Source organism: Croceicoccus ponticola (genome assembly GCF_004004515.1).
GTDB classification, from domain to species: Bacteria; Pseudomonadota; Alphaproteobacteria; order Sphingomonadales; family Sphingomonadaceae; genus Croceicoccus; species Croceicoccus ponticola.
Map to the genome: position 1 here is coordinate 228,989 of NZ_RXOL01000002.1, position 182,725 is coordinate 411,713.

At 63.0% G+C, this 182,725-nt stretch carries 181 protein-coding genes, 2 tRNA genes and 1 pseudogene (1 of these 184 only partly in view); 83 read left to right on the top strand and 101 right to left on the bottom strand.

What is annotated here, in order from left to right:
* The 8 genes from EKN06_RS07095 to EKN06_RS07130 form a co-directional block, all read right to left on the bottom strand.
* A protein-coding gene (locus EKN06_RS07095; RefSeq protein WP_240654658.1) for a demethoxyubiquinone hydroxylase family protein crosses the window boundary here: on the bottom strand, positions 1-355 show its 5' portion. Its footprint begins 197 nt before the window's first position; the window shows 355 of its 552 coding nt (coding positions 1-355); its start codon is at positions 353-355; its stop codon lies beyond the left edge, outside the window.
* Between the two features lie 3 nt (positions 356-358).
* Entirely contained in the window at positions 359-847 is a 489-nt protein-coding gene (locus EKN06_RS07100; RefSeq protein WP_127612199.1) for a disulfide bond formation protein B, read from the bottom strand.
* A gap of 52 nt (positions 848-899) precedes the next feature.
* Positions 900-2,270 carry a S41 family peptidase gene (locus EKN06_RS07105; RefSeq protein WP_127612200.1) on the bottom strand — a complete coding sequence of 457 codons (1,371 nt, stop codon included), beginning with the start codon at positions 2,268-2,270 and terminating at the stop codon, positions 900-902.
* A 138-nt stretch (positions 2,271-2,408) separates the two neighbouring features.
* A complete protein-coding gene (locus tag EKN06_RS07110; protein ID WP_164843982.1) occupies positions 2,409-3,542 on the bottom strand; it encodes a murein hydrolase activator EnvC family protein in 1,134 nt (377 codons plus the stop codon).
* A gap of 2 nt (positions 3,543-3,544) precedes the next feature.
* Positions 3,545-3,967, bottom strand: coding sequence for a 23S rRNA (pseudouridine(1915)-N(3))-methyltransferase RlmH (locus EKN06_RS07115; protein WP_127612202.1), 423 nt, complete (start codon positions 3,965-3,967; stop codon positions 3,545-3,547).
* A 137-nt stretch (positions 3,968-4,104) separates the two neighbouring features.
* On the bottom strand, positions 4,105-4,515 hold the full coding sequence (gene rsfS / locus EKN06_RS07120; RefSeq protein ID WP_127612203.1) for a ribosome silencing factor: 411 nt from the start codon (positions 4,513-4,515) through the stop codon (positions 4,105-4,107).
* A gap of 127 nt (positions 4,516-4,642) precedes the next feature.
* Positions 4,643-5,362, bottom strand: coding sequence for a nicotinate-nucleotide adenylyltransferase (locus EKN06_RS07125; protein ID WP_127612204.1), 720 nt, complete (start codon positions 5,360-5,362; stop codon positions 4,643-4,645).
* Positions 5,326-6,570 carry a glutamate-5-semialdehyde dehydrogenase gene (locus EKN06_RS07130; protein ID WP_127612385.1) on the bottom strand — a complete coding sequence of 415 codons (1,245 nt, stop codon included), beginning with the start codon at positions 6,568-6,570 and terminating at the stop codon, positions 5,326-5,328. Before EKN06_RS07130 ends, EKN06_RS07125 begins: the two co-directional genes overlap by 37 nt.
* A 406-nt stretch (positions 6,571-6,976) precedes the next feature.
* Here EKN06_RS07130 and EKN06_RS07135 point away from each other — a divergent pair, with 406 nt between their 5' ends.
* Complete coding sequence (locus EKN06_RS07135) at positions 6,977-8,158, top strand: M23 family metallopeptidase (RefSeq protein WP_240654659.1); 1,182 nt, start codon at positions 6,977-6,979, stop codon at positions 8,156-8,158.
* Between the two features lie 4 nt (positions 8,159-8,162).
* Positions 8,163-8,534, top strand: coding sequence for a bactofilin family protein (locus tag EKN06_RS07140; RefSeq protein ID WP_338068075.1), 372 nt, complete (start codon positions 8,163-8,165; stop codon positions 8,532-8,534).
* A 33-nt stretch (positions 8,535-8,567) separates the two neighbouring features.
* On the opposite strand, the gene EKN06_RS07145 is transcribed toward EKN06_RS07140, so the two are convergent.
* From EKN06_RS07145 to EKN06_RS07160, 4 genes are all read right to left on the bottom strand, one after another.
* Positions 8,568-10,292 (bottom strand): long-chain-fatty-acid--CoA ligase, encoded by a 1,725-nt coding sequence (locus tag EKN06_RS07145; RefSeq protein WP_240654660.1) that lies wholly within the window; start codon positions 10,290-10,292, stop codon positions 8,568-8,570.
* A 124-nt stretch (positions 10,293-10,416) separates the two neighbouring features.
* Positions 10,417-11,094: a DUF1013 domain-containing protein gene (locus tag EKN06_RS07150; protein WP_127612388.1), complete on the bottom strand. Its 678-nt coding sequence runs from the start codon at positions 11,092-11,094 to the stop codon at positions 10,417-10,419.
* 185 nt (positions 11,095-11,279) lie between these two features.
* Positions 11,280-11,900, bottom strand: a complete 621-nt coding sequence (locus EKN06_RS07155; protein WP_127612206.1) for a glutathione S-transferase family protein — start codon at positions 11,898-11,900, stop codon at positions 11,280-11,282.
* Positions 11,893-12,885, bottom strand: coding sequence for an NAD(P)H-quinone oxidoreductase (locus EKN06_RS07160; RefSeq protein ID WP_127612207.1), 993 nt, complete (start codon positions 12,883-12,885; stop codon positions 11,893-11,895). The genes EKN06_RS07155 and EKN06_RS07160 overlap by 8 nt, the downstream gene beginning before the upstream one ends.
* Positions 12,886-13,007: 122 nt before the next feature.
* Here EKN06_RS07160 and EKN06_RS07165 point away from each other — a divergent pair, with 122 nt between their 5' ends.
* Together EKN06_RS07165 and clpA are read left to right on the top strand one after the other, a co-directional pair.
* Entirely contained in the window at positions 13,008-13,226 is a 219-nt protein-coding gene (locus tag EKN06_RS07165) for a DUF1192 domain-containing protein (protein WP_127612208.1), read from the top strand.
* 177 nt (positions 13,227-13,403) lie between these two features.
* Entirely contained in the window at positions 13,404-15,791 is a 2,388-nt protein-coding gene (gene clpA / locus EKN06_RS07170; RefSeq protein ID WP_127612209.1) for an ATP-dependent Clp protease ATP-binding subunit ClpA, read from the top strand.
* A gap of 69 nt (positions 15,792-15,860) precedes the next feature.
* On the opposite strand, the gene coaE is transcribed toward clpA, so the two are convergent.
* Genes coaE through EKN06_RS07190 form a run of 4 tightly spaced genes read right to left on the bottom strand, consistent with a single transcriptional unit; the run spans position 15,861 to position 18,784 of the window.
* Positions 15,861-16,481 carry a dephospho-CoA kinase gene (gene coaE / locus EKN06_RS07175; protein WP_127612210.1) on the bottom strand — a complete coding sequence of 207 codons (621 nt, stop codon included), beginning with the start codon at positions 16,479-16,481 and terminating at the stop codon, positions 15,861-15,863.
* A gap of 10 nt (positions 16,482-16,491) precedes the next feature.
* Positions 16,492-17,352, bottom strand: coding sequence for a shikimate dehydrogenase (gene aroE, locus EKN06_RS07180; protein ID WP_127612211.1), 861 nt, complete (start codon positions 17,350-17,352; stop codon positions 16,492-16,494).
* Positions 17,349-17,933 (bottom strand): Maf family protein, encoded by a 585-nt coding sequence (locus EKN06_RS07185; RefSeq protein ID WP_127612212.1) that lies wholly within the window; start codon positions 17,931-17,933, stop codon positions 17,349-17,351. The genes aroE and EKN06_RS07185 overlap by 4 nt, the downstream gene beginning before the upstream one ends.
* Before the next feature lie 17 nt (positions 17,934-17,950).
* Positions 17,951-18,784 (bottom strand): pyruvate, water dikinase regulatory protein, encoded by an 834-nt coding sequence (locus tag EKN06_RS07190; RefSeq protein ID WP_127612213.1) that lies wholly within the window; start codon positions 18,782-18,784, stop codon positions 17,951-17,953.
* Between the two features lie 317 nt (positions 18,785-19,101).
* Between EKN06_RS07190 and hemE the strand changes: the two genes are divergently transcribed.
* The 4 genes from hemE (at position 19,102) to EKN06_RS07210 (ending at position 22,524) form a co-directional block, all read left to right on the top strand.
* Positions 19,102-20,127, top strand: coding sequence for a uroporphyrinogen decarboxylase (gene hemE, locus EKN06_RS07195; protein WP_127612214.1), 1,026 nt, complete (start codon positions 19,102-19,104; stop codon positions 20,125-20,127).
* A 55-nt stretch (positions 20,128-20,182) separates the two neighbouring features.
* A complete protein-coding gene (locus EKN06_RS07200) occupies positions 20,183-20,635 on the top strand; it encodes a CopD family protein (protein WP_127612215.1) in 453 nt (150 codons plus the stop codon).
* Between the two features lie 223 nt (positions 20,636-20,858).
* Positions 20,859-22,112: a transcription termination factor Rho gene (gene rho / locus EKN06_RS07205; protein ID WP_127612216.1), complete on the top strand. Its 1,254-nt coding sequence runs from the start codon at positions 20,859-20,861 to the stop codon at positions 22,110-22,112.
* A 19-nt stretch (positions 22,113-22,131) separates the two neighbouring features.
* Positions 22,132-22,524 carry a BLUF domain-containing protein gene (locus EKN06_RS07210; RefSeq protein WP_164843983.1) on the top strand — a complete coding sequence of 131 codons (393 nt, stop codon included), beginning with the start codon at positions 22,132-22,134 and terminating at the stop codon, positions 22,522-22,524.
* Between the two features lie 3 nt (positions 22,525-22,527).
* Here the strand turns inward: EKN06_RS07210 and EKN06_RS07215 are convergent, their stop codons facing one another.
* Entirely contained in the window at positions 22,528-23,226 is a 699-nt protein-coding gene (locus EKN06_RS07215) for a dienelactone hydrolase family protein (RefSeq protein WP_127612218.1), read from the bottom strand.
* 138 nt (positions 23,227-23,364) lie between these two features.
* On the opposite strand from EKN06_RS07215, the gene EKN06_RS07220 reads away from it, so the two are divergent.
* The 6 genes from EKN06_RS07220 (at position 23,365) to EKN06_RS07245 (ending at position 29,248) form a co-directional block, all read left to right on the top strand.
* Entirely contained in the window at positions 23,365-23,622 is a 258-nt protein-coding gene (locus EKN06_RS07220) for a DUF6489 family protein (RefSeq protein ID WP_205693840.1), read from the top strand.
* A gap of 61 nt (positions 23,623-23,683) precedes the next feature.
* Positions 23,684-24,943 carry a tRNA uridine-5-carboxymethylaminomethyl(34) synthesis GTPase MnmE gene (gene mnmE, locus EKN06_RS07225; RefSeq protein ID WP_240654680.1) on the top strand — a complete coding sequence of 420 codons (1,260 nt, stop codon included), beginning with the start codon at positions 23,684-23,686 and terminating at the stop codon, positions 24,941-24,943.
* A gap of 68 nt (positions 24,944-25,011) precedes the next feature.
* Positions 25,012-26,865, top strand: a complete 1,854-nt coding sequence (gene mnmG / locus EKN06_RS07230; RefSeq protein ID WP_127612220.1) for a tRNA uridine-5-carboxymethylaminomethyl(34) synthesis enzyme MnmG — start codon at positions 25,012-25,014, stop codon at positions 26,863-26,865.
* Position 26,866: 1 nt separating this feature from the next.
* Positions 26,867-27,511, top strand: coding sequence for a 16S rRNA (guanine(527)-N(7))-methyltransferase RsmG (gene rsmG / locus EKN06_RS07235; protein ID WP_127612221.1), 645 nt, complete (start codon positions 26,867-26,869; stop codon positions 27,509-27,511).
* A 13-nt stretch (positions 27,512-27,524) separates the two neighbouring features.
* Complete coding sequence (locus tag EKN06_RS07240; RefSeq protein WP_127612222.1) at positions 27,525-28,298, top strand: ParA family protein; 774 nt, start codon at positions 27,525-27,527, stop codon at positions 28,296-28,298.
* Positions 28,295-29,248: a ParB/RepB/Spo0J family partition protein gene (locus EKN06_RS07245; RefSeq protein ID WP_127612223.1), complete on the top strand. Its 954-nt coding sequence runs from the start codon at positions 28,295-28,297 to the stop codon at positions 29,246-29,248. Before EKN06_RS07240 ends, EKN06_RS07245 begins: the two co-directional genes overlap by 4 nt.
* Here EKN06_RS07245 and EKN06_RS07250 read toward each other — a convergent pair.
* Positions 29,245-29,727 carry a GAF domain-containing protein gene (locus tag EKN06_RS07250; RefSeq protein WP_127612224.1) on the bottom strand — a complete coding sequence of 161 codons (483 nt, stop codon included), beginning with the start codon at positions 29,725-29,727 and terminating at the stop codon, positions 29,245-29,247. The two genes, EKN06_RS07245 and EKN06_RS07250, sit on opposite strands and share 4 nt — an antisense overlap.
* Before the next feature lie 70 nt (positions 29,728-29,797).
* On the opposite strand from EKN06_RS07250, the gene EKN06_RS07255 reads away from it, so the two are divergent.
* Positions 29,798-31,132 (top strand): PQQ-dependent sugar dehydrogenase, encoded by a 1,335-nt coding sequence (locus tag EKN06_RS07255; RefSeq protein WP_127612225.1) that lies wholly within the window; start codon positions 29,798-29,800, stop codon positions 31,130-31,132.
* On the opposite strand, the gene EKN06_RS07260 is transcribed toward EKN06_RS07255, so the two are convergent.
* A complete protein-coding gene (locus EKN06_RS07260; protein WP_420810781.1) occupies positions 31,129-31,962 on the bottom strand; it encodes an ATP-binding protein in 834 nt (277 codons plus the stop codon). The two genes, EKN06_RS07255 and EKN06_RS07260, sit on opposite strands and share 4 nt — an antisense overlap.
* A 48-nt stretch (positions 31,963-32,010) precedes the next feature.
* Here EKN06_RS07260 and EKN06_RS07265 point away from each other — a divergent pair, with 48 nt between their 5' ends.
* Positions 32,011-32,958, top strand: coding sequence for an L-threonylcarbamoyladenylate synthase (locus EKN06_RS07265; RefSeq protein WP_127612227.1), 948 nt, complete (start codon positions 32,011-32,013; stop codon positions 32,956-32,958).
* Positions 32,959-32,971: 13 nt separating this feature from the next.
* Here EKN06_RS07265 and EKN06_RS07270 read toward each other — a convergent pair whose 3' ends face one another.
* From EKN06_RS07270 to EKN06_RS07295, 6 genes are all read right to left on the bottom strand, one after another.
* Positions 32,972-33,304 (bottom strand): hypothetical protein, encoded by a 333-nt coding sequence (locus EKN06_RS07270; RefSeq protein WP_127612228.1) that lies wholly within the window; start codon positions 33,302-33,304, stop codon positions 32,972-32,974.
* Between the two features lie 76 nt (positions 33,305-33,380).
* Positions 33,381-34,130 (bottom strand): head GIN domain-containing protein, encoded by a 750-nt coding sequence (locus tag EKN06_RS07275; protein WP_164843984.1) that lies wholly within the window; start codon positions 34,128-34,130, stop codon positions 33,381-33,383.
* 226 nt (positions 34,131-34,356) lie between these two features.
* The gene (locus EKN06_RS07280) at positions 34,357-34,887 is read right to left on the bottom strand and encodes a CarD family transcriptional regulator (RefSeq protein ID WP_127612230.1); all 531 of its coding nucleotides are present in this window, start codon (positions 34,885-34,887) and stop codon (positions 34,357-34,359) included.
* Positions 34,888-35,205: 318 nt separating this feature from the next.
* Positions 35,206-35,544, bottom strand: coding sequence for a ferredoxin FdxA (gene fdxA, locus EKN06_RS07285; RefSeq protein ID WP_127612231.1), 339 nt, complete (start codon positions 35,542-35,544; stop codon positions 35,206-35,208).
* A gap of 74 nt (positions 35,545-35,618) precedes the next feature.
* Positions 35,619-35,924 carry a S4 domain-containing protein gene (locus tag EKN06_RS07290; protein WP_205693852.1) on the bottom strand — a complete coding sequence of 102 codons (306 nt, stop codon included), beginning with the start codon at positions 35,922-35,924 and terminating at the stop codon, positions 35,619-35,621.
* Complete coding sequence (locus EKN06_RS07295) at positions 35,921-38,548, bottom strand: helicase-related protein (protein WP_240654661.1); 2,628 nt, start codon at positions 38,546-38,548, stop codon at positions 35,921-35,923. The genes EKN06_RS07290 and EKN06_RS07295 overlap by 4 nt, the downstream gene beginning before the upstream one ends.
* 325 nt (positions 38,549-38,873) lie before the next feature.
* Between EKN06_RS07295 and EKN06_RS07300 the strand changes: the two genes are divergently transcribed.
* Genes EKN06_RS07300 through EKN06_RS07325 form a run of 6 tightly spaced genes read left to right on the top strand, consistent with a single transcriptional unit; the run spans position 38,874 to position 43,327 of the window.
* Entirely contained in the window at positions 38,874-40,328 is a 1,455-nt protein-coding gene (locus EKN06_RS07300) for a M23 family metallopeptidase (protein WP_127612234.1), read from the top strand.
* Between the two features lie 53 nt (positions 40,329-40,381).
* On the top strand, positions 40,382-41,374 hold the full coding sequence (hemB, locus tag EKN06_RS07305) for a porphobilinogen synthase (protein WP_127612235.1): 993 nt from the start codon (positions 40,382-40,384) through the stop codon (positions 41,372-41,374).
* Positions 41,367-41,924: a GNAT family N-acetyltransferase gene (locus tag EKN06_RS07310; RefSeq protein WP_127612236.1), complete on the top strand. Its 558-nt coding sequence runs from the start codon at positions 41,367-41,369 to the stop codon at positions 41,922-41,924. Before hemB ends, EKN06_RS07310 begins: the two co-directional genes overlap by 8 nt.
* The gene (locus EKN06_RS07315; protein ID WP_127612237.1) at positions 41,921-42,484 is read left to right on the top strand and encodes a GNAT family N-acetyltransferase; all 564 of its coding nucleotides are present in this window, start codon (positions 41,921-41,923) and stop codon (positions 42,482-42,484) included. Before EKN06_RS07310 ends, EKN06_RS07315 begins: the two co-directional genes overlap by 4 nt.
* Entirely contained in the window at positions 42,481-43,035 is a 555-nt protein-coding gene (locus EKN06_RS07320) for a gamma carbonic anhydrase family protein (protein ID WP_127612238.1), read from the top strand. Before EKN06_RS07315 ends, EKN06_RS07320 begins: the two co-directional genes overlap by 4 nt.
* A gap of 10 nt (positions 43,036-43,045) precedes the next feature.
* A complete protein-coding gene (locus EKN06_RS07325) occupies positions 43,046-43,327 on the top strand; it encodes a DUF167 domain-containing protein (RefSeq protein WP_127612239.1) in 282 nt (93 codons plus the stop codon).
* Here EKN06_RS07325 and EKN06_RS07330 read toward each other — a convergent pair.
* Entirely contained in the window at positions 43,324-43,737 is a 414-nt protein-coding gene (locus EKN06_RS07330) for a group II truncated hemoglobin (protein ID WP_127612240.1), read from the bottom strand. The two genes, EKN06_RS07325 and EKN06_RS07330, sit on opposite strands and share 4 nt — an antisense overlap.
* 185 nt (positions 43,738-43,922) lie before the next feature.
* On the opposite strand from EKN06_RS07330, the gene wecB reads away from it, so the two are divergent.
* Complete coding sequence (wecB, locus tag EKN06_RS07335) at positions 43,923-45,023, top strand: non-hydrolyzing UDP-N-acetylglucosamine 2-epimerase (protein WP_127612390.1); 1,101 nt, start codon at positions 43,923-43,925, stop codon at positions 45,021-45,023.
* 1 nt (position 45,024) lies between these two features.
* On the opposite strand, the gene EKN06_RS07340 is transcribed toward wecB, so the two are convergent.
* Both EKN06_RS07340 and EKN06_RS07345 read right to left on the bottom strand, forming a co-directional pair.
* Entirely contained in the window at positions 45,025-46,638 is a 1,614-nt protein-coding gene (locus EKN06_RS07340; RefSeq protein WP_127612241.1) for a cisplatin damage response ATP-dependent DNA ligase, read from the bottom strand.
* A 45-nt stretch (positions 46,639-46,683) separates the two neighbouring features.
* Positions 46,684-47,700, bottom strand: a complete 1,017-nt coding sequence (locus tag EKN06_RS07345) for a ligase-associated DNA damage response exonuclease (RefSeq protein WP_127612242.1) — start codon at positions 47,698-47,700, stop codon at positions 46,684-46,686.
* A 124-nt stretch (positions 47,701-47,824) separates the two neighbouring features.
* On the opposite strand from EKN06_RS07345, the gene dnaQ reads away from it, so the two are divergent.
* From dnaQ to EKN06_RS07375, 6 genes are all read left to right on the top strand, one after another.
* Positions 47,825-48,526 (top strand): DNA polymerase III subunit epsilon, encoded by a 702-nt coding sequence (gene dnaQ, locus EKN06_RS07350; protein ID WP_127612243.1) that lies wholly within the window; start codon positions 47,825-47,827, stop codon positions 48,524-48,526.
* A 60-nt stretch (positions 48,527-48,586) separates the two neighbouring features.
* On the top strand, positions 48,587-49,162 hold the full coding sequence (gene hpf / locus EKN06_RS07355; RefSeq protein ID WP_127612244.1) for a ribosome hibernation-promoting factor, HPF/YfiA family: 576 nt from the start codon (positions 48,587-48,589) through the stop codon (positions 49,160-49,162).
* A gap of 209 nt (positions 49,163-49,371) precedes the next feature.
* The gene (locus EKN06_RS07360; RefSeq protein ID WP_127612245.1) at positions 49,372-49,833 is read left to right on the top strand and encodes a PTS sugar transporter subunit IIA; all 462 of its coding nucleotides are present in this window, start codon (positions 49,372-49,374) and stop codon (positions 49,831-49,833) included.
* A gap of 71 nt (positions 49,834-49,904) precedes the next feature.
* A complete protein-coding gene (locus EKN06_RS07365) occupies positions 49,905-50,387 on the top strand; it encodes a PaaI family thioesterase (RefSeq protein WP_127612246.1) in 483 nt (160 codons plus the stop codon).
* Positions 50,384-50,719 carry a DUF1491 family protein gene (locus EKN06_RS07370; RefSeq protein WP_127612247.1) on the top strand — a complete coding sequence of 112 codons (336 nt, stop codon included), beginning with the start codon at positions 50,384-50,386 and terminating at the stop codon, positions 50,717-50,719. The genes EKN06_RS07365 and EKN06_RS07370 overlap by 4 nt, the downstream gene beginning before the upstream one ends.
* A 194-nt stretch (positions 50,720-50,913) precedes the next feature.
* Positions 50,914-51,630 carry a cell wall hydrolase gene (locus EKN06_RS07375; protein ID WP_338068076.1) on the top strand — a complete coding sequence of 239 codons (717 nt, stop codon included), beginning with the start codon at positions 50,914-50,916 and terminating at the stop codon, positions 51,628-51,630.
* A gap of 109 nt (positions 51,631-51,739) precedes the next feature.
* Here EKN06_RS07375 and xth read toward each other — a convergent pair whose 3' ends face one another.
* The 3 genes from xth to EKN06_RS07390 all read right to left on the bottom strand — a co-directional run bounded on the left by xth (position 51,740) and on the right by EKN06_RS07390 (position 53,366).
* Complete coding sequence (gene xth, locus EKN06_RS07380; RefSeq protein WP_127612249.1) at positions 51,740-52,516, bottom strand: exodeoxyribonuclease III; 777 nt, start codon at positions 52,514-52,516, stop codon at positions 51,740-51,742.
* Positions 52,517-52,535: 19 nt separating this feature from the next.
* Positions 52,536-52,865, bottom strand: a complete 330-nt coding sequence (gene erpA, locus EKN06_RS07385) for an iron-sulfur cluster insertion protein ErpA (RefSeq protein WP_127612250.1) — start codon at positions 52,863-52,865, stop codon at positions 52,536-52,538.
* A 69-nt stretch (positions 52,866-52,934) separates the two neighbouring features.
* The gene (locus EKN06_RS07390) at positions 52,935-53,366 is read right to left on the bottom strand and encodes a CBS domain-containing protein (RefSeq protein WP_127612251.1); all 432 of its coding nucleotides are present in this window, start codon (positions 53,364-53,366) and stop codon (positions 52,935-52,937) included.
* Between the two features lie 113 nt (positions 53,367-53,479).
* Between EKN06_RS07390 and EKN06_RS07395 the strand changes: the two genes are divergently transcribed.
* Positions 53,480-53,791, top strand: coding sequence for a hypothetical protein (locus EKN06_RS07395; protein WP_127612252.1), 312 nt, complete (start codon positions 53,480-53,482; stop codon positions 53,789-53,791).
* A 13-nt stretch (positions 53,792-53,804) separates the two neighbouring features.
* On the opposite strand, the gene EKN06_RS07400 is transcribed toward EKN06_RS07395, so the two are convergent.
* Genes EKN06_RS07400 through EKN06_RS07415 form a run of 4 tightly spaced genes read right to left on the bottom strand, consistent with a single transcriptional unit; the run spans position 53,805 to position 57,058 of the window.
* Complete coding sequence (locus EKN06_RS07400; protein ID WP_127612253.1) at positions 53,805-54,200, bottom strand: (2Fe-2S) ferredoxin domain-containing protein; 396 nt, start codon at positions 54,198-54,200, stop codon at positions 53,805-53,807.
* Between the two features lie 4 nt (positions 54,201-54,204).
* Complete coding sequence (locus tag EKN06_RS16080; protein ID WP_127612254.1) at positions 54,205-54,879, bottom strand: DUF2497 domain-containing protein; 675 nt, start codon at positions 54,877-54,879, stop codon at positions 54,205-54,207.
* Between the two features lie 59 nt (positions 54,880-54,938).
* Positions 54,939-56,384, bottom strand: coding sequence for a TolC family outer membrane protein (locus EKN06_RS07410; protein WP_127612255.1), 1,446 nt, complete (start codon positions 56,382-56,384; stop codon positions 54,939-54,941).
* Positions 56,384-57,058 (bottom strand): protein-L-isoaspartate O-methyltransferase family protein, encoded by a 675-nt coding sequence (locus EKN06_RS07415; RefSeq protein WP_240654662.1) that lies wholly within the window; start codon positions 57,056-57,058, stop codon positions 56,384-56,386. The genes EKN06_RS07410 and EKN06_RS07415 overlap by 1 nt, the downstream gene beginning before the upstream one ends.
* Positions 57,059-57,286: 228 nt before the next feature.
* Between EKN06_RS07415 and EKN06_RS07420 the strand changes: the two genes are divergently transcribed.
* From EKN06_RS07420 to EKN06_RS07430, 3 genes are all read left to right on the top strand, one after another.
* On the top strand, positions 57,287-58,813 hold the full coding sequence (locus EKN06_RS07420; RefSeq protein ID WP_127612256.1) for a fumarate hydratase: 1,527 nt from the start codon (positions 57,287-57,289) through the stop codon (positions 58,811-58,813).
* A 131-nt stretch (positions 58,814-58,944) separates the two neighbouring features.
* Positions 58,945-60,360: a sensor histidine kinase gene (locus EKN06_RS07425; protein ID WP_240654663.1), complete on the top strand. Its 1,416-nt coding sequence runs from the start codon at positions 58,945-58,947 to the stop codon at positions 60,358-60,360.
* Between the two features lie 25 nt (positions 60,361-60,385).
* Positions 60,386-61,141: a LytR/AlgR family response regulator transcription factor gene (locus EKN06_RS07430; protein ID WP_127612257.1), complete on the top strand. Its 756-nt coding sequence runs from the start codon at positions 60,386-60,388 to the stop codon at positions 61,139-61,141.
* Between the two features lie 165 nt (positions 61,142-61,306).
* On the opposite strand, the gene EKN06_RS07435 is transcribed toward EKN06_RS07430, so the two are convergent.
* Complete coding sequence (locus tag EKN06_RS07435; RefSeq protein ID WP_127612258.1) at positions 61,307-61,618, bottom strand: UrcA family protein; 312 nt, start codon at positions 61,616-61,618, stop codon at positions 61,307-61,309.
* Positions 61,619-62,085: 467 nt separating this feature from the next.
* Here EKN06_RS07435 and EKN06_RS07440 point away from each other — a divergent pair, with 467 nt between their 5' ends.
* Together EKN06_RS07440 and EKN06_RS07445 are read left to right on the top strand one after the other, a co-directional pair.
* Positions 62,086-62,979, top strand: a complete 894-nt coding sequence (locus tag EKN06_RS07440; protein WP_164843985.1) for a diacylglycerol/lipid kinase family protein — start codon at positions 62,086-62,088, stop codon at positions 62,977-62,979.
* Complete coding sequence (locus EKN06_RS07445) at positions 62,976-63,848, top strand: metallophosphoesterase family protein (RefSeq protein WP_127612260.1); 873 nt, start codon at positions 62,976-62,978, stop codon at positions 63,846-63,848. The genes EKN06_RS07440 and EKN06_RS07445 overlap by 4 nt, the downstream gene beginning before the upstream one ends.
* A gap of 96 nt (positions 63,849-63,944) precedes the next feature.
* Here the strand turns inward: EKN06_RS07445 and EKN06_RS07450 are convergent, their stop codons facing one another.
* Entirely contained in the window at positions 63,945-64,601 is a 657-nt protein-coding gene (locus EKN06_RS07450) for a c-type cytochrome (protein ID WP_127612261.1), read from the bottom strand.
* Positions 64,602-64,792: 191 nt separating this feature from the next.
* Between EKN06_RS07450 and EKN06_RS07455 the strand changes: the two genes are divergently transcribed.
* Entirely contained in the window at positions 64,793-65,683 is an 891-nt protein-coding gene (locus EKN06_RS07455; protein WP_127612262.1) for a prephenate dehydratase, read from the top strand.
* On the opposite strand, the gene EKN06_RS07460 is transcribed toward EKN06_RS07455, so the two are convergent.
* Entirely contained in the window at positions 65,656-66,609 is a 954-nt protein-coding gene (locus EKN06_RS07460) for an isoaspartyl peptidase/L-asparaginase family protein (protein WP_127612263.1), read from the bottom strand. The genes EKN06_RS07455 and EKN06_RS07460 overlap by 28 nt on opposite strands.
* A 228-nt stretch (positions 66,610-66,837) precedes the next feature.
* On the opposite strand from EKN06_RS07460, the gene EKN06_RS07465 reads away from it, so the two are divergent.
* On the top strand, positions 66,838-67,329 hold the full coding sequence (locus tag EKN06_RS07465) for a GNAT family N-acetyltransferase (RefSeq protein WP_127612264.1): 492 nt from the start codon (positions 66,838-66,840) through the stop codon (positions 67,327-67,329).
* Here the strand turns inward: EKN06_RS07465 and EKN06_RS07470 are convergent.
* Together EKN06_RS07470 and EKN06_RS07475 are read right to left on the bottom strand one after the other, a co-directional pair.
* Positions 67,326-67,700 (bottom strand): hypothetical protein, encoded by a 375-nt coding sequence (locus EKN06_RS07470; protein ID WP_127612265.1) that lies wholly within the window; start codon positions 67,698-67,700, stop codon positions 67,326-67,328. The two genes, EKN06_RS07465 and EKN06_RS07470, sit on opposite strands and share 4 nt — an antisense overlap.
* 116 nt (positions 67,701-67,816) lie before the next feature.
* Positions 67,817-68,881, bottom strand: coding sequence for a zinc transporter ZntB (locus EKN06_RS07475; RefSeq protein WP_127612266.1), 1,065 nt, complete (start codon positions 68,879-68,881; stop codon positions 67,817-67,819).
* Between the two features lie 200 nt (positions 68,882-69,081).
* Between EKN06_RS07475 and ispG the strand changes: the two genes are divergently transcribed.
* The 4 genes and pseudogenes from ispG to EKN06_RS07495 all read left to right on the top strand — a co-directional run bounded on the left by ispG (position 69,082) and on the right by EKN06_RS07495 (position 73,012).
* On the top strand, positions 69,082-70,218 hold the full coding sequence (gene ispG / locus EKN06_RS07480) for a flavodoxin-dependent (E)-4-hydroxy-3-methylbut-2-enyl-diphosphate synthase (protein WP_127612267.1): 1,137 nt from the start codon (positions 69,082-69,084) through the stop codon (positions 70,216-70,218).
* Between the two features lie 38 nt (positions 70,219-70,256).
* Positions 70,257-70,826: a retropepsin-like aspartic protease family protein gene (locus EKN06_RS07485; RefSeq protein WP_164843986.1), complete on the top strand. Its 570-nt coding sequence runs from the start codon at positions 70,257-70,259 to the stop codon at positions 70,824-70,826.
* 58 nt (positions 70,827-70,884) lie between these two features.
* On the top strand, positions 70,885-71,508 hold the full coding sequence (locus EKN06_RS07490; RefSeq protein WP_127612269.1) for a murein L,D-transpeptidase catalytic domain-containing protein: 624 nt from the start codon (positions 70,885-70,887) through the stop codon (positions 71,506-71,508).
* A 138-nt stretch (positions 71,509-71,646) separates the two neighbouring features.
* A pseudogene (locus tag EKN06_RS07495) lies at positions 71,647-73,012 on the top strand (transposase).
* Between the two features lie 152 nt (positions 73,013-73,164).
* On the opposite strand, the gene EKN06_RS07500 reads toward EKN06_RS07495, so the two are convergent.
* Together EKN06_RS07500 and EKN06_RS07505 are read right to left on the bottom strand one after the other, a co-directional pair.
* Entirely contained in the window at positions 73,165-73,563 is a 399-nt protein-coding gene (locus EKN06_RS07500; protein ID WP_127612270.1) for a VOC family protein, read from the bottom strand.
* Between the two features lie 145 nt (positions 73,564-73,708).
* A complete protein-coding gene (locus tag EKN06_RS07505) occupies positions 73,709-75,079 on the bottom strand; it encodes a L,D-transpeptidase family protein (RefSeq protein ID WP_240654664.1) in 1,371 nt (456 codons plus the stop codon).
* A gap of 233 nt (positions 75,080-75,312) precedes the next feature.
* Here EKN06_RS07505 and EKN06_RS07510 point away from each other — a divergent pair, with 233 nt between their 5' ends.
* Positions 75,313-75,792 (top strand): flavin reductase family protein, encoded by a 480-nt coding sequence (locus EKN06_RS07510; RefSeq protein ID WP_127612271.1) that lies wholly within the window; start codon positions 75,313-75,315, stop codon positions 75,790-75,792.
* An 18-nt stretch (positions 75,793-75,810) separates the two neighbouring features.
* Here EKN06_RS07510 and EKN06_RS07515 read toward each other — a convergent pair whose 3' ends face one another.
* Genes EKN06_RS07515 through EKN06_RS07525 form a run of 3 tightly spaced genes read right to left on the bottom strand, consistent with a single transcriptional unit; the run spans position 75,811 to position 78,908 of the window.
* On the bottom strand, positions 75,811-77,412 hold the full coding sequence (locus EKN06_RS07515) for a DHA2 family efflux MFS transporter permease subunit (protein ID WP_127612272.1): 1,602 nt from the start codon (positions 77,410-77,412) through the stop codon (positions 75,811-75,813).
* Positions 77,405-78,469, bottom strand: a complete 1,065-nt coding sequence (locus EKN06_RS07520) for an HlyD family secretion protein (protein WP_127612273.1) — start codon at positions 78,467-78,469, stop codon at positions 77,405-77,407. The genes EKN06_RS07515 and EKN06_RS07520 overlap by 8 nt, the downstream gene beginning before the upstream one ends.
* The gene (locus EKN06_RS07525) at positions 78,462-78,908 is read right to left on the bottom strand and encodes a MarR family winged helix-turn-helix transcriptional regulator (RefSeq protein ID WP_127612274.1); all 447 of its coding nucleotides are present in this window, start codon (positions 78,906-78,908) and stop codon (positions 78,462-78,464) included. Before EKN06_RS07525 ends, EKN06_RS07520 begins: the two co-directional genes overlap by 8 nt.
* Before the next feature lie 241 nt (positions 78,909-79,149).
* On the opposite strand from EKN06_RS07525, the gene acnA reads away from it, so the two are divergent.
* Positions 79,150-81,831 carry an aconitate hydratase AcnA gene (gene acnA / locus EKN06_RS07530; RefSeq protein ID WP_127612275.1) on the top strand — a complete coding sequence of 894 codons (2,682 nt, stop codon included), beginning with the start codon at positions 79,150-79,152 and terminating at the stop codon, positions 81,829-81,831.
* Positions 81,832-81,961: 130 nt separating this feature from the next.
* Here the strand turns inward: acnA and EKN06_RS07535 are convergent, their stop codons facing one another.
* The 12 genes from EKN06_RS07535 to EKN06_RS07590 all read right to left on the bottom strand — a co-directional run bounded on the left by EKN06_RS07535 (position 81,962) and on the right by EKN06_RS07590 (position 93,655).
* On the bottom strand, positions 81,962-83,395 hold the full coding sequence (locus tag EKN06_RS07535; RefSeq protein WP_127612276.1) for a helicase HerA domain-containing protein: 1,434 nt from the start codon (positions 83,393-83,395) through the stop codon (positions 81,962-81,964).
* A 169-nt stretch (positions 83,396-83,564) separates the two neighbouring features.
* Complete coding sequence (gene ruvB, locus EKN06_RS07540; protein ID WP_127612277.1) at positions 83,565-84,611, bottom strand: Holliday junction branch migration DNA helicase RuvB; 1,047 nt, start codon at positions 84,609-84,611, stop codon at positions 83,565-83,567.
* The gene (locus EKN06_RS07545; protein WP_127612278.1) at positions 84,608-85,009 is read right to left on the bottom strand and encodes a hypothetical protein; all 402 of its coding nucleotides are present in this window, start codon (positions 85,007-85,009) and stop codon (positions 84,608-84,610) included. Before EKN06_RS07545 ends, ruvB begins: the two co-directional genes overlap by 4 nt.
* 62 nt (positions 85,010-85,071) lie before the next feature.
* On the bottom strand, positions 85,072-85,680 hold the full coding sequence (gene ruvA / locus EKN06_RS07550; RefSeq protein ID WP_127612279.1) for a Holliday junction branch migration protein RuvA: 609 nt from the start codon (positions 85,678-85,680) through the stop codon (positions 85,072-85,074).
* Positions 85,681-85,748: 68 nt separating this feature from the next.
* Positions 85,749-86,252 carry a nucleoside deaminase gene (locus tag EKN06_RS07555; RefSeq protein ID WP_240654665.1) on the bottom strand — a complete coding sequence of 168 codons (504 nt, stop codon included), beginning with the start codon at positions 86,250-86,252 and terminating at the stop codon, positions 85,749-85,751.
* Complete coding sequence (gene ruvC, locus EKN06_RS07560; protein WP_127612280.1) at positions 86,242-86,718, bottom strand: crossover junction endodeoxyribonuclease RuvC; 477 nt, start codon at positions 86,716-86,718, stop codon at positions 86,242-86,244. The genes EKN06_RS07555 and ruvC overlap by 11 nt, the downstream gene beginning before the upstream one ends.
* A 31-nt stretch (positions 86,719-86,749) precedes the next feature.
* Positions 86,750-87,100, bottom strand: a complete 351-nt coding sequence (locus tag EKN06_RS07565) for a DUF3147 family protein (protein ID WP_127612281.1) — start codon at positions 87,098-87,100, stop codon at positions 86,750-86,752.
* A gap of 25 nt (positions 87,101-87,125) precedes the next feature.
* Positions 87,126-87,869 carry a YebC/PmpR family DNA-binding transcriptional regulator gene (locus EKN06_RS07570; protein ID WP_127612282.1) on the bottom strand — a complete coding sequence of 248 codons (744 nt, stop codon included), beginning with the start codon at positions 87,867-87,869 and terminating at the stop codon, positions 87,126-87,128.
* Between the two features lie 77 nt (positions 87,870-87,946).
* The gene (gene metH / locus EKN06_RS07575) at positions 87,947-90,595 is read right to left on the bottom strand and encodes a methionine synthase (RefSeq protein ID WP_127612283.1); all 2,649 of its coding nucleotides are present in this window, start codon (positions 90,593-90,595) and stop codon (positions 87,947-87,949) included.
* Entirely contained in the window at positions 90,595-91,671 is a 1,077-nt protein-coding gene (locus EKN06_RS07580; RefSeq protein ID WP_127612284.1) for a homocysteine S-methyltransferase family protein, read from the bottom strand. The genes metH and EKN06_RS07580 overlap by 1 nt, the downstream gene beginning before the upstream one ends.
* Positions 91,668-92,588, bottom strand: a complete 921-nt coding sequence (gene metF, locus EKN06_RS07585; protein WP_127612285.1) for a methylenetetrahydrofolate reductase — start codon at positions 92,586-92,588, stop codon at positions 91,668-91,670. The genes EKN06_RS07580 and metF overlap by 4 nt, the downstream gene beginning before the upstream one ends.
* Positions 92,585-93,655 (bottom strand): ArsR/SmtB family transcription factor, encoded by a 1,071-nt coding sequence (locus EKN06_RS07590; RefSeq protein ID WP_127612286.1) that lies wholly within the window; start codon positions 93,653-93,655, stop codon positions 92,585-92,587. The genes metF and EKN06_RS07590 overlap by 4 nt, the downstream gene beginning before the upstream one ends.
* A gap of 106 nt (positions 93,656-93,761) precedes the next feature.
* Between EKN06_RS07590 and EKN06_RS07595 the strand changes: the two genes are divergently transcribed.
* Positions 93,762-94,037, top strand: a complete 276-nt coding sequence (locus EKN06_RS07595) for a hypothetical protein (protein WP_127612287.1) — start codon at positions 93,762-93,764, stop codon at positions 94,035-94,037.
* Between the two features lie 178 nt (positions 94,038-94,215).
* Here EKN06_RS07595 and arfB read toward each other — a convergent pair whose 3' ends face one another.
* From arfB to pabB, 4 genes are all read right to left on the bottom strand, one after another.
* A complete protein-coding gene (arfB, locus tag EKN06_RS07600; protein ID WP_205693842.1) occupies positions 94,216-94,650 on the bottom strand; it encodes an alternative ribosome rescue aminoacyl-tRNA hydrolase ArfB in 435 nt (144 codons plus the stop codon).
* Positions 94,643-95,359, bottom strand: coding sequence for an RluA family pseudouridine synthase (locus EKN06_RS07605; RefSeq protein WP_127612288.1), 717 nt, complete (start codon positions 95,357-95,359; stop codon positions 94,643-94,645). The genes arfB and EKN06_RS07605 overlap by 8 nt, the downstream gene beginning before the upstream one ends.
* Positions 95,356-96,492, bottom strand: coding sequence for a pyridoxal phosphate-dependent aminotransferase (locus EKN06_RS07610; RefSeq protein WP_205693843.1), 1,137 nt, complete (start codon positions 96,490-96,492; stop codon positions 95,356-95,358). The genes EKN06_RS07605 and EKN06_RS07610 overlap by 4 nt, the downstream gene beginning before the upstream one ends.
* Before the next feature lie 77 nt (positions 96,493-96,569).
* Positions 96,570-98,381, bottom strand: coding sequence for an aminodeoxychorismate synthase component I (pabB, locus tag EKN06_RS07615; RefSeq protein ID WP_127612290.1), 1,812 nt, complete (start codon positions 98,379-98,381; stop codon positions 96,570-96,572).
* A 118-nt stretch (positions 98,382-98,499) separates the two neighbouring features.
* On the opposite strand from pabB, the gene EKN06_RS07620 reads away from it, so the two are divergent.
* On the top strand, positions 98,500-100,080 hold the full coding sequence (locus tag EKN06_RS07620) for a helicase HerA-like domain-containing protein (RefSeq protein WP_127612291.1): 1,581 nt from the start codon (positions 98,500-98,502) through the stop codon (positions 100,078-100,080).
* A 19-nt stretch (positions 100,081-100,099) separates the two neighbouring features.
* Here EKN06_RS07620 and EKN06_RS07625 read toward each other — a convergent pair whose 3' ends face one another.
* The 5 genes from EKN06_RS07625 to EKN06_RS07645 form a co-directional block, all read right to left on the bottom strand.
* On the bottom strand, positions 100,100-101,476 hold the full coding sequence (locus tag EKN06_RS07625; protein WP_127612292.1) for a sensor histidine kinase: 1,377 nt from the start codon (positions 101,474-101,476) through the stop codon (positions 100,100-100,102).
* Complete coding sequence (locus EKN06_RS07630; protein ID WP_127612293.1) at positions 101,473-102,210, bottom strand: response regulator; 738 nt, start codon at positions 102,208-102,210, stop codon at positions 101,473-101,475. The genes EKN06_RS07625 and EKN06_RS07630 overlap by 4 nt, the downstream gene beginning before the upstream one ends.
* Before the next feature lie 78 nt (positions 102,211-102,288).
* Entirely contained in the window at positions 102,289-102,870 is a 582-nt protein-coding gene (locus EKN06_RS07635) for an EF-hand domain-containing protein (RefSeq protein WP_164843987.1), read from the bottom strand.
* Positions 102,871-103,078: 208 nt separating this feature from the next.
* Positions 103,079-103,495 carry a cupin domain-containing protein gene (locus EKN06_RS07640; protein WP_240654666.1) on the bottom strand — a complete coding sequence of 139 codons (417 nt, stop codon included), beginning with the start codon at positions 103,493-103,495 and terminating at the stop codon, positions 103,079-103,081.
* Positions 103,496-103,505: 10 nt separating this feature from the next.
* Positions 103,506-105,317, bottom strand: coding sequence for an aminopeptidase P family protein (locus EKN06_RS07645; protein ID WP_127612396.1), 1,812 nt, complete (start codon positions 105,315-105,317; stop codon positions 103,506-103,508).
* A 188-nt stretch (positions 105,318-105,505) separates the two neighbouring features.
* Between EKN06_RS07645 and EKN06_RS07650 the strand changes: the two genes are divergently transcribed.
* The 3 genes from EKN06_RS07650 to EKN06_RS07660 are packed head-to-tail and all read left to right on the top strand — an operon-like array spanning position 105,506 to position 108,475.
* Complete coding sequence (locus EKN06_RS07650) at positions 105,506-107,599, top strand: S9 family peptidase (RefSeq protein WP_240654667.1); 2,094 nt, start codon at positions 105,506-105,508, stop codon at positions 107,597-107,599.
* Positions 107,596-108,075, top strand: coding sequence for a DUF2939 domain-containing protein (locus EKN06_RS07655; RefSeq protein ID WP_164843988.1), 480 nt, complete (start codon positions 107,596-107,598; stop codon positions 108,073-108,075). Before EKN06_RS07650 ends, EKN06_RS07655 begins: the two co-directional genes overlap by 4 nt.
* Positions 108,065-108,475: an acyl-CoA thioesterase gene (locus tag EKN06_RS07660; RefSeq protein ID WP_127612297.1), complete on the top strand. Its 411-nt coding sequence runs from the start codon at positions 108,065-108,067 to the stop codon at positions 108,473-108,475. Before EKN06_RS07655 ends, EKN06_RS07660 begins: the two co-directional genes overlap by 11 nt.
* A gap of 3 nt (positions 108,476-108,478) precedes the next feature.
* Here the strand turns inward: EKN06_RS07660 and EKN06_RS07665 are convergent, their stop codons facing one another.
* The gene (locus EKN06_RS07665; RefSeq protein ID WP_127612298.1) at positions 108,479-110,224 is read right to left on the bottom strand and encodes a GGDEF domain-containing protein; all 1,746 of its coding nucleotides are present in this window, start codon (positions 110,222-110,224) and stop codon (positions 108,479-108,481) included.
* 55 nt (positions 110,225-110,279) lie between these two features.
* Complete coding sequence (gene ald / locus EKN06_RS07670; protein WP_127612299.1) at positions 110,280-111,407, bottom strand: alanine dehydrogenase; 1,128 nt, start codon at positions 111,405-111,407, stop codon at positions 110,280-110,282.
* Positions 111,408-111,533: 126 nt separating this feature from the next.
* Between ald and EKN06_RS07675 the strand changes: the two genes are divergently transcribed.
* The gene (locus tag EKN06_RS07675) at positions 111,534-111,992 is read left to right on the top strand and encodes an Lrp/AsnC family transcriptional regulator (RefSeq protein ID WP_127612300.1); all 459 of its coding nucleotides are present in this window, start codon (positions 111,534-111,536) and stop codon (positions 111,990-111,992) included.
* A 36-nt stretch (positions 111,993-112,028) separates the two neighbouring features.
* Here the strand turns inward: EKN06_RS07675 and EKN06_RS07680 are convergent, their stop codons facing one another.
* Entirely contained in the window at positions 112,029-114,395 is a 2,367-nt protein-coding gene (locus tag EKN06_RS07680; RefSeq protein WP_127612301.1) for an FtsK/SpoIIIE family DNA translocase, read from the bottom strand.
* A gap of 98 nt (positions 114,396-114,493) precedes the next feature.
* Positions 114,494-115,078 (bottom strand): thiamine phosphate synthase, encoded by a 585-nt coding sequence (locus tag EKN06_RS07685; protein WP_127612302.1) that lies wholly within the window; start codon positions 115,076-115,078, stop codon positions 114,494-114,496.
* On the opposite strand from EKN06_RS07685, the gene EKN06_RS07690 reads away from it, so the two are divergent.
* From EKN06_RS07690 to EKN06_RS07700, 3 genes are all read left to right on the top strand, one after another.
* The gene (locus EKN06_RS07690) at positions 115,077-115,733 is read left to right on the top strand and encodes a YggS family pyridoxal phosphate-dependent enzyme (protein ID WP_127612303.1); all 657 of its coding nucleotides are present in this window, start codon (positions 115,077-115,079) and stop codon (positions 115,731-115,733) included. The genes EKN06_RS07685 and EKN06_RS07690 overlap by 2 nt on opposite strands.
* 57 nt (positions 115,734-115,790) lie before the next feature.
* Positions 115,791-116,087: a GNAT family N-acetyltransferase gene (locus EKN06_RS07695; RefSeq protein ID WP_127612304.1), complete on the top strand. Its 297-nt coding sequence runs from the start codon at positions 115,791-115,793 to the stop codon at positions 116,085-116,087.
* 162 nt (positions 116,088-116,249) lie between these two features.
* Positions 116,250-117,047: a hypothetical protein gene (locus EKN06_RS07700; RefSeq protein ID WP_127612305.1), complete on the top strand. Its 798-nt coding sequence runs from the start codon at positions 116,250-116,252 to the stop codon at positions 117,045-117,047.
* Between the two features lie 126 nt (positions 117,048-117,173).
* On the opposite strand, the gene EKN06_RS16120 is transcribed toward EKN06_RS07700, so the two are convergent.
* Positions 117,174-117,476: a Flp family type IVb pilin gene (locus EKN06_RS16120; protein WP_338068079.1), complete on the bottom strand. Its 303-nt coding sequence runs from the start codon at positions 117,474-117,476 to the stop codon at positions 117,174-117,176.
* Between the two features lie 249 nt (positions 117,477-117,725).
* A tRNA-Thr gene (locus EKN06_RS07710) sits at positions 117,726-117,800 on the bottom strand.
* Positions 117,801-117,947: 147 nt separating this feature from the next.
* Between EKN06_RS07710 and EKN06_RS15635 the strand changes: the two genes are divergently transcribed.
* Together EKN06_RS15635 and EKN06_RS07715 are read left to right on the top strand one after the other, a co-directional pair.
* Positions 117,948-118,103: a hypothetical protein gene (locus tag EKN06_RS15635; protein ID WP_164843962.1), complete on the top strand. Its 156-nt coding sequence runs from the start codon at positions 117,948-117,950 to the stop codon at positions 118,101-118,103.
* Positions 118,104-118,220: 117 nt separating this feature from the next.
* On the top strand, positions 118,221-119,273 hold the full coding sequence (locus EKN06_RS07715; protein WP_240654668.1) for a serine hydrolase: 1,053 nt from the start codon (positions 118,221-118,223) through the stop codon (positions 119,271-119,273).
* A gap of 2 nt (positions 119,274-119,275) precedes the next feature.
* On the opposite strand, the gene EKN06_RS07720 is transcribed toward EKN06_RS07715, so the two are convergent.
* On the bottom strand, positions 119,276-120,757 hold the full coding sequence (locus EKN06_RS07720; protein ID WP_127612306.1) for an AMP-binding protein: 1,482 nt from the start codon (positions 120,755-120,757) through the stop codon (positions 119,276-119,278).
* 137 nt (positions 120,758-120,894) lie between these two features.
* Here EKN06_RS07720 and EKN06_RS07725 point away from each other — a divergent pair, with 137 nt between their 5' ends.
* A complete protein-coding gene (locus EKN06_RS07725; protein ID WP_205693844.1) occupies positions 120,895-121,527 on the top strand; it encodes a peroxiredoxin in 633 nt (210 codons plus the stop codon).
* A complete protein-coding gene (locus EKN06_RS07730; RefSeq protein ID WP_240654669.1) occupies positions 121,524-121,949 on the top strand; it encodes an ArsR/SmtB family transcription factor in 426 nt (141 codons plus the stop codon). The genes EKN06_RS07725 and EKN06_RS07730 overlap by 4 nt, the downstream gene beginning before the upstream one ends.
* Positions 121,950-122,074: 125 nt before the next feature.
* Here EKN06_RS07730 and EKN06_RS07735 read toward each other — a convergent pair whose 3' ends face one another.
* A complete protein-coding gene (locus tag EKN06_RS07735; RefSeq protein ID WP_127612308.1) occupies positions 122,075-122,326 on the bottom strand; it encodes a hypothetical protein in 252 nt (83 codons plus the stop codon).
* A 237-nt stretch (positions 122,327-122,563) separates the two neighbouring features.
* Between EKN06_RS07735 and polA the strand changes: the two genes are divergently transcribed.
* The 3 genes from polA (at position 122,564) to EKN06_RS07750 (ending at position 128,201) form a co-directional block, all read left to right on the top strand.
* Positions 122,564-125,575: a DNA polymerase I gene (gene polA / locus EKN06_RS07740; RefSeq protein ID WP_240654670.1), complete on the top strand. Its 3,012-nt coding sequence runs from the start codon at positions 122,564-122,566 to the stop codon at positions 125,573-125,575.
* Between the two features lie 142 nt (positions 125,576-125,717).
* Entirely contained in the window at positions 125,718-127,013 is a 1,296-nt protein-coding gene (locus EKN06_RS07745) for a sensor histidine kinase (RefSeq protein ID WP_127612310.1), read from the top strand.
* 93 nt (positions 127,014-127,106) lie between these two features.
* Entirely contained in the window at positions 127,107-128,201 is a 1,095-nt protein-coding gene (locus EKN06_RS07750) for a mechanosensitive ion channel family protein (RefSeq protein WP_127612311.1), read from the top strand.
* A gap of 102 nt (positions 128,202-128,303) precedes the next feature.
* Here EKN06_RS07750 and EKN06_RS07755 read toward each other — a convergent pair whose 3' ends face one another.
* Positions 128,304-130,607 (bottom strand): CDC48 family AAA ATPase, encoded by a 2,304-nt coding sequence (locus EKN06_RS07755; protein ID WP_127612312.1) that lies wholly within the window; start codon positions 130,605-130,607, stop codon positions 128,304-128,306.
* 401 nt (positions 130,608-131,008) lie between these two features.
* A complete protein-coding gene (locus tag EKN06_RS07760) occupies positions 131,009-131,482 on the bottom strand; it encodes a COG3650 family protein (RefSeq protein ID WP_127612313.1) in 474 nt (157 codons plus the stop codon).
* A 114-nt stretch (positions 131,483-131,596) separates the two neighbouring features.
* Between EKN06_RS07760 and EKN06_RS07765 the strand changes: the two genes are divergently transcribed.
* Positions 131,597-132,586, top strand: coding sequence for an agmatine deiminase family protein (locus EKN06_RS07765; protein WP_127612314.1), 990 nt, complete (start codon positions 131,597-131,599; stop codon positions 132,584-132,586).
* 1 nt (position 132,587) lies between these two features.
* Here the strand turns inward: EKN06_RS07765 and EKN06_RS07770 are convergent, their stop codons facing one another.
* The 6 genes from EKN06_RS07770 to EKN06_RS07790 all read right to left on the bottom strand — a co-directional run bounded on the left by EKN06_RS07770 (position 132,588) and on the right by EKN06_RS07790 (position 140,022).
* A complete protein-coding gene (locus EKN06_RS07770; RefSeq protein WP_240654671.1) occupies positions 132,588-135,149 on the bottom strand; it encodes an HWE histidine kinase domain-containing protein in 2,562 nt (853 codons plus the stop codon).
* Positions 135,146-135,772, bottom strand: coding sequence for a biliverdin-producing heme oxygenase (locus EKN06_RS15935; protein WP_240654672.1), 627 nt, complete (start codon positions 135,770-135,772; stop codon positions 135,146-135,148). The genes EKN06_RS07770 and EKN06_RS15935 overlap by 4 nt, the downstream gene beginning before the upstream one ends.
* Before the next feature lie 52 nt (positions 135,773-135,824).
* Positions 135,825-136,235 carry a baeRF12 domain-containing protein gene (locus EKN06_RS07775; protein WP_127612316.1) on the bottom strand — a complete coding sequence of 137 codons (411 nt, stop codon included), beginning with the start codon at positions 136,233-136,235 and terminating at the stop codon, positions 135,825-135,827.
* 235 nt (positions 136,236-136,470) lie between these two features.
* On the bottom strand, positions 136,471-138,111 hold the full coding sequence (gene groL / locus EKN06_RS07780) for a chaperonin GroEL (protein WP_127612317.1): 1,641 nt from the start codon (positions 138,109-138,111) through the stop codon (positions 136,471-136,473).
* A gap of 50 nt (positions 138,112-138,161) precedes the next feature.
* Positions 138,162-138,449: a co-chaperone GroES gene (groES, locus tag EKN06_RS07785; protein ID WP_127612318.1), complete on the bottom strand. Its 288-nt coding sequence runs from the start codon at positions 138,447-138,449 to the stop codon at positions 138,162-138,164.
* Positions 138,450-138,612: 163 nt separating this feature from the next.
* On the bottom strand, positions 138,613-140,022 hold the full coding sequence (locus EKN06_RS07790) for an MATE family efflux transporter (RefSeq protein WP_127612319.1): 1,410 nt from the start codon (positions 140,020-140,022) through the stop codon (positions 138,613-138,615).
* A 116-nt stretch (positions 140,023-140,138) separates the two neighbouring features.
* On the opposite strand from EKN06_RS07790, the gene EKN06_RS07795 reads away from it, so the two are divergent.
* The 3 genes from EKN06_RS07795 to EKN06_RS07805 all read left to right on the top strand — a co-directional run bounded on the left by EKN06_RS07795 (position 140,139) and on the right by EKN06_RS07805 (position 141,795).
* Complete coding sequence (locus EKN06_RS07795) at positions 140,139-140,708, top strand: acyloxyacyl hydrolase (RefSeq protein WP_127612320.1); 570 nt, start codon at positions 140,139-140,141, stop codon at positions 140,706-140,708.
* 24 nt (positions 140,709-140,732) lie between these two features.
* A complete protein-coding gene (locus tag EKN06_RS07800; protein ID WP_127612321.1) occupies positions 140,733-141,284 on the top strand; it encodes a pseudouridine synthase in 552 nt (183 codons plus the stop codon).
* A 61-nt stretch (positions 141,285-141,345) separates the two neighbouring features.
* Entirely contained in the window at positions 141,346-141,795 is a 450-nt protein-coding gene (locus EKN06_RS07805) for a hypothetical protein (protein ID WP_127612322.1), read from the top strand.
* A 114-nt stretch (positions 141,796-141,909) separates the two neighbouring features.
* Here the strand turns inward: EKN06_RS07805 and rplL are convergent, their stop codons facing one another.
* The 5 genes from rplL to EKN06_RS16085 form a co-directional block, all read right to left on the bottom strand.
* On the bottom strand, positions 141,910-142,284 hold the full coding sequence (rplL, locus tag EKN06_RS07810; RefSeq protein ID WP_127612323.1) for a 50S ribosomal protein L7/L12: 375 nt from the start codon (positions 142,282-142,284) through the stop codon (positions 141,910-141,912).
* 72 nt (positions 142,285-142,356) lie between these two features.
* On the bottom strand, positions 142,357-142,872 hold the full coding sequence (gene rplJ / locus EKN06_RS07815) for a 50S ribosomal protein L10 (RefSeq protein ID WP_127612324.1): 516 nt from the start codon (positions 142,870-142,872) through the stop codon (positions 142,357-142,359).
* 310 nt (positions 142,873-143,182) lie between these two features.
* Positions 143,183-143,428 (bottom strand): helix-turn-helix domain-containing protein, encoded by a 246-nt coding sequence (locus EKN06_RS07820; protein WP_127612325.1) that lies wholly within the window; start codon positions 143,426-143,428, stop codon positions 143,183-143,185.
* A complete protein-coding gene (locus tag EKN06_RS07825; RefSeq protein WP_127612326.1) occupies positions 143,428-143,958 on the bottom strand; it encodes a DUF2975 domain-containing protein in 531 nt (176 codons plus the stop codon). Before EKN06_RS07825 ends, EKN06_RS07820 begins: the two co-directional genes overlap by 1 nt.
* Before the next feature lie 44 nt (positions 143,959-144,002).
* Positions 144,003-144,134 carry a hypothetical protein gene (locus EKN06_RS16085; RefSeq protein WP_276317276.1) on the bottom strand — a complete coding sequence of 44 codons (132 nt, stop codon included), beginning with the start codon at positions 144,132-144,134 and terminating at the stop codon, positions 144,003-144,005.
* 441 nt (positions 144,135-144,575) lie between these two features.
* Between EKN06_RS16085 and rpoB the strand changes: the two genes are divergently transcribed.
* The 5 genes from rpoB to EKN06_RS07845 all read left to right on the top strand — a co-directional run bounded on the left by rpoB (position 144,576) and on the right by EKN06_RS07845 (position 158,351).
* A complete protein-coding gene (gene rpoB, locus EKN06_RS07830; RefSeq protein ID WP_127612327.1) occupies positions 144,576-148,748 on the top strand; it encodes a DNA-directed RNA polymerase subunit beta in 4,173 nt (1,390 codons plus the stop codon).
* An 86-nt stretch (positions 148,749-148,834) separates the two neighbouring features.
* Entirely contained in the window at positions 148,835-153,181 is a 4,347-nt protein-coding gene (gene rpoC / locus EKN06_RS07835) for a DNA-directed RNA polymerase subunit beta' (RefSeq protein WP_127612328.1), read from the top strand.
* Positions 153,182-153,351: 170 nt separating this feature from the next.
* Positions 153,352-155,673, top strand: coding sequence for a putative bifunctional diguanylate cyclase/phosphodiesterase (locus EKN06_RS07840; RefSeq protein ID WP_164843990.1), 2,322 nt, complete (start codon positions 153,352-153,354; stop codon positions 155,671-155,673).
* 142 nt (positions 155,674-155,815) lie between these two features.
* Positions 155,816-155,986: a hypothetical protein gene (locus EKN06_RS15640; protein ID WP_164843991.1), complete on the top strand. Its 171-nt coding sequence runs from the start codon at positions 155,816-155,818 to the stop codon at positions 155,984-155,986.
* 82 nt (positions 155,987-156,068) lie between these two features.
* Complete coding sequence (locus EKN06_RS07845) at positions 156,069-158,351, top strand: copper-transporting P-type ATPase (RefSeq protein WP_127612330.1); 2,283 nt, start codon at positions 156,069-156,071, stop codon at positions 158,349-158,351.
* Positions 158,352-158,461: 110 nt separating this feature from the next.
* Here the strand turns inward: EKN06_RS07845 and EKN06_RS07850 are convergent.
* A tRNA-Ser gene (locus tag EKN06_RS07850) sits at positions 158,462-158,553 on the bottom strand.
* A gap of 277 nt (positions 158,554-158,830) precedes the next feature.
* Here EKN06_RS07850 and EKN06_RS07855 point away from each other — a divergent pair.
* From EKN06_RS07855 to EKN06_RS07865, 3 genes are all read left to right on the top strand, one after another.
* Positions 158,831-159,664 (top strand): DUF1134 domain-containing protein, encoded by an 834-nt coding sequence (locus EKN06_RS07855; protein WP_127612331.1) that lies wholly within the window; start codon positions 158,831-158,833, stop codon positions 159,662-159,664.
* Positions 159,665-159,788: 124 nt separating this feature from the next.
* Positions 159,789-160,958 (top strand): amino acid aminotransferase, encoded by a 1,170-nt coding sequence (locus tag EKN06_RS07860; protein ID WP_127612332.1) that lies wholly within the window; start codon positions 159,789-159,791, stop codon positions 160,956-160,958.
* 19 nt (positions 160,959-160,977) lie between these two features.
* On the top strand, positions 160,978-161,490 hold the full coding sequence (locus tag EKN06_RS07865; RefSeq protein ID WP_127612333.1) for a GNAT family N-acetyltransferase: 513 nt from the start codon (positions 160,978-160,980) through the stop codon (positions 161,488-161,490).
* 4 nt (positions 161,491-161,494) lie between these two features.
* On the opposite strand, the gene EKN06_RS07870 is transcribed toward EKN06_RS07865, so the two are convergent.
* The 6 genes from EKN06_RS07870 to EKN06_RS07895 form a co-directional block, all read right to left on the bottom strand.
* Positions 161,495-162,130, bottom strand: coding sequence for a riboflavin synthase (locus EKN06_RS07870; RefSeq protein WP_127612334.1), 636 nt, complete (start codon positions 162,128-162,130; stop codon positions 161,495-161,497).
* 10 nt (positions 162,131-162,140) lie between these two features.
* Positions 162,141-163,136 (bottom strand): bifunctional diaminohydroxyphosphoribosylaminopyrimidine deaminase/5-amino-6-(5-phosphoribosylamino)uracil reductase RibD, encoded by a 996-nt coding sequence (gene ribD, locus EKN06_RS07875; RefSeq protein ID WP_127612335.1) that lies wholly within the window; start codon positions 163,134-163,136, stop codon positions 162,141-162,143.
* Positions 163,114-163,599 (bottom strand): hypothetical protein, encoded by a 486-nt coding sequence (locus EKN06_RS07880; RefSeq protein ID WP_127612336.1) that lies wholly within the window; start codon positions 163,597-163,599, stop codon positions 163,114-163,116. Before EKN06_RS07880 ends, ribD begins: the two co-directional genes overlap by 23 nt.
* Before the next feature lie 78 nt (positions 163,600-163,677).
* The gene (locus tag EKN06_RS07885; protein WP_240654673.1) at positions 163,678-164,445 is read right to left on the bottom strand and encodes a M48 family metallopeptidase; all 768 of its coding nucleotides are present in this window, start codon (positions 164,443-164,445) and stop codon (positions 163,678-163,680) included.
* A gap of 42 nt (positions 164,446-164,487) precedes the next feature.
* Positions 164,488-164,982 (bottom strand): YcgN family cysteine cluster protein, encoded by a 495-nt coding sequence (locus tag EKN06_RS07890; RefSeq protein WP_127612338.1) that lies wholly within the window; start codon positions 164,980-164,982, stop codon positions 164,488-164,490.
* A complete protein-coding gene (locus EKN06_RS07895; RefSeq protein ID WP_240654674.1) occupies positions 164,982-165,644 on the bottom strand; it encodes an SCO family protein in 663 nt (220 codons plus the stop codon). Before EKN06_RS07895 ends, EKN06_RS07890 begins: the two co-directional genes overlap by 1 nt.
* A gap of 67 nt (positions 165,645-165,711) precedes the next feature.
* Between EKN06_RS07895 and EKN06_RS07900 the strand changes: the two genes are divergently transcribed.
* The 5 genes from EKN06_RS07900 (at position 165,712) to ssb (ending at position 169,976) form a co-directional block, all read left to right on the top strand.
* Positions 165,712-166,356 carry an ankyrin repeat domain-containing protein gene (locus EKN06_RS07900; protein WP_240654675.1) on the top strand — a complete coding sequence of 215 codons (645 nt, stop codon included), beginning with the start codon at positions 165,712-165,714 and terminating at the stop codon, positions 166,354-166,356.
* 7 nt (positions 166,357-166,363) lie between these two features.
* Positions 166,364-167,026, top strand: coding sequence for a COQ9 family protein (locus EKN06_RS07905; RefSeq protein ID WP_127612339.1), 663 nt, complete (start codon positions 166,364-166,366; stop codon positions 167,024-167,026).
* 79 nt (positions 167,027-167,105) lie between these two features.
* Entirely contained in the window at positions 167,106-167,438 is a 333-nt protein-coding gene (locus EKN06_RS07910) for a FeoA family protein (protein WP_338068081.1), read from the top strand.
* Between the two features lies 1 nt (position 167,439).
* Entirely contained in the window at positions 167,440-169,290 is a 1,851-nt protein-coding gene (gene feoB, locus EKN06_RS07915; RefSeq protein WP_127612340.1) for a ferrous iron transporter B, read from the top strand.
* A gap of 149 nt (positions 169,291-169,439) precedes the next feature.
* Positions 169,440-169,976, top strand: a complete 537-nt coding sequence (gene ssb, locus EKN06_RS07920) for a single-stranded DNA-binding protein (RefSeq protein WP_127612341.1) — start codon at positions 169,440-169,442, stop codon at positions 169,974-169,976.
* Between the two features lie 38 nt (positions 169,977-170,014).
* Here the strand turns inward: ssb and EKN06_RS07925 are convergent, their stop codons facing one another.
* Together EKN06_RS07925 and EKN06_RS07930 are read right to left on the bottom strand one after the other, a co-directional pair.
* The gene (locus EKN06_RS07925; protein WP_127612342.1) at positions 170,015-170,521 is read right to left on the bottom strand and encodes a YceD family protein; all 507 of its coding nucleotides are present in this window, start codon (positions 170,519-170,521) and stop codon (positions 170,015-170,017) included.
* A complete protein-coding gene (locus EKN06_RS07930; RefSeq protein ID WP_127612343.1) occupies positions 170,518-171,030 on the bottom strand; it encodes a ubiquinol-cytochrome C chaperone family protein in 513 nt (170 codons plus the stop codon). Before EKN06_RS07930 ends, EKN06_RS07925 begins: the two co-directional genes overlap by 4 nt.
* Before the next feature lie 206 nt (positions 171,031-171,236).
* Between EKN06_RS07930 and EKN06_RS07935 the strand changes: the two genes are divergently transcribed.
* The 3 genes from EKN06_RS07935 (at position 171,237) to hslU (ending at position 173,721) form a co-directional block, all read left to right on the top strand.
* On the top strand, positions 171,237-171,731 hold the full coding sequence (locus tag EKN06_RS07935; RefSeq protein ID WP_127612344.1) for an outer membrane protein assembly factor BamE: 495 nt from the start codon (positions 171,237-171,239) through the stop codon (positions 171,729-171,731).
* An 83-nt stretch (positions 171,732-171,814) separates the two neighbouring features.
* On the top strand, positions 171,815-172,396 hold the full coding sequence (hslV, locus tag EKN06_RS07940) for an ATP-dependent protease subunit HslV (protein ID WP_127612345.1): 582 nt from the start codon (positions 171,815-171,817) through the stop codon (positions 172,394-172,396).
* A 23-nt stretch (positions 172,397-172,419) separates the two neighbouring features.
* Complete coding sequence (gene hslU, locus EKN06_RS07945) at positions 172,420-173,721, top strand: ATP-dependent protease ATPase subunit HslU (protein WP_127612346.1); 1,302 nt, start codon at positions 172,420-172,422, stop codon at positions 173,719-173,721.
* A gap of 49 nt (positions 173,722-173,770) precedes the next feature.
* On the opposite strand, the gene EKN06_RS07950 is transcribed toward hslU, so the two are convergent.
* Positions 173,771-174,733 (bottom strand): sensor histidine kinase, encoded by a 963-nt coding sequence (locus EKN06_RS07950; protein ID WP_240654684.1) that lies wholly within the window; start codon positions 174,731-174,733, stop codon positions 173,771-173,773.
* Here EKN06_RS07950 and EKN06_RS15940 point away from each other — a divergent pair.
* The gene (locus tag EKN06_RS15940) at positions 174,617-174,946 is read left to right on the top strand and encodes a hypothetical protein (protein WP_240654685.1); all 330 of its coding nucleotides are present in this window, start codon (positions 174,617-174,619) and stop codon (positions 174,944-174,946) included. The genes EKN06_RS07950 and EKN06_RS15940 overlap by 117 nt on opposite strands.
* A complete protein-coding gene (locus EKN06_RS07955) occupies positions 174,943-175,995 on the top strand; it encodes a hypothetical protein (RefSeq protein ID WP_127612348.1) in 1,053 nt (350 codons plus the stop codon). Before EKN06_RS15940 ends, EKN06_RS07955 begins: the two co-directional genes overlap by 4 nt.
* 355 nt (positions 175,996-176,350) lie before the next feature.
* Here the strand turns inward: EKN06_RS07955 and EKN06_RS07960 are convergent, their stop codons facing one another.
* Positions 176,351-177,229, bottom strand: a complete 879-nt coding sequence (locus EKN06_RS07960) for an OmpA family protein (RefSeq protein WP_127612349.1) — start codon at positions 177,227-177,229, stop codon at positions 176,351-176,353.
* 429 nt (positions 177,230-177,658) lie between these two features.
* Here EKN06_RS07960 and EKN06_RS07965 point away from each other — a divergent pair, with 429 nt between their 5' ends.
* Positions 177,659-178,087 (top strand): ferritin-like domain-containing protein, encoded by a 429-nt coding sequence (locus EKN06_RS07965; RefSeq protein WP_127612350.1) that lies wholly within the window; start codon positions 177,659-177,661, stop codon positions 178,085-178,087.
* A 319-nt stretch (positions 178,088-178,406) separates the two neighbouring features.
* On the opposite strand, the gene EKN06_RS07970 is transcribed toward EKN06_RS07965, so the two are convergent.
* On the bottom strand, positions 178,407-179,897 hold the full coding sequence (locus tag EKN06_RS07970; RefSeq protein WP_127612351.1) for a SulP family inorganic anion transporter: 1,491 nt from the start codon (positions 179,895-179,897) through the stop codon (positions 178,407-178,409).
* A 172-nt stretch (positions 179,898-180,069) separates the two neighbouring features.
* Here EKN06_RS07970 and EKN06_RS07975 point away from each other — a divergent pair, with 172 nt between their 5' ends.
* A complete protein-coding gene (locus tag EKN06_RS07975) occupies positions 180,070-180,471 on the top strand; it encodes a GFA family protein (protein WP_127612352.1) in 402 nt (133 codons plus the stop codon).
* Between the two features lie 6 nt (positions 180,472-180,477).
* Here the strand turns inward: EKN06_RS07975 and EKN06_RS07980 are convergent, their stop codons facing one another.
* Positions 180,478-182,316 (bottom strand): ABCB family ABC transporter ATP-binding protein/permease, encoded by a 1,839-nt coding sequence (locus EKN06_RS07980; RefSeq protein ID WP_127612353.1) that lies wholly within the window; start codon positions 182,314-182,316, stop codon positions 180,478-180,480.
* A 200-nt stretch (positions 182,317-182,516) separates the two neighbouring features.
* A partial coding sequence (locus tag EKN06_RS15810; protein WP_205693845.1) for a hypothetical protein occupies positions 182,517-182,725 on the bottom strand: 209 nt, incomplete at its 5' end.

Genomic DNA, 182,725 nt, shown 5'->3' on the forward strand with positions numbered 1-182,725 from the left:
AGTGGCGGTCGATTTCTTCCTCGATCGCGGCGGTGCAGGCCATCGCCGCCTCCGGCCCGATCAGCGCGGTTGCCGCGCCCAGCGCAAAACCGGCGACATCCCAGAATGGCTGCAAGGCCGTCGGGCGCACACCGCGTTCGGCCATCAGTGCGCTGAACCGACCAAGATGATCGGCTTCCTGCGTCGCCATCGCGGCGATTTCGCCAGCGCCCGGCGCGCGATCACCCATCACGGCAAGCTGCCCTGCGTAGATCCGCGTTGCGCCGAATTCGCCCGCCTGATCGACGCGGATCATCGCCTCGATCCGTTCGGATCTTTCCTTTTCGGTCATTGCGGGCTTGCCGGTCATCGTCATGCCTTATCCAACGCGCGAACGGCGGGTCCGTGCCGACAATACCAGTACCACGACCCCGGCGACGGTGGAGATCAGGAAATTCCACCCCGCCATCGAAATGCCCATAAAGCTCCACTGCACTTCATCACAACGCACGGTCGGCGCGTTCATGATGGCGTCCAGCGCGCTCTGCCCGTCGCCGATGGTCAGCGCGGTGCACTGCGTAAACCCTTCCCACCAGCCATATTCGACCCCGGCGTGAAACGCGCCGATCGCGCCCGACATCAGGATCGCGACGCCCGCCAGCCGCACCAGCCAGATGCGCAAGGGGCCGACCGGGACGACAAAAGCCAGCAACGCCGGGATCAGCGCCACGAAATGGGCATAGCGTTGCCACCAGCACATCTCGCACGGATACAGTCCGACGACATATTCGAAGTAGTAGGCCCCGACCAGAAGTGCGGCGGGAACGACCAGCGCGACGATGCGCGCGCGGGCGAAGTTATTGGTCATCAGGTGTCCCGAATTGGTCGCATGGATCAGGGAATTGGAGAATGGCGCAACCTCAGGGCTTGGCGACAGGTTTGGGCTTGCCCGTCACTTTGGTCCCCGTCGTTTTCGTCGTCGCCAGCCGCGTGTTGCGCAAGGTATCGATGGCGTAATGCAGCTGGAAATCCTCGATCCCCTGCTTTTCCAGTTCCTCTGGCGAGATCTTGAAGCGCGGATCGTCGATCTTGTCGTGTTCCAGTTCGCGTTCGTCGAGGTCGATTTCGTTGATCAGATGTCCACGAAGGTCGGATTCGCGAATGGCGCGCGCCGCTCTTGCGCGGGCGTCGGGGTCGGACATTTGCGGCACGGCAATATCGGGTTCGATCCCGCCTTCTTGCACGGATCGGCCTGACGGGGTGAAGTATCGCGCCGTGGTCAGCTTCAACGCGCTGTCGCGGGTCAGCGGAACCAATGTCTGGACGCTGCCCTTGCCGAAACTGCGTTCGCCCATGACGATCGCGCGGTGATGATCCTGCAACGCGCCGGCGACGATTTCCGATGCTGACGCGGTGCCTGAATCGATCAGCACGATGATGGGGACGCCACGCGCGATATCGCCGTTGCGGGCGACGTAGCTTTCGTTATCGCGCGCGAAACGGCCACGCTGCGAAACGATCTGCCCCTTGTCGAGGAACAGGTCGCTCATCGCCACGGCTTCATCCAGCAGTCCGCCGGGATTGGACCGCATGTCGATGACGATGCCTTCGGGGGTGCCGCCGATCTTGGTGCGGATGCCATCCATGGCCTTTTCGACTTCGCGCCCGACGTTCGCGCTGAACGTCGACACGGTGATGACCCCGATTTTGCCATCGACAGTGAATTCGACCGGTTGCAGATCGATGATCGCCCGCGCGACACTGACGTCGAAGGGTTCGTCGCGGCCTGGTCGATAGATCGTGATCTTGATCGCCGTCCCCGGGAGCCCGCGCATCTGCTCCACCGCTTCGTCCAGCGTACCGCCGTAAATCAGCTTGCCATCCAGATGGGTAATGAAATCGCCAGCCTTGATCCCCGCCTTGTCCGCAGGGGTGCCCCGCGTCGGCGCGATCACTTTGACGACGCCGTCTTCCATCGTCACCGAAAGGCCCAGCCCGCCATAGCTTCCCTCAGTCTGGGTGCGCAGGCTTTCAAAGGCGCTGGCGTCGAGATAGGACGAATGCGGATCCAGACTGGCGAGCATGCCGTCGATCGCGCCGCGCACCAGCTTTTCGTCATCGACCTCGTCGACGTAATTGGCCTGGATCCGTTGATAGATGGCCATCAGCTTTCCGAATTCCGGTGCGCCGCGTCCGTCCACGGCGGCAAGTCCCGCCGTCGTCGCAGGCAACAGGGCCAGCGCGGTAACGAGCGCGGCTGAACGCATGAATGGCGCAATGCTCAGGGCCATGGGCAATTCTTGTCCTTGTCGTCGGGCGTTGCGATTTCGCAACCCGGTTCTCGGTCAATGTATAACCTGTGAACGCTTAACGCCAGATGGCGGGATTTGCGCACGTTTCATGCAGAATCGTGATGGGGCCGATCGCGATTACGGCATCAGCGGATGGATCGTTCGCCGCCCCCGACGCAGTTCGTACAGGATCGCGGGGTCGGACCGGGCTGCCGATCCGATGGTTTCGCCGCGCCGCACTTTGCGCCCAGTCACAACATTCGCAGCACCTAGCCCGGCTATCAGGCTGGTCCGCCCGCCCGCATGGCGCAGGATGACGACCGTGCCATAGCCGCGAAACGGTCCGGCAAAGGCGACTTCTCCGGCCAGCGGCGCAACGACCACCGCTCCCGGCTCCGGCGCGATGGTGATGCCCTTGCTGCGTCCGCCCGCTGCGTCACGTTCGCCATATCCCGCCAGCATGCGCCCCGCGACGGGAACGCGGGGGACGTTTGCGGCATCGGTCCTGCTTTCCGCTGATCCCTGTCCCAGAAGGTTCGGAACCGGCAATGCCGTCAACGCAGCCAGCGTCTGCGCTCCTGCACGCTCTTCGGCCACGAGTTCGCCGATTGATGCCGCCTGCGCCCCGCGCAAAGTCGCCTCGCGTTGCGCCTTTCCAGCGGCGTTGACCAGTTCTTGCGCGGTCACGTGATGCCGCGCGCCCAGCTCCTCCAACGCCTTGCGCCGCTGGGCGAGATCGGTTCGCGCCTTCTGACCCTCTGCCCTCGCCCGGTCGGCTTCGACGGCAAGGTTGCGCGCCGTCGCAAGGTTTTTGCGCAAGTCTTCGGTTCGGCTGGCGATCTGCGGCTGGAGCCCTGCAACCATCGAGCGCATCCGCACGAAATCGCGGATCGACGACGGGCGCATGACCAGCAGCAAGGTCGGCCTGCGCGCCAGCCGCTGCAGCGCGGCCATCATCCGCGACAGCGGCGCACGACTGCGGGCAAGGTCATCGCGCAGCACCGCCAGCCGGTTATCGGCAATGCTCGCGCGGATCTGCGCGGCTTCGAACCGCGCTTCGGCCTCTGTCACTTGCGCGGCAAGGCGATTGGCGCGCGCCTCTGCCTTTTGCGCGCGATCTTCGATCAGTCGGGCCTGGTCGGAATATCGCGCCGCCTGCTTTTCGGCCAACGCGCGGGCGGCCTCCACCTCTCGCAAGCGATCTGCGTTCGTCACCGCGCCTGCCGCAGCAGGCATCAGCGCAAGGGCGAGGACGATAAGCCGCCAGCGCATCGTCATCCGGCCCGGTGGTAGGGATGACCGGCAAGAATGCTGGTCGCGCGCCACAGCTGTTCGGCCAGCATCGCGCGAACCATCAGGTGCGGCCATGTCATCGGCCCGAAACCCAGCAACAGGTCGGCATCTTCGCGCGCCGCGGCCCCGTGCCCATCGGCCGCGCCGATCAGGAAACGGGCCTCTCGCGCCCCGTCGTCGCGCCAGCGTTCGAGCAGATTCGCAAAGTCCTCGGACGACATTTGTCGTCCCCGCTCGTCGAGCAAGACTTCCTTCGCCGGTGTCAGAGGAGGAGGCACCGTGCCGCCCGTGTCGGGCAGCTCGGTCCATTTCATCGGCCAGGTCACGCGCTTGGCATAGCGCGCCACCAGCTCGGCCTCTGCCGATCGGCCGATCTTGCCGCGAGCGATGACGTGCAGGCGCATGCGGGCCTGTTACACCGTCGGGTCAATTCGCGTCCAGCGCCGCCCGCCCTTTTCCCGGGTCAGACGCGCTGACGGCGGGAAACGCAGGGACGCACGGGCGCAAATCAGGGCCGGACCAGGCCCCGATCGAGCTGCGTTCAGGCGTTACCGCCCTCGCCAAAGCCCCACATCCGTTCGAGATTGTAGAACGAACGCACTTCGGGACGGAACAAGTGGACGATGACGTCGCCGGCATCGATCAGCACCCAGTCAGCCGCGGGCAGACCTTCGATACGAGACGGGCCGAAACCGCCGTGTTTTACCCGCTCGGCCAGTTTCTGGGCCATGGCGGTCACCTGACGGCTGGAGCGACCGCTCGCGATGACCATGAAGTCCGCGATGGAGCTTTTCCCGGCAAGTGGGATGGAAACGATGTCCTGCGCCTGGTCGTCGTCAAGCGACTGAAGCACCAGAGCGTGGAGCGATCCGGGTTCGGCGTCGATTTCGGCGACTCCGTTCGCGGGTGTGGCAAAGCCGGAATTTTCCGGCATGGCTTGGGCCGTATTCATGAGGTAGATGTAGGCTCCTTGGAACTGCCATTCAATCGGCGGCGGCAACAGCCGCCCCCGGCCTGCACCATGCAGGTCGCGCGAAACCGGAATTTGGCTGAGGGTCGAACGCTGGAAAGCGCGCGGTTCAAGCCGGGTCCCCCGAGACCACTCTACGGGTCACCGCATCACGCGGATGAGCCGTAGACCAGGCATCGGCCCAATCGGGCTCTGCCATCCGCCGGGCTGTTGCCGAGCGCGGGTCGGGATCGAATGCCAGGTACACCAGTGCCGGTGCGCTCCAACTTCCCCGGTTTCTCAATCTGGCTGCCGGAACCCGGTAAGGCCGGAGCCAGGCCGTGGCAGGGCTTGTCACGGCACGCGCATCATACCCCGGACGCGCAATTACCGCAATCGGCATGGTGCGCGCGATCTTTCGCCAGTCTTTCCAGCGATGAAACTGCGCCAGATTGTCGCTGCCCATCAACCAGACGAACCGCCGTTTGGGATAGCGGCGAACAAGCGCGAGCAGCGTTTCCGTAGTGTAGACGGTGCCCAGATCGCGTTCGATCGCGGTGACGCGAATCGGTGCGCGGCGCGCCTGATGCCGGGCCGACGCGATGCGCGCGGGCAAGGGCGCCATGCCCTTTTTCGGTTTCAGCGGATTGCCCGGGCTGACCAGCCACCATGCCTCGTCCAGACCCAGCGCCGCCATCGCCGACAAGGTGATTCGCCGATGGCCGCCGTGGGCCGGATTGAAGCTGCCGCCCAGAAGCCCGGTATAGATCGGTGCTGTCACGCCTTCGGCCCGGTGCTCACGTTCCGCCCCAGTCAGGGCCGCGTCTGGCCGCTTCCGCGCACTTGCCATTTATAGGTGGTCAACCCTTCGAGAGCGACCGGTCCGCGCGCGTGCAGCCGCCCCGTCGCGATGCCGATCTCCGCACCCAGACCGAATTCGCCGCCGTCGGCAAACTGGCTGGATGCATTGGCCATGACGATCGCGGAATCGACGGTGTTTAGGAACCGTTCCGCCACCGCATCGTCCGCCGTCACGATCGCATCGGTATGGCCCGACGAATGCGCGGCGATGTGCGCCATCGCGGCATCCGGTCCATCGACCACGGCCACCGACAGCACGGCTTCGAGATATTCGGTGTCCCAGTCTTCGTCCGTCGCGGCCACGATCCGCGGATCGAGCGCCTGCGCCCTGCCGTCGCCGCGAAGCTCGCAGCCGGCGTCGAGCAACTTGCCGACCAGCGCGCTGGCGCCGGGATAGGCCGCGTCGATCAACAGCGTCTCCATCGCGCCGCAAATGCCGGTGCGCCGCATCTTGGCATTCAGCGCGACCGCCTCTGCCATGTCGGGCGCGGCGGCGGTGTGGATGTAAGTGTGGCAGATACCGTCCAGGTGGGCGAGCACGGGCACCCGCGCTTCTGCCTGAACGCGGGCGACGAGCGATTTGCCCCCGCGAGGCACAAGCATGTCGACCGCGCCCGATGCCTGAAGCAGCGCGCCGACCGCCGCACGATCCTGTGTCGGAATCAATTGCACCGCGTCTTCGGGAATCCCGCCCTTCGCCAACCCGGCAGCCAGAGCGGCAAGGATCGCACGGTTGGAATGCACCGCCTCGCTCCCGCCGCGCAGGATCACAGCGTTTCCGGCGCGCACGCACAGCGCCGCCGCATCGGCTGTCACGTTCGGGCGACTTTCGTAGACAATGCCGATTACGCCAATGGGGACGCGCACCCGCGACAAGCGCAACCCGTTGGGCCGTTCGGAACGGTCGATCACCTGACCGACCGGATCGGGTAGACCCGCGACCTGTTCTACCGCATCGGCGATGCCCGCCAGCCGCGCATCATCCAGCCGCAACCGGTCGAGCATGGCGGACGAAAGCCCCCGCGCCTCTCCCGCCGCGATGTCCTTGGCGTTTCCGGACAGTATGGCCGGGGCCGCATCGCGCAAGGCCGCTGCCGCATGGCGCAGGGCGTCGCCTTTTTGCGCATCGGTCATCGCCGCCAGCACGCGCTGAGCCGAACGCCCGCGGGCGGCCATGTCGGCGATAAGATCGCGCATCGTGTCTGCGGCGGCTTCGGCCGGCTTGTCCGCTGCTTCGCGAACCGGATTGTCTTGGTGCAAGGTCATGACCGCGCGCCTATCATCATGCGACCGCCTTGTCAGCGATTTTGCGGATGGGTTGGCTGTGCCGGCACGTCCGCGATCCTATTGAGCCAACCGTTGCGATTCTTTCCGGCATGGGATTCGACCAGCCGAAAGTGGGGCGCGAAACACATTGGCGTACTGTCCGTTCCCGGGACACTGTCGATAAATTCACACTTTTGCCTCAATTCACCCCGCCGGTCCCACGGTTCACCCGAAAGACAGATTTCGGAACTCGACGTTAACCCTAGCGCTGATAGCCAAAGCCCCGACGGGAAAACCTTGCACCCTTGGCGAGGTTGATTGGGACACGGGGTTAAACGTGACACAGGCCTTCAGCGGGCTTTCAGCCCGCTTGCAGAACTGGTTTCCGGATCGCGAATTCATCATGCGGTCACAGGGCCAGGTGCGGTTTGTCCGCATTAGCTCCAAATTCCAGAAGCGTGGCGCCGCCGCCATCGCCGCCCTCACCTTGGTGTGGACCGGGACCATGGCCACCGCAATCGTCAACGAATGGCTCCAGCATCGCAACGCGACAGAGCTTGCCAGCCGCGAAGCCAAGATCACCAGCGCCGAAAGCCGCGTTGCCGCTTATCGCGACGATCTGGGCGATGTTGCCAAGGATCTTTCCCACCGGCAGGATTTTATCGACGACATGGTCGAAAGCCACCTCGGCGAATTGCCGACGGTTAAGGACGTGACCGGGGTTCAGGACAGCACCGGGGAAAGCCGCCGCACCATCGACAAGGTCAGCGTCGCGATCCCCGAAGCCGCAGGCCTTGCCAGGATGGAAGCACGCCAGCTCGCCTTCGTCGAAGGATTGACCCGGCTTGCCGATCGCCGTGCGGCCCAGGCCGAATCGGCTATCCGCACTCTCGGGCTCGATCCCAAGGCCATTACCCGTAACGCCGACAGGTTCGCGATGGGTGGCCCGTTCGAAGCTTTCGCGAGCGGCGACCGCGGCATCGACCCCCGGTTCGAAAAGCTGGGCCTTTCGCTCGCGCGGATGAGCGCGCTTGAACGCGGGCTTCAGGGTATTCCCAACGTGCTGCCCGCCAGCATCGACATGATCTCGTCGGGCTTCGGTTTCCGCCGCGACCCGTTCAATGGCCACAGCGCCATGCACCAGGGCCTCGATTTCCGGGGCCCCGTCGGCACGCCGATCCATGCAACGGCCAAGGGCAAGGTCAGCTTCGTCGGATGGAAGGGCGGATACGGCAAAGTCGTGGAAATCAGCCATGGCAATGGGCTGATGACCCGCTATGCTCACATGTCTAAGTTCAAGGCGCGGATCGGCGATCCGGTCGCGGCCGGCGACGTAGTCGGCCTGATCGGTTCGACCGGTCGCTCGACGGGGCCGCACCTCCATTTCGAGGTCCGCATCAACAATCGCGCGGTCAATCCGCGTCCCATGCTGGAAAAGGGCGCAAGCCTGCTTGGAGCGAACCGTGTTCTCGCAGAAAAACAAAACGGCGGAGCCTACGCGCCCGCAGAAAATGGCTAATCCCGTGGCAAGCACTTCGACATTTTCGGTGTTCGGCGCCGATATCAAGATCAAGGGCGACATTTCGGCCACCGACGACCTGCACATCGACGGGAGCGTCGAGGGCGACATCGATTGCGGCACGCTCGTGCAAGGCGAAAAGAGCCGGATCAGCGGCACGATCACGGCGGAGTCAGCCCGTTTGGCAGGCACGATCGAAGGTGCAATCACGGCCAAGACGCTGGTCGTGCTGAAAAGCGCGAAGATCACCGGCGACGTTTTCTACGACACGCTGACCATCGAACAGGGCGCCTGCGTCGAAGGCAAGTTTGCCCAGCGCCCGCAAGGCTCCGCGAAGAAGTCGGACGGCGAACCGGTGCTCAGCCTCGCCAATTGAACCGCAACTTTGGCGGGCTGAAGGTTAAGAGCCTCAATCCGCCGGCGCTGCCTTAGCTTGACTGATTTCGGCGCGCAGGGCCTTGCGGTCCAGCTTTCCGATCATCGTCTTGGGCAATTCGTCGCGGAATTCCACGGCGCGCAGGCGTTCGTGCTTCCCCACCTGACCGTTGATCCAGTCGCGCAGGACCGTCGCATCCTCGCTCGCCCCGTCGACCAGCGTGACATAAGCCTTGGGCACTTCGCCGAGATAGCTGTCGGGTATGCCGATGACGAGCGCTTCCTTCACCGTGTCGCGCGCAAGGATGATATCCTCGATCTGGCTGGGGAAGACCTTGAACCCGCCGACGCTGATCATGTCCTTGATCCGGTCGACGATGGTGATGAACCCGTCGGCATCGATGGTGGCGACGTCACCGGTGCGCAGATAACCGTCGGCAAACACGCTGTCGTCGTTGGGGCGGCGCCAGTACCCGACCATCGTCTGCGGGCCCTTGATCGCCAGTTCGCCCGGCTCTCCCGGTGGGGCGAGGCGCGTCGGGTCTTCCTTGTCCAGCAGCCGCACGCGGGTCTGCGGCAGCGGCTGGCCGATCGTGCCGGGCTTTTCGAAATTGTGCCCTTCGAACGGATTGGTCGACACGATGCACGATTCGGTCAGGCCGTACCCTTCGATCACATGCGCTCCGGTCGCGTCCTCGAACTTGCGTTTCAACGGCAGCGGCAGGGGCGCACCGCCCGATATGCAGATCCGCAGAGTGGTGAAATCCGTTTTCGTCACGTCGGGATGGTCGAGCAGCGCCTGATACATCGTAGGCACGCCGGGCAGCGATGTGGCGCGCACGCGGCCCAACGCCTTTAGCGTCTGGCGCGCGTCGAAACGCGGCAGCATCACGATCATCCCGCCGTCCAGCACCGTGCGATTGAGCACGACGATGTTCGCAAAGATATGGAACATCGGCAGGACGCCGAGCATGATGTCTCGTTCGCCCCTGTGCACGTCCACGCGCAGCGTCTGACGCGCGTTGGCGCTGATGTTCTGGTGGGTCAGCATGGCGCCCTTGGGCAACCCAGTTGTCCCGCCGGTATATTGCAGGACCGCGATGTCTTTTTCGGGATCGATGGTGACCGGTTCCGGCTTTGCGCAGCCTGCCTTGAACCGGGCATAGGCAACGATCCGGCTATCGTCGGCAGGAATGGCGGTAATCTGGCGGCGGCCGACGATACGCAGCAGCGCCGATTTGAGCCGTGGCAACATGTCGGCCAGGCTTTCGACAACCAGTGTCTTCAGCCCCGAACATTCGAGCACCGCCTGTGCGGTCGGCAAAAGCGCAGACGAATCGATGGTGAACAGGATGGTCACGCCCGAATCCGCGACTTGCGCAGCCAGTTCCTCCACCGTGTAAAGCGGCGAGAAGTTCACCGCCGTCGCGCCCGCGATCATGATGCCGTAATAGGCGGCGAGATAGACCGGCACGTTGGGCAGGAACAGGCCGACCCGATCTCCCTTGCCGACCCCTGCCCGCTGCAGCGCGGCGGCAACCTGCTGCGCCTCGGCATGTATGTCGAGATAACTGGTCCGGCGACCGTAGAAATCGACGATCTTGCGATTGCCGGCAATGCCGACGCCGCGCTCGAACAAGTCGGGCAACGACATCGGTTCAAAGTCGCTGTCCCACGCGATCGGGTGGCGATAATTGCTTGGCGATGCTTCTCTCGGCCATTCGCCGGGCAGCATCCTCTCCATGTTATTTACATTCATGTCAGTTATTGTGGACTTTTATCGAGGCGACGACAACCCAGCCGCCTCGCACGCGCAGCAAAAGGCCCGGCGCCGCGATTGCGGGGCCGGGCCTTTCACGATGCCGTAACGGCACATTAGGTTGTCAGCGTTCGGGAACGCCCTCTTCGCGGCGGGCGGCGAGCCAGGCTTCGGCTTCAGCCTCTTGCGCGGCGACGACAGTGGCGCGGGCGGCGTCCTCGCGTTCTTTCTTCAGTTCGTCGATCAGGGCCTGCTTGTCGTCGACCAGCTTCGAATCGGGAACGACTTCGGTTTCGATGCCGGCCTTCTTCGCCGCCTTGGCGACCGCGGCATCAAGCTCGCGCTGCGAACAGAGGCCGAGCGTCACCGGGTCCTTGGGATTGATGTTCTGGATGTTCCAGTGCGAACGTTCGCGAATCGCGGTGATCGTGTTGCGAGTCGTGCCGATCAGCTTGCCGATCTGCGCATCGCTCATCTCCGCATGATTGCGCAGAATCCACGCGATGCCATCGGGCTTGTCCTGCCGCTTGGACACCGGGGTGTAGCGCGGACCCTTCGTACGCTGGATCTGTACGGGCGCCTTGTGGATCTTCAACTTGTAGGTCGGGTCGTTCTGACCCTTCTCAATCTCTTCGTTCGTCAGTTCGCCTGCGCGAACCGGGTCGCGGCCGGTGTATTTCGCACCGGCAAGGTCGTCGGCCATGGCCTGAACCTCAAGAATGTGAAGGCCGCAGAAACCGGCGATCTGTTCGAAGGTCAGGCCGGTATTGTCGACCAGCCAGCTGGCCGTGGCGTGCGGCATCAACGGTGTGGCTTGATTCTGGCTCACGCGAGCAACCTCTCGAAGCAAGGGCCCGACGCATGCGATTGGACGCGTTACGGGCGGCAAAAACGATAAGGGCCGCCCCTTTCCGGAGCGGCCGCTTGCCGAACTGATTTAGGGGATGCGCGCTCTTTGGGCAAGGGTGCATCGCACCAAGGCGCGCTTCAGGCTGTCATCGGGACATATCGGGGCAGCGCGGCGACCCGATCGAGCCGCCTTCCGATAGCCGGATAGCGGCCCGGATCAAAGCCCGCTTCGTTCGCGACGTGGGTATAGGCATAGAGCGCGATGTCGGCGAGCGAGACGCTTTTACCGACCAGCCAGTCGCGGCTTGCCAGTTCGGTGTCGAGCAGTTCCAGCGCCGCTTCCCCGCCCGTACGCTTGGCGCCGATCTGGCTGCGTTGCGCATCGGTCAGGTGCGCAAGACCGACGATGCGGAGCCAGAAACGCAAAGTCGCAACGTTCGGTTCGTGGTTGTATTGCTCGAAAAACATCCAGCGCAAAACGTCGGCCCGGGCAAACCGATCTTCCGGGATAAGGGCCGATCCGTCGGCGAGATACCAACACGCCGCGTTGCTTTCGGGCAGGAAGCGGCTCCCCACCTGCAAGACCGGGATGCGACCGTTGGCGTTAACGTCCCGCAGGAATTCGCCGGTCCGCGTTTCCCCCGCCAGGATATCGTATTGTCGGCGCTCCAACGAAACGCCCAGCAAGGCGGCGGTCAGGCGGATCTTGTAGCAATTTCCGCTGACCGGGTCTTCGTGAAGGACCAGTCGTTCAGACATCGAGCACGATCTTACCGACGTGGTCGCCGCCATCCATCCGTTCGTGGGCAGATGCCACGTCGCGCAAGGCAAAGCTGCGATCCATCACCGGGCGAAGCTGACCGCTGACGACGAATGGCCAGACCGTGTCGCGAATCTCCTCGGCGACCGCCGCCTTGAACTTGTCGGGCCGCGCTCTCAGTGTCGATCCGGTCAGGGTCAGCCGCTTCAGCATCACCTTGTGCATCGGGATCGTCGCCTTGGGGCCACCCATCACCGCGATGCTAACGTGGCGGCCATCGTCGGCCATGCAATCGATGTTCCGCGCGACGTAATCGCCGGAAACCATGTCGAGCACGACGTCAGCCCCATGTCCGTCGGTGATTCGCATGACTTCGGCCACGAAATCCTGCGTCTTGTAATTGATCGCGTGGCGCGCCCCTATCCGGCGTGCATCGTCACACTTTTCGTCGCTGCCGCAGGTGACGATGATTCGCACCCCGAACAAGTTGGCAAGGCTGATCGCCATCGACCCGATCCCGCTGGTGCCGCCATGAACCAGCAACCAGTCGCCATCGGCGGCAAGTCCTCGTTCGAATACGTTGTGCCACACGGTGAACAGCGTTTCGGGAAGCGCCGCCGCCTCTGCCAGCGAAAGCCCGTCGGGCACTGGCAGGCAGTGCGCGGCCATGGCGAGGCAATACTCGGCATAACCACCCCCGATGACGAGAGCGCATTGCAATGTGTCCATCATCGCGGGATCGACCCCGTCGCCCAGCGCCACGACAGTGCCGGCGATTTCCAGTCCGGGAATATCCGGTGCACCCGGCGGCGGCGGGTAAAGCCCTTTGCGCTGCATCACGTCGGGCCGGTTGACGCCGGCATGCGCGACCTTGATCAACACTTGCCCGGCGGCAGGGCGCGGCACGGACACCTGTTTCGAAACCAGCACTTCGGGCCCCCCGGCACCGTCGATCTGGATCGCCGTCATCGCTTCCGGCAGCATCGTATTCCCCTTGAAAGACCCCAATTTTGCACGTGAATGTCGATTTTCCCACGCGCAATCGGTTGACTACTCGTCGGACAGGTTGACAGCAAGCCGCCGAAACCCAAGATTGGCATTGCAAGATGGACGACGACGATCGCCCCCGGACACGCGGTGACTTTGCCAGCCGCCTCTCCAGCGAAAGCCTGGACAGCTATTCGCAGGACGAGCTGGAATTTCGCATAGCGCAACTCGATGCGGAAATTGTCCGCACGCGGACCCATATGGAAAAAGCGGCAGCCCACAGACAGGCCGCCGACGCGCTTTTCGGCGGACCAAGATCGGGTAGCCCGCCAGCATGACCGGACGTGCCCAAAGCCGTAAATCGGCAGTCGGGCACTCACACGTCGCATTTCTCTTTACGCATGTGCAGCAATTGTGCTGCACTGCAAAATGCATATCGTTTGCCGTTCGTTCAGACCCAGTCGGTTATAACGGCAGATGGACACGCTCCCCCGGCACAGAAAGGGCCTGACACGATGCCATCATTTGCCCAGAGCCTCGAAAAGACGCTCCATTCAGCGCTCGCCAACGCTGCTGAACGCAGCCACGAATACGCGACGCTGGAGCATCTTCTGCTCGCGCTCGTCGAAGACCCGGATGCTGCGCAAGTCATGGACGCGTGCGGGGTTGATCTTCCCGAACTGACCGGTGTGGTAAAGCAGTACCTTGACCAGGAATACCAGTCGCTGAAAACCGCGGACAAGGCCGATCCGTCGCCGACCGCCGGGTTCCAGCGCGTGATCCAGCGGGCGATCCTCCACGTGCAGTCTTCGGGCAAGGACACGGTGACCGGCGCCAACGTGCTCGTCGCGCTGTTTTCGGAACGCGATTCCTATGCCGTCTATTTCCTGCAGCAGCAGGATATGAGCCGTCTGGACGCCGTCAGCTTCATTAGCCACGGCATCGGCAAATCGGGGCGCGCCGTCGAACAGCGCAGCGCCAAATCCGGCAACGAGGAAGAAGCGAAGCAGGAAGAAAAGACCGAAGCCGCCAAGGGCAAGAAGGATTCGGCGCTCGACCAGTTTACCGTCAACCTCAATGAAAAGGCGCTGGCCGGTAAAGTCGATCCCTTGATCGGGCGCGGTCCCGAAGTGGATCGCACGATCCAGATCCTGTGCCGCCGGTCGAAGAACAACCCGCTCTATGTCGGCGATCCCGGCGTCGGCAAGACTGCGATTGCCGAAGGTCTTGCCCGCAAGATCGTCGAAGGCGACGTGCCCGAAGTGCTGCTCGATGCGGTGATCTATTCGCTCGACATGGGCGCGCTGCTGGCCGGGACGCGATATCGCGGCGATTTCGAGGAACGGCTGAAACAGGTCGTCAACGAACTCGAAAAGATGCCCGAGGCGGTCCTCTTCATCGATGAGATCCACACCGTCATCGGCGCTGGCGCAACCAGCGGCGGGGCGATGGATGCGTCGAACCTGCTGAAGCCTGCATTGTCGGGCGGCACGATCCGTTGCATCGGGTCGACCACTTACAAGGAATTCCGCAACCACTTCGAAAAGGACCGCGCTCTGCTGCGCCGGTTCCAGAAGATCGACGTGAACGAACCGACGGTCGAAGACACGATCAAGATCCTCAAGGGCTTGCGATCGGCGTTCGAGGATCACCACCAGGTTCGCTACACACCCGACGCGATCAAGACAGCGGTCGAGCTTTCGGCCCGTTACATCAATGACCGCAAGCTGCCGGACAAGGCGATCGACGTCATCGACGAAGTCGGCGCAATGCAGATGCTGGTCCCTCCCAGCCGCCGCAAGAAAACGATCACCGCGCGCGAAATCGAACAGGTTATCGCGACGATGGCCCGCATCCCTGCAAAATCGGTGTCGAAGGACGACAAGAAGGCGCTGCAAAGCCTTGAGCGCGATCTGAAGCAGGTCGTCTATGGGCAGGACAAGGCGATCGAGGTGCTTTCCACCGCGATGAAGCTGAGCCGTGCGGGTCTGCGCGATCCGGACAAGCCGATCGGTTCGTTCCTGTTTTCCGGCCCCACCGGCGTCGGCAAGACCGAAGTCGCACGGCAGTTGGCCGACATCATGGGCATCCCGCTGCAACGGTTCGACATGTCCGAATACATGGAGCGTCATTCGGTCAGCCGCCTGATCGGTGCCCCTCCGGGCTATGTCGGGTTCGATCAGGGCGGACTTCTGACCGATGCTATCGATCAGCAGCCGCACTGCGTCCTGCTGCTCGACGAAATCGAAAAGGCGCATCCCGACCTGTTCAACATCCTGTTGCAGGTGATGGATAATGGCCGCCTGACCGATCATCACGGCAAGACCGTGGATTTCCGCAACGTCGTGCTGGTCATGACGACCAACGCTGGCGCGGCGGACATGGCGAAAAGCGGCATCGGCTTTGGCGACGTGTCGAAACTCGACGCGGGCGAAGACGCGGTGAAAAAGCTTTTCACCCCGGAATTCCGCAACCGTCTCGATGCCATCGTGCCGTTCGCATACCTTGGCCGGGCGATCGTCAGCCGCGTGGTGGACAAATTCATCCTCCAGCTCGAACTGCAGCTGGCGGACCAGAACGTCCATATCCAGTTCGACAGCGATGCGCGCAGCTGGCTGGCGGAACGCGGTTACGACAAGATGTTCGGCGCCCGCCCGATGAGCCGCCTGATCCAGGACAAGGTGAAGCAGCCGCTGGCCGAAGAACTTTTGTTCGGCAAACTGTCGCAAGGCGGCGAAGTCCACGTTTCGACCAAGGATGAGGATGGCGCACCGGTTCTGGCGTTCGAACTCACGCCCGCGCCTCCGAAAGTCGTGAAGCGCCGACAGCGCACCGTGAAGAAGGGGGACACGCCCGTAAAATCGGACGAGACCTCGGACCATGGCGACGATCAGGCCGAATGATTTCGGGCCGAGATGGCCCGCATAAGTCGATGAGCGGAAAGGCGGTCCTGCGGGGCCGCCTTTCTCTTGTCAGCCGTCGTCCTTGGGCCGCAATTGCAGGCTCTCAACCATCCGCGCGACTTGCGCGCCGGTGTTATCGAGCGATGCGCCGGTGTCGATGACGTAATCGGCGCGGCGGCGCTTTTCGCCGTCGGGCATCTGGCGTGCGAGGATATCGGCGAATTTGTCTTCGGTCATGCCCGGTCGCGCCAGAACGCGGCGGCGCTGTTCATCCGCAGGGGCCGATACGACCACGACCGCGTCCATTCCTGCCCTGCCGGTCTTTTCAAACAGCAAGGGCACGTCGAACACGATCAGCGGTTCGTGCCAATTTGCATCGATGAAGTCCGAACGCTCCGCCACGACGGCGGGGTGGACGATCGCCTCAAGCCGCGAAAGCGCGTCGCTGTCCCCAAATACCAGCGCGCCCAGTTCGGCGCGCTTGACGCCTTCGGGGCCGGTCAATCCGGGGAAGGCGGCCTCTATCGCGGGCAACAGCCTACCGTTCGGCCCCTGCATACGGTGGACTTCGGCATCCGCATCAAACACCGGCACGCCAAGGTCGCGCAGCATTCTTGCCACCGTCGATTTGCCCATGCCGATAGAGCCGGTGAGACCGAGGATGAAGGGGCGCGGGCCGGTGCGGGTCATGGATGCCCCGTCATGCGGTCAGCATCCGGCGCAGCGCGTCGTCATCGTCGCGGGGTGCCGGCTGGCCAAAGAACCGCTCGAACGCGACAGCGGCCTGCCCGATCAACATGTTCAGCCCGTCAATGGTACGCAAACCGCGCGCCTTCGCCTCTGCCAGAAACGGCGTCTCCAGCGGGGCGGTGACGATGTCGTAACATACGGATCCGGGCGGCACGTGGCTGAAATCGAAGTTCAGCGGCGGTTGGCCGACCATGCCGAGCGACGTCGCGTTGACCACTAGATCAAAGCATCCCGCGCGATCGTCGAAAGCGAATTCGGTCGCGGCGGCAAAATGGTCGAGCGGGGCGACGTGATGTTCGCCTTTGGGGTCCAATTCGTCCAGCAACGCCCGCGCCTTGTCCGGATCGCGTCCGGCGACGACCAGTACCATCCCTTCGTCCGCCAGCGCGGCGATGATCGCCCGCGCCGCGCCACCCGTGCCGATGATCCGTGCCATGCGGAAATAGTGCGGCTTTGCCAGATCGGCGCGCAGCGGTTCGAGAAAGCCTGCCGCGTCGGTGTTGGTCCCGATCAGCGCGCCATCCCTTGGCACCACGGTATTTACCGCCCCGATCCGTGCGGCCACCGGCTCGATCCGGTCGAGGAGCGGCATGATCGCCTGTTTGTGCGGCATCGTCACGTTGCAACCGCGCCAATGGGGATCGACGCGGCGCGATGCGATATAATCGGCCAATTCGTTAGAGCGCACATGACAACGCCGGTATTCCGCCGCGATCCCGGCTTTTTCCAGCCAGAATCCGTGGATAGCGGGCGATTTCGATTGCGCGATCGGATCGCCGATCACTTCGGCATAGGACACACTGTCGCTCACGACGGCAGAACCCCTTCGGCGCGCAAGACCGCCAGAACGTCGAGCAGCGGCATGCCGAGCACGGTGAACTGGTCACCGTCGATGCTTTCGAACAACTGCGGGCCCAATGCCTCTATGCGGAAGACACCGACGCAATAGGCGACTTCGGGCCACTCGGCATCGAGATAGGATTCGATGAACGCGTCGGAAAGCTCGCGCACCTTCAGCCGTGCGATGCGGGCTATGCGGGCCACGACCCGATCGTCGCGGACGAGCACGACGGCGCTGTGCAGTTCCATCGTTCGCCCGGAAAAGAAACGGAGATGCTCGGCCGCATTTTCGCGACTGGCCGGTTTGTCGAACCGCTGTCCGTCGACCACGACAAGCGAATCGCTGCCCAGAACTAGCGCGCCGGGCCGCTGGTGCGCCACCGCCAACGCCTTCGCTTCGGCCAGGCTGTCGGCGATGGTGTCGGCCGATGCGCCGTTCATCGCCGTTTCGAGCGCGCGTTCGTCGACATCGGCGGGCACCGCCTCGAACGCAACGCCCGCTGCGGCTAGCATCGCCTGTCGCGACGCGCTTTTCGATGCGAGGACGATCATCGAGCCGGCCTTGGCATTCATACCGGTTTCGGTCCGGTGCGTTCAATCCGGCGTTCGTTGTGCAGGTTGATGACCGCGGCGGCGGTTTCCTCGATCGAGCGACGCGTGACATCGATCACCGGCCAGTTGTTGTCCGCGAACATGCGGCGGGCATAGCGTACTTCGTCCTCCACCATGTCCTTTTGGACATAATCGGTTTCGGGCGCCTGATTGAGCGACAGGAGACGATTGCGGCGCACCTGCACCAGCCGGTCGGGGGACGTGGTCAGGCCGACGACCATCGGACGCTTTAGCCGGAACAGCGCAGGCGGCGGCGGCGATTGGGGGACGATGGGTATATTGGCGCAGCGAAAGCCCCGATTGGCGAGATAGATCGCCGTCGGGGTCTTCGACGTGCGCGACACACCCGCCAGAATGATGTCGGATTCCTCCCATTCTTCCCACAACAGGCCGTCATCGTGCGCAATGGTGAACTGGATCGCTTCGACCCGGCGGAAGTAGGCGTCGTCCATCTGATGTTGGCGGCCCGGACGATGCAACTGTTCCTGGCCCAGGACGCGCGAAAGGCAGGTCGTTACCGCGTCGAGCGCCGATACCGTCGCCATCTTCGCCTCGGCACAGGCCGCCTCGAGGCTCACGCGGATTTCCTGATTCACCAGCGTAAAGATCACCAGCCCCGGGAATTGCGTGATTTCCGACATGATCCGATCGAGATGCTGATGCGAGCGAACCATCGGCCAGAAGTGCCGCTCGACATCGACGCCTTCGAATTGCGACAATGCGGCCTTGGCGATCATCTCCAGCGTCTCGCCGGTCGAATCGGACAGGAGGTGAAGGTGTAGCTTGGTCATGCGGTTCCGGATGCCTGTGGACAGGGACCGGGATAAACCACGGGACAGACAGAGGGACAAGTCAAAGCGGCGGAACGGTCCCCGCTGTCCCTGATTTCATACAGGGTATTTCTGGACAGGCCGCGATTCCGCCCACAGCCTGTGGGTAAGGCAGACAACTATCGTTTGACCACGCAACCGACCGGATTCGCCCAACCCGATTGGGAGTGGTCAGCGCGGGATAAATCGGGCAGGGCGCGCTAATCCCCAGTTTCCACAGGGCCAACTAACTTCAACAGCTCTTTTAAAAACTTATTTATTGTTGTCTTGAGGCGTCCATGCCCGGTCTTTTACTCGACACCCTGAAAGGGACGAATGCGTCCCACCGCCCCCTCTGGCTGATGCGTCAGGCAGGGCGATATTTGCCCGAATACCGTGCCTTGCGTGCGGAGAAGGGCGGTTTTCTCAACCTTGTCTACGATTGCGAAGCCGCGGCCGAAGTCACTTTGCAACCGATCGACCGGTTCGGGTTCGACGGCGCGATCCTGTTTTCCGATATCCTGATCGTCCCTTATGCGATGGGCCAGGATCTACAATTCCTTGCCGGCGAAGGCCCGCATCTGTCGCCGCGCCTTGCCGATGCGGCGCTGGCCTCGTTGGAAATGGTGCCCGAACGCTTAGCGCCGATCTATCGCACGGTAGAACTTTGCGCAGCGCGGCTCGATCCGACCAAGACCATGCTGGGCTTTGCAGGATCGCCATGGACGGTCGCGACCTACATGGTGAACGGCGAAGGCAGCCGCGATCAGCATGAGACGCGAGCCATGGCCTATGGCGATCCCGTCGCGTTCAAGGCGATCATAGACGCGATTGCCAACGTTACGGTCGAATATCTGGTCGGACAGGCCAATGCGGGCGCAGAGGCTGTGCAGCTGTTCGATTCATGGGCTGGCAGCCTTGCTCCCGATGAATTCGAACGTTGGGTCATCGCGCCGAATGCGGGGATCGTCGACCGGTTCAAGGCGCAGCGCCCCGACGTGCCGGTCATCGGTTTCCCCAAGGGTTCGGGTGAGAAACTGGTCGCCTATGCGCGGGAAACCGGGGTCGATGCGGTGGGCGTTGACGAAACGGTCGATCCGGTCTGGGCCGCGCGCGAATTGCCCGCGAACATGCCGGTGCAGGGGAATCTCGATCCACTGCTGTTGCTGGCGGGCGGCAGGCGTATGACGGATCGCGCGCGCTTCGTGCTCGACTGTTTTGCCGACCGGCCGCACGTCTTCAACCTTGGCCACGGCATCGGCAAGGAAACGCCGATTACCCATGTCGAGGAATTGGTGGCCACAGTCCGCAGCTGGTCTCGCTGAGGTTATTGTGGGTCAGGGTTTGCGCCGATCGCGTCGAACCCTTATTCGATAATCCATGCAGGAGGTTCTGGCCTTGCTCTATCCCTGGCTGAAAGTCGGCCACCTGGTCTTCGTGATCTTCTGGATGGCCGGCCTGTTCATGCTGCCTCGCTTTTTCGTTTATCATCAGGAAGCGCTCGCCGGATCGGAAGAGGCGACGCGCTGGGTCGAACGTGAATCGCGCCTGCGCAAGATCATCCTCAATCCGGCCATCGTGATGGTCTGGGTATTCGGGCTCGCGCTGGCCTTTACCGCCGATGCATGGGGGCAGGGGTGGTTCCACCTCAAGCTGCTCTTCGTGCTGTCGTTGTCGGGTTATCACGGGTGGATGTCCGTTTATGCCAAGCGTCTGGCGCGCGGCGAACCGACCCTGACGGGCAAGCAATTGCGGCTGTTGAACGAAGTGCCCGGAATCGCCGCGATCCTGATCGTCACCACTGTCGTCATCGGGCGATTTTACCTGACGTGACCGTCGGTGCGCGTCGTTTTTGCGCTTACGCGCGATTGACGATCGGCCTGGCGAGGCTTATTTAGGCATCAGCGGCGTCCTGCCGCGGATCGTGATTGCCGGGCTGCCGGCGGTGCGATCAGGTCCGCTTTCACCAAGCCCATAGACCAAGGCCCCCCGCGCCTGTCGATCGATCGATGCAAGGCACGCGGGATCCGCCAGCCCCTAACGGAATATTCGAGATATGCACCTCAAGGAACTCAAGCAGAAAACCCCCGCCGCGCTAGTCGAAATGGCCGAGGAACTGGGCGTCGAAGGCGCTTCGACCATGCGCCGTCAGGACCTGATGTTCGGCATTCTGAAGGAAGTCGCCGAGGACGAGGAAATCCTCGGCATCGGCACGATCGAAGTGTTGTCGGACGGTTTCGGATTCCTCCGCAGCCCCGAGGCGAACTACCTTGCCGGGCCCGACGACATCTATGTTTCGCCGAACCAGGTCCGCAAGTTTCAGCTGCGCACCGGCGACACGGTCGAAGGCGAAATCCGCGCCCCGCGCGACGGCGAACGCTATTTCGCGCTCACGAAGCTACTGAAGGTCAATTTCGACGATCCGGACGTGGTGCGCCATCGCGTCAACTTCGATAACCTGACGCCGCTCTATCCCGACGAGAAGCTGGTTCTCGATACCGTCGACCCGACGGTGAAGGACAAGTCGGCGCGCGTGATCGATATCATCAGTCCGCAGGGCAAGGGTCAGCGCGCGCTTATCGTGGCGCCGCCGCGTACGGGTAAGACCGTGCTGTTGCAGAATATCGCCAAGGCGATCACCGACAACCATCCGGAAGTGTTCCTGCTGGTCCTGCTCGTCGACGAACGGCCGGAAGAAGTCACCGACATGCAGCGCTCGGTGAAGGGCGAAGTCATTTCGTCGACTTTCGACGAACCGGCCCAGCGCCACGTGCAAGTCGCTGAAATGGTGATCGAAAAAGCCAAGCGCCTAGTCGAGCACAAGCGCGACGTCGTCATCCTGCTCGATTCGATCACGCGTCTTGGCCGCGCCTACAACACCGTGGTCCCGTCGTCGGGCAAGGTGCTGACCGGCGGTGTCGACGCCAACGCGCTACAGCGTCCCAAGCGCTTCTTCGGCGCGGCGCGTAACATCGAGGAGGGCGGTTCGCTGTCCATCATCGCCACCGCGCTGATCGACACCGGCAGCCGCATGGACGAAGTCATCTTCGAAGAATTCAAGGGCACCGGTAACTCGGAAATCGTGTTGGATCGCAAGGTCGCGGACAAGCGCATCTTCCCCGCTCTGGACGTCGGCAAGTCCGGCACGCGTAAGGAAGAGCTGCTGGTCAGCAAGGACAACTTGTCCAAGATGTGGGTCCTACGCCGCATTCTGATGCAGATGGGCACCATCGACGCGATGGAATTCCTGCTCGACAAGATGAAGGATTCGAAGACCAACGAAGACTTCTTTGCGACCATGAATCAGTAAGTTCGACCGGCGAGATCGCGTGAGGCAACTGCTTTATACCAGCAAGGCGGTTGCCGGCATCGTCGAACGTGACGTGCGCATGATCGTGGGGGCGTCGCAATATCGCAATTCTCTCGACCGGATTACCGGCATCCTGCTCTTCGACGGACTGCGTTTTATGCAGTTCATCGAAGGGTCGGACGTCGCGGTTTCAAGTCTTATGGATCGGCTCTACGCCGATGTTCGCCATCGTGAAGTGATCGTTATGCACGACGCGGCGGCAGAGCGGCGAAGCTTTCCGATCTGGTCGATGCGTTGGGTGCATCTCGACAACGCTCACGACGCGCGTCGCCATACGATTACCCGAATGGTGCCTGGCACTATCGATCCCGGAGTGCGGGACCAGTTCTATGGTTTCGTCGCGCCAGGCTGAACCTCAGCCCAGGTTTTCCGCAAAAAATCGAACCGTTCGCTCGTCAGCCAATTGAGCGGCTTCGTCATCGCGGCGCTTGCCGGTTTCGGTCGCGAAGCCATGATCCAGCCCCACATAGTCGTGCAACGTGACCTTGGGATGCCCGTCGAGCCCTTCATGCATCTTGGCTTGTGCCTCGGCTGACACATATCCGTCGGCGGTCGGTATATGCAGCATGAGCGGATGGGCGATGGCGTGTGATTCGTTCAGCATCTGGTCGATCATGACGCCGTAATAGCCGACCGAAGCATCGATATCAGTGCGCGTCGCAGTCATGTAGGCCAGTTTCCCGCCAAGGCAGTATCCCACCGCGCCGACTTTTGCGACGCGCGCTTCCCGGCGGATCCAGTGGATCGTGGCTTCGATATCGCGGATGTTTTCATCCGTTTTGTTGAGGCCGAACAGCTCGAACGCCCGCGCCATTTCACTGTCCACGTCGGGATCAAGCTCGATCCCGGGTTCGATGCGCCAGAAAAGGTCCGGAGCCACGGCAAGATAGCCCGCTTCGGCCCACTTGTCGCACTTGCGGCGGATGCCCGCATTTACCCCAAAGATTTCCTGAATGACGATGATGGCAGCCTTCGGCGTGCCGTCGGGACGGGCCACGTAAGCACCGAAGTTGTCGGTCCCGTCGAGCGTTGCGATGCGTGCGGTCTCGGTCATCTCAGTGTCCTTTGTTGCGTTTTGCCACGGGATATATGGGCGCGATGGACTTTGCCAGTGGGCTGTGACAGCTTGCCCCGACGTAAAGCTTGTCGCGCGTAGTGAAATGGCGCCGGCACATTGAGGGAACGAGCATCGATGAAAGTGAATGTCGAAGTCGAGTGCACACCCGAAGAAGCACGTCGGTTCATGGGATTGCCGGATGTCAGCCGTGCCAATGACGTTTACGTCGACAGCCTGGTCAACGCGATGAAAGGTGCCGGTAGCATCGATCAGGTACAGGATCTCATCAAGGGTTTCGCACCAATGGGTGAGATGGGCTTGCGCATGTTCCAACAGATAATGGAAAGCGGGGCCAAGGCCGCCTTCGGATCGAGCACGCCGAAAAAGAACTGACTTTTACGGTCGGCCCATGCGCGCTACGTCGCGCGGCATGAGCGTCGATACCATCTTTGCATTGTCGAGCGGCAGCCCGCCTGCGGCGATCGCAGTCATTCGGGTCAGCGGGCCTGATGCTGGTCTGGCGCTAACGCGATTGGGCGGAAGCGTTCCGCCGGCGCGCACGGCGAAAGTCCGGACATTGCGTGATCCCGATTCGGGTGATGTGCTGGATCGAGCGCTGGTCTTGTTTCTCCCCGGTCCCGACAACGCGACCGGGGAAGATTGTGCCGAATTGCACCTGCACGGTGGCAGGGCGGTCATCGCGGCTGTGGAACAGGCGCTCGCAGCTATCGCCGGATTACGTCGGGCAGAGCCGGGGGAGTTCACGCGCCGGGCTTTTTCCAATGGACGGCTCGATCTTGCCGAGGCTGAGGGCCTTGCCGATCTGCTTTCGGCGGAGACCGAACTGCAGCGTCGCAATGCGCAGGCGCTCGCCAGTGGCGCGCTTTCGGGGCAGGTGGAGGCATGGCGTATCGAATTGCTCTCGCTTGCGGCCATGGTCGAGGCTGATCTCGATTTTTCGGATGAAGACGACGTGGCTGATTTGCCGCCTGCTTTCATGGCGCGTTGCCTGGCGTTGGCGAACGAGATCGGACAGTGGCTTCAGGCACCACGCGCGGAAGTTCTGAAAGAGGGTTACCGGGTAACGATCGCAGGGCCTCCCAATGCCGGAAAAAGTAGCCTTTTCAACGCCATAATTGGAGAAGACGCAGCGATAGCGACGCCTATCGCCGGCACGACGCGCGATATTTTGCTGCGTTCTGTATCGATAAGTGGGGTCCCGTTTCTATTCTCGGATACTGCCGGCATCCGCGATGATACGTCGGATCAGATCGAACGCATCGGGATAGAGAGAGCGCGCCGGGAATTGGCGCAAGCAGACCTCGTTTTGTGGTTGGGGCCAGACGACGACGCACCCGCCTCGGCTTGGAATCTCGAGACGATGGTGGATCTGCCGCTTCACCGATCGAAGCTCAATCCCCGCCATCGGGTATCTGCCGTGACGGGTGAGGGGCTCTTGGAATTGCGTCATGATCTCGTCAGCCATGCCCTCCAGGCAATGCCGCAGCCCGGCCAAGTTGCCGTATCGCGCCATCAGGGCGAATTACTCGGAGAGGCCGAGACTGCGATTGCCGAGGCGGCGATGGCAAGTGATTCGCTCATCGTTGCAGAACAACTACGGGTTGCGCGCGTCACGTTCGACCGATTGACCGGCCGGGCCGCAACGGAAGATATGCTCGACGCGCTGTTCGGTAAGTTTTGCATCGGTAAATGATGTTCCACGTGGAACATGTGCTTCTCGTCGCCTTTGACGTTCGCTGCGTCAGGACGTAGGTCGGACCAATGAGCGAATTCGACGTAATCGTTGTGGGAGCCGGACACGCCGGCTGCGAGGCTGCCGCGGCAGCCGCGCGGGCGGGTGCGCGTACGGCGCTTGTCACGTTTGACAAGGGTCGAACTGGTGCGATGTCGTGCAACCCCGCTATTGGTGGCTTGGGAAAGGGCCATCTCGTCCGTGAAGTTGATGCGTTCGACGGCTTGATCGCACGAGCAGCCGATGCCGCTGCCATCCATTACCGCATGCTCAACCGATCCAAGGGGAGCGCCGTCCAAGGCCCGCGCGTACAGGCGGACCGTCGGCTGTTCATGGCAGCCATCCAGCAGATGGTTCGAACTCAGGAAAACCTGGCGGAAATCGAAGGCGAGGTGGCCGCACTGAGGTTTGTGGCTGGGCGTGTGGCCGGTGTAATATTGGCTGACCAGACGGAACTGGCAGCAAAGTCGGTCGTGTTGTGTACCGGCACGTTTTTGGGTGGGAGGCTCTTTCGCGGCGAAGAGGTTCTGGAAGGCGGACGGATTGGCGAGGGGGCGGCGCATCGCTTGGCAGAACAGATGCGCGAAGCGGACCTGCCGATGCAGCGTTTGAAGACGGGTACGCCGCCGCGACTTGATGGGCGCACGATTGATTGGGGTAAGCTTGAGCAGCAGCCATCGGACCCTGAAAGATGGACGATGTCTCCGATGGTTTCAGATCGGCTCAACCCACAAGTGTTCTGCGCCATTACGCGCACCAATTTGGCGACACATGATGTTATCCGCGCCGGGCTCGATCGTTCGCCTTTGTTCAGTGGTGCAATCGATGCACGCGGTCCACGATACTGCCCGTCTATCGAAGACAAGATCCACCGCTTTGCCGATCGTGACTCGCATCAGATCTTTTTGGAGCCGGAGAGTCTTTCCGATCATCTGGTTTATCCAAACGGTGTCAGCACCTCTCTTCCGACGGACGTCCAGCTCACCATGCTTCGCACGATCGAAGGACTGGAACGGGTCGCGATGGCGGTCCCGGGCTATGCGGTCGAGTATGACCACATTGATCCCCGCGCACTGCATCGATCGCTAGAGGTGAGGGCGCTGCCCGGCCTTTATTGTGCTGGTCAGGTAAACGGTACGACAGGATATGAAGAGGCGGCTGCGCAGGGGTTGATGGCCGGACTAGGTGCAGCTTGTGCGGTTGTTGGGAAAGAGTTTCCCAAGCTGGACCGTGCCAACAGCTACATGGCTGTTATGGTGGACGATCTTACTTTGAATGGCGTAACCGAACCTTATCGCATGCTAACAGCACGAGCCGAATATCGGCTGCGTTTGCGAGCCAATAATGCCTCAAGCAGGCTGACGCCTATGGCTCGGGATGTCGGTTGCCTTGGCGCTGTGAGGGCAGAATGGTTCGCCAATAGAGCCCAGCGAAAAGCGAACCTCGATCGTCAACTCGGAGAGCCTTGGACGCCCGGCAGGTTGTCCGAACGTGGCGCTGAGGTGCGTAAGGATCTCCCATCTGCGCCTTTGGCTGATTGGCTCCGGTTTGACAGTGTGCACTCTGTGGCGCGAAATCTAATCGGCGGCGACATTGACGACCTCGACGATGAACTGTTTGAAGAGGTCATCGAAGACGCTCGCTATGCGCCCTATTTATTGAGACAGGATGCTGAACTGCGCGATCTTCGTTCAAGCGAAGCTGTGCGTCTTGACAGCGATTTTCCATACCAGTCCATCGCCGGTCTTTCCCGAGAGATGGTAGAACGGCTGACCCAAGCGCGACCCGATAGCCTGTCGGCCGCGGGTCGCGTTCCCGGCATAACGCCAGCTGCTCTTTCGGCTGTCCTGGTTCATGCGCGCCGGATGGCGGAGATGGGCTGAGATGAACTTGTTCGATAATGACGATAGAGATTCTGCGCTCGCATGGCTTTCGAAACTTGGTTCGGTCTCTCCCGATGCATGTGATAAATTCGAGCAATTTCTAACATCTTTGGCGGCTGAAAATTCGCGCCAGAACCTTGTAGCACAGGGCACCTTGCCTTTTGCATGGACGCGGCACGTCGTGGACAGTGTGCAACTGATCTCCCATGTTCCACGTGAAACATCGGAAACGTGGCTCGACCTCGGAACGGGCGCGGGGTTTCCGGGACTGGTCTGTGCGATCGTGATGCCGCAAACAAAATTCACGCTCGTCGAGCAGCGACCGTTGCGCACCGCTTGGCTTGAGGAGCAAGCTGATGCCCTGGACTTACAAAACGTCACGATCAAGCCTGCCAATCTGAGTGCATTGGAGGTCGAGAGTTTTGATGTGATCAGCGCGCGCGCATTTGCGCCTCTGCCGCGTCTCCTCAAGTTATCCGCGGCCTTCTCCACAAACGCGACAACTTGGGTCTTGCCGAAGGGGCGATCAGCATCCCAAGAATTGTTAGACCTAAAAGGCTGGCAGCATATGTTCCACGTGGAACAATCGGTAACCGATCCGCAATCCGGAATCATTACTGGTAGGCTGTTAGGGCGGGTCGGATGAGGGGCCACTACTTATGATCACGATAGCGGTGGCCAATCAGAAGGGCGGGGTAGGCAAGACCACCAGCGCCGTAAACCTCGCAACCGCGTTCGCAGCGATAGGCTGGCGCACACTTTTGATCGATCTCGATCCGCAAGGAAATGCCTCGACAGGATTGGGTATTGCAAAGGATCAGCGGGAACATTCGAGTTACGAACTGCTCGTCGATGGGATCGCGCTTGGTGATTGCATCGTCGCCACGCAAATACCCGATCTTGATATCGTACCCGCCAAAGTCGATCTGTCGGGAGCGGAAATCGAACTGGTTGAGATGCACGACCGCACTGGACAGCTTCGCTTAGCGCTTGCCGAAGCGCATCATGATATCTGTTTCATCGACTGCCCACCATCGCTCGGCCTGCTCACGCTCAATGCGCTGGCCGCCGCCGATCGTTTGCTCGTCCCGTTGCAATGCGAATTCTTTGCACTTGAGGGGCTGAGCCAGTTGTTGAGTACGGTCGAACAAGTACAGCAGCGCTTCAATGCGGAGCTTGAAATCGTGGGCATTGCGCTGACGATGTTCGATCGCCGGAATCGTCTAACTGAACAGGTTTCGGACGATGTGCGCGGCGTATTGGGCAAATTGGTGTTCGACGCCGTCGTGCCCCGCAACGTCCGTTTGTCGGAGGCGCCAAGCCATGGATTGCCCGCCATCGTGTACGACCATAACTGTTCCGGGTCTCGCGCTTACATGGATCTTGCGCGTGAACTGATCGGACGCCTGCCCGAACGAAGGAAAGCCGCATGAGCGACAGCACGACCGCAAAGCCGTCTCAAAAGGGTCGGGCCGCCTTGGGACGAGGGCTGGGCGCGTTATTGGGCGATGCGCGGCGTGAAGAACCCGTGGCAACCGGGGGCCGTCGCTCGGGTTCGTCAAGCGCGTCGCGTTCGCAAATGGGGGAAGGATTGGCGATGCTCGCCGTATCGAGCATAGAACCGCATCCGGACAATCCGCGGGTTCACTTCGCCGAAGGCGCGCTCGATGATCTTGCCAAATCGATTGCGGCGCGTGGGGTAATCCAGCCTGTCATCGTTCGTCCTGGTAAAGACGGAACGTATCAGCTTGTTGCAGGGGAGCGGCGCTGGCGTGCAGCCCAGAAGGCACAAGTGCATGAAATACCAGCAATAGTTCGCGATCTTGACGAACGAGATGTAACCGCTCTGGCGCTGATCGAAAATATCCAGCGCGAAGATCTGAACCCTGTCGAAGAGGCGCGGGCCTATCATAAGCTGGCGACGCGCGACAGCATGTCGCAAGCAGACATTGCCGATCTGGTCGAGAAATCCCGCAGTCACGTCGCCAATTTGATGCGTTTGCTCAGCCTGCCCGAACCGGTGCTGGTCATGGTCGAGATGGGCGAATTGACAATGGGTCACGCCCGCGCGCTTATCAATTGCGAAGTGGCGGAGGAGATCGCGAAGCAGGCGGCCGGCGGCAAGTTGTCGGTACGCGATGTCGAAAAACGCGTTCGGAAGGCTTCGTCGAAGGACGCACCGAAACGCCGCGCCGCTCGTCCTCCGCGCGATGCCGACGATGCCGATATTGTCGCGGTTCAACGGCATCTGGAGGATTTCCTCGGTCTGCCGGTGCAGATCAAGGCCGATGCCGATCCCAAGTCGGGGCAGGTGATCGTACGTTACAATACGCTCGACCAACTGGATCTCGTTTGTCAGCGCCTGTCCGGCGGCGAAATCTAGATCCTGCTTGAAAGGATCGCGGCAACCGCCTCGATCCCGGCGCGGTCTTCTTCGTCAAAACGGGCGCGGTTCGGGCTGTCCAGGTCGATGACTGCAAGAACCTTCCCGTCGCGAATGATCGGGACGACCAGTTCGGACTGGCTGGCCGCGTCGCAAGCAATGTGGCCGGGGAATGCGTGAACATCTTCAACCAACACAGTTCGCGCTTCGGCCGCAGCAGTGCCGCACACGCCCTTGCCCATCGGTATCCGGATGCACGCCGGGCGACCCACAAATGGTCCAAGGACGAGTTCGTCGCCAATCGTGCGATAGAAACCCGCCCAGTTCAGGTGAGGCAGAAATTCTGCCATCAGCGCGGCGCAATTCGCCATGTTGGCGATGCCATCGCGCTCGCCGTCGGTTATTGCGACGACGGCAGCAGTGAGGTCCCGGTATAGGGCTGTCTTGTCGCCGTTGTCGGCGGGTGCGAAATCGAACATGCGCTGCTCATAGCGGTCGCGCGCGCCGTGCGCCATTGCCCGCATCCGACTTGCGACCTATCTAACGGACATGTCCACCAAACTTCGTAACACGCTCATCGCCCTCGGCATGGTCATCGTCATCCTGATCGGGATTGCCGCCTATTTCATCCGGGGTAATCCGGCGGAGATGACTCTGAATGCCGTATCGGGCACCGATCCGGTGATCGCGGAACCGAATTATGAGCGGATCCCGACCGTAAAGCTGCTCGGCCCCAGCGGCTGGGCGGATGGGGATGCCCCAGTCGCGGCAAAGGGCCTGCAAGTGGCGCGTTTCGCTGAAGAGCTAGAGCACCCGCGTTCGATGTTGACGTTGGAAAACGGCGACGTGCTGGTGGCGGAAACGAATTCCCCCCCGCGTGAGGTCAAGGGTTTGACCGGTAAGATCATGGAATTGTTCATGAAAAAGGTCGGCGCAGCAGTTCCGTCGGCTAATCGAATCACCCTGTTACGCGATGGCGACGGCGACGGGGTGGCGGAAAAGCGGAGCGTCCTGGTCGAGGGGCTGAATTCGCCGTTCGGCATGGTGGCGCATGACGGCAAGCTTTACGTCGCCAATACCGACGCGCTCGTCTCGGTTCCGTTCGAGCCGGGGCAGGTTCGCATCGATGCGAAACCTACGAAGCTGATGGATCTTCCCGGTGGCGGCAACCATTGGGCCCGCAACCTGGTGCTCAATCCGGCAAGCGACAAGATTTATATCGCCGTAGGTTCAGCCTCGAACATCGGCGAAGGCGGGATGGACAAGGAAGAGGGGCGCGCCGCGATCTACGAATTCGACATCGCGAGCGGCATCGGGCAGCCGTTTGGATCGGGCATCCGCAACCCCACGGGGCTGGCGTTCAACACCGATAGCGGCGAACTTTGGACCACGGTGAACGAGCGCGACATGATGGGCTCAGACGGACCGCCCGATTACCTGACGAACGTTCCGATCGGCGTGCAATATGGTTGGCCGTGGATATATTGGCGCTTCGAATACGACGCGCGGGTGGAAGCGCCGATGCCGCAGTATCTTCAGGAATATGTCCGCTATCCCGAATATGCGCTGGGCGCGCATGTCGCGCCGCTGGGTCTCGTCTTTGCGCAGGACAAGCCGCTGGGCAAAGGCTTCGAAAGCGGAGCTTTCATCGCGCGGCACGGATCGTGGAATCGCCGGCCGGTGGCGGGTTACGATGTCGTCTTCGTCCGTTTCGACAATCGCGGCAATCCTCTGAAGCAGCTGCCGGTGCCGGTGCTGACCGGGTTCCTTGACGGGGACGACGATGCGCATGGCCGCCCGACGATGCTGGCATGGGACAAGTCCGGCGCTTTGTTGGTCAGCGACGATACCGGCGGCATTATCTGGCGCGTGACGGGGCGCTAAACCAGCGCGCGTCCGGCGCGCCCTGCCAGTTCGGTGATGAAATGACGCGCGACGCGGCCCGATCGCGCGCCGCGTCGTTTCGACCATTCCAGCGCTTCCGAAACGTCCCACGTCAGCCCGTAATGGTCGGCATAGGCCTCGATTATGGCGAGGTAATCGTCCTGGCTGCAGTTATGGAATCCGATCGACAAGCCGAATCGGTCCGCCAGCGCTAAGGCGTCATCGACCGAATCACGCGGATTGATCGGATCGTCCTGTTCGGACAAGTGCCTGGCGACGATGGCGCGACGGTTGGAGGTGACCGCGATCCGGACATTGCCGGGGCGCGGTGAAACTCCGCCTTCGAGCAACGAACGCAGTATCCGCGCCTCGCTCTCTTGCCCCGCGCCGAAACCAATGTCATCGATGAACAACAGGAAACGGCGCTCCGACTGCTGCAACGTGGCCATCAGTGCGGGCAAAGAACCCAGCGCATCGCCAGCGGCCTGAACCAGTGCGATTCGCCCCGAATCCCCGGCGGCTGCGGCGACGGACGCGCGGACCAGCGCCGACTTGCCCATCCCGCGCGAACCCCACAGCAACATGTCGTGCGCGTCCGATCCCGCAGCGTGACGGGCGACGTTATCGGCTACCGTGGCCCGCTGGCGGTCAATCCCGCGCAACAGCGCCAGTGGCGGGGCGACGATCCGTTCCACCTGCGTCAGCGCAAGTCCATCCCAGCCATAGGCGGGCGCAGCCAAAAGATCGGCGGCACTGGCAGGCGGCGGTGCGATACGCTCCAGCGCGGCCGCGATGCGCGACAGGGTCTGTTCGCCGGATTCTGTCACGATTGGCCCATCCTTCTTGCCCGTTGTCCCAAGCGGCTATAGCGACGGGGCATGAGCGAAGCCAATGCCACGATACCGCGCGTCCTACCCGCCGATGCGCACGGCGTGGCAGAGGCCGTGGCTTTGCTGAAAAGCGGAAGTCCGGTCGCCCTGCCGACAGAGACTGTCTATGGCCTTGCCGCGCGTGCCGACGACGCGTCGGCGGTCGCGGCGATCTATGCGGCGAAGGGGCGGCCCGATTTCAATCCGTTGATCGTTCACGTCCCCGATATCGGGGCTGCGGCGCGGATCGCGGTTATCGACGATCGCGCACGGGCGCTGGCGGACCGGTTTTGGCCGGGCGCGCTGACGCTGGTGCTGCCCCTGCGGCAGGATGCGGCGTTGGCCCCGGCGGTGACGGCTGGGCTGCCCACAGTAGCGGTCCGCATACCAGCGCACCCGGTGATGCGCGCGGTGCTCACTGATTGTGGGCTGCCGCTTGCCGCGCCATCCGCCAATCGCAGCGGAGCGGTCAGCCCGACATGCGCCGCGCATGTTGCAGGGTCGCTTGCGGGCCGGATCGAACTTGTACTCGACGGCGGCGATACCGAACGGGGGCTTGAATCGACGATCATCGCGCTGCGGCCCGACGGTTGGCAAGTATTGCGCCCGGGTCCGGTGGCGGAGGCGCAGATCGCATCGGTGCTCGGTCCGCCGCTCTTGGACCAAACCGGAGCAATCGAAGCGCCGGGCCAGCTTGCCAGCCATTACGCGCCGGGAAAGCCGATTCGGCTCGCCGCGCATGACAGGGCGGAGGGAGAGTTCAGGATCGGCTTTGGCGCCGATGAAGGCGATTTCAATCTCTCGCCAACGGGTGACCTGATGGAGGCGGCGTCGCGGCTCTACGCAGCGCTCCACGCGGCCGCGGCAGCGCCGCAGGATCGTATCGCCGTCGTGCCCTTGCCGGGTGAGGGGATCGGCGAAGCCATTGCGGACAGGCTGCGCCGGGCCGCGGCCTGATTCCCGGCCTGGCCTATTCCTCGACCGGAAGGCTCGGCAGCAAGTCCGCGATTTCGGCATCGGTCTTGCGCGCTGCCTCGCACGCGTCTTCGTCACCTTCGTTGCAAAGCTTCATTTCCTTTGCCTGACGGCGCTCCAGCTTGCCGATCTGCTCCTCGCGCTTGCGAATCTCGCGCCCGCGCTTTTCGTCCGCTTCCGATTGGCTCGTCGTCGCCAGGTCCACCGCCTTGCTGGCAACCCGCACCGGCGCGGTCACGACATCGAGTGCGGTCTTGGCAAGACAACCGCCAAGCAGCGGACCGATCGCGATCAGCAGTACGGCAGCTTTGAAGACGGGTCGGCGCATGGTTCAATCCAATCCTGGAAATTCCATGCGCCGGATAACACCGTTCACATAACCGAGCGGTTAACCGCCGCAGGAATCACGATTCTTCGCAGACCAGCTTGCCGGAACCCATCGAATGAATCTCGCATTTCGCGCGACCGATCACGCGGACTTCGCCCGATCCCATGATATTGGCAGCGACGGTTCCATCGGACCGGAACTGGCCCTTGCCCGAACCGGCGATGTTGACTTCGGCCTTCTCGACCTGAAGATCCTTCATCTTCGCTTCGCCACTACCGGCAAGCGACAGGGTAAGTTTGCGGACCTTTCCGTCGACGCGAAATGTGCCCGAACCGGCGATGTTGATCTTGAGCTTGTCGATATCGACTGCGCCGCTGACCGCTGTGCCGCTGCCCGCAATGGTCACTTCGGCCTTGTCGGCAAGTCCTTGCGTCTCGACCCGGCCCGATCCGGCAACGACGATCGATTCCGGCGCCGGCATGGTGATCAGAACGGTCGCGTGTTCGCCCTTGGGTGCATCCTTGCTGCGCAGTATGCCAAGTGTGTCGCCCTTTAATGCAAAGCGCATGGCAGCGATCATCTCGTCCGATCCTTCGACGTCGATGGTCAGCGTCTCGCCCTGCTTCAGCTTGACCGTATCGGGACCCATGAGCGCGATCGTGGTCGGTGCCGCACCTGACGTGTCGAGTTCGGACAGCGGAACACCTTTTACGTCGCCGAAGGATACGTTTTCCGCATTGCAGCCGGTAAGGATGCCGCCGATCGCCAGTCCCGCGACAGCCGCAATCGCCTTGCCGATGCCGGGTAGCCGGATGTGAATGGACATTGTGTTACTCCCCATCTGTATTAACACAGTAATACACAGGGGTTATGGAGAGGACAAGGAGCAGGGCGCTGCCTTCGATCAACGTGCGACGCAATCCGACGAGCGACGCGACTTAAAGCGTCTGCTGAGGTTACTGGTAAGGCCGCATCATCAGGGCGCCACAAACGAAAGAGGCCGCCGGTTTCCCGACGGCCTCTTTTGCAGCGAAAAGCCTAGCCTGAAAGGATCAGGCGGCGGGCTGTTCGTAGTACTTGGGCGCATACTCGTTCAGAATCTCGAGGATCTTGGCGAGAGCGGCCGGTTCGTCGGTCTTTTCCATCGCGGCCAGTTCGCGTGCGAGGCGGCTGGATGCGGCTTCGAAGATCTGACGTTCCGAATAGGACTGTTCCGGCTGATCGTCGGCACGGAACAGGTCGCGGGTCACTTCGGCGATCGACACGAGGTCGCCCGAATTGATCTTCGCTTCGTATTCCTGGGCACGGCGCGACCACATCGTCCGCTTCACCTTGGGCTTGCTCTTCAGCACGTCCATGGATTCGCGCAGGGTCTTGTCCGACGACAGCTTGCGCATGCCGATGGATTCGACCTTGTTGAGCGGAACGCGCAGCGTCATCCGTTCTTTTTCAAACCGCAGCACATAAAGCTCGAGCTGCATGCCGGCAATTTCCTGACTTTGCAGTTCGATCACACGGCCAACGCCGTGCTTGGGGTAAACGACATAGTCTCCGACATCGAAGGCATTAGCCTTGGCAGTCATGCATTGTCCTTTCTAGGGCGCGAATGTTCCGCACGCCGCCTGCAACCGTTGGGGGTCGGCCACAAACCGGGCCGTAACCTTCCCCGTGCCGAAAAGTCCGGCCGGATTTCAGTTACGCCTGCGGGAAATACGCCTTTCCTGACGGGACCGGTCGACACGTCGTAGACCGGCTTGGCCAGCGTTTTACCATAATTTGACGTAAAATGCGAATCCTGAGTCGCGCACTCGCAACAAACGCACCAGATCATCGCAAAAGCGGGTCGGCCAATGCGATTCCGGGCGTGATTCGGACCAGATTACGTCCGTGCGCGGAGGGACTTAGTCGCCTTCGCCGGGCTCTGCCGAAAAGTACTTGTCGAACTTGCCCTCTTCGCCCTTGTGCTCGTCGGCGTCTTCGGGCGATTCACGTTTGACCGTGATATTCGGCCATTCGGCGGAATACTTGGTATTAAGCTCGAGCCAGTTTTCGAGGCCGCTTTCGGTGTCGGGAAGGATGGCTTCGGCCGGGCATTCGGGTTCGCACACGCCGCAGTCGATGCATTCGCTGGGATTGATCACCAGCATGTTCTCGCCTTCGTAAAAGCAGTCGACGGGGCATACCTCGACGCAGTCCATGTACTTGCAACGAATACAGGCATCGGTGACGACGTAGGTCATGACTCGTGACTTCCCTTCTCGTGGCGGCCACTCTTGGACCGTCCCTTGGCTGCTATGCACGCAGATTCGCTTCGTCAAGCGGTGCGCGCTTGTTGCGATCCACTCTCAATTTCACGATAGTGCTGGCGGGCTTCATCCGACCCGCTGCGCCGGTTCGGTAACATGAGCACCTCTATCACTCGCGCCGCCATGCCGTGCGGCATCGTGACGATATCACCGACGCCGATTTGTTGGGCGCAACGCACGATGCGTCGGCCGTTCACACGCAAATGGCCCTCGGCGACCAGATTCTGTGCCGCACCGCGTGTCTGTGAAAGCCGCAGCATCCACAGCAATCTATCGATGCGCTGGGTCTGCCGCGGCTCAGGCACCGGCTTCACCGGATAAGTCCCACAAGGCCAGCGAAGGGATTGCCTTCCGTGATCCGCACCTTGGCCTTTGGCGGTTGCATCGGCTCGGGCTTTGATCGGGGATACTCCTTCGTCCGCGGGGCGGGCGATGGCATGTTGCTGCGCGGACGCCACCGCCATAACGGCGGTTCCGGCGGGCCGAAGCGACCTTGCGTCATGGTTTGCGGTGTCCCTGCGACGAAACCGGCCTGGTGCAGCAATTCGGCATATGTTCGCGTCGTCAGGCCCATCGACAGGGCAAGGCTGGGGTCGAGCGCAAAACGTGGCGGCGATTCGTTGCGCTTGACGCGGCGGCGCGGTGCTCCACCCCAACGTTCGCGACGTTGATGCGCGGCATGCACCAGCCTTTCGACCAGATCCACGCGCACGAACTGTTCCCCGACCCGGCGATAGAACACAGGTGGCGCGCCCTCTGACGGCAAAGTGGCCGGAAGATCGGGGGCGACCGGTCGCGGCTTTGCGCCAGTTAACGCCGCCAGCTTCGCCCAATCGGCCAGCGGCGCGGCGCGCGCCATGGCGGGCACGAAAATGTCGAGCGCACCGACCTGCACGCCCAGCCTGCGCAACCGGTTCCTTTGCGCGGGATCCAGCGTTTCTATGCCCGAATCGCGGCGGGCCATGGCCCCGCCCGCATCGCGCAAAGCGATCAGCACGGCGCGTAGGTCGGGACCGCCCTCGGCTTCGTGTGCGGCGGCATCGATCCGCACCAATGGTTTCAGTCGCCGCCCGATGGCCCGCGCCAGCCATTCCTGCAGCGCCTTGCCGATTTTCTCGCGCAGGGGCGCCGCAAGCGACGCAAACCCGGCCTCGATCCGCACCTGCGGTTCGAGCAACCGGCGCCCCGGTTGCAACCGTGCGATGACCTGACCCTGCCAGCCGATCGCATCGGCTTCCCAGACCAGCGCCGCGCCATCCTGCGCGCAGTCGGCCAAAAGCTGGCTCGCGCGATCGTGAAGGATGCGCGGCAAATGCTTGTCCGCCGCCGCCAGCAGCAGTCGCCGCGTTTCCAGCCGCGCCTGCGGATCGACATCGAAACGGAACCCGTCGAGCCGCCCGATCTCCTCGCCGTCGACCAGCACTTCGCCCGCGTCGCCCACGGTCACCGGCAGCAACCCGGTATCGCCCAGCTTCTTCATCAGGACAGCGGTGCGGCGATTAACGAAACGTTCGGTCAACCGTTGGTGCAGCGCATCCGACAGCCTGGCTTCGACTGCGCGGGCGCGTTCGGCCATTTCCTGCGGGTCGCGGACCCAATCGGGCCGCTGCGCGATATAGGCCCAGCTGCGGATCGCGGCGATGCGGCCCTGCAACGTGTCGATGTCGCCCCGGGCATCGTCGAGGTGGGCGATCATGCCCGACACGTAATCGTGGCCTAACCTCCCAGTGCCGGTCGACAGGTCATCCCACAACCGCGCCACGAAGCGAGCATGGTTTTCCGATCCCAGCGAACGGAAGTCGGGCAACGAACAGGTTTCCCAGAACCGGCCGACCATCGCCTTGCCCCGCGCGCGTTCGCGAACTTTCGGATCGTCGGCCAGGATGCGCGCCACGGCAAGGTCGATGGCCTCTGGCGCAGGAGCCAGCGCGGGTTCGCCGGGCGGCGCCTCCAGATCTGCGATCAGCGCGTCGACGCTGTCCAGCCGGGGGCGCGCGTCGCGCCACATCAGCTTGTCGATCGGCGGAAAGATATGCTCCTCGATCGCATAGACTTCGTCCTCGGTGAATTCCGATCCCCGGTCGCCGCCGCTTGCTCCGCCCGTCAGCGTGCCGAAGGTGCCGTCTTTCTGATGCCGCCCTGCACGACCCGCGATCTGCGCCATTTCCGCGACGGTAAGGCGGCGGCGGCGATGGCCGTCGAACTTTGCCAGTCCCGCGAACGCGACGTGCGCCACATCGAGGTTCAGGCCCATGCCGATGGCATCGGTCGCAACGAGATAGTCGACCTCACCCGATTGAAACAATTCGACCTGCGCATTGCGGGTCTGCGGCGAAAGCGCGCCCATGACGACCGCCGCGCCGCCGCGAAAACGCCGCAACATTTCGGCCACGGTGTAGACCTGCTCCGCACTGAAAGCGACGATTGCGCTGCGCGGCGGCAGGCGTGACAGTTTCAGCGAACCGGCATGGCTCAGCGTGGAAAAACGGGGGCGAGAAATAATCTCCGCCTCTGGCACCAGCGCCTCTACCATCGGGGTGAGCGCGGTGGAGCCCAGGATCATCGTTTCGTCCCGCCCCCGCGCATTCAGCAACCGGTCGGTAAAGACATGCCCGCGTTCCGGATCTGCACCCAGTTGCGCTTCGTCCAGCGCGACGAAGGACAAGTCGGCGTCGCGGTCCATCGCTTCGACCGTGCAGAGTTTCCAGCGCGCATTGGGGGGATCGATCCGTTCTTCGCCCGTAATCAGCGCGACGTTGTCCCGCCCCTTGATCGCGACGACACGGTCATAGACCTCTCTTGCCAGCAGGCGCAGCGGAAAGCCGATCTGGCCGCTCGAATGGGCGCACAATCGCTCTACCGCGAGGTGGGTCTTGCCGGTGTTGGTGGGGCCGAGCACGGCCTTCACCAAACCGCCATCTGATACAGGGCGTGGCATGGTCATCCCAATTTGGCAGCGGGGTGCCCGACCTGCAAGATGGGCAAGCATGGTCATCACCGACCCGTTCGTCGCAGCCACGCGGCAGCTCGTCGCGCAACCCTGTTGAAGCAGGGGTTTGGCAACTTTGCCTGAGGCAAGTTTTCGTCCAGTCAGCCACCGGTGTCGCGCGCCATGGGATCGACGCGCGCATTCCGCATTTTAAACAAGGGGTAGGGCGCTGGACGCAGTCCGCATCCAAAATCCGGCAAACGGGCAGAAACCGGCGAACGGAATTACGAGAGGCGCGGCCGACGAGGTCGAGAAGCGCGACCTTGCGACCGTGGTGCGCCAATTCGGCCTGAAAAAGGGCGAGGAAGAGCCGTGGGTTACCGACCTGGCACAGGGGATCGGATCGCCCCGCTGGTATCGCAGCCTTGCCTTCATGCTTGTGCTTATCGCGCTGGCGCTGGCGCTTTGGCCTGACTTTTCCGCAGTGCAGGCCGCGCCCGACACGCGATTTTCGGACGAGGAGCGCGAGGAATACCGCGCCCAGATGATCACCCCGCTCGCGCTGGGCGCCGATACCGGCAGGCGCATGGGACCAAGCCGGCTGGTCGTGCCGCTGGCCAGTGCGCCCGAACGCCCCGTCGTCGAAATGACGGCGACACTGGGCGGCGACGGATCTCTTGATTCTATGCTGCGCCGTGCGGGCGTCGGCGCGAACGATGCCGCACGGGTTCAGGAGCTGATCGGCGGCACATTCCCTGTGGCCGACATCGAATCGGGCACCGGTTTCCAGCTGCGGCTCGGCCGCCGCGAATCGCCGAGCCAGCCGCGCCCGCTCGAAAACCTGACTTTCCGTGCGCGGTTCGACCTGCAACTGACGGTGGAGCGCGACGGCGGGCCGCTGGCGTTGCAAAAACGGGTCATCCGCGTCGACGATACCCCGCTGCGCATTACGGGCAAGGTCGGCTCCGGGCTTTATCGTTCGGCCCGCGCGGCAGGCGTTCCGTCGCGTTCGGTGCAACAATATCTCAAAGCGCTGGACGAGGCGATCGACCTTGATCGTTCGATGGGCGGCGACGACGAATTCGACGTCATCATCGAATACAAGCGGGCCGAAACCGGAGAGGTCGAAGTCGGCGATGTGCTTTATGCCGGGCTGTCGCGGCGCGGTACGCCAAAGGCGCAGATGCTGCGTTGGGGAAAGAACGGCAAGTTTTTCGACGCCAACGGCGCGGGCGAAATGCGCACCGGGCTGGTCGCACCGACCAATGGCGCGATCACGTCGCGTTATGGCATGCGGCGGCACCCGATCCTGAACTACAAACGCATGCACGCGGGCGTCGATTTCCGCGCCCGCACCGGCCAGCCGATTTATGCGGTGAGCGATGGCTCGGTCAATTACGCCGGGCGTCATGGCGGACACGGCAATTACATCAGGATCAACCACGGCGGCGGCTTGCAGTCCGCCTATGCGCACCTGTCGCGGTTTGCCGTATCGAACGGGCAGCGCGTCCGGCGCGGGCAGGTCATCGGCTATGCCGGGTCCACCGGCCTGTCGACCGGGCCGCACCTTCATTACGAACTTTATCGCGGCGGTCGGTCGATCGACCCGCTGTCGGTGCAGTTCGTCGTGCGGGCGCAGCTTTCCGACGCCGAATTGCGCCAGTTCCGCGCAAGACTGATGGAACTGAAGAAGGTGAAGCCCGGCGCAGCGCTCGAACAACTCGCACCCGCCAAGGCCGACGCGGCAGAGCCGCAGCGCGAGATTGACCGCCTGTCCAACGCCGCCTGATCCGCGCAACTGGCCCCTTCCATATTCGGGGCAAAACGGGCAGGAGGCGGGGCATGAGCCAGTATCCGCATCTCCGCCTTCGCCGAACCCGCGCCACGGCCTGGAGCCGGGCGATGTACCGCGAAACCGTACTTACCCCCGCCGATCTGATCTGGCCGCTGTTCGTGACCGAAGGGCAGGGGGTGGAAGAACCGATCGGATCGCTTCCCGGCGTATCGCGCTGGTCGTTGGACGGCATCGTGGCCCGCGCGAAAGAAGCGGTGGCGCTGGGCATTCCGTGCGTCGCGCTGTTCCCCAACACGCCCGCTCAACTGCGCGACGATACCGGGAGCGAGGCGCATAACCCGCAGAACCTGATGTGCAACGCGATCCGGGCGATCAAGGATGCGTTGGGCGATGACATCGGTGTGCTGACCGATGTCGCGCTCGATCCCTATACCAGCCACGGGCAGGACGGGTTGCTCGACGATGCCGGTTATGTCGCCAACGATGCGACGGTCGACGCCTTGGTGGGCCAGGCTCTGGTTCAGGCAGCGGCAGGCGCGGACATCGTCGCCCCGTCGGACATGATGGACGGCCGCATCGCCGCGGTGCGAGAAGCGCTGGAGGACGAAGGTCACCACAACGTCCAGATCATGGCCTATGCCGCCAAATACGCGAGCGCGTTCTACGGCCCGTTCCGCGATGCGGTCGGTTCGCGCGGGCTGCTCAAAGGCGACAAGAAGACCTATCAGATGGATCCGGCCAACGGCGCGGAAGCGCTGCGCGAGGTGGAACTGGACATCATGGAAGGCGCCGACAGCGTCATGGTGAAGCCGGGGCTGCCCTATCTCGACATCGTGCGCCGCGTGCACGAGGAATTCGACGTGCCTGTCTTCGCCTATCAGGTCAGCGGCGAATACGCGATGATCGAGGCGGCGGTCGCCGCAGGTGTCGGCGACCGCGATGCTCTGGTTCTCGAAACGCTCACTGCTTTCAAGCGCGCGGGCGCAAGCGGAGTGCTGACCTATCACGCGCCATTGGCGGCAAAGCTGCTGAATGGCTGACACCGTCGCCGAGACTGCGCGACTGATCCTGCGCACATGGCGCGAAAGCGACTTTGCGGACTGGTCGGCGCATCTAAACACGCCCGAAGTGCGCGTGCATCTTGGCGGGGTGCTTTCGGATGACCGGGCGCGAGAGGTCTTTACCCGATTGCTGGCGACGTGGGATCGCGAAGGGCACGGATTTCTCGCCATCGAACGCAAGGCGGACGGCGCGTTGATCGGGTCGTGCGGGACGGGTCCGATCGATACTGAAACGGCGCCCCCGGAACTGCGCGGCGGGTACGAGGTCGGTTACTCGCTGCGCGCCGATGCCCGCGGGCAGGGCCATGCAACCGAAGCGGCTACGGCCATTGTCGAGATGATATTCGAACGGTTCGACCAGCCCGTCGCCTATGCCCAGACATCGCAGGCGAATCGAGGGTCGTGGCGCGTGATGCAGCGGCTGGGCATGACCCGGCGCGCCGATCTCGACTATGACGATCCAGCCTATGAGGCCGAGGAAAATCCGACGATGGTATGGAGCCTTGCGCGCGAGGATCGGGCGGCATGAGGTTGGAAACCGCGCGGCTGATACTGCGCGACTGGCGCGACGAGGATCTCGCGCCCTTTCTTCTGCACACCAATACTCCTGCGGTCATGCGATGGCTGGGCGGGGTGATGGACGAGGCAACCTGCGCAACCATTGTCGGCAAGTTGCGCAGCTGGGCAGACGAATACGGGCACACGTTCTGGGCGGTACAGCGCAATGACGACGGCGGTCACTTGGCCGGTGAGATCATCGGTTTTTGCGGGTTGAAGCGTGCCGACCTGCCAACGGGGCCGCAGGGCGACTTCGAAATCGGCTGGAGGCTGCGTGAAGATGCGTGGGGCATGGGCTTTGCCAGGGAAGCTGCGCAGGCGACGCTTGCGGCTGCATTCGGGACATTCGATGCGCCGCATGTCGTTGCTTTCACTGTCGCGGAAAACACGCCGAGCTGGGGCCTGATGGAACGGCTTGGCATGGCGCGGCGCAAGGATCTCGACTTCATCCTCGAACCCACGGGACGGTTCGAGCGCGAAGACATCATCGTATATGCCATCACGCAAGAGGACTGGGAGAAACAGGCATGAGCCGGAACGACATCACTATCGCCGGAATCCACGGCAAGAGCCCCCGGATCCACGACAGCGCCTTTATCGCGCCGGGATGCCGTATCATCGGCGATGTCGAAATCGGCCCGGACGTGAGCATCTGGTACAACTGTGTCATCCGTGGCGACGTGAACCGCATCGTCATCGGCGCGCGCACCAATATCCAGGACGGGTCCGTCGTCCATTGCGACAGCCCCAAACCGTCGGAACCCGATGGCTGGCCGACGATCATCGGCGAAGACGTGCTGATCGGCCATCTTGCTATGGTGCACGGCTGCAATCTGCACGACCGCGCATTCGTGGGCCTTGGCGCCATCGTCATGAGCGGGGCCACGATCGAAAGCGACGGGATGCTGGCGGCAGGCGCGATGTTGACCGGGGGCAGGACCATCGGCGCGCGTCAGCTCTGGGCGGGACGCCCGGCGAAATTCCTGCGCGATCTGAACGAAGCGCAGTGTGCCGACATGCAGGTCGGCGTGGCGCACTATGTCGAAAACGGCCACGCGCATAAGGCTGCCTTGGCGGAATGATCACGCGCCGATGGGCAAGCCGAAAGCAAATTTGCCGTCAGCCGATTCGCTGCGCGCGCTGATTGACGAGCGGGGTCTGCTGGCCTTGCGGGTCACGCCCAATGCGGCGACCGATGCGCTGGCCATAGAGAATGGTCAATTGCGCGCCCGGGTTACCGCCGTGCCCGAGGATGGGCGCGCCAACAAGGCGGTGATCGCGCTGCTCGGAAAGGCGATGGGCATCGCGCCTGCGCGGATCGAACTGGTGCGCGGCGCCACCGCGCGCGACAAGGTTTTGCGGATAGAGGGTTAGGCGGCCACGTTTCGTGCCATGCCGCGCGCCATGCCGGTCAGGCGATCGGACAACTGCGCGGCAAGATCGCGGTCGGCAATGTCGCTTTCGGCGATCGCGCGCGCCATCGCATCGGCCCACTGGTTCGCGGTTTCGGCATCGATCGCAAAGCCGCCGTGAACGGAAAACATGCATCGGCCCGGATTGGCGTCGAACCATTCGCGTGGTCCACCCGCCCAACCGCCCAGGAAGCTGGCCAGCGCTTCTCGCATGGGGGCCAGATCGTCGCCGTGCATCGCGCGCAGCGGGCCATAGCTGGGCTCGCTTTCCATGAGGTCGTAGAACCGGTCGACGATGGCGCGAAACGTCGCTGCGCCGCCCAATGCTTCGTACGGCGATCTGGGTGCAGGCCTGGCGTCGGCTTCGGTCATGGGAAATCGGGCCTCTCTCGGTTGAATTATATCGGTGACGGTGCCCGATGCCCGACTGAGCGGCCATTTGTCCTTGATATCTGTCAATTGTCGGGCGGCAAGCCCTTGATATGCAGCGGTCAGGGTGGGAAGCCCGGTCGCAGCAGCCATCCGGGCAGCCTTGAAGGGTCGCATCCTTGTCCATCATGACGATCGCCGGGACGCGTCCGGAAATCATCAAGCTCGTGCCTGTCGTGCACGCCTTACACCGCGAAGACGGGGTCGACGTTCGCGTCTGCCATAGCGGGCAGCATGTCGATCTGGGGCGAGAGATCCTGAATGCGGCGGGCATCGTGCCCGAAGAAATGCTGGAACGGCCCGATGCGGCCGATGTCGCGGATCTGCTGGCCGGATTGGTCGTAAAGGTCGGCGCGGCGATCGACCGGCAAAGGCCTGACGCGGTCGTGGTGCAGGGCGATACGGCAACTTCGCTGGCCGGCGCGCTGGCCGCATTTCACCGCCAGATCCCGGTTGCCCATGTCGAAGCGGGCCTGCGTTCGGGCGACCTGTCGCGCCCATGGCCGGAAGAAGGATATCGCAAGCTCATAGCCACTATCGCCCGCCGGCACTTTGCGCCGACAGGGGCGGCACGGGACGCCTTGCTGGCGGAGGGGGTCGCGGCGGACACCATCCACATGGTAGGCAACACCGTGGTCGATGCGCTGCATTGGGCGGATGGTCGGATCGACGCGGACCCGACGCTTGGCCGTGCCGCAGAACCGTTGAGCGAAGCGGCGGAGGGCAGGGCATTGGTGCTGGCGACGATCCACCGGCGCGAAACGGGGCCAGACGCGTTGAAGGCAATCGCGGCGGGATTGCTGGCTATGGTGGAGCGGGAAGACGTCCATCTCGTCCTGCCGTTGCATCCGCGTCCGCAAAGTCAGGTTTTGCGCGAATTGTTGGGTGGTCAGGCTCGTATATCGCTCTCATCGGCGGTCGATTATTTTGCCTTCGTGCGGCTGATGCGCGCGGCGCGGCTGATCGTGTCCGACAGCGGCGGGATTCAGGAAGAAGCGACCGCCATGGGCCGCCCCGTGCTCGTGCTGCGCGAAACGACCGAACGGCCCGAAGCGGTGATGGCGGGCACCGCAAAGATCGTCGGCCATGATGCCGATGCCCTGTTCGCCGCCGCACGCCTGGCGCTGGCGCAGCCGATGCCCGGCCCCAACGATGTATTTGGCGACGGCCATGCGGGTCGGCGCATTGCCCAAAGGCTGGCGCGCGATCTGATAAACCCAAACCGCTGATCTAGTCGCGGATCATGGCCCTCAGCGTTGCGATCAGGTCCGCTTCGTGCGCGGGCTTGTCCTCGCGGATGCGGTTGATGCGCGGGAAACGCATCGCAACGCCCGATTTGTGGCGCTTGCTTTCGTGAACCGAATCGAATGCAACTTCCAGCACCAGCGACTTGTCGGTTTCGCGCACCGGGCCGAAGCGGTTGACGGTATTCTGCCGCACATGCCGGTCCAGCCATTTCAGTTCGTCGTCGGTGAACCCGAAATAGGCCTTGCCCACCGGCAAAAGTTCGCCGCCATTGTCGGGATCGCCGTCCCAGCAGCCGAAGGTGAAGTCTGAGTAAAAGCTCGACCGTTTGCCCGACCCACGCTGTGCATACATCAGCACACAATCGATCAGCAGCGGATTGCGTTTCCATTTGTACCACAGCCCGGTCCGCCGTCCCGAGACATAGGGCGCGTCGCGGCGCTTCAGCATAACACCTTCGATCGCATCGTCGCGCGCGCCTTCGCGGATTGCGGCGAGCGCCTCGAAACTGTCCGCCTCGATCAGTCGGGACAGGTCGAATCGTTCGGGATCAAGCCGTTCCATCAGCAGTTCGAGATGTTCGCGCCGCGTCGCCCAGCCAAGCTCGCGCAGATCCTCGCCATCGCGCAACAAGACGTCGTAGAGCCGAACGAAGGCGGGGGCCTCCTTCAGCATTTTCTTCGACACTGTCTTGCGACCCAATCGCTGTTGCAGTGCGTTGAAACTGGCCGCGCCACCTTGCGTCCTGTCGTTGTCTTCCCCGCCCTGGTGCGATCCGCGAACGAGCAGTTCACCGTCGAGCACAGCGGGAAAGTCGAGCGCCTGCGCCATTTCGGGGAAAGTTGCGGAAATGTCATCGCCCGACCGCGAATAGACGCGGGTGTCGCCATTCACATGGACAAGCTGCACCCGGATGCCATCCCATTTCCATTCGGCTGCATAGTCGTCCATCGACACCACCGTTTCGTCCAGCGGGTGGGCCAGCATGAACGGTCGGAACAGTGGCACAAGATCGGTGCGCGGCGGCGGCGCGCCATCGGCGGCCCATGCAAACAGCGTAGGATAGGGCGGATCGACGCCGTGCCAATACTCCTCCACCTCGTCCACCGACACGTCGAACGCCTGCGCAAAGGCGACGCGCGCCAGCCGGGCGGACACGCCGATGCGCATCGCCCCGGTCGCGAATTTCAACAGGGCATAGCGCCCGTTGCCATCCAGCCGGTCTAGCAATCGGGGCAGATCGCTCATCACCGAACTGCGGGTCATGGCACGCAGCAGGTCGACGACTTCTGACAGGCTGGGCTCGTCAGCCTGCGACTGGTCGTCCGGCGCGGGCCACAACAGGCTGGCTGTCTCCGCCGTGTCGCCGACATAATCGCGGCTCAGCGCATAAAGCACCGGGTCGACGCGCTCGGTCAGCAGATTGCGGATCGTGCTGCTTTTCACCGCCGGAAAGTCCAGCGCCCCGGTCAGCGCCGCCAGTGCCCAGCCACGGTCGGGATCGGGCGTCGCACGCAGGTAATCGGCGATCAGGTCGAGCTTCGCATTGCGGCTGTTGGTATAAGTCAGTCGGTCGACCAGCATGGCGAAGGCGCGCATCAGTCGTCCCCCGCCTGAATCACCCCCGCCTCAGTCATCCCCGCCTCAGTCATCTTCGTCCTCGTAACCGACCATGGCGAGCGCGCGCGCTCGCCGCTGATTCAGCTGGCACCAGCGCAGCAGCGCTTCCTCGCGCCCATGCGTTACCCATGTTTCGGCGGGATTAACCTCTCGGATCGTTTGCGTCAGTTCGTCCCAGTCGCAGTGGTCAGATATGACCAGCGGCAATTCGACATTTCGTTGCCGCGCGCGCTGGCGCACTTTCATCCATCCACTGGCCATCGCGGTGACCGGATCGGGCAGTCGGCGGCTCCACCTGTCGTTCAGCGCCGATGGCGGGCACAGCACGATCTGGCCCTTGAGTTCGTCTTTCTTCAACCCGGTCGCGCTGCGCAATTCGCCCAGCGGCACACCCAGTTCTTCGTACAGCGCGCACATCTTTTCCAGCGCGCCATGCAGATAAATCGGATCGTGATAACCCGCCCGGCGCAGTTCGGCGATCACCCGCTGTGCCTTGCCCAGCGCATATGCGCCCACCGCGACGCAACCGTCTGGTCGTTGGGCCCGCGCGTCGAGCAGCTTTTGCATTTCTTCGCCGATCGACGGGTGGCGGAACACCGGCAGCCCGAACGTTGCCTCTGTAATGAAAACATCGCAGCGCACGACTTCGAACGGTTCGCACGTCGGATCGAACCGCCGCTTGTAGTCGCCGGTTACGACCACCCGTTCGCCCGCCCGTTCCAGAAGGATCTGCGCCGAACCCAGTACATGCCCCGCGGGATAATATGTCGCCGTCACGCCCGAACCCAGTTCGACCGGTTCGCGCATCGGCACGGTCACGTCATGGCCCGCCCCGCCATAGCGCAGGTTCATGATCGCAATCGTTTCGCGAGTCGCGAAAACCTTGCCATGCCCGCCGCGCGCATGGTCGGCATGACCGTGGGTGACCAACGCCGTTTGCACCGGCTTCGACGGGTCGATCCATGCATTGCACGGCTCCACGAAAATGCCGTGGGGGTCGGGTTTTATCCACGAAAAGTCGGGTGCGGAGCGGAAGGCCATCGTGCTTCAAGAACCAGCAGCACCGCCAGTTCGTTCCGCCCCGTTTTTGCGCCGCATTCCATCACTGCATCATACGCCGGATTCGTCCTTGCCAGCGGGGCGGGCCGGGAGCATAGTTTTTCAGATGCGCGAAATCGTGTTCGATACCGAAACCACCGGCCTTGATCCCCGCTCCGGGGATCGCCTCGTCGAAATTGGCTGCGTCGAAATGGTGAACAAGGTCGCCACAGGCCGCGTCTATCATGAATATTTCAATCCCGATCGCGACATGCCCGCAGAGGCGGAGGCCGTCCATGGCTTGTCCGCCACGTTCCTGTCCGACAAGCCTCGCTTTGCCGAAAAGGTGGGGGACTTCCTCGATTTCATCGGGGATGCGCCGCTGGTCGCGCACAACGCGGGGTTCGATTTTGGATTCATGAATGCGGAACTGGCCATGTGCGGCCTCGACGCTATTTGCACCAGCCGCATGGTCGATACCGTCCGCATCGCGAAGAAAAAGCACCCCGGCGCGAAAGTATCACTCGATGCGCTATGCACCCGTTACGGCATCGACCGCAGCCACCGCACCAAGCATGGCGCATTGCTCGACGCCGAACTGCTTGCCCAGCTTTATGTCGAACTGAGCGGCGGGCGGCAGATCGGGCTGGAACTGGCGGTCGACAACACCGCCTCGCCCGATATCCAGTTCAGCAACACGATCGTGATCCGGCGCGAATTCCGCCCGGCTCGTCCCCACATGGCAAGCGCCGCGGAAATCGAGCGGCACCGGGCCTTTATCGCGACGTTGAAAGATCCCATCTGGGATGCAGGAAAGGTCGCAGGCTGATTGCCGAAAAGCATCAGGCTCCGGCCCTTTCGGGCAAGATGAAAAGAAAAGGAGTTGTCGATGGATATTCGCGTTTCCGGTCACCAGGTCGATACGGGTGCAGCCCTTCAGGATCACGCGTCCGACAGACTCAACGGAATCGTCGACAAGTATTTCAATCGGGCGCTGTCCTCTCAGGTAACCTTGGGTAAGGGTCCGCACGAAAGCTTCACGGTCGATATCGTCACCCACGTCATGCAGGGCCTGATCCTGAAGGGCCATGGCGAAGCGCAGGACGCGCACCAGGCGCTCGACAAGGCGGCGGAGAAGATCGACAAGCAATTGCGCCGCTACAAGCGCCGGTTGAAGGATCGCCATTCTCAGGTCGAACATTCGCTGAAGGAAGAAGCTGCGGCCTACACCGTGTTTTCGCCAATGGCGGAGGACGAAACCGACGAATTGAACGAGGCTGACGCGCCGCCGATCATTGCCGAGACGCGGACCGATATTCCCGAAACTTCGGTGTCGGACGCAGTTATGATGCTCGACTTGCGCGACACGCCGGCGCTTTTCTTCAAAAATGCTGGCACCGGTCGGCATAATATGGTGTATCGCCGCACTGACGGAACGATCGGCTGGGTCGAACCCTCACTTTAAAAAGCCTGCTGGACGCGTCGCTCGCGAAGGTCTTCTCCAAGGGGAAGTGCAGGCTGACCATCGGTTTTTGCGAATCAGGGAGATGAATTCGCAAAGCGCGTGACAGGACGGGGCGCAAAATCCCTGTCCCGTCTCGCGTATGACCGATCCCATCCGGACCTGTGGTGACAGCAGGCCGGAAGACGAAGGCTTGAGAGACCGATCAGGAAATGAGCGCGCTGTACACTCTCGACCCCGCTGCGGTGGGGACCGGCAACGCCCTGTCCAAAAGCGAAGTGCTGGTCGCGCTGGCGGACCGCTTTGCCACGGTTTACGATCTTGATGCCGCCACGGTGCTCGAAGCGCTCGAAGAACGCGAGCGGCTGGGCAGCACCGGTTTCGGGCGCGGCGTCGCCATTCCCCACGCGCGGATACCGGGACTTCGTCGTCCGATCTGCGCGGTGCTGCGATTGAATGCCCCGGTGAGCTTCGATGCGGCGGACGGCTTGCCCGTCGACCTTGCATTTGGCCTGCTGTCGCCGGACCAATCGGGCGCGGCCCATCTTCACGCTCTTGCTGCCATATCACGGATGATGCGCGACGATCGCCTGCGCGACCGACTGGCCGAAGCGCAGAGCGATGAAACCGTCTATGCACTCCTCACCAGCGATTCGGGTCGCACCGCGGCCTGATCGACGTTACGCGCGGTATATTGCGTCGGGCCGCTCGTGCCGGGCAATCGCGTAGATTGAGGGAGAGTGCGATGAGTGTCGAGGACAGCACAGGGGTCGCAACTGGCGCGGCGCTTCACTGGCGGGCACTGGAATCGCTTTATGCCTCCGCGCCGGTAAATCGCACCTTCGCCTCTCGGCTGGAAATACCGGCCGAAGGAAGGTCGCGGATCACGTTCGATGTCGACGAAAACGTGTTCCATGCCGCCGGCGCCGCTCATGGAACGATCTATTTCAAGATGCTCGACGATGCCGCGTTCTATGCGGCGAACACGATGGTTTCGGATCGTTTCCTGCTGACGACATCGTTCAACCTGCATTTTTCCCGCCCGATTCGCGGTGGCCGCATCGTGGCCGAAGGGCGGTGGATCAGTGGGCATCGCCGCGTACTGGTGGGCGAGGCGCGGCTGCTCGACGAAGACGGTGAAGAGGTGGGGCGCGGTACGGGCACGTTCATGCGGTCGCAGATCGCGCTGTCGGGCCTTCCCGGCTATCGCGTGCCGGATCGGACATGACGGACGCCCGTTTGCCCGCACATTTGGAGGTCGGGGCGATGATTCGCGCGGTCGAAGCCTCCGGAGGGTTCGCCACAGTGCTTAAAAAAGGTGAGCGCGAGGCGGGGTCGATCCTTGTCATAACATGCGAAAAGGGACGTGATTCAACGCTTTACGAGCGGATGCCCGACCTTGATGAGGGACGGAGATGGACTGAAATCAGACGGCAAGATCCTGAAAATCCCTTTGATTTCAACGACTACGTTGAAAAACGCGGACGCCAGGATCGTGATTGCTGGGTGGTTGAGCTGGATATCGCAAATGCAACACAGTTCATCCCGGGAATGACTTAAAAATCAGGTTACCGCTGTTGACACTTTTACGCCACAATTGCAGAGGCGCCAGCGAAGACGAGCGTGGGCAGTCGTCGCGTGCATTAAGGCACGTGTGGCAAGCGCGCAGACGGGGAACAACCGGCAGCGTCATTTCGAAGAACGTCTAAAGACAGTCGGGATCGGCTGTCAGTTCATCGAAAACGCTGTGACTGGTGTTCACCGCACTCGAACGAACAATGATGCGCCGTAAGGTAAAAAGCGCCAGCGTATTTTCGCTGGTCGCGACCCTGGGGGTCACACTGCTTGGAACGGACGGTTCCAGCGCCATGGCGGAAGCCACCGTAGCAATGCCCGAAGCGGCTGCTGCTACGACTCTTGAAACCCTAGCCGCCACGGACTCGAATTCCGTGAAGTCGGCAAACGCGGGTTCCACCAAAACCTTCATTTCACAACCGGTCGTGCAGCCGCTCCCCGTGGTCGAGCCGGCAGTCGCCGGTACGCCTCGTGCGGGGGCATCGCTTGCTGAACTGGTCGCGGACGAACCGGTTCCGGGCAAACTCGACGAACAGTTGCGCTGCCTCGCCGGAGCGATTTATTTCGAGTCCAAGGGCGAACCCCTTGCCGGTCAGCTCGCCGTGGGACGCGTCATCGTCGCGCGCGCCGAATCAGGCCGCTTTCCGTCCAGCTATTGCGGCGTCGTCTATCAGCGGTCGCAATTCTCGTTCGTCCGCGGTGGCAAGATGCCGTCGATCAATACGTCGAGCAACGCGTGGCAGAAAGCCAAGAAGTTGGCGATGATTGCGCACGAAGGCGCATGGGAAAGTGCAGCCGAAGGCGCATTGTTCTTCCACGCGCGCTATGTCTCGCCGCGCTGGAAAAATCGCATGACTCGGCTTGCCCAGATCGACAACCATATATTCTATCGTTAAAGTGGGAAGTGGAACGCGAACGCGCAAATCCCCCAAGTGCGCGCGTGAGCGGAAAGGCCGCCGGATTCCCCCAATCCGGCGGCCTTTCGACTCCACGAGTACCTGACGCTTAGTCGCGAACTTCGATCCAGACCGGAACGTGATCGCTCGCTTTTTCGCGACCGCGATATTCTTTGTCTATTCCGCATGATAGCAGGCGATCGGCCAAATCGGGCGACAGCAGTGCATGATCGATGCGAAAACCATGATCGCGCTGCCACGCACCCGCCTGATAATCCCAGAACGTCCACATGCCGCCGCGCGGATTGTGCAAATCGATCGCATCGATCCACCCATCGTGCAGCAGCCGGAAATAGGCATTGCGCGATTCGGGTTGCATCAAGGCATCGGCTGCCATGGCGTCGGGCGACCAGACATCCTTGTCTTCGGGAATGACGTTGAAATCGCCGATTACGACCGCAGGGATCTCCGCGGCGAACAATTCGGCCATGCGTGTCCGCAACCGCTGCATCCACGCCAGCTTGTAATCGAATTTCGGTCCCGGCACCGGATTCCCGTTGGGGAGGTAGATGCACACGACCCGCACACCCTTCACATCAGCTTCGATATAGCGGGAATGCGCATCTTCGTCATCGCCCGGCAGCCCGCGCATCACTTCGTGCGGCGCGTCCTCTCCGCGTTGGAGAATGGCGACGCCGTTGAAGCCTTTCTGGCCGTGCCAGATCGCGCGATAGCCGATTTCGTGAAAGGCATCGCCGGGAAAGGTTTCGTCGCTCGACTTGATTTCCTGAAGGCAGGCGACGTCCGGCTTCGTTTCGTCGAGCCATTCCAGCAGGCGTGGCATGCGCGCCTTGACGCCGTTGATGTTGAAGCTGGCGATCTTCACAAAAGCGGACTCATGCCGCTCAGATCGAAAAGCTGGAGCCGCAACCGCATCCGGCGGCGGCGTTGGGATTTTCCACCTTGAAAGCCGCGCCGCCAAGCGATTCGACGAAATCGACCGTGCTGCCGCGGACGAGATCGAGGCTGACGGGATCGACGACCAGTTTCACACCATCGCGTTCCACCACGACATCGTCGCCTTCGATTTCGCTGACCAGATCGAAGCGATATTGAAACCCCGAACAACCCCCGCCTTCCACGGCAAGACGCAGGGCGGCATCGCGACCCTGCTTCGCCGCGATGGCGGCGACGCGACCGGCGGCAGATGGGCTAAGGTTGATCGGTTGTTCCATGGTCATCGAGATAGGGCGCGCAGGGGCGCGGGGCAAGGCACTGTCCCCGCAGGATGGCGAAAGCCGCGATCAGGCGCTGTAAATGTAATCGCGCAGCGCCTTCGCCTCGTGCTCAATCTCGTCGATCCGCGCCTTGACCAGATCGCCGATCGAAACGAAGCCGACCATCCGGTCATTTTCCACCACGGGCAGGTGCCGGATGCGGCGGCGGGTCATGAGCGCGAGCGCCTGGTTTTCGCTGGTATCCGCGGTCACGGTCACGGCAGGCGAGGTCATCACCGCATCCAGTTTCAGCGCCAGCGCGTCGCCTCCATGAACCTTTAGACAGCGGATCACGTCGCGTTCCGAAAAGATGCCGACGACCCTGCCGTCCGGATCGGTGACCGGCATCGCGCCGATCCGGCGTTCTGTCAGCAGTTCCACCGCATCTGCCATGGTGGTGTCCTGGGAACAGGTGATGATCTCGCCTTTCCGACTCGCGATGATCCTGGCGATGCTCATGGTCCCGTCTCCAAACAGCTGTGCCGCCCCCGTCGCGGCGTTTGACCGCATCATGATGCCAGAAGCAGGGGCGACTTGCCAGCGCGCGCGCAGGGGTTCATTGACGCGAAATCATGACGCGCCACTCGCCCCTCGACGATCCGCAGACCGCTGCCCATGCATGGGCGCGCTATCGCTGGCTGATGAAGCTGATGTTCGGGATCACGAGCGTGTCGGTCGTGATTGCGATGGCATTCTTGTACTGGCGCAACGGTTTCGTTTCGATCCATCTTTACATCGCGACCGCATTGGGCGTGACGGCAGCGATGATGCTGATGGCGGCTTTGATGGGGCTGGTTTTCCTGTCCAGTGGGACCGGCCATGACGAAGCGATCGAAGACAGGCTGGGCGACGAGGCCCGCGACGCCTGGGACAAGCTTTCCTGATCTTACTTTTGGTCTAGATTTCCGCCAGTTCATCAGGGACGGTGAGCCGGAATTCTTCCACCGGTTCGCCGCCGATCAGGTGCTGCTGGATGATCCGTTCGAGCACATCTGGCGTACACGAATGGTACCAGATTCCTTCGGGATAGACGACCGCGAGCGGGCCGGCGATGCACAGGCGCAGGCAATTGGCCTTGGTCCGCATCACCCCGCCCGATCGATCGAGACCAAGCTCGGCCAACCTGCGTTTCAGATAGTCCCAGCTTTCGAGCCCCTGCTTTTTCGGGCAGCACTTCGGCTTGGCCTGGTCCGCGCAAAGGAAGATGTGCCGCTGAAACGCCGAGCCGCCGCCCATCACCGCAAGCTCAGCCCGTGCGCGCTTCAGCTTTTCCCGTCCGGAAACTTCTTCCATCGGGTCAGCGGCTGCCGGTGATCCGCGAAATCTCGTCCTGCACGATGCGCTCGACAATGCCTTCGAGATTGGCATCGAGCCACTCCTTCAGCAACGGCCGCAACATGTCGCGGACCGCGTCTTCGAGCGGGTGGGGCGTAGTCTCCGTCTTCGGCGCTGCGGCCGAAAAGTTGCTGAGAGCCGAAAGCTGATCGCGCATCGCAGCGGCGGTGGCGCCGGCGATCAGGCGATCCTCGCTTTCGCTAAAAATGGGTGAGGGCGCCGCCTCAGGCTTCGAAAGCGAATCGGGCTCGTGCATTTCCGATGCTGTCACCGCGACAGGCTCGTCGATATCGCCAGCCACATCCTCTTCCGGACCGGCAAATGCGGCGGGCAGCGGCACAGGCGCCGTGCCGATCGTCGCTTCGGGCTCTATCGCCCCGTCGTCGGGCGTCAGGTTGCCGAGATCGTAAACATCGTCGGCGTCTGAACCGTCATTCGTGGGTTCGGGCGCCGGATCGGACACGCTTTGCGACGTTGCGGCATAGCGTGCAAACGTATCGCGCGGCGCAAAGGTGCGGGCATTGCCGAACGATGGCGTCGCGCCGGCCTGTCCGCCAAGCGCTTCGTCATCGCGCGAGATGACTTTTTTGATCGAGCGCAGAATATCCTCGACCGAGGGTTCGCCGTCCTTCTGCACGCTCGACGCTCCTGTTGTCCGATTGGCCTGTTCGCTGGATCGCGGGCCGGGTTGCGGAATTAATTGCCCAGAATGTCTGCGTCTTGGGCAGGCGTGTCAACGGTGCGAGTCGACTGTGCCACAGGGTCAGGCTCCATCCGCCAGTCGAAGATCGCGCCCTTGACGCTATCGTAATGCACGGTCGGATCGTACAGCGGTCCCACATCGAAATTAAGGTCTTCCGCCTCTGCCTTGCCCATTGCGGCAAGCAGCGAGAATCCGGCGACATAGGCGTTGCGCTGCGCGGTGACCAATTGCACCTGCGTCGACAGCAATTCGCGTTCGGCATCGAGGATGTCGAGGATCGTGCGATTGCCCACGGTGTTTTCCGCGCGCACGCCTTCAAGGCTGAGCGCGGCGGCGGATACGGCGGTGGTGGTGGCCTCGATCACTTCGTTCGCGGCGATCCATGCGGAATAGGACGCACGGGTCTGCGCGATAACGTCGCGTTCGATCGCGATTTCGGTTTCCATCGTCGATTGCGAACGGGCCTGCGCCTGCCGTTCGAGCGCGGCGGGAAGGCCGCCTTGGAACAGCGGCACGGTCAGCCGCGCCCCGGCCTGCGCCGTCGTTTCCGACTGGCTGAACGCGCCCGACGAACCGCCGCCCAGCGTACCGAAGTAATCCGTGTAGTTGCCGCCGGTGAACAGTTCTACCCGCGGCAGGCGTGTCGATCCGGCAACGTCGATGTCGTATTTCGAAGCCTGGCTGCGTTCGCGCGCGGCGAGGAGGTCTGGATTGTTGGCCAGCGCCACGTCGACCGCTTCGTCAGGGCTGGCGGGAAGACCTGGCAGCGGCGGGGGCGGTTGCAGCGCGACCGGCGGCTTGCCGACCAACTGGATATAGCGTTCGCGACTGGAAATGAGGTTCGACTGCGAAGTCAGGAAATCGCTGCGCGCGATGGCGAGGCGCGAATCGGATTGCGCCACGTCGGTCCGGGTAATGTCGCCGATTTCGAACCGATCCTGCGTCGCTTGCAGGTTCACGCCCAGCGTGTCGACGTTCTGCCGGTTGAGTTGCACCACCGCGGAATCGCGGATCACGTCCATATAGGCGGCGACGGTCTGGGCGAAGATGCCCGACTCGGTCGCCTTCAGATCGGCGCGCCCCGCCTGCACCCGCTGTTTCGCGGCACGCACGGAGTTCTTTACCGCGCCGCCAGAATAGACCGGTACCGAGAGTTCGAGCCCGGCGCTCAACGCGCGGTCGGGCGCGGTGAAGCTGGAGCTGCTTTGCTTCAGATATTCAGTGTACTGCGCGCTGCCGCCCACGCTGGGCAAGCCGTCGGACCGTTCGATCGGCACGGTTTCGTCCGTCGCGCGAAGATCGGCGCGGGCGGCCTGCAACGTCGGGTTGGTCTGATAGGTCAATGCCAGCGCTTCTTGCAGCGTATCGGCAAGGGCCTGACCCGGAACGCACAACGCGGCGCCCGCCAGAAGGGCGGCTGCGCCCGATCGCAAGGTCATCAGAAGGACCACCCCTTTGCGGCGGCAAAGGCAGTCAGGACCGGCATTGCGATGTCGGCGACCGGGCGCATCGCGATGGCCTTGCCGGAACGACGGCCGACTGCGACGCGGGTCACGCCCCGATCGACGGTGCCTGTGACGATGCGGCCATCGTCGGCCAATTGCTGCGCGAAAGACTTGGGCAGGTCTTCGACCGCACCGTCGATGATGATGAGATCATAGGGGCCGCCCCGCTTCCAACCATCATTCAGCGGACAATTGTGCCAGCTTCCCGCCTTGGTCCCGGCTACTCCGGCAAGGCGGGAGTCATCCTCCACCACGTCGAGCGAGGCGACGAGCGGCGCGAGCACTGCGGCAAGATAGCCGGTGCCGCCGCCGACGAGCAGGGTTTTGTCGGTCGGTTTGGGCATCGCTTCTGAGACGAGGCGCGCCTGACTGAGCGGTGCGGAGAGCGAGCGCCCTTCGCCCAGCGGCAGGGAACGGTCGACATAAGCGATCGCGCGCTGGTCGCCGGCGACGTAGTTTTCACGCGGAACTGCATCGAATGCGGCGAGGATGATTGGATCGTTGATGCCGCTCACGCGCAGCTGACTGTCGATCATCGCGCGGCGGGCGCGGGTGAAATCGCCGGCAGAAGCGGTGGTTGGGGCGGAAGCAGCGGCAGCGGTGGCCATCGCGGATGCACTCTCTTTGCTTGTGGACGGGCACCGCGAAGGGCACTGTCCTATCCTGCTAACACGGTTGCGCTTTCGGCGCGGCGGCGTCAAGCCGCTTGCCCGCGGGCCCTACGCCATTAGCCGCCCGTCGCCAAGCCCGCCCTTCGCATCCACGGCATCTTGGCAGCGCGGGACACCGGGGCTAAGGCCCGCGCATTGGTTTTCAGGCAAGCATAGGGGCCGACGATGTCCGACATGGTGATGATCGAGGAACAGGATCTGATCGACAGCGTCGCCGACGCGCTGCAATACATCAGTTACTACCACCCGATGGACTACATCAAGTCGCTGGGCGAGGCCTACGAAGCGGAGCAGAACCCGGCGGCCAAGGACGCCATTGCGCAGATCCTGACCAACAGTCGCATGTGCGCCGAAGGGCATCGCCCGATCTGCCAGGACACCGGCATCGTCAACGTCTTCATCAAATGGGGCCAGAACTGCCGCCTCAATTCGAAGATGAGCCTGCAGGACGTCGTCGATGAAGGCGTGCGCCGGGCTTACAACAATCCCGAAAACAAGCTTCGCGCCTCGATCCTCGCCGATCCGGCCTTCACGCGTCGCAATACCAAGGACAACACCCCTTGCGTCCTGTCGGTGGACATGGTGCCGGGCGACACGGTGTCGATCGACGTCGCGGCCAAGGGCGGCGGCAGCGAGAACAAGTCCAAGTTCAAGATGATGAACCCGTCCGACAACATCGTCGACTGGGTGCTGGAAATGCTGCCGCAGATGGGTGCGGGCTGGTGCCCGCCCGGCATGCTGGGCATCGGCATCGGCGGAACGGCCGAACATTGCATGAAGCTGGCGAAGCAAAGCCTGATGGACCCGATCGACATGGGTCAGTTAAAGGCACGCGGGGCGCAGACCGATATCGACCGGATGCGCATCGAGATCTATGACAAGGTCAATGCGCTGGGCATCGGGGCACAGGGGCTGGGCGGACTGTCCACCGTGCTCGACGTCAAGATCTACGACTGGCCCTGCCACGCCGCGGGCAAACCGGTTGCCATGATCCCGAACTGCGCCGCTACCCGTCACGCGCACTTCACGCTGGACGGCAGCGGCCCCAGCTTTATCGATCCGCCCAGGCTGGACGAGTGGCCGAACGTCGGTTGGACCCCTTCGGCCGATGCGAAGAAGGTCGATCTCGACCATTTGACCCACGAGGAAGTGAAAAGCTGGCAGCACGGCGACCGATTGCTGCTGTCGGGCCACATGCTCACGGGCCGCGACGCGGCGCACAAGCGCATCGCCGACATGTTGGCCAAAGGCGAGGAACTGCCGGTCGATTTCAAGGGGCGTGCTATCTATTACGTCGGCCCGGTCGATCCGATCGTGGGCGAAGTCGTCGGCCCCGCCGGCCCCACCACCGCGACGCGGATGGACAAGTTTACCGACCAGATGCTCCAGCTTGGCCTGTTGGCCATGATCGGCAAGGCCGAACGCGGTCAGGGCGCGACCGACGTCATCGCCGAACACAAGGTCGCCTATCTCATGGCAGTCGGCGGCGCGGCCTATCTCGTCGCCCGGGCGATCAAGGAAGCCAAGGTCGTCGCGTTCGAGGATCTGGGCATGGAAGCGATCTATGAATTCAAGGTCGAGGACATGCCGGTCACCGTCGCGGTCGATTCCGAAGGGCGCAATGTCCACCGTCTCGCCCCGCTGGTCTGGCGCGAAAAGATCGCCCGGGAACATCTCCTTCCCGGCACCTGACCTGCGCTGTGAAAGAAGCGGCCGGGGCATAACGGCCCGCGCCGGGCGTTCTTTCGACAAAGCGCGGACTGGCTTCGACCGGGGTCGTCGCGGCACTGGTGCGTGGGCCGCGGCCGCCCTATCACGATGGCGTGAACACAGATAAAGCACCATCCGGCAGGCCCGGCGAAACGACCGAAGATGGCGGTGTCGGCCTGACGACAGTGCTGGTTTCCATGGTCATCCTGTGGGCGGCCTATTTCGCAATGGCCACTGCCCGCGGGCTCGTGCTGGAATTCGATTACCAGCAGGCCCTGCTCACTCGCCGCTTCGTCGTGGCGCTGGCAGGCGTGTGCGTCACCGTATTGCTGTGGCTTTTGCTGCGCGGGTTCGATCATCGCCGCATGGGCTTGCGTATTTTCGTGGCCGTGCTGGCCGCCGCGCCTGCGTCGCTGCTGCTCGCCTTCATCAACCAGCAGGCCTTTGCCGATGTCGAAGCGCTGATCGTGAAGAGCGTCGGCGACGACCAAGGCGTTCGCATCCGCCGGGATGAGGCGGGCAATCTGCTGGTCGACGTGCCCGGGGTGCCGAGCGAAGATGTACCGCCGATGCCACCCCCAATGCCGCCGACGCCGCCGGAACCCGTCGCAGGGACGGCCGGGCAAGCGACGTCCGCGCCATCGCCGCGGGTCGTGACCGAGGAAATCGTAGGACCGGTGCAACGCGGGGCCGGGCAGTCGGCAATCGCGGCCCCGGCAGATATGGTCAAGCTGGACGAGCCATTGCGCCGCAAATTGATGTGGCAGCAACTGACGGACATCGCGCTGGGCCGCTATTACCTGCTCCTGACGTGGTGCGCGCTCTATATCGCGATGAGCCAGGCGGTGAAGGCACGCGTGGCCGAACGGCGCGAAGGCGAATATCGCCGCGCGGCCAAGGCGGCGGAACTGCGATCGCTGCGTTATCAGGTCAATCCGCACTTCCTGTTTAACACGTTCAATTCGCTGTCGGCGCTGGTCATGACGAACCGGAACGAACAGGCCGAAACGATGATCCAGACGATCAGCACGTTCTATCGCCGGTCGCTGTCGGGCGATCCGACGCATGACGTTCAGCTGTCGGAAGAAATCGAACTGCAGCGGCTGTACTTGCAGATAGAGGCTGTGAGATTCCCGGATCGCCTGCGGGTGCAGATCGACGTACCGCACGATTTGTCCACCGCGCGAGTTCCGGGCATGATCCTTCAGCCGCTGGTGGAAAATTCGGTCCGCTATGCCGTGGCGTCGGTCAATCGCCCGGTAACGATCCGGCTGACAGCGGCAGAGGAATATGAACGGCTGGTCATCACGGTGTCCGATGACGGGCCGGGGGCCGGGGCGGACGACGGCCAGCACGGCTTCGGAATCGGGCTGGACAACGTGCGCAACCGACTGAAGGCCCGGTTCGGCGACGATGCGACAGTAGTCAGCGGGCCTGGGGTTAGCGGGCCTGGCGACAGCGGGCTGGGGAGCAGCGGTTGGCGGACGGTGATCCGGATGCCGCTGTCCTTTTCGGCCGAGGGGGAATGAAACGATGTCCGGGGGGACGACACATATGGGAAGCGATGCGGGCAAGACGCTGGCGACGCTGATCGTGGATGACGAACCGCTGGCGGTGGAACGGATGCAGGTTATCTGCGCCCGCATGCCGCAATTGCGCATTGTCGGCACCGCCGGCGACGGCGCTGCGGCGTTGCGGATGATAGAAGCGCTGACCCCCGATCTCGTCCTGCTCGACATGACGATGCCGCATGTCGACGGGCTTTCCGTCGCGCGGCGGATCGCAGAAAAAGTGCCGGACCCGGCGGATCGGCCCGCGGTCGTATTCGTCACGGCACACGACAGTTTTGCGGTCGAAGCGTTCGATCTCGACGCGGTGGATTACGTGCTCAAGCCCGTGGCGCAGGATCGGCTTGGCCGCGCCATCGATCGCGCTTTCGCCAGCCGGTCCAACGCCGGAAAATCGCCGCAGCCGACCCGGTGGATCGAGGAATTCTGGGTTCCGCACCGATCCGAACTGCTGCGCATCGCGGCACGCGACGTGCATCGCATCGATGCGGAGCGCGATTACGTGCGGCTCCATGTCGGTGATGGCAGCCATCTGCTGCTGGAAACCATCGGCGCGCTGGAAGAAAGGTTGGACCCCGAACGGTTCATTCGCGTCCATCGATCCACGATCCTGCGGCGCGATTTCATCACTGGCCTGCGCCACGAAGGACTGGGCGTATGGTCTGCCGAAATCGACAAGGGCGAACCCGTCCGCATCGGGCGCACGCATCTGAAAGCAGTCAAGGCGATGGCCGGACGCTGAACCCCGAAGACTTCCGAAAGAATAGGCGGTCGCCTTGCGTGGCGCCGCCCTGGATCGTGTTTTGTAAGCTTCCCATGCCTTGGGCAGGGAACGCCAGTCGGGATTGGTAAAAGCCCCGGCCGGGGGACTGGTCCGGCCGGGGCTCAGGTAATCGGCAGCTCGGGATCAGCCGCCAAAACGCGAATTGGCAATCTTCTGAGCCATTTGCGTCTTTGCCTTTGCCTGCGCGGTACGGACGCAAGCGGTTTGTTCTTCGGGCGAAACGAGCTGGCCGTTTTCGGCGTAGAGGCAGGCCTGGTACGTGGCCGAGCGGACGCGCTTCTTCATTTCGGTCGCGCCCTGATCGGTGGCGAGGTTGAGATCGCCGACCGCGACGCGGACGATGGTTCCGGAATTCGTTTCGCCGGCCAGCGCGGTGGCGGGTGCGGCGAGAATGGCGAGGCCGGCGATGGCCGGTACAATTAAGGTCTTGAACATCTGATTTCCCCCCAGGAAATGAAACTGTCGGTTGGCTCTTCGATGATCTTCTTATGGATCATCGTGGCGGTATCGTCCGTCACAAGTCTGTGAAGGTGTGCGAAGATCCGACAGACGCCGTTTGCTGTCGACGAACGACAATCGCCAATCGACGAGCGCCTTTACTTTTTGCAAACCATCTAGTCCACAAGTATTCCAAGATAATTATGCAGTAGTCACAAAAGAAACGTATAGTAATGACAATGCTATAAGTAACGACTTGTCTTTTGTTGCATCTGACTGAACATTCGAACTGCAAATTACGCGTTCCATCGAAACACAACGCGTCGCCAAGTCATGGCGCGCGCTATTGCCACGACGCTGGACGGCGTCATTCCATCAGGATTTCGCTTTCCACCCGATACCGCATGGTGCCGATAGAGTGCGGCCGCCGGGAACCGAGAGCATGGTTGGCGTTTTCCAGTGCCATGGCGAACGCGCAAAAGACCTGGTTGGTCATCAACCCCGACAGTGGCAGTTATGACGCAAAGGCGTTCGACGCCCTGTGCGCGTCATTTGCCGAACACGCGATCGAGCTTGACCGGGTGGTCCAATTTCCGTCCGAAGACCTGCCGACCATCGCCCAACTCGATGCGGCCGATGTCGATCTTGTCACGATATATACAGGTGATGGCACCATCAATGCGCTGGTCACGGCCCTTTATGGCTGGGGCGGTTCGATACTGATCCTGCCGGGTGGGACCATGAACCTGCTTTCGATCCGGCTGCATGGCGACGTCGACAGCGACACGATCGTCGCGCGCGTCGCCGAAGGCCAGTTCCGATCCCTGCGCCCCAGCGTCGTACGGTGCGAAGCGGGCGATGCTCTGGCCGGCCTGATGGTCGGACCCGGCACGGCATGGGGCGACGTGCGCGAAGCGATGCGCAAGTTCGACGTACTGGGCGTCGCCAGCGGCGCGGCTACCGCCATCGGTCAATCAACCGCCGGGGTTAAGGTGCGCGTTGTGGAACCGGAAATCGGCGAACCGGACGGATACCCGCTGATCGTCATGACGCCCGAACAGGGGAATATATCGGTCGCGGCCTATCACTCGACCACCGTTGCCGAGTATGCCCAGCAAGGTGTCGCCCTGCTGAAGCGAGATTTCCGCGAAGGGCCGCACGACGATTTGGGGACATTCGAAACGATGACTCTGGCCAGTGCCGATAGCGAACCGTTGCAAATCCTGATCGACGGTGAGGGCGCGACGCTTGATCCCCGCGCCCGTTTCTGGGTCGCGCCGTGCGAGGTTGATATCATCGTGACCGTTCGGGAAGATGAAGGCGTTCAGGCCGATGCGGGGACCGGAGATCATGCATGAATGATGCCGCCGTTACGGGCGAACGGTTGCTGTTTCACCTTAGCGACATTCATTTTGGACTGGCCGATGAACGTGCGCTGGCATGGGTCGCGTCCGAAATCGCATCTCGCCGCCCGGACGCGGTGGCCATTACCGGCGATCTGACCATGCGGGCGCGGCAACGCGAATTTGACGCCGCCTGCCTCTGGATCCGCGCTTTGGACGTGCCGGTAACTGTCGAGGTGGGCAATCACGACATGCCCTATTTCAACCCGATCGAGCGGTTCTTTGCGCCATATCGCCGCTTTCGCGCCATCGAAGATCTGGTCGAGCGGGAAATCGAGCTTCCCGGAGCGGCGATCGTGCCGTTGAAGACGGCGGCGCGGGCACAATGGCGGATGAATTGGTCGAAGGGCTGGGTCACGTCGGGTGCGCTGGGCGAATGCCTTGCCGCGATCGATGCCTTGCCGACAGGAACGCGGGCAATCGTCGCCTGTCACCATCCGCTTGTCGAAGTCGGCACGCGGGGTACGGCCCTGACTCGCGGTGGCGACAAGGCGCTGGCCGAATTGGCGAAGCGCAACGTGATCGCGGTGCTGTCGGGTCACGTACACGATGCGTTCGACCTTGTCCGGCAGACGCCCAACGGGCCGGTGCGGATGATCGGGGCGGGTACGCTGTCGCAACGGCTGCGGTCCACTCCACCCAGTTTCAACGAATTGCACTATGCCAACGGCGACATCCGCGTGACGGTGCGCAATCTGGAAGATGTGCCGAGCGCGGACATGATGATCGCCGACGTGCCCGAAAACGCCATGCCCCCACGGGAGCCCGGCGAACCCGTGGCGCCAGTGGGCCGGGTTCCGGCCAAGGACCCGCCAGTCCACTGATCATGCGCCCACCGATTGCGCCCCAACAGGCCAAATACGAAAAGGCCCGCCGGACACAGGTTCCGGCGGGCCTTTTCGTTTTTGTTGCGGCAAACGTCAGTTCGAAACGGCGGCCCCGGCTTCGGCAACTGGCGTCATGACCTGCGCATCGGCGGCGTCGGCACCCTGGGGCGCTTCTTCGGCTGCCGGCTCGGCGGCGTCACCTTCGGCTGCGTCAGGCGCTTCGGGCGTCGGCAGCGGCAGGTTCGACCCTTGTGCATTCAGATATGCGATCATGTTGGCGCGATCTTCAGGCTTGGAAAGGCCCGCGAAGCTCATCTTCGTGCCGTTTGCGAAAGCCTTGGGACTGGCGAGCCATGCGTCCATGTTCTCGAACGTCCATTGGCCGCCATGGCCCGACAGGGCAGACGAGAACGCATAGCCGCCCTTGCCCCCGCCGATCGTTTCGCCCATCGTGGCATAGAGGTTCGGGCCGATGCCGTTAGCGCCGCCCTGCGTTACCGAGTGGCAGGCGCTGCACTTGGCGAACAGCTTTTCGCCCGCTGCGACGTCGGCGGTCGCGAGCAAGGTCGCAAGACTCGGCCCGGATGCGCCTTCGCCTTCGCCCTCGGCGGCGACGATCTGGTAACCCGGCTCGTGCGGGGCATGCGGCTTGTCAGCCATGAAAATGCGGCCGCTCACGCTCGAAAGGCCGATGGCTACGATGCCCCCGAAAAGGGCCCAGCCGGCAATGGTGTTGAACTTGTCGCTCATTTGGAAAGCCCGTCGCGATGTCCCTGTCACAACCCCCGAACGGAGGTTCGCGCGCCGCTCTAGTTGCAGCCGTGCCCCAGCGCAAGGGCCATTGCGCCCGAAATGCGGCATTGCGGCAAGCCTCGCGTCCGGGACATCGGGCACGGACGGGCTTGGCACGGGCGTCGCACGGGCCTAACGCACCCCCCGCCATGCAAAGTTATCCTGCCCCCGCCCTCGCCCTCGCCGAGGAAATGAACCGTGCCGCCGCCGCCGATCCCGCACGGGCGGTGTCGTTTCAGGGTGCGCCCGGCGCAAATTCGCACATCGCAGCACTGCGCCACGATCCCAACTGCCTGCCGATGCCGTGCTATTCCTTCGCCGACGCGATCGACGCGGTGCGCGACGGGCTGGCCGACCGGGCGATCATCCCAATCGAAAACAGCGCAAACGGACGTGTCGCGGACATTCACTTCCTGCTGCCCGAATCGGGGTTGTCGATCACGGGTGAACATTTCATGCCGATCACCCATACGCTGATGGCGGTGGGCAAAGGACCGTTCATGGCGGCGATCAGCCATACGCAGGCTTTGGGCCAGTGCCGCGGCTGGCTGCGCAAGCACGGCATTGTGCCGATGGAATATGCCGATACCGCCGGTGCCGCCGCCAAAGTGGCGCAGGATCGCGACCCGACGGTTGCCGCCATCGCGCCACCACTGGCCGCGAAACTTTATGATCTGGACGTCGTGGCCGAAGCGATCGAGGACGAGCACGACAACATGACGCGGTTCGTCATCCTGTCGCGCGCGCCGCTGGATCCGGCGGAGATTGAGGGGCCGGCGATGACGACGTTCGTTTTCGCCGTCCGCAACATTCCGGCCGCGCTTTACAAGGCGCTGGGCGGATTTGCGACTAACGGGGTCAACATGACCAAGCTGGAATCCTATCAGGAAGGCGCCAGCTTCGCCGCGACGCGCTTTTTCTGCGACATCGTGGGCAAGCCCGGCGACCCTGCGGTCGATCTCTCGCTCGAAGAACTGGGCTTCTATTCCAAGAACTTGCGCCTGTTAGGGTGCTATCCGATGGAGCGTGAGCGCACCTGATTGCCGTAGATCGCGGTTTCGTGAAGGCCGGAGGCATCGGCGCGTCCCCGGAACATGCCGGGCGTGTTGAACGCAAACCCCGCGCTGCCGTCGTGCGCCGCAAAAATCACGCCGCCGTCTCCGCCCATCGCGCCCACTTCGGCCATGACCGCGTCGACCGCCTGTTGCGCGGTTTCGCCCAGCAGCCGCATGCGCGCCGCGATTTCGTGCGCGGCGGCATTGCGGATGAACACCTCTCCCGTGCCGGTGGCGGACACGGCGCAGGCGCGATCGTCGGCATAAGTGCCCGCGCCGATCACCGGCGAATCGCCGATCCGGCCCCAACGTTTGCCGGTCAGCCCGCCGGTGCTGGTCGCCGCGGCGACATGACCGCTTGCATCGACCGCCACCGCGCCGACCGTCCCGTACTTGAGATCGGCATCGAACCAGCCGGTCTTGCGTTCCTTGAACTCCTCCCACTGCCGCCGGCGTTCGGCGGTTGCGAACCATTCGCTATCGGCTTGTTCCAGTCCCATTTCTGAGCTGAACCGGTTCGCGCCTTCGTGGCTGAGCAGGACGTGAGGCGACTTTTCCATCACGGCCCGCGCCGCTCGGACAGGGTTTTTCGTATTGGTCAGGCCCGCGATCGCGCCTGCCGAACGGGTCGTACCGTCCATGACAGCGGCGTCCATTTCGTTGCGGCCTTCGAACGTGAAAACCGATCCGCGCCCTGCGTTGAACAGCGGGTTGTCTTCCAGCACCATCACCGCCGCTTCCACCGCGTCCAGCGCGCTGCCGCCGTCCGCCAGCACGGCCGACCCGGCGGCCAGCGCCGATTCGAGCCCGGCATGGCACGCATCTTCGTGTTCCGGCGTGAACATGCCCGGCGCCATGGCTCCCGCGCCGCCGTGAATGGCCAGGGTCCAGGGTGATTTCGGGTCGCTCATGCTCTTCTCCGCAAGCCTGAAGCCTCAGGCAATTGACAACCGTGTCCACTTGAACGCAACGCGCCGGTTGCGCCACCCCCTGCGCAAGTACATGGCTTAGGGGGCATGGCGTATGGGGCAGGGCGAGTGCCTGAATGATCGGACGGAGTCGAAGTGATGGTCGTTGAAACCGGGCCTTCCGCCCTAGCGCGGGCGAAAGCTGGCGCGATCACATTTCGGGAAGCCTCGATGGACGATCGCGACGCGCTGGTCGCGCTGGGCCGGGCAAGCTTCGATGCGGCGTTCGGCCATCTCTACAGCGCCAAAAACCTCGCCAGCTTCCTCCATTCCGCGCACTCCCCCGAAAAGATCGCGCAGCAAATCGCGGATCGCAACGTGGTCTACCGCCTTGCCTTTCGGGGGGAGCGGCTGGTCGGATATTGCAAGCTCGTCGAAGGCGCGCAGTTCGGCGGCCATTCCGACGCCGCACGCCCCATTGCGCTGTCGCAGCTTTATACCGATGCCGGATCGACCGGGAACGGCATCGGCAGCGGCCTGATGGAATGGGTGCTGGCAGAAGCAAAGACGCGCCGGGCCGATGCGATACAGCTTTCGGTTTGGGCGGAAAACCTCGGCGCGCAGCGGTTTTACCAGCGGCACGGCTTTGCCAAGATCGCGGACATCGACTTCTGGGTCGGCGATCACCGCGACGACGAATTCCTGTACGAACGGAAGCTCTAGATCCGCTCTATCGCAAAGGACTGGCATGTGCGGTCCGCCGGTAGGTTGATGGGCGCATAGCAAACCCTCGCCTCGCGCTTTTCGCCGGGCCGAAGGTTCTGGAATACCGCGAGTACCCGCTTGGTTTCGCCCCCCGCGATGACGTGCTGCTCCGCCGGCAGCAGGCGCACGCCACCCGCCGGCGTTTCCGAGGCCGCGCCGATGGCGAAGACCCTGAACGTGCGCCGGGCATTGTCGGCATTGTGCACTTCGACAAACACCGATTCCATCGAACTCGACGTCGTGCGGGTGGTGATCGAATCACCGTCCCCGCCAAAGCCAACCGTTGGAACCAGCGCGAGCGTCAGCACGACCACCGGGATGGCGAGCAACTCCTTGATGCGACCGAATCCTTTTGCCCCATTTGGGGTGAAAGGGTCGGTCTCCGGCGTGAAGATCGGGCGCGCGACCGGTTAGGTATTGGTCCCTAACGTCGCGCTGCCAGGCTTCAGAACCATTTCCACCGATAGAACAGGACAAGCTGCAGGATCAGGATCATGCCGCACATCCCGCTGACGACCCAGAACGCCTGCGGATCGTTCATGCCCGGAATGCCGCCGACATTGATGCCCAGAAGTCCGGTGACGAAACCCAAAGGCAGGAAGATCGCAGCCACTATGGTCAACAGGTAGCTCGTCCGTTCGGAACGGGATGCGGCGCGGGCGCGGATGTCGTCCTGCAGGACAACCGCGCTTTCCTTCGAAATGTCGATATCGTCGAGATAGCGGGACAGACGCTCGATCGTTTCTGCGATTTCGCGCCGGTCGTGATCTTCGAACCAGTCGGGGGCATCGCGGCTGATCCGTTCCAGCGCCTCGTGCTGGGGGCTCATGTGGCGTTTGAGCGCGAGGCAATTGCGCCGGATCTTCGCGATCTTTTCCAGCACGCGTTCCGTATCGACGTCGAGATCGGCATCCTCCATCTGGTCGATATGATCGTTCATATCGATGATCGAACGGTTCATGCGCGCGATCATGAATTCGATCAGCGAGGTAATCAGCGCGCCCGCATCGGACGGGCCGAACCCGCCGTCGATTTCCGCCAGAGTGTCGCGCGGCGTCTGGAGAGGAAAGCGCCGCAGCGTGATGACCCTCTTCCCATCGCTCCACAACTGCATCGAAACCATGTCTTCGGGTTCGGCATTGGGGTTGAAATTGATGCCGCGCAGCGTGGCGACCAGCGTGTCGCCTTCGCGAAAGGCGCGCGGGCGGGTCTGGTCGGACACCAGCAATTCGGCGGTCGGTTCGGAAATGGCCAGCGAAGTTTCAAGCCATTCCTGCACGCCCGGCCGGTTGCGGCACAGATGAAGCCAGATCATTTCGCCCGGAACGCCCGGCGACCAATCCTGCGCTTCGTCCCATGTCACCTCGCGTCCGCCCCCCTTGCCGTCGAGCACGCGCCCGAACAGCAGGGCGTCGCCACACCCCTCGCTCCGCTTGTCGCCGGAGCCGCCGTCGGAACCGGCATCGGCGCGATCGCCGGACAGGTCATCGGTCAGCTCGACTTCGTTCATGGGCTCTCCCGCATCTGTCGCGCCGATCATTTGTCGCGACATGGTCATCGCCGGCATCTATGCCCGCAGGCGGCGCATTTTCCTAACGCCCTCGAAACTGCTAGGAAACGCACCATGTTGAGATTTCGGTACGTTCGCGACGTCATTATCGATGTCGGACAGCGCCGTGCGTCAAATTCGAAAGGTTACGGGCCAAATTTATGAACGCGATCCGCCCATGGCGCACGATCGAGCGTCGCAAGAGCCGGCAGATCATGGTCGGCAAGGTTCCGGTCGGCGGCGACGCGCCGATCACCGTGCAGACGATGACCAACACGCCGACTGAAGATATCGGCGCGACGATCGACCAGATTCGCCGGTGCGAAGAGGCGGGGGCCGATATCATCCGCGTGTCCTGTCCGACCGAAGAATCGACCGCGCATTTCGACCAGATCACCCGCGCCGCCGAAGTGCCCATCGTTGCCGACATCCATTTCCATTACAAACGCGCATTGGAAGCGGCGGACAAGGGCGCGGCGTGCCTGCGCATCAATCCGGGCAATATCGGCAGCAGTGCGCGCGTCGCCGAAGTGGTCCGTGCGGCGAAGGCCAATGGCTGCGCCATCCGCATCGGCGTGAACGCAGGGTCGCTGGAAAAGGACCTGCTCGAAAAATACGGCGAGCCGTGCCCCGAAGCGCTGGTCGAATCCGCGCTCGATCACATCAAGCTATTGCAGGACCACGATTTCCACGAATTCAAGGTCGCGGTGAAGGCCAGCGACATCTTCCTTGCCGTCGCCGCCTATCAGGGGCTGGCCGATGCGGTGGATTGCCCGCTGCATCTTGGCATCACCGAAGCGGGCGGGCTGATCGGCGGAACGGTCAAATCGTCCATCGGCATCGGCAACCTGTTGTGGGCCGGAATCGGCGACACCATTCGCGTCTCGCTTTCGGCGGAACCCGAACAGGAAGTGCGCGTCGGGTTCGAAATCCTCAAAGGGCTTGGCCTGCGCACCCGCGGTGTCCGCGTCGTGTCCTGCCCTTCCTGTGCGCGTCAGGGTTTCGACGTGATCCGCACGGTTCAGGCGTTGGAAGAACGGTTGCAGCACATCAAGGTGCCGCTCTCGCTCTCCGTCCTTGGCTGTGTCGTCAACGGGCCGGGAGAGGCGCGGGAAACCGACATTGGCGTGACTGGCGGCGGTAACGGCAAGCACATGGTCTATCTGTCGGGGGTTACCGATCATCACGTGCAATCGGCCGACATGCTCGACCACATTGTCGGACTGGTCGAAGCCAAGGCTGCCGAGATCGAAGCGGACATGACCGACGCAGGCAAGACGACGGAAGCGGCCGAATAGCCACTGCGTCAATGGGCGGTCCGTCGCCCGTTTACCGGATGTTCAACCCGCCCTGCCATCGTGGCGGGATGAAATGGGGAATGATCATCACGCTGGGGGCGCTGGCCTGTGGCATCGGGGCGTTCATGCCGAACGGTCCGATGGCCCCGGCGAGAGATCAATCGGCCAATTCCACCATACCGGTCGGCTTCGATCCCGCGACCGCGGATGCGCAAGGGTCGGCCCCCGATTACCTCAGCGGTGAAATGGTCCTCCAACAGCGGCAGGACGGGCATTTCTATGCCAGCCCCACCGTCAATTCGGTGCCGATCGAAGCGCTGGTTGATACCGGCGCCAGCGTGATCGCGCTGACCGGCGCGGATGCCGAAGCGATCGGGCTGAACTGGGACCAGAGCGACATCGGCATCATCGGGCGCGGCGCGAACGGGCCGATTCAGGGCGTGCAGGTCCGGCTGGACACTGTGCAGCTCGGCAATTTCGAAGTGCATGACGTCGACGCGATGATCATCCCCGAAGGGTTGCACGTCACCCTGCTGGGTCAGAGCTTCCTGTCGCGAATCCCGAATGTGGAGATCGCGAACGGCCAAATGAATCTGTCCGAATATTGAATGGGGCGCTTCGTCGCAGTTCAGTGCAAAGTCAGACGCGAAGTGTTATAAGATTCGCATGGTAAACGGGTTGAATCGACGCAACATCCTCAAGGGCGCAATCGCGGCAGGGGCAACCCTCGCGCTGCCGATGCGTACTTTCGCGCAGGCCAGCCCGCTGACCCCGCGCGACCGGGCAGTGCTCGACGTCGCGAAACGAGAGATCGAGCGGGCAGGCAGCGCTATCTGGCGCAAGGATGTCGCCGCCATTGCCGATTACGGCGTGCATTCCGCACTGCCACGTTTCCACTTCGCCAATGTAGAGGCGGGAACGGTACGCAGCTTCCTCGTCGCACATGGCACGGGTTCCGACCCCGAACACGATGGCTGGCTCAACGAATTTTCCAACACGCCCGGATCGAACGCGACCAGCCGTGGGTCTTACGTCACCTACGAATGGTACCGGGGCAAGTATGGCACCTCGATCCGGCTGGGCGGGCTCGATCCCGAAAACTCGAACGCACTGCCACGTGCCATCGTCGCGCATTCGGCGGACTACGCCCGCGCATCGCACATCTCGCAATTTGGCCGACTGGGCCGTTCCAACGGCTGTTTCGCGATGAGCCCCGACGATTTCAACGAGGCGCTGTGGCACCTTTCGGGCGGCCGGTTGATCTATTCCGACAGGCTAGGGCTGGGCTGAGCGCCGAGAAGGTCGGCTTTCGGGTGAGAGTTTTGAGAGCGCGATGTCCGCGGTGGGGTGTATTCCGTTGAAAAAGTCCCGCTTGCGATCGCGTTGAAGTCCTGATTCAGTCTTCGTGGGCAAAGCGGAGATGTTACGATGATGGGTGAGAAAACGGTGATGCAGGAAGCGCTGTTCTACAGCTTCCGCATCGAGGATCACGTGCCGGCCGATCACCTGCTGCGCGCTATCGACCGTTTCGTCGATCTGTCTGGCATCCGCGAACATCTGAAGCCGTTCTACAGCGCGACCGGCCGCCCTTCGATTGATCCCGAACTGATGATCCGAATGCTGATCGTCGGCTACTGCATGGGCATCCGTTCAGAGCGGCGGTTGTGCGAGGAGGTCCATCTCAACCTCGCTTACCGCTGGTTCTGTCGGCTCGATCTTGATGGCGCCGTGCCCGACCATTCGACCTTTTCCAAGAACCGCCACGGTCGGTTCCGCGACAGCGACCTTTTGCGCAAGCTGTTCGAGCTGACCGTCGAGCGCTGCATGGCCGAGGGTTTGGTGGGTGCCGAAGGGTTCGCGGTCGATGCCAGCCTCATCCGTGCCGATGTCCACCGGCAGCGTTCGGTGCCGGGCGAAGAAGGTCTGCCGCACGATGCAGCCGGACGTGCGGTCACCGAGTATCTCGACGTTCTCGACGATGCCGCCTTCGGCGGATCGACACCTGTCCCGCCCAAGCGGATCAATCTGACCGATCCCGCTGCGCGCTGGACTGCGGCCACGCGCGAGCGGGCCTTCTACGCCTATTCAACCAACTACCTCATCGATCTCGACCACGCGGTGATCGTCGATGTTGAGGCAACGACCGCGATCCGGCAGGCCGAGGTGCTCGCCCAGCGGCGGATGATCGAGCGAACGCAGGAACGTTTCGGCTTGTGGCCCGAGAAGCTGGTGGCCGATACCGCTTACGGTTCGGCGCCAAACCTGGCCTGGCTGGTCGAGGACCGGGGGATCGAACCGCATATCCCGGTGTTCGAAAAATCCGCGCGCAGCGATGGCACGGTCGGACTTCAGCTACGACCACGAGGATGACAGCTATATCTGCCCAGGCGGCAACCGCCTGAGAAGATCCAACCGTAACTTCAGCACGCCGCGCGCCGGCGTCGATAAGGACGGAGCGGTCCGTTACCGTGCTCGGCAGCAGGACTGCCAGGGCTGCACCTTCCGACAGCGCTGCACACCCAACATGCCCGCCCGGAAGGTCACCCGCTCCATCCACGAGGGTGCACGCGACATGGCTCGCGATATCGCCAGCACAGACGCCTATCTCGTCTCAAGTCGCCAGCGAAAGAAGGTCGAGATGCTGTTCGCTCACCTCAAGCGCATTTTGAAGCTGGACCGTTTGCGCCTACGCGGTCCGAACGGCGCAAAAGATGAGTTCCACCTTGCCGCCGCAGCCCAGAACCTTCGCAAGCTGGCCAAGATACGGGCGGTGCCGCGCCTCGCAATGACCTGAGAGGCATCGCGGGAACGCTCGCCCGCTATCCGTTGCACTCCTCAACTCGAAACAGCAGCGAGTTTTTCAACGCAATAGGGTGGAAAGCGGACACTCGCGGGATCGCATGATCGAGGTCCGCTAGGTTTAGAAGCAGACCCGTGCCGGACGGATCAGGCAGGAAAATGAATTCCGCACAGTTTGTTGCCGTCGGGATCACGAAAATAGGCCAGTTCGATGGTGCCCATGGAAGCAGTTTCGCGCGGTCCGGGCGGAGCTTCGATCGATGTTCCGCCAGCGGCAACGGCGGTATCGTGAAGCTGCTTCACCTGCTCGGGCGAGTCGCAGGAAAAGGCGACGGTGCTGCCGTTGGCGACGCTTGCCGGTTCGTTGTTGATCGGCTGGCTGACGATGAAGTTGGTTCCGTTGCCGTTATTGTAGATCAGACGTGTATGGCCGCTGTCGGCGATGTTCCGCGTCCCTTCCCCTGCACCCAAGGTGCCGAGCACCGTGTCGTAGAAGCGCTTGGATCGTTCAATGTCGTTCGATCCGACCATGGTGTGAAAAAGCACGCATACTCTCCTGAAGGTTGATCAACTTTCGATCGCCATTAGCGGTCTTACCTAACAGGCACGTAACCCGCAGTCACCCCCGGCCCTCGGAATGTCCGCTATCGGTCGCTATCGGATAGTCGCGGCCGTTTTGAAGACCCGTCACCTACAGGCCCGGGTCTTCGATCGCCACGACCTCCTCGGTCGTTTCGCGGCGGCCGTCCTTGGCTACGCGAGGGGCGGCAAAGCTGGCGAGAACGGGTTCGTCGCGGCCATAGATGTCCTTGAACGACCGCATCACGCCGTCGATGTCCTGCGCCATCGTGAAATAGGTGATGTAGACCGGGATCTGCTTTTTCAGCGGCACCTTGGTATATTCGCCCGACTTGCTGATCGCGACCGCTTCTTCCTTGGGCACTTCGCCCAGCACCATGGCCAGCGTCAGCGCCAGTTCCAGCGCGCGTTCGGTGCGGATGCAACCGTGCGAATAGGCGCGATCCTGGGTGTCGAACAACTGTTTTGCCGGCGTGTCGTGCAGGAATATCGCGTGCGGGTTCGGCATGTCGAGCTTCATCATGCCCAGCGAATTGCCCGGTCCCGGCTGCTGCACCACGGTGATCGTGCCGTCGCCGTTCTTCGTCGCCTTGTAATTGTGCGAACGGGCATAGGCGGGGTTGTTCAGCACTTTCGCGCCCAGCCCTTCGCCCACCACGATCGATTGCGGCACGGTCCACGTCGGGTTGAAGATCACCCCTTCGAGCGTTTCGGCCAATTGCGGCGTGCTGGTCTTGCCCGGCTTGCCGACGATGGTGCGATAGGAGCGCACGATCCGGTCGTTCACCGTCATCCGCAGCTGGTATTCGGGCACGTTGGTCAACAGATAGCTCGGCCCCAGATCGCGGGCCAGCCAGCGCCAGCGGTCCATGTTGGCGCGGATCTTGGCGCGGCTGGCGCGGTCGCTTTCGGGCGTTTCCAGCAGCCGTTGCTTCAGCACCGCATAATCGGGATGGGTCGGGTTCAGCGCGTCGAGTGCGGAGACGATGTCATCGCCTGCCAGCGCATCTTCGAGCAGCGTCTTGATCGGCAGGCGTTCGGCATCGGGATCGACCACGAACCATTGCTTGCGCGAGTCCATTTCGGTGCGCCCGTCGCGCAAATCCTGTGCCACCCAGGTAAAGGTGCGGGTCGCCACTTCGTTCAGCTGTTCGCCGTCGCCCGCCGAAATCGCGGCCTCAAGCTCGGACGGTTTGTAGTCCCTGGGGAAGAGCCCTTCGTTACCCAGCCCTGCCACATAGCCAAGCAGGGTTTCGGCCTGTTCCATGCTCCACACCGGGGCCGCGTCGAAGAAATCGGTCGGCACGTCCTGAACCATCGGGCTGGACGCCTGCGCGGGTTGGGGCAACTGCCCCTCTCCGACATAGACCGCCGAGCGGCCCTGCGAGGCGTTCTGCGCCAAGGCGGGTGCTGCTGCCGCGACATTGGCCACGGCGACGGCGATGCAGCTGGTCTGGAAAACGGATCGCAGGGTAAGTTTCAAGAGAGGCTCCGCCTAAAATTTCGCAAGGGCCGATATGCCCTGTCTATCCGGTCAACGTCCATCGCGACCGGGAGTTTCACCCGGACTTTGTACGGGGTTGGCTTTCGTGATGCTGAATTCGCGGTCGACACGTGATGCGCCTGGGCAAGTTTGGGTTCCGATCCTAAAGCGCGATCCCCAAGGCCCGATCCTGAGCATTGACCGGGGCGATCCGAAAAGGCAGGACCGGCGGCATGATCGAACCTGCCCGTTACCGCACCGTCCTCGGCGCCTATCCCACCGGCGTCTGCCTGATTACCGCCGTTGACGATGATGGTGTTCGCACCGGCATGGTCGTCGGTTCGTTCACGTCGATTTCGCTCGACCCTCCGCTGGTCGGTTTCTTTCCCGACAAAGGGTCGAGCACGTTTCCCGGCATCGAGCGCGCAGGACGTTTCTGCGTCAATGTGCTGGGATCGGACCAGCTCGCCCTGTGCCAGCGGTTCGCTTCCAAAAACCCGGACAAGTTCCTCGATCTATCGCATGGGACGAGCCCGTCGGGACAGCCCGTGTTCGACGAAGCGCTGGCATGGATCGACTGCGCCATCGAACGGATCGAGGATATCGGCGATCACTGGCTGGTCGTCGGGCGGGTCGAGGCGCTGGACTTGTGCGGGGGCGATGCGCCGCTGTTGTTCCATCGCGGCGGCTATCATTCCTCCGTCGCGCTTTGAAGTTCCAACCCTGGTTCCTCAATGCGGGATATCGGCCGGGGCGTCATTGGCGACGGGCTTCTTCTTGCCCGGCCGAACCAGCAGCAGCAGCGGGATCGTGGCCCAGCAGGCCAACGCCATGAACCAGAAGTCGTTGAGGTAGGCGATCATCGCCGCCTGTTCGGTGACCATGCCGTCGATCACGCGCAGCGCTCCTTCGCCAAGGCCGCCGAGGCCCTGAAGCCTGTCGGTGTCGACCGGGAAAGAGCTATGCGTGATCCGCGCGGCCAGTTCGGCGTGGTTGATCTGGATGTTGCGCGACAAGAGCACGGTGCAGACCGCGATGCCGATCGAGCTGCCAAGGTTGCGCAACAGGTTCATCAGGCTTGACGCATCAGTGCGGTATTCGCCGGGCAGGGTGGCAAAGGCGAGGATGTTCAGCGGCATAAAGACAAAGCTGAATCCGAAACCCTGAACCAGTCCCGCCAAGACAATGCTTTCTACCGGCATGTCCGGGGTCCAGCCCTTCATCATCCATAACGACACGCCCATGATGATCAGCCCGATCGCCACGGAAAGTCTTGGTTCGAGTTTGCTGATCGGCTTGCCGATCACGGTCACCGAAATGAGCATGCCGAGCCCGCGCGGGGTCATCAGCCAACCCGCGTCGATCGCGGGATAACCGTAGATCTGCTGCAACAAACTGGGCAACAACGCCATCACCGCCAGGGCCACCATGCCGAACATGAAGTTCAGGATGATGCAGACGACAAGGTTGAGATCGGCGAACATCTGTCGCGGGAACAGCGCATGCTCCTTGGTCACCAGATGCACCACCGCCATCCAGAACGTCGCCATGGAAAGGACGGAATAGACGACGATCTCTGCCGAATTGAACCAGTCCAGCTGCTGCCCGCGATCGAGCATGAGCTGAAAGGATGCCACTGCGGTTGCCAGAAGCGCCCACCCGGCGAAATCGAACTTCTTCGTCACGCCCTTGCGGTTGGGCAGGAGCGTGAACAGGATCAGCCCGGCGATGATGCCGACGGGCACGTTGATCAGGAATATCCAGCGCCAGCTTGCGCTTTCGGTGATGTAGCCGCCGAGCACCGGACCCATGATCGGTCCGAGCAGGATGCCCTGGCTGAATATGATCATCATCCGTGGCCGCTCTTCTTCGGAACTGGCGTCGAGCATCACCGTCTGGGCAAGCGGGGCAAGGAATGCACCGCCCATGCCTTGGATCACGCGGAACAGCACCATCTGCGTCATGTTCTGGGCCAAGCCGCACAACACCGAAGCGATGACGAACGCCGCGACCGAACTGGTGAAGACGGTCCTGATGCCGAAACGCGTAACCAGCCACCCTGCCGATGGGAGCGCGATTGCGGTGGCGAGCACGTAGCTCGTTAATACCCACGTGATCGTATCCGTCGTCGCCGAAAGCGAAGCCTGCATGTGCGGCAAAGCGACATTGGCGATGGTGGTGTCTAACACCTGCATCACCATCGCGGTCATCGCTCCGGCAATAAGCAGCGGTCGATTACGCGTCTTTATGCGCGGTCCGTCGGCGAGAGCCGGCGCCGTTTCACGCTCGGCTGCGGGGTCTGGCACGCCACCTGCGACGGCGGCGTCACTCATCGTCGGTGAAAACCGTCACGTCGGCGGACAGCCCGGAAATCAAGGGGCGATCCGATTGCGAATCGATGCTGATCCGCACGGGCACGCGCTGCGTGATCTTCACCCAGTTCCCGGTCGCGTTCTGTGCTGGCAGAACCGAGAATTCCGATCCGGTGCCCGAACCGATGCTGTCGACATGCCCCTTCAGCCTGAGGTCGGGATAGGCGTCTATGCGGATCTCGGCTGCTTGCCCGGGGCGCATTTGCGCAAGGTCGGTTTCCTTGAAGTTCGCTTCGACCCGCGCGCCGCGATCCTGCACGATGGAAACCATCGGCAGCGCTGCCATGGCCGACTGGCCGACCTGAAGTCGCGAAACCTGTGTCACGCGGCCCGCAACGGGCGCGCGCACGACGGTGCGTTCAAGGTCGAGTTGCGCCTTTTCGCGCGCGGCGCGTCCGGCGGCGACTTCGGGATTGACGCCGGGGACCTGCGCGCCCGTGGCCAGTTGCGCCTTGGCCTTTTCCACTTCGGCCTGAAGCGAAGCGAGTTGGTCGCGCGCGCTGGCAACGGCGTGCGTGGCGGCATCCATCCGGGCGCGAGTGTTGAACCCACGGTCCATCAGTTCCTTTTCACGGCGATAGTTGGCCTGCGCCAGCGCTAGGTCGTCCCTTGCCCCGGCAAGATCGGCGGCGGTTGCGGCGACCTCGGCGTTGAGCGAGGTGATCCGCGCCTGTGCGCTGGCGATCTGCGCATCGGCCTGAGCGATGGCAACGCCATAGCTGGTCGGGTCGATCTCGAACAGGATATCGCCCTTTTTCACGACCTGGTTTTCGCGGACGTTGACCTTGACGATCTTGCCCGGAACCTCGCTCGCCACCGAAACGATATCGAGCTTGAGATAGGCGTTGTCGGTCGCCACTTGGCCCGGGCTGCCGAACCAGTACCACAAGCCGCCCAACAAGAGCAGCAGCGGCACGCCGAACATCAGCAGCCCGCGCTTCCAGCCGGATCGTGCGGGTGCCGGGGTGTCGATTTGCGTATCTGCGCGGGGCATGGTCACGGGATCGGCCTCAGCCATGTCTCGCCTCTACCGTTTCCGGTTCCATCAAAAGGTTGCAGCGTACACGATCGAGCAAGCTGATCAGCGCATTCCGCTCATCGACGCTCAGCCCATCAAGCGCGAGGTCCAGCATGTCTTCGACTTGTCCGCCCATCCGCGCGAGCAGCTCGTCGCCCTTGGCGGTCGCAAACAGTAGCCACGCGCGACGGTCTTCGGGGTCGGCCCGACGCTCGACCAGTTCGGCGGCGACCATGCGATCGATCATCCGGCCGGCGGTGATCGGCTCCACCTCAAGAAAGCTGGCAAGCGTCACTTGGTTGGCGCCCGGTTTCCGATCGAGATACAACAGCACGCGAAGCTGCGCGCCGGTCACGCCGATCGGGCGCGCGGCACAATCCAGCCGTTTGCGGAAAAGCCGGCCGATATCGGTGGCCAGATAAGCGAAATTATTGTCCATGCAGGCGGACATAATAACTATGCTTATTATAGGCAAGGTGAAAAAAGATCGGGGCGCATTTGCAAATTCGCAGCCGGCGACGGAATTGAGCCGTTCCGACGCTCGTTTCGACGTTTGGCCGCCTTGACGTGGCGCGCATTCCCGCGCATCGCGCGACCACGTTAGCAATTGCAACACGCCGCGGCACGAATCGGCAGACCAGCAACGCCGGCCGCGCATGACAGCCAAGGGGAATGATGGCATGACAGCAGTCGGCAAGGACACGCTCGGCACCCGTTCGACAATGACCGTGGGTGGCAAGGAATACGCCTACTACTCGCTCAAGAAAGCCAGCGAAAAGCTCGGCGACGTCAGCCGATTGCCGTTCTCGCTCAAGGTGCTGCTCGAAAACATGCTCCGGTTCGAGGATGATGGCTTCACCGTCTCCTCTGCCGACGCCAAGGCCATCGTCGACTGGCAGAACAACCCGCGCGGCCCGCATCAGGAAATCCAGTATCGCCCGGCTCGCGTCCTGCTTCAGGATTTCACCGGCGTCCCTTGCGTGGTCGATCTTGCCGCGATGCGCGACGCTATCGCCAAGCTTGGCGGCGACACGCAGAAGATCAACCCGCAGGTTCCCGTGAACCTCGTGATCGATCACTCGGTCATGGTCGACGAATTCGGCCACCCCAAGGCTTTCGAAAAGAACGTCGAACTGGAATACCAGCGCAACGCGGAACGTTACGACTTCCTGAAATGGGGCGCGAAAAGCCTCAACAACTTCTACGCCGTCCCCCCGGGCACCGGCATCTGCCATCAGGTGAACCTCGAAAACATCGCACAGGCGGTGTGGACCTCGAACGATGAGAGCGGGGCGGCCATCGCTTATCCCGACACCTGCGTCGGCACCGATTCGCACACCACGATGATCAACGGCCTCGGCGTATTGGGCTGGGGCGTCGGCGGGATCGAGGCAGAGGCCGCGATGCTGGGACAGCCGGTTTCGATGCTGATCCCCGAAGTCGTCGGCTTCAAGCTGACCGGCGAAATGGCCGAGGGCATTACCGCAACCGATCTGGTGCTGACCTGCGTCCAGATGCTGCGTGCCAAGGGCGTCGTCGGGCGGTTCGTGGAATTCTACGGCCCCGGCCTTGCCAGCCTGACGCTGGCCGACCGCGCGACGATCGCCAACATGGCCCCGGAATACGGCGCCACCTGTGGCTTCTTCGGCATCGACGACAAGACGCTGGACTACATGCGCCTGACCGGTCGCGAAGAAGACCAGATTGCGCTGGTCGAAGCCTATGCTCGCGAACAGGGCATGTGGTTCGATGCCGCTACGACCGATCCGATCTTTACCGACACCCTGTCGCTCGACATGGGCACGGTCGTCCCCTCGCTTGCAGGTCCGAAGCGCCCGCAGGACAAGGTCGCGCTCGATCAGGTGGACGAACTGTTCAACAACGACCTTCAAGCGACATACAAGAAGGCCGCTGCCCAGCGCGTCGCCGTGGACGGCAAGGATTTCGACATCGGTGACGGCGACGTCGTCATCGCCGCGATCACTAGCTGCACCAACACGTCGAACCCCGGCGTTCTGGTTGCCGCCGGACTCGTCGCGAAAAAGGCGCACGAAAAGGGTCTGACGCCCAAGCCGTGGGTGAAGACTTCGCTCGCACCCGGATCGCAGGTCGTCACCGACTATCTGAACAAGGCAGGACTTCAAACGCACCTCGACGCGCTCGGCTTCGATCTCGTCGGCTATGGTTGCACTACCTGCATCGGCAATTCGGGCCCTCTGGCGGAACCGATCTCGAAGGCGATCAACGGCAACGATATCGTCGCCGCTTCCGTCCTTTCGGGCAACCGCAACTTCGAAGGCCGCGTGTCACCTGACGTGCGCGCCAACTTCCTCGCCTCGCCGCCGCTCGTGGTCGCCTATGCGCTCAAGGGTACGGTGACAGAGGACATCACCACGACCCCGATCGGCAAGGGCCGCGACGGCACAGACGTTTACCTGCGCGACATCTGGCCCACCAACCAGGAAGTCGCCGACGTGATGGCCGCATCGATCAGCCGCGAAATGTTCCAGACCCGCTATGCCGACGTGTACAAGGGCGACGAGCATTGGCAGGCGATTAGCGTCGAAGGATCTGACACCTACACCTGGAACCCGACTTCGACCTACGTCGCGAACCCGCCTTACTTCGAAGGCATGACGATGACGCCGGTGCCGATCTCCGACATCATCGAGGCCAAGCCGCTCGCCATCCTTGGCGATTCGGTCACGACCGATCACATTTCGCCGGCAGGTTCGATCAAGGAAGACAGCCCGGCGGGCCGTTACCTTCTGGAGCATCAGGTCGCGAAGGCGGACTTCAACTCCTACGGCTCGCGCCGTGGCAACCACGAAGTCATGATGCGCGGCACGTTCGCCAATATCCGCATCAAGAACGAGATGGTTCCGGGCGTCGAAGGCGGCGAAACCGTTTATAACGGCGAACAGATGGCGATCTATGACGCGGCCATGAAGCACAAGGCCGATGGCACGCCGCTGATCGTCGTCGCGGGCAAGGAATACGGCACGGGCTCGTCGCGCGACTGGGCGGCAAAGGGCACGATCCTGCTGGGCGTGCGCGCCGTACTGGTGGAAAGCTTCGAACGTATCCACCGTTCGAACCTCGTCGGGATGGGCGTTTTGCCGATGCAGTTCAAGGACGGTGACACGCGCGCCAGCCTTGGCCTGATCGGCGACGACAGCTTCACGATCCGCGGCGTCGCCAGCCTCCGGCCGCAGCAGGACGTTACAGTCGAAGTCACTCGCAAGGACGGCTCGACCTTCAGCTTCCAGGCGCTGTGCCGCATCGATACCGCCAACGAGCTCGAGTACTACAACAACGGCGGCATCCTGCAGTACGTGCTGCGCAACCTAGCCGCCGCCTGATCGCAGCCATAGCGATGGCATGAACTTGCGACCGGCATCGGCCCTGCTTCCGGCAGGGCGGGTGCCGGTCGTTTGTCGTTCAGTTGCTTCAATTTTGGACGGTTGGCTGCGGGGACCCCGTCGTCGCGGGTCAGGCCGCGATTTCGAGCGCGGGTACCGTGATCTTGCGCACGCCGCCAAAGATCTCGCGCACCACGATCAAACCCTCACGCTCGAAATGGTCGAGTAACCGGCGCACTCGGCCCGGCGAGCTTGTCCCATAGGCGCGGGCCAGTTCGCCGTCGTCGGGGGCATCCCGTCCTTCGAGCGCGGATCGCGCTATGACCAGGAACGGCCCTAACAGATCGTCCGCAATCCCCTCGCCAATCGCCATCAGCCGCGCCCTGTCATGATCCGGCAGCCGATCAAGCCCGGCCAGCGCCATCGCGAATTCGCGGCGGAACGCGATCATGTCGAGCGGTGGGATATGTGCTCCGCGTGCCCGGCAATGAGCCAGGAACGATTGGTAAAGGGCGCTTGCCGTCTGGAACGGGCTGTCGGGATCGCGCGTCATTTCGGCCATTACGGCGGCGACCGTGGCCGTGGCATCGACCGGCGCGGCACGCTGGGCCGCCGGGGCTTCGGACCGCGCGGCGATCGCCTGACCCAAGGCCTGCACATCGGGCGCAGCGGGGCGCGGCGGCGGGGCGGGCGTGCGCGCGGCGACTTCCTGCGTCAACGCATCGTTCAACAGCGCCGCCATGTCTTCCTTCGGACCATCGGGCAGGGGGGTCAGGCCCGACACCGAACCCTTGCTGCCGGTACGCACCGATCCGATCTTCACCGTTACGGGACGGCGGCTGATCGCAGGGCCCAGCCCGACGAAACGCCCGCGTTCAAGGTCGCGGATCCGTTCAGCCTGTCGCCGCTCCATCCCCAACAGGTCGGCGGCGCGGATCATGTCGATGTCGAGAAAGGTTCGCCCCATCAGGAAATTCGACGCTTCGGCCGCCACGTTCTTGGCCAGCTTCGCCAGCCGCTGAGTCGCCACGATCCCGGCCAACCCACGCTTGCGGCCCCGGCACATCAGGTTGGTCATCGCCGACAACGTCATGCGCCGTGTATCTTCCGCCATCTCGCCCGCTGCGGCAGGGGCGAACATCTGTGCTTCGTCCACCACGACCAGCGCCGGGTACCAATGTTCGCGCGGCGCATCGAACAGCGCGTTCAGAAAGACGGCACAGGCCTTGATCTGCTGTTCGACCTCCAACCCTTCAAGCGCCAGCACGACCGACGCGCGATGTTCGCGCACGCGCGCGGCCAAAGCCTCAAGCTCGCCCTGCGAATAGGATGCGGCATCGACGACGATATGGCTGAAGACATCCGCAAGGCTGACGAAATCGCCTTCGGGATCGATGATGATCTGCTGCACCATGCCCGCGCTTTCCTCAAGCAACCGGCGCAGCAGGTGCGACTTGCCGGAGCCGGAATTGCCCTGCACCAAAAGGCGCGTGGCAAGCAGCTCTTCGATATCGATGAGTACGGGGCGGCCCTGCTCATCGCCAATGACGATCTCGGCTTTCACGCCTCCTCGTTACCCTGCCAATGGGCTTGCGGCCATGCGCCCATCGCCCGGTTTCCCCGGTTGCGAGCATGATGGCGTAGATGGGGAGGCTGTTCGGCGCATCGGGACAGAGGCAGGGAGGCGAACGGGGCGCACACGCGACCGGGCCGACCTTTGGCCAGCCGCGACGCTACTCCTCTTCGGCGAACAGGCCGCCTTGCAAGGGACGCGCTTCTGGCGGGGTTTCCGGTGGGGTCATCCCGATATGCTGCCATGCCCGGTCGTTGAGGCAGCGGCCCCGTGCCGTGCGCGCGACGAGGCCGAGCTGGATCAGGAAGGGTTCGATCACTTCCTCGATCGTGTCGCGTGGTTCCGAAAGGCCCGCGGCCAGCGTCTCCACCCCGACCGGCCCGCCCTTGTAGATGTCGGCGATCATGTGGAGATAACGCCGGTCCATCGCGTCGAGGCCGAGCGAATCGACTTCCAGCCGGGTCAGCGCATCGTCGGCCAGCGCGCGAGAAACCGTGGCCGATCCCGCAACATCGGCAAAATCACGCACCCGGCGCAACAGCCGACCCGCGACACGCGGGGTGCCGCGCGCACGGCGGGCAATTTCGGTCGCGCCGGCCGGTTCGATCGCCAGCCCCAGCAGCCGCGCGGCGCGCGTGACGACGTGCTCCAGCTCCTCGACCGTGTAGAAATTCAGCCGCACCGGGATGCCGAACCGATCGCGCAGCGGTGTCGTCAGCAACCCCTGCCGCGTCGTCGCGCCGACGAGCGTGAACGGGGGCAGGTCGATGCGCACCGACCGCGCCGCCGGGCCTTCGCCGATGATGAGATCGAGCGCGCGATCCTCCATCGCGGGATAAAGGATTTCCTCCACCACCGGATTCAGCCGGTGAATTTCGTCGATGAAAAGGACATCGCCCGATTCAAGGTTGGTCAGCAAAGCGGCAAGATCGCCCGATTTGGCGATGACCGGCCCGCTGGTCGCGCGAAACCCGACGCCCAGTTCCTTGGCCACGATCTGCGCCAGCGTCGTTTTGCCCAATCCCGGCGGTCCGAAGAACAGGACATGGTCCATCGCTTCTTTCCGCGCGCGCGCCGCGTCGATGAAAACCCGCAAATTGTCGCGCGCCGCTTCCTGCCCGACGAACTCGGCCAGCGATTTGGGACGCAACGCGGCGTCCGGATCTTCCGGCTGACGGTCGGGGGTGAGGATGGGGTTATCTGTCATTGGGGAACGTATGAATGCGCAGCCAGCCGCTCTCGAGCGTGAACCAGAACCTCGGCATTGAACTGGTCGGCGAAGCCGAGCGCCAAGGCTTCAAAGGACAGGTGGAGCATCCGGCGCTCCAGCAGCAATTTGAAACCGTCCGATTCCTTGCCCATAACGAGATCGGCAACGCATTCCCGCTCCCCCACGCGCCCGATCTTTTGCCGCGTTCTGGATAGCCGGATCGTCTTCCCGCGCTCTTCCGAAAGAGCATCTTCGAGCGCATGGATCGACTGCCACACCGCGTGCGCGAGCGTGCCTTGCTCCTCTGCAGGCAAAATCGCAAATAGCTTGAGCTTGGCCGCGCGAAATAGCTCGTCTTCGTTCATGGCTCGTGCGTTTTTGGCGATCGCCCGCAACTTGTCCGGCTGATCGCAGCTCGCGACATATTCGAGCATCCTCGTAACCTTGGGATCAACCATCACCCTGCCGCCCTCTTCAACGCCACGCGCACCAGCGTGTTGAGGTCCGCGTCCTCACCCAGTTCGCCTTGCGCATGGGCGACTGCCGCTGCTGCCACGGCGGGTTTGAAGCCGAGGTTTTCGAGCGCCGATACGGCATCCGCGCTCGCGCTTCCCGGAGGGCTGATCGTGTATACGCCGCCCATGCCGCCGGGTCCGGTCGGCAGGCCGCCGGCCTTGTCCTTCAGTTCGTTGACGATGCGCGCCGCAAGTTTCGGACCGACGCCATTGGCGCGCGACACCTGTTTGGCGTCGCTGCCGGCGCAGGCGCGCTGCAGTTCTTCGGTCGAAAGGGCGGACAAGATGGCGAGCGCAACTTTCGATCCAACGCCCTGAACCCCGGTCAACAGGCGGAACCAGTCGCGTTCCGCACCGCTGGCAAAGCCGATCAGGCGCATGTCGTTTTCCGAAACCTGAAGGTCGGTAAAGAGCGTGCACGCCTCCCCTCTCTCGCCCAGCGCGGTCAGCGTGCGGGCGCTGCAATGGACGAGATAACCGACGCCGCCGACGTCGATTATGGCCCAGTCGGACCCGGTTTCATCCAGTCTGCCGGAAAGTTTGGCGATCATGCGCGCGATGCTAGCGCGGGCGGAACGATAAGGGAACGCCCAGTGGCCGCAGGCGCAGGGTTTTCCCCTTAATCGTTGGCCTGCATCTTTTCGGGCACATCGTCCCACGGCCGGAAATAAAGCGGCGCGCATTCGTCCGCGCGGACCCCGCCGGTCAGCGTCAGGTTCTGTTTGTAGGCATCGACGATGAAATCGAGCGTCGAAAGATGCCGGTCTTCGAAATACATGGAATGCACGTCGTCGCGTCCGGCCCCATAAACCACGCGCGAAATTCCGGCCCAGATCGATGCCATCGTGCACATCCCGCACGGTTGCAGGGTGGAGTAGAGCGTCGCGCCCTCAATCCGCATCTCTCCCGCCGCCTTACCCGCCGCGCGCAGGGCGACGATTTCGGCATGGGCGGTGGCATCGCAGCATTCCGCCGTCTGGTTGACGCCGCTGGCGACCAGCTTGCCGTCCCGGACCACCAGCGCGGCGATTGGCGTGTCGGCGGGATTGGTGCCCTTGGTTTCGGTGGCCAGTTCGATGGCCCGTGCCATCCATGCTTCGTCTGTGGTGCGGTTATCGTCCATGTGGGGCGAGATGGGCATGCGCGATTGCGACCGCAAGCGCATCGGCCGCATCCGCGCCCTCTACCTTTGCGAGCGGCAGCAGGATCTTCAGCATCGCCTGAACCTGCGATTTTTCCGCCGCGCCGGTGCCGACGACCGATTTCTTGACCAGCCGGGCCGCGTGTTCATGCACCGGCAGCGACGCGCGCCCGCATGCCGCCAGCACCGCGCCGCGCGCCTGCGCCAGTTTCAGCGTCGATTGCGGGTTCTTGTTGACGAAGATTTCCTCCACCGCCGCGACATCGGGGGCATAGGCGCCCAGCACCGCGAACACCGCGTCGTGCAAATGATGCAGCCGGTCGGCCAGCGGGGCCTTGGCATGGGTCTGGATCTGGCCGTTGGCGACATGCGACAGGCGCGGGCCATCCACCCGGATCACGCCCCAGCCAGTGCAGGTCAGCGATGGATCGAGGCCCAGGACGATCACGGGCGGTGAGCCATCAGGATGACCAGAGGCATCAGATGGGAAGCCCGAACCGCGGCGCGACCAGCCGGAGCAGTCCGTAAAGGATGACCGTCAGCAGGCAGCCCAGCGTCAGCGAAAGCCAGAACGGTACGCCGTGGCGCAACAGGACAGGGATCACGAGGAACATGGGCAGCGAGGGCAGGACGTACCAGAACGTCGCTTCGCCATGCCGGGCCATGTTTTCGGCATCGGGCCGCGCATGCCACAGGAATATCATGCCCAAGACCGAAACAAGCGGCAGTGACGCGACCAGCGCCGCAAACGTCGGCAGGCGGCGGCCCAGTTCGGCAATGGCCGCGATCATGGCGCCGGCCAGCAGCGCCTTCGCCGCCCATGCCCACATCAGCGGTGCGCGGTCCGGTGCGAAATCACCCGAGCTTTTCCATGATTTCGTCGGACACTTCGTAATTGCCCCAGACGGTCTGCACGTCGTCATCGTCTTCGAGTACGTCGACCAGCTTGAACAGGGTCTGCGCGTTGTCCTCCTCGACATCGACGGTGATGTTGGGCTTCCACGCCAGTTTTACGCTTTCGGGTTCGCCCAGCGCCTTTTCCAACGCGGTGGCGACTTCGTGCAGCGCTTCCATCTGGGTCCAGATGACATGGCCGTCGTCGCTCGATTCCACGTCGTCGGCTCCGGCCTCGATCGCGGCTTCCAGCACCTTTTCCTCGTCACCGATGGCGGCGGGATATTCGATCATGCCAAGCCGCTCGAAACCATGCGAAACCGCGCCCGATGCGCCAAGGTTGCCGCCGTTCTTGGCAAAGGCAGTGCGCAAGTTCGTGGCGGTGCGGTTGCGGTTGTCGGTCAAGGCTTCGACGATGAGCGCGACGCCACCCGGGCCATAGCCTTCGTAGCGGATCTCTTCGTAATCGTCGCCTTCGTTGGCGCTCGCCTTGTCGATCGCGCGCTGGATATTGTCCTTGGGCATCGACAGCGCCTTGGCGTTGTTGACCGCCAGGCGCAGGCGCGGGTTCATGTCGGGATCTGGCGTGCCCATCTTGGCCGCAACCGTAAGCTCGCGGCTAAGCTTGGAGAACATGGCAGAGCGCTTCTTGTCCTGCGCGCCCTTGCGATGCATGATGTTCTTGAATTTGGAATGGCCGGCCATTGCCGCTGATCCTCGTCTTTTACGATATGTCTAAGGCTTTGCGCGCCCTTACACCGGGCAGCGCGGGTTGGGCAACATCAGTCTAGGTTGGGTCGCAGCCAGCGTTCGGCAACGGCAATGTCGACACCGCGACGCGCGGCGTAATCTTCCAACTGGTCGCGGCCAATGCGAGCGACTCCGAAATACTGGCTGTCGGGATGGGCAAAGTAAAAGCCGGACACCGCTGCGGTCGGCAACATGGCATGGCTTTCGGTAAGGACGATCCCGGCATTGTCCTGCGCGGAAAGAAGATCGAACAATATGGGCTTGAGCGAGTGGTCAGGGCACGCCGGATAGCCGGGGGCGGGGCGGATGCCGCGATACTGTTCACGGATCAGCGCCTCATTGGTTAGCTGCTCGCCAGTCGCGTAACCCCACAGGTTCTTGCGAACATGTTCGTGAAGGCGTTCTGCGAATGCCTCGGCAAAACGGTCGGCCAGCGCCTTTAGCAGGATGTCCGAATAATCGTCGTGCGCGGCCTGAAACCTTGCGATGTGCGGTTCGATGCCGTGGATTGACACGGCGAACCCGCCGATCCAGTCGCCCGCCGGATCGATGAAGTCCGACAGGCAGAAATTGGCACGGTCGCGTGACTTCTTCACCTGCTGGCGCAAAAATGTCAGGCGCGTTTCCCCAGCATCTTGGGCGTTCAACACGACATCGTCGCCATCGCGGTGACACGGCCAGAAACCCGCAACGCCCTTGGCAGTCAGCCACTTTTCGCTGACGATCTTTGCCAGCATCGCCTTGGCATCCACGAACAGGTTGCGCGCGCTTTCGCCCACGATCTCGTCGTCGAGGATGGCGGGATAAGTCCCAGCCAGTTCCCATGCGCGGAAAAACGGCGTCCAGTCGAACGTTTCGACCAGATCGGCAAGATCCCAGCCATCGAACACGTGGACGCCGGGATGCGCCGGAGGCGGGGCCTTTTGCGACATGTCGGCGACGAACCTGTTCTCGCGCGCCTCGTTCAGCGGCAAAAGGGCGCTCTGCCCCTTGTTCGCGCGCGTCACGCGAACTTTTTCGTAATCGTCGGCGGTGTTGAGGACGAATGAGTCGCGCTGCGTATCTGACAAAAGCTGTGATGCGACACCGACCGCGCGGCTTGCGTCGAGCACATAGATCACCGGACCCTCGTAAGCCGGGTCGATCCGCAGCGCGGTGTGCACCTTGCTCGTCGTGGCGCCGCCGATCAGCAGCGGGATAGTCATCCCCTCGCGCTGCATTTCTTCGGCCACCGTCACCATTTCGTCTAACGAAGGCGTGATCAGGCCCGACAGGCCGATGATGTCGGCATCGTGTTCTTTCGCCGATTCAAGAATTTTCGACCACGGCACCATGACGCCAAGGTCGATGACCTCGTACCCGTTACACTGGAGCACGACGCCGACGATGTTCTTGCCGATATCGTGCACGTCGCCCTTTACGGTCGCCATGATGATCCGGCCCTTGGCCTTTGCGCCCGGCTCCTTTTCCGCCTCGATATAGGGGATGAGGTGCGCGACCGCTTTTTTCATGACGCGGGCGGATTTGACCACTTGCGGCAGGAACATCTTGCCGCTGCCGAACAGGTCGCCGACGACGTTCATGCCGTCCATCAGCGGGCCTTCGATCACCTCGATCGGGCGACCGCCGCGTTCCGACGTCGCGGCGCGCATCTCTTCGGTATCTTCGACGATGTGGGCGTCGATCCCTTTGACCAGCGCGTGCTCCAGCCGCTTTTCGACCGGGTACGAACGCCACTCGGCCGCCTGTTTCTCGGCCTCCACCGATACGCCCTTGTAGCTTTCGGCCAGCGCGATCAGCCGTTCGGTGGCAGTGTCGAAACCGCTGCCTTCGGGCGGGGCGCGCATCAGGATCACGTCCTCGCACGCTTCGCGCAGTTTCGGTTCGATCTGGTCGTAGACGTCGAGCTGCCCGGCATTGACGATCGCCATGTCGAGACCCGCCGGGATGGCGTGGTACAGGAACACGGAGTGCATCGCGCGGCGCACGGTTTCGTTGCCGCGAAAGCTGAAAGACAGGTTCGACAGCCCGCCGGAATAGTGCGCATGGGGGCAAAGGGTGCGCAGTTCGGCCACCGCCTCTATGAAATCAAGCGCGTAGCGGTCATGCTCCTCGATCCCGGTTGCCACCGCGAACACGTTGGCGTCGAAGATGATGTCTTCAGGCGGAAAGCCGATGCCGGTCAAAAGGTCATAGGCGCGCTTGCAGATCGCGACCTTGCGTTCCTTGGTGTCGGCCTGACCCTTTTCGTCGAAGGCCATGACGACCACGGCCGCGCCGTAGTTCATGCACTTGCGCGCTTGGTCGAGAAACGCGTCCTCGCCTTCCTTCATCGAGATGGAATTGACGATGGGCTTGCCCGAAACGCACTTCAGCCCCGCTTCGATCACCTCCCACTTGGAACTGTCGATCATCAGCGGCACGCGCGCGATGTCAGGTTCCGCCGCGATCAGTTTCAGAAACGTGGTCATCGCCTCGACCGCGTCGAGCAGACCTTCGTCCATGTTGACGTCGATGACCTGCGCGCCGTTTTCGACCTGCTGGCGCGCGACTTCGACGGCCGCGGGATAATCGCCTGCCATGACCAGCTTCTTGAATCGGGCCGACCCGGTAACGTTCGTCCGCTCGCCGATATTGACGAAGCGCGACGAGGCGGAGGCAATAGTGGAATTCTGGGTCATCAGGCGGCCATGATAAAGGGTTCGAGGCCCGCAAGGCGGGTCTTGCATTCGATGGGCGGCAGCTTGCGGGGCGCGACGCTTTCGACAGCCTTTGCCATCGCTGCGATGTGCGCGGGGCTCGATCCGCAACAACCGCCCAGCACATTCACTTGGCCGGCTATGGCCCATTCGTGGACGAACCCGGCGGTGGTGTCCGGCATTTCGTCGTATTCGCCCAATTCGTTGGGCAGGCCCGCATTGGGATAGATCATGATGTATGTATCGGCGATCGCCGACAGCGATTTGACGTGCGGGCGAAGCTGAGTCGCGCCGAACGAACAGTTGAGCCCCACGGTCAGCGGCTTGGCGTGGCGCACCGCGTACCAGAACGCCTCGACCGTGTGGCCCGAAAGGTTGCGGCCCGAAAGATCGGTCAGCGTCATCGACAGCATGATCGGCACTTCGCGGCCCAGCTGCTGTTCCAGCTTCTTCACCGCCATGATCCCGGCCTTGGCGTTCAGCGTGTCGAACACCGTTTCGATCAGAATGAAATCGGACCCGCCTTCGACCAGCGCGGCCGCCTGTTCAAGATAGACATCGGTCAGGAAGTCAAAATCGATCTCGCGATAGCCGGGATCGTTGACGTCGGGCGACAGCGAAAGCGTCTTGTTCGTCGGCCCGATCGCACCCGCGACAAAGCGAGGCCTGATAATCCCATTTTCGGCGTCTTTGGCCGCGAATTCATCCGCAACGCGCCGGGCCAGCGCCGCCGATTGGCGGTTGATGTCGCCGACCAGATGTTCCGCTCCGTAATCGGCCTGGCTGATGCGGTTGGCGGAAAAGGTGTTGGTCTCCGCGATGTCCGCCCCGGCTTCGAAATAGGCGCGGTGGATCGATTCGGGCACATCGGGCCGCGTCAGCGCGAGGATGTCGTTGTTGCCCTTCTGATCGTGCGTCAGGCCAAGATCGCCCGCGTAATCCGCCTCGACCAGCCCTTTGGTCTGGATCTCTGTGCCGAAAGCGCCATCGGTGATGAGGATGCGCTGGGCCGCCGCCGCTTCGAACGCGGCGCGTGCCGTGGAAGGTGTCAGGGTCATGCTTTCTCTCCGATCGGACGAACGCCGAGCAGGTGGCAGATCGCATAGGACAAGTCCGCGCGATTGAGGGTGTAGAAGTGGAAATCGCGCACCCCGCCTGCATAAAGCGTGCGGCAGAACTCGGCGGCGATGGTCGCGGCGACCAGCTTGCGCGCGGCGGGCCGTTCGTCCAGCCCTTCGAACAGGCGGTCCATCCAGTCGGGTATGATCGAACCGCACATCGCGGCGAACTTGCGGGTCTGCGCCACGTTCGACACCGGCAGGATGCCCGGCACGATCGGCGCGTCGATGCCCGCCGTGGCCAGCTTGTCGCGAAATTCGAAAAAGCATTCGGGGCGAAAGAAGAACTGCGTGATCGCCCGGTCGGCGCCGGCGTCGATCTTGCGCTTCAGGTTGTCGATGTCCGCCTGCGGGCAAGTCGCTTCGGGATGGGTTTCGGGATAGGCCGCGACGCTGATTTCGAACGGGGCGATTTCCTTCAGTCCCGCGACCAGTTCGGCGGCGCTGGCGTAGCCATCGGGATGGGGCACGAATGTTCCGCCCTCCGTCGTCGGATCGCCGCGCAGGGCGACGATGTGGCGCACACCCGCTTCCCAGTATTGTTCGGCGACGGCGCGAATCTCGGCCTTGCTCGCTTCGACGCAGGTCAGGTGCGCGGCGGCGGGCAGGTGTGCTTCGCGGATGATGCGTTCGACCGTGGCGTGGGTGCGCTCGCGGGTCGATCCGCCCGCGCCGTATGTGACCGACACGAATGACGGGTTCAGCGGAGCCAGCTTCTCGACTGCATCCCACAACTGCGCTTCCATCTTTTCGCTTTTCGGCGGAAAGAATTCGAAGCTGACGGACACGTCGCCGGGCAGGTCGGCGAACAACGGCACGCCCGCAAGGGCGCTGGCAACAGATGGAGTCTGGGTCATTGGCTGGCTTTTCTGGGGCTGGCTTTTCTGGTCGTGTCGGTCCGGTCGCCACCGCGATCGGCAAGTTGATGCACCGTGCCCGGGCGCTTGCCGGTCCAGATGCGGACGGTCAACTCGGAACCCGACAGCGAACTGTCGGGACCCGGCGCAAAACCGGCTTCTTCGAGCAGGGCGCGCATCTGCCCGTCGGTAAAGCCAAGGCGGGCATGCGCCTGTTCGGTGCGCAGGTCTTCGCGCGAGTGCGCAGCGAAATCGACGATGGCGATCCGCCCGCCCGGCTTTGTTACGCGGGCGGCTTCGGCCAATGCGCGTTCGGGCGCTTGGGCATAATGCAGGACCTGATGGAACAGCACGGTGTCGAAACATTCGGCATCGAACGGAAGATTCAGGAAATCGCCCTGCAACAGCGACAGCCGCGCCGGGGGCAGGTGCTGCAACCGCGCGCGGGCGATGCGCAGCATTTCGGGACTTTTGTCGATGGCGGCGACATGGTCCGCGCTTGGCGCATAGATTTCCGCCATGCGCCCGGTGCCGGTGCCGATGTCGAGCAGGCGGCCCAGAATTCCCGTGGGCGGGGCCGGATCGTCAAGTGCGTCGGCGACACCCAACAGTCGGGTCAGCTCCGCCTCCACCGCTCCGTCGGGGCTGTGCAGACTGCGCAGGGCATCCCATTCGTCGGCATGGCGGGCGAAATATTTTTCGGCGATGTCCTCGCGCGCCGCGCGGATCGCGGCTAGCCGGGCACGGTCCGCGCCGCAGGTTGCGGCAAAGGCCGCGTCCTCCGCTTCGGCGGCCGCCAGCAGCGCTTCGGCCCGCGCGACGATGCTCCCGCCATCTTGGCCATTACCATCGTGTCCGGCAGCACTCAGGAAAACCCAGCTGCCTTCCTTGCGCTTTTCGATCAGTCCCGCTTCGGTCAGGATGCGGACATGGCGCGAAATGCGCGGCTGGCTCTGGTCCAGCACTTCGGCCAGTTCGCCCACGGCCAGTTCCATGCGCGCAAGCAGGCGCAGCAGCCGGAGCCGCGTCGGATCGTCAAGCGCGCTGATGAGATCGTGGACGTTCATCGAGGGAAGCATATAAAGAAATCTTTATATGTTTGCAACGATTGCCCGCAGTGCCGCTATCGCCTAGAGCGGACGCCTTATTTTTGCCACATGGGGAATCCCTGCGATGAAGAAAATTGCGCTGCTTGCAGCATCCGCCGCCTTTGCCCTTTCCGCTTGCGGTGCGACCGACGATCCGGACGCACCGGCCGAAGCCGACACGGTGGAAATGCCCGCTGACGAAGTGATGGTGCAGCCGGGCATGGACGAAGATCCGGCGGTTGACGAAACCATCACCGACGACACGGCACCGGTCGCTGAAGAAACGACCGCACCTGCCGACGACGCGGCCGATGCCGCCGCCGATGCGGCTGCCGATATCGAAGCGGCGATGGGCGAATAATGATGCGGTTCGCGCTCCCCGCCATGGGCCTGCTGCTGATGCTTGCAGCCTGCGGCGGGGAGCCGGACATGCCTGCTGCGCCCATGGCGGAGGAGGAGCGGGTCCTGCGCGAAGCAGCCGAGATGCTGCCCGATGACAGCCCTTCGGCCGAACCCTCTGCCAGCCTCGACGCGGCGGATTAGTCCCAGCCGGTTACCTTGCCGCGCCCGGCCTTTACCGCGCCGCGCACCTTTTTCCCTTTTAGCCGCTGGACCTTGCCGACGCGGTTCACGCGCGACTTGGCGCGCTTTTTCGGTTCGATCTGCGCTTCGACCAGCAATTCGGCCAGACGCTTGCGGGCATCGGCGCGGTTCATGTCCTGCGTCCGGTGGCGGCGCGCGTCGATGATCAGGTCGCCGCTCGACGAAACGCGGCTGCCCGCCAGCGCCTTCAGCCTGTGAAACACCGTCGGCGTCAGCCCCAGCTTAAAGATATTGACCCGCAACTGGACCGCGGTCGCGACTTTGTTGACGTTCTGCCCACCGGGGCCGGATGCCGTGACAAAGCGCTCTTCCGCCAGCGACTGCGCCCGATCTACGAGCGAAATTACGTCGAGGTCGTCTTCGTCAGACACCTGACGGGCCGGGTTCCGGCAAGTCAGCGGGAATCTGGCCGGGATCGACGAAGCCCAGGCGCAAGAAATCGGCGGGCATGGGCGAAGTGGCCGTGATCGCGGACTTGCCGTCGCGATGCACGGTCAGTGCGCTGGCATGCAGCATCGTGCGCGGTGCGCCGCCAGCGCCACCTTTCGGACCCTCGCCATAGACGGGATCCCCCAGCAGCGGCGCGCCCAGCCCGGCGAGCGCGTGGATGCGGATCTGGTGCGTGCGACCGGTTTCGGGCCAGAATTCGATCAGCGTCATGCCGTCCTTTTCGACCAGCTTGCGCCAGCGGGTCAGCGATGGCTTGCCCTTTTTGGCAGCAATCATGCGCCAGCCCTCTTCCTTCGAACTGATCTTTGACAGCGACAGCGCGATTTCGCCTTCATCTTCGGCGACCGTTCCAGCAAGGATGCCAAGATAGACCTTTTCGACCTGCCGGTCCTCGAATGCCTTGTTGAACCGCTTCAATGCCTTGGGATTGCGGGCCAGCAGCAGGCAGCCTGACGTATCGGTGTCGAGCCGGTGCACCGCCATCGGTGCGCGCTGAAAGCCAAGCTTCAGTTCTTCGAGCTGATCGTCGAGAGAGCGCCCGCCCGCGCGTGGCCGATCGATCGGCAGCCCGGCAGGCTTGTCGATGACAAGCGCCTCGCCGTCTTCGTAAAGGATCGGGATCGTGCTCATAACGCTGATACTGCTTTCTCGATGCGGTCGATCGCCGCGTTCAATTGATCTTCGCTGGCGGCAAAGCTGATCCGGAAACCGGCAAGCCCACAATGCCCGCCGCCAAAGGCCGATGCCGCGACCACCGCGACGCCATGCTCAAGCAGGTGGAGCGCGAGCGCACCATCATCGGCCAACATACCCCCTATCAGCGGCGATGCATCGACAAAACAATAGAACGCCCCCTGCGGCACAGGGGTGGAAAGGCCGGGGATCGCGTTGATCCGCGACACGACAAGGTCGCGGCGCTGGCGGAACCGTTCGCGCCAGTCGGCCAGAAAATCCTGCGGCCCTTCGAAAGCGGCGACCGCGCCCGCTTGGCTGATCGAACAGGGGTTGCCGCTCGAATGCGATTGCAGACGCTCCATCGCTCTGATCAACCATTCCGGGCCGGTCGCGACACCGATGCGAAGGCCGGTCATCGCATGGCTTTTCGACACGCCCGACACCGTCAGCACGCGATCGGCAAGATCGGGGCGCAGCGCGGCAAGCGTGGCGTGGGGCGCGCCGGTGTAGGTGAGCGGCGCGTAGATATCGTCGCTCATCACTAACAGTTCGGGGTGAGCTTCCATCACTGCAGCAACGGCGCAAATGTCTTCTGCGGTGAACACCGCGCCGGTCGGGTTGCCCGGGCTGTTGAGCAGGAGCCAGCGCGTACGCGGCGTGACGACTGCCGCAAGGTCTGCCGCCGAAAAGTGAAAGCCGGTTTCGGGCCGCGTCGGCAGAGGCACGACCGTACCGCCCGCAAAGCGCACGATTTCGGGATAGGATACCCACCAAGGCGCGGGGATCACGACCTCGTCGCCGGGATCCAGCGTGGCGAGCAGGGCGTGGAAGATCGCCTGTTTCCCCCCGGCGCTGACGGTGACCTGCGCAACATCGATGGCGATGCCCAGATCGCGTTCGAAATGCAGCGCGGCGGCGCGCTTCATGGCCGCGGTGCCGCCAACCGGGGTATAGCGCGTTTGCCCTGAGTCCAGCGCGGCCTTCATCGCCGCGACCACGTGGAAGGGGGTGTCGAAATCCGGTTCACCCACCGAAAGCGAGATGATGTCGCGCCCTTGTGCGCGCAGTTCGGTCGCACGATCGGTCATCGCGGTCGTTTGCGAAGGTGCGATCCGCGCCAGGGCGGAGGACAGGCGCGGGGATGGCATGGCGAAAGTCGGTCCTGCTAGATCGTTTGTGACGGCGCAATAAGCCGGGCCGGCATCAGCCCGCGCAGGGCATTGCCGATCCAGAAGCCGTCCGCAAGGTCCGCGCGTGTCAGATCGGCTTCGCGGGCGCGCCCTTCGTCGATCAAAGAGGCGCGCAGGACGCCGGGCAGCAATCCGCGTTCCAGCGGCGGGGTCAGCAACATGCCGTCACGCTCTACGAAGATGTTGGTGAAGCTGCCTTCTGTCAGGAAACCGTCTTCGCGCAAAAGAACCGCTTCCAACGCGCCTTCAGCTTCGGCGTCGCGTCTTGCTTCGTCGTAAAACGCGCGGTCCGTGGTCTTGTGCCGCAGGCGCCAGTCGCGCGGGTTCACCGGCAGGGGGCGAATGGCGACGGGCACGGGGCCGGGCATCGGGTCGGGAAGGTCCGACCCTTCGACGTCCCATTCCCCATCGAAGTCGACAAGTATCCGCAGTTTGCGCGGTTCGCGGTTCATGAAGCAGAACGCCTGAATCTGGTTACGCAGCGCATGGCGGTCCAGCGAAAAGCCCAGCGCCGCGGCGCTTTCCTTCAGCCGGCCGAGATGGAATTCGATCAGCGGCACGCCGACGCGCGGGTCGAAGGCCATCGTTTCGATCAATCGCACGTTCGGGCTCGCCGCCGCCACGAATTTCCCCTTCACCAGGCATTCCGCCCATTCGTCGTCGACCTGCGAATCGATCACAAGTCCTGAACCCACGCCCATCCGCGCGACACCGTTGGCCGCGCCGGTCAGCGTCAGGGTGCGTATCGCGACATTGAAAGCGGCATCGCCCGCAGGGTCAACCCGTCCGATCGCGCCGCAATAGAGATTGCGCGAGTTTTCCTCAGTATGGTCGATCAATTCCATCGCGCGGATTTTCGGCGCGCCGGTGATCGACCCGCAAGGGAATATGGCGCGCAACAGGTCGATGGCCCCGGTGCCATCGTGAAGCCGGGCCCGCACGGTAGACGTCATCTGGTGCACGGTCGGATAAGTTTCGATGCGAAAGGCATCGCGCACGGTCACGCTGCCCGGAACGGCAAGGCGGGAGACATCGTTGCGCATCAGGTCGGTGATCATCAGGTTTTCGGCACGGTCCTTTTCGCTTTGTGCCAATTCCGCGACCAATGCCGCGTCTTCGTCCGGAGTAGCGCCCCGCGGTCGAGTCCCCTTCATCGGTTTCAGGGTAACGTCGCCGTCCTTCAGCGCAAAGAACAGTTCGGGCGAGAGGCTGAGGTGATGGCGTTCCCCGTCAAAGACGAGCGCGCCGTACCCCGCCGCCGCGCTGTCGCGCAGCAGGGCATAGATCGCCGCCGGGTCGCCGGCCCAGCGTCCCATCAACGGGAACGTCAGGTTCGCCTGATAGATATCGCCAGCCTCGATCCCTGCGCGAATGGCGTCGAACCCCCGCGCATAGGCTTCGCGATCGATCGCGGGACGCAACGGAGACAGCAGCGGCGGGCCGTCGTCGCGAAGTGCTTCCGACGCGAGCCACGCAGGGACTTCGTCGGCCGGGATCGTGGAGCAGTCCGTGAACGCCGCCAACCAGACCAGCGGGGCGCCGTCACCTGCGGCGCGGGGCAGCTTGATCAGCCTGGCCTCGAAGGCAAGACCGGCTTCGTAAGCGATGGTGCCGGCAATGTGCAGGCCGCGGTCATGCGCGTCCTGCGCTGCGTCCAGGGCCTGTTCCACTTCGCCAGCGTGCATCGCGCGGAAAACGGCCACCGGATCGCGATAGAGCCGGGCGGCGGCAGGGTGGGCCGTGGCCGGATCGCGGGCATCGTCCAGCAGGATGAAGGGTTTACGCATTGCCGCGCCTAGATGGCCGTGTCGACGCGTCGCGGCAAGGGCGCATGGCGGAGTTACTTGACCATCGCGTGGCGGGTAGCCCACATCGGCAGCCTGAAATGCGAAAGGAAGCGGTTGCATGGCCGACAATGCGATTTTCATCGGACTGGCCGAAAACGGCGAACGGCAATGGCTCGAACTGTCGCGCGCCAACCGGCACGGGCTGATCGCGGGCGCGACCGGAACCGGCAAGACGGTGACGCTGCAAGGGCTGGCGGAAAGCTTTTCGGCCGCGGGCGTGCCTGTCTTCGTCGCCGACGTGAAGGGCGACCTGTCGGGCATCGCCATGTCGGGATCGCCCACGTTCAAACATGCCGACAAGCTGGAAAGCCGCGCGCGCGAACTGGGCATGGACGACTATGCCTATTCCGATAATCCGGCGATCTTCTGGGACCTTTACGGCGAACAGGGACACCCGATCCGCACCACCGTTTCGGAAATGGGCCCGCTGCTGCTTTCGCGGCTGCTAGATCTCAACGAAACGCAGGAAGGCGTGCTGGATGTCGCGTTCCATTTTGCCGACGAACAGGGGTTGATGCTGCTCGACCTCGACGATCTGCAGGCGATGCTGGCGCACACGGCGGACAACGCGAGCATGCTGAGCACGAAGTACGGCAACGTGACCAAACCCAGCGTCGGCGCGATACAGCGCTCGCTGCTGTCATTGCGTTCGCAAGGCGGGGACCAATTCTTTGGCGAACCGGCGCTGGAAATAGACGATTTCCTTGTCGTCGACGAAAACGGACGCGGTTTCATCAATGTGCTGGCCGCCGACAAGCTGATGCGCAGCCCGAAACTTTACGCGACGTTCCTGTTGTGGCTGCTGTCCGAACTGTTCGAAAGCCTGCCCGAAGTCGGCGATCCCGACAAACCGAAGCTCGTCTTCTTCTTCGACGAAGCGCACTTGTTGTTCGACGATGCGCCGCGCGCGCTGGCGGACAAGATCGAACAGGTCGTGCGGCTGATCCGGTCGAAGGGCGTGGGCGTGTTCTTCGTGACGCAGAACCCCATCGACATTCCAGAGGAAGTGGCAGGCCAATTGGGTAACCGGGTGCAGCACGCGCTGCGCGCCTTTACCCCGCGCGATCAGAGGGCGATCCGCGCGGCGGCCGAAACGTTCCGCATCAACCCCGCGCTCGACGTGGAAACCGCGATCACCGAATTGCGGGTGGGCGAAGCGCTTGTCTCTACCCTCATGGAAGACGGCGCACCGTCCATTGTACAGCGCACACTGGTGAAGCCGCCGCGTTCCCGGCTTGGCCCCGTGAGCGACAAGGAACGCGCGATCATACGTTCGGTCAGCCCGGTGGACGGCAAGTACGATACCGCCGTCGACCGCGAAAGCGCGGAGGAAGTGCTGTTGGCCAAAGCCGCCGACGCCGCGGCCACGGCAGAGGAAGTCGCAGAGAAAGGTCGCGAGGAAGTGGCCAAACGCCCGCGAAAGACGACATCCGTGTGGGAAAAGGCGGGGAAGGCGGCAGCAGGGGCCGCGGCCAGTTCGGCGGCGGCTGTCATCGCGGGAAAGATCACCGGCAAATCGTCGCGCGCCAATCCGACGAAAACGGCGGCCACGGCAGCTGCGGGCACCATCGCGACCAGCCTTGGCGGGGCGGTCGTGGGCCGGTTCGTGCGCAACCTGATCGGCGGCTTGATGCGCTGAACGGGCGTTTAATTCCAGGTCACAGCGGCAGGCGGATTTCCGCGCTCAATCCGCCTTGGGGGCGATTGGTCAGGACCAACCTGCCGCCATGCTGTTCGGCAATGGCGCGGGCGAGCGCGAGGCCAATGCCCGCGCCGCCGGTGCCCCGGTTGCGGCTGGGATCGCCGCGTTCGAACGGTTCCATCATCCGCGCGATTTCGTGGACCGGGATGCCCGGCCCTTCATCGGTGACGCGGATGACCGCTTCGGCCTTCTCCTTCGTGACCGTGACGCTTGCCCCGCCGGCATAGCGGATCGCGTTGGACGTCAGGTTACGGATCGCGCGCCGCAGCCAGGTCGCGCGGACGGAAAGTACGACCCGGTGCGTATCGCCAAGCTCCACCGGCTGGCCCATGTCCTCGAACTCTTCGACGACGGACGCGGTAAGCGCCGCCAGTTCGGTCGGTTCGATCGGGTCGGACGGGCGGCCGACGCGGGCCAGCGACAGGATGTCGTCAAGCGTCGAGGTGATGTCCTCGATCGTCCCCGCCATTTTCGCGCGCTCGTCGTCGTCTTCGACCGATTCGATCCGCACGCGCAGGGCGGCCAGCGGCGTTTTCAGATCGTGACCGATGGCGCCCAGCATCACGTCCTTTTCATCGAGCAGGGCGACGATCCGCGACTCCATCGCGTTATGCGCGGCGATCAGGCTGCGGGTGTCCACCGGCCCCTGCGGTTCGACCCTGCCATCTACGCCAAGCGTCGGATTGCCCGAAAACGCTTCCACCCGCCGGGTAAGCTGGGCCAACGGCTTGGTGATGCGGCGCAGGATCAGGGCGATCGTGCCCATCAGCACGGCATAGATCAGCAAGGTCTGCAGCAGCAGGCTGCGCATGAAATAGGGCTCGCGCTTTTCATGGAGCGCGCGCGCAATCAACCAGTCCTGCGCTCCGTTAACCCGGACCGCGGCGAACAGGATCGAATCGGGCGGCCCCCGATCACGCATCCGTCCGCGCCGGCCCTGCATGAAATCGGCCATCATGGTTTCGTCGAAATCACGTTCGAACACGTTGATTTCAGCAACTTCGACACCCTGGTCGTTCAGGATTTCGGTCAAACGAGCCTCGAACCACGGACGTTCCGCGTCACCGGCCGTCATCGGGGATCGGGGGGACGTGGCCAGTTGCGCAATGCGTGGATGGCGACCCCTTGGCGGGTGGAGTTCGTCGCCATCCGGCCCGCGCAGCATGCGGCTGCCGATCAGGCGGAATGCCAGCGCGTGGGCGATGGAATTATGCTCGCGCTCCGCCTGCGCGCGCATGGCGAGGCCAGCGCCGATCCCTTGCGCGACCAGCAACGCCAGCGCGACGGCCAGCAACATCTGGCCCTGAAGGGATCGCGGCAGGAAACGCTTCATGCCGGTTGCGAATCGGCCCGCGTCACGTCGGTCGCCAGCATGTAGCCGCCGCCGCGAACGGTCAGGATCAACCGCGGATCGGTGCGATCAGGTTCCACCTTGCGGCGCAGGCGGCTGATCGCGTTGTCGATGGATCGGTCGAACAGATGCGCCTCGCGCCCTTGCACCATGTCGAGCAGGCGGTCCCGGTCCAGCACTTGTCGCGGATGATCCAGAAATGCGCGCAACAGGCGGAATTCGGCCGAGGATATCGCGACGACCGCGCCCTCTGCATCGGTGAGCCGCCGTTTCAGCGGATCGAGCCGCCAGCCTTCGAACAGGAAATCCTGTTCCAGCGTCGGCGCGGCCTCTGCCCGGTTCGCGCGGCGCAGGACCGAACGGATGCGCGCGACCAGCTCGCGCGGTTCGAACGGTTTTACGACATAATCGTCGGCACCGATCTCCAGCCCGACGATGCGATCGGTGGGCTCGCCCTTGGCGGTCAGTAGGATGACCGGCGTTTTCTGCGCTTCGACAAGGTGGCGACACAGCGACAGCCCGTCTTCGCCCGGCATCATGATATCGAGCAGGACGATATCGGCCGGCATGTCGCGCAGGATCGTGCGGGCAGCGGCAGCGGATTCGGCTTGGCGGACGTGAAAACCCTGTTTCGCAAGATAAGCGGCCAGCGGATCGCGCAGGGCTTCTTCGTCATCGACGAGCAGGATGCGATCGGGAAGCTGGGGTTCGGTCATGTCCTGCTCTTTCTAACGGTTCGGGGCGCGCCGACAATGCCGGCGCGCCCCTTGCCTTTCGTTCAGTTAGTCACGCGATCAGTTGGGCTGACGCGCTTCGCGCTTTTCCATGCGGGTTTCGCGCATCTTCTCGCGGGCGACTTTGCGTTCCTCGACCGTCACGGTGCCGTCGCCGTTGGTGTCCATCTGGGCGAAGTGGGATGTCACGCCGGCATCGAACTCGGCGCGAGTGATCACGCCATCCTTGTTGGTGTCGGCCATCATGCCCATCATGCCCATGCCGCCATGGCCACCGCGCTTGCCTTGGCGGCCACCCATTGCGTGGTCGCCGCCCATCATATGCGCGCCGCCCATCTCATGCGCGCCACCCTGGCCGCGCATGCCGTGCATGCCGTGCATGGCATCGAATTCGGCCCGGCTGATCGAACCGTTGCCGTCGGTGTCCATTTTGGCGAATCGTTCGTCCTGGCGTGCCTTGCGGTCGGCGCTGTCGATCTTGCCATCGCCGTTCACATCCATGCGGGCGAACATTTCGCCTGACTTGGCCTTGGCCTCGGCCATGGTGACCGGCCCTTCGGCTTTCATCATGCCGGGGGCGGCATACGCGACGGTACCCATGGCAAGAACGGCGACACCGGCTGCTAAAAAGGTCTTTTTCATGAAGGTTCTCTCTTTGAAATCTGCGAAAATGGGCGAAGCCGCGAAAATGCCGGGACGAGCGAGGGGAGGGAACAAGGGGGATAACCCGTTGGCCGGCATCCTCGCGACTTCTTGTGACTGTTCTACAGGTCGCATGTCGCAGGTTTATGCCGGCTGAAGGCTACTTTGTCGCATCGTGTATCACCGGGGTGCGGCCGTTAATGCAGGCTCAAGCCTTTGGCTGAGTTTCAGCGTTTCGCGGGCGATGCGCGGTGTCGCGGGCCGGCGTTACGAACAGTGCGGTGCACGCGCCGCATGCGTCGGCGGTGTGCCAGACGCCTGCCGGATTAATCGCATATTCGCCGGCGTTCAGCGGAATGCGGATGTCGCCGTCCGGGTTCTGCTGAATCAGTACCATCGCGCCCTTCGTGCAAACGACCATCTCGTCGCCCGCCGGATGCATTTCCCAGTCGGTCCAATCCTCGGCAAAGTCATGCAACGCGACCAGCCGCCCTTCGCCGCCGGTGCGGTTGACGTAATCCTCATACCATTCGGATCCTGCGAACGCGGGCTGGACCTTTGCGCTGCCTGCTTCGCCCAGATGGGCAAAGCGGTCGCCCAAGGGGAAGGGGCCGTTGCCCGTCACCGCTGGCCAATCAGCGGGACAGCGGCGCGCACTGCACCTCCAGCCAGCCGAGCGCCTCGCCCGCCAGTTGCGGACCGACGACCGCAAGCACCTTGGCGTGATAATCGTCGATCCAGCCCCGCTCGCCTTCGGTCAGCAACGCGACATCAATCAGATTGCGGTCGATCGGCGCGAACGTGAGCGTTTCGAAGCCCATCATTTCCGTTTCCGCACCTTCGATCTCTTGCGGGATGACCAGCACGAGATTCTCGATCCGGATGCCGTATTCGCCGGTCTTGTAATAACCAGGCTCGTTCGAAAGGAACATGCCGGGCAGCAACGGTTGTTCGTTCGGGCGGCCGCCCTTGCCGATGTTCTGCGGACCTTCGTGGACCGAAAGATAGCTGCCGACGCCGTGGCCGGTGCCGTGCGCATAATCGACGCCCGCTTGCCACAGGAACATGCGGGCAAGCGTATCGAGCTGGCTGCCGACGGTGCCCTTGGGGAAGACGGCGGTGGCCAGCGCGATGTGACCCTTGAGCACGCGGGTAAAGCGATCCTTCACTTCCGCCGGTGCTTCGCCGGGGCCGACCCACACGGTGCGGGTGATGTCGGTGGTGCCGTCGGCGTATTGCCCGCCGCTGTCGACAAGATAGACGCTGTTGGGCTGAAGCGTGCGGTTCGTCTCCTCGCTCACACGGTAATGAACGACCGCGCCATTCGGTCCGGCGCCTGAAATCGTGTCGAACGACAGGTCGGTCAGCATGTCGCTTTCGGCGCGGAAAGCTTCGAGCCGGTCCGATGCATCAAGCTCCGTCACCCGTCCCGAAGGCGCTTCTCGCGCAATCCAGTTGAGGAATTTGGCGACCGCCGCCCCGTCGCGCGACTGCGCGGCGCGATGACCGTTTTGTTCGGCACCGGTCTTGATCGCCTTGGGCAGGACGACGGGATCGCGCTCTTCCTTCACGATCGCGCCCGCATCGTTCAGCGCGCGGAAGATCGCGGCCACCGAACGGTCGGGATCGACCGCGATCGTCTGGCCCTTTGTGGCGGCAAGAGCGTCCTCGAACGCGGCGCGGTCGCGCAGCGTGACGGCATTGCCGAGATGGGTGGAGAGCGCTGGCGTCACCTTTTCGGGCGCCATGAACAGTTCCGCCGTCCCGTCGGCATGGACGATGGCGAACGACAGCGCGACCGGCGTGCGCGACACGTCGTTGCCGCGGATGTTGAACAGCCACGCGATGGAATCGAGCGCGGTGATGACGGTCGCGTCGTAACCGTTCGCGACCAGCCATTCGGCGATTTCGCCGCGCTTCTCGGCGCTGGAACGTCCGGCCAGCGCTTCGTCATGGGGGCGGGCGAATGCCGTGCTGGGGGCGGGCCTGTCCTGCCAGACCGAATCGATGGGATTGGTTTCGACCGCGACAAGCGTCGCGCCCTTTTTGGCCAGCGCCTTTTCCGCCGCCTTGGCCCAGCCCGGCGAATGGAGCCACGGGTCGAACCCGATCCGCGCGCCTTCGCCGACATTGCGGCCCAGCCATTCGGCGGGGCTGGTCTGGGGGATGCTTTCGTAATCCCACAGCTTGCCATCGACCTGATCGCGCACTTGTATCGTATAGCGTCCGTCGACGAACATGGCCGCGCCCTTGCTGTCGATGGCATTCGCCAGCACGACCGCGGTCCCCGCCGATCCGCCAAACCCAGTCAGCCATTCCAGTCGCTGTGCGTATTCGCCGACATATTCGCTCATGTGTTCGTCGCTGATGGGCACGACGAACCCGTCGAGTTCGCGGCGCTTCAATTCTTCGCGCAGGGCGGCAAGACGAGCTTCGTGGGTCTGCATCAGCATGACGGCAACTTTCGTAAATAGGTGCGCGGTCCGCGCCGGACCGTCAAATGGGGTGGCCTTGCAAGGCCGCTGCCGGAAACATAGTTACACCGAACGGGTTGTTCCAGCACTGCGTTTCGGGCGCATGCTTTTGCCCAAACCCACGTCCCGCATCTCCGTCCGTTCGAACAGGATCCTGTCCCTTGACCGATACCACTGCACCGATCCAGCCGCCGGTCGCCGAAAAGCGGCTGCACAGCTTTACGCATCATGGCGTCAAGGTCGACGACCATTACGCATGGCTGCGCGATGCGGGCTATCCCAAGGTGGAGAGCGAGGAGATCCTCGATCACCTGAAGGCCGAGAATGCGTGGTTCGAAACGCGAATGAAGCCTTATGAGCCGCTGATCGACACGCTGTTCGCCGAAATGCGCGGGCGGATAAAGGAGGACGACAGCTCGGTCCCGGTAAAGGACGGCGAATGGTATTATTGGTCCGAATTCGTCGAAGGTGCGCAGTACCGGCAATGGTGGCGCAAGCCCGCGAAGGGCGGCCGCGACGGGACGGAAGGCAAGGAACTGCTGCTGGACGAAAGCGTGCTGGCCGAAGGGCACGACTATTTCCGGCTGGGTGCATTTTCGATCAGCCAGGACGGTACGAAGCTGGCCTATGCCACCGACACCGACGGGTCCGAACGCTATAACGCGGTTATTAAGGACCTGGCGACAGGTGAACTGTTGCCCGAAACCATCGAAGGCACGCTCGGCAGCTTGGTCTGGGTCGCCAATGACAAGGCCATCGTCTATTCGCTCGCCAACGAAAACTGGCGGACCGACAACGCCCGACTGCACTGGCTGGGCCAGCCGGTCGCGAACGACGTCGAGCTTTATCACGAAGTCGACGAAGGGTTTCGCGTCGGATCGGGGCTTTCGTCCGATGAAAAATGGCTGCTGATCAGCGCTTCGGACCATGAGACGGACGAAGTGCGGATCGTTGCGGCGGCCGACCCGCTGGGCGAACAAGTGCTGGTCAAACCGCGCAAGGCGGGCGTCGAATACGACATCGACATCGCCGGCGACCGGTTGTTCGTCCACACCAACGACACGCACGTGAATTTCCGACTGGCCAAGGCGACGCTGGCCGCGCCGGGAACGTGGGAAACGGTGATCGAAGGGTCGGACGAATTCTATCTCACCGGGTTCGAAATGTTCCGCGATTTCTACGTCACCGAAGGCCGCCAGCACGGGCTGGATCAGGTACAGGTACGATATTACGACGCGCCCGACCGGGTCGAACCCGTGGCATTTCCCGAAGCCAGCTATACCGCAGGCCTTGGCAACAATCCCGAATACGCTGCCGAGATCTTGCAGCTCAGCTATTTTTCCATGGTCACGCCCGCGACGGTTTATGACTACGATCCGAAAACGCGCGAACTGACCACGCTGAAAGTGCAGGAAATCCCGTCGGGATACGATGCATCGCAGTATCGCACCGAACGCGTGACGATCACCGCGCGCGACGGAACCGAAGTGCCAGTTTCGCTGATGATGCGTTCCGACACACCGATCGACGGCAGCGCGCCGCTGCACTTGTACGGTTACGGCGCCTATGGGTCGGCGATCTCGCCCTATTTCTCCACCGCGCGGCTCAGCCTTGTCGATCGCGGCTTCATCTATGCCATCGCGCATATCCGGGGTGGCGACGATCTTGGCCGGCATTGGTACCTGGACGGCAAGCTGACGAAGCGGGCGAATACCTTCAACGATTTCGTCGACGTGGCCAAGGGACTGATCGAACGCGGTTATTCGTCAAAGGGCCGCGTCACCGCATCGGGCGGATCGGCGGGCGGCGAACTGATGGGCGCCATCGCCAATTCCGACCCCGAACTGTGGGGCGCGATCGTCGCGCAAGTGCCGTTCGTCGACGTGCTCAATACCATGCTCGACGCATCGCTGCCGCTGACGCCGGGCGAATGGCCCGAATGGGGCAACCCCATCGAAGATGCCGGCGCCTTCGAACTGATCCGCGGTTACAGTCCTTATGATCAGGTCAGCGCTCAGGCCTATCCGCCGATGCTGGTGACGGGGGGGCTGAACGATCCGCGCGTGACATATTGGGAGCCGACGAAATGGGTCGCCAAGCTGCGCGAGATGAAGACCGACGATAACGAACTGCTGCTGAAAATGAACATGGGCGCAGGCCACGGCGGCAAGTCGGGCCGGTTCGACAGCTTGCGCGAAGTGGCAGAAGAATTCGCCTTTATCCTGTGGCAGATGGGCATGGCGGAAGCTGCGTGAAACGGCTTTTTGCGCTTCTGTTCGTTATCGCCGCGGCCTTTGGCGGTTGGTTTGTCGGATCGCGGCTTTACGCCGTGCACGACCTGTCACAGGCCGCGCGCGATGGCGATGTCGCCCGGCTGGAAGGGCGGGTCGATTTCCCGGCTTTTCGCGAATCGCTGAAATCCGAAGTCGGTGGCGCGATCGAGCGGGAGGATATCGGCGGCCTCGGCTCGGTGTTGGCCAAGGCAAGCGCATCGTTCGCCATCGACAAGTTCGTGAACCCGGAAACCGTGGCGCAACTGGTGCGCACCGGACAGGCGGACGGTGTGACCGTTGCGGTGCGAGCCGAAGAGCGCGAGCCGGTCGATTGGCGCATCGAAAGCGGCGATCTGCATGCGTTTCGCCTGACCGGGCCCGACCCCCGCGGCGCGCTGATCTTTCGGCGCGACGGGCTGGGCTGGCGGCTGGCCGGGATCGACCTGAATGACGGCTGATTCCGCGCCTCGCTTTCGCATGACCTTTACCGCTGGGGCGGAGCACATCGATTTCATGGGCCACGTGAATAACGCGGTCTGGCTGCAATGGGCGCAGGACGTGGCGACCGCGCATTGGGAAGCGGTCGCCGACCCGGCTCACGTCGATGCCTTTCTCTGGGTCGTGACCCGGCATGAAATCGATTATCGCGGCAATGTGACGCAGGGTGCGGAAGTTACCGCCGAAGCCCGGATCGAAAAGCCGCCGGTCGGAGCCCGCTTCGAACGGCTGATCGATTTTTTCGGACCGGATGGCGGCAAGCCGATCGTATCGGTTCGTTCGACGTGGGCGATGATCGGGCGCGACAATGGCCGGTTGATGCGCGTGCCGGCAGATGTCGCACGGCCGTTCCTGGCCTGAACGTCACCCCGCCCGGCGTTCCGCTGCCCGCCGGTCCTTCAGCCGCCGTTGGCGCGACGGCGGTTCGAAAACCTGGATTCGTTCGCTGATCAGGCGATTGCGACCGCTATATTTCGCTTCGTACAGCAACCGGTCGGCCTGGCCGTAAAGCTGGCGCATGGTGGACGCGCCGCCCGGCGGGCTTTCGACCAGACCCATGCTGGCGGTGACCGGAGTGTCGATGCCGTCAACCTCGTTCGCAACGCGGATGGTGATGGCCCGGCGCAACTGTTCGGCGCGCTGCTGCATCTGCGGCCCCTTCAGCATGACGACGAATTCCTCGCCCCCCATGCGAAAAGCGAGCGCGTCCTTGTCGCTGGCCAACACGGCGGCGACTTCTTGCAGGACGCGGTCGCCGGTGGTGTGACCGAACCGGTCGTTGATGCGCTTGAAATGGTCGAGATCGACGACGGCCAGCGCGTGAAATCCGCTCGACCGCAGTTCGGCAAAACGTTGTTCGAGCGCGCGGCGATTAAAAATGCCGGTAAGCGGATCGAGATCGATGAGGTTCGACAGCGCGTCGAGCCGGGCGTTCACCCGTTCGCGTTCGCGGCGCATGACTTCCATGCGGTGGATCACCGCAATGGATGCGGCCATCGCGTGGAAGAGTATGCCCGCATAGATCGTCGCATCGACAACATGCCCGGTAACGCCCAATCCCGAACCGCGCACGACCACCGCTGCCGTCGCGGCCATAAGCGGCGCCCACGTTGCGATCAGCCCGCGAATGGCGCGGCTACCCGCTTGCCATGCGCGCACCATGGCGACGACGATCGCAGCGATCAGCGGCAGCGGTACGATCAGCAGGACAACCGACCCCATGGGACGCAACGCCGGGATCACCAGGCAAAAGACAACGCCGACGATCGCGGTCGCAAGCGCCGTACGCATAAGCACTTTGCGCATAAAATCGCTAAGCGCGGGGCGTTCGAGATAGGTTACGAAATAGCCGGTTGCAAAAACCAGCGGCCCGACCTTGGCGATTGCTGAAAGGAAAGCCGTCGGGGCCATGCTGATATCGATGACCCGGTGATAGAGCCCGCTGGACACGACGACCAGCGCCAGCAGCGCCATTTCGTTGGCCAGCATCCACAGCACGAACCGTTCGCGCAAAAGACGATAGAACGCCGCGTTGTAGATCAGCGGAACGGCCAGGAAACCGGCCAGCAGCGCCAGCGCCAGCACGGCATTGTCGCTCCACCCCAGAATGTCGTGTTCTCCGTGCCGAGCTTGCAGCCGGGCCTGGGACATGAGCACAGGCGTCCATGGTTTTTCGATGGCGACGACCAGCCCGGTGGCCGCGAGCATGTCGGGCATGGGGAGTGCGAATTTCGGCCCGTTCACGAAATGGCTGACATCCGCCATGCGATAGGATCGCGAGCGCAGCGGACCATCGGGGCCCATTGCGATCAGCGTGAGCGATTCGAACCGCCCGATGTCGGTCACGAAATGGGTCGGCATCGTCCGCTGTGCGGAAAAGTCCTCCGGCGTGAAGAACAGCCAGGCCACTGGCGGCGTGCCCGTATAGCGGGTCTGGTCGCAAACCCACCGGTCGACGGGCGGAACCTCGGGCTTCGAGGTATTGACCGCACCTACAGTCGTGGCCGAACAGGCCGACCGCATTTCTTCGCGCGCGTTCGCCGCTGCCGGCAGAAAACCCACCGACACCAGCAAAAGCGCACCCAGCGCCTTGATCAGCCAGCCCACCATCGCCGACGACCATGGACTGCATCGTTTAGTGTCTGGTTAATGCCGGCGAAACAAATTACCGGCCCGCGGCGCCCACGATACTTTCGACCGATTTGTAGTCGTAACCCAGTTCGCGGGCCACAGCCTCGTACGTCACCATGCCCGCATGAACGTTGAGCCCAGCGGCAAGATGCGCGTTTTCGCGCATCGCCTGCTGCCAGCCCTTGTCCGCGATGGCCAGCGCATGGGGCAGCGTCACGTTGTTGAGCGCGTAAGTGCTGGTCCGCGCGACCGCGCCCGGCATGTTGGCGACGCAATAATGCACGACGCCGTCGACGACGAAGGTCGGTTCGGCATGGGTCGTGGCGTGGCTGGTTTCGAAACAGCCGCCCTGATCGATCGCCACGTCGACCAGCACCGCGCCCTGCTTCATCCGGCCCAGCATCTCGCGGGTGACCAGCTTTGGTGCCGCCGCGCCGGGGATCAGCACAGCGCCGATGACCAGATCCGCCTCGCACACCGCTTCGGCGATGTTCGCCTTGTTCGAAAACCGGGTCTTGGCGCGGCTTTCGAAATACATGCCCAGCCGTTCGAGCTGTTCGGGGCTGCGATCGAGGATCGTGACGTCCGCGCCAAGGCCGACCGCCATCTGCGCCGCGTTCCAGCCGACGACGCCGCCGCCGATCACGGCGACCTTGCCGGGCATGACGCCCGGAACGCCGCCTAGCAGCACGCCGCGCCCGCCATGCGCCTTTTCCAGCGCGGTCGCGCCGGCCTGAATGCTCATCCGTCCGGCAACCTGACTCATCGGCTTCAACAACGGCAGCGTGCCGCCCGGACCCGTCACCGTTTCATAGGCGATGGCCGTGACGCCCGACTTGACGAGGTCGGCGGTCTGTTCCGGATCGGGCGCGAGATGGAGGTAGGTGTAGAGCACCTGCCCTTCGCGCAGTTTCGCGCGCTCAACGGCCTGGGGTTCCTTCACCTTCACCACCATCTCGCACTCGGCAAAGATCGGGTCGGGGCCGTCGACGATTTTCGCGCCGGCAGCCAGATAGTCGGCGTCCTTGGCGTCGATGCCGAGCCCAGCGCCGCTTTCGACCCAGACTTCGTGGCCCTGCGCGACCAGTTCATGGACACTCTCCGGCGTCAGTCCGACGCGGTATTCGTGGTTCTTGATCTCGCGAGGACAGCCGATGCGCATGGGGTTTCTCCTGTTGCGTCGAGATTACCGCGATTCGACCGGTAAGTTTTGCCTTATTCGCATTGCCGGATCGTCTTGTTCGGGTATATTTCCCGTATAAACGCCAATATACGGAAAAATTTCCCGATGGACCGCACCGACTTCGTGCTTCTCTCCGCGCTTCAGCGCGATTCCTCGCAATCCATCGCGACTTTGGCCGAACAGGCGGCGCTTTCGACATCCGCGTGCCATCGCCGGGTCCGCGCGCTCGAAGAGGCCGGGGTCGTCGCAGGGTACGGCGCCCGGCTAGATCCGCAGCGCCTTGGCCTGACGCTGGAGGTGTTTGTCGAGATTACCCTGACGACCCAAAGCCGCGAGGCGATGGATCGATTCGAAGATTCGGTCCGGGATTTCGACGATATCCTGGAATGTCACCTGATGTCCGGCAAGGCCGATTACATCCTTCGAGTGGCGGCAAAGGATCTGGCGCAGTTCGACAGCATCCACCGCGACTGCCTGGCGCGATTGCCGGGCGTCGCGTCGGTGCATTCCAGTTTTTCGATCCGCACGATCAAGAGCTGGCAAGGTTATCCGATGGCGCGCTGATCCTGCGCTGAGCGTCACGTTTGGCAGAAAGCCCGGTCACAGCGCCTGACCGTCGCGGTCGCGATAGATTTCGCGCCGGCCGACATGGTTGGCGGGCCCGACCAGCCCGTCCTTTTCCATCCGTTCGATCCATTTGGACGCGGTGTTGTACCCGACGCCCATCTGCCGCTGAATCCAGCTGGCCGAAGCCTTCTGGTTTTCGAACACCATCTGGCACACCTGCACGTACTTGCGATGTTCGGGATCGTCGCCCGCGCCGTCCAGTTCGTCGAAGCCGAAGCCGCCGTCCTCCGGTTCCTCGGTCACCGAATCGATGTATTCGGGCGACCCTTGCGCGCGCCAGTGGCTGGCGACTTCCTCGACCTCTTCGTCCGAAACGAACGGACCGTGGACGCGGGTGAGCGGTTTCGAACTCGCCTTGTACAGCATGTCCCCCTTGCCCAGCAGCTGTTCTGCGCCCTGTTCGCCAAGGATCGTGCGGCTGTCGATGCGGCTGGTGACGTGGAACGATATGCGGGTGGGCATGTTCGCCTTGATCACGCCGGTGATGACGTCGACCGACGGGCGCTGCGTCGCCATGATCAGATGGATGCCCGCCGCGCGCGATTTTTGACTCAGACGCTGGATCAGGACCTCGATTTCCTTGCCCACGGTAATCATGAGATCGGCCAGTTCGTCGACGATCAGCACGATCTGGGGCAGTGCCTCGTACTCCAGCTGCTCTTCTTCGAATATCTCTTCGCCCGTTTCGGGGTCGAACCCGGTCTGCACCCGGCGGCCCAGCGGCTTGCCCTTGGCTGCGGCGGTGCGCACGCGTTCGTTGAAGCTTGCAAGGTTGCGCGCGCCGATGCTGCTCATCATGCGATAGCGGCGCTCCATCTCTTCGACCGCCCATTTCAGCGCGCGAACGGCCTTGGGCGGTTCGGTCACAACCGGGGACAAAAGGTGCGGAATATCGTCGTAGCTCTTCAGCTCCAGCACCTTGGGATCGATCAGGATCAACCGGCACTCGGCTGGCGTCAGGCGATAGAGCAGCGACAGCAGGATGGCGTTCAGGCCTACCGACTTGCCTGAACCGGTGGTGCCCGCGACCAGCAAGTGGGGCATGGCGGCCAAATCGGCGACGACCGGCTCGCCCGCGATATCCTTGCCCAGGATAATCGGCAGCATCCCCTTGTGATCGCCGAACGCGGCGCTTTCGATCAGTTCGCGGAAACTGACCATCTGGCGGTCGGCGTTGGGCAGTTCGATGCCCATCACGGTTTTGCCAGGGATGGAAGACACGCGAGCGGAAATCGCGCTCATGTTGCGGGCGATGTCGTCGGCAAGGCCCATGACGCGCGCCGCCTTGATCCCGGGCGCGGGTTCGAGTTCGTACATCGTGACCACCGGCCCAGTGCGCACCGCGGTGATCTCGCCCTTGACATTGAAGTCCTCCAGCACGTTTTCGAGAAGGCGTGCGTTGCGTTCCAGCGCCATCTTGTCGAGCTTGTGGCCCGACTGGTCCGGTACCGCGACCAGAAGATCGGGGCTGGGCAGCGCGAAATCGGCGTTGAAGAAATCGCCCTGCTTGGGCTTGGCCGCCTTGGCCGCGGGCTTGGGCGGGGTGGTCGGGTCCGCGATTTCGGGAGAGCGGCGCGGCGAAGTTTCGACCATGTCGGGATCGTCGTCGACCATGGTCTCGCGATTGGCGGCTTTCTTCGCCTTGCGCGCCGGTACGACGACGCGATCGTCGCCATCGTCTGCACGGTCCCGCCCCATGGCCAGCGGCAGCGTCAGCAGTCCCGCCCAGTCGAGCGTGAAGACTCGCCCCACGGCATAGGCGCCGCCCAGCAGTGTGAGCACCGCCAGCGACAGGATGACCCAGCCCGCATAGGGCGAAGGCGCTATGGTCGACATCGCATAGATCAGCTTGGACCCGGCCAGTCCGGCAATGCCGCCCATCCCGGCGGGAAGACCCCAGACCGGCCCGTCGACCAGCAGCGCCAGCACCGTGGCCAACATCAGCATCGCCAGCGCGAGCAGCGCCAGCGGGCGCCACCAATGCGGCCGCTCCGCCTCTTCGTGTTCGGCAAGTTGCCACAAACGGCGCGCAAAGACCCAGATCAGCGGCAGGATCAGCACTGCCACCGGGCCGAATGCCATGAACAGCCCATCGGCGGCATAGGCGCCCGGCACGCCCATCCAGTTCGCCGTCCCGCTGCCCGCCGCGGTGGAGAACGAGGCGTCGGTTTGGCTATAACTCGCCATCGCGAGCGCGAGGAACAGCGCGAACAGCAGCAATGCGGCCGCGCCCAGCAGTTCGCCGGTGCGGCTGACGCTATGCTTCAGCGCCGCGCGCCAGTTGGGCGCACCGCGACCCGCGGCACCTCTGCCCGGACCTGTCGCTATCCTCGATGCCATCTTGTCGGTTCCCCGTTCGTTCGCGGCGAAAATTACGCGCGTGGCATCATGCCGGTCAATCGATGACGAAGTGCCCTGTGGGTATCGCCCGCAATCTCCTAACCTGACAGCCCGTCGATGGCGGCCCAGCCGTGCGGCGACAACCCCCGCGCCCGCCTTGCATCCATCCCGCCCAGCATGACGACGGGCACTCGTGCCCGTGCCGCGATCAGCCGCGCGCGAACCGGACCCAACTTGCCTGCGCCGGGATGCGATCGCGTGGCATAAACCGGCGACATCATGACCAGATTGGCCCCGGCCCGGTGTGCATCGGCCAGTTCGCGCATCGAATGGACGGTGGCGATGCGGATCGCACCACCCGCCCCGGCCACCACATCGGACGCGCCATAAACCGCGTCTGCGCCCCAGCGCCGCGCCAATGCGGGATCGCCGCCCAGCGCCACCATGATCCCGCGCGCCTGCGCGATCCGGGCCAGTCGCATGAACCGCGCCCGCCGTTCGCCGTGTGCAAGGTGATAGTGACGAAAGACAAATCCACTTCCGCGCGGCATCCCCGATAGGACGCTTTCCAGCGCCGCATCGTTGCGCGCGTCGCTGATCAGCCAAAGCTTCGGTAAAAGTGCCGAACGGATTCGGGACAGGGTCTGGTTCTTCGTCACGGCATCGCTATAGCAGCGCGCCATGGCCGAAACAGCACTGACCGACATCACGAACCGCATTACCCACGCTGCCGGCATCGCCCGGCGCAAGGCGGACGACATCACGCTGATCGCAATCTCCAAGACGCGTACCGCCGAAGAGATCGAGCCCTTGCTGCAATCAGGCCATCGCCATTTCGGCGAAAACCGGGTGCAGGAAGCGCAGGCGAAGTGGCCGGAATTGAAGGCCCGCTATCCCGATGTGCAGCTTCACCTCGTCGGGCAGTTGCAATCGAACAAGGCCGACGACGCGGTCGCATTGTTCGATGCCATCCACTCGCTCGACCGGCCCAGCCTTGTCACCGCCCTTGCGCGTGCCTTTGAAAAGGCGGGGCGGTCCGTTCCCTGTTTTATTCAGGTCAACATCGGTGCCGAAGACCAGAAGGGCGGCTGCGCCATCGCCGAGCTTCCCGCGCTGCTGGCATCCGCGCGCGATGCGGGCATCCCCGTCACGGGCCTGATGTGCGTTCCGCCGCTGGACGTAGAGCCTTCGCCCTATTTCGCGCTGCTCGCCAAGCTGGCGGCGGACAACGGACTTACCGGCCTGTCGATGGGCATGAGCGGGGATTTTGAAAGCGCGATCCGGCTGGGCGCAACGCACGTTCGCGTCGGCACCGCGCTGTTTGGCGAACGCGGCTGAGGCATCCCGTCCGGAACCCCGATCGCGCCCCGCCCGTTGGGGGGCAAAGGAGATTCCATGCAAGACGTCACCATCACCCGCAAGGACAGCGACACCCACGGCGAATACCGCGCCAAAGTCGACGGCCACGATGAAACCGGAGAGCTTACCTATCGCAAGGAAGCCGACGGCCAGGTGCTGGTCGCCGACCACACGTTCGTGCCGCCTTCGTTGCGCGGGAAATCATTGGCCGGAAAGCTGGTCGAAGCGCTGATCGCCGACGCGCGCGAGGAAGGCTTCAAGATCAAGCCGGTGTGCAGCTATGTCGTCACCGCGTTTCAGCGCAACCCGGAATGGAGCGCGCTGAAAGCGTAACAGTAGCGGGGCAGGAATCGGCCAATAACCTGCCATTGCGCGTATTGCTGACCCAATTTCCGGTATCGTTGACCATGTCATGATCGTGTCCCCATAGTCTGCTGAATTTGCCGCCCGGTGCGAGTCGCCGTGGTTCGGTGCTTCAAGAAGGCGGAGAAGATCATGACACGTTTTCGTTCGTCCGGTTCCATCTGTGCGATTGCCGCCGCGTTCGGCCTTGCCGCGACGCCCGCGCTGGCAACCAAGGCACGCTCGTTGGTCGACATCGACGGCATGCATGCGTCCAGCGCCGAAGGCGAGCTGGCATCGCGCGGGTTCAAGTACATCGACGGCCACAAGGGCGGCGGCGGATCGAGTACCAGCAATTGGTGGCATAGCGGCGACCGCGACTGCGTGCAGGTCGAGGTTATGGACGGCCGAGTCATGACCATCAATGACGTGATGGCACAGGATTGCGGCCATACCGACAAGGGAAGTTCGGGTGCCGGAACCGCCGTGGCCGCCGTTGCAGGGGCCGCGCTTTTGGGCGCCTTGCTAAGCCACAAGTCGCACCATCACGACGACAAACAGCACCTGTCCGACGCAGAGGCGGAAAAGCAGTACGATCGAGGTTATACCGACGGGCTGCACAATGTCGCGTATCACAACCACGACAAGTCGGACGCCTATTCGTCGGGCTATCAGGCGGGCGTCGATCAGCGGAAGAACAACACCAGCCATCACCACGGCAGCGGCGGTTATGCGCAAAAGGCGCAGTTCAAGGACCTTGAGGGCGGTCGCGCGCAAAATTTCGGCCGAGTGCTCGAAGAACGCGGCTTTGCCAATGTCGACGGATTTAAATCTGGTTCGACCGCATATACCATCTGGGCCCGGCCGAATTCGGGCCAGTGCCTTCAGGTGACGGTCGCCGACGGGCGGGTTTACGACATCCGCGACATCGGCAAGCACCCGAAGTGCTGAGCACCTGTCGCTGAAACGAAAATGGCGGGACCGGAGCAATCCGTCCCGCCATTTTCGTTGGCCGTTACGGTGATTACAGGCGCGATATCCGGCCAGCGAATCTCCGTAATGCGTGACGTTGCAAACCTATTTCTTGGGCCCTGAATTGCCGTTGCTGCCGGACGTGCCGGAGCTTCCGTGGCTGCCGGAATTGCCGCTTCCGGTGGTGCCACCTGTCGTGCCGCCGGTCGTGGTCGTGCCGCCAGTTGTCGTAGTGGTGGTGCTGCCAGTCGTCCCATCCAGTTCGCTTTCGAAAGTCGCTCCGGAATGCTTGACGTTGGCGCCAAGGACCAGCGCAGCCGCGCCGATGCCGGGGCCGACCACGGCCAGGATCAAAGCGTATTCCGCCGCCGACCCACCGCTGTCATCTTTCCAGAACCGCTTGAACATGCCCATATCCCCTTCGCGCCGCCGCGCTTGTCCTGACGAACAGGGGCGGTGCGGTGTTCCATGCAATTACGCGTCGCCAATCGGCAGAGGAAGCTCGGTCATGGAGATGACGGAACTCTTCATCTGTGTAACGAAGCACTAACAGCACAAGTCAGACTAAAGCGAAAAGGTTAACGGGCCGCAAAGGACCATATGCGCCCGAAGCTGGGGTGCCGGTGCCGATCGCCACGCTCATGCCGGGAGGGTCGATGGTGCTGCTGGGGAGGATTGAACTCCCGACCTCACCCTTACCAAGGGTGCGCTCTACCACTGAGCTACAGCAGCTTGCGCCATCGATCTTGCGAATCCCTGAAAAGCCGGCAGCAGGGCCGGGCGGACCGCAGGGGCGCGCTATTGGCGGTGGGGGTGCCTGTTGTCAAGCGCCGCCTTGCACTGCTTGCGACCGGCGTCGCGCAATGCCAAAGGATGGCTATGACGGACGAACCGGCAAAGGGTCATGACATGGCCGATAACCCACGCGAAACGCGTGAGGATAGGCTTGCCCGCCAACTGCGCGAAAACCTTAAGCGCCGCAAGGCGCAGGCCCGCCAGATGCGCGTCCCCGATCGCGGTGAAGGGGACGATTGAGCACCTTGACTGGGACTGGCGATTGCTCCGGTTTTGAACAGCCCTGCATCAAGTGCTTGAGCGTGGCGCAATTTCGGTTAATCTTGACACAATCTGATCCGTGCTAGGCGTGGAACCATGATGGGACTGAAAATTCGCAATCTTCGCCGTGCGGCACTGACCGCGCTCACCCTGCCTGCCCTATTGCTGGGCGCGTCCGCCGTTCAGGCGCAGGACGCGGCCGCCGAAAAGTTTCCCGAGACTTTCGAGGCATTCATCAACGGGCCCAACGGCTCGGTGCTCGACGGGCGGCAGGCCGACGTCATGGTCGGTACTGGGCTGAAACAAAACCTATTCGCCGTTGCGCGCCCGGACAAGGGACGGATCGGCGTGGCCGCGCTCGACCTGTCGACGGGGCAGTCGGTGTCGATCCTTGGCGATCAGTCCTTCCCGATGGCCAGCACGTCCAAAATCGCGATCGCCGCGACGTTCCTCGCGGGCGTGGACAAGGGCATCTACAGGCTCGACAGCAAGTACCCGCTGATGATTCCGGTCGCGTCGCGCGCGTTTTCAACATCGGTCGCGCCGGTAAAGCCCGGCATGGAATTGAGCGCGCGCAGCCTGATCGAAATGATGATCACGCGCAGCGACAACGCCGCGACCGACGCAATGTTGAAGGCCGTCGGCGGTCCCGCCGAAGTGACCAAGTGGCTTCGCGCGCACGGATTCCAGAAGACGCGCATCGACCGTGACATCGCGACGCTGGTGCGTGACGATGGCGAATTCGATCCCGCCACGACCGTCGACGTGCGCGATTCGACCCCGCCCGAAGAAATGGTGAAGCTGGTCGCCGGTCTTTATCAAGGGCAGTGGCTAAGCCAGTCGAGCCGCGACGTGGTCATCGGCGCGATGACCCGCACCGTCACCGGAAGAGGCCGGATCAAGGCCGGGCTGCCGACAGGCACAAGTTTCGGTCACAAGACCGGCACGTTGAACAATACCGCCAGCGACGTCGGTTTCGTCAAGCTTCCCGACGGACGGGTGATCGCGATGGCGATTTATGTCACCGGTCAGGGCGGCCGTCCGCAGCGCGACGCGCGAATCGCGGAAATCACGCGCACGCTCTACAGCGGGTTCGCCAATCCGCGCATCGCCGCCAGCGCCACGAACGACAACACCCGCGCTCGCTGAATTCAGGAATAAAGGCTGGCGTAACGTTCGCGCAGCAGCTTTTTCTGGATCTTGCCCATCGTGTTGCGGGGCAGTTCGTCCACCGCGATGACCTGTTTGGGCACCTTGAACCCCGCAAGGTCGCGCTTCATCGCGTCGCGCACCGCATCGGTATCGATGGTGCCCGCCGCGCGAACGATCGCGACGACAGCTTCGCCGAAATCGGGATGCGGTACGCCGATCACGGCGGCTTCGGCCACGTCGTCCCTATCGTCCAACAGCGCCTCGACCTCCGCCGGATAGACGTTAAGCCCGCCGGTGATGATCAGATCCTTTTCCCGACCGACAAGCTGGATATAGCCGTCGGCGTCAATCAGCCCCATGTCGCCGGTGATGAACCAGCCGCCTTCGCGAAATTCCGATGCGGTCTTTTCGGGCATCTGCCAGTATCCGGCAAAGACATTGGGGCCTTTTACCTCCACGATGCCGACGTCGCCTTGGGATAGCGGCGATCCATCTTCGCTTGCGATGCGCACCGACACGCCGGGCAGTGGCGGGCCGACGAAGCCCGCCTTGCGCTCACCGTCATAGGGATTGCTGGTCAGCATCCCGGTTTCCGTCATGCCATAACGTTCGAGCACGCGGTGGCCGGTTCGTGCTTCGAATGCGCGGTGAACGTCGGCGGACATGGGGGCAGACCCGGATACGAACAGCCGCATTTTCGACGTCGCCTGCCGCGTGAAATCGGCTTCGCCCAGCAGGCGCGTGTAAAACGTGGGCACGCCCATCATTACGGTCGCATCGGCCATTGCCGCGATCACGGCCCGTGCATTGAATTTCGCCTGGAAAATGATCGTCGCGCCCGAAAACAGCGCACAGTGCAGCGCCACGAAGAGGCCATGGACGTGAAAAATAGGTAAGGCATGGATCAGGCGGTCTTCGGACGTGAAACGCCAGAATTCGACCAGCGTCTCTGCGTTCGAAATCAGGTTGCGATGGGTCAGCATCGCGCCCTTCGGCTTGCCGGTCGTGCCGGACGTGTAAAGGATTGCCGCGATATCGTCGGGCTGACGCGCGACAGGCGGGGCAAGACCATCGGGCAGGTCGGTGAACAGTTCATCAAGCGTCGCAATCGCCAGCTTGTCGCCCCCGATGCGCCGGAACAGGTCGCGCGATTCGTCCTGGCAAACTGCGATAACCGGGGTGGCATCGGCCACGAAATAGGCCAGCTCCGCCTCGGTGTATTCGACATTGAGCGGCAGATAGATTGCACCGATTCGCAATGTGGCGAGATAGAGTACGACCGTCTCGACCGATTTTGCGGTTTGCACCAGCACCCGTTCGCCCGCCGCAACCCCCCGTTCGCCAAGCCTTGTGGCCAGCCGTCCCGCCGCCATGTCAAGTTCGCGATAGGTCCAGTCGCGCGTATCCGCCTCGATTGCGACCTTGTCCGCAAAGCGCGCAAAACTCTGCGCGAAACGCTGGTAAAGGTCGCCGTCGTGCATTGCTGATCTCCTGTTTCGCGGCAGCCCGTCTGCACGTCGCCGCCCGGCCTTGCAAGAGCGCGCAACGCTTCGGTAAATTGACAGTTTCGCAAATGACCTAATCGTGTAATTGTCTGGCGATGCCAAGGGACCAGACGATGGAAGCACAGCCTGAACGACCACCGCTCCGGCTTGGCGAGCCGGCACCGCGGTTTTCTGCGCGCAGCACGCAAGGTCCTGTCGACCTTGCCGATTTTCGCGGCCGTTGGCTCATGCTGTTCGCCCACCCGGCGGACTTCACCCCGGTCTGCACCAGCGAATTCGTGGCGCTGGCCCGCGCGGCGGGTGAATTCGAAAAGCTTGATTGTGCGCTGATCGGGATTTCAGCGGACAGTCTCTATTCCCATCTCGCATGGATCCGCATGATCCACGACCTGACGGGCGAGACGGTCGGGTTCCCGGTGGTCGAAGACCCGACGATGGAAATTGCGCGCGCCTATGGCATGATCGGTCGCGGCGCGCAGGACGCCGGTGCAATGCGCATGACCTGCTTCATCGATCCCGACGGCGTGTTGCAGGCTTCGACCAGCTATCCCGCCAATGTCGGGCGATCGATCCCCGAACTGCTGCGTCTACTGCAAGCGCTCCAGCACACGCAAAACGGCGACGTTCTGGCCCCGGCGGACTGGCAACCGGGCGATCCACTGTTCAAGGCGCCGCGCGAAATGGCGAGCGATGCGCTGAGCGGAACCTTGCCGACCGATTGGTTCTTCACGAAAGCCGACAAGTGACGGGCAGGCCCGACCCGATCGCATCGCGCGACCGCGAGGCGGAGGCAGAATTGCTGCGGGCAATCGCACATGGCACGCGGTTGCAGATCCTGTCGGCATTACGCGACGCCGAACGCGCTGTCGGAGAGATCGAGGCAATGACCGGCATCGCCCAGCCGGGCTTGTCGCAGCAGCTGGGCGTGCTGCGCAAGGCGGAGCTGGTGGCAACCCGGCGGGAGGGGAAGCAGGTGTTCTATGCCATAGCCGCCCCAAGGCTGGGCGAGGCACTAGCCGTTATCGACGGGTTGATGCCCGTGTCGGCTGCGCCAGCGACGAGCAAACCCGAACCCGCGACCGGTGGTGAGGCTCAGGTTGCAGCGGATAGGCGCGACCCGATCCGGCGGCGCGGCGGCGCGGCGGTTTTCGCACGCATCACCGACTAGGCTTCCCAACTAGGCTACCCGACAGGGCTTAGTGCGGGATATTTTCAAACGTGAACGGCGGACGCGAAAAGGGCGCGGAAAGCAAAGCTTCCCGCGCCCCTTCGTTTTCAGCAGAAAGCTGAAGCTTAGTCAGCCTGAGCTTCGGCTTCGGGCTCGTTCTGCACTTCGGCTTCGACTTCGGCAGCTGCTTCGTCGGCGCCATTGGCGGCGTCAGCAACGGCTTCGTCAACGGCTTCAGCAGCAACGTCCACGTTTTCAGCAGTGTCTTCGGCAGCCGCATCAACGGTCGTTTCAGCAGCTTCTTCGGTCTTTTCCGAGCAAGCGGTGAGCGAGAGAGCAGCGCCGGCAACAGCGGCGGCGAAAATGATCTTGCGCATGAATATGCATCCTTGTTTCGTTTTTTACGTGACGAGACCCCTCGATCACGCAAGGCCAACCCCAAAGGAGCCAGTCTCTGCGCACATAAATAGGCGCAAGAATAGGAGGATGCAAGCGTTTCGCACAAAACGCCACGATCCTTATGGCAGGGGATCATGTCGAGAGTATGGCGCTTTGCGGCAAGATTGGGGCTCAGGGGCAGGTTTTTTCAACGGCAGAGCGACCGCTTTGCGCAAATGTTCGCTGACCTTCGGCGTCCGCGCTGCTACTCCACCGCGATGGAAGAAACCCAAACCGATGCCCCGACCGACGCTCCCGCCGCCGCGCCAAAGGAAGCCGCAACCCCCGTCGTTACGGATGCCGCGGGAAAACCGCGCAAACCGCACCTCTACCTCGTCGACGGCTCTGCCTATATCTTTCGCGCCTATCACCGGCTGCCGCCGCTGACGAACCCGCACGGCACGCCGGTGGGTGCGGTCTACGGTTATACGACGATGCTGTGGAAGCTGGCGCAGGATCTCGACGATGCCGAAGGGCCGACGCATCTTGCCGTCATCCTGGACAAGGCGTCGCAGTCGTTCCGCCACGATCTCTACCCCGACTACAAGGCGAATCGCCCGCCGCCGCCGGAAGACCTCGTTCCGCAATTCCCCCTGATCCGCGATGCGACCCGGGCGTTCAGCCTGCCGTGCATCGAGGAAGAAATGCTGGAGGCCGACGATCTCATCGCCTCCTATGCCCGCGCCGCGACGCGCAAGGGCTGGGACGTGACGATCGTTTCATCGGACAAGGATCTGATGCAGCTTGTCGGCCGATGCGAAGAACCCGACGATGGCGTCGAGGGCGGCTGCATCGACATGCTCGACACGATGAAGAACGCGCGCATCGACATTCCAGAGGTCGAGGAAAAGTTCGGCGTGCGGCCCGAACAGCTGGGCGACGTGCTGGCGCTGATGGGCGATGCGGTCGACAACGTGCCGGGGGTGCGCGGCATCGGGCCGAAGACCGCGTCGAAGTTGATCAACGAATACGGCACGCTCGAAGCCGTGCTGGCCGCCGCGCCGGGCATGAAGAAATCCAAGATGCAGGAAAACCTGATCGAGCACGCGGACATGGCCCGCCTGTCGCGCGAACTGGTGCAGCTGAAGGAGGATTGCGATCTTCCCATGCCACTGGAGGAATTCGAGCTGGATGGTATTCCGCCAGAACCGCTGGCCGAATTCCTGTCGTCGCACGGTTTCACGTCGCTGCTCAAACGGCTGGGCGCGGGCGCGGGCAGCCCGTCGCGGCCCACCGACCTGAACCCGGCTAAGGTCGTGAACGGCTCGGCAGGCGCGCAGGGCACACCGGGCGCCCAACGCCAACCGCTGCCCGAATGGCCGGCGGTCGATCTCGACGCCTATGAATGCGTGCAGACGGTGGAGCGGCTGGATGCGTGGATCGCGCGGGCGCATGCCGCCCATGCGGTCGCCATCGACACCGAAACCTCGTCGCTGGACGCGATGCGGGCCGAACTTGCGGGCGTCAGCCTCGCTCTCGGCCCCAACGATGCCTGTTACATTCCGCTGGGCCATGGCAGCGACGACATGTTCGACGAAAAGCCGGCGCAGGTTCCGATGGACGTCGCGATCGCGAAATTGAAGCCGCTGCTGGAAGACGACGCGGTGCTGAAGGTCGGGCAGAACATCAAGTACGACATCAACGTGCTGGCCCGGCACGGCATCGCGATGGCCCCGGTCGAAGACACGATGATCCTGTCCTTCGACCTCGACGCCGGGCGTGGCGGGGGCGGGATCGGCAATGCGCACGGCATGGATTCGCTGGCCGAAACGCATCTTGGTCACACCACGCTGACGTTCAAGGACATCTGCGGCACCGGCAAGAAGCAGATCCTGTTCAGCGCCGTCCCGCTGGACAAGGCAACGCGATATGCCGCCGAGGACGCGGACGTGACATGGCGACTTTGGAAAGTGCTGCGCCAGCGCGTTACGGACGAGGGCGCGGCCCGCATCTACGAACATGTCGACCGTCCGCTGATCCCGGTTGTCGCCGGGATGGAGCGCGAAGGGATCAAGGTCGACCGCGACCGGCTCGCGTCTCTGTCCGCGGAGTTCGGCGGGCAGTGCGACACGCTGGAAAAGGAAATTCACGAACTGGCGGGTGAGCCATTCACCGTCGGCAGTCCGAAGCAGCTTGGCGACATCCTGTTCGAAAAGATGGGCTACAAGGGCGGGAAAAAGGGCAAGAGCGGCCAGTATTCGACCGACCAGTCGGTGCTGGAAGGACTGGCCGCGCAAGGGGCCGATCTGGCCGCGCGCGTGCTGGACTGGCGGCAATTGTCGAAGTTGCGATCAACCTATACCGAGGCATTGCAGCAGGCGATCAACCCACGAACGGGCCGCGTCCACACCAGCTACAGCCTTGTCGGTGCGCAGACCGGACGCCTGTCGTCGACCGATCCGAACCTTCAGAACATCCCGATCCGATCCGAAAGCGGCCGCCGCATCCGCGAGGCGTTCGTCGCCGAAGATGGCCACGTCCTGCTGTCGGCCGACTACAGCCAGATCGAGCTGCGCCTTGCCGCGCACATGGCCGACGTGCCCCCCTTGAAAGAGGCGTTTGCCAATGGCGAGGACATCCACGCCCGCACCGCGCGCGAAATGTATGGCGAAGTGACTCGCGACACCCGCGCGCAGGCCAAGACGATCAATTTCGCGATCCTGTATGGCATTTCGCGCTGGGGACTTGCCGGACGGTTGGGGGTAGAGGCAGACGAGGCGCAGGCCGTAATCGACCGGTACTTCGAACGCTTCCCCGGCATTCAGCGCTACATCGTGACGACTTTGGAAAAGGTGCGCGAAACCGGCTATTCCGAAACGCTGTTCGGCCGCAAGACGCACTTCCGGAACATCAATTCCAAGAACCAGGCCGAACGACAGGGCAGCGAACGCGCCGCGATCAACGCGCCGATCCAGGGCACGAGCGCCGACATCATCAAGCGCGCGATGGTGCGCATGTTGCCCGCGCTCGCCGATGCCGGGTTGGGGCCCAATAAGGACGGTGGGGGCGTGCGGATGCTGTTGCAGGTGCACGACGAACTCGTTTTCGAACTTCCCGAAGGAGATGTCGCCGCGGCCAGCCCGATCATCGAACGGGTTATGGCCGAAGCCGCGCTGCCGTCGGTTGCGCTCGACGTGCCACTGGGCATCGATATCGGCAGCGGAAAATCGTGGGGAGAGGCGCATTGATGTGGATGGAAAGCGGCGCTTCAATATCAACATGGCGTCAATCGCATTGATCTTGAGTGATTTTAACAGACAGTACGGGCGAGGACGGTTAAGCAGACCAACTCATTGACGGGAAAGCAGGCTTCTGGTGTCGCAATCGGGAATGTCTCCTCCGCGCAATCGCGGGTTGAAGGGCAGACGTCGTTTTTCGGCGCTTCTGGTGTTCGTGCTGACCGCCGTCGGCCTTGTTGTCAGCCTGATGCTCGTCTGGTCGACCATCAACAGCGAACGGGCGCAGCGCCAACAGGCGAGCCGCACCAGCGAAATCATGACTGCGCTGCGCGATATCGACCGTGCCGCGACCAACGCCGAAACCGGTCAGCGCGGCTATTTCATCACCCTCGACCAGCGGTACCTGGCCAGTTACGAATTCGGCAGGACGCTCTATCCCCGCGCGGTGGAGCGGCTGGAAAGCAAAATCCGCCAAGACACCGTCGACACCCGGCAGGATCAGCTGCTTGCGGAAATCACCCGTCGCGGGGATGAAAAGTTCGCCGAGCTTGGCACGACGATCGCCATGATCCAGCAGGGCGACATCCGCGGCGCCCAGCAACGGATACTTTCCGACGACGGTCGTCTGGCGATGGAACGTTTGCGCGATGCGTTGACCGAGATGGAGGGCATCGAGCAGGGGCTGCTGGCCAAGGCAGTAACCAAGGCGGCGACGGCGGAATACCGCATCCTCCCCCTGCTGTCGCTCACGCTGCTGCTCACGCTCGGTTCGCTGGCTCTCGGTTTGTGGCAGACCGTGCGAGCAACCCACGCCGAAGCGCAGGCCGAACAGGCCCGCGATCTTGCCGAGGCGCGCGACCGTGCCGACCTGTTGGCCCACGAATTGAACCACCGGGTGAAAAACCTGTTCGCGGTCGTGCTCGCCATCGTGCGGATGAGCGCGCGGGATCAGCCCGATGCGAAGCCTGTGACGGAGGGTATTGCCGCGCGTATCCACGCGTTGCTCGACGCGCACGAAGCGACGCAGGGCAAGGACGCCGACGGCAATGCCAGCATGCGCGTGCTTATCGAAAAGGTGCTTGCTCCATATTTGTCGGAACGGAACCCGGTCGAAATTTCGGGGCCGGAGGTGACGATGACGTCGCGTGAGGCGACGCCGCTGGGCCTTGTCCTCCACGAACTGGCGACCAATGCGGTGAAATATGGCGCATGGTCGCAAGAAGGCGGGCACATCGCGATTGACTGGCGCTTCATTGGCGACGGTGCGGCGCGTGAGCTGGCGCTGAACTGGCGGGAAACTTCCGCAACGCCGACGCCGCCCAGTGGTCGCGAAGGGTTCGGCACGATGCTGATGCAGAGCAGCGCACGCCAGTTGAGCGGGACGTTCGAGCGCACGTTCGAAAGCGATGGCATGGCGGTCACCATGCGGCTTCCCCACCCCGCGTAAGTCCACTGGCGCGATGGGGATGTTGCGGCCGGCTAGCAACGCAGAGCTCGCCCATCCTTGCCCGTTGCAAACCAGCATAGTAGGCGCGGCGTCATGGACATGCTGAAAAACCTGTTCGCAGATCAGCCGGAGCTCGTGCGCGAAACCACCGTCGCAGCGCTTGCCGCAGCGATCGCGATCCTGACGGCGCTGTTGGCTCATCGCCTTATCTTCAAGCTGTTGCGGCGAGTGGCGAACAGCAGCACGAGCACGACCGACGATCTCCTGGTGCGCAGGCTGGCGCGTCCATCGCGCTATGCCCTCATCGCGCTCGCTCTCGTGCTCGCCGCACGGGAAATACCGGCGCTGGACGAAGTCTGGGAAAAGGTTGCCGGGTTTCTTATGCCCGCGCTTGTCGGGTGGATAGCACTGTCGATCATGCATGCATTTATCCATGCGATGACCGAGCGGGCCGATATCACCGTGGCCGACAACCGGCTGGCACGGCGCAAGCGCACGCGATTGGCGATCTTTTCCCGCATCGGTACGGCGCTGATCATCTTCGTCACGGTCGGCCTGATGCTGCTGTCGATTCCGGGCGTTCGCGACATCGGGGTGACGTTGATGGCTTCGGCGGGTCTCGCCGGGCTTGCCGTCGGCGCGGCGGCCCAGCCGGCGTTGAAGTCGTTGATTGCGGGTCTGCAGATGGCGATTACCGAACCGATCTCCATCGATGACGTCGTCGTTGTCGATGGGGAATGGGGCCGGATCGAGGATATCAAGACGACTTACGTCGTCGTGCGAACGTGGGACGAACGACGATTGGTCGTGCCGACATCGAAATTCCTCGAGGAATCCTTTCAAAACTGGACCAAGCAGGGCGCGGAATTGTTGGGGTCCGTCCTGCTTTATATCGATCCCGTTACCGACATCGCCCCGATCCGCGCCGAATTCGAACGGCAAGTAGCCGACCATCCGCTGTTTGACGGGCGGGTCCAACACCTTCAGGTCACCGGAACTTCGGTACAGGCGATGGAACTGCGACTGGTCATGAGCGCGCGCAATGCGGCAGAGATCTGGGACCTGCGCGTTGCGATCCGCGAGACGATGATGGACTGGCTGCGGCGCACCATGCCCGACGCGATCGAGCGAATGCGCCCTCCGCCCGCAGCGGTGCCCGGCAACGAGATCGGCCCGAAATTCACCTGAACGATTTTGGCCCGAAGAATATTGGCCCGAAGAATATTGGCATGACACGAAAAAAGGCCCGCTCGATGGGAGCGGGCCTTTTGCTTGTTGGTCGGTGCCGGATTATTCGTGCTTGTTGTCGCGGGTCGGCGTCAACATGCCCGGCGTCACGAAGCCGATGGGATTCATTTCCGCCGCGCGCCGTTTCAGTTCGCCACGCATCTTTTCGTATTCGCTGGCCATCTGGTCGGTGACCGTGGGCCGCGAGGATTTGAGCGCGTCGTCGAAGTCCGCCTTGTTGACCTCGGTTACTCCGGCACCTTCGCGCCTGATGGCGTTCAGGCCTGCACGCCGGACCACGTCCTCGAGGTCCGCGCCGGTGTAACGGTCGGTTCCCTTGGCGATGGCGGCAAGGTCGACATCGGCGGCCAGCGGCATTTCGCCGGTGTGGATCTTCAGGATGTGCAGGCGTCCCGGCTCGCTCGGTGCCCCGACATAGATCAGCTCGTCGAACCGGCCCGGGCGAAGCAGCGCGGGGTCGACCAGCGTCGGCCGGTTGGTTGCGCCGATCACGACGACCGACTGCAATTCTTCCAGCCCGTCCATTTCGGCCAGGATCGTGTTGACCACGCGGGCAGTGACTTGCGGCTCGTTACCACTAGACCCGCGCGCGGGGACAAGGCTGTCGATCTCGTCGATGAACAGGACGCAGGGCGCGACCTGCCGGGCGCGGGCGAACAGCTTGGAAATCTGCTGTTCGCTTTCGCCGTACCATTTCGACAGGAGGTCGGACGACTTCATCGAGATGAAGTTGGCCTCTGCCTCTTTCGCGACGGCCTTGGCCAGCAGCGTCTTGCCGGTGCCCGGCGGACCATAGAGCAGGAAGCCCTTGGCCGGACGGATGCCAAGCCGCTTGAACGCGTCGGGGTTCTTGAGCGGCAGTTCGACGCCTTCACGCAGCATTTCGGTCGCGTCGTCCAGCCCGCCGATATCGGCCCAGCCGACCGTCGGCGCCTGCACCATCACTTCGCGCATGGCGCTTGGCTGCACGCGTTTCAATGCGGTCATGAAGTCGTCGCGGTCGACTTTGAGGTCGTCGAGCACTTCGGGCGGGATCGTTCGGGCATCGAGGTCGATGCGCGGCATGATCCGGCGGACCGCGTCGATGGCGGCCTCTCGCGCCAATGCCGCGATGTCCGCACCGACGAAACCATGGGTGGTGCGCGCCAGCTCCTTGAGATCGACATCTTCGGCCAGCGGCATGCCGCGGGTGTGGATGGCGAGGATTTCGCGCCGTCCGTTTTCATCGGGCACGCCGACGACGATTTCACGGTCGAACCGACCGGGACGCCGCAGCGCCTCGTCGATCGCGTCGGGACGATTGGTGGCGGCGATGACAACGAGGTTGGAGCGGGTCTGCAACCCGTCCATCAGCGTCAGCAACTGCGCGACCAGCCGCTTCTCCGCCTCGCCCGAAACGTTTTCACGCTTGGGCGCAATGGAATCGATTTCGTCGATGAAAACGATGGCCGGGCTGTTCTTCTCGGCTTCTTCGAACACCTCGCGCAGGCGCTTTTCCGATTCGCCATAGGCCGAGCCCATGATTTCGGGCCCGTTGATGAGGAAGAAATTCGCCTCGCTTTCATTGGCGACGGCCTGCGCCAGCCGCGTCTTGCCGGTGCCCGGCGGGCCGTGCAGCAACACGCCCTTGGGGGGATCCACGCCAAGCCGAGTGAACAGTTCGGGATAACGCAGGGGCAGCTCGACCATTTCGCGCAATTGCTGAATGGTCTCGCTCATGCCGCCGACGTCGTCGTAATTGACCGCGGCGCGCGCGTCGCGCGGCTCTTCATATTCCGCCTTGAGCTCGACTTCTGTGTGTTCGTCGATGTGTACGATGCCCTTTGGCGTGGTGGCCACGACGGACAGGCGTATCTGCGTCAACGCGTAGGCGGGCGCATTGAACATGCGCGCGATTTCGGGCGGCATATCCTGCACCCGCTGCTGTCCGCGCGTGGCGACAAGATCGCCGGCAGTGAGCGGGCGACCGAAAAAGTTGCGGCGCAAAGCCTCTGCCGGGCCCTGCAGGCGCATTTCGCGCTGGGCCGGGGCGAATACGACGCGGGTGGCGGGGCGCGATTCGGCCTTGCGGACGCAGACATGCTCGCCCGAGCCCACTTCGGCATTGCCGCGTTCAAGCCCGTCCAGCCGGATGACGTCGAGGCCCTCATCTTCTGGATAAGGCAGCAGAGCGCGTGCAGGCGTTATGCGCTTGCCCTGAATTTCGATCACGTCGCCTTCGGTGATGCCAAGCGTCGCCATGGCGGTACGCGGAATGCGCGCGATGCCATGGCCGGATTCTTCTTGTTTCGCCGCTGCGACCTGTAGCTTCACTTCGCGTACGATCGCCGCTTCTGCATCAGCCATGCGATGGGTATCCTCGTCTATGTTGCGATCCCGCCATGGGGCGGGGACTCAAAGGACGAGATGGGAACTGGTTCCCTCCGTTGCAAACCGGCAATGTTTCGATGGAGCCGCGGATCGGCAAAAAACGGACAAAAAAAGGCCCGGGCGGAAAGACCGACCGGGCCGTGTAAGTTTGGGAGAGGATGCCTGTAAGGCCCGACCTAGATGCGCTGCCTCGCCTCTGTTCGCAAGTGCGAAAAGGAGCAGAGTGGGTGCAGTTTTTGCAACTATCGGGAAGTGGTTATTGTTTTCAATGGCATAACTGCTAACACTGGTGTTAGCTAATTTGGAAAAGATAGTTTCTGCCGGGACTATGGTGCACTGCATCAAACCAATGGCTCACACCGCCCAGTGTATATCGATCAGGGTTCGATAGGTCGCGCGCAACCTTTGCGCACCTCTTCGCCGATCGTCAGCGTGATGGTATAGGGATATTCGCGGTCGGACATGCCGTCCGAACATTCGGCGACCCGACCGGTCAGAACCATGTCCTGATCGTCCAATTTGGCGGTCAGCGCGATTTCGTCCTTGCCGGTCTGCTCGCGCGTATATTCCAGCGACTGGCCTTGCTGATCTTCGGGCGTCATGTAGCGCAGCCGTCCTTCGCTGACATGGACGGCCCAGAACGGTTCGGTGCCCAGCGCGCGAAAACTGGCCGGGAAACCGGTCTCGTCCTGCTCTGCGGCATCAATGGGGAGCGCGGGCAACGCGGCGTCTTCGTCGATCGCCACGGCCCTATCGCTGGCAGTCGGCTCAGGAGCCGGATCGCCCCCGCCGTTGCAGGCGCAAAGCGTGAAAGCAAGGGCGAGCGCGATGTGCGATGGGCGGTTGATCATGGTCGTACGTGCTATCACAACAAACAACGCCCCGCGAGATGCTTGCCCCCCGCCCCCCGCTCTGGCACCGCGGCGCGGAACGCCGCCCACCATGACGCACAAGAGACATTCCGCATGACCGACACGACATGGCGCATGCCGCCCGAATGGCACCCGCAAGATTGGCTGTGGATCGGTTTCCCGCATGATCCGGCGGAATGGCCGGGCGTCCTTGCCGAAGCGCAGGAAGAAATCGCCGCTTTTGCCAGCGCGGTGGCCGACAGCGGGCAGGAAGTCCGGCTGATCGTCCGCGACGGGGCCAACGAGATGCGGGCAAGGCAATTGGCCAGCGCGGCGGTGCGGCTGGAACGACGGACGTATGGCGACATCTGGTTGCGCGATACCGGACCGCTGGTGGTCGGCGACGGCGCGGGGCATCGCTTGGCGCGGCGATTCGGCTTTAACGGCTGGGGCGGCAAATACATGATGAGAGGCGACCAGACGATAGGCGCCGAACTGGCCACCGATGCGGGCCTCGCCGTGAGCCAGAGCGAATGGATACTCGAAGGCGGAGCCATCGACGGCGACGGCACCGGCTTGGCGGTCACGACCGAACAGTGCCTGCTGAACCCCAACCGCAATCCCGGCATGAACCGCAACGAGATCGAGGCGGCGCTTTGCCGCGATCTTGGCATGGACCGGGTGTTGTGGCTTGGCGAGGGTCTGCTCAACGATCACACCGACGGCCATGTCGACAATCTTGCCCGCTTCGTGGCTCCGGGGCGCATCGCATTGCCATTGCCCACGGGCGCGGACGACCCCAATCGCGCGATCTATGCCGATGCGCGGGCGCGGGCGCGGGATTTCGGACTGCGGATCGCCGACGTCCCATCGCCGGGCCTGATCACCTCGGGCGACTTCGTGGAGCCTGCAAGCTTCATGAACTTTGCGATCACGACGCATCTGGTCGTTGTGCCGACATATGGCAGCCTGCACGACGACGATGGTGTCGCCGCCGTCGCGGAGCTGTTTCCAGAGCGGCAGGTGATCGGATTGAAGGCAGGGGCCGTGCTGGCCGGCGGCGGCAGCTTCCACTGCGCCAGCCAGCAGATGCCGTCGGCCTGAGCTATTCCGATCCGGCCGCCCTGGCCGCCAGTTCGGCGATGGCCTGCTGCATCTGATCGGTACCGTAAGGCTTCACGATCATCGGCACGTCGGCAAAGCGTTCGGGAATGGTTCCTTCTCCGCCATAGCCCGATGCGAACAGGAACGGGATGCCCGCTTCCATCAATCGCTCAGCCGTCGGCATCGAATTTTCGCGACCCAGATTGAAGTCGAGCACGGCGAGTTCGATCCCGCCTGCATCAAGCGCCTTGGCCGCAACGCCGTTGCTTGCCGCAAGAACGACATCGGCCGCACCCATTTCGCGCAGCGAGTCCTCGGCGTCCATCGCGATCAGGGCACTGTCTTCGACCAACAGCACTTTCTTGCCACGCACGAAATCGCCATCGCCCTTGCTCGGAGCGGCGATTTTCTTCGTCTGCTCATCCCGTTCTCGGGAGCTGGCGATGTAGCGTTCGGGCAAGACGAAACGCGCTTCGAACCCGGCCATCTTGTAAAACGTCTTCGCCTCACCTCCCAGTTCGTGCGGGATCGACGTTTCGATCACCGTCGTGCCGAAGCCGCGCCGCTTGGGCGGCATGACGGCAGGTCCGCCGATTTCGCGCCAGTCGATGACGAGAGCGCCGTCGGGATCGATCTCCCACGCCACATGGACCGTTCCGCTATCGCTCAGCGCGCCGTACTTCGCGGCATTGGTGACAAGTTCGTGCATGACGAGCGCCATGACGGTGAACGCATCGGGGGTGATCGCGACATCGGGCCCGGTCATGCGGATCGCCTGACGGTCCGGCTGGAAATAGGCCCTGCCCTCGGTTTCGATCAGGTCTTCCAGCCGGGCTGGGCCCCATTGGTCGGCAGTCAACTGATCGTGCGCGCGGGCCAGTGCTTGAATACGGGAATCGAGCGTCGCGACGAAACTGTCGACGTCGCCCGCGTCGCGGCTGGTCTGGCCCATCAGTGCGCGGATCAGAGCGAGGATATTGCGCACGCGATGGTTAAGCTCGCTGATGAGCAGTTTTTGCTGTTCGGCGAACTTGCGTCGTTCCTCGCTCGCCGCTTCGGTCAGTCGTAGTACGACCTCCAGCAAGGTGGAGCGAAGGGCTTCGGCCACGCGCAGTTCGGAATCGCGGAACGGTTCGGCCTCGCCGCTGACCAGTTCGGACCACTCCTCGAAGCTTTTGCGCGGGGTCAGGCGGGGGCCATTGGGACCGTACTCGATATCCTTGTCCTGGCTTCCGGCCCAGCGGACGGAGCGCAGGCGTTCGGCCCGGAACAGGACGACGTAATCGCGCGGACGGCGCGAAATCGGAATGGCGAGCAGGCCTGCGGCCTTGTGCGCGTAAGTCCGCGCTTCGGGCAGGACATCGCCGATCCGGCTGGTCGTGAAAATCTGGCCCGCTTCCCGCCGATTGAGCGAACCGACGAGGGCGCGAAACTGGTCCTCGTTCGGGGTCAAGCCGCTGAGCGAAAGCCTGTCGTCCACGAAAACGCCCACGCCGTCGGCGGGAATGGCGTCCAGCACGAGGTCGCCCATCCATTGCGCATCGCTCAACCGGTCGCTGTCCTGCGCCGCGGCGGCCATCAGGCGGTCGGCAACCTTGCGAGCCTTGTCCTCATAGGCGGTAATTTCCGCATTGAGGCGGCTTTCGACCAGAAGCGAGAACATCTGGCCGAACAGCTCCGCCGCACTGCGCTCGGCAAAGCTGGGCAGGCGCGGGCTGTAATGGTGACAGGCGAACAGTCCCCACAATTTGCCGCCGATGATGATCGATATCGACAGCGACGCGCGTACGCCCATGTTCTTAAGATATTCGACGTGGATCGGTGAAACCGACCGGAACAACGACAGCGAAAGGTCAAGCGGTTCGCCGTCTTCGCGCGGTTCGATCGGGCAGGGGACATCGTCGACATCGGCGATGATGCGAAACACGTTGCGCACGTAAAGCGTGCGGGCCTGTTGCGGTATGTCCGATGCCGGGAAATTGAGGCCGAGGAAGCTGTCGATGCCCGGTTCCAGCGCCTCCGCCACGACCTCGCCCGATCCACCGGGAGCGAAGCGATAGACCATGACCCGGTCGAACCCCGTCAGGAGGCGAACCTGTCGCGCCCCTTCGCGCAGGATCGACTGGATCGAATCGGCCCGCTGCACCCGGGTGACCATGCTGCGCACGAGCGAGGAAATCTCGATCTCGTCGCCGCGGGCAGGTTCGCATTCGATGACGATAGACCGATCGGAAAAATGGATCGCAACGTCAAAGGTCCTGCCGCCCTCTAGCAAGCGCAGCGAAAAGATGCGTTCGACCGCATCGTCGCCACGCAAGTGCGAGGCACGACCCCGCAGCGATTTCATCGAATGGGGCAGGAACAGTTCGGCCAGCGGACGGCCCAGCAGACCTAACGGCTCGATCCCGAAATAGGCTTCGGTATTGGCCGCGCGCTGGATCATCCAGTCGGCGCCCACGGTGATCAGGAAGCCGAACGGCTGGATCGAACCGGGTATGTGGATCGGCTCGCGATCGCAGTTGGTAAGGTCGACGGAGCGCGACCCCAGATCACCAATCGTCAAGGAAGGTCCCCCGCTAACGCATCGGCTGCCCGACGGAACGTCTGGAAAGTTTCTATAGCCGCCTCGGTCGCCTCGTCCAGCCAGCCGGGGCCGCCCAAGGCAGCTTCTGCGTCGAGCGCGGCGCAGAATTCCTGCCATCGGGCGGACATATCGGCTGCGGCGGCAAGGTAACGGCAAGGCGATCCATGCGGCAGGCGCGCAGATAGCATGCGACCGCCGAGTTTCGACCCTTCGAGAACGTATTGGACGCCCCATGCCGCAACGGGCGACGCATCGGATGCGATCATCGGCACCGGAAGGGGCGCGTCCAACGCGGCAAGGTCGTCGGCAATGAACGGATAACGCGGCTGCCAGGACGACCAGCCACGCCCCGTAACCGCGAGTTCCAGCCGTGGCAGCGCAGTCGCATGCGCGGTTAGGAACGCGCGGTAATGATCCGGGCGCGAAATATCGAACGGCGCGAAGGCCGCCTCGGTCGCCTCATGCTCTTGACGCGACCGCTCCCGCAGGGCGAAACGCGGCGTCGTCAAACGCGCGGTCGGCGCATGGCCACTGTTGACCTGCGCCGACCCGACTTCGTTTGCAGCATGCGTTTGTCGCGCAATTGCGACCCCATTATCCATCTTTGCGAATTGCAACCCTCGCTTCACTTGGTGGTCTTTGTAAGCCGTCTGCTCAATCCTGAGCAAGCAGGGTCTTTTCGATGCGTGCAAACGGTTCACCCGTCAGCGTTTTGGCTTCTTCGCCGATGATCGCGGCCTCAAGATTCTTGTGATAATGGCGGCGCATCTCGCCCAGCGTCTTGGGGTCGGCGGCGATGCCGATCTTCTCGATCGTGCCGTCAAGCACGGCGGCATTCAGCCATTCCGACACCGCGGCGGCATGGGCCAACTCGTTCAGATCGGTGCTGCCCGTCTTCTGGCCGCCATCATCCTGATGACGCACGCCCGCGCTGAAATTCGTCGCGGTCAGATCCGGCTTGGCGACTTCGCTCAAGCTCGGCGCGTCGGGCGAACCATCGTTGCGCAAAAGCACGAAGCCTTCGCCGTCGACGATCGCAAGGTGGGCCTTATGCGGAAGGCGCATGGAAATTCCTTCGTTGTTTGTTGATTCCGTCTCCATGTTGAACGCGCGATACCGGCAAAAGTGCCCGCGAAGAACGAATTGCCCCCGCGTTTATTCACCTATCACCAGCTACTTACCCTGAATGCGACTGTGCCTGCGACTGCGACCCGGCGGATCGACCTGCCGCGCGCGCTCACGAAAAAGGGCCGCCGGATCTCTCCGACGGCCCCCTTTTTCGTGCGTAGTGGCGCGTGGCTTAGAAGCCCATGCCGCCCATGCCGCCCATGTCGGGCATTGCCGGCATCGAAGGCTTGTCTTCCACGACGTCGCAGATCGCCGCTTCGGTGGTGATCAGCAGGCCGGCGACAGAAGCCGCGTCCTGCAGTGCGATGCGCACGACCTTGGTCGGGTCGATCACGCCAGCAGCCACGAGGTTTTCGTAGACGTCTGTCGCCGCGTTGAAGCCCTGCGTTTCGTCACCTTCGCGCAGGAGATTGCCCGAAACGACCGCACCGTCGAAGCCGGCGTTCTGGGCGATCTGGCGAATCGGCGCCAGAATGGCCTGACGGATGATGTCGACACCACGGGTCTGGTCGTCGTTGTCGCCCTTGAGCCCTTCGAGAGCCTTCGTGGCGTACAGCAGCGCGGTACCGCCGCCCGGGACGATGCCTTCTTCGACAGCGGCGCGGGTTGCGTGCAGTGCGTCGTCGACGCGATCCTTGCGTTCCTTCACTTCGACTTCCGAAGCACCGCCGACCTTGATCACGGCAACACCGCCGGCCAGCTTGGCCAGACGTTCCTGCAGCTTTTCACGGTCGTAGTCCGACGTGGTCGATTCGACCTGGGCGCGGATCTGCTCGACGCGAGCCTTGATGTCGTCGGCATTGCCGGCGCCATCGACGATCGTGGTGTTGTCCTTGTCGATCGAGATCTTCTTGGCCTGGCCGAGCATGGCCAGCGTCACGTTCTCGAGCTTGATGCCGAGGTCTTCGCTGATCATTTCGCCGTTGGTCAGGATCGAGATGTCCTGCAGCATCGCCTTGCGACGATCGCCGAAGCCCGGAGCCTTGACGGCCGCGATCTTCAGGCCGCCACGCAGCTTGTTGACGACGAGCGTTGCGAGCGCTTCGCCTTCGATGTCTTCGGCGATGATGAGCAGCGGACGACCCGACTGGACGACTGCTTCCAGGATCGGGAGCATCGCCTGCAGGTTCGACAGCTTCTTTTCGTGGATCAGGATGTAAGGATCATCCAGTTCGACGGTCATCTTTTCGGCGTTGGTCACGAAATAGGGCGACAGGTAGCCGCGGTCGAACTGCATGCCTTCGACGACGTCGAGCTCGAATTCGAGACCCTTCGCTTCTTCGACGGTGATCACGCCTTCCTTGCCGACCTTTTCCATGGCTTCGGCGATCTTTTCGCCGACTGCCTTGTCGCCATTGGCGGAAATGACGCCGACCTGGGAGATTTCGGCCGTGCCGGAAACTTCCTTCGAACGGGCCTTGAGGTCATCGACGACCTTGGCCACGGCGAGATCGATGCCGCGCTTCAGATCCATCGGGTTCATGCCGGCGGCAACCGACTTCATGCCTTCGCGCACGATGGCCTGAGCCAGCACGGTCGCGGTGGTGGTGCCGTCACCGGCAGCGTCGTTCGCCTTCGAAGCGACTTCGCGCAGCATCTGCGCGCCCATGTTCTCGAACTTGTCCTTCAGTTCGATTTCCTTGGCGACGGTAACGCCGTCCTTGGTGATGCGGGGTGCGCCATAGCTCTTGTCGATCACGACGTGGCGACCCTTGGGGCCCAGCGTAACCTTAACGGCGTTGGCGAGGGTATCGACACCCTTCAGGATGCGTTCGCGTGCGTCACGCGAAAATTTCACGTCCTTGGCAGCCATGATATATTCTCCTTGTCGGAATTGTTGTCAGTTGGAAAAGTCGAACTCGCTCAGGCCATGACGCCGAGCAGGTCGCTTTCCTTCATGATGAGCAGATCCTTGCCGTCGACCTTGACTTCGGTCCCGGACCACTTGCCGAAAAGGACGCGATCGCCTTCCTTGACGTCGAGCGGGGTGATCGTGCCGTTTTCGGAACGGGTGCCCGAACCGATCGCCACGATGCGGCCCTCGGAGGGCTTTTCCTTGGCGCTGTCGGGGATGATGATGCCGCCGGCGGTTTTTTCCTCGGCTTCGATGCGTTCGACCAGTACGCGGTCGTGCAGCGGACGGAATGCCATGATGATGACCTCTTCCTAAAATTAGATGGTTTTAATCTTTGGCACTCCCGTCATGAGAGTGCCAGCGGGGCGGATATGGTTCGCATGAACCTGTGCGTCAAGCGCCATTCATCAAGTTTTTTCGCGATGAACGGTGGCGCAGGTGCAGCCAGCCGTGCAGAAACTAGCCCGCTTGCGTGACAAGCCCGAGACGTTCGCGTGCATGCCAGCGATAGCCGAGCAGCAGCGACGTGACGATCAGCCCGACGGCCAACCCGATCCACACGCCCAATCCGCCAAGCGGCGTGTGGAAACCAAGCACCCATGCGGTGCCGAAACCGAAGATCCAGTAACCGACGACGGCCAGCACGAACGGCGTGCGGGTATCGGACAGTCCGCGCAACAACCCGGCAAGGATCGCCTGCCACCCGTCGAACAACTGGAACGCGGCGGCAACGACAAGGTAGGTCAGCGCCAGAGCGACCAGCCCGGCGTTTTCCGGCGCGTCCACATCGATGTAAATGGCCAGCAGCAGCTTTGGCGCGGCCAGCATCAGGATGGCAAACGCCAAAGCAAAGCCGATCGACAGCGCCAGCGTCGCCAATCCCGCGCGCCGGATGCCGCCCGGATTGCCCGCCCCGTTGTGCAGCCCGACGCGGATCGTTGCGGCCTGCGCGATGCCGAACGGAACCTGAAACGCCAATGCGCCCAGCCCCAACGCGACCGTGTGCGCGGCCAGTTCCAGCGTGCCGATCGCCCCCATCAGGAACGCCGCGCTGGCGAACAGCCCGCCTTCGGCCAGGGTGATGGCCGCAATCGGCATGCCGACGCGCCACAGTTCCTTGAGCCGTTGCCAATCCGGCCGCCACAACCGTCCGAACAGGTAATGCCGCCGCATCCGCCGGTCCCATTGGATTATGGCGATATAGGCGGCCAGCACGACATAGGCGGTGATGACGCTGGCGATGGCCGCGCCCTTCAGCCCCCATGCCGGAAAGCCCCAGTTGCCGAAGATGAGCAACCAGTTGCAGCCCGCGTTGACGATAACCGCGAGCACTGTCACCCATGTCGCGACGACGGCGCGATCCATCGTCGATACGAAAATACGCAGGACATTGGACGCAATCACCGCGATCGAGGCTGGCGCCAGCCAGAACAGGTAGATCTGCGCAAGGTCAGCGATTTCCCGCGACTGCCCGGTCAGCACCATGATCCTGTCGGCGAACATGCAGACCGTCATCACGAAGATACCGGCAAAAACCGCCATCCACAGCGCCATGCGGAACGACCGGCGCACTTCGCGCACGGCATGGCGTTCACGCCCCAGCGCGGTTGCCGCCATTGGCGCGACTGCGCTGATCAGGCCCATCGAACACCACAGGGCAAGGCCGTAGGTGGAAACAGCCAGCGTGCTCGACGCCAGTTCGTCCGTGCCCAGCCGCGCAATGAAGATCACGTCGACGGCATAGACCGCCATCTGCAACAGGTTCGCCAGCGCCAGCGGCACGGCAAGCCGCGCGGTCGCCCCGAATTCGGCGCGCAGCGTGTGCTCCGCATGGTGCGAGCGCGTAAGAAGAGGGTGCTTGTCAGACATAAAGCCGGCCCGGTTAGGCGCGGACCGTGACGCCGCCAAGACAATTTCACTTGCAACCGGTTAAATCGCTTAAGCTTGCAGCAAGCGGGCAACAGTCAAAGGCAGGCGCAGTTGCCATGTCAGGACAGGATTGCCGACCGATGCGCCATCTCTCTGCCCCCGTACTTGCCGTCGCGCTGGCCACGGGCGCACTTTTCGCCGCGCCCGCCCATGCCGGCGAAGTGTTCGCGGGCGCCTATGTCCATGCGGTCGAAACGCCGTTCACGTTCGAAACGGGCGAAGGCGGGGTCGACGGCGTGGTCGGCTATCGCTTTGATCGCATCGAAGCGCTGTCGGCCATCGGCAAGCCTGCGCCCTATGTGCTGGGCGCGGTGAACAGCCGGGGCGATACCGACTTTGCCGCGGTCGGCCTCAGCTGGACCATCGGCAAGGGCGCGCTTTACGTGCGGCCCGCGGTCGGGCTTGCCATTCATGACGGCCCTTCGGAAAACTTCGGCCCGAACGGAGAGCATTACGAACTGGGCAGCCGCATCCTGTTCGAGCCCGAGATCGCCGTCGGCGCGCGGCTGTCGGACCGCGTTTCGGTAGAGGCGAGCTGGATGCACATCAGCCATGCCCAGTTGTTCAGTTCGACCCAGAACCCCGGCATCGACATGATGGGCGTGCGGGTGAACCTCGCGCTCTGACCCGCGACCTGATAGGCGGTTGCGATGTCAAGATTGATCCTGTTCAACAAGCCGTTCGACGTGCTCAGCCAGTTCACCGACAGGGGGACGGAGGGCACGCCCCGCCGAACGCTGTCCGATTTCGTCGATTGCCCCGGTGTCTATCCGGCCGGGCGGCTGGACCGGGACAGCGAAGGGCTGATGCTGCTGACCGACGATGGCCGGCTGCAAGCGCGGATTGCGGACCCCAAGTTCAAGGTGCCCAAGACTTATCTGGTGCAAGTTGAGGGCGAGATCGGCGAAGATGCGCTGGCCGCCCTGCGCAATGGGGTCAGGCTCAAGGACGGCGTGACACGGCCCGCCAAGGCAGAGGCGATCGAGACACCCGACCTTTGGCCGCGCGATCCGCCGGTGCGGTTCCGCAAGACGGTGCCCGACGGCTGGATTTCGCTGACGATCACCGAAGGCCGCAACCGGCAGGTCCGCCGCATGACCGCCGCCGTCGGCCTGCCGACACTGCGGCTGGTGCGCTGGCAGATCGGAGAATGGAGCGTCGAAGGGCTGGGCCTCGGCGAATGGCGCGAGATCGAGGTCTGAGGGGCGGGGTGCGGTCGGTTGCGGACATTGCGATTTTACCATTGTTTGGCAAACTTACTTTATGGATCAACTTAACTCACCTTGGAGTGCGCTATGGGCTGGGGCGGCTTTGCTTTGCGCAGGCCTCCTCCTGTGGCAGTTTACCAACTTGAGCGGTTTGGCGTGGCTATTTTTGGCTATTGCCGTCTCACTGATTTTCGAGGTCGAAGGCTGGCGTATGGGAGCCCGCTTTGCAGGTCTAATTTACGAGCTAGACACTGAAACCCTCTACAAGGAAGCATATACCTTTGCTTGGGCGTTCCCGCGTTTCTTGTTTCTCTTAGTTTATATGCTTGCCGTGATTGCTTGGCGAGATTTGGGATATCTGGACCCTAATTCCAAATCTCAGATCATCCTCTTATTTTCACCAGGGCTGATTTATCTCGCTTGGTCTCATCAAGCTTATCGCAGCCGTATTCGAGCATATGTTGCGGATAATTCAATTCAGAAGCGAGTCTGGGACAAAACCTAACGTTCGCTTTCCACCCCATGCCACCCCGTCGCCCCAACCAAAAAAGGGCGACCCCTTGCAGGGCCGCCCTTCTTGGTGATCTCGCGAACGAGATCGAAGTGTAAGCGCTAGGGCTTACTTCAGCTCAACGGTGCCGCCGGCTGCTTCGATCTTGGTCTTGATGTCTTCTGCTTCGGTCTTGTTCACGCCTTCCTTGACAGCCTTGGGAGCTGCTTCGACGAGAGCCTTGGCATCAGCGAGGCCCAGACCGGTGATGGCGCGGACTTCCTTGATGACCTGGATCTTCTTGCCACCGTCGCCGGTGAGGATGACGTCGAATTCGGTCTGCTCTTCAGCAGCCGGACCTTCAGCGGCGGCAGCCGGGCCAGCAACGGCAACGGCAGCAGCGGCGGAAACGCCCCATGCTTCTTCAAGTGCGGTAGCAAGCTCGGCGGCTTCGAGAACGGTCAGCTTCGACAGTTCGTCGACAATCTTCTGGATATCGGCCATTTTAATTCACTCCATTCAGTTCATGTCCGGACGGCCAGGTGCGGCACAGTCCGGAAAATCGCGTGAAACGTCTTATGCAGCGTCCTTGGCGGCGTAGGCGCCAAATACGCGGGCAAGCTTTGCAGCCGGTGCCGTCGACAGCTGGGCGATCTTGGTCGCCGGTGCATTGACGAGACCAACCAGCTTGGCACGCAGTTCGTCGAGCGAAGGCAGCGAGGCGAGAGCCTTGATCCCTTCGGCGTCGAGTACCTGCGAACCCATCGAACCGCCGACCACTTCCAACTTGGGGTTGGTCTTGGCGAAATCGATGGCGACCTTTGCCGCCGCAATCGGGTCGACCGAAGTCGCCAGCGCGGTGGGGCCGGTCAGGTAATCGTCGATCCCGGCATAGTCGGTATCCACGATCGCCAGCTTGGCAAGACGGTTCTTCGCAACCTTGTAAGACGCACCAGCATCCCGCATCTTCGCGCGCAGATCGGTGGACTGTGCCACCGACATGCCGAGATTGCGGGTGACAACCACCACGCCGACCTCGTTGAAGACTGCGTTGAGCTGAGCGACCGCTTCGGTTTTTTGCGAACGATCCATGTTTGCTCCTTCACGTTTGATCGCGCCCCGCCCGAAAGTGGGCCGCGATCGGCTCATTGTGTCCGCGCACGGGGCCTTGCAGCTCCGAACACGGGCGAGTCCGTTCGATAGGGAAGGAGGAGCGCCTGAAATGGCGCGAACGGCACCTGCCTGATGGCGAGGGCCGAAGAATCTCGTTTCCCCGTCTAGGCTGGAAATTAAGACCGGCCAATTCCGGTCACCAACTGTCTCGGACGGATGATCCCGGCATGCCAAAAGGCCCACCGACATCGCGGCGGGCCTCTATAGCGTTTGCGGCAAGAGTCAACTTTTACGTGACGTTTTCCGGTTCGGTCGTTTCCTTCTCGTAGCCCAAAAGATCGCCGGGCTGGCAGTCCAGTTCCCGGCAGATCGCCTCCAGCGTGGAAAAGCGGATCGCCTTGGCCTTGCCGGTTTTCAGGATCGACAGGTTGGCCAGCGTCAGCCCCACCCTGTCGGCCAGTTCGGTCAGCGTCATGCGGCGGGCATAGAGCAGGTCGTCGAGCTTGACCGTGATGCGTGTCGCTTCTTCCACCATCACACGGTTCCTTCCAGTTCTTCGCGCATCTGGGATCCCTTGCGGAACACGCGGGCCAGAATGAACAGGGTGAGGACGAGGAACAGGGTGTTGATGTCGAAATCGGTTTCCACCTCGATGTCTTGGCCGTGTTCCAGCACTTTTTCGAGCCAGGTTGCCGCGATGCTGACGGGAATGGTCATCACGAAGATGCCGAGCGAAAGCCACGCCATGTGGGCAAGGCGCATGGCATTGACGGGGATGAACGGATCGCCGTCGGCGACGGTGTCGACGATGTGGCGCAAGTGGGTGATGAACAGCGCCACCATTGCGATGAGAACCAGCGCCATGAGGATCATGCCGACGATCACGAAATAGGCGGACGCGGGGCCGCCGGATTCGGCGATCTCTGCCATGACCTTGGAATAGAATATCGCCACGCCGCCAAGGCCGACGATGGCGCCCACGAACCCGATGCCGACGAGCACGAGGCAGGCGGTGAGAATTGCCCGGGCTATGCCGAACAGCGGATCTTCGCGGAAACGGGACATGGCGTAATCTCCTTTGCGTTGGGCCGGGCCGGGCGCGGCTGTTGTCAGGCCAGTGCCGGCTGGGCGATCGCGGCGACTTGCGCATCGCTGACGGGGGCGATGGTCGGGGCCCACAGCGCGACGGCCAGCAGGACTGCGAACGAAGCGGCGGCGGAACGGGTAAGTTGCGATGACATTGTATGATCTCCGATAAATTCGATATCGCTAATCAATAAATGCGCGCGGCCTTATCGTCAATCGATAAATATCGAAAAACGATAATTTCTTGATTGTTTTACGGAAAATCTGCTGCGGTCGGGCGCGGGTGACCTGCCTATGTCCGCCCGATCCCTTTGACACGCGAAGGGCACGCGCCTATATGCAGCCTCGTTCGAAGGCTTCGAGCAAGGCGACCCTGGCGCGGGGGTCGACCCGGGAAGGAGGCCTTTCGATCCAGCATGACGACGCGACGGCTGTGGGCCGGGAACTCCTCGAAAGGGGCGGATTCCCGTTTGTCCCACGGCCTTTTGTCGTTTGCCGGATACCGCACCGCGTGCGCGAATTTCCTTACCGGCGCGATGGAGTGAACCTCTGTCGCGAATCGGCCAACACGAAGCAGAAGAGGTTTCTTCACCCTCATGGCGACCCAGCTCAACGAGACGGCTATCCGTCCGACCGCGAAGAAGCGCATCCGCAAGATCTTCGGCAACATCCACGAAGTTGTGGAGATGCCCAACCTGATCGAAGTGCAGCGCGAAAGCTACGAGCAGTTCCTGCGCTCGGACCCGGCAACGGGCTATGTCTCTGGCCTCGAAAAGACGCTGCGCTCGGTTTTCCCGATCCGCGATTTCGCCGGCACCGCCGAACTCGACTTCGTCCACTACGTGCTCGAAGACCCCAAGTACGACACGACCGAATGCCGTCAGCGCGGCATCACCTACGCCGCGCCGATGAAGGTGACGCTGCGGTTGATCGTGTTCGAAATCGATCCCGATACCGAAGCCCGCTCGGTGCTCGATATCAAGGAGCAGGACGTGTACATGGGCGACATGCCGCTCATGACCGAGAACGGCACGTTCGTCGTCAACGGCACCGAACGCGTCATCGTGTCGCAGATGCACCGTTCGCCGGGCGTCCTGTTCGACCATGACCGCGGCAAGACTCATTCGTCGGGCAAGTACCTGTTCGCCGCCCGCGTTATTCCGTACCGCGGTTCGTGGCTCGACTTCGAATTCGACGCCAAGGACATCGTCAACGTCCGCATCGACCGCAAGCGCAAGCTGCCGGTCACCGCGCTGCTCTACGGCCTGGGCCTCGACAGCGAAGGCATTCTCGAGCGGTTCTACGACATCGTGACGTGGGAACGCGGCGCCAGCGCCGTTGAAGGCGGCGGCTGGAAAATTCCGTTCACGCCCGAAGCATGGCGCGGCCAGAAGCCGGCGTTCGACATCGTCGATGCCGCCAGTGGCGAAGTCGTGTTCCCCGCCGGCACCAAGATCAGCCCGCGCGCAGCCAACAAGGCGGCGAAGGACGGCCTGACCGACCTGCTTATCCCGACCGAGGAAATCTTCGGCCGTTATGCGTCGAAGGACATGATCGACGAAAGCACCGGCCGCGTCTGGATCGAAGCGGGCGAGGAAGTCAGCCCCGAAAACCTCGAAGCGCTGGACAAGGCGGGCGTCGACCGGCTCGAACTGCTGGACATCGACCACGTCAACACCGGCCCGTGGATCCGCAATACGATGATGGTCGACAAGGCCACCAATCGCGAAATGGGTCTCGAGGCGATCTACAAGGTGATGCGCCCGGGCGAACCGCCGACCAAGGAAACTGCCGAAGCCCTGTTCGAAGGCCTGTTCTTCGACGGCGAACGCTATGACCTGTCGGCCGTCGGTCGCGTCAAGCTGAACATGCGCCTCGGCCTCGACGCCGAAGACACGATCACGACCCTGCGCACCGAGGACATCCTCGCCGTCGTCAAGGAACTGGTCGATCTCAAGGACGGCAAGGGCGATGTCGACGACATCGACAACCTCGCCAACCGTCGCGTCCGTTCCGTGGGCGAGCTGCTGGAAAACCAGTACCGCGTCGGCCTTTTGCGCATGGAGCGCGCGGTCAAGGAACGCATGTCGAGCGTCGACGTGTCGACCGTGATGCCGAACGACCTGATCAACGCCAAGCCGGCGGTTGCCGCGGTGCGCGAATTCTTCGGCTCGTCGCAGCTGTCGCAGTTCATGGATCAGACCAACCCGCTGTCCGAAGTGACGCACAAGCGCCGCGTTTCGGCCTTGGGCCCCGGCGGTTTGACGCGTGAGCGCGCAGGCTTTGAAGTCCGCGACGTTCACCCTACGCACTATGGCCGCATCTGCCCGATCGAAACGCCCGAAGGCCCGAACATCGGCCTGATCAATTCGCTTTCGACCTTTGCCCGCGTCAACAAGTACGGCTTCATCGAAACCCCGTACCGCAAGGTGATCGACGGCAAGGTGACCGGCGAGGTCCAGTACCTGTCGGCCATGGAAGAGCAGAAGAACACCGTCGCGCAGGCGTCGGCCGAGCTTAACGACGAAGGCAGCTTCGTCGAGGAACTCGTTTCTGCCCGCCAGAACGGTGAATTCGTGATGAGCCCGTCCGAACAGGTTACGCTGATGGACGTTTCGCCCAAGCAGCTCGTGTCGGTTGCCGCATCGCTCATTCCGTTCCTGGAAAACGATGACGCCAACCGCGCGCTCATGGGATCGAACATGCAGCGTCAGGCCGTGCCGCTGGTGAAGGCCGAAGCGCCCTTCGTCGGCACCGGCATGGAAGAGACGGTGGCCCGCGATTCCGGCGCCGCCATTTCGGCCCGTCGTGGCGGCATCGTCGATCAGGTCGACGCGACCCGTATCGTGATCCGCGCCATCGGCGATGTCGAACCCGGCCAGTCGGGCGTCGACATCTACACGCTGCAGAAGTTCCAGCGTTCGAACCAGAACACCTGCATCAACCAGCGCCCGCTGGTGAAGGTGGGCGAGGTCGTGCAGACCGGCGACACCATCGCCGACGGTCCGTCGACCGATCTTGGCGAACTGGCACTGGGCCGCAACAGCCTCGTCGCGTTCATGCCGTGGAACGGCTACAACTACGAAGACTCGATCCTGATCTCCGAACGCATCGTGAAGGACGACGTGTTCACGTCGATTCACATCGAGGAATTCGAAGTGATGGCCCGCGACACCAAGCTTGGGCCAGAGGACATCACCCGCGACATTCCCAACGTCGGTGAAGAAGCGCTGCGCAGCCTCGACGAGGCGGGCATCGTCTACATCGGCGCCGAAGTGCATCCGGGCGACATCCTTGTCGGCAAGATCACGCCGAAGGGCGAAAGCCCGATGACGCCGGAAGAAAAGCTTCTGCGCGCCATCTTCGGCGAAAAGGCCAGCGACGTGCGCGACACCTCGCTCCGCCTGCCGCCGGGGGTTGCCGGCACGATCGTCGAGGTCCGCGTCTTCAACCGTCACGGCATCGAGATCGACGATCGTACCCGCGCCATCCAGAACGAGGAAATCGAACGCCTCGCCAAGGATCGCGAGGACGAACGTGCGATCCTCAACCGCGCAACGTACAACCGCCTGCGCGACATGCTGCTCGGCCAGGTCGCCTCGGCCGCGCCCAAGGGCGTGAAGAAGGGCGACATCACCGAGGAAATGCTCGACGAGCTCGAGCGTTTCGAATGGTTCAAGTTCGCGGTCGCCGATGACAGCCGCCAGGCCCAGATCGAAGCCGTCAAGGAACAGTACGACGAGGCCGTGAAAGCCATCAACGCCAAGTTCGAGGACCGCAAGGAAAAGCTCGAACGCGGTGACGAACTGGCCCCAGGCGTGCTGAAGATGGTCAAGGTCTTCGTCGCGGTGAAGCGCAAACTGCAGCCGGGCGATAAGATGGCCGGCCGTCACGGCAACAAGGGCGTCATTTCGCGCATCCTGCCGGCCGAGGACATGCCGTTCCTTGCGGACGGAACCCCGGTTGACATCGTGCTGAACCCGCTGGGCGTGCCTTCGCGCATGAACGTCGGACAGATCTTCGAAACTCACCTCGGCATGGCCGCCCGCGGCCTCGGCCAGCAGATCACGGCTGCGCTGAACGAATGGCGCGAAGCCAATCCCGATCCGGATACGGCCGCACCGCCGTCCGCTGTCGTGGAGAAGCTGAAGGACGTCTATGGCGAGAACTACTTCGACGATCTCGACAACCGCACCACCGGCGAAGTCGTCGAACTGGCGCAGAACCTGAAGAACGGCGTGCCGATGGGCACTCCGGTGTTCGACGGCGCGCGTGAAAGCGACGTCACCGCGATGCTCGAAAAGGCAGGGCTGCCCGGTTCGGGTCAGGTTACGCTTTACGACGGGCGTACCGGCGATGCCTTCGACCGTCAGGTGACCGTGGGCTACATCTACATGCTGAAGCTCCACCACCTTGTCGACGACAAGATCCACGCACGTTCGATCGGCCCCTACTCGCTCGTCACCCAGCAGCCGCTGGGCGGCAAGGCGCAGTTCGGCGGCCAGCGTTTCGGCGAAATGGAGGTCTGGGCACTCCAGGCCTACGGGGCCGCCTACACGCTGCAGGAAATGCTGACGGTGAAGTCCGACGACGTTGTCGGCCGCACCAAGGTCTATGAAGCGATCGTCAAGGGTGACGACACGTTCGAGGCGGGCATTCCCGAAAGCTTCAACGTGCTGGTGAAGGAAATGCGCTCCCTGGGCCTGAACGTCGAACTGTCGTCGATCAGCGCCGACGACAGCGACGACATGGCCGAGGCGGCTGAATGAGACACCGCGGGCGGCTGCAAGGCAATGCTTGCCAGTCGCCCGCCGCTCATTCGCTGAAGAATTTCCCCTCTCAAGGGATTTGAGACATGAACGAACTGACCAAATTCGCCAATCCGGTCGCCAAGACCGAAACCTTCGACCAGATCCAGATCGGTCTTGCCTCGCCAGAGCGCATCCGTTCGTGGTCGTTCGGCGAGATCAAGAAGCCCGAAACCATCAACTACCGCACGTTCAAGCCTGAGCGTGACGGCCTGTTCTGTGCCCGCATCTTCGGTCCGGTAAAGGACTACGAATGCCTGTGCGGCAAGTACAAGCGCATGAAGTACAAGGGCGTCGTCTGCGAAAAGTGCGGCGTCGAAGTCACGGTGACCAAGGTGCGTCGCGAGCGCATGGGCCACATCGAACTGGCCGCGCCGGTCGCGCACATCTGGTTCCTGAAGTCGCTGCCTTCGCGCATCGGCCTGTTGCTCGACATGCAGCTCAAGCAGCTTGAGCGCGTGCTGTACTTCGAAAGCTACGTCGTCGTCGAACCGGGCCTGACCCCGATGGAGAAGTTCCAGCTTCTCACCGAAGACGAACTGCTCGACGCACAGGACGAGTACGGCGAAGACGCGTTCAGCGCCGGCATCGGCGCCGAAGCGGTCAAGATCATGCTCATGGACCTCGACCTCGAGGCCGAACGTGACGCGCTGCTCGAAGAGCTGGCGACGACCAAGTCGGAACTGAAGCCCAAGAAGATCATCAAGCGGCTCAAGGTCGTCGAAAGCTTCATCGATTCGGGCAACCGTCCCGAATGGATGATCCTCGAAGTCGTGCCGGTCATTCCGCCCGAACTGCGCCCGCTGGTGCCGCTGGACGGTGGCCGTTTCGCGACGTCGGATCTCAACGATCTCTATCGCCGCGTGATCAACCGCAACAACCGCCTGAAGCGGCTGATGGAACTGCGCGCGCCGGACATCATCGTCCGCAACGAAAAGCGCATGTTGCAGGAAGCCGTCGACGCCCTGTTCGACAACGGCCGTCGCGGCCGCGTCATCACGGGTGCGAACAAGCGTCCGCTCAAATCGCTGTCCGACATGCTCAAGGGCAAACAGGGCCGTTTCCGCCAGAACCTTCTGGGCAAGCGCGTCGACTATTCGGGTCGTTCGGTCATCGTGACCGGCCCGGAACTTAAACTGCACCAGTGCGGTCTGCCCAAGAAGATGGCGCTCGAACTGTTCAAGCCGTTCATCTACGCGCGTCTCGATGCCAAGGGTCTTTCGATGACCCTGAAGCAGGCGAAGAAGTGGGTCGAAAAGGAACGCAAGGAAGTCTGGGACATCCTCGACGAAGTCATTCGCGAGCACCCGGTCCTTCTGAACCGCGCCCCGACGCTTCACCGCCTTGGCATTCAAGCGTTCGAGCCCGTGCTGATCGAGGGCAAGGCGATCCAGCTGCACCCGCTCGTCTGCTCGGCCTTCAACGCTGACTTCGACGGTGACCAGATGGCCGTCCACGTACCGCTTTCGCTGGAAGCCCAGTTGGAAGCGCGCGTGCTGATGATGTCGACCAACAACATCCTGTCGCCCGCGAACGGCAAGCCGATCATCGTCCCTTCGCAGGACATGGTGCTGGGCCTTTATTACCTGTCGATGGAGCTGGAGCACGAACCCGGCGAAGGCATGGCCTTCTCCGACATCGCCGAAGTGCACCAGGCGCTTCAGGTCGGTGCGGTCACGCTGCACTCGAAGATCACGGCCCGCGTGCCGCAGACCGACGAGCACGGCAAGGAGTACATCGCCCGCGTTGAGACGACGCCGGGCCGCATGTTGATCGCAGAATGCCTGCCGCGTAGCCACAAGGTGCCGTTCGCGGTCGTCAACCGCCTGCTGACCAAGAAGGACATCGGCGACGTTATCGACGAGGTCTATCGTCACACCGGCCAGAAGGACACGGTCCTGTTCGCCGACGCGATCATGGTGCTGGGCTTCCGTCACGCGTGCCGTGCGGGCATCTCGTTCGGCAAGGACGACATGATCATTCCCGACAGCAAGGTCGGGATGATTGCCGAAACCAAGGCTCAGGTCGCCGAATACGAACAACAGTATCAGGACGGTCTGATCACCTGGCAGGAAAAGTACAACAAGGCGATCGACGCGTGGAGCCGTTGCGGCGATCAGGTCGCGGCCGCCATGATGGACGAGATCAAGGCGCAGCCGTTCGACGAGGAGACCGGCCGGATGAAGCCGATCAACTCGATCTACATGATGAGCCATTCGGGCGCGCGTGGTTCGCCGGCGCAGATGAAGCAGCTGGCCGGCATGCGCGGCCTGATGGCCAAGCCGTCGGGTGAGATCATCGAAACGCCGATCATCTCGAACTTCAAGGAAGGCCTGACCGTCCTTGAATACTTCAACTCGACCCACGGCGCCCGCAAGGGCCTTGCCGATACCGCGTTGAAGACGGCGAACTCGGGCTACCTGACCCGCCGGCTTGTCGACGTGTCGCAGGATTGCGTTATCGTCGAGGAAGATTGCGGCACTGAGAACGCGCTGGAAATGCGCGCGATCGTACAGGGCGGTTCGACCATCGCATCGTTGGGTGAACGTATCCTGGGCCGTACGCTGGCCGAGGATCTGGTCCACGCCAAGACCGGCGAAGTGCTGGCCAAGGCGGGCGACCTGCTCGACGAACCGGCGATCAAGGTGATCGAGGAAGCCGAATCGCAGGTGGCGAAGATCCGTTCGCCGCTGGTCTGCGAAGCGCAGCAGGGCGTCTGCGGCAAGTGCTATGGGCGTGACCTCGCCCGCGGTACGCCGGTCAACATCGGTGAAGCTGTCGGCGTCATCGCCGCCCAGTCGATCGGTGAGCCGGGCACGCAGCTGACCATGCGTACGTTCCACATCGGTGGCGCGGCGCAGCTCAACGAAACCTCGCACCTCGAAGCGGTGTCGGACGGCAAGGTCGTCTATCGCGACATGCCGATCATCGTCGACAAGCGCGGTCGTCGCCTGTCGATGGCCCGCAGCGGCGAACTGCTGGTCATCGACGCCGAAGGGCGCGAGCGCGAAATGCACCGCGTGCCTTATGGTACGGTGCTGATGCATGCCGACGGCGAAAGCGTGAAGCAGGGCGATCGCCTGGCCGAATGGGATCCGTTCTCGCTGCCGATCATCACCGAAACCACGGGCGTCGTGAAGTACCAGGACCTTGCCGACGGCAAGACGATGGAAGAGCGCGTCGACGATGCCACCGGCATCGCCCAGCGTGTGGTGATCGAATATCGTGCGCAGGGCCGTTCGAAGAAGGAAGACCTGCGTCCGCGCATCACCCTTCTGGGACAAGCCGGCGACGAGACCGAGGCTGCGCGCTACATGCTGGCGCCGGGCACGGCCCTGTCGGTCGAAGACGGTCAGGAAGTGCAGGCGGGTGACATCCTTGCCCGTGCTTCGCGTGAAGCCGCCAAGACCCGCGACATCACCGGTGGTCTGCCGCGCGTCGCCGAACTGTTCGAGGCTCGCAAGCCGAAAGACAATTCGGTCATCGCCAAGATCAGTGGTCGGATGGAATTCATCCGCGACTACAAGGCGAAGCGCAAGATCGCGATCGTTCCGGAAGAGGGCGATCCGGTGGAATACCTGATCCCCAAGTCCAAGGTGATCGACGTCCAGGAAGGCGACTTCGTCAAGAAGGGCGACAACCTGATCTCGGGCTCGCCCGATCCGCACGACATCCTCGAGGTGCTCGGCGTGGAAGCGTTGGCCGAATATCTCGTCAACGAGATTCAGGAAGTCTATCGCTTGCAGGGCGTGAAGATCAACGACAAGCACATCGAGGTGATCGTTCGCCAGATGCTGCAGAAGGTCGAGATCACCAACGGTGGCGACACCACGCTGCTGCCGGGCGAGCAGGTCGACCGCGAGGAAATGGACGAGTACAACGCGAAGCTCGACAAGGGTAAGCAGCCGGCCGAAGGCAAGCCGGTTCTGCTCGGCATCACCAAGGCTTCGTTGCAGACCCGTTCGTTCATCTCGGCCGCTTCGTTCCAGGAAACCACGCGCGTGCTGACGCAGGCCGCGGTCGAAGGAAAGAAGGACTCGCTGATAGGTCTGAAGGAAAACGTGATCGTTGGCCGCCTCATCCCCGCCGGTACCGGCGCGGGCATGAACCGGGTCCGCGTCGCCGCTTCCAGCCGGGATGCCGCACTGCGTGCCCAGTATCGCAAGATGCAGGAAGCGCTCGTGGCCGCCGATTCGGCAAAGCAGGAGCATGAAGCCGAACTGGCCCAAGGGCCCGAGGCAGCGATCGGCGACGATCCGCTGGCCGCGGTCGAGGGCGAGACCCACGGTCTTGATGCCGATGCCGGCGATTACCTGAACGCAGATGCCGCCGATCATGACGGCAGCATCGAGGAAATGAACGAAAACAAGGCTTCGGAGGAGAGCGGAGAGTAATCCCGGCTCGATCCGACCGAACATGAAAACCCCGCCGGACTTGGTCCGGCGGGGTTTTTCTTTGCGCTTCGGAGGCGGCTCTCGGTTCGAAGTCCATGATTTACCTGCGATTTACCTCCTTCGTTTACGCTGCACCTCCGACCGCTTCAGAGGAAAGGCTTGAAACACGCATGGGAGGGAGACAGGCCGCCCTTTTTGGACGCGAGGATTATCTGCTGACACGCAGATTGCAGGACTATGCGGAGCGCGGACAGCTCGCCGCAGCCACGTCCGCTTTCGGCGCATTCGTGACTTGCGTGATCCGCCTTGGCGGCACCGGCGTTCTGGCGCAGTTCGTCTGGCTGGCCTTCATGCTAGGGGTCAGTCTGGCCCGGGTCGAGCTTGTCCGCCGTTTTACCCCAACCACGATCGACCTTCGTTATTTCTACCGTCAGCGGCGTTACATGGTGGCACTCGGCGTCGCGGACAGCGTTGGATGGGGCGTCGGGCTGGTCATGTTCGCCGTCTATGCGCGCGGCTCCGAACTCTATCTGTTGAGCGTGCTCGCCGCTGGCGTCGTGACCGTATCGCTCATCTATTACCGCGCCTTGCCGCAGGTCTGTGCGGTCTTCGTGGCGTCGATGGCGCTGGCCGGCTGCGCGGTCAGTTATGCGATCCTGGAGCGGTTCGAACTCGTTGCCATCCTGTTCATCGGCGCGCTCGCGCTCGTGCTGTTTCGCGGCATCGCCGATGATGCGCGGCTTTATCGCCGCAAGTTCGAGGGTGAGGCGGAACTGGCCGAAAGCGCAGAGACGATCCAGCTTTTGCTCCACGATTACGAAGCCCAGAGCGCCGACTGGCTTTGGCAAGTCGACAACGGGGCCTGCCTTGTCACCGTCTGCGCCCGCTTTGGCGAAGCATCGGGCATGGACCCCCACGATCTCGAAGGCCGGGAACTCGTGACCCTGTTCGATGCGGGCCCGGCGCGCGAACTTCTGGCGCACCGGCTGCTGGTCCGGCAGCCCTTCCGCGATCTCAACGTCAGCCTGACGGTCGACGGCGATACCCGCTGGTGGTCGCTTTCGGCGAACTGCTGGGATGACGGCACGATGCACGGCGTCGCCCGCGATACGACCGACACGCGCCAGGCGGTCGAACGCATGAATTTCATGGCGCACCACGACATGCTGACCGGCATCGCCAACCGCTTCCTGTTCGGCGAAACCCTGCGTGAAGTGCTGGAACGCAAGGAGACCAAGGGGCGGCTCGCGCTGCTGTACCTCGATCTCGATCATTTCAAGCAGATCAACGATACCTGGGGCCATTCGACGGGCGACCGGTTGTTGACCGAAGCGGCCAAGCGTCTGGTCGGCTCGGTCAAGTCGCACGATCTTGTCGCACGGCTGGGCGGGGACGAATTCGCGATCCTGCTGACCCGGCTGACCGATCCGGTCGACGCAGTCGTGGTCGCCCAGCGCATTGTCGAGGCGATGGATCGTCCGTTCGTGATCGACGACCAGAAACTGTCGGCCGGGACCAGCGTCGGCATCGCCCACGTCCAGCCGCCGCGCGATGGCAAGCGCACCGCTCCCGACGATCTGCTGCGCCAGGCCGACCTTGCGCTTTATGCGGCAAAGGCGCTGGGCCGCGGCACGTACGCAGAGTTCGAACCATGGCTGGAAGAGCGCGACCGCGAACGTGCGCAGCTTGAAGCCGATCTCAAGACTGCGATCCAGAACGACGAATTCACGCTGCACTACCAGCCGCTATACGATGTCGAACTGCGTAAAACGGTCGGTTTCGAAACGCTGGTCCGCTGGCACAGTCCGATCTGGGGCGTCGTCATGCCCGGCGAATTCATCCCGCTTGCCGAAGACAGCGGGTTGATCGTCGCGCTGGGCGAATGGATCATTCGCAACGCCATCCACGAAGCATCGGGATGGGCCGAAAAAGAACGCGTCGCGATCAACCTGTCGCCGCTGCAAATGCGATCCCCGCGATTGCTGCCCACGATCACGGAATCGATCGAGGCCACGGGAATAGATCCGGACCGGATCGAACTCGAGATTACCGAGAACATGCTGATGCACGACAGCGAGCGCAACGTCGCCATGCTGCACGAATTCCGCAAGATGGGCATACGCATCGCGCTCGACGACTTCGGCACCGGCTATTCGTCGCTCAACTACCTGCGCAGTTTCCCGTTCGACAAGATCAAGATCGACAAGTGCTTTGTCGAGGATATCGAACTGCGCGAAGATTGTCAGGCCATCGTCCGGGCCATCACGCAACTGGCGGCCGCGCTGGGCATGTCGACCGTGGCCGAAGGGGTCGAACGCGAAAGCCAGCTGCAGTGGCTGCGTGGCGAAGGCATAACCCAGATCCAGGGCTATCTCATATCGTACCCGGTCAACGCCTCCGAACTCAGCGACGGCAGGCCGTTCAACGAAGACAGGCACAAATGGTTCAGGCTGCCGGGAACCGTTGCCGACAGCATTTCCGACGCGGCCTGATTTTCGACGCGGCCTGACACGCGTCGGCGGGCATCACGCCCCGGCTGGCAACGTCTGGAAAGGACGTGACAAGCTCCGTAATGGATACGCTTGCCGACACGGGGCGATTGCGGTGCCGGTCGACCCGTTCTAGCGTAAGAACATGCTATTCACGCCATACGTCCTGCTCGGCATAGTCTTCGCCACGATCGGCCTGTTCGTCGCGTTCATGGGGCTGGACGCGATGCGCCGCGGTCGATTGGGCAAGAACCGGACCCTGATCGTCAGCGGCCTGATCCTCGCGGCGCTTGGCATCGTGTTGGGCATCACCTGACGTTACCGAATAGGCGGAGCAGGGATCGCCGCCGAATAGCGCGCGTTGGCGCATCGGCGCCGCACTTGCTATAGTGCCCATCATGAGTGGTACGAACGACCACAACGGACTTGGCGCGGCGGGGTCTTGCCACGACGGTGATCGCCCCGGCCAAGACCATGGTGACCACCAAGGCCATCACCGCGCGGGGCACGAAGACGCGCCGAGTGACGGGCAGTACGACACTGTCCCGCCCGATCATGCCGGTGCGGTCTACACCTGCCCGATGCACCCGCAAGTGCGTCGGACAAGTCCGGGGGCCTGCCCGATATGCGGCATGGCGCTGGAACTGGAATCGGCCGCGCACGCCACCGAAGGGCCCAATCCAGAACTCGCCGATTTCACCCGCCGCTTTGGTATCGGGACGGTTCTCACCCTGCCTGTTCTGCTGCTTGCCATGGGGCATATAGTCGGCCTTGGCGCCATCCGACAGGCGCTGGGGCAGGACGTGGCACAATGGACCGAGCTGGCGCTGGCAACGCCGGTCGTGCTGTGGTGCGGATGGCCGTTTCTCGTGCGGGGTTGGAACTCGTTCCGATCGTGGAACCTCAACATGTTTTCGCTCATCGCCATGGGCGTACTCGCCGCATGGACCTACAGCGTAACGGCCGTGGTGGCGCCCGGCATATTTCCGTCAGGCTTTCGCGACATGCACGGCACCGTGCCGGTCTATTTCGAAGCGGCCGCCGTCATCGTCGTGCTCGTCCTGCTGGGCCAGGTCATGGAATTGCGCGCACGCGAAGGCACCGGCAAGGCGATCCGCGCGCTGCTCGATCTTGCGGCCAAGACCGCGCGCGTGATCCGCGACGATGGCCGCGAAGAGGAGATTCCGCTCGAACATGTCCGGGTCGGCGACCGCGTGCGGGTCAGGCCCGGTGAAAAAGTGCCGGTCGACGGCGAAGTGTCCGAAGGGCATTCCTCGGTCGATGAAAGCATGATTACCGGCGAACCCGTCCCGGTCGAAAAATCGGCGGGTGACCCGGTGACGGGCGCGACGATCAACGGCACCGGCAGCCTGATCATCGTGGCCATGCGCGTCGGCGCGGACACTTTGCTCAGCCAGATCGTCGACATGGTGGCGAAAGCCCAGCGTTCGCGCGCGCCGATCCAGAAATATGCCGACAAGGTCGCGGGTTGGTTCGTGCCGGCCGTGATCGGGGTCGCGGTGCTGGCCTTTGTTGCGTGGGCCATGATGGGTCCGGCCCCGGCGCTGTCGTATGCGCTGATCGCGGCCGTTTCGGTCCTGATTATCGCCTGCCCCTGCGCGCTGGGCCTTGCCACGCCCATGTCGATCATGACGGCGACGGGGCGCGGCGCGCAAGCGGGCGTGCTGATCAGGAATGCCGAAGCGCTCGAACGATTCGAAAAGATCGACACGCTGATCGTCGACAAGACCGGCACCCTGACCGAAGGCAAGCCGAAGCTGGTTGCCGTACTGCCCGAAGCGGGATTTACCGAAGACGCGTTACTGCGGCTTGCCGCCACGCTTGAGCGCGGGTCAGAACATCCTCTGGCAGAGGCTATCGTCAACGGCGCAGAAGAGCGTGGCGTGACACTGGGGAAAGCAGACGATTTTTCCGCGGTCACGGGCAAGGGCGTGACAGGAACGGTCGACGGCAGGCCCGTCGCGCTCGGCAATGCCGCGTTGTTGGCGCAAATCGGTCTGGATGCCGCCGGCCTTGCAACAATCGCCGATGCCCGCCGCGACGAAGGCGAAACGGTGATGTTCGTTGCCTGCGACGGCGTTGTTGCCGGAATGGTCAGTGTCGCGGACCCGGTGAAGCAGACCACGCCGGCTGCGCTCGTGGCGCTGCATGAACTCGGCTTTCGAATCATCATGGCCACAGGCGACAACGCGCGAACGGCAAAGGCCGTCGCCGCCCGGCTCGGCATCGATGAAGTCCGCGCCGATGTCCTGCCCGAAGACAAGGCGCGCATCATCGGCGAACTGCAGCAACAGGGGCGCAAGGTCGCCATGGCAGGCGACGGGGTCAATGATGCCCCGGCCCTGGCCCAAGCCGACGTCGGTATCGCCATGGGCACCGGCGCCGACGTCGCAATCGAAAGCGCCGGGATTACCTTGGTCAAGGGCGATCTTCACGGGATCGTGCGCGCCCGGCGGCTGACGCGTGCCACGATGCGAAACATCCGCCAGAACCTGTTCTTCGCGCTCGTCTACAACGCTCTCGGCGTGCCGATTGCGGCGGGCGTGCTCTTTCCGTCGTTCGGCATCCTGATAAACCCGATGTTCGCCGCATTCGCGATGAGCGCTTCGTCGATATCGGTCGTGACCAACTCGCTCCGCTTGCGGACGATCCAAATCTGATCCGGGCCGAATCTGATCCGGGCCGAATCTGAGCTGGGCCGAAGCTGATTTGGCGTCCGGCCCTGCCTCTCCGCCGGAGCGGCGAATTATCGACAAAGATCAGAAGTTAGTGGCGGAGACGGAGGGATTCGAACCCTCGATACCCCGATAGAGGTATGGCTCCTTAGCAGGGAGCTGGTTTCAGCCACTCACCCACGTCTCCGCACTGTTGCAGACCACGCGGGGGCTGCGACAGGGGGCGGGCTATAGCGGCGGGTTTCTATGGCATCAAGGCCTGTAACGCATTCGGCGAAATTGCCTTCGCCAGAGCCACGCCAAACCTCGTCACAAGCGCTCGTTTCGTCGCGGTTTCGATTCGATTCACCGCCCATTCATTGCCCGGACGCTCAGATCGTATCCAATGCCCCGGATAAAGGGGTTATTCCCGCGCGCCACGGGACCGGGCGACGGGGAAAACGACATTGGACAGGGAAAGACCCATGAAGCGCATCTTCGATAATTGCCGCCGTTCCGGCTGGGCGATGGCCATGGCCGCAGTTGCCGGCATGGGAATGGCCGTAATGCCCGCCCAAGCGCAGATGCAGACGATCGACCCCGACAGCGCAATCGACGGCGATCTGGCGCGGCCGGTGCCGGGCTCTGCCGAAAGCGGGGAATTGCCCGCCGTTTCGGGTGATCCCTATGCCACCAGCTATCGTGACGCTGCCGCCGCGACAGACGACTATCCCGTCGACCCCACCGATCCGTATGAGGAACCGGTCGCGCAGGTTCCCGGATCGTCGGCCACTGCCGAAACGAGTGTCGCGGCATCGACACCGGTCGCTTCGAATGCGACTTATCAGGAAGACGACCTGATCGGCGCCGCCGAAGGCGTTTTCGGCAAGGGCGCCGAGGGACTGGCCAACATCGTCCGCGACATTCTCAAGAAACAGGGCCAGCCCAACGCCTATATAGTAGGGCGCGAAGCCGGCGGCGCGATCGGCGTCGGCGTCCGTTACGGTTCGGGCACGCTGCACCACAAGGTCGAGGGTGAGCAGTCGGTCTATTGGACCGGCCCGTCGATCGGTTTCGACCTTGGCGCGAACGCCGGATCGACTTTCGTGCTTGTCTACAACCTGTGGGACACCGAGGAATTGTACGAACGTTACCCTGCGGGCGAGGGTCAGGCCTATCTCGTCGGCGGCTTCAACGCGAGCTACATGCGCAAGGGCGATGTCGTGCTGATCCCGATCCGCGTAGGCGCGGGACTGCGGCTGGGCGTCAACGCCGGCTACATGCGCTTTTCGAAGAAGCAGCGCTGGTTGCCGTTCTAAGGGACACACTCGTCGAATAACGCGCGGGGGCCGGGCTGAAATGCTTGCCCCCGGCGCATAGCGTGGGCATGGAGCGCGCGCCGCGACTCCATGCGCGGAGCGATCACAGTCAGGATGCCCGACCATGCTTGCCAATCTTCCCGCCCAGCCCGCCGATGCGCTGCTCGCGCTGATCAAGCTTTTTGCCGCCGACGACCGCGCGGACAAGATCGATCTCGGTGTCGGCGTCTATCGCACAACTGATGGCGCAACACCGGTGTTCAAGTCGGTCAAGGGCGCCGAAAAGGTGCTGGTCGATACGCAGGATTCCAAGTCTTACCTCGGCCCCGAAGGCGACATGGGCTTTGTCGAAGCGTTGAAGCCGATCATCTTCGGCAACGACTTCGCCGCCATCGGCAATGTAGACGGGATGCAGACGCCGGGCGGCACCGGCGGCGTGCGGCTGGCCGTTGCCCTGGCCAAATCGGCGGGCGTGAAGCGCGTGATCATGGGCACGCCCAGCTGGCCCAACCACGCACAGATCATGAAGGATCTCGACCTTGGCGTCGTGACGTTCAACCATGCCCGCGACGGCGCGGTCGACATGGACGCGCTGAAATCCGCCGTCGCGGATGCCGCGCCGACCGATGCGATCCTGCTGCACGGTTGTTGTCACAACCCGACCGGCATCGATTATTCGGTGGCGCAGTGGCGCGAAATCGCCGCTTTGCTGAAGGACAAGGGCCTGCTCCCGATCCTCGACCTTGCCTATCAGGGTCTGGGCGACGGGATGGAAGAAGACGCGCAGGGCGTTCGCATCGTGATGAGCACGGTGCCCGAAGCGCTGCTGGCCTATTCGTGCGACAAGAATTTCGGCCTTTACCGCGACCGTGTCGGCGCGTTCTATGTCATGGCGGACAAGGACAAGTTGCCCGCAATCATGTCGAACGGTGCGTCGCTGGCGCGGGCCAACTGGTCCATGCCGCCCGATCACGGCGCGGCTGCGGTTCGCATCATCCTTGAGGATGCGGCCCTGACGCAGCAGTGGCTGGCCGAGCTTGACGACATGCGCGCCCGCATGCGGCAGATGCGCGACAAACTGGCCGCCGCCGGTACTGCAGGGTCGGTGGACATGACGCCCTATGCGACGCAACACGGCCTGTTTGCGATGCTGCCGCTGTCGAAGGAGCAGATCGAAGCGCTGCGCGACGATCACGCCGTTTACATGGCAGGATCGGGCCGCATCAACATTGCGGGCCTGACGGCGGGCAACATCGACAAGTTCATCGCCGCCGTCGCCGACGTCAGCGCGTAAACAGCAACTGGACGCCAGGATGGACCGGCAGCCGACACTGATCGGTGCGCTGGTCCGCCTGCGCCCGCTGGTCGAAACCGATCGCGCGGCGCTTTATGTCGTCGCGTCCGATCCGCTGATCTGGGAACAGCATCCGGCGCATGATCGCTGGCGACCCGACGTGTTCGCGGCGTTCTTCGACGATGCATTGGCCAAGGGCGGCGCGCTGGCGGTGGAGGATGCGGCGACGGGCGCGCTGATAGGGTCTTCGCGGTTTCAAAACCACGATCCGGCCGACGGCGGCTCGGTCGAGATCGGCTGGACCTTCCTTGCCCGCAGCCATTGGCGGTGCGGGGTCAATCGCGACATGAAGCGGCTGATGCTCGACTATGCGCTGGCCAGCGTGGCGCGCGTGTTGTTCACCGTGGGCGAAGGGAACGCCCGGTCGATCCGCGCGCTTGAAGCCATCGGTGCGCGCTGGACGGGAGAGGTGGAGGATCGGCCGATGGCGGACGGCATCACCCGCCACTTGCGCTATTTCATCGAACGCTGAACCGTTACGCGGCGCGCAAATCCTGCATGCGCTTCAGATAGCGGGCCAGAACGTCGATCTCGAGATTCACGCCGTCACCCACCTGCAATGCGCCCAGCGTAGTAATCTCGGCGGTGTGCGGAATGATGTTGAGAGAAAAGCGCGCGGTGCCGTCGGGCAGGTCCTCTACCGCGTTCACGGTTAGCGAAACGCCATCCATCGTGATCGAGCCCTTGGTGGCGATATAGGGCGCGATGGCCGCCGACGCGTCGATTTCGAGATGCATCGACCCGCCGCGTTCCTCTCGCACCGCGACGCGGCCCACCGCGTCGACATGGCCGGTGACGATATGCCCGCCCAATTCGTCGCCCAGTTTCAGCGCGGATTCGAGGTTCACGCGCGCGCCGTCACGCCATTGCAGCGGCGCCGTCTTGCTGATCGTTTCGTCGCTGACATCGACTGCGAACCACGCATCGTTCGCCCCGGTCTCATTGGCGCTGCCGCCGCGTTCCACCACCGTCAGGCACACACCCGAACAGGCGATGGATGCGCCGATGGCGATCTTTGCCGGATCGAACGGGCAGGCGATGACAAGGCGCGTGTCGCCCGTGCGGGTGACGGAAGTGACGGTGCCGATGGCAGTGATGATTCCGGTGAACATGGCAAGGCCTTTAAGCGGTGCGGACGTATTCTTCCAGCGTGTCTTCACCCAATCGGCGCGTGTCACGCAATGTCCAGCGGCCATGCGCCCCGGCCAATGACGACACCCCGATATCCGCGACGCCCGTCCGACCCCCGCCAATGACGATGGGCGCGCGATAGACCAGCAGCCGATCGACCGCATCGGCGGCAAGGAACGCGGCAGCCGTGCCAGCGCCCCCTTCGACGAAAAGGTATTGCGCCGGCGACAGCGGCGACAGGTCGGCCGGATCGTGCAGCGCGCGCCAGCCATCGGGCGCATTGCCATGCGTCAGCACCCAGCGTTCCGGACTGCGCGGTTCGAGCCCGGGCAGGCGCACGTCGAGCCGCGGCGCGTCCGCCCGCAACGTTCCCGCGCCGATAAGGATCGCATCGTGGCGGCTGCGTTCGAGATGGGTGTGCGCGCGGGCGTCCGGGCCCGTGATCCACTGGCTTTCCCCGCTGGCCATCGCGATGCACCCATCGATGGACAGTGCCAGTTTCAGCGTCACGAACGGTCGGTTCTTCGCGGCGCGGGTCAGATACCCTGCCAGCGATAGGCGCGAGGCTTCGCAAGCAAGCTCGACCACGTCGACGCCCTTGGCGCGCAGCATGGCATTGCCCTGACCCGCCGTGCGCGGATCGGGATCGGGACAGCCGACGACGACCCGTACCACGCCGGCCTGCGCCAGCGAACCGGCGCAACAGGGTCCGCGCGCACTGTCATGGGCGCAAGGTTCGAGCGTGACATAAGCGGTGCAGCCCCGCGCCGCGTCCCCTGCGACGGTCAGCGCCATCTGTTCTGCATGGGGGCGGCCGCCCGTTTGCGTCCAGCCGCGCGCTATGACGCGGTCGTCCTTTACCAGCACGCAGCCAACGGCGGGATTGGGGCGGGACAGGGGGCGGGCGCGTTCGGCCAGCCGCGCGGCGGCGGCTAGCCAGCGGCGGTCCCGGATCAGGTCGGATTCAGTCGGCTTGGCGCGTGCCATCTTGCCGTGCTTCAATCTCGGCAAGGGCCCGCTCGCGCTTAGCCTTTTCGGCGGCGGCGGCGGCGGCGCGTTCGGCATCGCCTTCGCGACGGGCCTGTTCGACGTCGATGCCCGATGCGCGTCCGATCGCCTCGTAAACTTCGCGGGCCTGTTCCTCGCGCGCTTTCCGTTCGGCCGCCAAGCGCTCCTTTTCCCGCTGGTTGGCGAGGTTGGAGGCTACGATCTCGGCATCGCTGCGACCCGGTTCCAACGTAGTGATCCACGTGATTTCGGGCGGGCGCGGTTCGATGCGGTGTTCTTCCTGGAACATGACGGAAAACACCGAGATGGTCGCCACCAGAGACACCAGCGCGATGCGCCAGCGATAGGGGTTTTCCTGAACCCAGACATCGCGGAAATCACGCGCCGCGCGCAAGGGGTTGAGCATCGCGAAAAAGCGGGAGAGGGCGGTCGAATTGGCCATGGTCACAGCATTAATAGTGCGTCGCTCCCCAATGTGCCACCATTTCCACTTGCCGCAACAGCCATCGTTGGCCGCCCCTTAACCGAACGGTGCGTGCAGCGAGCGGCCATGCCGCTTTAGCCAAGCGTCCGCGGCGGGAAGGTCGTCATCGTAGATATCAGCCAAAAGCGCGTAGAACCGCGGCGAATGATCGAAATGGACAAGATGCGCCACTTCGTGCGCGACCACCGACCGGCGCACGAAATCGGGCGCCATGATCAGCCGCCAGTTGATCCGCACCGTCCCGCTGGTCGAACACGAGCCCCAGCGGCGTTGCGCCCGGCTCAATCGCAGGTCGGGTTCGGCCTGATCGGCGACCGCGCAGAAATGGGCAAGATCGCCGCGCGCAAGATCGAGCGCTTCGCTTTCCAGCCAGCGGCGCACTCGCCCCGCGATGTTTTCCGCCGTGCCGCCAAGGCGCAGGCTGTCGCCAAGGATCGCCGGAGTGCGCGGCAGGCGTTTGTCCCATGCGACGATCAGTTCGCGACCCCTGTAGGATACGATCGCGCCCGCGCCGATCGTCAGGGGCGCGGGCACGGCGTGCAAGTGCGCGACGAGCCAATCACCACGAGAGTGTGCAAAGTTGCGCCCTTCCGAAAACGGGGCCCAGCGCGGGATCGTGACGCGCACTTCGCCGCCGTCGGGCGCAAGCCGCAATGTCATCCGTCGGGCCGTGGCATGGCGTTTTATCCGCAGCGGCAGTTCGGTCCCGTCAGGCAGGGTCAACGTTTCGCGCGATTCGGTCGGCGGCGCTGCCTTGCGCTTCAAAAAGGCCTCGAGCCCGCGCCGCGCCTTTTCCGCTACCACCGCCGCCTCATCGCCTGCCGCCTCATCGCCTGCATCCCACCGTCAGCGATCTTCGAGATCGTCGATGTCGTCGGGCATTTCGAACAAGTCGTAACCTTCGATGATGACGTGCTCTTCGATCGGCCCGGCATCGTTTTCCGAAATCACGCGTCCCGCGACGGAAACGCCCCAAAGCTTCACCGTTTCGCGCGATCCGCTGATCAGGTAGTGCCACGCTGGCAGCGTTTCGCCGTTCGCACGGAGGCGATAGGCGCATGTTTCGGGCAGCCAGTTCAGCGTGCCCGCCGTTTCGCGCGTCAGTTGCAGGCAATCGGGCACCACGGTCCTGCGGTTGGCGTAATCGGTGCACTGCGCGGTGCAGGTGTCGAGCAAGTGACAGGCGACGTTGGTTTCGTAAATCGCCCCCGTATCTTCATCCTCCAGCTTGTGCAGGCAGCATTGCCCACAGCCGTCGCACAGCGCTTCCCAATCGGCATCGCTGATCGTGTCGAGCGGTCGCTCCCAGAACGGCGCCTCGCGGACTAAAGCCTTGCTCACTATCGTACCCACTTGGCGATTTCCGCAGCCACCGCCGCGCCACCTTGGTCCGTGGGTAAAAGCGCGATCGGATTGCCGTCCGGATCGAACAGGACGGTCTGGTTGGTGTGGCCGACCATATAGCCGGCGTCGCCGTTTTCGCTGGCGGTCGGCTCTCCCTTTTCGAACCAGACCGCGAATTTCTTTGCCGTTGCCTTCACCGCGTCGGGCGTGCCGGTCAGGCCGACCATGCGCGGGTGGAAATTGCCTGTGAATTCACCGACCACGGCAGGTGTGTCGCGTTCGGGATCGACGGTCACGAAGATGGGCGTGACTTTCGCGCCCAGATCCGGCTCCGCCTTTTCGAACGCGGAAAGGCCTTGTCCGATGGCGGCGGCATCGACCGGGCAGACATCGGGGCAAAAGGTGTAACCGAAATACACGATGCGCCATTGCCCGGCGAAATCGGACCACCGCACGGTCTTGCCGTCCTTATCCGTCAGCGCGAAATCGCCCCCGATCGCGGCCCCGGCCAGCGGCGCGGTTGCGAGGTCAGGGGCAGGGCTACCCCCAAGCGGACCGCAAGCGGCAAGCGCGAGGGCAGCGAAAAAAGGACCGGCGCGGCGCATCGGGCGACGCTGAGTCGAAGTGCGAATATCATCTGGCATGGCGAGGCGGTTCATGTCCTGCTAAGAGGCCGCGCGCAAGTGCATGCGTGGGCAGGCGCCAACGCAAAGGCACGATGAAGCTATGAAGGGTCACACAGTGTTTCGCATGATGGGACGTTTTCGCAGGATGGGGCGGGCGATCGTCATCGTCGCGGCAGGCGCGGTCATGGCTACCGCGATCCCGGCCAGCGCCCAGTTTTCCGATGGCTACAAGTTTCTCGAAGCGGTGAAGAAGCGCGACGGCGAAGCGGTGTCGAAAGCATTGAGCGAGCCGGGATCGACCATGGTCAACACCCGCGACATTTCGAGCGGGGAAACCGCGCTGCATGTCGTGGTCGCGCGGCGCGATCTCGTGTGGGTGACGTTCCTGTTACAAAGCGGCGCGAACCCGAACGTGCGCAATAACAACGGCGTGACCCCACTCGAGCTCGCGGCTTCGCTCAGCTTTCTTGAAGGGATCGACGCGTTGGCCGATTCGGGCGCCAACGTGGACGAAACCAATTCGACCGGTGAAACGGCCCTGATCCTCGCCACGCACATGCGCGACGCGGCCATGGCGAAGATGCTGCTGGAAAAGGGCGCCAATCCCGACAAGTCCGACAATTCGGGCCGCAGCGCGCGCGACTATGCCAAGCTCGACGGACGGTCGAGTTCCGTGCTGAGCGCGATCGAGCAGTTCGACGCCAAGAACGGCAAGGGCGGCGGCTACGGACCTTCGGTGCGTTAGGAGGATCATGGGAATTGATTTCACGACCCTGACGCTGCCGGAAATGGCGCAGGCGCTTGCGCCCGCCGTTGCCGATGCCGCGGTTTTCGACGGCTGGACCGACAAGGCGGTGACGTCCGCCGCGCAGGCCGAAGGGCTGGACCCCGATGTCGCACTACTGGCCTATCCCGCCGGGGCGATCGACATGATCGCGGCGTGGATCGCAACGGTCGATCGCGCGATGGCAGAAGCGCTGCCGGCAGAGGCGCTGGACCAGATGGGCTTTACGTCCCGCATCCGGACCTTGCTGGTGTTCCGCATCGAATACATGGCCGGACGGAGAGAGGCGCTGCGCCGCGCGATCGCCGTGATGGCGCGCCCGGTCAACATGGTCCACTCGGCCCGGCTCGGCTGGCGCACCGCAGACCTCATGTGGCGGATGGCGGGCGATTCGGCGACCGACTTCAACCATTATTCGAAGCGCGCGATACTGCTGTCGATTTATAGCGCGACGCTGGCGGTGCTGGTGGACGACGACAGTCCGGCGCAAGTCGAAACTTATGCGTTCCTCGACCGGCGGCTTCAGGATGTCGCCCGTTTCGGCAAGGCGAAGGCGCGGCTTACAGGCTCTGACCGTGAGCATTTCAGCATGGCCCGCCTGCTGGGCCGACTGCGCTATCCGGCCCGGTAAAACGCGTCGGGATTTGATCTCGATCAATTATTGAGAATGAGTTGCAATGGCGTTAGTTTTATGCGACCCGCCAATCAGCATGAACCCGATCACCGCGAAAATGGACCCCGCATCGACTTTGGCCGACAGGCCGCTGGGCAGCGCCGTTCGCGTCGTTTCGGTCGCGTGGGACCAGCTCGAAAGCGGTGAGGCACGCCGGTTGCGCGCACTTGGCATCGACGTCGGTGCCGTTCTGAAGCTTGCCCATCGCGGCATTTTTGCCGGGCGGGACCCTATCGCGGTCGAAGTGGGCCGGATGACCGTCGCCCTGCGTCGTGCGCATGCGTTGGCCATCATGGTCGAAGATGCGCCGGGCGAGGCTGTCCATCCCGCCGCCGCCGCCGATACCGCAACCGAAGGCTATACGGCCTGACATGACCAGAGGTCCGATCACCGTCGCGCTTGTCGGCAATCCCAATGCGGGCAAGAGCGCGCTGTTCAACGCGCTGACCGGGGCGCGGCAAAAGATCGCGAACTATCCCGGCGTCACCGTCGAACGCAAAGCGGGCCGCATGACGCTGGCCAGCGGCGAACAGGTGGAATTGCTGGACCTTCCCGGTTCTTATTCGCTCGATCCCACCAGCCCCGACGAAGCGGTAACCCGCGACGTGGTGCTGGGTCATCAGGCGGGGCAGCGCAAACCCGATGCGCTGATCGTGGTGCTGGACGCCAACAACCTCGAACAGCATCTGGTCTTCGCGCAGGAGGTCATCGCGCTCGGCCTGCCGACCGTGGCCGCATTGAACATGGTCGATCTCGCGACTCGCGACGGGCTGGTGCTCGATGCTTCGGGATTGGAAGCGGCACTGGGCGTGCCCGTGGTCGAAACCGTCGCGGTGCGGCGGCGCGGGCTGCCTGAACTGGCCGCAGCGGTTGGCCGCACCATCGACGCCCATCCCGACCATGCGCCGTTGCCCAGCCACGTCGACATCGTCGAACGCCGCGTCAGCGCGCGGGCGATGGCCAAGGCCGCGATCATTTCCGAAACGCGCAAGCGCCGCCTGCATCGCGGGCTGGATAAAGTGCTGCTGCACCCGTGGCTTGGCCCGATCATCTTGTTCGCGCTCCTGTTCATCGTGTTCCAGGCCGTGTTCGCATGGGCAACTCCCTTTGCCGATGCGCTGGAGGCAGGGGTCGGCATCCTGTCCGAAACTGCGATGGCGGTCATTCCCGCCGGGATCGTGCGCGACGCCATTACCGAAGGGGTGCTGGCCGGCGTCGGTTCGGTCGTCGTCTTCCTCCCGCAGATCGTGATCCTGTTTTTCTTCATCCTGGTGATGGAGGCGACCGGATACATGGCGCGCGCCGCGTTCCTGATGGACCGGCTGATGGCCGCAGTCGGCCTTTCGGGCCGTAGCTTCATTCCGCTGCTATCCAGCTTTGCCTGCGCCATTCCCGGCATCATGGCGACCCGTTCGATTGCCGATCCGAAAGACCGGCTGACGACGATCCTGATCGCGCCGCTGATGACCTGTTCGGCGCGGCTGCCGGTCTATGCCGTGATCATCGCCGCGTTCATCCCGCAAACCACCGTGGGTCTGGGCATCGGGCTTCAGGGGCTGGTGCTGTTCTCGCTTTATATCGCGGGCATCGTGGGGGCGATGTTGGTAGCGCTGGTCCTCCGGCGCAGCGTTGCCAAGGGACAGGCTTCGGGCTTCATCATGGAACTGCCGCGCTATCAATGGCCGCGGATGAAGGACATCGCCATCGGGCTTTGGCAGCGCGCGTGGATCTTTCTGCGCCGGGCGGGCACGATCATCTTCATGGTCACGGTCGTGCTATGGCTCATGCTCACGTTTCCCAAGGCGGGGCCGGGCGAGGATCAGATCGACGCATCGTTCGCAGGCACGCTGGCCAACGGGCTGGCCGTCGTGGTCGAACCCATCGGTTTCAACCGCGACATGGCGCTGGCGCTGATCCCTGCGATGGCCGCGCGCGAAGTGGCGGTATCGTCGCTGGCAACGACTTATGCCGTCGCCGCAGAGAACGAGGATGAAGCCGCACAGGCGCTTGGCGTGCAGCTTGCGCGCGATTGGTCCCTGCCGATGGCGCTGTCGTTCCTCGCCTGGTTCGTGTTCGCGCCGCAGTGCCTTTCGACGATCGCGGTGGCGAAACGGGAAACGAACGGCTGGAAATGGCCTGCGTTCATGCTCGCCTACTTGTTCGCGCTGGCCTATATCGCCGCCGGAGCGACGTTCTGGATCGCGACCGCCGCGGGGCTTTAGCGGCGCGCACCTGTCGATAAGCCGAACTAATCGCTCGGCGCGCAGTTGGCGGCGAGGCGGGGCGCACCCTATATCCTTGGACCAGAATCACCTGACACGGGCGCGCCGACATGCTGCGCCCTGAACTCCAAGCAAAGGCGGAAGCGAACATGGCTGGCTCACTCAACAAGGTCATGCTGATCGGCAACCTGGGCGCGGACCCCGAAATCAAGTCGTTCCAGAACGGCGGACGCATCGCCAACTTGCGGATCGCGACGTCGGAAAACTGGAAGGACAAGGCTACCGGTGAACGCAAGGAACGGACCGAATGGCACACGGTCGTCATCAATTCCGAAGGACTTGTCGGCGTGGTCGAACGTTTCCTGCGCAAGGGCAGCAAGGTCTACATCGAAGGCCAGCTGCGCACCCGCAAGTGGCAGGACCAGAACGGCAATGACCGGTACAGCACCGAAATCGCGGTCGGCGGCATGAACGGCACGCTCACCATGCTCGACGGCGCCAGTGGCGGTGCGGGCGGCGGCCAAGGCGGCGGTGCTGGCGGCGGTCGCAGCTCAGGCGGTGGCGGCGATTGGGGCGGCGGCCAAGGTGGTGGCGGCTGGAAACAGGGCGGCGGTGCCTCCGCCGGCGGCGCAGCGGCTGGCGGTGCGGGCGGCTACGACGATCTCGACGACGACATCCCGTTCTGATCGGGTTTTAGCGGTCCAACCCCTTTAACCCAACCCCTTCAACGCAGCCCCTTCAACGCGGCGAAGGGGTTTTCCTTGTCCGGCTCGCTCAGCCCGACTTTCTTGCGAACCTGCTCCGCCTGCGGTCCGGTCTTGAAAGGATCGATGGAAAGCGCGAGGCTTTGCGCCACCGCTTCGCCGAGATCGAAACGATCGCCATCGAACGGGATGTCGTCGCAGGCATTGGCGTCCAGTTCGATTTCCTCGTCCACGTCTTCGCCTGCGGGGACAAAGCGCAGTGCCAACGGCTCGTCGATCGAAACCGGCAGGTCCTCTCCCGACACCGCGCAGCTTTGCACGTACGCCGCCTTGATCCGGCCGTTGGCGTTGAACGCCGGTCCGTCCTTGTGCACGACGACGCTGGCCTCGAGCGAATCGACACGGACCAGATCGAACCGTTCGGCAAGCCGCTCCAGCTCCGCCTGATCCGCGATAACGTCGACGGCAAGGCCGCTGCACTGGCGCACCGCGACCCAGCGGCTCAGTTCCGACAATTCGTGGGTCATCGCGCAATCTCCCCGGCAAGCAGGCGCGCCAGCGGCGGCCGGTCGATATGGGCAGCCAACGCCCGTAATCCTTCGGCCAACGGCAGCGCGCTTCCCGCGCCTTCGGCCCGCGTCGTGTTGCGCTCCGCGGCTTGCGCCAAAGTCGCATCGTCGGCGGCCAGCCCTTCGCGATAGGCGCCGATTCGTCCGCCCAGCGCGCTGACCAGCTTGCCCATCGATTTGCCCACGACAAGATCGCCCACGCCCGCTTCGCGCAGCTGTCCGTCCATGTCGTCGATGAACAATTCGGTCAGGCGGGCGGCGTGCTCGGCCTCGCCCTCTCGCTCCATCCGGATCAGCACCAGCGCGGTGACGGCGGTGACCATGTCGAAGCGCCCTTCGACCGTGTCGGCCACCCCTCGCGATGCGTACCAGTGTTCTTCGCGCGCGATGGCGACGATGCGATGCCACAGCGCGACAAGGTCGCCGCCGGAAGCATTGCCGAAAAGGCGTTCGAGCAATCGGATCATCGTAGTCTCCGCGAAAGGCCGCCGTGGCCCGTTCATTCAGCACAGATTAAACCCGTGCGCGCCACGCCGCCAGCACCAGCCTGCTGCCAGCGCAGCTTTTGTACAGGACGCCCCTAGCGTCCCTTGTGCGCCGGGCGGACTGACACTAAGGCTTGCGCCGCGATATAGGTGCACGACGCGATTGGCAAAAGGCGCATAGATTGACGATGGTCCAGTTTCCCAAGAACACGGGTTTCCCTGCGTTGAAGGCGGCCGTTGCCGTGCTGGCTCTGCCGGCACTGCTGGGCGGGTGCACTTCGATCACCGACCGTCGCGGCTATGTCGCCGATCCGGTGCTGACCGGTGCGATCACGCCGGGCCTCGACAACCGCGAATCGGTCAGGGGCACGCTGGGCCAGCCCAGCTTCACCAGCCAGTTCGGCGATCCCGTCTATTACTACGTTGCCAGCACGACAGAACAGCGCGTCTTCGGCCAGCCGCAGATCGAAGTTCATCAGGTGATCAAGGTCGCCTTCGACCCTTCGGGCACGGTCAATTCGGTGACCTTTGCGGGCAAGGACGACGTGCGCGACATCAATCCCGACGGCGACAAGACGCCGACTCTGGGCCGCCATCGCGGCTTCCTGCAGGATCTGTTCGGCAATATCGGCGCGGTCGGCGCGGCGGGCGCTGCCCCGGTCGGCGGCCCTAACGGAAGCTGATCCTTCGGGGATCAAGCCTGATTGGCGATCGATATTGCATCGGTCATAGTTGAAGCCGCGCGCCGCGATCCCATATCGCGGCCATGGACGGAAACGCACAGGCTCACGGCCTTACTCCGTGGCACGGCACTACCATCATCGGCGTAAAGCGCGGCGGCAAGACCGTCGTGGCCGGTGACGGACAGGTATCCATGGGCAACACGGTGATGAAACCGAACGCCCGCAAGGTTCGCCGGATCGGTGAAGGCGGAAAGGTCGTCGCCGGGTTCGCCGGCGCCACCGCCGACGCCTTCACCCTGTTCGACCGGCTGGAACGCAAGCTCGAACAATATCGCGGTCAGCTGATGCGCGCCGCGGTCGAACTGGCCAAGGACTGGCGGACCGACAAGTACCTCCGCAATCTCGAAGCGCTTATGATCGTGGCGGACGCCGAAGTCCTGCTGGTCATCACCGGCAACGGCGACGTGCTCGAACCCGAACTCGGCCCAAGCGGTACGATGGTGACCGCCATCGGTTCGGGCGGCAATTACGCCCTGTCGGCTGCACGCGCGCTCGAGGAGTACGAGCAGGACGCAGAAGTGATCGCGCGCAAGGCGATGAAGGTCGCCGCCGACATCTGCGTCTTCACCAACAACAACGTGACGCTCGAAACCATCGAAGCCTGATCCCGAAAGACGTTAGCGAAATCATGAATTCGAACCTGACCCCCAAGGCGATCGTCGCCGCTCTCGACGAACATATCGTCGGCCAGAACGATGCGAAGCGCGCGGTTGCCGTGGCGCTGCGCAATCGTTGGCGCAGGATGCGGCTGACGGACGAACTGCGCGACGAAGTGACGCCCAAGAACATCCTGATGATCGGCCCCACCGGTTGCGGCAAGACCGAGATCAGCCGCCGTCTGGCCAAGCTGGTCGACGCGCCGTTCGTGAAGGTGGAGGCGACCAAGTTTACCGAGGTCGGCTATGTCGGTCGCGACGTCGAACAGATCGCCCGCGATCTGGCCGAAGAAGCGATCCGGCTGGAAAAGGACCGCCGCCGCGAAGCCGTGCGCGAAGCGGCCAGCGCCGCCGCGATGAAGCGGCTGCTCGACGCGCTCGTCGGCGATTCGGCCAGCGAGGCGACGCGCGAAAGCTTTCGCCAGCGCGTGGTGGACAACCATCTCAACGACAAGGAAATCGAGATCGAGGTGGAGGACACCCCGAACACCACGATGGAACTGCCCGGAATGGGCGGCAACGTGGGCATGATCAACTTGTCCGACATGATGGGCAAAGCGTTCGGCGGCCACAAGATGAAGCGCCGCAAGCTGACCGTGGCACAGGCATGGGACAAGCTGGTCGACGAAGAATCGGAAAAGCGCATGGACCAGGACGACGTTGCCCGCGTCGCGCTGCAGAATGCGGAAATGAACGGCATCGTCTTCCTCGACGAAATCGACAAGATCGCCGTATCCGACGTGCGCGGCGGTTCGGTTTCCCGCGAAGGCGTGCAGCGCGACCTGCTGCCCCTGATCGAAGGGACGACCGTGGCCACCAAGTACGGCCCGATGAAGACCGACCACATCCTGTTCATCGCATCGGGCGCGTTCCACGTGGCCAAACCCAGCGACATGCTGCCCGAATTGCAGGGCCGCCTGCCGATCCGCGTCGAACTGCGCGCGCTGACAGAGGATGACTTCGTGCGGATCCTGTCCGAAACGCGCGCCAACCTTGTCGAACAGTACAAGGCGCTGATCGGGACTGAGGACGTGACGCTGGATTTCCATCCCGACGCCATCCGCGAAATCGCCGCCACCGCGGCGCAAGTGAACGAAAGCGTCGAGAATATCGGCGCCCGCCGCTTGCAGACGGTGATGGAAAAGCTGCTTGAGGAAGTCAGTTTCGACGCCGAAGACCGCACCGGCACGACGATCGTCATCGACCGCGAATATGTCCGCGAAAAGCTGGGCGCGCTTGCCGGCGATGCCGATCTGTCGAAGTATATTCTCTAGACGCGCCTAGACGGACGGGGTCGGAAGCCACCGACCCTGTTGCGGCGGGTCACTTCACATCCAGCATGATGCGGCATTCGAGCCCGTCGGGGGAAAAAATCTGCTCTACGGTTCCGTCGGCCGCAAGCGCGTTCAAGATGAGCAGCGACCCAAACCCGCTACCGCGTTCCTGATCGACCGGAGGTCCACCGCGTTCCTGCCAGGCGATGACAACCGCATCTGCATCCTGCTCGAATACGACCTCGACGTGACCGACGTCATTCGAAAGGGCGCCATGCTTCGTCGCGTTGGTGAGCAATTCATGGAACACCAGTGCCAGGCCTTGTCCGGCAGAAGCGGCGAGGTGCGTTTCCCCGTTCACCGACATCCTGACCTGGTCTTCGAAGCCGCTAAGGGCGGACAATTCCGCTTCCAGAATAGCGCTGGGCTTCAGCGAGGCCGAGTAATCGCCCGTCAGCAATTGGTGGCTTCGGGCAAGGGCGCCGACCCGATCTTCCAATGCTTGCGTAAACGATGAAATGTCGGTTGCGCCGCGCGCCGACAATCTGACCATCGACTTGATCAAGGCCAGCATGTTGCGAACCCTGTGGTTCAGTTCGTCCGTAATCAGTCGAAGCCGCGCTTCATTTTGTTTCAAGTCGCTGATGTCGATGACATGGCCAATCAGCCTCACGACATTCCCGTTGGCATCCTGCAACGGACGTCCAGCGCCTTTTATCCAGCCTATGCGGTCTTCGGCGGTCCTGATCTGACACTCGAACGACCATTCCCGGTTTTCTTCGATCGCACTCTTTTGCAGTTCGTCGACTCTCGATCGATCTGCATCCACCACGTGCTCGAGAAATCGATCGTAGGTCCATTCCAAGAGCGGTTCGGAGTAGCCGAAAATCCTGTCATGCGTTTCGTTTCGCACAGCTTTGCCGGAATGGATATCGAGTTCCCAGATGCCTATCTGGCTCGTTTCCAGAACGAGACGGAGGTGATCGGGGCTTCGATCGTCAAACGGTTGCAAATCCAGCATCAAAGTCGATCTACGCCAAGCGACAAAGGGTGTCACTCACGCATTCATGTGCTGAACGAAGCGCCCGATAGCGGTTCATCGACTTTTCCTGTGCCGCACAGCGACCGGCTGTTTACCGCTCACGACGCGATAGGGGACCTTTTTGAAGCCCTTGTCATGCTTCCAGATCCATATGGCCCGCTCAAGCCGAAAATCGAGAAATGATCGGCAAATCATCGGCATCGCATCATTGGCAAAGCGCTCGAACCCGGCTCCGCTTGCGTGGCAAGGAGAAAGCCATGTCATACCGGAGCCGATACCCGTTCGCGATGGCTGCAGCGCTTTTGACGCTAACGTCATGTGGTGGAGGTGACAGCTCTGGATCAATCGATCCCGTTGCTCTTCCGCCTTCAGGATCAACGCCGACGCCGACGCCAACACCTTCTCCGACACCTTCGCCGACCGCGACACCAACTAAGGTCGCCCAAGCCGTGCCGGGGCAGGCGCTGGTGGGTTATGAAGCTTGCGCCAAAGGCCCGGTAACGCGCGATGCCCAAGGCCACATCACGGGAATTGCACTCACCGGGACCAAGATCGATAACGGCCTTAAGATACACTATCTCGCCGAGGACAAATACCAACTCGACACGAATGGGTTTGGCGGGTCGACGTTCGTGCCTTCGATGAAGCAGCCCGTCGGTATCGCGGGCTACGATCATTTCCTCGACCCCGTTCAGGGCGAATTCGAAATCTTTAGTGACGGAGGGTCAGATGGAACGATCCTGTTCGCTACTTTCGGCGCCGACTTTTCGTCGGGTCCGTGCTTTTTCGCCGCGGGCCTCCAGCCAACTCTTCCCACAATCCGGACAGCCGAATATGGTTTGTGGATCGACGGGTTGGCGCAAATTGGGGGTGTCACGTCGCGCCTGTATGGTGGGGGCAAAGGTCTCAGTCTGGATCTGGCCTCAGGCACCGGGACGATCACTCTGGCGCTTGGCGGCCGCGCCGACCCGTTTGGCGACTTTGCGAGCCAAACCATAACCCCGATCCAGACTGTCACCGCCACGATGTCGTTGCACGCAGACGGTACCTTTTCGACGGCGACCTTGTCCGGTGGAGGATACACCGGTTCGATTTACGGCAGACTGGTCAGCCAAGCGTCTGGCAACGTCAGCGGCGACGGGGGCGCGGGGGCAGTGTTCGTCTTCGAACTACAAAACGGTGCCGGAGATATGATGGTCGGGGCCATCGCAGGGGGCGCCATTCTCATATGACATATTGGGTTTGTCAGGCTGCCACTGGCGAAGCGGAGTTGGCTGCTTGAACAGGGTCGCGCCGACGGTAGAGCGCGGCGTGTGCCATGGGCTCGGCAGGCAGTCAGTCCGTTACGACATCGCGGTTCGTCGCCCGATACAGGGCAGATCCGCTTTCCACGGATGGGAAGGTGCTGGCTTGCCCCGTCCGTAATCGCGCCCTCTGACTTCTGCGGCCTCGCAGGTCGGAAAACGCGGAAGGTGGCGGCGGGCGAGGGGGCGGTGCGCGTGCGGTGCGGGTGCGGGGCAGGGGCCATGCACTCGCCCCGCACCCCGCTTACGCACCCCGCATCCCCTCGGGTCTTCTTGATGCGCCTTACAGTTCGTCGATGCTCTTGCTGACGAGGATGTTCACCGAAACCCGGCGGTTCTGCGCCTTGCCGGCGGCGGTGTCGTTGCTGGCCAGCGGGTCGGCTGCGGCCATGCCCGTGGGCGTCAGCATGCGATAGGGTTTCCAGCCGCAGGCCTGCTGCAGGTAATTGACCACGCGCCCGGCCCGCTTTTCGCTGAGCGTCTGGTTAACTTCATAGCTGCCGGTCGAATCGGTGTACCCGACCACGAGCAGGAGGGCGCCGTCCATCGCCTCGGCATCGGTGGCGGTGTCGCACAGATCGCGTTCGGCCTGCCGGGTCAGCTGCCATTTGCCGGAATCGAAGTACACGTTGGTCGATCCCTTGACGTTGTACTTGTCGATATCGCCCATTCGGCCGCGCAACGCTTCGGTTGCCGCCGCATTCCGGTCGATGGCTGCCTGATGTTCGGAAAAGCGTTGATCGGTGCCGTTGCGGATCATCGCCGCGGTCTTGAGGTCCTTGTTTTTGACATCGATCTGGCTTGCAATCAGGACATCGCCCGACTGCATCGTCTTTATCGTGACGGGCAATCCGTTGAGCAGGGATTCCATCCCGAGCTTGTTGCCGCCAATGCCGAGGAACCCGCCGCTCGCCTTGATCTGCGTGTCTTCGTTGACGGTGACTACCCTGCGGCTGCCGTCGACCGTGGTGACCTGCAAGCGATCTGCGCTGCGTGCGGAGATGAAACCTTCGATCTTGGGCCCTTCGGTCGCCGCATAGACGGTCGTCAGGACTTCGCCATCGGCAGAATCGCGTTCCTGCGCGGCGACGCTGCCGGAAACCGGTACGGCAAGCATGGCAAGCATGATGAGAACCCTGGTTCTCCCGGAAACGACAGTCATGATCCTACTCCTTCAAGCTTTCGGTGCCGGCCGAACAATGGCAGCAAGGCATTTCCTTGCAAAGGGTGGTAATGATCCGGTTAACAACCTTGGCCGTGTCTCGCGGCAAGAAGGGATATCTTGGGGGCAGTCGTGCGCATCGACTTTCGACCGGGCGAGACGATCTTCTCAGCTACTTGAACAAGTTACGTCTTCGCATCGCCGTGCGTTTCGATAAGGCGCCGCCAAATCGTAATGCCTGTCCTTTTTTGCCGACATCGCCGCCCGGTCGACGTTATGACCTGCGTTTCTTCGGCGATTCAGCGCATTGCTGGCTCCATCTATCCGAGATTTGCGTTGTGTCCGGCCTGTCGTGGCGGCCGGATCGGACCCATCCCGGCGTTGCGGCGTTGATGGGGCAGAACCAATTACCCAAAAGGGACGCAACCCATGACTACTCTTCTCAAGACTCTGACCGACACGACGTATGATTCGATCGAAGGTTATCGCAAGGCCGCCGAAAAAGCGGATAGCCCGCAGCTCAAGCAGGCGTTGAACCAGCGTCTGCAACAGCGCGAACAAACGCTGGCCACGCTGAACGCGGAATTGCAGCGTTCGGGCGAAGAACTGGTGACCAAAGGCACGCTGATGGGCGATGCCCACCGCCTGTGGCTGAGCATCGCCGATACGTTTGAAAACGGTGACGAAGCCGCGGCAGAGCGCGTCGAAGAAGGCGAAGATTATCTGAAGGCGAAGTTCCAGTCGGCGCTCGACGCAGACGATCTCGCGCCGCAGGAACGCGCCGTGATTCAGCAGTGTTATGCCGAGATCTGCGAAGGCGAACGTTTCGCCGATACGATTTCACAGCAGTACGACTGATCACATATTGAAAATTGTGAAAGGGCGCGGCTTATTCCCGCGCCCTTTTTCGTGCCTGAACCGTTCCCGATCCGGAAAGGCACCCAAAAAACCGTTTTCCTACACAAGGACGCAGCGCCATGGTGTGCGCCGCTCCTTGAAATCGTCGATCTGCCGGCCGCCGTTGTCACCCCATGCCAATCGTCGGGAAGCTGCGGTATGTGCCGGTTTGCGGCTCATTGCGACGGGTGACGGGGTGTCGCCTTTGTCAACCTGGCGCCAATAGGGCCTGCGCGGGCGGCCAATGCTCGCGGCGAGTGCTCGCGGGCAATGCTGGCGTTCAGTGAGGGGCCAGGCCGATTTCGACGCCGGTCTTGTCGGTCAGCGCATATCGGTCGACCAGGTCGGCGCTGGCGGTGTTAAGCCCGATGACCTGCACGCTCCGCCCGTTCCGCCGCATCCGGTCGACCACATTGTCTAGCGCCGCGACCGCCGAAATATCCCAGAAATGCGCGGCCGAAACGTCGATGACGACATGCATCGCCGGATCGGGCTGGCCGCTTTCCGGCCCCAAGGCCCGCTGAAAACGATCGACCGAGGCAAAGAAGATCTGACCGGCGATGCGGTAGACCGCCTTGTGGCCGTCACGACGGCGTTCGACCGTGAACATCCGCTGCACTTTGCCCGCAAAGAAGATGCCGGACAAAAGGACGCCTGAAAGCACGCCGATGGACAGATCGTACGTGGCGACCACCATGACGACTGTGACCAGCATGACGACCGACGATTGCCACGGGTGCTTGCGCAAGTTGGGGATGGAATTCCAGCTGAACGTGCCGATCGACACCATGATCATGACCGCGACCAGCGCCGGCATCGGAATCTGGCCCACGATCGGCCCCAGCATGGCAAGCAGGATCAACAGGAACACGCCCGCCGTCAGCGTGGACAGTCGCGTGCGCCCGCCGCTCGTCACATTTATCACCGACTGCCCGATCATCGCGCAACCGCCCATGCCGCCCACCAGCGATGCCGCGATATTGGCTACGCCCTGTCCGCCGCATTCACGCTGTTTGCTGGAATCGGTGTGAGTCATGTCGTCGACGATCTGCGCCGTCAGCAACGATTCCAGCAGGCCGACCGCAGCCATGGCCGCGGCATAGGGCGCGATGATCTGCAACGTTTCCCACGTCAGCGGTACGTTGGGCAGAACGAAACTGGGCAGCCCCTGCGGCAAATCGCCCATGTCGCCCACCGTATGAACGGGAATGCCAAGCGATATCGAAATCGCCGAAAGCACGACGATCGCGACCAACGGAGAAGGCACAACCTTGGTCACGCGGGGCAAAAGGTAAATGATGGCCAGCCCGCCTGCGACCATGGCGTAAGTATGCCAGGTCACATCGGTCAGTTGCGGCAACTGGGCCAGGAATATCAGGATCGCCAGCGCATTGACGAAACCCGTGATGACCGAGCGCGAAACGAATTGCATCAAAAGGTCGAACCGCAGCAGCCCGGCGACAATCTGGAACAAGCCCATCAGGATCGTCGCGGCAAACAGGTATTCGACGCCATGATCGCGCACCAAGGGTCCGACAAGCACGGCCACTGCCGCGGTCGCCGCACTGATCATGCCGGGCCGGCCACCGGTAAACGAAATTACGATGGCGATCGCGACCGAAGCATAAAGCCCGACGCGCGGATCGACCCCTGCGATGATCGAAAAGCCGATCGCCTCGGGAATAAGCGCGAGCGCAACGACGATCCCGGCAAGCATGTCGGCGCGCAGGTTCGAAAACCAGTCGCGCTTTAGCGCACCGGGTTGGATCATGGTCGTTTTCCGCTGTTTCGTGTCATCGGCAGAGTGTCCCCGCCAAGCTTGCTGCATCGGCGAAGTGCCCGGAAGGCCCCCAAAAAGCAACCCGTGGCCGATACGCCTTTCTAACCTGACGCTATTCTGGCATCAATTTCGCGGATCGAGGCGCGGGTCGAGGAGAGGCGAAATGCATAATGGCGGCTGTCACTGCGGCACCATCCGTTATTGCGTGTCAGGTGACTTGATGCATCATGCGCTCTGTCATTGCGAAGACTGTCGCCGCTGTGCCGGAGCAACCCCGGTCGCATGGATCGCGTTCAAGGCGGAGGACCTTGCGGTCACCCACGGGACCCCGAAAATCTATCGCTCTTCGCCGGGAGTGGAGCGGCACTTCTGTCCCGAATGCGGGACCGGTCTGTTTTATTATAACGAACCTATGTTGCCCGGGCTCGTCGACATCCAGTCGGTGACGATGGACGATGCGGCGGCACTTTCGCCCACGGCGCATATCATGATGGCTGAAGCCCTGCCGTGGGAAGCTTCGCTCGATACCCTGCCCAAGTTCGAACGCTTTCCCGGACAGGATTGAGCGCCGCTATTCGGCAACCGGGTCGAGTTCCCCCCGATCGGCTTCATCTTCGACTTCGTTCGCCTGACGCGCCCACATTTCGGCGTATAGCCCGCCGTGACGCAGCAGGTCGGCATGGCTGCCGCTTTCGGCCAAACGCCCCTGATCCAGAACGAGGATACGATCGGCGTCGACCACAGTGGAAAGCCGGTGCGCGATGGACAGGGTTGTGCGGTTCCTTGCCACCGCGCGCATGGTGGTCAGGATGTCCTGCTCGGTCCGGGTGTCCAGAGCGCTCGTCGCTTCGTCGAACAAGATGATTTCAGGGTTCTTCAATAAAGTGCGGGCGATGGCAACGCGCTGCTTCTCGCCACCTGAAAGCTTCAATCCGCGCTCGCCCACTTGCGTTTCGTAACCGCCCGGCAGGCGTTCGATGAAGTCCGCGATAGCCGCGCCCTTGGCCGCCGCCTCGATCTCACCGCGCAACGCACCTTCGCGGCCATATGCGATGTTGTAGCCGATGGTGTCGTTGAACAGCACGCTGTCCTGCGGAACGATGCCGATGTGGCGGCGCAGGCTGTCTTGTGTGACGGACCGGATGTCCTTGCCGGAAACAAGGATCCTGCCGCCTTGCGGATCGTAGAACCGGAACAACAATCGCGCGATGGTCGATTTGCCCGCGCCCGACGGCCCGACGATGGCAACCCGCTCGCCCGCTTCGACCGCGAAGGTCAGGCCGTGCAGGATCTCGCGATCTTTATCATAGCCAAACCGGACCTTGTCGAAGACAATCGTGGGCCGCCGCATGTCGAGCGCCGGGGCGCCGGGTGCGTCGGCAACCTCCACCGGCGTATCCATCAGCTTGAACATCTCGGCCATGTCGATCAGCCCCTGCCGCACCGTGCGGTATACCATGCCCAGCATGTCGAGCGGGCGGAACAGCTGGGTGAGATAGGTATTGACCAGCACGAGGTCGCCGGTCGTCAACTTGCCTTGGCTCCACCCCCACACGGTATAGGCCATCGCACCGCCCATCAGCAGGTTCATGATGACGGCTTGCGCAATGTTGAGCAGGGCGAGCGAGTTCTCGCTCTTTACCGCCGCATCGGCATAGGCGCGGGTCGATCGCGAATAGCGTTCGAGCTCGCGATCTTCGGCATTGAAGTATTTCACAGTCTCGTAATTGAGAAGTGAATCGACCGCGCGGGAAAGCGCCTGCCCGTCCAGAGTGTTCATCTCTGCGCGCAGGGCCGTCCGCCATTCGGTGATCCACCGGGTGACGAGGACATAGGCGACTACCGTAACCGCGGTTGCGACCACCAGCGGCCACCCGAAGTTGATATAGAATATGACTCCCACCGCGATCAGCTCGATCACCGTCGGGGCGATGTTGAACAGCAGGAAATAGAGCATCGTGTCGATGCTCTTCGTCCCGCGTTCGATCGTCTTGGTGACCTCGCCCGTCCGGCGCGACAGGTGAAAGCGCAGCGACAGGTGGTGCAGACGCGAAAACACGTCTTCGGCCAGATGCCGGGTCGCGTCCTGTCCAACCCGCTCGAAGGCGACATCGCGCAGGTTGGTGAAAAGGACCGCTCCGAACCGACCGGCGGTATAAGCGAGCACCATCGCCATCGCAGCCATGGCGCCCGACCTGCTTGGCGTGGTCATCGCATCGATTGCGGTCTTGTATGCGAAGGGCAGCGCGAGCGTCGTCGCTTTTGCCAACAGCACGAACATCATCGCCAGGACAATGCGACGGCGCAGCGCTGAATTGTCTTTCGGCCATAGATATGTGCCGAACCGGCGGAGAACCCGCCAATCCGTCGAAGCGTCGAGCGTTTGGAGCGAAGCGTGATCGGGAGGCATGGCCCCTATCTAGCGTGCGATGCTAACATCACCAGAGGCGCGGCGTTGTTAATGATGCAGACGGGAAATGAGAAAAGACAGTTTGGCCGATGCGGCCTGCTCGCCCGGAGTGATTGAATTGCCGCATCCTTCCTCCGAACGATCGATCCTGCATCTGCTCAGTCAATGAAATCTTAGGGGCGATCGGCAAAACAATCCGTTCAACCCGGTAAACGAGCGCCCGACCAAGTTGAAATCGGCCCATCACGTTGGATTTCTGTGTTTTTTGATGTTCGTAGTGCTGTCGTGCAATAAAATTGCAAAAGACTGTTGACCGACTCGTATGGTGTCCATATATGCCGCTTCACCGGAGGGAACGACGCTTTAACGGCAAGTTTCGGTACGGTCGCCAGCACAGACGGACAACAAG

Excerpts from the sequence above, each read along its gene's own strand:
- hemE (WP_127612214.1), top strand. The coding sequence starts at position 19,102 with ATGCCCGGTCTTTTACTCGACACCCTGAAAGGGACGAATGCGTCCCAC.
- EKN06_RS07840 (WP_164843990.1), top strand. The coding sequence starts at position 153,352 with ATGGGAGGGAGACAGGCCGCCCTTTTTGGACGCGAGGATTATCTGCTG.
- EKN06_RS07865 (WP_127612333.1), top strand. The coding sequence starts at position 160,978 with ATGGACCGGCAGCCGACACTGATCGGTGCGCTGGTCCGCCTGCGCCCG.
- EKN06_RS07165 (WP_127612208.1), top strand. The coding sequence starts at position 13,008 with ATGGACGACGACGATCGCCCCCGGACACGCGGTGACTTTGCCAGCCGC.
- EKN06_RS07390 (WP_127612251.1), bottom strand. The coding sequence starts at position 53,366 with ATGAGCATCGCCAGGATCATCGCGAGTCGGAAAGGCGAGATCATCACC.
- EKN06_RS07330 (WP_127612240.1), bottom strand. The coding sequence starts at position 43,737 with ATGACCGAAGCCGACGCCAGGCCTGCACCCAGATCGCCGTACGAAGCA.
- ssb (WP_127612341.1), top strand. The coding sequence starts at position 169,440 with ATGGCTGGCTCACTCAACAAGGTCATGCTGATCGGCAACCTGGGCGCG.
- EKN06_RS07345 (WP_127612242.1), bottom strand. The coding sequence starts at position 47,700 with ATGGCCTTCCGCTCCGCACCCGACTTTTCGTGGATAAAACCCGACCCC.
- EKN06_RS07620 (WP_127612291.1), top strand. The coding sequence starts at position 98,500 with ATGGCCGACAATGCGATTTTCATCGGACTGGCCGAAAACGGCGAACGG.
- EKN06_RS07520 (WP_127612273.1), bottom strand. The coding sequence starts at position 78,469 with ATGGCTGAGGCCGATCCCGTGACCATGCCCCGCGCAGATACGCAAATC.
- EKN06_RS07515 (WP_127612272.1), bottom strand. The coding sequence starts at position 77,412 with ATGAGTGACGCCGCCGTCGCAGGTGGCGTGCCAGACCCCGCAGCCGAG.
- EKN06_RS07970 (WP_127612351.1), bottom strand. The coding sequence starts at position 179,897 with ATGATCCAACCCGGTGCGCTAAAGCGCGACTGGTTTTCGAACCTGCGC.
- EKN06_RS07215 (WP_127612218.1), bottom strand. The coding sequence starts at position 23,226 with ATGACCGAGACCGCACGCATCGCAACGCTCGACGGGACCGACAACTTC.
- EKN06_RS07910 (WP_338068081.1), top strand. The coding sequence starts at position 167,106 with ATGAACCCGATCACCGCGAAAATGGACCCCGCATCGACTTTGGCCGAC.
- EKN06_RS07240 (WP_127612222.1), top strand. The coding sequence starts at position 27,525 with ATGATCACGATAGCGGTGGCCAATCAGAAGGGCGGGGTAGGCAAGACC.
- EKN06_RS07155 (WP_127612206.1), bottom strand. The coding sequence starts at position 11,900 with ATGTCTGAACGACTGGTCCTTCACGAAGACCCGGTCAGCGGAAATTGC.
- EKN06_RS07150 (WP_127612388.1), bottom strand. The coding sequence starts at position 11,094 with ATGCCGCACGCCACGGCCAGCTGGCTGGTCGACAATACCGGCCTGACC.
- EKN06_RS07365 (WP_127612246.1), top strand. The coding sequence starts at position 49,905 with ATGAGTGTCGAGGACAGCACAGGGGTCGCAACTGGCGCGGCGCTTCAC.
- EKN06_RS07395 (WP_127612252.1), top strand. The coding sequence starts at position 53,480 with ATGACGCGCCACTCGCCCCTCGACGATCCGCAGACCGCTGCCCATGCA.
- EKN06_RS07510 (WP_127612271.1), top strand. The coding sequence starts at position 75,313 with ATGATCGAACCTGCCCGTTACCGCACCGTCCTCGGCGCCTATCCCACC.
- EKN06_RS07440 (WP_164843985.1), top strand. The coding sequence starts at position 62,086 with ATGGCGAACGCGCAAAAGACCTGGTTGGTCATCAACCCCGACAGTGGC.
- EKN06_RS07795 (WP_127612320.1), top strand. The coding sequence starts at position 140,139 with ATGTCAGGACAGGATTGCCGACCGATGCGCCATCTCTCTGCCCCCGTA.
- EKN06_RS07360 (WP_127612245.1), top strand. The coding sequence starts at position 49,372 with ATGAGCGCGCTGTACACTCTCGACCCCGCTGCGGTGGGGACCGGCAAC.
- EKN06_RS07855 (WP_127612331.1), top strand. The coding sequence starts at position 158,831 with ATGAAGCGCATCTTCGATAATTGCCGCCGTTCCGGCTGGGCGATGGCC.
- EKN06_RS07805 (WP_127612322.1), top strand. The coding sequence starts at position 141,346 with ATGGATCAACTTAACTCACCTTGGAGTGCGCTATGGGCTGGGGCGGCT.
- EKN06_RS07935 (WP_127612344.1), top strand. The coding sequence starts at position 171,237 with ATGGTCCAGTTTCCCAAGAACACGGGTTTCCCTGCGTTGAAGGCGGCC.
- metF (WP_127612285.1), bottom strand. The coding sequence starts at position 92,588 with ATGACCCAGACTCCATCTGTTGCCAGCGCCCTTGCGGGCGTGCCGTTG.
- EKN06_RS07625 (WP_127612292.1), bottom strand. The coding sequence starts at position 101,476 with ATGAAGCGTTTCCTGCCGCGATCCCTTCAGGGCCAGATGTTGCTGGCC.
- EKN06_RS07295 (WP_240654661.1), bottom strand. The coding sequence starts at position 38,548 with ATGCCACGCCCTGTATCAGATGGCGGTTTGGTGAAGGCCGTGCTCGGC.
- EKN06_RS07190 (WP_127612213.1), bottom strand. The coding sequence starts at position 18,784 with ATGACCAAGCTACACCTTCACCTCCTGTCCGATTCGACCGGCGAGACG.
- EKN06_RS07975 (WP_127612352.1), top strand. The coding sequence starts at position 180,070 with ATGCATAATGGCGGCTGTCACTGCGGCACCATCCGTTATTGCGTGTCA.
- EKN06_RS07255 (WP_127612225.1), top strand. The coding sequence starts at position 29,798 with ATGTCCACCAAACTTCGTAACACGCTCATCGCCCTCGGCATGGTCATC.
- EKN06_RS07750 (WP_127612311.1), top strand. The coding sequence starts at position 127,107 with ATGGACATGCTGAAAAACCTGTTCGCAGATCAGCCGGAGCTCGTGCGC.
- EKN06_RS07185 (WP_127612212.1), bottom strand. The coding sequence starts at position 17,933 with ATGATCGTCCTCGCATCGAAAAGCGCGTCGCGACAGGCGATGCTAGCC.
- EKN06_RS07125 (WP_127612204.1), bottom strand. The coding sequence starts at position 5,362 with ATGGCAAGTGCGCGGAAGCGGCCAGACGCGGCCCTGACTGGGGCGGAA.
- EKN06_RS07605 (WP_127612288.1), bottom strand. The coding sequence starts at position 95,359 with ATGAGCACGATCCCGATCCTTTACGAAGACGGCGAGGCGCTTGTCATC.
- EKN06_RS07115 (WP_127612202.1), bottom strand. The coding sequence starts at position 3,967 with ATGCGCCTGCACGTCATCGCTCGCGGCAAGATCGGCCGATCGGCAGAG.
- hslV (WP_127612345.1), top strand. The coding sequence starts at position 171,815 with ATGGACGGAAACGCACAGGCTCACGGCCTTACTCCGTGGCACGGCACT.
- acnA (WP_127612275.1), top strand. The coding sequence starts at position 79,150 with ATGACAGCAGTCGGCAAGGACACGCTCGGCACCCGTTCGACAATGACC.
- EKN06_RS07870 (WP_127612334.1), bottom strand. The coding sequence starts at position 162,130 with ATGTTCACCGGAATCATCACTGCCATCGGCACCGTCACTTCCGTCACC.
- EKN06_RS07145 (WP_240654660.1), bottom strand. The coding sequence starts at position 10,292 with ATGAATGTAAATAACATGGAGAGGATGCTGCCCGGCGAATGGCCGAGA.
- EKN06_RS07960 (WP_127612349.1), bottom strand. The coding sequence starts at position 177,229 with ATGACTGTCGTTTCCGGGAGAACCAGGGTTCTCATCATGCTTGCCATG.
- clpA (WP_127612209.1), top strand. The coding sequence starts at position 13,404 with ATGCCATCATTTGCCCAGAGCCTCGAAAAGACGCTCCATTCAGCGCTC.
- EKN06_RS07725 (WP_205693844.1), top strand. The coding sequence starts at position 120,895 with ATGGAAGCACAGCCTGAACGACCACCGCTCCGGCTTGGCGAGCCGGCA.
- EKN06_RS07845 (WP_127612330.1), top strand. The coding sequence starts at position 156,069 with ATGAGTGGTACGAACGACCACAACGGACTTGGCGCGGCGGGGTCTTGC.
- EKN06_RS15940 (WP_240654685.1), top strand. The coding sequence starts at position 174,617 with ATGCGTTTCGTTTCGCACAGCTTTGCCGGAATGGATATCGAGTTCCCA.
- EKN06_RS07445 (WP_127612260.1), top strand. The coding sequence starts at position 62,976 with ATGAATGATGCCGCCGTTACGGGCGAACGGTTGCTGTTTCACCTTAGC.
- EKN06_RS07685 (WP_127612302.1), bottom strand. The coding sequence starts at position 115,078 with ATGGCGCGCTGCTATAGCGATGCCGTGACGAAGAACCAGACCCTGTCC.
- EKN06_RS07525 (WP_127612274.1), bottom strand. The coding sequence starts at position 78,908 with ATGGACAATAATTTCGCTTATCTGGCCACCGATATCGGCCGGCTTTTC.
- EKN06_RS07660 (WP_127612297.1), top strand. The coding sequence starts at position 108,065 with ATGACGGCTGATTCCGCGCCTCGCTTTCGCATGACCTTTACCGCTGGG.
- wecB (WP_127612390.1), top strand. The coding sequence starts at position 43,923 with ATGACGATCGCCGGGACGCGTCCGGAAATCATCAAGCTCGTGCCTGTC.
- EKN06_RS07275 (WP_164843984.1), bottom strand. The coding sequence starts at position 34,130 with ATGTCCATTCACATCCGGCTACCCGGCATCGGCAAGGCGATTGCGGCT.
- EKN06_RS07665 (WP_127612298.1), bottom strand. The coding sequence starts at position 110,224 with ATGGTGGGCTGGCTGATCAAGGCGCTGGGTGCGCTTTTGCTGGTGTCG.
- EKN06_RS07105 (WP_127612200.1), bottom strand. The coding sequence starts at position 2,270 with ATGGCCCTGAGCATTGCGCCATTCATGCGTTCAGCCGCGCTCGTTACC.
- EKN06_RS07645 (WP_127612396.1), bottom strand. The coding sequence starts at position 105,317 with ATGCAGACCCACGAAGCTCGTCTTGCCGCCCTGCGCGAAGAATTGAAG.
- EKN06_RS07310 (WP_127612236.1), top strand. The coding sequence starts at position 41,367 with ATGGCTGACACCGTCGCCGAGACTGCGCGACTGATCCTGCGCACATGG.
- EKN06_RS07430 (WP_127612257.1), top strand. The coding sequence starts at position 60,386 with ATGGGAAGCGATGCGGGCAAGACGCTGGCGACGCTGATCGTGGATGAC.
- EKN06_RS07860 (WP_127612332.1), top strand. The coding sequence starts at position 159,789 with ATGCTTGCCAATCTTCCCGCCCAGCCCGCCGATGCGCTGCTCGCGCTG.
- erpA (WP_127612250.1), bottom strand. The coding sequence starts at position 52,865 with ATGGAACAACCGATCAACCTTAGCCCATCTGCCGCCGGTCGCGTCGCC.
- groES (WP_127612318.1), bottom strand. The coding sequence starts at position 138,449 with ATGGCATTCCGTCCGCTGCACGACCGCGTACTGGTCGAACGCATCGAA.
- EKN06_RS07315 (WP_127612237.1), top strand. The coding sequence starts at position 41,921 with ATGAGGTTGGAAACCGCGCGGCTGATACTGCGCGACTGGCGCGACGAG.
- EKN06_RS07130 (WP_127612385.1), bottom strand. The coding sequence starts at position 6,570 with ATGCGCGATCTTATCGCCGACATGGCCGCCCGCGGGCGTTCGGCTCAG.
- EKN06_RS07340 (WP_127612241.1), bottom strand. The coding sequence starts at position 46,638 with ATGCGCGCCTTCGCCATGCTGGTCGACCGACTGACTTATACCAACAGC.
- EKN06_RS07735 (WP_127612308.1), bottom strand. The coding sequence starts at position 122,326 with ATGCGCAAGATCATTTTCGCCGCCGCTGTTGCCGGCGCTGCTCTCTCG.
- feoB (WP_127612340.1), top strand. The coding sequence starts at position 167,440 with ATGACCAGAGGTCCGATCACCGTCGCGCTTGTCGGCAATCCCAATGCG.
- EKN06_RS07465 (WP_127612264.1), top strand. The coding sequence starts at position 66,838 with ATGGACGATCGCGACGCGCTGGTCGCGCTGGGCCGGGCAAGCTTCGAT.
- hslU (WP_127612346.1), top strand. The coding sequence starts at position 172,420 with ATGAATTCGAACCTGACCCCCAAGGCGATCGTCGCCGCTCTCGACGAA.
- EKN06_RS07160 (WP_127612207.1), bottom strand. The coding sequence starts at position 12,885 with ATGCTGCCGGAAGCGATGACGGCGATCCAGATCGACGGTGCCGGGGGG.
- pabB (WP_127612290.1), bottom strand. The coding sequence starts at position 98,381 with ATGCGTAAACCCTTCATCCTGCTGGACGATGCCCGCGATCCGGCCACG.
- EKN06_RS07980 (WP_127612353.1), bottom strand. The coding sequence starts at position 182,316 with ATGCCTCCCGATCACGCTTCGCTCCAAACGCTCGACGCTTCGACGGAT.
- rpoB (WP_127612327.1), top strand. The coding sequence starts at position 144,576 with ATGGCGACCCAGCTCAACGAGACGGCTATCCGTCCGACCGCGAAGAAG.
- EKN06_RS07635 (WP_164843987.1), bottom strand. The coding sequence starts at position 102,870 with ATGAAAAAGACCTTTTTAGCAGCCGGTGTCGCCGTTCTTGCCATGGGT.
- rplL (WP_127612323.1), bottom strand. The coding sequence starts at position 142,284 with ATGGCCGATATCCAGAAGATTGTCGACGAACTGTCGAAGCTGACCGTT.
- rsmG (WP_127612221.1), top strand. The coding sequence starts at position 26,867 with ATGAACTTGTTCGATAATGACGATAGAGATTCTGCGCTCGCATGGCTT.
- EKN06_RS16085 (WP_276317276.1), bottom strand. The coding sequence starts at position 144,134 with ATGTCATCGCAACTTACCCGTTCCGCCGCCGCTTCGTTCGCAGTCCTG.
- EKN06_RS07745 (WP_127612310.1), top strand. The coding sequence starts at position 125,718 with ATGTCTCCTCCGCGCAATCGCGGGTTGAAGGGCAGACGTCGTTTTTCG.
- hpf (WP_127612244.1), top strand. The coding sequence starts at position 48,587 with ATGGATATTCGCGTTTCCGGTCACCAGGTCGATACGGGTGCAGCCCTT.
- EKN06_RS07325 (WP_127612239.1), top strand. The coding sequence starts at position 43,046 with ATGGGCAAGCCGAAAGCAAATTTGCCGTCAGCCGATTCGCTGCGCGCG.
- rho (WP_127612216.1), top strand. The coding sequence starts at position 20,859 with ATGCACCTCAAGGAACTCAAGCAGAAAACCCCCGCCGCGCTAGTCGAA.
- EKN06_RS07675 (WP_127612300.1), top strand. The coding sequence starts at position 111,534 with ATGGACCGCACCGACTTCGTGCTTCTCTCCGCGCTTCAGCGCGATTCC.
- metH (WP_127612283.1), bottom strand. The coding sequence starts at position 90,595 with ATGACCCAGAATTCCACTATTGCCTCCGCCTCGTCGCGCTTCGTCAAT.
- groL (WP_127612317.1), bottom strand. The coding sequence starts at position 138,111 with ATGGCTGCCAAGGACGTGAAATTTTCGCGTGACGCACGCGAACGCATC.
- EKN06_RS07420 (WP_127612256.1), top strand. The coding sequence starts at position 57,287 with ATGTCCGACATGGTGATGATCGAGGAACAGGATCTGATCGACAGCGTC.
- EKN06_RS07800 (WP_127612321.1), top strand. The coding sequence starts at position 140,733 with ATGTCAAGATTGATCCTGTTCAACAAGCCGTTCGACGTGCTCAGCCAG.
- EKN06_RS07905 (WP_127612339.1), top strand. The coding sequence starts at position 166,364 with ATGGGAATTGATTTCACGACCCTGACGCTGCCGGAAATGGCGCAGGCG.
- ruvB (WP_127612277.1), bottom strand. The coding sequence starts at position 84,611 with ATGACAGATAACCCCATCCTCACCCCCGACCGTCAGCCGGAAGATCCG.
- EKN06_RS07110 (WP_164843982.1), bottom strand. The coding sequence starts at position 3,542 with ATGCGCTGGCGGCTTATCGTCCTCGCCCTTGCGCTGATGCCTGCTGCG.
- EKN06_RS15935 (WP_240654672.1), bottom strand. The coding sequence starts at position 135,772 with ATGGATAATGGGGTCGCAATTGCGCGACAAACGCATGCTGCAAACGAA.
- EKN06_RS07765 (WP_127612314.1), top strand. The coding sequence starts at position 131,597 with ATGACCGACACGACATGGCGCATGCCGCCCGAATGGCACCCGCAAGAT.
- EKN06_RS07925 (WP_127612342.1), bottom strand. The coding sequence starts at position 170,521 with ATGACCCACGAATTGTCGGAACTGAGCCGCTGGGTCGCGGTGCGCCAG.
- EKN06_RS07570 (WP_127612282.1), bottom strand. The coding sequence starts at position 87,869 with ATGGCCGGCCATTCCAAATTCAAGAACATCATGCATCGCAAGGGCGCG.
- coaE (WP_127612210.1), bottom strand. The coding sequence starts at position 16,481 with ATGACCCGCACCGGCCCGCGCCCCTTCATCCTCGGTCTCACCGGCTCT.
- rpoC (WP_127612328.1), top strand. The coding sequence starts at position 148,835 with ATGAACGAACTGACCAAATTCGCCAATCCGGTCGCCAAGACCGAAACC.
- EKN06_RS07610 (WP_205693843.1), bottom strand. The coding sequence starts at position 96,492 with ATGACCGATCGTGCGACCGAACTGCGCGCACAAGGGCGCGACATCATC.
- EKN06_RS07410 (WP_127612255.1), bottom strand. The coding sequence starts at position 56,384 with ATGACCTTGCGATCGGGCGCAGCCGCCCTTCTGGCGGGCGCCGCGTTG.
- hemB (WP_127612235.1), top strand. The coding sequence starts at position 40,382 with ATGAGCCAGTATCCGCATCTCCGCCTTCGCCGAACCCGCGCCACGGCC.
- ispG (WP_127612267.1), top strand. The coding sequence starts at position 69,082 with ATGAACGCGATCCGCCCATGGCGCACGATCGAGCGTCGCAAGAGCCGG.
- EKN06_RS07270 (WP_127612228.1), bottom strand. The coding sequence starts at position 33,304 with ATGCGCCGACCCGTCTTCAAAGCTGCCGTACTGCTGATCGCGATCGGT.
- EKN06_RS07880 (WP_127612336.1), bottom strand. The coding sequence starts at position 163,599 with ATGGCCAATTCGACCGCCCTCTCCCGCTTTTTCGCGATGCTCAACCCC.
- EKN06_RS07415 (WP_240654662.1), bottom strand. The coding sequence starts at position 57,058 with ATGGCCACCGCTGCCGCTGCTTCCGCCCCAACCACCGCTTCTGCCGGC.
- dnaQ (WP_127612243.1), top strand. The coding sequence starts at position 47,825 with ATGCGCGAAATCGTGTTCGATACCGAAACCACCGGCCTTGATCCCCGC.
- EKN06_RS07245 (WP_127612223.1), top strand. The coding sequence starts at position 28,295 with ATGAGCGACAGCACGACCGCAAAGCCGTCTCAAAAGGGTCGGGCCGCC.
- polA (WP_240654670.1), top strand. The coding sequence starts at position 122,564 with ATGTTCGCTGACCTTCGGCGTCCGCGCTGCTACTCCACCGCGATGGAA.
- fdxA (WP_127612231.1), bottom strand. The coding sequence starts at position 35,544 with ATGACCTACGTCGTCACCGATGCCTGTATTCGTTGCAAGTACATGGAC.
- EKN06_RS07680 (WP_127612301.1), bottom strand. The coding sequence starts at position 114,395 with ATGGCATCGAGGATAGCGACAGGTCCGGGCAGAGGTGCCGCGGGTCGC.
- EKN06_RS07555 (WP_240654665.1), bottom strand. The coding sequence starts at position 86,252 with ATGGACGATAACCGCACCACAGACGAAGCATGGATGGCACGGGCCATC.
- EKN06_RS07280 (WP_127612230.1), bottom strand. The coding sequence starts at position 34,887 with ATGACTGCCAAGGCTAATGCCTTCGATGTCGGAGACTATGTCGTTTAC.
- EKN06_RS07455 (WP_127612262.1), top strand. The coding sequence starts at position 64,793 with ATGCAAAGTTATCCTGCCCCCGCCCTCGCCCTCGCCGAGGAAATGAAC.
- ruvA (WP_127612279.1), bottom strand. The coding sequence starts at position 85,680 with ATGATCGCCAAACTTTCCGGCAGACTGGATGAAACCGGGTCCGACTGG.
- EKN06_RS07715 (WP_240654668.1), top strand. The coding sequence starts at position 118,221 with ATGATGGGACTGAAAATTCGCAATCTTCGCCGTGCGGCACTGACCGCG.
- EKN06_RS07485 (WP_164843986.1), top strand. The coding sequence starts at position 70,257 with ATGTTCAACCCGCCCTGCCATCGTGGCGGGATGAAATGGGGAATGATC.
- EKN06_RS07790 (WP_127612319.1), bottom strand. The coding sequence starts at position 140,022 with ATGTCTGACAAGCACCCTCTTCTTACGCGCTCGCACCATGCGGAGCAC.
- EKN06_RS07400 (WP_127612253.1), bottom strand. The coding sequence starts at position 54,200 with ATGGAAGAAGTTTCCGGACGGGAAAAGCTGAAGCGCGCACGGGCTGAG.
- ribD (WP_127612335.1), bottom strand. The coding sequence starts at position 163,136 with ATGGCACGCGCCAAGCCGACTGAATCCGACCTGATCCGGGACCGCCGC.
- EKN06_RS07690 (WP_127612303.1), top strand. The coding sequence starts at position 115,077 with ATGGCCGAAACAGCACTGACCGACATCACGAACCGCATTACCCACGCT.
- EKN06_RS07900 (WP_240654675.1), top strand. The coding sequence starts at position 165,712 with ATGAAGGGTCACACAGTGTTTCGCATGATGGGACGTTTTCGCAGGATG.
- ald (WP_127612299.1), bottom strand. The coding sequence starts at position 111,407 with ATGCGCATCGGCTGTCCTCGCGAGATCAAGAACCACGAATACCGCGTC.
- EKN06_RS07630 (WP_127612293.1), bottom strand. The coding sequence starts at position 102,210 with ATGACCGAACCCCAGCTTCCCGATCGCATCCTGCTCGTCGATGACGAA.
- EKN06_RS15635 (WP_164843962.1), top strand. The coding sequence starts at position 117,948 with ATGACGGACGAACCGGCAAAGGGTCATGACATGGCCGATAACCCACGC.
- EKN06_RS07565 (WP_127612281.1), bottom strand. The coding sequence starts at position 87,100 with ATGTGGGCATGGGCGGCGAAGGCGCTGCTGGCCGGCGCCATGATCGCG.
- EKN06_RS07760 (WP_127612313.1), bottom strand. The coding sequence starts at position 131,482 with ATGATCAACCGCCCATCGCACATCGCGCTCGCCCTTGCTTTCACGCTT.
- EKN06_RS07320 (WP_127612238.1), top strand. The coding sequence starts at position 42,481 with ATGAGCCGGAACGACATCACTATCGCCGGAATCCACGGCAAGAGCCCC.
- EKN06_RS07595 (WP_127612287.1), top strand. The coding sequence starts at position 93,762 with ATGAAGAAAATTGCGCTGCTTGCAGCATCCGCCGCCTTTGCCCTTTCC.
- EKN06_RS07775 (WP_127612316.1), bottom strand. The coding sequence starts at position 136,235 with ATGCGCCTTCCGCATAAGGCCCACCTTGCGATCGTCGACGGCGAAGGC.
- EKN06_RS07820 (WP_127612325.1), bottom strand. The coding sequence starts at position 143,428 with ATGGTGGAAGAAGCGACACGCATCACGGTCAAGCTCGACGACCTGCTC.
- EKN06_RS16120 (WP_338068079.1), bottom strand. The coding sequence starts at position 117,476 with ATGTTCAAGCGGTTCTGGAAAGATGACAGCGGTGGGTCGGCGGCGGAA.
- EKN06_RS07460 (WP_127612263.1), bottom strand. The coding sequence starts at position 66,609 with ATGAGCGACCCGAAATCACCCTGGACCCTGGCCATTCACGGCGGCGCG.
- EKN06_RS07695 (WP_127612304.1), top strand. The coding sequence starts at position 115,791 with ATGCAAGACGTCACCATCACCCGCAAGGACAGCGACACCCACGGCGAA.
- rplJ (WP_127612324.1), bottom strand. The coding sequence starts at position 142,872 with ATGGATCGTTCGCAAAAAACCGAAGCGGTCGCTCAGCTCAACGCAGTC.
- EKN06_RS07755 (WP_127612312.1), bottom strand. The coding sequence starts at position 130,607 with ATGGCTGATGCAGAAGCGGCGATCGTACGCGAAGTGAAGCTACAGGTC.
- EKN06_RS07720 (WP_127612306.1), bottom strand. The coding sequence starts at position 120,757 with ATGCACGACGGCGACCTTTACCAGCGTTTCGCGCAGAGTTTTGCGCGC.
- EKN06_RS07265 (WP_127612227.1), top strand. The coding sequence starts at position 32,011 with ATGAGCGAAGCCAATGCCACGATACCGCGCGTCCTACCCGCCGATGCG.
- EKN06_RS07490 (WP_127612269.1), top strand. The coding sequence starts at position 70,885 with ATGGTAAACGGGTTGAATCGACGCAACATCCTCAAGGGCGCAATCGCG.
- EKN06_RS07965 (WP_127612350.1), top strand. The coding sequence starts at position 177,659 with ATGACTACTCTTCTCAAGACTCTGACCGACACGACGTATGATTCGATC.
- EKN06_RS07955 (WP_127612348.1), top strand. The coding sequence starts at position 174,943 with ATGATCGGCAAATCATCGGCATCGCATCATTGGCAAAGCGCTCGAACC.
- EKN06_RS07825 (WP_127612326.1), bottom strand. The coding sequence starts at position 143,958 with ATGTCCCGTTTCCGCGAAGATCCGCTGTTCGGCATAGCCCGGGCAATT.
- EKN06_RS07580 (WP_127612284.1), bottom strand. The coding sequence starts at position 91,671 with ATGACCCTGACACCTTCCACGGCACGCGCCGCGTTCGAAGCGGCGGCG.
- rsfS (WP_127612203.1), bottom strand. The coding sequence starts at position 4,515 with ATGAATACGGCCCAAGCCATGCCGGAAAATTCCGGCTTTGCCACACCC.
- EKN06_RS07895 (WP_240654674.1), bottom strand. The coding sequence starts at position 165,644 with ATGAACCGCCTCGCCATGCCAGATGATATTCGCACTTCGACTCAGCGT.
- EKN06_RS07370 (WP_127612247.1), top strand. The coding sequence starts at position 50,384 with ATGACGGACGCCCGTTTGCCCGCACATTTGGAGGTCGGGGCGATGATT.
- EKN06_RS07930 (WP_127612343.1), bottom strand. The coding sequence starts at position 171,030 with ATGATCCGATTGCTCGAACGCCTTTTCGGCAATGCTTCCGGCGGCGAC.
- mnmG (WP_127612220.1), top strand. The coding sequence starts at position 25,012 with ATGAGCGAATTCGACGTAATCGTTGTGGGAGCCGGACACGCCGGCTGC.
- EKN06_RS07100 (WP_127612199.1), bottom strand. The coding sequence starts at position 847 with ATGACCAATAACTTCGCCCGCGCGCGCATCGTCGCGCTGGTCGTTCCC.
- EKN06_RS07590 (WP_127612286.1), bottom strand. The coding sequence starts at position 93,655 with ATGAACGTCCACGATCTCATCAGCGCGCTTGACGATCCGACGCGGCTC.
- EKN06_RS07220 (WP_205693840.1), top strand. The coding sequence starts at position 23,365 with ATGAAAGTGAATGTCGAAGTCGAGTGCACACCCGAAGAAGCACGTCGG.
- EKN06_RS07450 (WP_127612261.1), bottom strand. The coding sequence starts at position 64,601 with ATGAGCGACAAGTTCAACACCATTGCCGGCTGGGCCCTTTTCGGGGGC.
- EKN06_RS07435 (WP_127612258.1), bottom strand. The coding sequence starts at position 61,618 with ATGTTCAAGACCTTAATTGTACCGGCCATCGCCGGCCTCGCCATTCTC.
- EKN06_RS15640 (WP_164843991.1), top strand. The coding sequence starts at position 155,816 with ATGCTATTCACGCCATACGTCCTGCTCGGCATAGTCTTCGCCACGATC.
- EKN06_RS07250 (WP_127612224.1), bottom strand. The coding sequence starts at position 29,727 with ATGTTCGATTTCGCACCCGCCGACAACGGCGACAAGACAGCCCTATAC.
- EKN06_RS07200 (WP_127612215.1), top strand. The coding sequence starts at position 20,183 with ATGCAGGAGGTTCTGGCCTTGCTCTATCCCTGGCTGAAAGTCGGCCAC.
- EKN06_RS07475 (WP_127612266.1), bottom strand. The coding sequence starts at position 68,881 with ATGAACGAAGTCGAGCTGACCGATGACCTGTCCGGCGATCGCGCCGAT.
- EKN06_RS07700 (WP_127612305.1), top strand. The coding sequence starts at position 116,250 with ATGACACGTTTTCGTTCGTCCGGTTCCATCTGTGCGATTGCCGCCGCG.